The sequence below is a fragment of the Halobellus litoreus genome (assembly GCF_024464595.1).
GTDB lineage: Archaea > Halobacteriota > Halobacteria > Halobacteriales > Haloferacaceae > Haloquadratum > Haloquadratum litoreum.
In genome coordinates, this window is the sequence record NZ_JANHAW010000002.1 from 504,930 (window position 1) to 725,804 (window position 220,875).

General features: G+C 66.6%; 229 protein-coding genes, 2 tRNA genes, 1 other RNA gene and 2 pseudogenes (2 of these 234 running past the window's edge). 115 read left to right on the plus strand and 119 right to left on the minus strand.

The features are described 5' to 3' along the window. The 8 genes from NO360_RS10065 to NO360_RS10100 all read left to right on the plus strand — a co-directional run. A protein-coding gene (locus tag NO360_RS10065; protein WP_256307677.1) for a CBS domain-containing protein crosses the window boundary here: on the plus strand, positions 1 to 862 show its 3' portion. Its footprint begins 344 nt before the window's first position; the window shows 862 of its 1,206 coding nt (coding positions 345-1,206); its start codon lies off the left edge, out of view; it ends in the stop codon at positions 860 to 862. Between the two features lie 220 nt (positions 863 to 1,082). After that, entirely contained in the window at positions 1,083 to 2,480 is a 1,398-nt protein-coding gene (locus tag NO360_RS10070; protein ID WP_256307678.1) for an FAD-binding oxidoreductase, read from the plus strand. A 62-nt stretch (positions 2,481 to 2,542) separates the two neighbouring features. Further along, the gene (locus NO360_RS10075; protein ID WP_256307680.1) at positions 2,543 to 3,790 is read left to right on the plus strand and encodes a flavin-containing monooxygenase; all 1,248 of its coding nucleotides are present in this window, start codon (positions 2,543 to 2,545) and stop codon (positions 3,788 to 3,790) included. A gap of 112 nt (positions 3,791 to 3,902) precedes the next feature. Continuing rightward, positions 3,903 to 4,817: an alpha/beta hydrolase gene (locus NO360_RS10080; RefSeq protein ID WP_256307682.1), complete on the plus strand. Its 915-nt coding sequence runs from the start codon at positions 3,903 to 3,905 to the stop codon at positions 4,815 to 4,817. A gap of 13 nt (positions 4,818 to 4,830) precedes the next feature. After that, the gene (locus NO360_RS10085; protein ID WP_256307683.1) at positions 4,831 to 5,745 is read left to right on the plus strand and encodes a DMT family transporter; all 915 of its coding nucleotides are present in this window, start codon (positions 4,831 to 4,833) and stop codon (positions 5,743 to 5,745) included. Positions 5,746 to 5,941: 196 nt separating this feature from the next. After that, on the plus strand, positions 5,942 to 7,042 hold the full coding sequence (locus NO360_RS10090; protein ID WP_256307684.1) for an SPFH domain-containing protein: 1,101 nt from the start codon (positions 5,942 to 5,944) through the stop codon (positions 7,040 to 7,042). Continuing rightward, complete coding sequence (locus tag NO360_RS10095) at positions 7,039 to 7,314, plus strand: hypothetical protein (RefSeq protein ID WP_256307685.1); 276 nt, start codon at positions 7,039 to 7,041, stop codon at positions 7,312 to 7,314. The genes NO360_RS10090 and NO360_RS10095 overlap by 4 nt, the downstream gene beginning before the upstream one ends. 306 nt (positions 7,315 to 7,620) lie before the next feature. Further along, on the plus strand, positions 7,621 to 7,956 hold the full coding sequence (locus NO360_RS10100; RefSeq protein WP_256307686.1) for a DUF7344 domain-containing protein: 336 nt from the start codon (positions 7,621 to 7,623) through the stop codon (positions 7,954 to 7,956). A gap of 111 nt (positions 7,957 to 8,067) precedes the next feature. On the opposite strand, the gene NO360_RS10105 is transcribed toward NO360_RS10100, so the two are convergent. The 4 genes from NO360_RS10105 to NO360_RS10120 all read right to left on the minus strand — a co-directional run bounded on the left by NO360_RS10105 (position 8,068) and on the right by NO360_RS10120 (position 9,995). Continuing rightward, positions 8,068 to 8,313 carry a hypothetical protein gene (locus NO360_RS10105; RefSeq protein ID WP_256307687.1) on the minus strand — a complete coding sequence of 82 codons (246 nt, stop codon included), beginning with the start codon at positions 8,311 to 8,313 and terminating at the stop codon, positions 8,068 to 8,070. Between the two features lie 37 nt (positions 8,314 to 8,350). Further along, complete coding sequence (locus NO360_RS10110; RefSeq protein WP_256307688.1) at positions 8,351 to 8,692, minus strand: YybH family protein; 342 nt, start codon at positions 8,690 to 8,692, stop codon at positions 8,351 to 8,353. Beyond that, entirely contained in the window at positions 8,577 to 9,035 is a 459-nt protein-coding gene (locus tag NO360_RS10115) for an antibiotic biosynthesis monooxygenase (RefSeq protein ID WP_256307689.1), read from the minus strand. Before NO360_RS10115 ends, NO360_RS10110 begins: the two co-directional genes overlap by 116 nt. 162 nt (positions 9,036 to 9,197) lie before the next feature. Next, a complete protein-coding gene (locus NO360_RS10120) occupies positions 9,198 to 9,995 on the minus strand; it encodes a TrmB family transcriptional regulator (protein ID WP_256307690.1) in 798 nt (265 codons plus the stop codon). A gap of 389 nt (positions 9,996 to 10,384) precedes the next feature. Between NO360_RS10120 and NO360_RS10125 the strand changes: the two genes are divergently transcribed. Continuing rightward, positions 10,385 to 11,188, plus strand: a complete 804-nt coding sequence (locus tag NO360_RS10125; protein WP_256307691.1) for a TrmB family transcriptional regulator — start codon at positions 10,385 to 10,387, stop codon at positions 11,186 to 11,188. Positions 11,189 to 11,218: 30 nt separating this feature from the next. Here the strand turns inward: NO360_RS10125 and NO360_RS10130 are convergent, their stop codons facing one another. Then, entirely contained in the window at positions 11,219 to 11,623 is a 405-nt protein-coding gene (locus tag NO360_RS10130) for a HalOD1 output domain-containing protein (RefSeq protein WP_345780190.1), read from the minus strand. Positions 11,624 to 11,751: 128 nt separating this feature from the next. Between NO360_RS10130 and NO360_RS18960 the strand changes: the two are divergent. Then, positions 11,752 to 12,518 (plus strand): annotated as a pseudogene (locus tag NO360_RS18960) (transposase); the annotation flags it as partial. Between the two features lie 56 nt (positions 12,519 to 12,574). On the opposite strand, the gene NO360_RS10140 reads toward NO360_RS18960, so the two are convergent. Continuing rightward, entirely contained in the window at positions 12,575 to 13,375 is an 801-nt protein-coding gene (locus NO360_RS10140) for an IclR family transcriptional regulator (protein WP_345780191.1), read from the minus strand. A gap of 275 nt (positions 13,376 to 13,650) precedes the next feature. Here NO360_RS10140 and NO360_RS10145 point away from each other — a divergent pair, with 275 nt between their 5' ends. The 8 genes from NO360_RS10145 to NO360_RS10180 all read left to right on the plus strand — a co-directional run bounded on the left by NO360_RS10145 (position 13,651) and on the right by NO360_RS10180 (position 22,938). After that, positions 13,651 to 15,291 carry an ABC transporter substrate-binding protein gene (locus NO360_RS10145; protein ID WP_256307695.1) on the plus strand — a complete coding sequence of 547 codons (1,641 nt, stop codon included), beginning with the start codon at positions 13,651 to 13,653 and terminating at the stop codon, positions 15,289 to 15,291. 24 nt (positions 15,292 to 15,315) lie between these two features. Further along, complete coding sequence (locus tag NO360_RS10150) at positions 15,316 to 16,317, plus strand: ABC transporter permease (protein ID WP_256307696.1); 1,002 nt, start codon at positions 15,316 to 15,318, stop codon at positions 16,315 to 16,317. Further along, positions 16,317 to 17,264: an ABC transporter permease gene (locus NO360_RS10155; protein ID WP_256307697.1), complete on the plus strand. Its 948-nt coding sequence runs from the start codon at positions 16,317 to 16,319 to the stop codon at positions 17,262 to 17,264. The genes NO360_RS10150 and NO360_RS10155 overlap by 1 nt, the downstream gene beginning before the upstream one ends. Positions 17,265 to 17,286: 22 nt before the next feature. After that, positions 17,287 to 18,384, plus strand: coding sequence for an ABC transporter ATP-binding protein (locus NO360_RS10160; protein WP_256308516.1), 1,098 nt, complete (start codon positions 17,287 to 17,289; stop codon positions 18,382 to 18,384). Beyond that, positions 18,368 to 19,690: an ABC transporter ATP-binding protein gene (locus tag NO360_RS10165; protein WP_390281640.1), complete on the plus strand. Its 1,323-nt coding sequence runs from the start codon at positions 18,368 to 18,370 to the stop codon at positions 19,688 to 19,690. Before NO360_RS10160 ends, NO360_RS10165 begins: the two co-directional genes overlap by 17 nt. A gap of 57 nt (positions 19,691 to 19,747) precedes the next feature. Continuing rightward, entirely contained in the window at positions 19,748 to 21,163 is a 1,416-nt protein-coding gene (locus NO360_RS10170; protein ID WP_256307699.1) for an amidohydrolase, read from the plus strand. A 167-nt stretch (positions 21,164 to 21,330) separates the two neighbouring features. Then, complete coding sequence (locus NO360_RS10175; protein WP_256308517.1) at positions 21,331 to 22,041, plus strand: creatininase family protein; 711 nt, start codon at positions 21,331 to 21,333, stop codon at positions 22,039 to 22,041. 75 nt (positions 22,042 to 22,116) lie between these two features. Then, positions 22,117 to 22,938, plus strand: a complete 822-nt coding sequence (locus tag NO360_RS10180; protein ID WP_256307700.1) for a polysaccharide deacetylase family protein — start codon at positions 22,117 to 22,119, stop codon at positions 22,936 to 22,938. 73 nt (positions 22,939 to 23,011) lie between these two features. Here NO360_RS10180 and NO360_RS10185 read toward each other — a convergent pair whose 3' ends face one another. The 7 genes and pseudogenes from NO360_RS10185 to thyA form a co-directional block, all read right to left on the minus strand. Next, on the minus strand, positions 23,012 to 23,740 hold the full coding sequence (locus tag NO360_RS10185) for an SDR family NAD(P)-dependent oxidoreductase (protein ID WP_256307701.1): 729 nt from the start codon (positions 23,738 to 23,740) through the stop codon (positions 23,012 to 23,014). A 303-nt stretch (positions 23,741 to 24,043) separates the two neighbouring features. Continuing rightward, a pseudogene (locus NO360_RS10190) lies at positions 24,044 to 24,139 on the minus strand (IS5/IS1182 family transposase); the annotation flags it as partial. A gap of 409 nt (positions 24,140 to 24,548) precedes the next feature. Beyond that, positions 24,549 to 24,623: transfer RNA gene (locus NO360_RS10195), tRNA-Glu, on the minus strand. Between the two features lie 100 nt (positions 24,624 to 24,723). Then, on the minus strand, positions 24,724 to 25,470 hold the full coding sequence (gene psmA, locus NO360_RS10200; protein ID WP_256307702.1) for an archaeal proteasome endopeptidase complex subunit alpha: 747 nt from the start codon (positions 25,468 to 25,470) through the stop codon (positions 24,724 to 24,726). Positions 25,471 to 25,548: 78 nt separating this feature from the next. Next, positions 25,549 to 25,734: an HVO_2922 family protein gene (locus NO360_RS10205; protein ID WP_256307703.1), complete on the minus strand. Its 186-nt coding sequence runs from the start codon at positions 25,732 to 25,734 to the stop codon at positions 25,549 to 25,551. A 105-nt stretch (positions 25,735 to 25,839) separates the two neighbouring features. Continuing rightward, positions 25,840 to 26,445, minus strand: a complete 606-nt coding sequence (locus NO360_RS10210; RefSeq protein ID WP_256307704.1) for a dihydrofolate reductase — start codon at positions 26,443 to 26,445, stop codon at positions 25,840 to 25,842. Then, positions 26,445 to 27,443 (minus strand): thymidylate synthase, encoded by a 999-nt coding sequence (gene thyA, locus NO360_RS10215; RefSeq protein WP_256307705.1) that lies wholly within the window; start codon positions 27,441 to 27,443, stop codon positions 26,445 to 26,447. Before thyA ends, NO360_RS10210 begins: the two co-directional genes overlap by 1 nt. A 105-nt stretch (positions 27,444 to 27,548) precedes the next feature. Here thyA and NO360_RS10220 point away from each other — a divergent pair, with 105 nt between their 5' ends. The 3 genes from NO360_RS10220 to NO360_RS10230 all read left to right on the plus strand — a co-directional run bounded on the left by NO360_RS10220 (position 27,549) and on the right by NO360_RS10230 (position 30,695). After that, positions 27,549 to 28,775 carry a hypothetical protein gene (locus tag NO360_RS10220; protein WP_256307706.1) on the plus strand — a complete coding sequence of 409 codons (1,227 nt, stop codon included), beginning with the start codon at positions 27,549 to 27,551 and terminating at the stop codon, positions 28,773 to 28,775. A 118-nt stretch (positions 28,776 to 28,893) separates the two neighbouring features. Continuing rightward, complete coding sequence (locus tag NO360_RS10225; protein ID WP_256307707.1) at positions 28,894 to 29,187, plus strand: hypothetical protein; 294 nt, start codon at positions 28,894 to 28,896, stop codon at positions 29,185 to 29,187. A gap of 74 nt (positions 29,188 to 29,261) precedes the next feature. Continuing rightward, the gene (locus NO360_RS10230) at positions 29,262 to 30,695 is read left to right on the plus strand and encodes an MFS transporter (RefSeq protein WP_256307708.1); all 1,434 of its coding nucleotides are present in this window, start codon (positions 29,262 to 29,264) and stop codon (positions 30,693 to 30,695) included. Here NO360_RS10230 and NO360_RS10235 read toward each other — a convergent pair whose 3' ends face one another. Next, positions 30,696 to 31,184 (minus strand): chemotaxis protein CheW, encoded by a 489-nt coding sequence (locus tag NO360_RS10235; RefSeq protein WP_390281629.1) that lies wholly within the window; start codon positions 31,182 to 31,184, stop codon positions 30,696 to 30,698. It abuts the gene before it with no gap. A 209-nt stretch (positions 31,185 to 31,393) separates the two neighbouring features. On the opposite strand from NO360_RS10235, the gene cheB reads away from it, so the two are divergent. The 4 genes from cheB to NO360_RS10255 are packed head-to-tail and all read left to right on the plus strand — an operon-like array spanning position 31,394 to position 37,099. Further along, entirely contained in the window at positions 31,394 to 32,779 is a 1,386-nt protein-coding gene (cheB, locus tag NO360_RS10240) for a chemotaxis-specific protein-glutamate methyltransferase CheB (RefSeq protein ID WP_256307709.1), read from the plus strand. Positions 32,780 to 32,782: 3 nt separating this feature from the next. Beyond that, positions 32,783 to 35,350, plus strand: coding sequence for a chemotaxis protein CheA (locus NO360_RS10245; RefSeq protein ID WP_256307710.1), 2,568 nt, complete (start codon positions 32,783 to 32,785; stop codon positions 35,348 to 35,350). Then, positions 35,350 to 36,198, plus strand: a complete 849-nt coding sequence (locus NO360_RS10250; protein ID WP_256307711.1) for a CheR family methyltransferase — start codon at positions 35,350 to 35,352, stop codon at positions 36,196 to 36,198. Before NO360_RS10245 ends, NO360_RS10250 begins: the two co-directional genes overlap by 1 nt. 7 nt (positions 36,199 to 36,205) lie before the next feature. Continuing rightward, positions 36,206 to 37,099, plus strand: a complete 894-nt coding sequence (locus tag NO360_RS10255) for a CheF family chemotaxis protein (RefSeq protein WP_256307712.1) — start codon at positions 36,206 to 36,208, stop codon at positions 37,097 to 37,099. A 27-nt stretch (positions 37,100 to 37,126) separates the two neighbouring features. On the opposite strand, the gene NO360_RS10260 is transcribed toward NO360_RS10255, so the two are convergent. The 3 genes from NO360_RS10260 to NO360_RS10270 form a co-directional block, all read right to left on the minus strand. Further along, a complete protein-coding gene (locus NO360_RS10260; RefSeq protein ID WP_256307713.1) occupies positions 37,127 to 37,507 on the minus strand; it encodes a hypothetical protein in 381 nt (126 codons plus the stop codon). A 309-nt stretch (positions 37,508 to 37,816) separates the two neighbouring features. Beyond that, complete coding sequence (locus tag NO360_RS10265) at positions 37,817 to 39,559, minus strand: MutS-related protein (protein WP_256307714.1); 1,743 nt, start codon at positions 39,557 to 39,559, stop codon at positions 37,817 to 37,819. Between the two features lie 94 nt (positions 39,560 to 39,653). After that, entirely contained in the window at positions 39,654 to 39,818 is a 165-nt protein-coding gene (locus tag NO360_RS10270) for a DUF7563 family protein (RefSeq protein ID WP_256307715.1), read from the minus strand. A 169-nt stretch (positions 39,819 to 39,987) separates the two neighbouring features. Here NO360_RS10270 and NO360_RS10275 point away from each other — a divergent pair, with 169 nt between their 5' ends. After that, complete coding sequence (locus NO360_RS10275) at positions 39,988 to 41,811, plus strand: bacterio-opsin activator domain-containing protein (RefSeq protein WP_256307716.1); 1,824 nt, start codon at positions 39,988 to 39,990, stop codon at positions 41,809 to 41,811. Positions 41,812 to 41,835: 24 nt separating this feature from the next. On the opposite strand, the gene NO360_RS10280 is transcribed toward NO360_RS10275, so the two are convergent. From NO360_RS10280 to NO360_RS10300, 5 genes are all read right to left on the minus strand, one after another. Beyond that, positions 41,836 to 42,036, minus strand: a complete 201-nt coding sequence (locus NO360_RS10280; RefSeq protein ID WP_256307717.1) for a DUF7835 family putative zinc beta-ribbon protein — start codon at positions 42,034 to 42,036, stop codon at positions 41,836 to 41,838. A gap of 124 nt (positions 42,037 to 42,160) precedes the next feature. Then, positions 42,161 to 43,312, minus strand: coding sequence for an acyl-CoA dehydrogenase family protein (locus NO360_RS10285; protein ID WP_256307718.1), 1,152 nt, complete (start codon positions 43,310 to 43,312; stop codon positions 42,161 to 42,163). Positions 43,313 to 43,375: 63 nt separating this feature from the next. After that, entirely contained in the window at positions 43,376 to 45,544 is a 2,169-nt protein-coding gene (locus NO360_RS10290; protein ID WP_256307719.1) for an AMP-binding protein, read from the minus strand. 102 nt (positions 45,545 to 45,646) lie between these two features. Beyond that, positions 45,647 to 46,042, minus strand: a complete 396-nt coding sequence (gene mce, locus NO360_RS10295; protein ID WP_256308519.1) for a methylmalonyl-CoA epimerase — start codon at positions 46,040 to 46,042, stop codon at positions 45,647 to 45,649. A gap of 113 nt (positions 46,043 to 46,155) precedes the next feature. Next, complete coding sequence (locus NO360_RS10300; protein ID WP_256307720.1) at positions 46,156 to 47,832, minus strand: acyl-CoA mutase large subunit family protein; 1,677 nt, start codon at positions 47,830 to 47,832, stop codon at positions 46,156 to 46,158. A 123-nt stretch (positions 47,833 to 47,955) separates the two neighbouring features. Between NO360_RS10300 and NO360_RS10305 the strand changes: the two genes are divergently transcribed. The 3 genes from NO360_RS10305 to NO360_RS10315 all read left to right on the plus strand — a co-directional run bounded on the left by NO360_RS10305 (position 47,956) and on the right by NO360_RS10315 (position 49,682). After that, on the plus strand, positions 47,956 to 48,423 hold the full coding sequence (locus NO360_RS10305; RefSeq protein WP_256307721.1) for a pyridoxamine 5'-phosphate oxidase family protein: 468 nt from the start codon (positions 47,956 to 47,958) through the stop codon (positions 48,421 to 48,423). A gap of 135 nt (positions 48,424 to 48,558) precedes the next feature. Beyond that, entirely contained in the window at positions 48,559 to 48,954 is a 396-nt protein-coding gene (locus NO360_RS10310) for a nascent polypeptide-associated complex protein (RefSeq protein WP_256307722.1), read from the plus strand. Beyond that, positions 48,951 to 49,682 carry a tRNA (adenine-N1)-methyltransferase gene (locus NO360_RS10315; RefSeq protein ID WP_256307723.1) on the plus strand — a complete coding sequence of 244 codons (732 nt, stop codon included), beginning with the start codon at positions 48,951 to 48,953 and terminating at the stop codon, positions 49,680 to 49,682. The genes NO360_RS10310 and NO360_RS10315 overlap by 4 nt, the downstream gene beginning before the upstream one ends. Before the next feature lie 81 nt (positions 49,683 to 49,763). Here NO360_RS10315 and NO360_RS10320 read toward each other — a convergent pair whose 3' ends face one another. Then, positions 49,764 to 50,363, minus strand: coding sequence for a DUF6517 family protein (locus NO360_RS10320; RefSeq protein ID WP_256307724.1), 600 nt, complete (start codon positions 50,361 to 50,363; stop codon positions 49,764 to 49,766). Between the two features lie 152 nt (positions 50,364 to 50,515). Here NO360_RS10320 and NO360_RS10325 point away from each other — a divergent pair, with 152 nt between their 5' ends. Beyond that, on the plus strand, positions 50,516 to 51,676 hold the full coding sequence (locus NO360_RS10325; protein ID WP_256307725.1) for a lycopene cyclase domain-containing protein: 1,161 nt from the start codon (positions 50,516 to 50,518) through the stop codon (positions 51,674 to 51,676). A 137-nt stretch (positions 51,677 to 51,813) separates the two neighbouring features. Here NO360_RS10325 and NO360_RS10330 read toward each other — a convergent pair whose 3' ends face one another. Beyond that, on the minus strand, positions 51,814 to 52,137 hold the full coding sequence (locus NO360_RS10330; RefSeq protein ID WP_256307726.1) for a transcription factor S: 324 nt from the start codon (positions 52,135 to 52,137) through the stop codon (positions 51,814 to 51,816). 145 nt (positions 52,138 to 52,282) lie between these two features. Between NO360_RS10330 and NO360_RS10335 the strand changes: the two genes are divergently transcribed. Continuing rightward, the gene (locus tag NO360_RS10335) at positions 52,283 to 52,804 is read left to right on the plus strand and encodes a DUF5797 family protein (protein ID WP_256307727.1); all 522 of its coding nucleotides are present in this window, start codon (positions 52,283 to 52,285) and stop codon (positions 52,802 to 52,804) included. 56 nt (positions 52,805 to 52,860) lie between these two features. On the opposite strand, the gene NO360_RS10340 is transcribed toward NO360_RS10335, so the two are convergent. Together NO360_RS10340 and NO360_RS10345 are read right to left on the minus strand one after the other, a co-directional pair. After that, positions 52,861 to 53,889, minus strand: coding sequence for a DUF5787 family protein (locus tag NO360_RS10340; protein ID WP_256307728.1), 1,029 nt, complete (start codon positions 53,887 to 53,889; stop codon positions 52,861 to 52,863). An 18-nt stretch (positions 53,890 to 53,907) separates the two neighbouring features. Beyond that, positions 53,908 to 54,369: a bis(5'-nucleosyl)-tetraphosphatase gene (locus tag NO360_RS10345; RefSeq protein WP_256307729.1), complete on the minus strand. Its 462-nt coding sequence runs from the start codon at positions 54,367 to 54,369 to the stop codon at positions 53,908 to 53,910. Positions 54,370 to 54,626: 257 nt separating this feature from the next. Between NO360_RS10345 and NO360_RS10350 the strand changes: the two genes are divergently transcribed. Continuing rightward, entirely contained in the window at positions 54,627 to 54,959 is a 333-nt protein-coding gene (locus NO360_RS10350) for an uS10/mL48 family ribosomal protein (RefSeq protein ID WP_256307730.1), read from the plus strand. 117 nt (positions 54,960 to 55,076) lie between these two features. On the opposite strand, the gene NO360_RS10355 is transcribed toward NO360_RS10350, so the two are convergent. Then, entirely contained in the window at positions 55,077 to 55,340 is a 264-nt protein-coding gene (locus NO360_RS10355) for a DUF7513 family protein (RefSeq protein ID WP_256307731.1), read from the minus strand. Beyond that, on the minus strand, positions 55,337 to 56,857 hold the full coding sequence (locus tag NO360_RS10360; RefSeq protein WP_256307732.1) for a Na+/H+ antiporter NhaC family protein: 1,521 nt from the start codon (positions 56,855 to 56,857) through the stop codon (positions 55,337 to 55,339). The genes NO360_RS10355 and NO360_RS10360 overlap by 4 nt, the downstream gene beginning before the upstream one ends. A gap of 138 nt (positions 56,858 to 56,995) precedes the next feature. Here NO360_RS10360 and NO360_RS10365 point away from each other — a divergent pair, with 138 nt between their 5' ends. Both NO360_RS10365 and NO360_RS10370 read left to right on the plus strand, forming a co-directional pair. Further along, the gene (locus NO360_RS10365; RefSeq protein ID WP_256307733.1) at positions 56,996 to 58,267 is read left to right on the plus strand and encodes an amidohydrolase; all 1,272 of its coding nucleotides are present in this window, start codon (positions 56,996 to 56,998) and stop codon (positions 58,265 to 58,267) included. Between the two features lie 99 nt (positions 58,268 to 58,366). After that, on the plus strand, positions 58,367 to 60,721 hold the full coding sequence (locus NO360_RS10370; RefSeq protein WP_256307734.1) for a DUF7527 domain-containing protein: 2,355 nt from the start codon (positions 58,367 to 58,369) through the stop codon (positions 60,719 to 60,721). Between the two features lie 46 nt (positions 60,722 to 60,767). Here the strand turns inward: NO360_RS10370 and NO360_RS10375 are convergent, their stop codons facing one another. Continuing rightward, a complete protein-coding gene (locus NO360_RS10375) occupies positions 60,768 to 61,073 on the minus strand; it encodes a hypothetical protein (protein WP_256307735.1) in 306 nt (101 codons plus the stop codon). A gap of 288 nt (positions 61,074 to 61,361) precedes the next feature. Between NO360_RS10375 and NO360_RS10380 the strand changes: the two genes are divergently transcribed. Further along, positions 61,362 to 62,687 (plus strand): adenylosuccinate synthase, encoded by a 1,326-nt coding sequence (locus NO360_RS10380; protein ID WP_256307736.1) that lies wholly within the window; start codon positions 61,362 to 61,364, stop codon positions 62,685 to 62,687. A 53-nt stretch (positions 62,688 to 62,740) separates the two neighbouring features. After that, positions 62,741 to 62,929 (plus strand): methytransferase partner Trm112, encoded by a 189-nt coding sequence (locus NO360_RS10385; RefSeq protein ID WP_256307737.1) that lies wholly within the window; start codon positions 62,741 to 62,743, stop codon positions 62,927 to 62,929. 20 nt (positions 62,930 to 62,949) lie between these two features. On the opposite strand, the gene NO360_RS10390 is transcribed toward NO360_RS10385, so the two are convergent. The 3 genes from NO360_RS10390 to NO360_RS10400 form a co-directional block, all read right to left on the minus strand. Next, positions 62,950 to 64,563: a COG1361 S-layer family protein gene (locus NO360_RS10390; RefSeq protein WP_256307738.1), complete on the minus strand. Its 1,614-nt coding sequence runs from the start codon at positions 64,561 to 64,563 to the stop codon at positions 62,950 to 62,952. Between the two features lie 154 nt (positions 64,564 to 64,717). Then, positions 64,718 to 65,509: an ABC transporter permease subunit gene (locus NO360_RS10395; RefSeq protein WP_256307739.1), complete on the minus strand. Its 792-nt coding sequence runs from the start codon at positions 65,507 to 65,509 to the stop codon at positions 64,718 to 64,720. Next, positions 65,499 to 66,434, minus strand: a complete 936-nt coding sequence (locus tag NO360_RS10400) for an ABC transporter ATP-binding protein (RefSeq protein ID WP_256307740.1) — start codon at positions 66,432 to 66,434, stop codon at positions 65,499 to 65,501. The genes NO360_RS10395 and NO360_RS10400 overlap by 11 nt, the downstream gene beginning before the upstream one ends. A 148-nt stretch (positions 66,435 to 66,582) precedes the next feature. Here NO360_RS10400 and NO360_RS10405 point away from each other — a divergent pair, with 148 nt between their 5' ends. Next, on the plus strand, positions 66,583 to 67,497 hold the full coding sequence (locus NO360_RS10405; RefSeq protein ID WP_256307741.1) for a DUF7524 family protein: 915 nt from the start codon (positions 66,583 to 66,585) through the stop codon (positions 67,495 to 67,497). A 59-nt stretch (positions 67,498 to 67,556) separates the two neighbouring features. Here NO360_RS10405 and NO360_RS10410 read toward each other — a convergent pair whose 3' ends face one another. Next, complete coding sequence (locus tag NO360_RS10410; RefSeq protein ID WP_256307742.1) at positions 67,557 to 67,691, minus strand: DUF7128 family protein; 135 nt, start codon at positions 67,689 to 67,691, stop codon at positions 67,557 to 67,559. A 122-nt stretch (positions 67,692 to 67,813) separates the two neighbouring features. Between NO360_RS10410 and NO360_RS10415 the strand changes: the two genes are divergently transcribed. Further along, positions 67,814 to 70,057, plus strand: a complete 2,244-nt coding sequence (locus NO360_RS10415) for an AAA family ATPase (protein ID WP_256307743.1) — start codon at positions 67,814 to 67,816, stop codon at positions 70,055 to 70,057. Between the two features lie 16 nt (positions 70,058 to 70,073). Here NO360_RS10415 and NO360_RS10420 read toward each other — a convergent pair whose 3' ends face one another. Together NO360_RS10420 and NO360_RS10425 are read right to left on the minus strand one after the other, a co-directional pair. Further along, positions 70,074 to 72,929, minus strand: a complete 2,856-nt coding sequence (locus NO360_RS10420; RefSeq protein ID WP_256307744.1) for a DEAD/DEAH box helicase — start codon at positions 72,927 to 72,929, stop codon at positions 70,074 to 70,076. 90 nt (positions 72,930 to 73,019) lie between these two features. Further along, positions 73,020 to 73,145, minus strand: a complete 126-nt coding sequence (locus NO360_RS10425; RefSeq protein ID WP_256307745.1) for a hypothetical protein — start codon at positions 73,143 to 73,145, stop codon at positions 73,020 to 73,022. A 123-nt stretch (positions 73,146 to 73,268) separates the two neighbouring features. Here NO360_RS10425 and NO360_RS10430 point away from each other — a divergent pair, with 123 nt between their 5' ends. Beyond that, positions 73,269 to 73,529 (plus strand): hypothetical protein, encoded by a 261-nt coding sequence (locus NO360_RS10430; RefSeq protein WP_256307746.1) that lies wholly within the window; start codon positions 73,269 to 73,271, stop codon positions 73,527 to 73,529. A gap of 34 nt (positions 73,530 to 73,563) precedes the next feature. Here NO360_RS10430 and NO360_RS10435 read toward each other — a convergent pair whose 3' ends face one another. The 7 genes from NO360_RS10435 to NO360_RS10465 all read right to left on the minus strand — a co-directional run bounded on the left by NO360_RS10435 (position 73,564) and on the right by NO360_RS10465 (position 80,924). Then, positions 73,564 to 74,373 (minus strand): metallophosphoesterase, encoded by an 810-nt coding sequence (locus tag NO360_RS10435; RefSeq protein WP_256307747.1) that lies wholly within the window; start codon positions 74,371 to 74,373, stop codon positions 73,564 to 73,566. A gap of 2 nt (positions 74,374 to 74,375) precedes the next feature. Then, the gene (locus tag NO360_RS10440; RefSeq protein ID WP_256307748.1) at positions 74,376 to 76,163 is read right to left on the minus strand and encodes a hypothetical protein; all 1,788 of its coding nucleotides are present in this window, start codon (positions 76,161 to 76,163) and stop codon (positions 74,376 to 74,378) included. After that, positions 76,160 to 77,428 carry a Single-stranded DNA binding protein gene (locus tag NO360_RS10445; RefSeq protein ID WP_256307749.1) on the minus strand — a complete coding sequence of 423 codons (1,269 nt, stop codon included), beginning with the start codon at positions 77,426 to 77,428 and terminating at the stop codon, positions 76,160 to 76,162. Before NO360_RS10445 ends, NO360_RS10440 begins: the two co-directional genes overlap by 4 nt. A gap of 64 nt (positions 77,429 to 77,492) precedes the next feature. Then, complete coding sequence (locus NO360_RS19085) at positions 77,493 to 77,828, minus strand: DUF7520 family protein (protein ID WP_425601425.1); 336 nt, start codon at positions 77,826 to 77,828, stop codon at positions 77,493 to 77,495. Positions 77,829 to 78,142: 314 nt separating this feature from the next. After that, the gene (locus tag NO360_RS10455; RefSeq protein WP_256308521.1) at positions 78,143 to 79,894 is read right to left on the minus strand and encodes a cbb3-type cytochrome c oxidase subunit I; all 1,752 of its coding nucleotides are present in this window, start codon (positions 79,892 to 79,894) and stop codon (positions 78,143 to 78,145) included. Between the two features lie 177 nt (positions 79,895 to 80,071). Then, positions 80,072 to 80,491, minus strand: coding sequence for a DUF6684 family protein (locus tag NO360_RS10460; RefSeq protein WP_256307750.1), 420 nt, complete (start codon positions 80,489 to 80,491; stop codon positions 80,072 to 80,074). 67 nt (positions 80,492 to 80,558) lie between these two features. Further along, positions 80,559 to 80,924, minus strand: a complete 366-nt coding sequence (locus NO360_RS10465; RefSeq protein ID WP_256307751.1) for a DUF7541 family protein — start codon at positions 80,922 to 80,924, stop codon at positions 80,559 to 80,561. A gap of 133 nt (positions 80,925 to 81,057) precedes the next feature. On the opposite strand from NO360_RS10465, the gene NO360_RS10470 reads away from it, so the two are divergent. From NO360_RS10470 to NO360_RS10490, 5 genes are all read left to right on the plus strand, one after another. Further along, entirely contained in the window at positions 81,058 to 82,170 is a 1,113-nt protein-coding gene (locus NO360_RS10470; RefSeq protein WP_256307752.1) for an OBG GTPase family GTP-binding protein, read from the plus strand. Continuing rightward, positions 82,151 to 82,750 carry a TIGR04206 family protein gene (locus NO360_RS10475; RefSeq protein WP_345780192.1) on the plus strand — a complete coding sequence of 200 codons (600 nt, stop codon included), beginning with the start codon at positions 82,151 to 82,153 and terminating at the stop codon, positions 82,748 to 82,750. The genes NO360_RS10470 and NO360_RS10475 overlap by 20 nt, the downstream gene beginning before the upstream one ends. Positions 82,751 to 82,828: 78 nt before the next feature. After that, positions 82,829 to 83,593, plus strand: coding sequence for a VOC family protein (locus NO360_RS10480; RefSeq protein ID WP_256307753.1), 765 nt, complete (start codon positions 82,829 to 82,831; stop codon positions 83,591 to 83,593). Positions 83,594 to 83,720: 127 nt separating this feature from the next. Continuing rightward, a complete protein-coding gene (gene artA, locus NO360_RS10485) occupies positions 83,721 to 84,644 on the plus strand; it encodes an archaeosortase A (RefSeq protein ID WP_256307754.1) in 924 nt (307 codons plus the stop codon). A gap of 70 nt (positions 84,645 to 84,714) precedes the next feature. Continuing rightward, a complete protein-coding gene (locus NO360_RS10490; protein ID WP_256307755.1) occupies positions 84,715 to 85,095 on the plus strand; it encodes a DUF4260 domain-containing protein in 381 nt (126 codons plus the stop codon). Positions 85,096 to 85,146: 51 nt separating this feature from the next. On the opposite strand, the gene dph5 is transcribed toward NO360_RS10490, so the two are convergent. The 6 genes from dph5 to NO360_RS10520 all read right to left on the minus strand — a co-directional run bounded on the left by dph5 (position 85,147) and on the right by NO360_RS10520 (position 89,467). Beyond that, entirely contained in the window at positions 85,147 to 85,926 is a 780-nt protein-coding gene (gene dph5 / locus NO360_RS10495; RefSeq protein ID WP_256307756.1) for a diphthine synthase, read from the minus strand. Positions 85,927 to 85,998: 72 nt separating this feature from the next. Then, on the minus strand, positions 85,999 to 86,217 hold the full coding sequence (locus tag NO360_RS10500) for a DUF8149 family protein (protein ID WP_103991785.1): 219 nt from the start codon (positions 86,215 to 86,217) through the stop codon (positions 85,999 to 86,001). Positions 86,218 to 86,308: 91 nt separating this feature from the next. Then, positions 86,309 to 86,884 carry a DUF998 domain-containing protein gene (locus NO360_RS10505; RefSeq protein ID WP_256307758.1) on the minus strand — a complete coding sequence of 192 codons (576 nt, stop codon included), beginning with the start codon at positions 86,882 to 86,884 and terminating at the stop codon, positions 86,309 to 86,311. A 36-nt stretch (positions 86,885 to 86,920) separates the two neighbouring features. Continuing rightward, positions 86,921 to 87,781: a cytochrome c oxidase subunit 3 gene (locus NO360_RS10510; RefSeq protein WP_256307759.1), complete on the minus strand. Its 861-nt coding sequence runs from the start codon at positions 87,779 to 87,781 to the stop codon at positions 86,921 to 86,923. 112 nt (positions 87,782 to 87,893) lie between these two features. Next, positions 87,894 to 88,970, minus strand: coding sequence for a phytoene/squalene synthase family protein (locus NO360_RS10515; protein ID WP_256307760.1), 1,077 nt, complete (start codon positions 88,968 to 88,970; stop codon positions 87,894 to 87,896). A 206-nt stretch (positions 88,971 to 89,176) separates the two neighbouring features. Further along, the gene (locus NO360_RS10520; RefSeq protein ID WP_256307761.1) at positions 89,177 to 89,467 is read right to left on the minus strand and encodes a PadR family transcriptional regulator; all 291 of its coding nucleotides are present in this window, start codon (positions 89,465 to 89,467) and stop codon (positions 89,177 to 89,179) included. Positions 89,468 to 89,593: 126 nt separating this feature from the next. Here NO360_RS10520 and NO360_RS10525 point away from each other — a divergent pair, with 126 nt between their 5' ends. Next, on the plus strand, positions 89,594 to 89,869 hold the full coding sequence (locus tag NO360_RS10525; RefSeq protein WP_256307762.1) for a DUF7111 family protein: 276 nt from the start codon (positions 89,594 to 89,596) through the stop codon (positions 89,867 to 89,869). Between the two features lie 43 nt (positions 89,870 to 89,912). Here NO360_RS10525 and NO360_RS10530 read toward each other — a convergent pair whose 3' ends face one another. Continuing rightward, the gene (locus NO360_RS10530) at positions 89,913 to 90,614 is read right to left on the minus strand and encodes a protein sorting system archaetidylserine synthase (protein ID WP_256307763.1); all 702 of its coding nucleotides are present in this window, start codon (positions 90,612 to 90,614) and stop codon (positions 89,913 to 89,915) included. A 134-nt stretch (positions 90,615 to 90,748) separates the two neighbouring features. On the opposite strand from NO360_RS10530, the gene NO360_RS10535 reads away from it, so the two are divergent. After that, on the plus strand, positions 90,749 to 91,195 hold the full coding sequence (locus NO360_RS10535) for a cupredoxin domain-containing protein (RefSeq protein ID WP_256307764.1): 447 nt from the start codon (positions 90,749 to 90,751) through the stop codon (positions 91,193 to 91,195). 84 nt (positions 91,196 to 91,279) lie between these two features. Here the strand turns inward: NO360_RS10535 and NO360_RS10540 are convergent, their stop codons facing one another. Genes NO360_RS10540 through NO360_RS10555 form a run of 4 tightly spaced genes read right to left on the minus strand, consistent with a single transcriptional unit; the run spans position 91,280 to position 93,986 of the window. After that, on the minus strand, positions 91,280 to 91,924 hold the full coding sequence (locus NO360_RS10540; RefSeq protein ID WP_256307765.1) for a 30S ribosomal protein S3ae: 645 nt from the start codon (positions 91,922 to 91,924) through the stop codon (positions 91,280 to 91,282). Beyond that, on the minus strand, positions 91,917 to 92,207 hold the full coding sequence (locus NO360_RS10545; RefSeq protein ID WP_256307766.1) for a KEOPS complex subunit Pcc1: 291 nt from the start codon (positions 92,205 to 92,207) through the stop codon (positions 91,917 to 91,919). Before NO360_RS10545 ends, NO360_RS10540 begins: the two co-directional genes overlap by 8 nt. Before the next feature lie 49 nt (positions 92,208 to 92,256). Beyond that, positions 92,257 to 93,501 carry a hypothetical protein gene (locus NO360_RS10550; protein ID WP_256307767.1) on the minus strand — a complete coding sequence of 415 codons (1,245 nt, stop codon included), beginning with the start codon at positions 93,499 to 93,501 and terminating at the stop codon, positions 92,257 to 92,259. 17 nt (positions 93,502 to 93,518) lie between these two features. After that, complete coding sequence (locus NO360_RS10555; protein WP_256307769.1) at positions 93,519 to 93,986, minus strand: 30S ribosomal protein S15; 468 nt, start codon at positions 93,984 to 93,986, stop codon at positions 93,519 to 93,521. A gap of 239 nt (positions 93,987 to 94,225) precedes the next feature. On the opposite strand from NO360_RS10555, the gene NO360_RS10560 reads away from it, so the two are divergent. Next, positions 94,226 to 94,297: transfer RNA gene (locus tag NO360_RS10560), tRNA-Ala, on the plus strand. A 214-nt stretch (positions 94,298 to 94,511) separates the two neighbouring features. Here the strand turns inward: NO360_RS10560 and NO360_RS10565 are convergent. From NO360_RS10565 to NO360_RS10585, 5 genes are all read right to left on the minus strand, one after another. Continuing rightward, on the minus strand, positions 94,512 to 95,240 hold the full coding sequence (locus tag NO360_RS10565) for a hypothetical protein (protein WP_256307770.1): 729 nt from the start codon (positions 95,238 to 95,240) through the stop codon (positions 94,512 to 94,514). After that, entirely contained in the window at positions 95,237 to 95,980 is a 744-nt protein-coding gene (locus NO360_RS10570; protein ID WP_256307771.1) for a cytochrome c biogenesis CcdA family protein, read from the minus strand. The genes NO360_RS10565 and NO360_RS10570 overlap by 4 nt, the downstream gene beginning before the upstream one ends. A 2-nt stretch (positions 95,981 to 95,982) precedes the next feature. Further along, entirely contained in the window at positions 95,983 to 96,558 is a 576-nt protein-coding gene (locus tag NO360_RS10575; RefSeq protein WP_256307772.1) for a TlpA family protein disulfide reductase, read from the minus strand. A 65-nt stretch (positions 96,559 to 96,623) separates the two neighbouring features. After that, entirely contained in the window at positions 96,624 to 96,776 is a 153-nt protein-coding gene (locus NO360_RS10580) for a hypothetical protein (protein WP_256307773.1), read from the minus strand. Further along, positions 96,773 to 97,984: an FAD-dependent oxidoreductase gene (locus NO360_RS10585; protein ID WP_256307774.1), complete on the minus strand. Its 1,212-nt coding sequence runs from the start codon at positions 97,982 to 97,984 to the stop codon at positions 96,773 to 96,775. The genes NO360_RS10580 and NO360_RS10585 overlap by 4 nt, the downstream gene beginning before the upstream one ends. A gap of 83 nt (positions 97,985 to 98,067) precedes the next feature. On the opposite strand from NO360_RS10585, the gene NO360_RS10590 reads away from it, so the two are divergent. The 7 genes from NO360_RS10590 (at position 98,068) to NO360_RS10620 (ending at position 106,671) form a co-directional block, all read left to right on the plus strand. Further along, positions 98,068 to 98,724, plus strand: coding sequence for a helix-turn-helix domain-containing protein (locus NO360_RS10590; protein ID WP_256307775.1), 657 nt, complete (start codon positions 98,068 to 98,070; stop codon positions 98,722 to 98,724). Between the two features lie 145 nt (positions 98,725 to 98,869). Then, entirely contained in the window at positions 98,870 to 99,745 is an 876-nt protein-coding gene (locus tag NO360_RS10595; RefSeq protein ID WP_256307776.1) for a halocyanin domain-containing protein, read from the plus strand. A 125-nt stretch (positions 99,746 to 99,870) separates the two neighbouring features. Continuing rightward, the gene (locus NO360_RS10600; RefSeq protein ID WP_256307777.1) at positions 99,871 to 100,722 is read left to right on the plus strand and encodes a CPBP family intramembrane glutamic endopeptidase; all 852 of its coding nucleotides are present in this window, start codon (positions 99,871 to 99,873) and stop codon (positions 100,720 to 100,722) included. Positions 100,723 to 100,864: 142 nt separating this feature from the next. Next, positions 100,865 to 101,791 (plus strand): ABC transporter ATP-binding protein, encoded by a 927-nt coding sequence (locus NO360_RS10605; protein WP_256307778.1) that lies wholly within the window; start codon positions 100,865 to 100,867, stop codon positions 101,789 to 101,791. Next, a complete protein-coding gene (locus NO360_RS10610; protein ID WP_256307779.1) occupies positions 101,788 to 103,569 on the plus strand; it encodes an ABC transporter permease subunit in 1,782 nt (593 codons plus the stop codon). The genes NO360_RS10605 and NO360_RS10610 overlap by 4 nt, the downstream gene beginning before the upstream one ends. 140 nt (positions 103,570 to 103,709) lie before the next feature. After that, positions 103,710 to 105,506, plus strand: a complete 1,797-nt coding sequence (locus NO360_RS10615; RefSeq protein ID WP_256307780.1) for a DUF4097 family beta strand repeat-containing protein — start codon at positions 103,710 to 103,712, stop codon at positions 105,504 to 105,506. A gap of 100 nt (positions 105,507 to 105,606) precedes the next feature. Continuing rightward, entirely contained in the window at positions 105,607 to 106,671 is a 1,065-nt protein-coding gene (locus NO360_RS10620) for a hypothetical protein (RefSeq protein WP_256307781.1), read from the plus strand. On the opposite strand, the gene NO360_RS10625 is transcribed toward NO360_RS10620, so the two are convergent. The 3 genes from NO360_RS10625 to NO360_RS10635 all read right to left on the minus strand — a co-directional run bounded on the left by NO360_RS10625 (position 106,668) and on the right by NO360_RS10635 (position 108,943). After that, complete coding sequence (locus NO360_RS10625; protein WP_256307782.1) at positions 106,668 to 107,507, minus strand: nucleotidyltransferase domain-containing protein; 840 nt, start codon at positions 107,505 to 107,507, stop codon at positions 106,668 to 106,670. The two genes, NO360_RS10620 and NO360_RS10625, sit on opposite strands and share 4 nt — an antisense overlap. 22 nt (positions 107,508 to 107,529) lie before the next feature. Further along, entirely contained in the window at positions 107,530 to 108,666 is a 1,137-nt protein-coding gene (locus tag NO360_RS10630; protein ID WP_256307783.1) for a cobalamin-independent methionine synthase II family protein, read from the minus strand. 76 nt (positions 108,667 to 108,742) lie between these two features. After that, positions 108,743 to 108,943, minus strand: a complete 201-nt coding sequence (locus NO360_RS10635) for a hypothetical protein (protein WP_256307784.1) — start codon at positions 108,941 to 108,943, stop codon at positions 108,743 to 108,745. A 125-nt stretch (positions 108,944 to 109,068) separates the two neighbouring features. On the opposite strand from NO360_RS10635, the gene trpB reads away from it, so the two are divergent. From trpB to NO360_RS10650, 3 genes are all read left to right on the plus strand, one after another. Next, on the plus strand, positions 109,069 to 110,220 hold the full coding sequence (trpB, locus tag NO360_RS10640) for a tryptophan synthase subunit beta (RefSeq protein WP_256307785.1): 1,152 nt from the start codon (positions 109,069 to 109,071) through the stop codon (positions 110,218 to 110,220). 124 nt (positions 110,221 to 110,344) lie between these two features. Continuing rightward, complete coding sequence (locus NO360_RS10645) at positions 110,345 to 110,632, plus strand: hypothetical protein (protein ID WP_256307786.1); 288 nt, start codon at positions 110,345 to 110,347, stop codon at positions 110,630 to 110,632. Between the two features lie 74 nt (positions 110,633 to 110,706). Beyond that, the gene (locus NO360_RS10650; protein WP_256307787.1) at positions 110,707 to 110,862 is read left to right on the plus strand and encodes an AbrB/MazE/SpoVT family DNA-binding domain-containing protein; all 156 of its coding nucleotides are present in this window, start codon (positions 110,707 to 110,709) and stop codon (positions 110,860 to 110,862) included. Positions 110,863 to 110,909: 47 nt separating this feature from the next. Here the strand turns inward: NO360_RS10650 and NO360_RS10655 are convergent, their stop codons facing one another. Continuing rightward, complete coding sequence (locus tag NO360_RS10655; RefSeq protein WP_256307788.1) at positions 110,910 to 111,593, minus strand: nucleotidyltransferase family protein; 684 nt, start codon at positions 111,591 to 111,593, stop codon at positions 110,910 to 110,912. Next, positions 111,590 to 112,852 carry a molybdopterin molybdotransferase MoeA gene (locus NO360_RS10660; protein WP_256307789.1) on the minus strand — a complete coding sequence of 421 codons (1,263 nt, stop codon included), beginning with the start codon at positions 112,850 to 112,852 and terminating at the stop codon, positions 111,590 to 111,592. Before NO360_RS10660 ends, NO360_RS10655 begins: the two co-directional genes overlap by 4 nt. A 197-nt stretch (positions 112,853 to 113,049) precedes the next feature. Here NO360_RS10660 and NO360_RS10665 point away from each other — a divergent pair, with 197 nt between their 5' ends. From NO360_RS10665 to NO360_RS10705, 9 genes are all read left to right on the plus strand, one after another. Then, positions 113,050 to 113,646 (plus strand): SRPBCC family protein, encoded by a 597-nt coding sequence (locus tag NO360_RS10665; protein WP_256307790.1) that lies wholly within the window; start codon positions 113,050 to 113,052, stop codon positions 113,644 to 113,646. Then, entirely contained in the window at positions 113,643 to 114,530 is an 888-nt protein-coding gene (locus NO360_RS10670; protein WP_256307791.1) for an FAD binding domain-containing protein, read from the plus strand. Before NO360_RS10665 ends, NO360_RS10670 begins: the two co-directional genes overlap by 4 nt. Continuing rightward, complete coding sequence (locus tag NO360_RS10675; protein WP_345780193.1) at positions 114,527 to 115,243, plus strand: (2Fe-2S)-binding protein; 717 nt, start codon at positions 114,527 to 114,529, stop codon at positions 115,241 to 115,243. Before NO360_RS10670 ends, NO360_RS10675 begins: the two co-directional genes overlap by 4 nt. Next, complete coding sequence (locus tag NO360_RS10680; protein ID WP_256307792.1) at positions 115,240 to 117,744, plus strand: aerobic carbon-monoxide dehydrogenase large subunit; 2,505 nt, start codon at positions 115,240 to 115,242, stop codon at positions 117,742 to 117,744. Before NO360_RS10675 ends, NO360_RS10680 begins: the two co-directional genes overlap by 4 nt. Before the next feature lie 156 nt (positions 117,745 to 117,900). Further along, positions 117,901 to 119,031, plus strand: a complete 1,131-nt coding sequence (locus NO360_RS10685) for an XdhC family protein (RefSeq protein WP_256307793.1) — start codon at positions 117,901 to 117,903, stop codon at positions 119,029 to 119,031. Next, entirely contained in the window at positions 119,028 to 120,014 is a 987-nt protein-coding gene (locus NO360_RS10690) for an AAA family ATPase (RefSeq protein ID WP_256307794.1), read from the plus strand. Before NO360_RS10685 ends, NO360_RS10690 begins: the two co-directional genes overlap by 4 nt. A 6-nt stretch (positions 120,015 to 120,020) precedes the next feature. Next, positions 120,021 to 121,481 carry a VWA domain-containing protein gene (locus tag NO360_RS10695; protein WP_256307795.1) on the plus strand — a complete coding sequence of 487 codons (1,461 nt, stop codon included), beginning with the start codon at positions 120,021 to 120,023 and terminating at the stop codon, positions 121,479 to 121,481. Then, entirely contained in the window at positions 121,478 to 122,320 is an 843-nt protein-coding gene (locus NO360_RS18965; protein WP_256307796.1) for a Rossmann-like domain-containing protein, read from the plus strand. The genes NO360_RS10695 and NO360_RS18965 overlap by 4 nt, the downstream gene beginning before the upstream one ends. A gap of 5 nt (positions 122,321 to 122,325) precedes the next feature. After that, positions 122,326 to 123,498: an XdhC family protein gene (locus NO360_RS10705; protein ID WP_256307797.1), complete on the plus strand. Its 1,173-nt coding sequence runs from the start codon at positions 122,326 to 122,328 to the stop codon at positions 123,496 to 123,498. A 44-nt stretch (positions 123,499 to 123,542) separates the two neighbouring features. On the opposite strand, the gene NO360_RS10710 is transcribed toward NO360_RS10705, so the two are convergent. Continuing rightward, complete coding sequence (locus NO360_RS10710; protein WP_256307798.1) at positions 123,543 to 124,514, minus strand: phosphoadenosine phosphosulfate reductase family protein; 972 nt, start codon at positions 124,512 to 124,514, stop codon at positions 123,543 to 123,545. A 115-nt stretch (positions 124,515 to 124,629) separates the two neighbouring features. Here NO360_RS10710 and NO360_RS10715 point away from each other — a divergent pair, with 115 nt between their 5' ends. After that, positions 124,630 to 125,640, plus strand: a complete 1,011-nt coding sequence (locus tag NO360_RS10715; RefSeq protein WP_256307799.1) for a 2-hydroxyacid dehydrogenase — start codon at positions 124,630 to 124,632, stop codon at positions 125,638 to 125,640. Between the two features lie 35 nt (positions 125,641 to 125,675). Here the strand turns inward: NO360_RS10715 and NO360_RS10720 are convergent, their stop codons facing one another. Further along, the gene (locus NO360_RS10720) at positions 125,676 to 126,998 is read right to left on the minus strand and encodes a glycerate kinase type-2 family protein (RefSeq protein WP_256307800.1); all 1,323 of its coding nucleotides are present in this window, start codon (positions 126,996 to 126,998) and stop codon (positions 125,676 to 125,678) included. Between the two features lie 325 nt (positions 126,999 to 127,323). Here NO360_RS10720 and NO360_RS10725 point away from each other — a divergent pair, with 325 nt between their 5' ends. Continuing rightward, positions 127,324 to 127,974, plus strand: a complete 651-nt coding sequence (locus tag NO360_RS10725) for a type I 3-dehydroquinate dehydratase (protein WP_390281785.1) — start codon at positions 127,324 to 127,326, stop codon at positions 127,972 to 127,974. A gap of 32 nt (positions 127,975 to 128,006) precedes the next feature. Here the strand turns inward: NO360_RS10725 and NO360_RS10730 are convergent, their stop codons facing one another. Continuing rightward, a complete protein-coding gene (locus tag NO360_RS10730) occupies positions 128,007 to 128,540 on the minus strand; it encodes an NADH-quinone oxidoreductase subunit E (RefSeq protein ID WP_256307802.1) in 534 nt (177 codons plus the stop codon). A gap of 143 nt (positions 128,541 to 128,683) precedes the next feature. Here NO360_RS10730 and NO360_RS10735 point away from each other — a divergent pair, with 143 nt between their 5' ends. Further along, complete coding sequence (locus NO360_RS10735) at positions 128,684 to 130,021, plus strand: hypothetical protein (RefSeq protein ID WP_256307803.1); 1,338 nt, start codon at positions 128,684 to 128,686, stop codon at positions 130,019 to 130,021. A gap of 48 nt (positions 130,022 to 130,069) precedes the next feature. Here NO360_RS10735 and NO360_RS10740 read toward each other — a convergent pair whose 3' ends face one another. The 5 genes from NO360_RS10740 to purB all read right to left on the minus strand — a co-directional run bounded on the left by NO360_RS10740 (position 130,070) and on the right by purB (position 134,443). Beyond that, positions 130,070 to 130,636 (minus strand): DUF7110 family protein, encoded by a 567-nt coding sequence (locus NO360_RS10740; RefSeq protein WP_256307804.1) that lies wholly within the window; start codon positions 130,634 to 130,636, stop codon positions 130,070 to 130,072. Between the two features lie 202 nt (positions 130,637 to 130,838). Then, entirely contained in the window at positions 130,839 to 131,180 is a 342-nt protein-coding gene (locus NO360_RS10745; protein WP_256307805.1) for a glutaredoxin family protein, read from the minus strand. A 90-nt stretch (positions 131,181 to 131,270) separates the two neighbouring features. Then, complete coding sequence (gfcR, locus tag NO360_RS10750) at positions 131,271 to 131,924, minus strand: transcriptional regulator GfcR (RefSeq protein WP_256307806.1); 654 nt, start codon at positions 131,922 to 131,924, stop codon at positions 131,271 to 131,273. Further along, a complete protein-coding gene (locus tag NO360_RS10755; protein ID WP_256307807.1) occupies positions 131,908 to 132,987 on the minus strand; it encodes a glucose 1-dehydrogenase in 1,080 nt (359 codons plus the stop codon). Before NO360_RS10755 ends, gfcR begins: the two co-directional genes overlap by 17 nt. A gap of 64 nt (positions 132,988 to 133,051) precedes the next feature. Continuing rightward, on the minus strand, positions 133,052 to 134,443 hold the full coding sequence (gene purB / locus NO360_RS10760; protein ID WP_256307808.1) for an adenylosuccinate lyase: 1,392 nt from the start codon (positions 134,441 to 134,443) through the stop codon (positions 133,052 to 133,054). Between the two features lie 178 nt (positions 134,444 to 134,621). On the opposite strand from purB, the gene purH reads away from it, so the two are divergent. Beyond that, positions 134,622 to 136,223: a bifunctional phosphoribosylaminoimidazolecarboxamide formyltransferase/IMP cyclohydrolase gene (purH, locus tag NO360_RS10765; protein ID WP_256307809.1), complete on the plus strand. Its 1,602-nt coding sequence runs from the start codon at positions 134,622 to 134,624 to the stop codon at positions 136,221 to 136,223. A gap of 467 nt (positions 136,224 to 136,690) precedes the next feature. Here the strand turns inward: purH and NO360_RS10770 are convergent, their stop codons facing one another. Next, positions 136,691 to 137,128 (minus strand): universal stress protein, encoded by a 438-nt coding sequence (locus tag NO360_RS10770; RefSeq protein ID WP_256307810.1) that lies wholly within the window; start codon positions 137,126 to 137,128, stop codon positions 136,691 to 136,693. Positions 137,129 to 137,260: 132 nt separating this feature from the next. Here NO360_RS10770 and NO360_RS10775 point away from each other — a divergent pair, with 132 nt between their 5' ends. Together NO360_RS10775 and NO360_RS10780 are read left to right on the plus strand one after the other, a co-directional pair. Beyond that, on the plus strand, positions 137,261 to 138,040 hold the full coding sequence (locus NO360_RS10775) for an NRDE family protein (RefSeq protein WP_256307811.1): 780 nt from the start codon (positions 137,261 to 137,263) through the stop codon (positions 138,038 to 138,040). A gap of 25 nt (positions 138,041 to 138,065) precedes the next feature. Next, on the plus strand, positions 138,066 to 138,419 hold the full coding sequence (locus NO360_RS10780; protein ID WP_256307812.1) for a helix-turn-helix transcriptional regulator: 354 nt from the start codon (positions 138,066 to 138,068) through the stop codon (positions 138,417 to 138,419). A gap of 195 nt (positions 138,420 to 138,614) precedes the next feature. Here the strand turns inward: NO360_RS10780 and psmA (NO360_RS10785) are convergent, their stop codons facing one another. The 11 genes from psmA (NO360_RS10785) to dapA all read right to left on the minus strand — a co-directional run bounded on the left by psmA (NO360_RS10785) (position 138,615) and on the right by dapA (position 147,949). Continuing rightward, positions 138,615 to 139,376, minus strand: coding sequence for an archaeal proteasome endopeptidase complex subunit alpha (gene psmA / locus NO360_RS10785; RefSeq protein ID WP_256307813.1), 762 nt, complete (start codon positions 139,374 to 139,376; stop codon positions 138,615 to 138,617). A gap of 4 nt (positions 139,377 to 139,380) precedes the next feature. Further along, complete coding sequence (locus tag NO360_RS10790) at positions 139,381 to 139,860, minus strand: Rpp14/Pop5 family protein (protein ID WP_256307814.1); 480 nt, start codon at positions 139,858 to 139,860, stop codon at positions 139,381 to 139,383. Positions 139,861 to 139,863: 3 nt separating this feature from the next. Beyond that, a complete protein-coding gene (locus NO360_RS10795; protein WP_256307815.1) occupies positions 139,864 to 140,517 on the minus strand; it encodes a class I SAM-dependent methyltransferase in 654 nt (217 codons plus the stop codon). Further along, positions 140,501 to 141,250 (minus strand): RNase P subunit p30 family protein, encoded by a 750-nt coding sequence (locus NO360_RS10800; protein ID WP_256307816.1) that lies wholly within the window; start codon positions 141,248 to 141,250, stop codon positions 140,501 to 140,503. Before NO360_RS10800 ends, NO360_RS10795 begins: the two co-directional genes overlap by 17 nt. Positions 141,251 to 141,307: 57 nt before the next feature. Further along, on the minus strand, positions 141,308 to 141,853 hold the full coding sequence (locus tag NO360_RS10805) for a BGTF surface domain-containing protein (RefSeq protein WP_256307817.1): 546 nt from the start codon (positions 141,851 to 141,853) through the stop codon (positions 141,308 to 141,310). Between the two features lie 81 nt (positions 141,854 to 141,934). Beyond that, the gene (locus tag NO360_RS10810) at positions 141,935 to 143,128 is read right to left on the minus strand and encodes a M20 family metallopeptidase (RefSeq protein WP_256307818.1); all 1,194 of its coding nucleotides are present in this window, start codon (positions 143,126 to 143,128) and stop codon (positions 141,935 to 141,937) included. Continuing rightward, positions 143,129 to 144,091, minus strand: coding sequence for a diaminopimelate epimerase (gene dapF / locus NO360_RS10815; RefSeq protein WP_256307819.1), 963 nt, complete (start codon positions 144,089 to 144,091; stop codon positions 143,129 to 143,131). Then, a complete protein-coding gene (lysA, locus tag NO360_RS10820) occupies positions 144,088 to 145,368 on the minus strand; it encodes a diaminopimelate decarboxylase (protein WP_256307820.1) in 1,281 nt (426 codons plus the stop codon). Before lysA ends, dapF begins: the two co-directional genes overlap by 4 nt. Continuing rightward, positions 145,365 to 146,210, minus strand: a complete 846-nt coding sequence (locus NO360_RS10825) for a 2,3,4,5-tetrahydropyridine-2,6-dicarboxylate N-succinyltransferase (RefSeq protein ID WP_256307821.1) — start codon at positions 146,208 to 146,210, stop codon at positions 145,365 to 145,367. Before NO360_RS10825 ends, lysA begins: the two co-directional genes overlap by 4 nt. Continuing rightward, the gene (gene dapB / locus NO360_RS10830; RefSeq protein ID WP_256307822.1) at positions 146,207 to 147,031 is read right to left on the minus strand and encodes a 4-hydroxy-tetrahydrodipicolinate reductase; all 825 of its coding nucleotides are present in this window, start codon (positions 147,029 to 147,031) and stop codon (positions 146,207 to 146,209) included. Before dapB ends, NO360_RS10825 begins: the two co-directional genes overlap by 4 nt. Beyond that, positions 147,032 to 147,949: a 4-hydroxy-tetrahydrodipicolinate synthase gene (gene dapA / locus NO360_RS10835; protein WP_256307823.1), complete on the minus strand. Its 918-nt coding sequence runs from the start codon at positions 147,947 to 147,949 to the stop codon at positions 147,032 to 147,034. A 410-nt stretch (positions 147,950 to 148,359) separates the two neighbouring features. Here dapA and NO360_RS10840 point away from each other — a divergent pair, with 410 nt between their 5' ends. Next, positions 148,360 to 148,857 (plus strand): LabA-like NYN domain-containing protein, encoded by a 498-nt coding sequence (locus NO360_RS10840; protein ID WP_256307824.1) that lies wholly within the window; start codon positions 148,360 to 148,362, stop codon positions 148,855 to 148,857. 54 nt (positions 148,858 to 148,911) lie between these two features. Here NO360_RS10840 and NO360_RS10845 read toward each other — a convergent pair whose 3' ends face one another. After that, a complete protein-coding gene (locus tag NO360_RS10845) occupies positions 148,912 to 149,088 on the minus strand; it encodes a hypothetical protein (protein ID WP_256307825.1) in 177 nt (58 codons plus the stop codon). A gap of 200 nt (positions 149,089 to 149,288) precedes the next feature. Between NO360_RS10845 and NO360_RS10850 the strand changes: the two genes are divergently transcribed. Continuing rightward, positions 149,289 to 149,795, plus strand: a complete 507-nt coding sequence (locus NO360_RS10850) for a PUA domain-containing protein (protein WP_256307826.1) — start codon at positions 149,289 to 149,291, stop codon at positions 149,793 to 149,795. 26 nt (positions 149,796 to 149,821) lie between these two features. On the opposite strand, the gene NO360_RS10855 is transcribed toward NO360_RS10850, so the two are convergent. Then, entirely contained in the window at positions 149,822 to 150,892 is a 1,071-nt protein-coding gene (locus NO360_RS10855) for a presenilin family intramembrane aspartyl protease PSH (protein WP_256307827.1), read from the minus strand. Between the two features lie 113 nt (positions 150,893 to 151,005). On the opposite strand from NO360_RS10855, the gene ddh reads away from it, so the two are divergent. Next, positions 151,006 to 151,947 carry a D-2-hydroxyacid dehydrogenase gene (gene ddh, locus NO360_RS10860; RefSeq protein ID WP_256307828.1) on the plus strand — a complete coding sequence of 314 codons (942 nt, stop codon included), beginning with the start codon at positions 151,006 to 151,008 and terminating at the stop codon, positions 151,945 to 151,947. 75 nt (positions 151,948 to 152,022) lie between these two features. Here ddh and NO360_RS10865 read toward each other — a convergent pair whose 3' ends face one another. Both NO360_RS10865 and srp19 read right to left on the minus strand, forming a co-directional pair. Further along, positions 152,023 to 152,250, minus strand: coding sequence for an H/ACA ribonucleoprotein complex subunit GAR1 (locus tag NO360_RS10865; protein WP_256307829.1), 228 nt, complete (start codon positions 152,248 to 152,250; stop codon positions 152,023 to 152,025). Between the two features lie 2 nt (positions 152,251 to 152,252). Further along, entirely contained in the window at positions 152,253 to 152,534 is a 282-nt protein-coding gene (gene srp19, locus NO360_RS10870) for a signal recognition particle subunit SRP19 (protein ID WP_256307830.1), read from the minus strand. A 153-nt stretch (positions 152,535 to 152,687) separates the two neighbouring features. Here srp19 and NO360_RS10875 point away from each other — a divergent pair, with 153 nt between their 5' ends. Beyond that, positions 152,688 to 153,881 (plus strand): M24 family metallopeptidase, encoded by a 1,194-nt coding sequence (locus tag NO360_RS10875; RefSeq protein WP_256307831.1) that lies wholly within the window; start codon positions 152,688 to 152,690, stop codon positions 153,879 to 153,881. Between the two features lie 85 nt (positions 153,882 to 153,966). Here NO360_RS10875 and NO360_RS10880 read toward each other — a convergent pair whose 3' ends face one another. Then, positions 153,967 to 154,470, minus strand: a complete 504-nt coding sequence (locus NO360_RS10880) for a hypothetical protein (protein ID WP_256307832.1) — start codon at positions 154,468 to 154,470, stop codon at positions 153,967 to 153,969. 385 nt (positions 154,471 to 154,855) lie between these two features. On the opposite strand from NO360_RS10880, the gene NO360_RS10885 reads away from it, so the two are divergent. The 3 genes from NO360_RS10885 (at position 154,856) to surE (ending at position 158,041) form a co-directional block, all read left to right on the plus strand. Then, the gene (locus NO360_RS10885; RefSeq protein ID WP_256307833.1) at positions 154,856 to 155,710 is read left to right on the plus strand and encodes a prephenate dehydrogenase/arogenate dehydrogenase family protein; all 855 of its coding nucleotides are present in this window, start codon (positions 154,856 to 154,858) and stop codon (positions 155,708 to 155,710) included. Further along, positions 155,707 to 157,170 (plus strand): small ribosomal subunit Rsm22 family protein, encoded by a 1,464-nt coding sequence (locus NO360_RS10890; RefSeq protein ID WP_256307834.1) that lies wholly within the window; start codon positions 155,707 to 155,709, stop codon positions 157,168 to 157,170. The genes NO360_RS10885 and NO360_RS10890 overlap by 4 nt, the downstream gene beginning before the upstream one ends. A gap of 67 nt (positions 157,171 to 157,237) precedes the next feature. Then, positions 157,238 to 158,041: a 5'/3'-nucleotidase SurE gene (surE, locus tag NO360_RS10895; RefSeq protein WP_256307835.1), complete on the plus strand. Its 804-nt coding sequence runs from the start codon at positions 157,238 to 157,240 to the stop codon at positions 158,039 to 158,041. Positions 158,042 to 158,056: 15 nt separating this feature from the next. Here the strand turns inward: surE and NO360_RS10900 are convergent, their stop codons facing one another. Further along, positions 158,057 to 158,851 carry a class I SAM-dependent methyltransferase gene (locus tag NO360_RS10900; RefSeq protein ID WP_256307836.1) on the minus strand — a complete coding sequence of 265 codons (795 nt, stop codon included), beginning with the start codon at positions 158,849 to 158,851 and terminating at the stop codon, positions 158,057 to 158,059. 114 nt (positions 158,852 to 158,965) lie between these two features. On the opposite strand from NO360_RS10900, the gene NO360_RS10905 reads away from it, so the two are divergent. Together NO360_RS10905 and NO360_RS10910 are read left to right on the plus strand one after the other, a co-directional pair. Beyond that, a complete protein-coding gene (locus NO360_RS10905) occupies positions 158,966 to 160,294 on the plus strand; it encodes a HEAT repeat domain-containing protein (protein WP_256307837.1) in 1,329 nt (442 codons plus the stop codon). Between the two features lie 58 nt (positions 160,295 to 160,352). Further along, the gene (locus tag NO360_RS10910) at positions 160,353 to 162,077 is read left to right on the plus strand and encodes a phospholipase D-like domain-containing protein (protein WP_256307838.1); all 1,725 of its coding nucleotides are present in this window, start codon (positions 160,353 to 160,355) and stop codon (positions 162,075 to 162,077) included. Positions 162,078 to 162,189: 112 nt separating this feature from the next. Here the strand turns inward: NO360_RS10910 and han are convergent, their stop codons facing one another. After that, on the minus strand, positions 162,190 to 164,115 hold the full coding sequence (gene han, locus NO360_RS10915) for a Hef-associated nuclease (RefSeq protein ID WP_256307839.1): 1,926 nt from the start codon (positions 164,113 to 164,115) through the stop codon (positions 162,190 to 162,192). Positions 164,116 to 164,339: 224 nt separating this feature from the next. Between han and NO360_RS10920 the strand changes: the two genes are divergently transcribed. Together NO360_RS10920 and NO360_RS10925 are read left to right on the plus strand one after the other, a co-directional pair. Further along, complete coding sequence (locus tag NO360_RS10920) at positions 164,340 to 164,855, plus strand: Mov34/MPN/PAD-1 family protein (protein WP_256307840.1); 516 nt, start codon at positions 164,340 to 164,342, stop codon at positions 164,853 to 164,855. Continuing rightward, positions 164,852 to 165,310: an FAD synthase family protein gene (locus tag NO360_RS10925; protein ID WP_256307841.1), complete on the plus strand. Its 459-nt coding sequence runs from the start codon at positions 164,852 to 164,854 to the stop codon at positions 165,308 to 165,310. Before NO360_RS10920 ends, NO360_RS10925 begins: the two co-directional genes overlap by 4 nt. 129 nt (positions 165,311 to 165,439) lie before the next feature. Here the strand turns inward: NO360_RS10925 and coxB are convergent, their stop codons facing one another. Continuing rightward, complete coding sequence (gene coxB / locus NO360_RS10930) at positions 165,440 to 166,150, minus strand: cytochrome c oxidase subunit II (RefSeq protein ID WP_256307842.1); 711 nt, start codon at positions 166,148 to 166,150, stop codon at positions 165,440 to 165,442. Positions 166,151 to 166,285: 135 nt separating this feature from the next. Between coxB and cyoE the strand changes: the two genes are divergently transcribed. After that, complete coding sequence (gene cyoE / locus NO360_RS10935) at positions 166,286 to 167,692, plus strand: heme o synthase (protein WP_256308523.1); 1,407 nt, start codon at positions 166,286 to 166,288, stop codon at positions 167,690 to 167,692. Positions 167,693 to 167,694: 2 nt separating this feature from the next. Continuing rightward, positions 167,695 to 168,378, plus strand: coding sequence for a DUF7546 family protein (locus NO360_RS10940; RefSeq protein WP_256307843.1), 684 nt, complete (start codon positions 167,695 to 167,697; stop codon positions 168,376 to 168,378). 33 nt (positions 168,379 to 168,411) lie between these two features. On the opposite strand, the gene NO360_RS10945 is transcribed toward NO360_RS10940, so the two are convergent. Beyond that, the gene (locus tag NO360_RS10945) at positions 168,412 to 168,573 is read right to left on the minus strand and encodes a hypothetical protein (protein ID WP_256307844.1); all 162 of its coding nucleotides are present in this window, start codon (positions 168,571 to 168,573) and stop codon (positions 168,412 to 168,414) included. 102 nt (positions 168,574 to 168,675) lie between these two features. On the opposite strand from NO360_RS10945, the gene NO360_RS10950 reads away from it, so the two are divergent. Then, entirely contained in the window at positions 168,676 to 168,906 is a 231-nt protein-coding gene (locus NO360_RS10950) for a SelT/SelW/SelH family protein (RefSeq protein ID WP_256307845.1), read from the plus strand. A gap of 61 nt (positions 168,907 to 168,967) precedes the next feature. Here the strand turns inward: NO360_RS10950 and NO360_RS10955 are convergent, their stop codons facing one another. The 3 genes from NO360_RS10955 to NO360_RS10965 form a co-directional block, all read right to left on the minus strand. Beyond that, positions 168,968 to 169,996: an aldo/keto reductase gene (locus NO360_RS10955; RefSeq protein WP_256307846.1), complete on the minus strand. Its 1,029-nt coding sequence runs from the start codon at positions 169,994 to 169,996 to the stop codon at positions 168,968 to 168,970. 98 nt (positions 169,997 to 170,094) lie between these two features. After that, a complete protein-coding gene (locus NO360_RS10960; protein WP_256307847.1) occupies positions 170,095 to 170,496 on the minus strand; it encodes a PhlB family protein in 402 nt (133 codons plus the stop codon). Next, positions 170,493 to 171,647, minus strand: coding sequence for a thiolase family protein (locus tag NO360_RS10965; RefSeq protein ID WP_256307848.1), 1,155 nt, complete (start codon positions 171,645 to 171,647; stop codon positions 170,493 to 170,495). The genes NO360_RS10960 and NO360_RS10965 overlap by 4 nt, the downstream gene beginning before the upstream one ends. 104 nt (positions 171,648 to 171,751) lie before the next feature. Here NO360_RS10965 and NO360_RS10970 point away from each other — a divergent pair, with 104 nt between their 5' ends. The 3 genes from NO360_RS10970 (at position 171,752) to NO360_RS10980 (ending at position 174,072) form a co-directional block, all read left to right on the plus strand. Further along, positions 171,752 to 172,174: a DUF7548 family protein gene (locus tag NO360_RS10970; RefSeq protein WP_256307849.1), complete on the plus strand. Its 423-nt coding sequence runs from the start codon at positions 171,752 to 171,754 to the stop codon at positions 172,172 to 172,174. A gap of 111 nt (positions 172,175 to 172,285) precedes the next feature. Next, positions 172,286 to 172,598, plus strand: an RNA gene (gene ffs, locus NO360_RS10975) — signal recognition particle sRNA. A gap of 178 nt (positions 172,599 to 172,776) precedes the next feature. Then, positions 172,777 to 174,072, plus strand: a complete 1,296-nt coding sequence (locus NO360_RS10980) for an MFS transporter (protein ID WP_256307850.1) — start codon at positions 172,777 to 172,779, stop codon at positions 174,070 to 174,072. 18 nt (positions 174,073 to 174,090) lie between these two features. Here the strand turns inward: NO360_RS10980 and NO360_RS10985 are convergent, their stop codons facing one another. The 3 genes from NO360_RS10985 to NO360_RS10995 form a co-directional block, all read right to left on the minus strand. Beyond that, entirely contained in the window at positions 174,091 to 175,305 is a 1,215-nt protein-coding gene (locus tag NO360_RS10985; RefSeq protein WP_256307851.1) for a DUF4382 domain-containing protein, read from the minus strand. 77 nt (positions 175,306 to 175,382) lie between these two features. Next, positions 175,383 to 176,162, minus strand: a complete 780-nt coding sequence (locus NO360_RS10990) for a DUF2797 domain-containing protein (RefSeq protein ID WP_256307852.1) — start codon at positions 176,160 to 176,162, stop codon at positions 175,383 to 175,385. An 82-nt stretch (positions 176,163 to 176,244) separates the two neighbouring features. Next, entirely contained in the window at positions 176,245 to 176,994 is a 750-nt protein-coding gene (locus NO360_RS10995) for an SIMPL domain-containing protein (protein WP_256307853.1), read from the minus strand. A gap of 126 nt (positions 176,995 to 177,120) precedes the next feature. Between NO360_RS10995 and NO360_RS11000 the strand changes: the two genes are divergently transcribed. From NO360_RS11000 to NO360_RS11030, 7 genes are all read left to right on the plus strand, one after another. Further along, a complete protein-coding gene (locus NO360_RS11000) occupies positions 177,121 to 177,669 on the plus strand; it encodes a tRNA (cytidine(56)-2'-O)-methyltransferase (RefSeq protein ID WP_256307854.1) in 549 nt (182 codons plus the stop codon). A 650-nt stretch (positions 177,670 to 178,319) separates the two neighbouring features. Then, complete coding sequence (locus NO360_RS11005) at positions 178,320 to 178,850, plus strand: transcription factor (RefSeq protein WP_256307855.1); 531 nt, start codon at positions 178,320 to 178,322, stop codon at positions 178,848 to 178,850. After that, a complete protein-coding gene (locus NO360_RS11010; protein WP_256307856.1) occupies positions 178,850 to 179,530 on the plus strand; it encodes a DUF2110 family protein in 681 nt (226 codons plus the stop codon). Before NO360_RS11005 ends, NO360_RS11010 begins: the two co-directional genes overlap by 1 nt. A 42-nt stretch (positions 179,531 to 179,572) precedes the next feature. Continuing rightward, complete coding sequence (locus NO360_RS11015; RefSeq protein ID WP_256307857.1) at positions 179,573 to 180,367, plus strand: DUF5803 family protein; 795 nt, start codon at positions 179,573 to 179,575, stop codon at positions 180,365 to 180,367. A gap of 70 nt (positions 180,368 to 180,437) precedes the next feature. Continuing rightward, positions 180,438 to 181,136 (plus strand): competence/damage-inducible protein A, encoded by a 699-nt coding sequence (locus NO360_RS11020; protein ID WP_256307858.1) that lies wholly within the window; start codon positions 180,438 to 180,440, stop codon positions 181,134 to 181,136. A 281-nt stretch (positions 181,137 to 181,417) separates the two neighbouring features. Beyond that, the gene (locus tag NO360_RS11025) at positions 181,418 to 182,557 is read left to right on the plus strand and encodes an ATP-NAD kinase family protein (protein WP_256307859.1); all 1,140 of its coding nucleotides are present in this window, start codon (positions 181,418 to 181,420) and stop codon (positions 182,555 to 182,557) included. A gap of 156 nt (positions 182,558 to 182,713) precedes the next feature. After that, a complete protein-coding gene (locus tag NO360_RS11030; RefSeq protein WP_256307860.1) occupies positions 182,714 to 183,745 on the plus strand; it encodes a PhoU domain-containing protein in 1,032 nt (343 codons plus the stop codon). 14 nt (positions 183,746 to 183,759) lie between these two features. Here NO360_RS11030 and NO360_RS11035 read toward each other — a convergent pair whose 3' ends face one another. Beyond that, positions 183,760 to 185,013 carry an LEA/WHy family protein gene (locus tag NO360_RS11035; protein ID WP_256307861.1) on the minus strand — a complete coding sequence of 418 codons (1,254 nt, stop codon included), beginning with the start codon at positions 185,011 to 185,013 and terminating at the stop codon, positions 183,760 to 183,762. Positions 185,014 to 185,151: 138 nt separating this feature from the next. Here NO360_RS11035 and NO360_RS11040 point away from each other — a divergent pair, with 138 nt between their 5' ends. From NO360_RS11040 to NO360_RS11050, 3 genes are all read left to right on the plus strand, one after another. Beyond that, positions 185,152 to 185,343 carry a DUF7525 family protein gene (locus NO360_RS11040; protein WP_256307862.1) on the plus strand — a complete coding sequence of 64 codons (192 nt, stop codon included), beginning with the start codon at positions 185,152 to 185,154 and terminating at the stop codon, positions 185,341 to 185,343. Between the two features lie 53 nt (positions 185,344 to 185,396). After that, positions 185,397 to 185,621: a DUF7123 family protein gene (locus tag NO360_RS11045; protein ID WP_256307863.1), complete on the plus strand. Its 225-nt coding sequence runs from the start codon at positions 185,397 to 185,399 to the stop codon at positions 185,619 to 185,621. A gap of 113 nt (positions 185,622 to 185,734) precedes the next feature. Continuing rightward, positions 185,735 to 186,166: an SRPBCC family protein gene (locus tag NO360_RS11050; RefSeq protein WP_256307864.1), complete on the plus strand. Its 432-nt coding sequence runs from the start codon at positions 185,735 to 185,737 to the stop codon at positions 186,164 to 186,166. Positions 186,167 to 186,479: 313 nt separating this feature from the next. Here the strand turns inward: NO360_RS11050 and NO360_RS11055 are convergent, their stop codons facing one another. The 8 genes from NO360_RS11055 to NO360_RS11090 all read right to left on the minus strand — a co-directional run bounded on the left by NO360_RS11055 (position 186,480) and on the right by NO360_RS11090 (position 193,308). Further along, a complete protein-coding gene (locus tag NO360_RS11055) occupies positions 186,480 to 187,283 on the minus strand; it encodes an RIO1 family regulatory kinase/ATPase domain-containing protein (RefSeq protein ID WP_256307865.1) in 804 nt (267 codons plus the stop codon). A 115-nt stretch (positions 187,284 to 187,398) separates the two neighbouring features. Beyond that, complete coding sequence (locus NO360_RS11060) at positions 187,399 to 187,848, minus strand: universal stress protein (RefSeq protein WP_256307866.1); 450 nt, start codon at positions 187,846 to 187,848, stop codon at positions 187,399 to 187,401. A gap of 166 nt (positions 187,849 to 188,014) precedes the next feature. Next, positions 188,015 to 189,082 (minus strand): actin-like salactin, encoded by a 1,068-nt coding sequence (locus NO360_RS11065; RefSeq protein ID WP_256307867.1) that lies wholly within the window; start codon positions 189,080 to 189,082, stop codon positions 188,015 to 188,017. A gap of 116 nt (positions 189,083 to 189,198) precedes the next feature. Continuing rightward, the gene (locus NO360_RS19090) at positions 189,199 to 189,756 is read right to left on the minus strand and encodes a FlaD/FlaE family flagellar protein (RefSeq protein ID WP_390281782.1); all 558 of its coding nucleotides are present in this window, start codon (positions 189,754 to 189,756) and stop codon (positions 189,199 to 189,201) included. A 636-nt stretch (positions 189,757 to 190,392) separates the two neighbouring features. Continuing rightward, positions 190,393 to 190,956 (minus strand): chemotaxis protein CheD, encoded by a 564-nt coding sequence (locus tag NO360_RS11075; RefSeq protein WP_256307869.1) that lies wholly within the window; start codon positions 190,954 to 190,956, stop codon positions 190,393 to 190,395. Between the two features lie 86 nt (positions 190,957 to 191,042). Continuing rightward, the gene (locus NO360_RS11080; RefSeq protein WP_256307870.1) at positions 191,043 to 192,275 is read right to left on the minus strand and encodes a chemotaxis protein CheC; all 1,233 of its coding nucleotides are present in this window, start codon (positions 192,273 to 192,275) and stop codon (positions 191,043 to 191,045) included. Continuing rightward, on the minus strand, positions 192,272 to 192,640 hold the full coding sequence (cheY, locus tag NO360_RS11085) for a chemotaxis protein CheY (protein ID WP_256307871.1): 369 nt from the start codon (positions 192,638 to 192,640) through the stop codon (positions 192,272 to 192,274). Before cheY ends, NO360_RS11080 begins: the two co-directional genes overlap by 4 nt. 101 nt (positions 192,641 to 192,741) lie before the next feature. Continuing rightward, the gene (locus NO360_RS11090) at positions 192,742 to 193,308 is read right to left on the minus strand and encodes a DUF7500 family protein (protein WP_256307872.1); all 567 of its coding nucleotides are present in this window, start codon (positions 193,306 to 193,308) and stop codon (positions 192,742 to 192,744) included. A 141-nt stretch (positions 193,309 to 193,449) separates the two neighbouring features. Between NO360_RS11090 and NO360_RS11095 the strand changes: the two genes are divergently transcribed. The 3 genes from NO360_RS11095 to NO360_RS11105 all read left to right on the plus strand — a co-directional run bounded on the left by NO360_RS11095 (position 193,450) and on the right by NO360_RS11105 (position 195,420). After that, positions 193,450 to 193,788, plus strand: a complete 339-nt coding sequence (locus NO360_RS11095; protein WP_256307873.1) for an ArsR/SmtB family transcription factor — start codon at positions 193,450 to 193,452, stop codon at positions 193,786 to 193,788. Between the two features lie 350 nt (positions 193,789 to 194,138). Further along, a complete protein-coding gene (locus NO360_RS11100) occupies positions 194,139 to 194,783 on the plus strand; it encodes an archaellin/type IV pilin N-terminal domain-containing protein (protein WP_256307874.1) in 645 nt (214 codons plus the stop codon). Positions 194,784 to 194,793: 10 nt separating this feature from the next. Next, positions 194,794 to 195,420 (plus strand): archaellin/type IV pilin N-terminal domain-containing protein, encoded by a 627-nt coding sequence (locus NO360_RS11105; protein WP_256307875.1) that lies wholly within the window; start codon positions 194,794 to 194,796, stop codon positions 195,418 to 195,420. A gap of 175 nt (positions 195,421 to 195,595) precedes the next feature. On the opposite strand, the gene NO360_RS11110 is transcribed toward NO360_RS11105, so the two are convergent. Continuing rightward, positions 195,596 to 196,348: an RAD55 family ATPase gene (locus tag NO360_RS11110; protein ID WP_256307876.1), complete on the minus strand. Its 753-nt coding sequence runs from the start codon at positions 196,346 to 196,348 to the stop codon at positions 195,596 to 195,598. A 339-nt stretch (positions 196,349 to 196,687) separates the two neighbouring features. Here NO360_RS11110 and NO360_RS11115 point away from each other — a divergent pair, with 339 nt between their 5' ends. From NO360_RS11115 to NO360_RS11145, 7 genes are all read left to right on the plus strand, one after another. After that, a complete protein-coding gene (locus NO360_RS11115) occupies positions 196,688 to 198,133 on the plus strand; it encodes a FlaD/FlaE family flagellar protein (RefSeq protein WP_425601426.1) in 1,446 nt (481 codons plus the stop codon). Next, a complete protein-coding gene (arlF, locus tag NO360_RS11120; protein ID WP_256307877.1) occupies positions 198,117 to 198,560 on the plus strand; it encodes an archaellum stator protein ArlF in 444 nt (147 codons plus the stop codon). Before NO360_RS11115 ends, arlF begins: the two co-directional genes overlap by 17 nt. Continuing rightward, the gene (gene arlG / locus NO360_RS11125; RefSeq protein ID WP_256307878.1) at positions 198,561 to 199,010 is read left to right on the plus strand and encodes an archaellum stator protein ArlG; all 450 of its coding nucleotides are present in this window, start codon (positions 198,561 to 198,563) and stop codon (positions 199,008 to 199,010) included. Continuing rightward, positions 199,007 to 199,759, plus strand: a complete 753-nt coding sequence (gene arlH / locus NO360_RS11130; protein WP_256307879.1) for an archaellum protein ArlH — start codon at positions 199,007 to 199,009, stop codon at positions 199,757 to 199,759. Before arlG ends, arlH begins: the two co-directional genes overlap by 4 nt. Further along, positions 199,759 to 201,426 carry a type II/IV secretion system ATPase subunit gene (locus NO360_RS11135; RefSeq protein ID WP_256307880.1) on the plus strand — a complete coding sequence of 556 codons (1,668 nt, stop codon included), beginning with the start codon at positions 199,759 to 199,761 and terminating at the stop codon, positions 201,424 to 201,426. Before arlH ends, NO360_RS11135 begins: the two co-directional genes overlap by 1 nt. 66 nt (positions 201,427 to 201,492) lie before the next feature. Continuing rightward, positions 201,493 to 203,244: an archaellar assembly protein FlaJ gene (flaJ, locus tag NO360_RS11140; RefSeq protein WP_256307881.1), complete on the plus strand. Its 1,752-nt coding sequence runs from the start codon at positions 201,493 to 201,495 to the stop codon at positions 203,242 to 203,244. Continuing rightward, a complete protein-coding gene (locus NO360_RS11145; RefSeq protein ID WP_256307882.1) occupies positions 203,241 to 204,329 on the plus strand; it encodes a CheF family chemotaxis protein in 1,089 nt (362 codons plus the stop codon). Before flaJ ends, NO360_RS11145 begins: the two co-directional genes overlap by 4 nt. Before the next feature lie 27 nt (positions 204,330 to 204,356). Here the strand turns inward: NO360_RS11145 and NO360_RS11150 are convergent, their stop codons facing one another. After that, a complete protein-coding gene (locus NO360_RS11150; protein ID WP_256307883.1) occupies positions 204,357 to 204,587 on the minus strand; it encodes a DUF7511 domain-containing protein in 231 nt (76 codons plus the stop codon). Between the two features lie 178 nt (positions 204,588 to 204,765). On the opposite strand from NO360_RS11150, the gene NO360_RS11155 reads away from it, so the two are divergent. Then, positions 204,766 to 204,954, plus strand: coding sequence for a DUF7576 family protein (locus NO360_RS11155; RefSeq protein ID WP_256307884.1), 189 nt, complete (start codon positions 204,766 to 204,768; stop codon positions 204,952 to 204,954). A gap of 82 nt (positions 204,955 to 205,036) precedes the next feature. Here the strand turns inward: NO360_RS11155 and NO360_RS11160 are convergent, their stop codons facing one another. Together NO360_RS11160 and NO360_RS11165 are read right to left on the minus strand one after the other, a co-directional pair. Next, complete coding sequence (locus NO360_RS11160; protein WP_256307885.1) at positions 205,037 to 207,445, minus strand: ATP-dependent DNA helicase; 2,409 nt, start codon at positions 207,443 to 207,445, stop codon at positions 205,037 to 205,039. A 136-nt stretch (positions 207,446 to 207,581) separates the two neighbouring features. After that, on the minus strand, positions 207,582 to 207,953 hold the full coding sequence (locus NO360_RS11165; RefSeq protein WP_256307886.1) for an ArsR/SmtB family transcription factor: 372 nt from the start codon (positions 207,951 to 207,953) through the stop codon (positions 207,582 to 207,584). A gap of 176 nt (positions 207,954 to 208,129) precedes the next feature. On the opposite strand from NO360_RS11165, the gene NO360_RS11170 reads away from it, so the two are divergent. Both NO360_RS11170 and moaC read left to right on the plus strand, forming a co-directional pair. Further along, positions 208,130 to 209,566, plus strand: a complete 1,437-nt coding sequence (locus tag NO360_RS11170) for an NAD(P)H-hydrate dehydratase (RefSeq protein WP_256307887.1) — start codon at positions 208,130 to 208,132, stop codon at positions 209,564 to 209,566. After that, positions 209,563 to 210,171, plus strand: a complete 609-nt coding sequence (moaC, locus tag NO360_RS11175) for a cyclic pyranopterin monophosphate synthase MoaC (protein WP_256307888.1) — start codon at positions 209,563 to 209,565, stop codon at positions 210,169 to 210,171. The genes NO360_RS11170 and moaC overlap by 4 nt, the downstream gene beginning before the upstream one ends. Positions 210,172 to 210,206: 35 nt before the next feature. Here the strand turns inward: moaC and hflX are convergent, their stop codons facing one another. Beyond that, entirely contained in the window at positions 210,207 to 211,559 is a 1,353-nt protein-coding gene (gene hflX, locus NO360_RS11180) for a GTPase HflX (protein ID WP_256307889.1), read from the minus strand. A 247-nt stretch (positions 211,560 to 211,806) separates the two neighbouring features. Here hflX and NO360_RS11185 point away from each other — a divergent pair, with 247 nt between their 5' ends. Continuing rightward, entirely contained in the window at positions 211,807 to 212,871 is a 1,065-nt protein-coding gene (locus tag NO360_RS11185) for a DMT family transporter (RefSeq protein WP_256307890.1), read from the plus strand. Positions 212,872 to 213,022: 151 nt separating this feature from the next. Continuing rightward, positions 213,023 to 214,168 (plus strand): alpha/beta hydrolase, encoded by a 1,146-nt coding sequence (locus tag NO360_RS11190; protein ID WP_256307891.1) that lies wholly within the window; start codon positions 213,023 to 213,025, stop codon positions 214,166 to 214,168. Between the two features lie 218 nt (positions 214,169 to 214,386). Here the strand turns inward: NO360_RS11190 and thrS are convergent, their stop codons facing one another. From thrS to NO360_RS11225, 7 genes are all read right to left on the minus strand, one after another. Then, a complete protein-coding gene (thrS, locus tag NO360_RS11195) occupies positions 214,387 to 216,312 on the minus strand; it encodes a threonine--tRNA ligase (protein WP_256307892.1) in 1,926 nt (641 codons plus the stop codon). Between the two features lie 90 nt (positions 216,313 to 216,402). Then, entirely contained in the window at positions 216,403 to 216,795 is a 393-nt protein-coding gene (locus NO360_RS11200) for a hypothetical protein (RefSeq protein ID WP_256307893.1), read from the minus strand. 66 nt (positions 216,796 to 216,861) lie between these two features. Beyond that, on the minus strand, positions 216,862 to 217,419 hold the full coding sequence (locus NO360_RS11205) for a hypothetical protein (RefSeq protein WP_256307894.1): 558 nt from the start codon (positions 217,417 to 217,419) through the stop codon (positions 216,862 to 216,864). A gap of 69 nt (positions 217,420 to 217,488) precedes the next feature. Then, on the minus strand, positions 217,489 to 218,301 hold the full coding sequence (locus NO360_RS11210) for an endonuclease V (protein WP_256307895.1): 813 nt from the start codon (positions 218,299 to 218,301) through the stop codon (positions 217,489 to 217,491). 4 nt (positions 218,302 to 218,305) lie between these two features. After that, positions 218,306 to 219,262, minus strand: coding sequence for a rhomboid family intramembrane serine protease (locus NO360_RS11215; protein ID WP_256307896.1), 957 nt, complete (start codon positions 219,260 to 219,262; stop codon positions 218,306 to 218,308). Between the two features lie 86 nt (positions 219,263 to 219,348). Continuing rightward, a complete protein-coding gene (locus NO360_RS11220) occupies positions 219,349 to 219,495 on the minus strand; it encodes a hypothetical protein (RefSeq protein ID WP_256307897.1) in 147 nt (48 codons plus the stop codon). Positions 219,496 to 219,725: 230 nt separating this feature from the next. Continuing rightward, positions 219,726 to 220,259, minus strand: coding sequence for an inorganic diphosphatase (locus NO360_RS11225; protein WP_256307898.1), 534 nt, complete (start codon positions 220,257 to 220,259; stop codon positions 219,726 to 219,728). A gap of 291 nt (positions 220,260 to 220,550) precedes the next feature. Between NO360_RS11225 and NO360_RS11230 the strand changes: the two genes are divergently transcribed. Then, a protein-coding gene (locus NO360_RS11230; RefSeq protein ID WP_256307899.1) for a PadR family transcriptional regulator crosses the window boundary here: on the plus strand, positions 220,551 to 220,875 show its 5' portion. The gene runs 35 nt beyond the window's last position; 325 of the gene's 360 nt are visible here — the first part of the coding sequence; its start codon is at positions 220,551 to 220,553; its stop codon lies beyond the right edge, outside the window.

Sequence of the window (220,875 nt, forward strand, 5' to 3'; positions counted from 1 at the left end):
CCGGCCGTTTCTTGATGCGGCGACTGTCGACGACGCGTTCACGGCGGAATTAGTCAGCGCAACCCCTGAAACCACGATCGGGAAAGCGCTCAATATGCTTCGAGAGGCTGGCATCGCCCACCTCCCAGTCGTCGACGAGGACGGCCTCGTGGGAATGGTGAGCCTGTACGACGTCATTGAGTTCACGACGCGCGGCGGCACCAAGAGCCAGGGTGGGTCGTCAAGCGGCTTTGGTGGTCGTGGCGGGGGGCAGAACCGCGGCGGGTTCGGCGCGCGTGAGGGCGACGCCGACCGGATGCTCGATCTGCCGGTACGGAACCTGATGTCCGACGCGATCGCGACGGTCGAGCGGAGTGCACCGCTCGACGAGGTCGTCGCGACGATGTTCGAACAGGAGATATCTTCGCTCGTCGTCACGGCAGACGACACCGACGAGCCGGTCGGGATCATCACGAAGACGGACCTCATCGAGGCGCTCACCTGGGAGCGCGAGGACCGGAACGCCGTGCAGGTGTTCGGGCTCGACCTGCTCGAAGGGATGGACTACGACGACGTCTCCGCGCTGATCGAGCGTATGACCTCGAAGTACGGTGAGATGAGCGTGATCAAGGCCAGCATCGAACTGCAGGAGCACAAGGAACAGAACAGGGGCGTGCCGCTGGTACTGGCACGGATTCGGCTGGTCACCGACCGTGGCTACTTCACTGCCGACGGAGAGGGGTACGGTGCCTCCCACGCCCTCCGTCTCGCAGCGAACGCCGTCGAACGCCAGCTGCTCAAGGGGAAAACCTACGGCCAGTCGAAGAAGCGGCCGAACGCGGAGGAGCAAGAACAGCTCTACGGCTGGTGGCTCGGTGGGTAAATACGCGAGGTTCAGCCCACCTCTCGATGGCTGTCCAGAGTAGCCGGTAATCGGACAATCTGCGATACGGATCGATGGGTCCAACAGCGCGAACGCGGTTATGATTCGGACCACTCCCCGACGTTGTGTGTCACTCGGTTCCTCCTCACACGATCTTTTGTGAAAATGGCACACACCTATGTCCCATCTCGGCGTAGTTGATAGAGAACGTGATTCGAGAATGTCACTAGAAACATCCAAAATAGACAACGACGCACTCGACGAATTCTCTGGGTCACTGCGTGGATCCCTCCTCCGGCCAGACGACGAGGGCTACGACGAGGCTCGGGCAGTCTGGAACGCGATGATCGACGAACGCCCGGCCTTCATCGTTCGATGCGCTGGCGTAGCTGACGTCATCAGCGCCGTGACGTTCGCCAAGGAACACGACCTCCCCATCTCGGTGAAAGGTGGCGGACACAACATCGCCGGCAGGGCCGTCGAGGACGATGCCCTTATGATGGACCTCTCGCCGATGAAATCCGTACGGGTCGATCCGGACGCGAAGACGGCTCGCGTCGAACCTGGCGTGGTGCTCAACGAACTGGACCACGAAACCCAGGCCTTCGGACTTGCCACGCCCGTGGGGTACAACTCCACGACCGGTATCGCCGGGTTGACGCTCGGCGGCGGGTGGGGATGGCTCTCCCGGAAGCACGGATTGACCGTCGACAATCTCATCTCGGCCGATGTCGTCACCGCAGACGGCGAATTGGTACACGCTAGCGAGGACGAAAACGAAGATCTCTTCTGGGGGATTCGTGGCGGCAGTGGCAACTTCGGGATCGTCACCTCATTCGAGTTCCAACTGCATGAGGTCGGGCCGACCGTGTTGTCCGGCCCGATCGTCCATCCCTTCGACGACGCTAAGACGGTTCTCGAAGGCTACCGGAAGTTCGCCGCCGATGCACCCAACGATGCGACGGTCTGGTGTGTCATCCGGCACGCACCCCCACTGCCGTTCATCCCTGAGGAGTGGCACGGCCGGAAGGTCGTCATTCTGGCGACGTTCTACGCTGGTGATATGGAGGAGGGCGAGGAGGTACTTCAGCCGATCCGTGATGTCGGTGATCCGATCGCCGACGCGGTCGGTCCACACCCCTACACCGGCTGGCAACAGGCGTTCGACGGTCTGGCTCCGGCTGGCAATCGGAACTACTGGAAGTCCCACAACTTCGACGAGATGACTGACGGAATGATAGAGACGTTCATCGAGTACGGGAAGACGATCCCGACCCCGGAGACGGAGATCGCCATTCCACACCTCGGCGGGGCGATGAACGAGAAACCCGTCGACGCGACGGCCTACCCCCACCGAAACTTCGAGTTCACGATGGTCCTCCACACACAATGGACGGATCCCGAACAGGACGAGGAGTGTATCGCGTGGACGAGGGAGATGCACGAGGCGATGGCTCCTCATGCGACCGGCGGCGTCTACGCCAACTTCGTCCCCGAGGAGGACGGTGACCAGCAGGCTGCCTACGGCGAGAACTACGATCGACTGGTCGAGGTCAAAAACAAGTGGGATCCTGAGAACCTGTTCCAACTCAACCACAACGTCGAACCGACGGAGTAGTCCAGTGCTCGAACGCCAAAATTCACTCATAAACGACAACAAAAGCGACGGACAATAGCGCAATGACCGAACACCGGGATGTCGTCGTCATCGGCGCCGGGCAGGCGGGGCTGGCGACGAGTTACTACCTGACGGAAGCCGGCTGTGACCACGTCGTCCTCGAACGTGATCGGGTCGGCGAGCGCTGGTGCAGCGAGCGATGGGACTCGTTCACGCTGGTGACGCCGAACGTGATGAGCCGCCTTCCGGGCTTCCCCTCCGATGGCGACGACTCCGACGGCTACCTCACTCGTGACGAGGTCGTCGAGTATCTCGAGGCTTACGTCGATCGCTTCGATCCCCCACTCAGGACTGGTGTCGAGGTGCTGGCGGTTCGGCAGCACGACGCCGGCCATACCGTCGAGACGGCCGACACTACCTACGGGACGACCAACGTGGTCGTGGCGACCGGCCCGTTTCAACGCCCACGAATCCCCGAGTTCGGCGCCGATTTCCCGTCGTCCGTTCGGCAGCTACACACCAGCGAATATCGGAACCCGGACAAGCTCGATCCCGGTGGGGTGCTCGTGGTCGGTTCCGGCCAGTCGGGCACCCAGATCGCCGTGGAGCTCCACGAGAGCAGGCGTGACGTGTCCCTCTCGGTCGGGAAGGCAGCGAAGGCGCCCCGTCGGTACCGCGGGAAGGACATCGTCTGGTGGATGGTCGCCCTGGGTGGACTCGACGCGGTCGTCGATGGCCTGGACTCGCCCGCCGACCGGTTCGGGCCTAACCCCTACGTCTCGGGCAAGGACGGCGGTCAGGAGATCGACCTGCTTGATCTTGCCGCTGACGGTATGACGCTGCTCGGCCGCGGCGAGGGAGTCGAGGACGGCCGGCTCGTCGTTGCCGGTGACCTCGAGGAGAATCTCCGGAACGCGTCTCGCTTCTACGCCGGCATACTCGGTCAGATCGACGACCTCATCGAAACCGAGGAAATCGACGCTCTGGACCCGAGGTTTGTCTCCAGGGATCCGGAGGCAATCTCGGTCGAGAGCGTTCGAGAGCTCGACCTCAAGGCGGCGAACGTTCGGACCGTAATCTGGGCGACCGGGTTCCAGTTCGACTTCAATTGGGTCGAGCCCACGACGTTCGACGAGTACGGCTACCCTGGCCACGACCGTGGCGTGACTGACAGTCCCGGGCTCTGTTTCCTCAGGCTGCCGTGGTTGCCTACGGCGGGATCATCGCTCCTATTCGGCGTAGGCGGCGACGCGAAATACGTGACTGACCACATTCTCAGCCGGCTAGAGCAGGCCACCCCAAGCATATGAACGCTATGCCCAGACCGTATGCTGTCCGTTCAGCAAGGACAAGATGGTTACCCACGTACCAGGAATTCCGGTCTCACAGGAGCGTCTGCTCGACCGTTTCGCGGAGGAACCAATGAAACGAGACGTGACCTTCGACTCGGAAGGGGCAGAGGTGAGTGGCTGGTACTACTCGCCCGACACGGCGCCACCGTGGCCCCTGGTCGTCATGGCCCACGGGTTCTCCGCAACCAAAGAGATGGTTGCTGACAGGTACGCAGAGGTGTTCGTCGAGGCAGGCCTGGCCGTGTTGTTGTACGACCATCGGGGCTTCGGGGCAAGCGAAGGCGAACCCCGCCAGCAGATCAATCCCTGGATGCAGGCACGGGGGTATCGCGACGCGATCTCGTTTGCGGCCACGCTCGACGATGTCGATTCGTCCCGGATCGCCGTGTGGGGCGATAGTTACAGTAGTGGTGCTGCGCTGGTCGTGGCCGCCCTGGATGATCGGGTGGCAGCACTGGTCGTTCAGGTCCCGGCTCTTGGAGAGGAAGTACCGCCGGACGATCCAGATGGATCCCTCCGTGACGCGATCGAGGAGACGGTTCGCTCGGGATCAATCGAACCGACTGCGGACGAGATCCGTGGGCCGATGCCGGTCGTATGGGACGACCAGGAACGGCGTTCCTCGGCCCTGAAACCGGAGACGGCATTTCGCTGGTTCACCGGCTACGGGACTCGCTCGGACACGAACTGGACGAACGAGGTCACGCTCGTCCGTCCAGAGCACCCCGTCCAGTGGTATCCTGGCCTGTGTGCCTCGGACGTGTCGTGTCCGGCCCTATTCGTGGTCTCCCCCGACGACGAGATGGTCCGGTCGTCCCCTGCTGTAGCCCGCGACGCGTACGAGCGACTGGTCGGGCCGAAAGAGTGGGTAGAGATTCCCGGTGGGCATTTTGGGCTGCTGTATTATCCGAGCGAGACGTTCGACAGAGCGTCATCGGCACAAGTGCGGTTCCTTACAGAGACTCTGCTGTCAGAGGATGGTTGAAGACGAGTTATCTATGTCTCGCAACCGGACGGTGGGGTTGTTCCTCCTCGTCACGCTCCTGTTCGGGTCAGCCTTCCCGGCAGTGAAGACCGGCTTGTCGTTCATCCCACCGCTTATCTTCGCAGCGACCCGAAGTTACCTGGCTGCCGCGCTTCTGCTGGCCTACGTCGGCGTGACGACGGAGTACTGGTATCCCCGCTCTCGACGGGACGTGACAGCGGTGCTCGCCGGGGGACTGTTTCTGGTCGGCGGGACGGGTGTCGGCTTCGTCGCCCAGCAGTTCATCACCGCAGGCGTCGCTGCGATCATCTTCAGTCTCGCCCCGATCATTACTGCGGTGCTCGCGTGGCCGCTCCTCCCCGCGGAGCGACTGGTCGGCCGCGACTACGTCGGCGTGGTTCTGGGCTTCATCGGGATCGTCGTCGTCATCCGCCCGGACCCTACGGGCCTCCTCGATCCGGAACTCGTCGGGAAACTGCTCTTTTTCGGCGCCCTGATCGTCGTCGAACTCGGGGCCGTCCTCATCCGACGGAGCAGGACATCGATGCCGATCCCGGCGCTCACCGGCTGGGCGATGGTGCTCGGGGGGACCGTCCACGTCGTCCTGGCTGTCGGCATCGGCGAGTCCATTGCGAACATTCAGGTGACCCCGCTGTCAGTGGCGATAGTGCTCTATCTCAGCGTCTTCATCGGGGCTTTCGGGCTGGTGATATATCTCGTGCTGATGGGCGAGGTGGGGCCGTTGAAGGCGAATATGACGACCTATCTCACTCCCATCGTCGCCCTGGCGATCGGGTTCGTACTACTGGGCGAACGCATTCACCCGCTGACGCTCGTCGGCTTCGGGATCATCGTCGCCGGATTCGCGCTACTGGAGAGTCGGGAGATCAGCGCCGAACTCGTCAAGTACCGTAGCCTGTTCCGGTAATTGAGTTCGGCTCGCAGTGTCGGGTATCGAGGGACGCCAGAAACCGAGACGCGGAGAGTACGATCTCCAGTCGTGGGAAGAAGTCAGTGCAGGAGTTAACCGGCATCCTCGCCGATCGCGTCACTCACATAATGAAAATCCCGACTTATGTGAAAATATCGTCCTTTGATACAGTCACGGAGTGAACGTAGAACGTATGCACGACCCGATCACGCTGCAGATCTCCACCCTCGGATTATGGATTGTCGGTCCGCTCGTACTGGTGCTGGCAGTTGTGACGGTCTGGCAGATGGTGCGGTTCGTAGACGCCTACGACAAACAGGCGCTCACCGTGTTCGGCGAGTATCGCGGCCTGCTCGAACCGGGAATCAACTTCATTCCCCCGTTCGTCTCGCGCACGTTCACGTTCGACATGCGAACGCAGACGATGGACGTGCCTCGCCAAGAGGCGATCACGCGTGACAACTCCCCCGTGACAGCGGATGCAGTCGTTTATCTCCGTGTGATGGATGCGAAGAAGGCCTTCCTCGAGGTGGAAGACTACAAGACGGCAGTCTCGAACCTCGCCCAGACCACGCTCCGGGCTGTAATCGGCGATATGGAATTGGACGACACGCTGAACAAGCGTCAGGAGATCAACGCTCGCATCCGCAAGGAACTAGACGAGCCCACCGACGAATGGGGGATCCGCGTCGAGTCAGTCGAGGTGCGAGAGGTCAATCCCAGCCAGGAAGTGCAGCACGCGATGGAACAGCAGACCGGCGCGGAGCGGAGACGCCGGGCCACCATTCTCGAAGCACAGGGGGAACGCCGGAGTGCAGTCGAGAAAGCCGAAGGAGACAAACAGTCGAACATTATCCGAGCGCAGGGCGAAAAACAGAGCCAGATCCTCGAGGCACAGGGCGACGCGATCTCGACGGTGCTGCGAGCGAAATCCGCCGAGTCGATGGGCGAACGCGCCATCATCGACAAAGGAATGGACACGCTCGAAGCGATCGGGCAGGGCGAGTCGACGACGTTCGTCCTCCCCCAGGAACTCACCTCGCTGGTGGGTCGCTACGGCAAGCACCTCACGGGCAGTGACGTGGCGGCCAACGGACACCAGCTAGACAGCCTGCAATTCGACGCCGAGACGCGCGAACTCATCGGTCTCGACGACATCAAGGAGATCCTCGGCGAAATCGGCCAGGCGGCTGAGTTGGATGTCGAAGAGTTAGAGCAACAGGCCAAGGCGGTCAAGGACGGGACACCCGAGAGTGCCGACCACGCCGATAAGCAGATCAACGACCCAGCATGACTTCCGAACGAAACCCTCCGACAGGATGGGTGTTGGAAACCGAGCGGACGACACACGACGAACTCATGGGTCGGGACTATACCACGGTTCTCTATCGCCAGGAACACTCCAGAAAGGCGGTATACATCAATGAGGTCATCGACGGAAGGAACGTCTGGGAATACAATGTGCATCACTCGGGGCGGGACGGTGACCTTGGAACCGCTGCTGACCTGGAAACAGCGAAGCAGATCGCGTACGTGTTTATGAGCGACTCCGTCGCCAGAGTGTGATATCGACCGCTTCTCGTGCTCGGCGCCGCGTTTCTCGACGCGATCGGAACGGATTTCGTACTATGTGTATTCTCTCCGCTGGTGTGCGGATACCGAGACTAACGCTCACCAATTGCATCAAGCGACCACATTTTAACGAGCAAACAATTTTTGATTAACTGGGTTACGTGAGCTTTGAGAGCCTACGACGACCAATGTAATAATACGGCAGATATGTGCACTCAGTAAGTGTAACTCACATAATCAAAATGTCCTCAAGTGTGAAAATCGACACAATTGATGCACCTCGGTAGAGAGTGACGCACTATGACGAACCAGAGTTTTGACGCGTGTCTCCGCCTTGTCGCCGACCAGCACCGACGTCGGATTATCCACCACCTGCGCCACGAGGCTACCGGAACCACGACATTCGAGGACCTCGTCGATCAGATACACAGGCGAGCTTCCGACTCCAAAAACGGTCCACAGCAGGACCGTGAAGAACTCGCTATCCAACTCCAACACTCCCATCTGCCGAAGTTAGCAGACTACGGCGTCGTCGAATTCGAACACACAACTGGTGCCGTCCGGTACCATCCTGACGAACAGGTGGAAACGGTACTTGACTCGCTCCCTGGAGAAGTATCGCTGCCGAATCCTTGATTAGCAAACGAAGCCATTCTTTCAGCTGGGGTGCTCTCAGGTAGCTGACAGACCCTCCGTCCAAGCTCCACAGTGCGTACTTTGCTCACGGTCCTCATTTTGTGGACTCACTCAGTTACGCTCAACATCATCTCCCCGTGAAAACGCTACCAATTCATATGGGTGGGCCATTGCTGTTGTAGGCCCACCCATTGAGGAACTCCTCCAACGCTCCCCGAACAGCGCGTCGGCATCATCGATGACTTCGACGTCGAGGCCGGCGAGATTCGACCGCCTCCAGCTCTCGGAGTTGCTCACCCACTCCAAGACATACTCGATAGGCGCTTCTATCTCGATTTCGTGGTCAAGGGATATCATGGGTGTACAACTCCACCGCTACGTTCTCGTCGGTCGCTCAGGCACCTATGTTCGCCACCATCTCGGCGAACTCGGCGTGGAAATCGGCGTGGTGATGGACGACTTTCCACTCGCCGTTCTCTTTCCGGTAGACGTTGGTCGCCCGGCCCTCCAGGGAGAGCTGATCACTCGCAATGGTCATCGACGCCGACTCGGTGCAGAGTTCGTATGCAAGGTCGCCGTTGACGCGAATGACCTGGTCCGTACGGGTGACCTCCCCACCCTCACTCATTGATGCGACTCCTTCCCAGGACCCGTTGACAGCGTCCCAGCTCTCTTCCCGTCCACCGATCGGGTGCATAGTCGTCACGTCGTCCTCGTGTGACCAGACGTCCGCCATAGAACTGGCATCGCCTTTCGCCATCTCGTCCAGTGCACTCGGCGGATTTCGCCTCGGTCTCCTCGAGGATGTACACTTCCGGTTCGCTGATGACACCGAACTCTCCCATCTTTTCCGTGACGTCGGACTCTTCCATAAACTGCTGGAACGCCTCCGCGCTCTCCCATTCCCCGATCATCACGATTTCATTCGGGTTTCCGGCCTCGTGAAACAGGCGGTAGTCCTCGGCGGAGCCGTACTCTTCACGGGTGCTCGCGTGGTCGTCGAATCCTGGTTTCCACGAGTCGTAGTCCTCTACGGTGTGTTTGAGGAAGATTGTCGTCATTGTTGTGCCCATACTCATACAGGACGCTCAGCTATGCGAAATAGTAGCACTTTCACATTGGGAGTGTTACGAGCAACTGAGTGACACACGACCACCCAGACGGGACGCGTGGTGAAGATGTGCACTGTATACACCACGACCGTGAAACCTATCGCTGATTGAGGATTTCACCGAGGCCCGTCAATTAGGATCCTCCGCGTCAAGTCGCCAGGTAAAAATCGCCTTCAGCACCACGACCAGACTGTTCGTGTCGCCCTCGCCCCAGATGGCAGTCTCCGAGCGCGGGCCGGACGGACTCGCGTCCGCGCCGTTGACGAGCGCACTTACGAGGGTTTTGCGCCCGTCGACCATCATGAGCCGTCCCGCCGACGTATCCGACCAGACCCACAGCGACTCGAACATCGTCGCGCCGGGGATCTCGTCCTGAATGCGCTCCTGGACCTCCGTCGACACGCCAGCGAGCTTGATCGAAACGCTCCGCTCTGCGGCCTCGCTTAATCCCTCGATAAGGTCCTCGGTAATGAGATCCTCGACGGTCATGTAGACGATTTCATCGTCCGCGTCGGCGAAGAACTCCAAGACCCGTTCCGTGACCGCAGTCTGCCCGTCGACCGTCCAGACGCCGCGCTGTTCGGCCTGTCGTTCGACGGGTTCGAGTTCACTCAGCGCCGTCCGGAGGAGTTCCGTGCGGTGCTGGAGTTCGTGTTCGAACGTCCGGCTCGCAGTTTCGGCGGAAATCGCCCAGAACTCCTTGGGCGAGGATTGCTGAATATCGACGAGTCCCCGGTCGTGTAACTCGTCGATCGCGTCGTATACGCGAGTGCGCGGCACCTCCGACACCTGGCTGACGTCTCTGGCCGTCCCCGTGCCGAGGCTCGCAAGCGCGACGAACGTCCGGGCGGCGTAGGCACTCAACCCGAACCGTTCGAGTTGCTTGATCGCGGCGGTCTGTGGGTCTTCGACTGGATCACTGCTCATCGATGTGGCGAATGTGGGGCATTGTGAGCCCAGCCACGAAGAGTGGCCGGGCCGACACGCAACAGTGCGGTGGTTGGGACACAGAACTGGACTGCGTGCCGATAGAAGAATTAGTTTCCACCCGGTATATCCTTTTTGTGATTAAACGGGTGACTTTTTTTCTCCCGATTATATACACTTCTGAGCGATGAACTCCTAAGCTATCTACTGTCACTGAAAATATCACAACAATTTTGTGAAGCTCGTCTGTGAAGCGGACTCAGGCGAGTATTTTGCCCGTAGCACGTCTCATCCGTACTAGCCGTTATGACAGGAGTGACAATACCTATCCGTGTCGGGAGCAAACCATTTAGAGAACCACTGGGGAACTCCCCGTGAGGTTGGGACATATGATCACTGATAATAGTCTGGAGGAAGCGATCGAAGTCCTCCAGCAACTCGGCCTGAAAGAATACGAGGCGCGATGCTTCGTCGGCCTGTCCCGTCTCCACACGGGTACAGCGAAGCAATTGAGTGAGATGACGGAGGTTCCCCGGACGCGTGTGTACGATGCGATTCGAGTGCTGGAGGCACAAGGCCTGGTCGAGATCCAGCATTCGAGCCCGCAGCAGTTCCGGGCGGTTCCGCTCGGGGAGGCGACTGAGACCCTGCGTGACCAGTACGAAGACCGCGTCGAGCGCTTCCACGATGCGCTGGACACGGTCGAAATCGTCGAACAAGACGACGAAACCCCCGTCCAGCAGATATGGGCGATGTCCGGGCGTGCCGCGATCGAAAATCGGACGGACCAACTCATTGAGGATGCGGCCGAGGAGGTCGTATTGGTCGTGGGGGACGAGTCACTGCTGACCGAGGATCTCGTTGCCACCCTCAACGACGTCGGTAACGGGGTCGACCTTCTCATCGGCGCGCTGACGGAGTCGCTTCAAGACCAGATCCAGACGGCCGTGCCGGACGCGACGACGTTCATCTCTGGCCTCGAGTGGCTACACGGCGAGGACGCTACTGAAAACGAGACGGCGATCGGCCGGCTCCTTCTGGTCGACCGCTCGACGATTCTTGTGAGTTCACTTATGCCCGACACCAAGGAGGAACAAGCGATATTCGGCGAAGGATTCGGAAATGGGCTGGTCGTCATCGCTCGGCGACTCATGGCACAGGGGTTGTTGATCGCCCGTGATCCCAGGCAGTGATCTCGCGACGAGCGACTATTAGCTACTCCGTCAGCGGACGCAACTGTCAGAGGGTTCTTGATCGCGTTCGTCGCAAAACCGGCCTTCGAGCAACTGGAGAGTGAGATACTCGCCATTGTCGACCGTGATGCAACAATCGTTGTATACGAACGAGAGGCGTCCGCCTGTCCGAGGAGTTCCGTCGTCCCGCGGGTCGAACAACGAATCTAACGCAGTCGGATCGACGACATCCGCCAGCGGTCGGAGAGAGCATAGTTCACGGCCTTCAACTGCGCTCACCGCGCGTACGACGGCCGTGCTGACCGATTCTTCCGGCCCGATTTCGTACTCCACAGTTCTGATTCGTGCTAGACGACGAAAAGCTCCGAAGTTTTTCACCCGAGTTATCAAAATAGGTTTCAGATTGACACGCTGAAGGCGCGTGTTGACATACACTCGGTCGGTGGAGTGAAACGAAATCTAAAGATGCTGTAACTTCCGTTCGGATAGTTAAGCTAGTGTTCTTATCGAAGCAGATGCGTCGGAGCCATCACGCCACCTAATTGGTTGTGGTACCATTGCTGATGGTTCTAATCCATAACTCTCGACGTGCCGTCTTTCGTTATATCGCGCAGGCTCCGTATACGGAGTGGCCTGCCTATGATTCGACGCCACTCTACAATCGGAGTTCACTCGATGCGCTTCAGGAGGATGTCCGAACTGTTGGGCAGTGATGGTTCAAACACGACCATCACGGGTCGCTGGAAGACTTTGTATGTCAATACCCACTGGCCTACTTCCGGTTCAACGCTCACGACCGTTATGAAAGCTCGATACGATACAAGGTGGACACCCTCTTTCGGGTGTTGTTCTGAAAGAACTCCATAGGTGGGAGCACGAAACTGCACTCGTCGACTACCTCGATCACCGATCTGGACTCTGCGAGAAACTGGAGTTCGAGACGATTCCGGACCAGTCGACGCTGTGGCGCAGCTGGCACGAGCGTTTCACTGCTGACCTCCGAGAGACAGTCGAGACGGCGGCTCGAACGATCCTCATCAAAGCCCAGAATGCAGGTGTCGCGGTTCCGCGTAAACCCGAACGACAACTCCAGCACCACGATGACGAGGCTGGTGAGTCAAAACCAGCTGATCAACCTACTTTGGTGCAGGCAGAGAAGACCACAGACCACGTCAGCCGCATCGTTTTCCGGCGTTTTCACTGGGTTCGTGGGAACGGCTGTGAGATACACGAGAACGCCTACTGGGACCTGCAGACGTACCTCGGACTTCGCGAGAGTCTCGCTGCAAATGAGGGGGCTTGCAGTTTCGTCCACGAGTCGACCCGTGAGACCGTTGATGATTTTGTTGTCTTTCTGGAGAATCCCGCATCAACTACCCCAGGTGATTAGGAAAGAGATACGCGGAGTTCATACTCGTTTGTGACACCGAGAAGTATCTGGGGGAGTTCGTCGGTCAGTCGGTCTCCGCTCAGACGGTTCGAAGGTCCAGACACACTAAATGCCCCAACAACTTCGCCCGTGTCGTCTTTGACAGGTGCACCCACCGCGTTAACGCCCTCAATCTGCTCTTCTTTGTTGAAAGCGTAGCCGCGGTCTCTAATCTGTTCTATCGCGTCATTGAGTTGTTTTTTCGAAGTTATCGTCTGTTCTGTCTTTGCTTTGAGCCCGTTTTCGATGACTTGTTTTACTTTCTTTTTTGGAAAGTGAGCAAGTAGAGCCTTGCCACCTGCAGTCGCGTGGAGCGGGATTCGTTTCCCGATCGTCGATTGAGTCCAGACACTGTGGCTTCCCGGTGACGTATAGAGGTAGATCCCTTGGAGACCTTCTTCGACGATGAAAGTCGATCTGCACCCGCTTTCGTCGGCGAGCATAGTGGTGTACTTTTCAGCACTCGTGTAGACGTCTTTTCGAGTGCGTGCTTGCTCGCCGAACGCAAGGAATTTTAGAGCCAGATGGTAGACGCCGTCTTCCTTCACAAGATAGCCGTCGTCTACCATCGTTTTGAGATACCGATGGGCAGTACTCGAACTTACACCCAACAGGTCACTGATCTCCGTCGGCCGTCCGCCGTTATTTTTGTGAATCCATTCAAGGATATCGAAACTATTCTTCAATGTCGCCAGTCCTTCTTCGTTCGATTTACTCATATGTACAGCAACTTTCACCCCTGCAGTATTGTACCACATAGCGGGATTAATAATTTTATTATGAATATTCTACACTTTCTTTAGTATTGCAGTTATACTGCTTCTATACCGATTCAACTGAATTTGAGTCCAAAAACATTAATGGACAAACACGACTAATTTGTCCCGTAGAGTAGAGCTATTAGTATATATTCCCATATAGTATTATTTTCAATGTTATACTAGTCGTAATATACGCCAAAATATTCTATAATACATATGCTATTAATGCTAAACTATTTGTTATTAGGGGAGCAGAGTGGTACCAAGCCACTATGACTAATGGCAAACTCACACGGCGAAAAATACTGGCAGCAACTGGCGCAGCACTTCCTGTCGGATTAGCTGGGTGTTCAAGCAACAGCTCAGACGACAGTACTGACGATTCTAGCGATTCCGGTGGGGGAGAAACAGCAACTGAATCTTCCGGGTCGTCATCACAGACTCGGCTGAACGTGGGTCAGGCACTCGAACCAACCCGGTTTGATCCGATACTTCAGTTTTCGAACCCCGATGCACTGGTCGGAAACCGGGTCTTCAGTAAGTTGTACACGTACACGGAAGGAACAGATACGACGACAGACGTCGCAGCATCCGAACCGGAGATCACTCGTAACAACACGCGCTACGTCATCCCACTTCGAGAAGACGTAACGTTCCACAACGGAGATCAGCTCACCGCGGAGGACGTAACGTACTCATTTACTGCACCGATCGAGGAAGAAACCCCGCTGGCGGGAATCTTCTCCGTTATTGATAGCGCGACAGCAGTCGACGAGTATACCGTTCAGTTCGACCTGAACAACCCGTTCGCGATGTTCGACGATCTGCTCACGCATCAGATCGTTCCGAAAGCAGTTCGTGAGGACGATCCAGAAGCATTCAATACCGAACAGCCAATCGGTTCGGGTCCATTCAGATTCGTTGATTGGGAGCAGAACTCCTACGTGAACCTCGAACGCTGGGACGACTACTGGGGAGAACCACAACCGAACGTTTCGGAGGTCAGGTTCGTCCCAATTACGGAGTCAACGACCCGGGTCACAGAGCTCAACACTGGTAATCAGGACCTCATCGAGACGATCCCACCCAGACTATGGACAACCGTCGAAGAGATGCAGGACGCAAGTATCGAGTCAGTGGAGAGTATCGGCTACTTCTACGTCGCGTTTAATCTAAACGAGGGGCCGACGACCGATATCAGAGTCCGTGAAGCGATCGATTACAGCTTCTCAATGGATGATGCTGTCGAGCGCTTCATTGAGCCCTCGGGGCTTCGACAGTACAGCCCGATGCCGGGCCCAATAAACGAGGATTGGGGATTCCCGGTAGAGCAGTGGCAGGACATCCCGAATGACAAGGATATCGAACAGGCACAGCAACTCTTTTCGGAGGCCGGCGTTCCCTCTGACTGGAACTGTAAAATCATCGTCCCACCGGACGATAACAGGGAGAACATCGGCGTCTCGATTGCCAATGGAATTCAGGAAGCTGGATACGATGCGAACGTCCAGCGCCTCGACTGGGGAACGATGCTCAGTCAGGCATACACAGGCAATGCAGACGACTACAACATCTACGTCCTCGGCTGGGTTCGATACCCGGACCCGGACGACTTTATGTTCAACCTCTTTCATATGGACGCGGCCGGCGCAAACCAGGGCGTCTACTACGAGAACGAAGAGGTTATGGAGCAGATCTCGCAAGCGCGGAGCTCAATTGACCGCGCAGAGCGAAAAGAGCTCTACACTAACGCCATCACGACGATCCTCGAGGACAAAGTGCATCTTCCGGCATTCAACTACAAAAACGCCTACGGAGCGCGGTCCAGAGTCCATGATTTCAACGTCCATCCGGTCTCCCCGATCAACCCACGGATTTCGGGAGCAAGCGGAAACCTCTCGCTTCAAGATTAAGGAAAGAAGAGCTTCTATTCGAATATGAGTTTGGTTCGATATGTTGCGCGGCGGTTGGGGCAATCAGTCTTCACGCTCCTCGGCGTCGTTACACTCACGTTCTTGCTCGTCAACGCGGCACCCGGCGATCCGATTCGGATCTTTATTGGACCGAGTGCCGACGCGGCAACCGTCGAAGCCATCCGAACGAGATTCGGGCTTAATCAGCCGCTCCACGTGCGGTACTTCAAATATATCATCAACGTACTGCAGGGGGATCTCGGGCAGAGTATCAATTATCGGGTGCCAGTCACGCAGAAGATCTTCGAGCGCTTACCAGCAACGCTGCTCCTCGTGGCCTCCAGTTTCACTTTCGCGGTGTTGACGGCAATCCCAATTGGGGTGCTCTCCGCAAAAAAACGGAATCAACTCTCAGATCACGTCTTTCGCGTTCTGGGACTTGTCGGAGTCAGTACTCCTAGCTTCTGGATCGGACTGCTCCTCATCATTCTCTTTACTTATCACCTTGGTCTCCTGCCGGCGACCGGACTCATTATGCCGTGGGCAGCCCCGGCCGCAGTCGACAACGCGACTACCCGCATAGACGTCCTTTATCAGTCCGCTATTCACCTAATAATGCCAACACTGACACTCGGGACGCTCCAGATGGCTGCGATTATGCGTATCGAACGATCCTCGATGCTTGAAGTTCTCAACCAAGAATACGTCACGCTAGCCCGTGCGTTCGGCGTCAAAGAGTGGACGCTGCTCCGCAAACACGCCTTCAGGAACGCACAGCTTCCAGTGCTGACGGTTGTCGGTCTTCAACTAACAACCGCGCTCGGAGGATCAGTCCTCACCGAGACCGTTTTCAGCATCAGCGGGATCGGGACGCTAATCATCACCGGGGTGAATGCTCGAGACTACCCCCTCATTTTGGGGACCACGCTGTTCTATGCGACGATGTTCGTCGTTGGTGTTCTCATCACTGATCTCCTGTACGCGTACCTAGACCCACGGATATCCTACGGAGGGGGTGATGACTGATGAACGGCTCTGATGATGATTCCTCGTCACCGCAGCCGTCACAATCTGGATGGGCAGACGTCACCCCGCAACTTCGCCAGAACTCCACCTCGCGGTGGGGGCTATACATCATCGCCGTCGTCATTGCGGTCGCGATCTGGGCATTCATCGACGGCGTCTTACTCGGGTACCACTTTGCGGAAACGTACTGGTACAGCCCGGTAACTGCGGAACCGGGTGCCCGCAGTTTGCTTCCGCCGGTCGGAATTACGAACGAGTTCGGGACAGGAGTGTGGGCACATCCGCTCGGAACAGATCACCGGGGGCGTGATATACTAGCTCGCCTCGTGTACGGCACGCGGATCGCCATTCAAATCGGGATCGTTGCGACCGGCCTCGGTGCTGTTGTCGGCACGATCATTGGCGCTATCTCCGGGTACTACGGCGGATGGATTGACGACGTCCTCCAGCGACTCGTCGAGACTTTCTACGCCATCCCGTTCATCGTGCTGATGATCGCGATTATGTCCACGTTCGGACGTAATCTCTGGATTGCGATCGTCGGCGTAAGCGTCATCACAACCCCTGTATTCGCCCGGTTGATTCGTTCAGAGGTTCTCAGTGTCCGCGAAGAGGAGTACATCGAAGCGGCGAAAGCAGCCGGCGTCCGCGATCGCAACATAATCAGACGCCACGTCATTCCGAACAGCCTAGCGCCTGTGTTAGTTCAAGCAACCCTACAGGTTGGCGTGAACATCCTCATCGTCGCAGCGCTCTCCTTCTTAGGATTCGGTGCGCAACCACCGACGCCGTCGTGGGGGGCGATGCTTGCTCAGTCGCGGACCTATATGCTCCCGAACCCGTGGTTCAGCTTCTGGCCCGGGCTGGCCATTCTGGTGACCGTAGTCGGGTTCAATCTTATCGGGGATGGACTGCGCGATGCCTTCGACCCGCGACTTGACGACTAATATACTAACAAGACACACAACTATGAGTGACACTCCACTGCTGAAAGTTGAGAACCTGAAGACACAGTTTTTCACGGACGCCGGAACCGTCCGTGCGGTCGACAGTGTTTCCTTTACTGTCGAGCGCGGAGAGATCGTCGGACTCGTCGGCGAGTCTGGGGCCGGCAAAAGTGTTGCCGTTCAAAGCATCCTTCGCCTCGTCGATTCCCCCGGACGTATCGTCGGTGGCGAGATCACATTCGACGGGAAGACTATTGTCGGATTCGAAGAAGACACCGACGAGACAGAGAACCCGGTTAGACGTGAAGAGATGCTCTCGGACTCGGAGATGCGTTCACAGATCCGCGGCAACGAGATCGCGCTCATCTTCCAGGATCCGATGGAGAGTCTCAATCCGGTGTTCACGGTCGGTGAGCAACTCTGTGAGTTCATCGAACTCAATCGGGGGCTCACCGGGAAAGACGTACGCGAACGTGCGATCGAAATCCTCCGCGAAGTGGGAATCCCTCAGCCCGACGAACGGTTCGACGATTACCCGCACCAGTTCTCGGGAGGGATGCGCCAGCGGGTCCTCATTGCGATGGCGCTTGGCTGCGAGCCGAAGCTTATCATCGCAGACGAGCCCACGACTGCACTAGACGTGACGGTTGAGGGGCAGATCATCGACCTCGTATACGATCTCCAGAAGGAGTACGACACGAGTTTCCTCTGGGTGACTCACGATATGGGTATCGTCGCGGAGATCTGCGACCGGGTCAACGTGATGTACCTCGGAGAGCTAATCGAGCGTGCAGGGGTCGATGATCTGTTCTATGACCCACAGCATCCATACACCGAGGCTCTATTGAACTCGATTCCTCGTCCGAACCAGGCTGGCGAGCTACAGCCGCTGAAAGGGTCGATGCCGGAAGCGATCGATCCGCCGTCTGGCTGTCGGTTTCACGACCGCTGTCCCGACGCAACCGAAGCCTGTACCCGGACGCATCCGAACCTCCGGCGAGTCACCGAAGACGAGCAGTGGGCAGCCTGCATCAAACACGATGTGTTCGAGGCGGGCTATGAGACGAGCCGTCAACTCTCATCCGAGGGGGTTTCTGTGGTAGGTGAGAACAGTGAGTAGATCAGAAACAGATCCGCTGGTCCGTATCTCAGGTCTGTCAAAGCACTTTAACAACTCAAGTGGGTTGTTTGGCGGATACGAGTTTTCACCGGACGGATTGAGCTTTCCGTTCGAGTACGATCCGGACGTGGTCCGCGCTGTCGATGACGTTTCTTTCCAGATCGATCGGGGGGAAACGCTCGGCTTAGTAGGCGAATCAGGCTGTGGGAAGTCGACGCTCGCCCGCGTCGTCCTGCAGCTCCTGCGACCCACCGAGGGAGACATTTACTTCGATGATGACAATCTTGCAGACCTGAGTGACGAGGCGCTCCGCCAGCGACGGAAGGACATCCAGATTATCTTTCAGGATCCGCAGTCGAGCCTGGATCCTCGGATGAAGGTCGGATCAATCATCGAAGAACCAATGCAGGCCCACGGGATGTACGACGCTGACGGCCGCGAGGAGCGAACCAAAGAGCTCCTGGATGCCGTCGGGTTGGAACCGCAGTATTATGACCGCTATCCCCACGAGTTCTCCGGCGGACAGCGTCAACGAGTCAACCTCGCGCGGGCGCTTTCGGTTGATCCAGAGTTCGTCGTCCTCGATGAACCGACGAGTGCGTTGGACGTCTCGATCCAGGCACAGATATTGAACACGCTGGACGATCTCCAAGACGAGTTCGGCCTGACGTACTTGTTCATCAGTCACGACCTCTCCGTTATCCGGCATATCAGCGATCGTGTCGCGGTGATGTATCTCGGCGAGATTGTCGAGATCGGAGACGTAGAGGTCCTCTTCGAGGATCCGAAGCATCCGTACACGAGAGCACTGCTATCTTCGATTCCCGTTCCGGACCCGCGTAATAGGGGACAACGAAGCGTGTTAGTGGGTGACGTTCCCAGTCCGATTAATCCCCCGAGTGGCTGTCGGTTCCGCACACGCTGTCCATCCCTCATTGCACCCGAAGAATACGACCTGAGTGAGGACGAGTGGACCAACGTTAGGGATTTCACCCGGGCCGTTGACCGACGCTCCTTCGATGCTGAAGATGTTGACTCCGTCTACGAGCGCTTTCTCGACGGCCCTCTCTCGGATTCGACGTGTGAAAGTGTGGTGTACGAGGCGATCGAGCTCATTGTCACCGATCGCTGGGAGGAGGCGTCTGAGCTGCTACGGCGCCAGTTTGCTGCAAAGAGCATCTGTGCGAACACAGCCCCGTCGCTCGAACAGTCCGGAGATAACGATCCCAGTCGGGAGGTTGCGTGTCACCTCCACCAACCGAATGAGAGTCTCACGACAAATCAAGAAACGGGCGGGAGGATGTAGCCGGCTTTTGTCCTTCCGGTCGGTCGCACCGCAAACCAAGAATCTACGAAACCAACTATGACCAAAGATACCATACACGAACGGATAGAAGAGCGCCGGACTGATCTCGTTTCGCTGACCCGGGAGCTCTGGGAAAACCCCGAACTCGGGCTTCAGGAGACGGAATCTGCAGAGCTACTCGCGACGCGACTCGCCGACGAAGGATTCACCGTCAACCGGGGCGTCGGCGGGATGCCAACAGCATTTGTGGCCTCATACGGGAATGGAGGACCAACAATCGGGATCCTCGGGGAATACGACGCGTTGCCCGGCCTGTCTCAAAAATCGATCGCTCGAAAGGAACCGGTTGATGAAGGCGGGCCGGGCCACGGATGCGGACATAATCTCTTCGGGGTCGGGAGCCTTGGTGCAGCGGTCGCAGTCAAGGAAGCGATCGAACGTGGCGACGTCGATGGCACGATTCGGTATTACGGCTGTCCGGCGGAGGAGACACTCGTCGGGAAGGTCTATATGGCTCGTGCTGGCGTCTTCGACGATCTTGATGCAGCACTAACGTGGCATCCGAGTCACGTGTCGGCGCCGTGGAAGGCACGCTCCCTCGCAATGAACTCCATCGAGTACTCATTCTCCGGGCAGTCGGCCCACGCGGCAGATTCCCCGGAATCCGGGCGGAGTGCGCTGGATGCAGTCGAGTTAATGAACACGGGAGTGGAATTTATGCGAGAGCATATCATCGACGACGCGCGTATCCACTATTCGATTACGAACGGAGGGGGTGCACCGAACGTCGTCCCCGCTGAGGCGTCTGTCTGGTACTTCGTCCGTGCCCCAACCCGGAAGGGTGTCGACCGAATTACGGACTGGCTGGATGAAGTTGCCGAGGGAGCAACGTTGATGGCGCAGACGACGGTCGACCGTCGCTTCCTCACAGGTTGTTATGACTACATTGCGAGCGATACGCTGTCAGATGTTCTCCTATCAAATATGCGTGATCTCGGAACGATCCCGTACTCGGACGCCGACCGGGCGTTCGCCACCGAGCTTCAAGAGACACTCGACGAATCCACGATCGAGAACCGCCTTAGTGGGTTGCCCGAACAGCGACGCGCGGAGGCTCGAGAACAGGCACTGTACTCGAATCCGATGGAATCGTTTGATGAAGGGACGGTATTGAGCGGTTCGACGGACGTTGGCGACGTCAGTTGGATCACTCCCGTGGCACAGTTCTGGGGTGCCGCCTGGCCTGTAGGGACACCGTCGCATTCCTGGCAGGCAGTCGCAGCTAACGGAGATTTCGCTGCTAAGGCGGCGGTCTACGCCGCAAAAGTACTTGCCGGGACGGCATACGACCTTCTCTCGACTCCATCGATAGTCGAGGCAGCGGCTGAAGAACTCAGATCGACGCGGTCACACGATTACGAGAGCCCGCTCCCAGAAACTGCGGAACCACCTGCAGATATGGGTGTGAACTGAAATGTGCGTTCTACCAGATCCTGATCTTCCGATGACTGAATCCTACAAATCAACGATCGACAAAGACGGCGGCGACGAGAACAAGATGTCCACACAGACGGCAATTGTCAGCGATACAGCGGAGGGAGACTGTGATGAGTGAACGCACCCGGTACCGGCTCGAACAGATGACCTGGGAAGAGGCTGAGGAGGCATTCGAGACCGCTGACTACGTCGTCCTTCCGTGTGGAAGCACGGAACAGCACTCGCTGCATCTCCCGACGTCAGTGGATACGCTGCGTTCATCCCATCTCACGGATGAACTTGCGGAACGTGCGCCGGACCACGGACTCGAACTGTTAGTGCTGCCGCCGCTGCCGTACGGGTATTCGGAGCATCACCTTCCGTTCTCTGGGACAATCACGCTTGACGCCGAGACGTACTGTGAAGTCATCGTGGATATCGGTCGATCGGTGAAGAAACACGGAGGGAAGCGATTCCTTATCACGAATTTCCACGCCGGCAACATTGAACCGCACAAGCTTGCGATCGATCGCCTCCAGCGCGAGTATGATCTCCCGACACGCTACGTCAACTGGACAGACTTCGCTCGCGACAAGCTCGAAGCCCGCTTCGGTGACAAGTGGGGACACGCTGGCGAACACGAGACGAGCGTGATAGAACACTATCGACCGGAACTGGTACGGCAGGGGAAAAAGCAGCCACAGACCTTACACGATGTTGCCGAGTCCGAACAGTTTCGGTATTTCGATGATCTCACGGTGGAAGGTGGACTCGGCGATCCGACCGACTCCGACCCGGCGTTCATAGCCGACATTATCGAAGAGACAACGGACAAAGTTCTCAGCGACCTCAAAACCGGGAATCAAGATGTTTAGTAGGACCACCGGTCGTCGGCAGACGATGGTTTTCAAACAGAGAGCTACCGAGAGGGTAGTTGTGGGGACCGTCTGATGGCTCGAGCCAACGTATGTCTCACAGTGGATTTCGATGCAGTTTCCTCTTGGATTCATTCGTTCGACGAGGCCGATAGTGCGCGAAATCTCTCCCGCGGTTTGTTTGGGGTGGATGTGGGTGCACCACGTCTTCTCGAAATCTTCGACGACCACGACATTACGACAACTTGGTTCGTGCCCGGGCACACCGTCGAGAGTTTCCCAGACGCCGTCGAAGCTGTCTGGGCTGACGGGACAGGACACGACATCCAGCACCACGGGTGGTCGCATACTCGCCCCTCAACGTACGCCGATAAACCAAGCGAACGGGCGGATATCGAGCGTGGAATCGAGGCAATACAAGGACTCACCGGACGACAGCCAGTCGGATACCGGTCTCCTTCCTGGGATTTCTCGTCTAATACGCTCTCTCTGCTCGAAGAATTTGGGTTTGAGTGGGACTCCAGTCAAATGGCCACCGAGTTTCACCCCTATTTCCTTCGGCAGGGGTGGGAGGCACCGGTGGATGCTCCGTACGAGCGTGGGGATAAGACCGAGATAGCCGAAGTGCCGGTGTCGTGGCAGCGTGATGACTTCCCTGCCTTCGCATTTAGTCGTCAGCGCGGCTATGCGAACGAACGGGCAATCTTCGAGATGTGGGAATCCCAGTTTGATTGGATGTACCGTAACGTAGAGAACGGCACATATGTATTAACGATGCATCCCCAAATTATGGGATATTCCCACCGAATTAGTCACTTAGAATCACTCATTGCGACTCTGGAGTCATATCCTGATGTCGAATTTACCACTGTAGACGCCGTTGCATCTGAACTGTAGGAGTAACCCACAAAACCGCGGCAAGCCCCGATAGCGTTCCTACTCTCTGTTGTTGGATCTATCCGGGCGAATCTTATACGAGTCCCGACCCGCCGTCGACGTTCACAACACTTCCAGTCATATAGGCACTACCTTCCCCACAGAGAAAGTGAACGACTCGCGCGACTTCGTCCGGTTCGCCGAGGCGATTGGTCGGGAGTCGGTCGATGAATGCAGCTAATTCCTCGTCGGACCACAGATCGGAATCCGTTACCAGAGGAGTGTCGATAAGCCCCGGAACGACACAATTCACCTTGACAGAAGGCGCTAGTTGCTTTGCGAGTCCCTTTGTAAGGCCGAAGATCCCGGCCTTCGAGGCAGAATAGTGAACGCCCGCGCTTGCACTACCACGCTGCCCCGCTGTTGAGGAGATGTTCACGATCGCGCCCTCCTCACGCTCAAACATACGTGGTCCAACCGCGTGGGCGATGTTATACTGTCCTGTGAGATTGATATCAATAACTTCGTGCCATTCCTCAGGCGTGAGATCTCCGAGCCAGACGTACCGTGAGACTGCGGCGTTGTTCACCAGCGCAGTGATATTATGCTTATTTTCGATGTCATCAACAGCCTCGTGTACCGCCTCGTGGTCACGTACATCGACGTCATACGTCGAAACATCGTCGTCGTCAAATACGGTCTGGACAGTCGAATCGACGTCAAATGCAGCAACGTGATCGAGAGACTCGTCGACTCTGAATCGGTCAACGACTGCACGACCAATTCCAGAGGCGGCACCGGTAACAAGAGCACAGGTCGACATAGGTGATAACCCTCTCAGGTACACTTAATCTGCCACCATTCTCTGGTTACTCACCAATCCCATTCCGAGCATACGTACACGAATCAGCCATCTGCTAGTGCTGTTGGCTCGTGTTACTCGGCTATTTTACTCGGTCTCAATATATTTGGAGACAGCATTACGGGCCTCACGCCCGTAGGCGTGCGATGATTTCCTATCATACTCCATTTTCGTACCAAGCACGCCTGTTTCAAGAGTTCCGTCAGAGTTTTGATTTTCTCATTTCTGAATTTATTACTCTGTTGAATAGATTCTGAGACACGGTTACAGCGGCTCACACAGCGATTCTATGTTGATGATGGCGAACATCAGGATAATTTCACGGAACTGGCGATACCAGCCGAGCGCGATAGGATCTCCGTCTAACGAATGGGGCGTAGTGTAGCCTCCGTTGCTCTCCCAGACGAACCGATAGAACGCGTCCATTCGATGTGCGCGTGGTTTTACGGTCTCGAATGCGTATCCCTCTCCCTTCTTCGGCATGATACCAAAGACGAGCAACCACGAGAGACAATCTTCCCGGACTGACTCGTAATCGAGGCGTTACCGTCGATTGAGGTATTCAGCGGAGGGTTCCGGAACGTGGGTAATCCCGTCGAGATCAACCATCGTATTCCTCCGAAGTGATCCGGCGAATCCGGTTGGCAAAGCAATTCGAAAACTACACGACAGCGTCGGGGTTGTACTTCCGTCGAGTGTAATTGCCCTGATGCGACATTGTGACTCTCCATTCGCAATGGGCAAAACCGCCAGACGGCGTCGGGAGAAGTGCTCCGTCAGGGATTCGAACCCTGGTCCTTGCCGTGAGAGGGCAAGATGATTGGCCGGACTACACCAACGGAGCCATCTTGCATTCTTCGGTATCGCCGGGATGTGTAAAACGGTTCCGTTTTGGCCCCGCCGTGCGGTGGTGTCCCGAACGGCGTCCGGCGGAAACGGCGGCGCTATTCGCTATCTTCGGCGTCTTCGTCGGCCGATCCGTATTCGTCGATCACCTCGGCGATCTCGTCTTCGGAAACCGGCCGATAGCCGTCGGCCGTGATCGTGGCGACGGTCACGCTCGCGGCGTCGAGGTCGTCGTTGTTCGCAAGGAGGGCTCGGACCGCGATCTCGACACCGTCGTCGACGGAGAGCGCTTCGGACCAGTTGGATTCGAGGAACTCCTGGATGTCGTCGCGACCGGATCCGATAGCGACCGCCCGCCACTCTTGGGGTGCACCCGAGGGATCGGTCTGATAGAGTCGCGGTTCCGAGCCCGAGTCGTCCATCCCCGCGATCAGGAGTGCGGCCCCGAACGGTCTCGTCCCGCCGTACTGCGTCGTCTCCTGAATCTCGTCGGAGAGCGTCTTCGTGAGCGTTTCGACGCCGAGCGGTTCGCCGTAGCGAAGGCGGTTCCGCTGGGCGGCCGTCCGCGCCCCGTCGATCAGTCGGCGGGCGTCGGCGACGTGGCCGGCCGAGGCCGCTCCCAGGAAGTCGTCGAGTTTGTGGAGTTTCTCGATGCTGTCGCCCTCCATCAGCGAGGAACTGGTCCGGCGCTGTGCGGCGAGTACGACGCCGTCGGCGGTCCGAATCCCGAGGCTCGGTGCACCGCGCTTGACCGCTTCGCGAGCGTACTCGACCTGATAGATGCGTCCGTCGGGAGAGAAGAGCGAGGTCCCCCGGTCGTACGCCTGCTGGTCGTTTCGGTTCATCTATCCCCACTCCGATCCGTGGACGGATAAAGCCACCACCGGCACACGTTTTTACCGGAATCGGAGCCCATCTTCGGTTCAGGAATCAGTCTCCACGACGTCGGCTTCGGGCGCGTTTTGCTTGACGCTCTCGATTCCCTGCGTCGCCTTCTGTTTGGTCGCGTAGCCCTCACCGCTGTCGGCGATGATGTTGCCGTTGTCGTGGACGAGCCGCCAGCGGTACTTCCCGGAGCGGTCCTCGTACACCTCGAACGTGGCGCTCATACGGCCGACCGTTGTGCCGCGTGTCGCAAAAGCGTACTCCCGGTGGCGATGCGGACTGCTCGTCTCCGGGCGACGCGGACCGCCTGCCCCCGGAGACCGCGGCCCTCAGCCGTCGACGCGCTCGTACGTGACAAAGTCGAACTCGTCGCGAGAGTCGCGATCCGCCTCGATCCACTCGTCGTCGTCCGGGACCGGAAAGCGCGTGTCGCCGTCGTAGGTCCCGTGAATCTCCGTGAGCACGAGGCGCGTCGCGTGCGGGAGGAACTGCTCGTAAATTCGACCGCCGCCCGCGACGTACGCCGTCTCGACGCCCCGTTCGGCGGCGTCGGCTTCGGCTCGTTCGACGGCCTCCGCGACGGAGTTCGCGAGCACCGCCCCCTCGGGAAGTTCCAGCGACTGGGAGGAGAGCACGACGCTCGTCCGGCCCGGGAACGGTTCCCCGAGGGCGTCGACGACCGTCTCGTAGGTCTTGCGTCCGACGATCACCGGGTGCCCGGTCGTCGTCCGTTTGAAGTGTTTCAGGTCCTCGGCGTAGTGCCAGGGCATTCCGCCGTCGCGGCCGATCACGCCGTTCTCGGCGACTGCGGCGATCAGGACGATTTCGAGGTCGGTGTCGAGGCTCTCGTCTGCGGCGTCCCCAGCGTCGGCCCGGGGGCCGGCGTCGACGTCGGAATCGGCGGTCTCAGAGGCGGCGTCCGTCTCCGAGGTCATCACTCGGCCACCGCGAAGCGGATTCCGGGCGCGGGATCGTACCCCGACAGTTCGACGTCGTCGAAGGCGAGTTCGTCGAGGGGAACGTCGGCCACGTCGATGGCGGGCCGCTCGCGCGGCTCGCGTGCGCACTGTTCGAGCAGGCCGGGGACGTGATCGTACCGCTCCTCGCCGTCGGCCTCCGGTGGAGCCGCGTCTTCGAGCCACTCACGGACCTCGCGGTACTCGGACCGCTCCTCAACGGCCGCGACCCGCGACTGCAACGCGTCGAGGTTGTCGGCGTACCACGCGCCGCGTTCGCCGGCCCCGCAGTAGATGTGCGAATCGACGACCGAGTGCGCGAACCGTCCCGGCTCGAAGCCGGTCCGCTGCGCGATGGCGGTCGCCAGCAGCGAGTACGCCGCGATGTTGAACGGGATCCCGAGCGCGACGTCGCCGGACCGCTGGTGCAGGTGCACGTTCAGTTCGTCGCCCTGAACGTTGAGCACGAACGTGTAGTGACACGGCGGCAGCGTCGAGACGGCGGCGTTCGCCGGGTGCCACGCGTTGACGACGATGCGCCGGGAGTTGGGGTTCTCGCGCAACTGATCGAGGACGTACTGGATCTGATCGAACGTCCCCTCGTCGTTCATCCAGCGGTGGTCGTCGTCGGGCCACGACTCGCCGGGGAGCCCCTCCTCGGGAACGGGGAACCGACGCCAGAAGCGCCCGTAGGCGGTGTCGAGATGCCCCGCCTCGTCGGCCCAGGCGTCCCAGATTCCGGTCTCCTCGCGGAGGCTCCGGATGTGTTCCTCGCCGGAGAGGTACCAGACGAACTCGTGGATCAGCGAGTTCCACCGCGCCCCCGAGAGGTCCTTCGTCGTGAGCAGCGGGAACCCCGCCGAGAGGTCGACTTCGTAGTGGCGGCTGAACGCGGATATCGTGTCCACGCCGGTGCGGTTCGGCTTGTGTCCCCCGGTTTCGAGGACGTCGGTGACGAGATCGAGGTACTGACGCATAAGGATCGGGTTGGCGTACGTTGCTCGCCCCGCAATCTTGAATCGTTCGGGTGGTCGGGAACCGTCGTCCGACACTTAAGTGACCGCGCCGCAAACGGCTCCCCGATGGCGACGCTCGCAGAGCCCGCGGTGCTCGCCGCCGCGAAGGACGCGCTGTACCCCGACCTCGAAAACCGAGACGATCAGTACGCAGTCACGGAGTCGCAGTTCACGGCCGACTCGTGGGGTGGGTGGTGCGTCCCCGACGACATCCGCGATCGGCTCCGCCCGTTCAATTCGATCCGGCTCGAGTCGGGCGAGCCGGACCTGCTCGGCGTCGGTCCCCCCGCCGGCGAGGTTCTCGACGGGTCCGTCGCGAGTGCGCCCGTCGTCGCGGTCGAAGCGAAGGGCCGTCGCGAGAACGGGACTGTCGACGTCGCGCGCGGCATCGAGCAGGCCCACGCCCGGCTCTCGGAGGTGAACCTCGGCTACGTCGCCTCGCCCGCCGCGAGCGTGACCGAGACGGCACGGTCGCTGGCGCGGGAACTGAACGTCGGCGTCGTCGGCGTCGAGGGCGCCGAGACCGCGTCGGTCCTCGAACCCCCGCGCGTGACTGGGGCGGGCGAGTTCGCCACGGGCGTCGAGGCGATCCGGTTCCGGGCGCGTACCCATCGGCTGACAGACGGGAGCTTTCCGGTGAATCACCCGAAGAACTACCTCGGCTATCCGCTCGCGCTCGCGGTCGACGACGACACCGACGCGGTCTACGAGGAGCACGTCATCCGACTCGCGGGGGACGGCCGCCGGGGCGCGATCCTCCTCGGCCTCGTGGAGGGCAGCGGCGTCGACCGACTCACGCACCTCGGCCGCGAGGTCGTCCGCTTCGCACGCACCGAGTGCGGGAGCGTCGAGTCGGCGCTGGCCCGCTTCGATTCGTGGACGGGACGATCCACGCGATTCACCGAACTCGCCCCCCGCTGGGCGCAACTCGCCCGGAGCGTGACGATGGGCTACGAGCCGACGCGGCTCGTGGTCGAGGCGCTGGAGCGGCTCCACGCCGACGGCGTCCGACCGGCGACCCTTCCCGAAGTCGCGGCGACGGCCTGCGAGATCAACCGCCCGCTGGCCGTCGAGGTGTTCTTCACCGAGGGCGGCCGCGACGCCGTGCTCAGACGCGACGGGACCCTCCGAGAGGCGGCGCTCGACGATCCGAGCGTGTACAAGTCGGGGATCCACTTCCAGTACAAAGCACAGCTCTACCACGTCGGCCTCGTGACCGACCGCGGGACCGACGACAAGGCCGCCGCGCTGGCGGACGCGTGGGCGCTCGAACACCCGGTCGGACCGCGGTAGCGTGTGTCCGGTCGGACCGGGGTAGCGAGTGTCCGGTCGGACCGGGGTAGCGAGTGTCCGGTCGGACCGCGGTGGCGGGTCCGCAGGTATACGTACCAGAAGGAGGCCAGACCCGCCGATGACACGGAGGCTCCAGGTCGTCGGCGACGACCGATCGTTCACGATCACCGGCGTCGACAGCGACGAGTGGGAGGGGATGCGCGACCCGTGCCCGACGTGCGGCAGTCGTGGCTTCGAGCACGTCTCCGCAAGGGGCGGATACTACGGCGTCCGCGACGGCACCGTCGTACTGCGGTCGGACGTCTGGGACGCCGACCGGGCGATCCGCACGCGCTGTCGAGCCTGCGGAACGGTGCTCCACAAGCACCCGGCGTTCGACCTGTTGTTCGATCACGGTCCTGACGAGCCGTAGCAACCGATCGCTGTCGGGGGAGAACGTCGGGTCGACCGCCAAAAATTATACCTCGCCCTTTCGTTCCGACGCCCGTGAGCGAATTCGGCGGGGAAACAGACGACACCGGGGGGCCGGAACCGACTGCGAGGGGAGTGACCGAGGACTCCGACGACGGCGACGACCGACCGGGAACCGACGGGTGGCTCTACGGGTGGGCGCTCGGCTACGCGGCGATCGGGGCGGCGTCGCTTCTCGTGCCGCTGTACGCCATCGACCTCGGTGCCGGGGCGCTCGTGGTCAGCCTGATCGCCGCGACGGCCGCCTTCGCCGGGGTCCCCGGAGCGATTCTGTGGGGGCGACTGGTGACGCGGACCCGGCGGCGACGCCCCTTCATCCTGGTCGCGCTCGGACTCACGGCGGGCGTCTTCCTCTCACTCCCGTTTCTGAACTCGCCGTGGACGGTCCTCGCCGCCAACGCGGTGCTGTGGTTCGTCGTCGCCGCCGCCGCCCCGGTGTTGAACGTCATCGTCGTCGAGGGGTACGATCCCGCGCAATGGACGCAGCGGTTCGGGCTGCTGAACCACTACCAGGGCTACGGCTGGCTCGTCGGACTCGTCGCCGGCGGTCTGTGGTCGACCGTCGCCGGCGCGCGGTTCGCACTCACGGCGCTCGCGGCGAAGCGACTGTTTTTCGTGCTCAGCGCGGTCGTCGCGCTCGGCGGCGTCGCCGTCGTGCTCCTCCGATACCCGGAGGCCACCACGATCACCGACCAGCGGTTCGGACGGCTCTCGCGTCGGTTCCGACCCGCGAACGGGACGGCTGCGCGCTCGACGCGGGCGGTCCCCTTCGGTCCCGGCCGGATCTACTGGGCGTTTCGCGACCTCGGATTCGGGCGGACCGGCGGCGCGAGACGGACGACGCGGGGCGTCGTCTCGCGGCTTCGACGCCGGTTCTCCGGCTCGCTGCTCCGGTATCTCCTCGGGGCGGTCGTCTTCTTCGCCGGCTTCTCGGCGTTCTTCGGGCCGCTTCCGGCCTACCTCGTCGACGCGGGCTACGCCACCGACGAGGTGTTCGCGCTGTTCATCCTGAGTTCGGCGGCGTCGGCGGTGGCGTACACCGCCGCCGGGGCGGCCGCAGCGAAATACGAACCGTTCCGTCTGCAGGCCGGCGCGCTCCTCTTCCGAGCGGGGGCGTTCCCCGTCGTCGCCGTAACCGGCGCCGCCGTCGCCCCGCCCGTGGGACCGATCGTCGTGGGGACACTCTTCCTCGCGATCGGCGGCTCCTGGGCGGTCATCGCGGTGACCGCGACGGGGCTGGTCTCGCGACTCGCTCCCGATTCGGTCCGCGCGGAGGCGCTCGGCGTGTACACGGCGGTCGGGAGTCTGGGCGGCGGCGTTGGGAGCGTGTTCGGCGGTGCGATCGCCGACTGGATCGGCTACCTCCCCGCGTTCGTCGTCGCCGGCGGGTTCGTCGTCGTCGGCTTCCTCGTGGCCGCGAGCGCCGGGTCGGCGTCGACGCCGACGTGATCAGGTCGCGCTATCGGTCTTCGTGGGCGAGATCCAGACGACGAGTTCGTCCTCCCGGCGGACGATGCCCTCGATGAAGTCGCTGCGCTCCATCGGCGGGTCCTCGACGTCGTCCATCGAGACGCGGAGGACCTGATCGACCTCGTCGACGAGCCAGCCGATCGCGGCCTCGTCCTCGAAGCGCTTCGCGTCGAAGATCACGATCCGGTTCGCCTCGCCCGTATCGTCGACGTTCAACAGCGTCTTCGGATTGACGATCGACGTGGTTCGGCCCCGGAGGTCCATCACGCCCTCGACGAACTCGGGGGCGTTCGGGACGGACGTGAGCGATCCTCGGTCGACGATCTCGGAGACGTAGTCGATGTCCACGCAGTACGTCTCGCCCCCCAGCTCGAATTCGAGCACCTGCATCTGGCGGGCGGTGGCGTCGCCGTCGTCTGTCGCGGCGGGGTTCGATGCGCCCGCCGCGACGGGTTGTTCCTGGGACATAGTGGCGTCGCCGGAGACCCGACGGGTCACCGGTTGCTACGTCGTGCTGGCGGGCAGACCGACAATAAATGTACGCACGCTATTATCACGGCTGATTCTCGCCGGCGAGCGCTTAAGTCCCCCTCTCCGGAAAATCCGGTAGAGATGCGCGGGTACGAACACGCCGTCGAGTGGTCGGACGACGGCGACGAAGACGGGAGCAGCGGGCGATGAGTGCGGCCTCTGAACCGGGAGGCGGCGACGGTCCGACGCGGGCGGTCATCGTCGACGACTCGCGGTTCATGCGGACGCTCATCCGGAACCTGCTCGAGGAGGGCGGCATCGAGGTCGTCGGCGAGGCGAAAGACGGGTCGGCGGCGCTCGAGACGGTTCGCGAGCACGACCCCGACGTCGTGACGATGGACATCGAGATGCCGACGATGAACGGCCTCGAAGCGGTCGAGGCCATTATGGACGATCACCCGACGCCCGTACTGATGCTGTCGGCGCACGCCGAGGAGAACGCCGACGTGACGTTCGAGGCGCTGGATCGTGGCGCGGTCGACTTCGTGACCAAGCCGGGCGGAGAGGTCACGTCGTCGATGCCGCGCGTGAAGAAGGAACTCGTCGAGAAGGTCGAATCCGCCGCGCGGGTCGACCTCTCGGCGAACGCCCGGGCCTCGATCGGTGATCGGGGGACGGCTTCGTCGGGGACCGACCGCGAGGCGAGCCCCGCGGGGACCGACCGCGACACCAGCGGCCGCGGTGTCGACTCCACGTCCGGTCGCGCCGGGGCGACTCGGGAGCGGCGCGGTGGCACGGACGGTACGGGAGCGTCCGCGACGGCGTCGGGGGCTGCACCGGACTCGGGACCGGCGACGAACTCGGGGGCTGCACCCGACCGTTCGGGAACGGACGCCCCTGGCGCGACACGGCCCGCGTCGGCGAACGAGTCCGCAGCGGCGGACCGCTCGACGCTCGGATCCGACGGGGCGTCAGCGGCGACCCCGGAAGCCGACGCCGGGCGGACCTACCCGGACGCGGGGACCCTGATCGTCGGGGCGTCGACCGGCGGCCCGAACGTCGTCGAGCGCGTTCTCGCGGGACTCCCCCGAGCGGCGAACCTCCGAGTGCTCGTCGTCCAGCACATGCCCGAGGGGTTCACGTCCCGGTTCGCCACGCGGCTCGACGAACGGTCGGCCTACACCGTTCGCGAGGCGGAATCGGGCGAGCGGATCGAAGCCGGAGAGGCCCGGGTCGCTCCCGGCGGCACGCACCTCCTCGTCACGGGCGACCGCGGCGGGCGGCTGAAACTCGAACTGACCGACACGGAACCGATTCACGGCGTTCGGCCGGCGATCGATCTGACGATGGCGTCGGCCGTCGAGACCGTGACCGGACCCCTGTGCGGGGCGCTGCTCACCGGGATGGGTCGCGACGGCGTCGACGGGATGGAACGGATCGGCCGCAACGGCGGCCACACCATCGCGCAGGACGAGGCGACGTCGGCGATCTTCGGGATGCCGCGTCGAGCGATCGACACGGGCTGCGTCGAGGTCGTCGCGCCCGCCGAGGAGATCGCCGAGAACGCGCTGGAGTACTTCGCGGAGGAGTGACAGATGGACGACGAACTATACCAGGAATTCATCACCGAGTCCGAGGAGAGCATCACGCAGTTGAACAACTCGCTGCTGGATCTCGAATCGAACCCAGACGACACCGAGGCGATCGACGACATCTTCCGGCAGGCTCACACGCTGAAAGGGAACTTCGGCGCGATGGGATTCGACAACGCCGCGAAGGTCGCCCACGCCGTCGAGGACCTGCTCGACGCGGTCCGCAACGGCGAGATCGAGGTCACTCACGAGCGGATGGACCTCGTCTTCGATGGGATGGACGAGATCCTCGACATCCTCCACGAGATCGAATCCGAGGGCGAGTCCCAGCGGGATCCCAGCGGCCTCGTCGAAGACATCCGAGCGGCCGCATCGCCGGACGGGGAGTCGGCCGCCGACCCCGACGACGAGGGACACGAGACCGCCGCGGGGAGTGATACAGCGGCCGAAGCGGACCCGGACGCCGCCGCCGACGAGGCGCTCGAACGCGCGGCGGACGTCCTCGACCTCGACGACCCCGAAGTCGCGGACGCGGACGACCTCTATCACGCGCGAATCGAGCTCGACGCGGGCGATATGAAGGGCGTCGACGCGGGGTTGTTCGTCGGTGGTCTCCCGGACGACCTCGCGGTGGTCGGAGCGGACCCGAGCCTGGAGCGGATCGAGGAGGGCGAGTTCGACGAGGACTTCGTCGTCTACGTCGCCGACGTCCCCGAGTTGGAACTCGAACCGCTTCTCGAAGACCTCTGGAAGGTCGATTCGGTGACGCTGACGGACGTCTCCTCGCTCGTCGGCGGGGCGGGTGCGACCGCGGACGAGGACGATGCGACGCACGGGGGCGCAGACGAGCGCGAGTCGACGGGCGCGAGCGAGACGAGTGAGAACGAACCGACGTCGGAGGAGCCTGGCACGGAGACGGCTGCCTCGACGGAGCGCGCGTCTTCGAGCGCAGACTCGGTCGCGGCGGATCCCGATGCGGCGGCCGGCGACGTCGACGCCGATTCCGCCGCCGCCGCGGTCGACGCCGTGGTCGACGCCTACACCTCGGGCGGTTCGTCGGCCGACGGAACAGGAGAGAGCGGTCGAGACGCTGAATCCGCGAGAACCGACTCGGAAACCTCCCCTGCGGAGAGCAGTTCCGGTGACAGCGGGACGGACTCCCACGAAGCCGACCGTAGTGAGACGGGCACTGATGCCGGCGACGACGAACCCAGTGGGACCGACGACGAGCCGGAATCCGCCGGTCGAGACGAACCGACGGGATCCGGGGGCGACGGGAAAGACGACGGCGGCGGATCGAAACGTTCCGACGGCACCGACGACGATGACGACGACGAGGAAGAGACGCCGTCGATTCAGGAGGTGAAGTCCGTCCGGGTCGACGTCGACCAACTGGACGAACTCCACAGCCTCGTCGAGCAGTTGGTCACCAGTCGTATCAAACTGCGCCAGGCGGTCGGGGAGGACGAGACCGCCGGGCGGGACACGCTCGACGAGCTCGACAAGATCTCCTCGAACCTCCAGGACACCGTGATGGACATGCGGCTGATCCCGCTGAAGAAGGTGTTCGACAAGTTCCCGCGGCTGGTCCGCGACCTCGCTCGCGAGGAGGAAAAGCGGGTCAGCTTCTCCGTCGAGGGCCAGGACATCGAACTGGACCGGACGATCCTCGACGAGATCTCCGACCCGCTGATGCACGTGCTCCGGAACGCCGTGGACCACGGCATCGAACCGCCCGAGGAGCGGGAGGCCGCCGGCAAGTCAAAGACCGGGTCGGTCGAGTTGCGCGCCGAGCGCGAGCACGACACGGTCGTCATCACCGTCGAGGACGACGGGGCCGGTATCGACGCCGACGTGATCAGAGAGAAGGCCGCCGAGAAGGGCATCCGACCCCGAGACGAACTGGCGGAACTCCCGGACGAGGAGATCTACGAGTACATCTTCCATCCCGGCTTCTCCACCAACGAGGAGATCACGGACGTCAGCGGCCGCGGGGTCGGGATGGACGTCGTCAAGACGACCGTCGAGTCCCTCGACGGGTCGGTGAACGTCGACAGCACCCTCGGGGAGGGGACCGAAATCTCGATCCGGCTACCCGTGTCGGTCGCGATCATCAAGGTGCTGTTCGTGCAGGTCGGCGACCGGGAGTTCGGCGTCCCGATCAAGTACATCGACGAGATCTCCCGACAGACGCGGATCCAGCGGGTCGACGGCGCGGAGGTGATCGTCCACGAGGAGCAGATCTTCCCGCTCATCCGGCTCCGCGAAGCGCTGGAACTCGGGTCCGCGCGCACCGATTCGGGGATGATCGTTCGGATCCGACCCGCGGATCGACAGGTCGCGCTCCGCTGTGACGGCGTCGCGCGACAGGAGGAAGTCGTCGTCACCCCGCTACAGGGACCGCTCCGGGGGACAGACGGCCTCTCGGGGACCGCCGTCGTCGGCGACGGCAACGTCGTCCCGATCCTGGACGTCAACTCCCTGCCGATCCCCGACGAGGGCAAGCAGGCGCGTCGGCAGTGGGTACCGCCGGAAGACGACGGTGCCGAGACCGAGGGGGCCGCGGACTGATGGCCCTCGAAACCGACACGGACGGCGCAGACGGCTTCGACGACCTCCTGGCGTTCGTCGAGTCGTCGCTCTCCTTCGCGACGAGTTCGTACAACCGCTCGTACCTCGATCGACGGATCTCGGCGCGGATGCGGCGTCGCGACGTCGAGGAGTACGACGCCTACCAGGCGCTGCTCGAAGACGACGAGGAGGAACAGGAAGCGCTGTTGAACGCCCTCAGCGTCAACGTCACGAGCTTCTTCCGGAACCCGGAGGTCTGGGAGGGCCTCAGAGAGATCATCGCGGAGCTGAGCGAGGCGGGTCGGACCCGGATCTGGAGCGCCGCCTGTTCGGACGGCCGGGAGGCGTACTCCGCGGCGATGCTGGCGCTCGACGACGACCGGATCGACGACACCCGGGTCGAGATCCTCGGGACCGACATCAAGCCCGAGATCCTCCGCGCGGCGCGTCGGGGCGAGTATCACGCCTCGGAGACCAACGATCTCGACGAACAGCTCGAACCGCTGGCCGACAGCGACCGGTACGTCGAACAGGAGGGCGACACCTACCGCGTCACCGACGAAGTCCGGGACCTCGTCTCGTTCAGGCGACACGACCTCGTCCAGGAGGATCCGCCGCGGACGTTCGACCTCGTGATCTGCCGGAACCTGTTCATCTACATCAACAAGGGGGCCAAGGAGGCCATCTTCGAGACGCTCGGCTCGGCCGTCGAACCGGGCGGGTATCTGACGATCGGGATGACCGAGACCGTCCCGGCTTCGTGTCGGGACCGGTTCGAACCGGTGAAGAAACGGCTCAGAATCTACCGCGACACGGCGAAGAAAGAGGCGTCGCGTTCCCGGAGGTGAGGTGACGGTGAAACCCGGCGAAACGAAGATCGCGGACTCGCGCGGGCGGTTCCTCCAGGCTCTCCGAAACGGCCGCGAGCGGAACGACGCCGCGTGGACCAACGGTCGCATCCTGCTGTCGAACCGCCGGATCGTGCTGGCGGGCACCGGCGGGAAGCGGACGTTCGCGCTCTCGGACATCGAGCACATCGGCGGGCGATTCGACGTGAACCAGCGCGTCGCGACCGTCGCCGACTACCTCGCACTCCAGTTCGACGGCGGCGAGGACGTGATCCTCGTCGCGCCGGCGGAGTTCGAGGAGTTCAAGCTGGATCTCTACGACGCGATCCTCTCCTCGACGCAGTTTCTCGTCCGTCACCCCGCCGTCGAGGGCGGCGTCGTGCAGAACACCGAGTGGGTCGGTGCGCGGATCAAGGTCGAGGGGGACGCGGAAACCCAGGCGGTGAACATCGCGACGGTCACGGGAACATTCGTCGAGATCCCGCTCGACGACATCGGCGACATCTCGATCGGGCGACGGACCGTCAGGGAGGAGCAGCGCAAGGTCGTCGAAGTCGAACACTCGGACGAATCGACGAGCGTCCAGACGTACGTTTCCGGCCCCGAACGGCCGGTCGGGGTCCTGAGCTCGCTCCTGCGCATCGGCGAGGAACAGGCCGAGACGTCGCTGGACCTCTCGCGGCAGGACAAACAGGTCCTGATGGCGTTGTACTCCGGGGTCTCGCCGTTCGACATCCCGCAGTTTCTCGGGATCGACGTCGACCAGGTCGAGGAGCTGTTCGTCCGCCTGATCGACCACGACGTCCTCGACGAAGTTCGGGTCCGCCACGAGGTGGAACTGAACGCCCGCGGTCGCTCGATCGCGGCCGACGCCATCGACGAACAGGGCGCGGAGATGTGAGCGGGAGCGCGACCCCCGCGCGGCCGATCACCCCCGCGCGATCGACAGGATCTCCGTCCGCGCGTCGCTGGCGCAGTCGCGACCGCCGCGGCCGAAATGGAGCGTGTTCGCGTTCACCGGGTCGCTGAGCAACCCGCCGCTGTCGACCGGAACGCCCGTCTGCTCGATCTGAAGGTAGCCGATCGTGAGGCCCTTCGAGAGGTCGACCCCGAGGATTTCGTCGGCCGGAATGGTCTTATCGTCGAACCGGGACCGCTCGACGCGTTCGATGTAGACGCGGTCGTCGTAGACGATCAGGGTTCCGTCCTGGAACTCACAAATGAGGGTTGCTTCCGGGTGGCGCTCGGCGGGAGCGGCGTCGTCGCCGTCGCGGCTGTCGTCGTCGCGTCCCCACGGGAAGAGGCCCATCACCCGCTCCTACTCCCGTCGTTCGCAAAAGCGTTCGCCCGGTTTCTGCCGTGAGTCGATCGCCGAACGATCGATACCGAGCACCGATCGAACGCGTCCTCCGCGACGACGAACGTTTATATCCGAACGGGCGGCCAGACGGGCCGTGACGTAGGAGACGTCCCGCGTCGGGCAGCGGTCGTTCGGCACGTCGACGCGGGTTCAGAGCGAACAGCCACCGATCGCTCGTATGTGCCGACTGTTAGCAATTACGACTGTACCACGCCAATCGCGACTGCACTATGCGGGATCGGCGGCCGGCGTGTGCTCTCACTCACCCGCCCACTCGGCGTCCGACAGCGTCCGCTGGACGGCCTCCTCGCCGACGGCGAACGCCAGGGCCTCGAAGCCGCGCCGCTCCGCACGGTCCCGGGCGTTGGCGACGAGTCGGGAGACGATGAACTCCGGCGTCGACTTCCCGACCGTCCCGAACCGCGGCTGGTAGTCGACGCGGAGCGCCAGGTCCTCGGTCAACCCCTCCGCGAAGATGCCGTCGATGCGCGCCGCCGGCGGGAGCGGACTAAGGTCCTCCGCCAGGTGCGTCACGTACACGCCGAGAGCGTCGCGGTCGACGGTCAGGTCGACGAGCCCGTTCAGCAGATCCGCGGCCCGACCGGGTTCGGTGATCGCCTCGAACTCGTCGACGAGCATCAGCGTCCGCTCGCCGGTCGACAGCGGCGGCACGATCGACTTCAGCGTCGACTCGAGCACGCCCGCGTTGAAGCTGGCGTGCCGGCGGTGGAACACTACCGTGTCGAACCGTCCGATGTCGGCGCGTTCCGCGGGGACAGGGAGCCCCATCGAGGCCAGAAGCGCGACCTGCGCGAGCGTCTCCAAGAGCGTCGTCTTCCCGCCCGAATTCGCCCCGGTGAGCACGGCGACCCGGTCACCCGAGGGCGGGCTTGGATCGCCGCCGACGTCGTGCGTTCCGACGCCGTACGTCACGGGTTGCACGTCGCCCGAGAGTGTGAGGTTCCGCGCGCCCGCCACCGCGAGTCCGTCGTCGACGAGCCGCGGCCTCGTCAGGTCGTAGGCGGCCGCGAACCGTCCCAGCGAGAGTTCGAACGCGATGTCGGAGACCGCGTCGACGGCGACGTCGACGTCCTCGCGTGCGGCCGCCACGTCCTCGCGTAACTCGGCGGCGACGGCCGACTCCCGTTCCGCCACGTCGGCGTCCAGTTCGGCTAGGAGAGACCGGAGCGACGTCGACGCGAAGTCCGCCTCGTCGTGGGCGTCGTCGGCCACCGCGGCCTGCACCCGGCCCCGTCGAACGGCCGTCTCGCCCGCGACGTATTCGACGAAGCCGGATCGGAACTCCTCGAAACTCCGGACCCCACGTTCCCGAACGGTTTCGAGGACGTCGAGCGCGTTCGCCTCCAGGTCGGCGACGGCGTCGCGGCGCTCGCGGAGCCGGTCGAGTTCCGCGTCGGTGCCGGGTGCGACGGAGCCGTCCTCGTCGACGGTGCCGAGCGCGTCGACGGCGGTTCGCAGCGCCTCGTCGTCCAGGTCCTCCAACGTCTCGAACGTATCGCCCCGGAGACCGACCTCCCGGAGCGTCAGCGCCGTCTCGACCGCGACGCGTTCGGTACCGCCGGCGTCGTCGTAGGCGTCGAACGCCGAGCGGATCGCCCCGCGCTCGTCGTCAGTGAGATCGTCCCACGCGTCACGAGCAGTCAGGACGCGATCGAGTCGGGCCTCGCGCGCATCGACGTCGGCGAGCGGCGTCAACACCCGGATCCGATCGGCGGCGTGTTCTGTGAGCGCGTGCTCGCTCGCGAGCGTCAACAGGTCGTCGTAGACGTCGCGAGCGTCGCGCGTCCCGAGCGTCTCGATGCCGGCCGCACCGTTCGCTCGCCGGAGGATCCGCACCGCCCGGCCCCGGGAGATGCCCGCGTCGGCGAGCGCGCGGATGTTCGCGCTCTCGATGGCTTCGATCGCCTGCTCGACGCCGAGCGCCTCCCGGAGCCGTTCGCTCGTCTTTGGGCCGACCCCCCAGTAGTCCTCCAGTCGCATACCGGCATCTCCAGCGGGACCGCCTTGTAGGTTGGCGGTCCCAAGACGGGGAGCGTCGGTGTGGACACCCCGAGCGGGGACGCTGCGCCGAAGGCTATAGCGACGAGACGCGTCGCGATCGGGCGTCGCGAACGGCCGCCCCCTCTCTGATCGCATCTTCGCAGTGTGGGCAGACGCGCGCGTTCTCGAACCCGTCGGGGGCGAACACTCTGACGTAGTCGCGTGAGACGAACGAGCCGCAGTTCTCACACTCAGGCACGGGACTCCACCTCGGTGACGGTTCGGTCGGTCATATCCATCTGTGTCGAGGAGTCCCATACCCCTAACACGGGACCCTACGTCATTAGGCCTCCTCGGCCGACCGGCGTATTCGCCGAGTGAGGGGCAACTATTTGTCGATGGAATCGCTTTCCTCGCTATACGCAGTGATGCTATCTGAGGGAGTGTCGGGCGACGTGGAGGTGACCTCCGACCCCGGAGACACGGAATCGGATCCGGTCGTCCTCGTCGTCGACGACGACAGGGACCTCGCGGACACCTGCGAGTACTGGCTCCGCGACGACTACGAAGTCCGCGTGGCGTACGGCGGCGAGTCTGCGCTCGATCTGATGGACGACGCCGTCGACGTCGTTCTCCTGGACCGCAGGATGCCCGACCGCTCCGGCGACGAGGTGCTCGAAGAAATCGACGCGCGAGGGTTCGACTGTCGCGTCGCAATGATGACCGCGGTCGAACCCGACACGGACATCGTCGAGATGCCGTTCGACGAGTACCTCGTCAAGCCGGTCGACGAAGACGACCTCAGAGAGACCGTCGAGGAGCTACTGGTTCGCTCGGAGTTCGACGATCGGATCAGGGAGTACTTCGCGCTGGTGTCGACCGAGACGGTCCTCGGCGAACGCGACGTGAGCGAACTGGGGAACCCCGACGTCCTCGACGATCTGACCGAGCGCGTCCGGCGGCTCAGAGACGAGCGCGAGTCGGAGATCCGCGAGCGCGAGCGGCAACTGGACCGGATCCGACGGATCAACGGGTTCCTCAGAGAAGTCGACCGGGCGCTGGTCGACGCGACGACCCGGGGCGACATCGCGGACAGCGTCTGTGCGACCTTCGAGGCGTCCCCGTACGAGGGCGCGTGGGTCGCCCGGTACAACCAGGCGATCGACACCGTCGAGTGCCAGTCGGCCTCGGAATCGATCGCCTCGCCGTTCGGCGACGACGCCGGCGGGCCGCCCGTCGAAGGCACGAGCACCGCTCCCGGTGACGTGGTTCGGGAGGCCGTCGATACCAGCGCCGTCGTGACCGCGACCGTCCCACCCGAGCACGCCGCGGTGGTGTTGGCAGACGCCGACCCGCCGGAGGCCGAGCGAACCGTCGTCGCGGTGCCGATCAGGTACCGCGAGACGGTCTACGGTGCGTTAGTCGTCTACGTCCGCGGGACCGTGACCGACGAAGAGCGGTCGATGCTTGGGGACGTCGGCGAAACGGTCGGACACGGCATCAACGCCGCGGAGTCGAAGCAGTTGCTCTACAGCGATACGGCGGTCGAACTGGAGTTCGACCACGCGGACACCCGCGACCTGATCGTGGACCTCTCACTGGAGTTCGAGACGACCGTCCGACTGGAGGGGACGGCCCTGGCCGACGGCGGCGTCGTCTCCTGCTACGTCGCCGTCGAAGGGACGGACCCGTCGGCGGTACTGTCCGCGATTGCCCCGCTGGAGGCACTGGTGGACGCCCGCATCGTCTCCGTGGACGACGACGAGGCGGTGGTCGAACTCCGACTGACCGAGGCGTCGGTGGCGGTGACGCTCGTCGAACTGGGAGCGAGCATCGAGTCGTTTACCGCCACTCGCGGCGAGGGTCGACTCGTCGTCAGGGTACCGACTGGGTCGGATCTCAGAGCGCTCACGAACGCGGTTCAGTCGTCGTACCCGGACGTCTCGGTCGTGGCGAAACGGGAGGTCGAAGACGAGATGCAGTCGACGTCGTCGTTCCGGCGACAGCTCGAGGAAAAGTTGACCGACAGACAGCGCGACGTGATGGAGACTGCACTCGCTTCGGGATACTTCGAGTGGCCGCGGGGAAGCACGGCCGAAGAGGTCGCCACGTCCCTGGGAATCGCCGCGCCGACGTTCCACGAACACCTCCGGTCGGGGGAACGGAAACTCATCGAGGCGTTCTTTTCGGAGTCCTCGGAGGGACGGCAGTTTGGTGACCGAGACGCCGACGCAGCGGTCGACGAGCGCTGAGAACCCGTCGCCCTCGGCGACCGCTCAGGCGTCGTTCATCCGCTGGGTGCGTTCGTCGCCGCAGGCGCGACACTTCGTCACCCGGTAGGGCTCGCGGGAGAACGCGCGGTTCGTCTCCTTCTTGCTCTCGGTCTTGAGTTCGATCGAAACCTCGTGTGGCGTTCGGGATCCGCACTCCTCGCAGAACTCGGTAAGTTCGGTCAGCGTCGACTGGCTCTTTGACATTGTGGTTCAGTACTTCGAAGAACGGGCGAGATCCCAATGACTCCAGACCCTACATCGTTAGGGTTCAGTGTCGACCGTGACTCTTCCCGAAGGCGAGTGGATCCGAGCGTCGGTCGTGACCGGCTCAGACGCCGCCCTGCCGGTAGATGAGGTTGCGTTGGATCTCGTTGGCGCCCTCGTAGATGACGGGGATCCGGACGTCCCGGTAGACCCTCGAGATCGGGTACTCCTCGAGGACCGAGCGCCCGCCGTGGAGTTGCATCCCGCGTTCGGCGCAGTCCATCGCCGTCTCGGTGGACTTCGTCTTGGTCGCGGCGGCCCAGAAACCGGCGTCCTGGCCCGTTTCGACCTTGTGCGCCGCCCGCCAGTTGAGCGCTCGCGCGGCCTCGAACTCCATCCGCATATCCGCGAGGATGTGCTGGGTGGACTGGAAGTCGGCGATGTTTCGTCCGAAGGCCTCCCGGTCGTGGACGAAGGACCACGTCTCTTCGATGGCCCGCGCGGCGAGACCGATACCGTGGCCGCCCACGACGACGCGGCCGTGGTTGAAGAAGTCCGCGAGCACGTAGAAGCCGCCGCCCTCGGTGCCGACGAGGTTCTCCTCGGGGACCTCGCAGTCGTCGAAGACGATGTGTCCCTGCTTGGAGGCGCGCATCCCGATCTTCTCCGGGATGTGCTCGGCCTCGTACCCCGGCGTGTCGGTCTCGACGATGAACATCGAGTAGTTCGAGTACCGGTCGTCGCCGTCGCCCGTCTTCGCGTACACCGTCAGCCAGTCGGCCTCCACGGCGTTCCCGACCCAGTACTTCTCGCCGTTGAGCACCCAGCCGTCGTCGGTCCGTTCGGCGGTCGTCGTCATCCCGGCCATATCCGACCCGGTCTGCGGTTCCGACACCGCGAGCCCCGAAATCTGCTCGTTCGCCGCGACCGGTCGGAGGTACTTCTCCTTCTGTTCCTCGGAGCCGTACTGCTCGACGATCTCACAACCGAAGGACGCGAGCATCAGCGTCAGTGCGATGCCGGCGTCGGCGGCGTAGAACTCCTCGTTGATCGCGAGGATCTGTTCGAGGTCGTACCCCTTCCCGCCGTACTCCTCTCCGATGTCCTGGGCGACCAATCCGGCGTCCATCCCCGCCTCCAGGACGTCCCAGGGGTACTCCGCCGACTCGAAGTAGGCCTCGGCGTTCGGTCGGATGTGCTCGTCGGCGAACTCGCGAGCCTCGCGTTTTACCTCCCGGGCGTGCTCCGGAACCACCGATTCGTCGAGAAGGTCCATACGGCACGCTCACGTGCCACGAGCAAATAACTCTCGGAACTTTGAAAAACTTCAAACGAGTTTTTATTTTTCTTTGCGGGGGTCAGTTCCGTCTCCGCCGTCAGCCGCGCCGTGTTCCTCGGTGTCCGGGGCGCGATGGCCGTCGACGTCGTCGCTGTCGGTGGACGCTCTCTCCTCAGCGACTTCGTTCGCCGCTCTCTCCTCAGCGGCGTCGTCCGTTCCGCCTTCGGATCCGTCGCCGCCGGCCGTTCCGTCCTCTTCGGGCCGAGCGCTTCGCTCCCCACTGTCTCCGCCGCCGCTCGAAGACGCTCCGTTCGTCTCGGGGTGCTCCCCGTCAGCACCAGGCGGCACCGCATCGGAATCGACGGGTTCGCCGTTTCCGGTGCTCTCCACACGGTCGTCCGCCGTGGTTCCCGCGGACTCGGTCGCCTCCACGTCGTCACGGCGTGCACCATCGGCCGCGTCCGACAGCGCCTCCCGAACCGCCTCCCGATCGACCGTCCCGGAGACGGTCCGCGGCAGCGACTCCGAGACGGCGAGCGTCTTGGGCAGTTTGAAGCCGGCGAGTCGCTCGCGAGCGAATTCGAGCAGTCCGGCGCGGTCGACCGAATCGGCCTCGGGGACGACCATCGCCGACACGCGTTCGCCCCACTGGGCGTCCGGAACGCCGACGACGGCCGCCTCGCGGACCTCCGGATGCGAACTGAGGACGTCGACCACCTCGCCGGGTTCGACGTTCTCCCCGCCGGTGACGATGCGGTCGTCGAGGCGGTTCAACACCGTGATCGCCCCGCGGTCGTCGAGGACGCCGACGTCGCCGGTGTGCAGTCCGAACGGGCCGAAGGCCTCCGCGTTCGCCGCCTCGTTTCCGTAGTAGCCGGGGGTCACGGTCGGGCCGTCGACGACGAGTTCCCCGGGTTCGCCCGACGGGAGCGGCGTCCCCTCGTCGTCGACGACGGTCACCCCGGTGAGAAAGAGCGGCCGGCCGACGCTCTCGGGGTTCGCGAAGGCCTCTCTGGGACGCGCGGTGGCGACCTGCGAGGCGGTCTCGGTCATTCCGTACGTCGGATACACCGGGACCGAGTAGTTCCGGCACCGCTCGATGAGTTCCGTCGGGGCCGGCGCGCCGCCGAGCAGGACGACGCGAAGCGACTCCGAGAGCGTCCCCCGCCGGTCGAGCATCCGGCGGAGCATCGTCGGGACGAGCGAGACGGCGGTGGCCTCGTACCGTTCGAGGTCGTCCGCGGTCCCTCCGGCGTCGAATCCCTCGCGAAAGACGAGCGTCATCCCGTACAGGGGCATTCGCAGGACGGGCGCGATGCCGCCCATATGGTGCAGCGAGAGCGTCACCAACCATCGGTCGTCGGGGTCGAATCCGAGCCGGAAGACCGAGGAGACGGCGCTGGAAAGGAGGTTCCCGGTCGTCAGTTGGACCGGTTTCGGTGCGCCCGTCGTTCCGGACGTGAAGAGCACGAGTTGTCGGTCGTCGAGCGACCACTCCGCGGGCGAGACGGCCTCGGCGCGGACGCCGGAGAGGGGCTCTGCGACCTCCGTCAACGGCTCGTCGACAGTCAGTACGTGTGCGATACCTGTGGCCCGAGCCGCTCCGCCGGAAGCCTCAATCGTGGGATCCTGGCTCTCCTCAGCCGTAATGCCGTCCGTGTCGTCATCGTTGTCTGTCTCGTCATCGTTGTCTGTCTCGTCGTCGTCGTTGTCTGCCCCACTGTCGTCCGTCCCATCCGCGCCCTCGTCCCGTTCCGCTTCGACACCGCCCTCGTACGGTTCGCTGTCGGCCCCGGCGTCCGCTTCCGCACCGTCGGGCCCGGCGTCCGCACCCTTGCTATTGCCTTCGTCGTTCCCCGAACCGTCGGACGCGGCGCGTACGACGGCATCGACGACCGTCGCCTCGGTCTCGCCGCCGCAGACGACCGTCGAAACGTCCGCGGCGTCGATCTGCCCGGCCAGTTCCCGAGCGGTGAGCGACTCGCCCATCGGGACGAGCGTGACGCCGAGACGCATCGCCGCGTGGACGAGACAGACGTACTCGAGGCGTGAATCCAGTACCGCGCCGAGGTGCGTACCGGGACCGACGCCCGCGGCGGCGAGCCGGCCGGCGAGGTCGTCGACCAGCGTGTCGAGGTTCCCGAAGGTGTAGACGTCGCCCGTCGCTGCGGCGACGAGCGCCTCGCCGTCCGGCTCGATCTGAGCGCGGTGAGAGAGCCAATCGCGCATCGTCCGTACCTGAGCGGCGGCGGCCTAAACTGTACCCCTGTCGATCTTCGGGATCGGACGACCGGTCCGTGTCGCTGCGGCTGGCGGGGACCGGGCCGATCCTCACGTCCGCTCGCCGCGCTGGACGTACTCGACGAGGACACCGCCGGTCGACTTGGGGTGTAGAAAGGCGACTTCGTGGCCCCAGGCACCCGGTCTGGGCTCCTCGTCGACGAGTTCGACGCCGACGTTCCGCGCTCTGTCCAGAGCGGCGCCGACGTCGTCGGTCCGGAGCGCGACGTGGTGGATCCCGGGACCCCGACGGTCGAGAAACCGGGCTATCGTGCCGTCCTCGGCGGGTTCGAGAAGCTCGAAGTAGCCCCCGTCGAGTTCGAGAAACCGGACGGCCATCCCGTCGAAGGTCTCCTCGTGGACCACGGAGGCGTCGAAGAGCGCCTCGAACGTCGCCGCGAGGTCGGCCCCGTCGGTCGTCGCGATCCCCACGTGATCGAACGCCATCGTCATACGCGAACCGTCGCGGGAACGGGAGATAAACGTGGTCCCGAGTGGACCTCGTGGCCGTCGTCAACGCCGTCCCCGCGGTCGGCGGCGGTCTCGGAGAACCGCCGCCGCTACTGCCGCGGCCGGTACTCGCCGAATACCTCGCGCAGCACGTCCGAAATCTCCCCGACCGTCGCGTACGCCTTCACCGCGTCGACGATGGGCGGCACGAGGTTCGCATCCCCCGCCGCGGCCTCCCGAACCGCCGCCAGCGTGGCCTCGACCGCCTCGTCGTCGCGCTCGTGTTTCACCTCCCGGAGCCGCTCTTTTTGCCGCTTTTCGTCCGCCTCGTCGACCTCCTCGATCTCGACGCGGGGCTCCTCGTCGACCTGGTACTCGTTGACGCCGACGACGACGCGCTCGCCCGATTCGATCTCGCGCTGGCGCTCGAAGGCGACGTCCTGGATCTGCCGCTTCACCCACCCCGACTCGACCGCGTCCAGCATCCCGCCGCGCTCGTCGACCTCGTCGAGGATCTCGGTCGCCTCCGCCGCCACGTCGTCGGTGAGCGATTCGACGTAGTAGCTCCCGCCGAGCGGGTCGATGGTGTCCGCGACGCCGGACTCGTGGGCGAGGATCTGCTGAGTCCGCAGCGCCGTGCGCACGGACTGCTCGGTCGGCAGCGACAGCGCCTCGTCCTTCCCGTTCGTGTGGAGGCTCTGCGCGCCGCCGAGGACGGCCGCGAGCGCCTGGTAGGCGACTCTGACGACGTTGTTCTCGACCTGCTGGGCGGTGAGCGTCGACCCGCCGGTCTGAGCGTGGAACTTCAGCTGCTTGGACGTCTCCGATTCGGCGCCGAAGCGCTCCTCCATAATCGTCGCCCACAGCCGGCGGGCGGCGCGGAACTTCGCGACCTCCTCGAAGACGTTGTTGTGGGCGTTGAAGAAGAACGACAGTTGGGGCGCGAAGTCGTCGACGTCGAGGCCGGCGTCGAGCGCGGCTTCGACGTACTCGATGCCGTCGCCGAGCGTGAACGCGACCTCCTGGGCCGCCGTCGACCCGGCTTCGCGGATGTGATACCCCGAGATGGAGATCGTGTTGAAGTTCGGGACCTCGCTGGCGCAGAACTCGAAGACGTCGGTGATGAGCCGCATCGACGGCGCCGGCGGGTAGATGTAGAGGTTCCGGGCGATGTACTCCTTGAGGATGTCGTTCTGGATCGTCCCCCGGAGTTGCTCGCGCGGGACGCCCTGCTGGTCGCCGATCGCGACGTACATCGCGAGCAGCACCGCTGCGGGCGCGTTGATCGTCATCGAGGTCGACACCTCGTCGAGGGGGATCCCGTCGAAGACGACCTCCATGTCGCGGAGGCTGTCGATGGCGACGCCCGCCTTCCCGACCTCGCCGGCCGCCATCGCGGCGTCGGAGTCGTAGCCCTTCTGGGTGGGGAGGTCGAACGCCATCGACAGCCCGGAGGAGCCCTGCTCGATGAGATACCGAAAGCGCTCGTTCGTCTCCCGGGCGGTTCCCATCCCCGCGTACTGCCGCATCGTCCACAGTCGCCCGCGGTGCATCGTCGGGTACACCCCGCGCGTGTACGGTTTCTCTCCCGGGAAGCCGAGATCCTCGGCGTAGTCCAGATCGGACACGTCGGCGGGCGTGTAGAGCCGCTCGACCGGCTGTCCGCCGGTGTCAGTGCTGAACCGCTCCTGGCGCTCCCCGAACCGGTCGAGCGTCGGTGCGAGCGTCTCGTCCTCCCACTCGCGTTTGGCCTCCCGGATCCGCGCGAGGTCGTCGGGGTCGAACATACTCGATGATGAGCGTCCGCCGGGTATTGAAGCTGTCCGACGGGTCCGCACCCGCCCGGTGCGGCCGTTCGATCGCGGAGCGAAGGGAACAGGTCCATTACGGAAGCCGACGAACGGCGATCCATGTCCGAAGAAGTCGACCCCGACCGAGTCCGCGGCGGTCAGATGACCGACGCGGAGATTGACGCCTTCCTGCAGGAACAGGGGGCCGGCGTGCTCTCCCTGGCCGACGGCGGTCGGGCGTACGCCGTCCCGATCTCGTTCGGGTACGAGCGGGGCCGCGCCGTGTTCGCCTACTGGCAGTTCAGGCCCGACAGTCAGAAGGTCGCCTACAGCGAGGCGACGGAGCGTGCGTGTCTGGCGGTGTACGACATCGAATCCCAGCGCGACTGGCAGAGCGTGCTGGCGTTCGGCCCGCTTCGGGAACTCACCACCGGCGAGTGGGGCGACGTGGGCGAACTGCTCGACGAGAACGCGTGGTCGCCTGACCTCACTGGCGTCGGCCGGCGACAGCTCTCGATCGTCGGCTACGAGATGGAGATCGAGGACGTGACCGGCCTGCAGCGCCGGCCCGAGGCGGCGGGGGAGTGACGCGGAGTACGGAGACGGGACCCGCAGTGCGACCGTCGCTGACGCGGTGACTCCAACCGGGTCGACGAGGCGATTCACCTGCCCGACGCGCGTTCGCCACGCTTTTGCTATCGGCCGCCCTCGCATCGAGCAACTATGTTTGGCGGAGGCGGTATGAACCCGCGGAAGATGCAGCAGATGATGGAACAGATGGGAATCGACGTCACCGAACTCGACGTCGAAGAGGTCGTCATCAAGACGGCCGACGAGGACCTCGTGTTCTCCGACGCGCAGGTGACCCGGATGGACGCCCAGGGCCAGCAGACCTACCAGGTCGTCGGCGAACCGGAGTCCCGGGCGTCGACGGCCGGCGACTCCGCTGACTCGACGAGCGAACTCGAAGGCGACGCCGGGGAGAGCGAGGACGAGGGGATCCCGGAGGAGGACGTCGAACTCGTCGCCCAGAAGGCCGGAGTCGGCTCCGAAACGGCCCGCGAAGCGCTCGAAGCGACCAACGGCGACCTGGCGGCAGCCATCGCTCGGCTGGAGTGAGCTTTCTCCTCGTCCACGACGACCGGGAGTACCTCCGCGCGCCGGGCGACGAACTGCAGACCGATCTCGGCGTCTTAGACGTCCCCGAAGACGCCGAACCCGGCGACGTCTTGGAGACGCATCTGGGCGAACCGTTCGTCGTCCGCCGGCTCCGCGGCCCGGACCTGTTCAACCACTTCGAGCGGACGGGCGCGCCGATGATGCCCCGTGACGTCGGGCTCATCGTCGGTCACACCGGCATCGCCGCGGGCGACCGCGTGCTCGACGCCGGAACCGGAACGGGCGTCCTCGCCGCCTACCTCGGGCGGATGCACGCCGACGTGGTCTCCTACGAGATCGATCCCGACTTCGCCGAGGTCGCCCGCGAGAACATGCGACTGGCGGGCGTCGAAGACCGGGTCGACGTCAGGACGGGCGACCTCGCGGCGGAACTCGACGCCGCCGTCGGCGACGGGCCGTTCGACGCGCTAACGCTCGACACCGGCGACGCCCCCGACGTCGTGGCTCGCGCGCCGGACCTCCTCGCCGCCGGCGGCCACGTCGCGGTCTACTCGCCGTTCGTCGAGAACAGCCGCGAGTCGGTGCGGGCCGCCCGCGAGGCCGGCCTCGTCGACGTCGAGACCTACGAGACGATCCAGCGGGAGATGGACTTCGGCGAACGCGGCTCCCGGCCCTCGACGGCGGGCGTCGGTCACACTGGCTATCTGACCTTCGCGCGGAACGAGTGACTACCCGTTCGGACGCTTCGCGCGCCCCGACACCTCTTCTATCCCGGATTTTGGCCGCTCCGACGACACGTCGAATCCGCCCTACCGGATCGACCGCAGCATCGAGAACAGGTCGTCGCGAGCGGCTTCGGGATCGAACGACTCGGGGTCGGGGACCGAGAGCGGATACGCGCCGCCGCCGAGGAGGAACTCGCCGTCTCCCCCCGCCCACGCCGCGAAGTACGCCTCGACCGGCACCGACCGGTCGTCGAAGCGAACGCTGGCGCGGTAGCGCGTCGCCTCTGTCGTCGGGCGACCGGAGTCCCCGCTCGCGCGAGCGGGGGCGTCCTGACCCGCTCCGAGATCGAACCGTCGGCTGTCGGCGCGGTCGATCGACTCGAAGCCCCGCTCTGCGAGCACGTCGACGAACCGCGAGTTGGCGCGATCGGTGACCAACGCAGAGAGCGCCCGCGACGGCGGGTTCGCCGGGCGGATTCGGAGCCGACTCGCGAAGACGAACCGCCACGTCGCCGCCGTGTCGGTCACGTCGGCGAGACGCTCGCGAAGGGCCACGTCCTCGTAGATCCGCGTGTTCGCGGTGACGGTCACGACGCGAACGTCGAACGGCGTCGTGAGCTCCTCCGAGACGAGTCGCCAGCCGTCGGGGACGTCGAGCGTCGGCGGCGGGACGTCGAGAGACACAGTGACAGGTGGACGGCGCGGAACTTATACTGTCGGACGGTATCGGCGGGGTCGGTCGTCTGCACCCCCGGACGACAGGCCGCTCGAACGGCTTCGAGTCCCGGATCCGCTCGCTGACCAACCCTTTTGCGATCCGAGTTCGTGTTAGTGATATGGCAATCGCACGCCACGGAACGGGTTCCCGAGCGGCCGCCGCGGCGCTGGCCTCGCAGGTCCATCCGGTCTTTATGCTCCCGCCGCTCGCCGCGAGCGTCTTCGGGGCGGTCCTGGCGGGGCGGTTCGCGCCCGCCGCGCTCGGACTTCACGCCGCCGCCACCTTCTTCGCGGTCTATACGGCGCACCTGAAGGACGGCTACGTCGATTTCTACCGGCGCGGAGAAGACGACGACCACCCGCTGACGGAAGCGGGCTGCCGGTGGGCGCTGGCCGGCGCGACGCTCTGGTTCGTCGCCGTGACTGGGGCGCTCGGGGTCGTCGCCGGCCCCGTGACGGCCCTGCTCACGGCCCCGATGTGGGTCCTCGGCTACCTCCACGCCCCGCAGTCTGACACCAACCCGGTGACCACGACCCTCGGGTATCCGAGCGGCATCGCGCTGGCGATCGTCGGCGGGCACCACGCCCAGTTCGGTGCGGTCGCCGTCGAACCGCTCGCGTTCGGCCTCGTCTTTCTCGTCGCGCTCGCCGGCGTGAAGATCATCGACGACTCGACCGACTACGCGTACGATCGGTCCATCGCGAAGCGGACGGTCGCGGTGGCACTCGGCGTTCGCCGCGCTCGGCGACTGGCCTACGCGCTGCTGTACGCCGGGTTCACGCTCGTCCTCGTCTTCGCCGTCGACGGCGTGTTTCCCCCTTCGAGTCCGCTCGCGGCCGTCGCGTTCGGCCTCGTCGCCGTCGCCGCGGCGGGTGCCGGCCCGTCGGTGGCGACGATGCTGCTCGTGCGGGGCGCGTACGTGTTTCTCGCGGGCCTCGTCGTCGCCGTCTGGTTCCGGCCGCTGTCGGGCCTCCCGCTCCCCGACATCGGCGTGCTCGGTCCCTACACCTATCTTGCGACAGAGGTGGTGTTCGGCGGCATGGCGCTGGCGCTGCTCCGACGGGCCGACGCCGTGTGGCGAGCGGCGCGCACCGTCCTCGCGCTGTATCCCATCGCCTTCGTCTGGGACTGGTACACGCTAACGGTCGGCGTGTTCGCCATTCCGCTCCGAACCGGCGTCGACGTCGCCGGGATCCCCCTCGAAGAGCACCTGTTTATGGTCGTCGTGCCCGCGCTCGTCGTGGGCGTCCACGAGACGCTCTCGGTCCCGAAGGACTGATTCGTCACCGTCGGCGCGAGCAGGGGATTCGGCCGGTCCAGCCCCGCCGACGGCTCATACTGAATACTCTCGTCTCTTCCCGCCGAGCGCCACTCCCGTTGACGGCGCTCGGCGGGAAGAAGTGAGAGTAATCAGTATCAGTGGTCGTCCTCGCGCCACTTGTGGCCGCACTCGACGCAGGTGAAGAATCGGGTCTCGGACTCGTCGGCAGATCGGATCTGTTTCATCTCGTAGCGCGCGCGGTCGTGTCCGCACTCGGGGCAGATGACCGTCGTCGTGGGACCGATCTCCGCGTCGTCGACGTCGGACATATCCACGACCTCGCTGTCCTCGCGCTCCGCCGTCGAGGTCATCTCGGCCTCCTTGGCCGCGTCGCGGGGTTTCTCGTATCCGCAACTCCCGCAGACCCAGACGTCGCCGTCGGTCTTCATCATCGAGCCGCATTCGTCGCAGAACTCCATTATACCCCGACGGAAGACGCTTCACAGACTTAAACAACCGGATCGAACGCGCACCGGACCCGTCTCGCTGCGTCGAGGCCGACGGGGCAAGTCGTTCTCCGACGAATGTTGAAACGTCTTAGTACCGGCGTGCGAACGACGGGGTGTGACAGAGAATCGAGCCCTCTCGGAGGAGGCCAAAGAACGGCTCGCCGACGTCGTCCGCCTACAGCCGACGAAGAACAAGGAACTGCAGGAGCGGTGGGGGATGGACTCCGGAAGCGAGGTCCACCAGTACCTCGAAAGCGAACTCAAGGACTACTACTACCGCGACGACAACAGCCTCATCCGCGCGTCGGACGAGGCGGCCGACCTCGTCGACGTCGAGCCCGGCGTCGAGGGCGGCGACGAAGCGGGCGGCGGCGTCCCCTCGGTGATCCGGGTGCCGAAGCTCGAAGCGCGGGTGTTCGAGGTCCTCGCCGGCCCCGAAGAACGATCGGAGAGCGTCGTGAGCGTCCTCAACAAAGTCCGCGACGCGTTCGACGAGGACCCGCCGGTCGACGACGTCCGCGGGGCGCTGCAGAGCCTCCGCCGGAAGGGGGCCGTCGAAGTGATCTACCGGACGGTACCGACCTTCCGCCTCGCCGCCCCCCGGGCGGAAATCGACGTCGAAGTGACGGACTCGTGACGACAGCGGGGTGAGTGACACCCGGCGTGGCCGGTCGTCCGTCGAGCCGCGACCCGTCAGTCGGTGTCGATCGCTCGCTCCCGAACGTCCGCGCGTCGCCGGCGGAGCAACCGCTTGATCCCCTTTCCGGGCCCGCCCTCGATGGGCCACCCGCGGCTCCGCCAGGCGGGCGGTTCGGGTTCGAACTCCGGACACGACCCCGCGCACTCGGCCGCGGTCTGCGACCGGCGCTTCGCGGCGCAGTGCGGGACGAGCGCGCGACCGAATCGCCGGAGCTCGAAGTGGCGGCAGTCGGGCCGCATCGTCTCGTGGTAGGAGCGCCAGCCCCGGCCGTAGGCGCGCTCGGCGAGTTCGAGGCGTCGCCGCCGCCGCTCCGCGTCGCGTCCGGCGTCGGCGGGCGTCACCTCGCTGGGATACCACTCGACCGTGCCGGTGGGATCGGGTTCGGCCCCCTCTGCCTCGCCGGCCGCACCGACGTCGTCGTCGAACGAGAGCGTCAGGATGCCCACGTCGACGGGCAGATCCTCGAGGAGCGCCGGTTCGATGCGGCTCCCGGTGGACTCGGTCGCCACCCACACCTCGTCGGCGAGGGCGGTCTCGACGTCGTGCTCCAACTGTCCGGAGAGCGCCCGCGCCGCCGACGCGTCGAGGTCGGGCTTGTTCTCGACCGCGACGATCCGCCGGACCCAGTCGGGATACGGCGCGACGCGTCTGATCTCGATCCGGTTGCCCCGCCGCCGCGTCTCGACGACCTCGCGGTCGGCCGCGCGGTGGACGGCGGCGCGGACGTAGCGCCACGGGTACCCCGGATGCGGTAGCGCGTCCCGGTACCACGACCACTCGGCGGGGGCGTTGCGGACGACGTGCAGGAGGTCCGAATCCAGTTCGCGCTCGCCGAAACGCCGGCGGGCCGCGAGACCCTCGGGGTCGCACTCGACGACGACAGTGTCCCAGCGACGCTCCCGGGTGCCGAGCTGTCGGGAGACGAGGACGGCGCTCCGGCGGGTCGACTCGGGCGGCCACGACGTCTCCACCCAGCGACAGACGAGTAGCTCGAATCCGAACTCGGCGTCTCCGGGGTACACGGGTGTCGACTCCGGCGTCTACGCGAGGTACTTCCCGTCCTCGGCCTCGCCGTTCTCCGCGGCCAGTTGATCCAGGTACTCGTGGGCCCGCTCGAATATCTCGCGGGGACCGTCCTGCGTGATCGTGTTGAGCGCCTGCTCGTAGTCGCGCCACTGGAGGTCGCGGTGTTCGTTCGAGAGCTCGGCGCTCGCCTCGAAGGAGCGCGCGATGAACAGGTGAACGGTCTTGTGGATCGTCTTGCCGTTGGCCTCGAAGACGTAGTCGTACTCCTCGCGGAACCCGTCGATGAGGCGGAAATCCTCGATCCCCGCCTCCTCTTTCACTTCACGAATCGCCGTCTGCTGGAGCTCCTCTTCGCCCTCGACCCCGCCTTTGGGGAACTCCCAGTCCCCCGGTCGGCTCTTCAGGAGCAAATACTCCCGTTCGCCGCGGGTGTCGCGGAAGAGGATCGCTCCAGCGCTTACCGCTTCCACTGTCATTAGCTACACAAACCAGACAGGACGTTAAGAGGCTATCGGACGTTGGAGGAAGACGACCCCGGCACGCGGCCGCGTACCCGCCACTCCGAGACGAGGATCGAATCGATATGCGATCGTGCGGTCAGGGGGGTCGTGCCGGAGGAGTCACCCCGCGTCCGCCGCGGTTGCTCGGCACGCCGGCGCGGGAACGACGGTCCGATGGATGTACTTTTACCGCTCGGTGCCGACGTCTCTCCTAACCCAGCGAGATCCCAGCTATGACCTTCGTCACGAAACTCCGCTTCCAGTCGGGGAACCGACACGAACTGGAATCGGAAGTCTCAGACCTCAAATCGATGCTCGAACGCAAGGGCGCGGAGTGCAAGGGGCCGCACGCCGACCCGCCCGAGCGAATCACCGTCCCGCAGTACAAGTCGCTGCAGCCCGGCGACGCGTTCTCGGCGTGGGACTACACCGTCTACTCGCGACACCTGGAGATCCACGGCAACGACCACATCGCCCGCGAGGTCGGCCACATGGACTTCCCGGAGAGCCTCCACGTCGAAATCGAGGTCGAACAGCAGAAGCCCGCCGGTCACCTGCGGAAGTAGCGCAGCGCGGGAGCCAACGGTCGAACCGCGGCGTCGACAACGACAACCGAACCGCGGGATCCGCGTCGACGTCGGCGCGTCCCGACGAGGGGGCGGCGACGACGACCGAAGCCGTAGTCAGCCCTCGTTTTCCAGCACGTCGACGACGCGCGCGGTGCCGCGGAACGTCGACTCGTCGAACGATTCCACCTCGATTCTGACCTTCGCGTCGAGGAGCGACGGGTCCGCGCCGGGCAGTTCCAGGACCGTGTCGCCGACGCGGACGAGCAGGCCGTCGTCGGTGCGTCCGGTGACGAACGCCGGCACTTCGTCGCCGACCTCGAAGGACGGCGTCGACGAGCGGAAGCGGAGCCCCGCCAGGAACTTGTCCAGGCGGCTCATACGCGGCTCACCTCCTCGCTCGCGCGGTCGGAGACGTACTCGCGGCCGTACCCGGTCCACGCCGCCAGCAGGAAGACGGCCACGAGGAACCACCCGTGGAAGACGAACGGGAAGACCGAGGCGGGGTTGACCACCATCGCCTGGGTGAACCACTCGTACTGGTCCGGGAGCCGCTGCATCGCCGAGTAGCCGGCGAGCAGGCCGCCGCCCCACGGGAAGATGTACCCGAGCGCCGCCGTGTTGGCGTCGAGGATGTTCGCCCGGCGGTAGCCGTTGATGTTGAAGCGACGGCCGAGCGTCTTGATGTACGGCGCGATGGCGATCTCGGCGGCGGTGTTGATCGTGATCATCGCGTTGACGATCGCCGTCCCGAGGACCATCGTCGTCTCGGCGCGCCGGACCGTGGTCGCGACGCGTTCGAGCAGGAACTCCTGGATGGCGTCGAAGCCGCCGCCGCGCTGCATCAACTGCGCGGCCGCGACGATCAGGAGCACGAGGACGATCAGCGGGAAGAAGCCCACTGCGCCGGTGTAGAGGCTCCCCGAGACCGTCGCGCTGCCGGGGTCGACGGGGACGATCAGCGAGCCGAGTACCGGGATCGCGTCCATCGACTGGACGAGGGCGGACTCGCGGGACCCCTCGAACGCGAGGATCGCCGAGGCCTCCGAGAGGCCGAGCGCGAGGTTGAGCACGACCGAGAGGACGATCCCCCAGGAGATCGCCTCGACGATGTGCCGGCCCCGGACCGCGGTCACGATCACGACGCCGATCGAGGCGAGGTGGACGAGGCCGAGCGCGGTGCCAGCGCCGCCGGTGGCGGCCGCGTCGACCGGCGTGCCCTGCATCGCCTGGCCGGCGACCAGGTACGACGCGAACGCGAACACGGCCGCGACGATCGCGTACTTGAACCGCGAGGCGACGACGCCGCCGATGTCGGCGTCCTGCGTCACCGCGGAGACGATCGTCGTGTCGCTCACGGGCGCGAGGTTGTCACCGAAGACCGCCCCCGAGAGGATCGCGCCGAACAGCAGGATCGGGTTCGCGCCGACGGCGACGCCCGCGGGGAACACCAGGGCGGTGAACGCGATCGCCGTCCCGTAGCCGGTTCCGATTCCCGTCGCCAGGAGCGCCGCGAGGATGAACGTGATCGCGGGGAACAGCGCCGCGCCCACGCGGACGGCCTCTGCGGCCCAGACGAGGCCGTCGACGAAGCCGCCGACCTGGATGGTCTCGGCGAACATCCCGGCCCACAGCCAGGCGACGATCGCGGTCGCGGCGACCCGCTGTGTCATCCCGTCGAAGAGGATGTCGGCGTAGGTCTTCCAGGAGCCACGGACGAAGAACATTCCGCCGATCAATCCGACCAGGATCCCCACGATGAGGCCGCTGGTATCGCCGATACCGAGCAGTCCGCTCTGGACGATCGCCCAGACGATGAAGAAGGCGATGGGGATCGCACTGGCGGCACGCCCCCCATAGAACTGGAGCGTCGTCGATTCGTCGGTGGTAGAACTCATCGGGCGAGTTGTCGATAGCGTCTCGGATAAACGAACCGATCCGCCGGGAGACGGGTCCGGGAGCGGCCGCCCGACTGAGGATTCCGAAGAGAGCGCGCTCCCGACGCGATTTTACCGACGGACGTCGCAGAGGACGGTATGTCTGTGACCGACCTCGTCGAACTCCGACGCGACCTGCATCGCCATCCCGAACCGGCCTGGCGCGAGTTCTACACCACCGCGCGGATCGTCGAGGAACTGGAGGAACGCGACCTCGACGCGCTCTATGTTGGACGGGAGGCGCTCGCCGAGACGGACCGCGTGGGCGTCCCCGAGGACGACGAACTCGACGAGTGGATGGCGCGCGCCCGCGCTGCCGGTGCCCGGGAGGACGTCCTGGAGCGGCTCGAGGGGGGATACACCGGCGCGGTCGCGGTCGCCGAACGGGGCGAGGGCCCAACGGTCGCCCTGCGGGTCGACATCGACGGGCTGCCGATCGACGAGTCTGGAGTGGACGACCACCACCCCGCGGCCGAGGGGTTCCGCTCGGAGCACGAGGGGTACATGCACGCCTGCGGCCACGACGCCCACGCGGCGATCGGGATCGGCGTCCTCGACGCCGTCCTCGACAGCGACTTCGCCGGGACGCTGAAGGTGTTCTTCCAACCGGGCGAGGAGCGCATCGTCGGCGGGGAGCCGATGGCGAACTCGGGGCACCTCGACGACGTCGACTACCTGCTGGCGGTCCACGTCGGCCTCGATCACCCGACCGGCGAAGTCGTCGCCGGAATCGACGGCTTCCTGGCGGTCTCGCAGTTCGAGGCCGAGTTCGTCGGGACGCCCTCGCACGCAGGGGCGCGACCCGAGGCGGGGGACAACGCGATGCAGGCGGTCGCGACGGCCATCGAGAACCTCTACGGGATCCCGCGCCACGGCGACGGGGCGACGCGGGTCAACGTCGGCGTCGTCGAGGGCGGGACCACGACGAACATCGTGGCCGAGCGCGTCGCGATCGAGGGCGAGGTCCGGGGCGATTCCACCGAGTTGATGGAGTATATGGACGAGAAGGCCCGCCGCGTTCTCCGCTCCGCGGCCGAGATGCACGGCTGCGAGGTCGAGATCGCGACGGCGGGGAGTGCCCCGTCGACCCACAGCGACCACGAACTCGCGGGCGTCGTCGCGTCGGTGGCTCGCGAGGTCGACGGGATCACGTCCGTCCTCGAATCGGACCACCTCGGCGGCAGCGAGGACGCGACGTACCTGATGCGGCGCGTCCAGGAGCGCGGCGGGTACGCGGCGTACGTGGGCGTCGGCACGGATCACCCCGGCGGCCACCACACGAGCACGTTCGACGTCGACGAGGCGAGCATCGCTCACGGCGTCGACGTGCTCTCGCGAGCGGTCGTCGAACTCGGCTCGCGGCGACCCTGACCGGACGGCGGGGCGACCAGTCAGACGAGGGGTCACACGTCCGACCACCGTCAGACTCTCCGGAAAGTATTTGATCCGGATTCAGTGATACACACAGGGATGAACAGTCGAACTATCGACGTGGTGACCGACTGGGAGACGGTCTCCGCACCGGACGGATACGAGGGGCTCCACGGACTCGCCGACAGGGAGTTCAGCGGGGCCGTCTCCGCCGGGATGACGTGGGCGTTCTTTCTCAACGGCCGCGTCGTCGGCGTCTTCGAGGGGGACATCGAGGACTTCGAGGACGCCGAACTGACCGCCTACCGCGCGGCAGATCCGAGCCTTCCGCTCTTGTTTTCGATGCAGGAACGCGGCGGGGAGACACAGGCGAGTTACTACACGAACGAGACGCCGCTCTCGGAGGCGGACCAGACGCTCTCGAACGGCGGCTTCACGGGCTATATCGAGCTTTCTGAGAACGTCCTCTCCGGGGATTACTACGTCGTCTACCACGGCGGGAAGTCGATGAGTGCCGCCTTCGTCGGGAGCTCCGAACGGCTGCTCACGGGCGATGAGGCGTTCGAGACGGCCGCCGACGAGGTGGGGATCTACGAGGTCATCGACGTCGGCGTCGAACTCGTCGACATCCCGGAACCGCCGGCGGCCGCGGTCGAGGAGGCCGAGGACGAAACGTCGGCCGTGGCGGACCCCGAAGACGCGGGCGAGGCGGGGACCGACGGATCGGAGGAGGCCGCCGCAGAACCCGAGGGGGACACGGCCGCAGAACCCGAGACCGAGGCGGAGGCGACGGCCGAAGCCGATCGCAGCGACGGCGTCACCACCGTCGACGACGCAGAGACTGGACCGGAGGCGAACGCCGATACCGCCGGGGAAGCGGATGACGAATCGGCGGCGACGGACGCGGATTCCGCGGGGGAGGCGAGTGCCGAACCCGCGGCGGCAGACGCCGGTGCGGAGGCGGAGGCCGGATCCACAGGCGGGGCGGCCGCCGAGAGCGACGCTGGGTCGTCGTCGACTGAGCCGGACTCGGAACGCGATAGGCGGCCGTCGCGCGCGGACGACGCGGAGCGGCTGACCGAGCGGGATCCGGCGGCGACGCCGGCGGGACCCCAGCACGATGCGCGGGACCCAGAGTCGACGACGGCGGCCGAGACTGGGGAGTCCGCGATCACCGAGGGGCCGACGGAAGCGACCGGGTCGGAGACGGTGCAATCGAGCGACGGACCCGCCGTGTTCTCCGACGAGGAGCGCTGGCGCGAGGCGAAGACGATTCCGTCGCTCGACCCGAGCGAGTCCAGCGGGAACGGAACGACCGGCGAGGCCGACAGCGACGAATCGGACCGGCGGTCCGCACGCGAGCGGGTCGCACAGATGCAGCGGGACCGGAGCGCGCGGAAGGCGGCGCGCGAGCGGAAGGCGTCGAAGTCGAACCCCTCCCCGGCGAAAGCCAGAGAGCGAGCGTCCTCACCGGCGACGGGCGAGGCGGTCGAACGGCTTAAAAAGCGGCTCTCGCGGGCGCGAGACAGGGTCGAATCGCTCGAAAATGAACGGAACGACCTGGCGGAGGAGCGCGACGAACTCCAGCGCGAACGCGCGGAGCGGGACCAGCGCATCGAGGAACTCGAAGCCGAACGCGAACAGCAGCGCGAGCGTATCGAGGAACTCGAAGCGGAGGTCGAACGTCTCGAAGCCGAACTCGACGCGACGTCGCCCGGGGAGGACGTCACCCAAGAGACCTCGATGTCGCCCGATCAGGCGCTCTCGGGGACGAACCTGTTCGTCCGGTACGATCGAAAGGGCGAGGCCACGCTGGAGCACGCACACGACGGCGAGGCCACGCGCGAGGACGTCAGCGGTAACCTCCGGCTCGAACACCACACCACTTTCGAGACGGAGGGGCTGGTCGTCGACGGACGCCCGTACGTGGCATTCCTACACGACAGCACCGAGTACTCGTTCGCCCACTGGCTCGTGACTGATCTCCTCTACGAGATCGGTCAGACCGGAAACCGGTCCGGTCTGTCGGGCGTGTTCGACGCGATACCCGACATCGATCGCATCGAACTGTACGGCACGGTGGGCGTCGAGACCGACGAGGGCGTCGAACGGCGCGACTTCGACGTCATCTTCCGCGACAAGATGGGCGATCCGCTGTTCGTCGCGGACATCAACGCCTCCCGGAACGCGACGACGGAGGCGATGGTCGACTCGCTCGTGTCGAACACCGGGACCATCGCGAGCGAGGACGAGTCGCTGGCGGCGGGTTTCTACGTCACCGAGTCCTTCTACGAACCCGGCGCGCTGGAGACGGTCGCCGAGGAGACCGGGGGCGGGCTCCTCTCGCGGTCGAGCAAACTGTCGTACGTGAAACTGTCGCGGAAGCGCGGCTACCACCTCTGCCTGGCGGAGGCCCGGAACGGGGAGTTCCACCTGAACGTGCCGGATCTGTAGGCGGAAAGCAAAAACGAGGCGAAAACGGGTCTTCGGACGTCCGAACTCAGCCTTGAACTTCGACGGCCTCTTCGATCTTCATCTCGTCGAGTTTGTCGACGATCTGATCGAGTTTCTCGTCGAGTTCGTCGACGAAGTCGGCGGTCCGCTCGGTCGTGATCGCACCTTGGCTCGACGGTTCGATGAGGTTCTCCTCTTCGAGGACGCGCAGCGAATAGCGGACCTTGTGATGCGGGTAGCCGGTCTCGTTCGACATCTTCACGATCCCGATCGGTTCGCTTTCGATGACCATTCTCAGGACCTGCAAGTGGCGTTCTAGCATATCCACTTCCTTCTCCAGTCGGTCTATCATGTCATCTGTTAACTTGTCTGGGCAGGATTTAAATGTTGCCCTCCGGACCGCAGAACCAGCCGACGAGGGTCCGGATTCCCGCCGCGTACGGGTGTTGTTACCGTGTACGAGCGGGGGTGTAAATAACGATTCGGGTCGATTCTCACGCGGTGGTTCCGCCGGCGAGACGGGGAGGGGATGCGGGGGGGTGGCATCGACCCGTCCGCAGCCGACAGCCACGTCCGCGGCTCGACTCTCGATCGCTCGCGGACCGTAATGGGTTTTACGGGGGGCGGAGAACCGCCGTGTATGACCGTCACGATCGTCGGCTCCCAGCTCGGCGACGAGGGCAAGGGTGCGCTCGTCGACCTGTGGGGAGGCGACGCCGACGTCGTCGCCCGGTATCAGGGCGGCGACAACGCAGGCCACACCGTCGTCGAGGGCGGCAACGAGTACAAGCTTTCGCTGGTGCCGAGCGGCGCCGTCCGCGACAAGGTCGGCGTGCTCGGAAACGGCTGCGTCGTCAATCCGAAGACGCTGTTCTCGGAGATCGACGACCTCCGCGACCGCGGCCTCGACCCCGACGTCCGCGTGGCCCGACGCGCACACGTGATTATGCCGTATCACCGCCGACTCGACGGCATCGAGGAGGAGGCCAAATCCGACTCCGACCTCGACGCCGGAACTACCGGGCGGGGAATCGGGCCGACCTACGAGGACAAGGCCGGTCGCCGCGGCATCCGGGTCGGCGACCTGCTCGACCCGGCCGTGCTCCGCGACCGCCTCGAATACGTCGTTCCCCAGAAGCGCGCGCTGGCCGAGGACGTCTTCGGCGTCGATCCCGACGAGGCCTTCGACGTCGACGCCGTCTTCGAGGAGTACCGCGAGATCGGCGAGCGTTTGAAGGAAGAGTCGATGACCGTCAACGCCGGGGAGTTCCTCGGCTCGCATCTGGACGACGGCGACGACGTCCTGTTCGAGGGCGCCCAGGGCACCTCGATCGACATCGACCACGGCATCTACCCGTACGTCACCTCCTCGAACCCGACCGCCGGCGGCGCGGCCACCGGCACGGGCGTCGGGCCGACCGTCGTCGGCCGCGGCGAGGTCGTCGGCATCGTCAAGGCGTACCTCTCGCGCGTCGGCACCGGGCCGCTCCCGACGGAACTGACCGGCGGCGACGAGGACCTCGCGGACTACATCCGCGAGAAGGGCGGCGAGTTCGGCACCGTCACCGGCCGACCCCGCAGGATCGGCTGGCTCGACATCCCGATGCTCAGACACGCCGCTCGCGTGAACGGGTTCACCGGCATCGCCGTGAACCACATCGACGTGCTCGCCGGTCTCGACGAGGTGAAGGTGGGCCACTCCTACGACCTCGACGGCGAGGAACTGTTCACGATGCCCGCGACGACCGAACGCTGGGGTCGCTGCGAACCGAACCTCCGCGAGTTCGAACCGTGGCCGGAGGTCGACTGGACGGCCGTCGCCGAGGATGGCTACGACGCGATTCCGGAGAACGCTCAAGCGTATCTCGACTACGTCTCCGCGGAGGTCGATGCGCCGATCTACGCCATCGGCGTCGGCCCAGACCGTGCGGAGACGATCGAATTAGCGAACCCCTTCGACGAGTAAGCGAAGGTCGCGAACCCGTAGCCTTTTCACCGGCGCTTGCCTTCCGTAGCGTGATGAAAGAGTCTCTGATGGACATCCTCTGTGATCCCCTCGACAAGAGCGACCTCGAACTCGAAGTCGACGAGCGCGACGGCGAGGAGATCATCGAGGGCCGACTCATCGGAACCGTCACGGGCGAAGTGTACCCCATCGAGGACGGCATTCCGAACCTGCTGCCGCCGGATATGCGCGACGAGGAGTAGTCCCCGCGGCCGTCCCGACGTTACCGCCTGTTGAGCCACCACCATCCGGCGACGAGGGCGACGACGGCGACCACGGCACCGACACCGAGAAGCGTCGAGTCGTCCGTTCCCTCCTCCTCGGTGACGGTCACCGGAACGACGGAGGCATCCAGTCGCACCGTTTCGCCGTCCGGCCGCTCCGCCGTGACGTTCAGCGACACCGAAGACTGCGTCGCGACAGCGTCCTCGGACACGGTAACCTCGAACGCGAGCGTCGCGGTCTCGCCCGGTCCGAGTTCCGGGACGTACGCGGTCCGCGACGCGGAGGAGAACGGATCCGTCACCTCGATCCGACCGCGAACGTCCGAGAGCGCCACGTCCTCGACGTTCCGAAGTCGAACGGTCAGTCGATTGTCCGAATCCACGTCGAAGGTCGCGTTTTCGGGGGCCACAGCCAGCCAGTCGCGTTCCGGCCGGAGCCGGACGGCGGGTTCGAGCGGGTCGCTCGTTCCGGGGTTCCCCCGGGCGTCGCGGTAGCGGACGGTCAGGTTCAGTTGCCGTCTCCCGGCCGACGCGCCGTCGCCGACGTCGACCTCGAAGGTGAAGTTGCGCCGGTCGCCGGGTGCGAGACGTCCCAGCGCGACTTCGCCGTCGACGGGGGCGACGTGGGGGCTCGACGAGCGATAGACGAGGACGGCGCGTTCGACGGGGACCGGACCGCGGTTCCCGACTGTCCCGCTGATCGTTCCGGGTTCGCCGACGTACAGGTCGCTCGACAGATTCCTGACGGCGAACGCGACCTCCGCCTGCGGCACGATTCCGGCGGTCAGTTCACGCGAGGCCCGCTGAACGCCGTCGACGTCCGTGTACGAGACCGTGGCCGCGACCGGGTACTCCCGTCGCACCGCGTCGGAAGCGACGCGCGCACGGAACTCGAAGGTGCGGTTCTCGCCCGGTTGCCAAGCGTCGCTGAACGCTCGCGCCTCGGCCGAGCCCCGGCCGAAGGTGAGCTCCTCGTCGGCGGACCGGAGACGCAGCGTCGCCTCGGACGCCGGTTCCGTCCCGACGTTTTCGACGGTCACGGCCACCGGTCCGACACCGCCGACGCGCGTGTTCGACGCCACGTCGACGACCTCGAACCGGGGGCGGTCACGGACCGTGATCTCGATGAAGCGGGTGCGGGTGCGTTGGTAGTTCCGGAACTCCGGGTCGTCGGTTCCCGATCCGTACCGAACCGTCCGCGTGTAGCTGTAGCGGACGTCGACCGGGAGTCGGTAGGTCCCCGGTCTCGCGTCCGCCGGAATCGTGAGCGACACCTCGAACGGCCCCACGGTGCCTTCGGGAACGTTGCCGGCGGGGATCCGACCGGTGTTGACCCTGATCGGGGAGGAACCGCTCCGAACCTCCGCGGTCAGCGCCCGGGCGGTGATGACGCGCTCGACGTACTCCGTCGGGCCGGCCTCCCGGATGATCCCGTCGTTCGTGACGTAGATCGGAATCGTCACCTCCTGGCCGGGGGCGACCCGGTTGTCGGGCGCCTGAATCGAGATCTCGGGCGAGCCCTCGACCTCTTCGACGATCGCGGTGGAAACCGGGACGCTCGAGAGCACGACGAGGAAGACGACCAGGCCGGTGAGACGGCGGGGGAGAGCCATCAGTCCGGTCTCCGGCCGGTCGGACGAGTCGTGGCCTCGGCGCACGCGGACCGCAACCGTGCGGCCGTCCGCCCTTCGGGCGTTCTGTCCATCAGTACGCACAGACCACGCGAACTCAGTTAAAATGTGTTGTGTGTGTCACGACGGGCGAGGCTCAGAGGTCGCGGGAGCGGAACCGGACCACGCTGAGAAAGAGGAGGAAGAGCGCGGCCGAGAGCAGCAGCAGCGCGTCGCCGACGGCGAGCGTCTCCCGGAGGAGTATCTCCGTGGGGTCGATGTACCGCGTCGGACTCACGTCGCCCAGCCACTCGGTGTCGGTCCCGGCAGTGACGGAGTCGAGCAGAAACAGGAGGAAGACGGTCGCGATGCCGCCCAGTTGGGCGGTGCTCGCGCGGTCGACCGTGACCGAGAGCACCTGGCCGATGCCGAGACAGACCAGGTGATACGGGACCGAGAGCAGATGCACGGCGAGCAGATAGCGCGGATCGACCGGGTACCCGATCGCCACCGTCCCGCCGAACACGACGAGCGGAATCAGGAGGTTGAGCAGGACGAGCGGCGTGAGTAGCGCGAGCGTCTTCTCGACGGCGACCTGCGTTCTCGACACCGGCGCCGCCAGAACCAGATACAGCCGCTTCGACTCGATGTCGCCGGCAAACGTCCCGCCGGCGGCGTACGCCATATACAGTCCGAGGAGCAGGACCCAGATGAACTGGTACAGTTCACCGGCGACGAACCCTTCGATTGTCGAAAAGGACTCCACACCGAAGCCCTCGCGGACTGACTCTGGGTAGGCCTCCAGCAACGCGTCGAAGTCGGCCCCCGCCTCTGCGATCGACGGGTAGAGGTAGACGATCAACAGCGAAAACAGCGACAGGAGGACTGTCAGCGCGACGGCCCCCCGCACCCGCTGGCGAGCCTCGTATCGCGTCGTCTCAAACCGCATCGCGTTCCTCCTCCGCTCCTCGCTCCTCCTCTGCTCCTCGCTCCTCCTTTGTACCCCCGTAGAAGTGCATAAAGACCTCCTCGATCGGCGGTTCGTCGATCTCGACGTCAATCACCCGATGGGCGGACAGTTCCGCGAACAGATCGTTGTAGTCGCCGGTAAACGTGAACTGCGCCTCGCGGCCCTCCGATTCGAAGTCGACGACGCCGTCGAGGTCGATTTCGTCGGCCGTCAGCGGGGTCTCGGTGTGAACGCGAACGCGCTTGCCGCCCCGTTCGAGGAGGTCGCCGACGTGCTCGACCGTGACGAGTCGACCGTCCCTGATGATCCCGACGCGGTCGCAGACGCGCCGGACCTCGCCGAGGACGTGCGAGGAGAAGAAGACCGTCTTCCCGTCCGCGCGCTCCTCGCGGAGAAACCGGTTGAACGCCTCCTGTTTGAGCGGGTCCAGCCCCGACGTGGGCTCGTCCATCACGATCAGGTCGGGGTCGTGCATAAACGCCTGCACGATCCCCAGCATCTGTTTGTTGCCCGTCGAGTACTCTCTGATCTTCCGTTCCAGCGGCGGCCTGAACAGTTCGAGGAGTTCCTCGCGCCGCGCGTCGCCCTTGAGACGACCCTGGTAGTCCAGAAACGCGCCGCCCGTAACCGCGTCGTTGAACGCGGGTTCGCCCGGGAGAAAGCCGATCCGGCCGCGTACCTTTCGGAGGGCACGCGTGTCGCGAACGTCCGCACCGAGGACCGTCGCCGTCCCCTCGGTCGGCGTCTGGAACCCCATCAGCTGCCGGATCGTCGTCGACTTGCCGGACCCGTTCGGGCCCAGGTAGCCGAATATTTCGCCGTGATCGATCGAGAATTCGAGGCGGTCGTTGGCCACCGTCTCCCCGTACGCCTTCGTCAGCCCTCGGACCTCGATCGCCGCCATCGTATCGGAGCATATGTCACCGACGTATAAAATACGCCCCTCCGGACGACGCCACCGACGACCGGCACGCGGATTTCGCCTCGCTGGCGCCGCAAACGGCTTCGATTCAGCCTGAACGTTTTTACTCGTCGGCGTCGTTGTCATCGACGTGTCAGAATCGCTCCGGGTGGAACTGAACCGCGAGGCCGTTCACGCCATCGACGCCCCCGACGCGTTCACCGCTGAGGGGCCGTTCCACATCGAACTCCACAACGCGGGCGGTGCGGTCCACGTCCACCTCCACCTCGACGACGACCTCTCGCGCGTCTCACGGCTCGACGACGTGAATCACTACGTCGAGGAGGGCGCGACGAAGCGGGTTCCGGTCGGCGTCCTCCCGAACCGTGATTCCCGCAGGGGTCGACTCAAGATCGTCTCCGGATACGGCGCGGAGGAGGCGTACGTGAGTCTGACGGTCGTTCCGAAGTCGAACCGGCGGGCCGCCTCCGGAGGGAACCGGCGAAAGGATTCGGGGAGTGGTTCAGGGAGCGATGCGGCGCGTCGCTCACCGGGTGCGAACGACTCGCGGAGCGGTGAGACGGCGACGGCAGATCGGACCGGCGAGGCGGATCAGGAGGCCGCGACCGGCGGGGCGGGGACGATCGGCAGAACAGCGGTGAACGACGGGAGGGCGACGACCGGTGGGACGGGGACGGCGAACCGGCCGTCTCCGACGGTCCGGAACGACGACGGCGGTGCCGATCACGGGAGCAGCGTCGACCGGGACGCCGGTCCCGCCGACGCCTCGATGGAGTCGGAGGTCAGTGCGTCGCAGAGCGGATCACGCCCCCAGTCAGCGTCGGAAGGGCAGAGAGACGCCCTCGGACTCGACTCGCTCGGGGACGTCGTCGCCGACGGCTGGCGCAAATCGCCGGAAGCAGTCACGTTCCTCGCGCTGGCCCTCGTGGCAGTGGTCGTCGGCGGCGGCGTGATCGCCGTCGTCGACGAACTTCTCTTGGCACTCGTCGTCGCGGCGGTCGTCGCGGGCGCCGTCGCGGTCGCCGGGTGGCTCCTGCTACAGTGACCCCCGCATAGATCTGGACCACGCGAACAGGCTCGACGCCGTCGACGACCGCCCGCTCCTCACTGGAGGTACGACGGATCCTCGGCGTCGCAGTTCTCCTCGTGGGCCTTCGCGTCCCGCTCGTCGTCGAGCAACAGTCCGCACTCGTCACACTGGTACCACGTCCCTCCGTCCCGCTCGACGGTCGACACCATATCGTGAGACACGTTGTCACGACTCAAAACGCTTCCCCCCAGAGGCGTGCGGGCCCGATTCGACCGGCGTCGTCCGGGGACAGGCGGGCAAGACAAAAGAGCGGTCGAACCGAAGCGGGGGTATGAGCGCGGACGACACCCTCGAACTGACCGTTCGGGGGGCGGAAAAGCGGGACGCCGGGCGAGGGATCGCGCGGCTCCCCGAACCGGCGCGACGGCGACTGGGCGTCCTCAGCGGCGACACCGTCGTCGTGGCGGGCGAGAGAGAGACCGTCGCGAAGGTGTGGCCGGCCGGCGGCGACGTGCCGACCGACGTCGTCCTCGTCGACGCCGACACGCGGACGAACGCCGGGGCGAAGATCGGCGCGACCGTCAGCGTCCGGAAGGTCGACGTCGACGACGCCGACTCGGTGACGCTGTCGATGCCCGACGACGTGGCCTTCGCGGACGACGACCGGGCGGTCGAACTGATCAAGCGGGCGATCCGCGACCGGCCGATCAAGCCCGGCGGCCAGATCCACTTCGAGACGCTGAGCGACGACCCGTTCGTCGTCTCGGAGACGTCGCCGGAGGGGATGGTCCGCGTCACCGAGGAGACGGAACTCCGACTGAGCCGCGAGGGGCGGTTGAGCCGCGTCGTCACCTCCATCTCGGAGGGCGTTCGCGGCTCCGGCGGCGGCCGGGGACCCAGCGACGGCGACGGTGGCGGAGCGGGCGGTCGCGGCGGTCGAAGCGGTGGCGCGGGCGGCGTCGCGACCGCCGACAGCGGCGTGTCGGTCACCTACGAGGATATCGGCGGCCTCGACGAGGAACTCGACCTCGTCAGGGAGATGATCGAACTGCCGCTCTCGGAGCCGGAGGTGTTCGCCCACCTCGGGATCGACCCGCCGAAGGGCGTGCTCCTGCACGGGCCGCCCGGGACCGGGAAGACGCTCATCGCGAAGGCCGTCGCCAACGAGGTCGACGCGACGTTCGTCGACGTCTCCGGGCCGGAGATCATGTCGAAGTACAAGGGCGAGTCCGAGGAGAAACTCAGGGAGAAGTTCACCGACGCCCGCGAGAACGCGCCGGCGATCGTCTTCTTCGACGAGATCGACTCGATCGCGAGCAAGCGCGACGACGGCGGCGACGTCGAGAACCGCGTCGTCGGGCAGTTGCTCTCGCTGATGGACGGCCTCGACGCCCGCGGCGACGTCGTCGTCATCGGCGCGACAAACCGCGTCGACACGCTCGATCCCGCGCTGCGCCGCGGCGGCCGCTTCGACCGCGAGATCGAGATCGGCGTCCCCAACGAGCAGGGCCGGCGGGAGATCCTCGACGTCCACACGCGACGGATGCCCCTCGCCGACGACGTCGACGTGGACCGACTGGCCGCGCGGACGCACGGCTTCGTCGGCGCGGACCTCGAATCGCTGACGACCGAGGCGGCGATGATCGCGCTCCGCCGGGGCCGCCGAGCGGACGCCGCGGCTCCGATCACCGGGCTGGAGGTGACCCGTGCGGACTTCGAGGCCGCGATGGCCGCGGTCGAACCCTCGGCGATGCGGGAGTACGTCGCGGAGTCGCCGACGACGACGTTCGACGACGTCGGCGGCCTCGACGACGCGAAGCGGACGCTCGAACGCGCGGTGACGTGGCCGCTGACGTACGGACCGCTGTTCGACGCAGCGAAGGCGGACCCGCCCACGGGCGTCCTCCTCCACGGCCCGCCGGGGACCGGCAAGACGCTCCTGGCTCGCGCCATCGCCGGCGAGAGCGGCGTCAACTTCGTGCAGGTCGCCGGCCCCGAACTGCTGGACCGCTACGTGGGCGAGTCGGAGAAGGCGGTACGAGAGGTGTTCGAGCGCGCGAGACAGGCCGCCCCGGCGATCGTCTTCTTCGACGAGATCGACGCGGTCGCGACGAACCGCGACGCGGCGAGCGGCGACTCCGGCGTCGGCGAGCGGGTGGTCTCACAACTCCTGACCGAACTCGATCGGCTGGCCGACCACCCGAACCTCGTCGTCCTCGCGGCGACGAATCGGAAGGCAGCGCTCGATCCAGCCCTCCTGCGACCCGGGCGCTTGGAGTCCCACGTCGAGGTCCCCGCGCCGGACGAGGCGGCCCGACGCGAGATACTCGACGTCCACCTGGACGGCAAGCCGCTGGCCGACGACGTCGACCGCGACGAACTCGCCGCGGCCACCGAGGGCTACTCGGGCGCGGACGTCGCCGCCGTCGTCCGCGAGGCGTCGATGCGCGCGATCGAACGCGTCGCGGCGGCCTACGAGGGAGAGACGGCCAACGAGCACGCCGGCGAGGTCGTCGTCTCCAGAGATGATTTCGAAGCTGCGCTGGAGGCGGTCGGGCCGTCAGGTGAGTCTTAGGCGGGGCGATCGAACCTCAGTCCCAGAACGACTGCGTCCGCGCGTACTGCCGCTCCTGTTCGAGGATGTCGCGGTAGAAGTCGGCCTCGTCCTCCCGGAGTTTGCCGATGATCCGAGCCGCGGTCTGCGGCCCGACGCCGCGCCCGGCGAGTGCGATCACGGCCTGCTTGCCGTGGCTCTGGACGAGACTCGCCGAGCGGTAGGCGCGCTCGACGAGGCGCTCCGCCTCGCTGTCGCGCTCGTCGGGGTCGGCCCGGACCGCCGCGGGCGTCTCCTCGTCCCAGGGGTTCAGACAGGCGATTCGGGTCGCGCCGCACTCCGGGCACTCTGGCTGGTCTCGCACCCGGCGGACCTTCGTCTCGTGCTCCCAGTCCGAACAGTGCAGACAGAGCAGTCGGACGCGGTCGTTCCGAATCCGCTCTTCGATCGCCTCGATCACGCTCGCGTCGGCGTTCTCGGGGACGAGCAGTTCGCGGCCGCTGGAGCGGCCGTCGACGCCGATCGGGGTCCGCTCCCGGGCGGTCTCCAGCGAGAGGGGGCTCTCGTCGTCGTGGAGTCGGTCGAGCAGGTCCGCCGTCGCCTCGACCGCGAGGTCGACGTGGAAGACCTCCCGGACGGCCTCGTCGTAGACGGGCGTGTCTTCGAGCGCGGCGAGCAGGCGGTCCGCGCCGAAGCGCTCCCGGCCCTGGTAGCGCTTGAGCGCGCCGAACTTCGCGGCGACCTGCGCGAGCGTGAACTTCAGCGCGTCGGAGTTTTTGAGCGCCAGTTCGAGGACGGCCTCGACGTGGGCCGGATCGGTCGTCTCCAGCACCTCGACGACGTCGCGGGCGGACGCCCGCGAGGAGACCTCCAGTTCGATTCGGTAGGGGCTTATCTCCATTCCCACCGACGTGCCGGTGCGCTGCCCGACGAGCGCGGCGAGCAGGCGGCCCAGCGTCTCGTTCACGCGGTGGCCGTAACAGCTGTTGAGCACGACCTGCCGGGCCTGCCCCTCGACGACGAGCCTGTCGGCCGTCGGGATCGGATGGCCGGCCTCGACCTGCCGCTCGATCGGGTCCAGGGCGGAAGCGAGCGTCTCCGTATCGGTCGGATACCGGGCCCGGAGGTCGCGGGCGACCGCCGCCCGCGACGCGCCGCTCTCGAACTGCCCGGCGGCGACGTCGCGGATCTCGCCCACCTCGTTGGCGACGGCGGCCGGGACGGGGATCTCCGAGCCGGTCCAGGAGGGGACCTCACCGCTGGGGTCCTCGATCGGCGTGACGTTCACCCGCGCCTCCTCGTCGTCGATGTCGTTGATGCGCCACATCTCGCCGCGCTGGACGAAGGCTGCACCGGGTTCGGCGAAGTTAACGACGAAGCGCTCGTCGAGCGTGCCGATCTGGCCCCGCGAGGAGATGTCGTGGACCTCGTAGGTCTCCTCGTCGGGGATCATCGAGAGGTTGGCGTAGAAGTACTGCCAGGTGCCGCCCGATTTCTCCAGGCGGTCGGCCTCCTCGTCGAGCCAGAGGAGGCGGTTCTTCGAGAGTTCTCTGACCACCTCGCGGAACGTCTCCGTCGCCAGATCCGAGAACGGGTAGGCCGCCGTCACGAGGTCGTAGGCCCGCCGCGCCGACACCTCGCCCTCGTCCATCACGACGCCGACGATCTGGTTCGCCACGGTGTCGAGGCTGGCGTGGTGGATCCGCGCGGGTTCGACGTCTCCCGCTTCGGCGCGACGGGCGATGGCGAGCGCTTCGAGGGTGTCGTCGGGAGAAGAGGTGACCAGCGTCCCCCGCGAGACCTCGTCGCGGCGGTGCCCCGCCCTGCCGACGCGCTGGAGGAGCCGCGAGACCTCTCTGGGACTGCCGTACTGGACGACGTGGTCGACGCGGCCAACGTCGATGCCGAGTTCCATCGATGAGGTACAGACGAGCGCGTCGAGATCGCCGGATTTGAACCGGTCCTCGACGTCGATTCGGACGTCCTTCGAGAGCGAGCCGTGGTGGACCTCGATCGGCTCGCCGAGCGTCTTGAACCGCGAGCCCAGCGCCTCGGCGGTCTGCCGCGTGTTGACGAACACGAGCGTCGATTCGTGGTCGCGGACGACGTCTCGGATCACTCGAACGTGGCTCGCGATCTCGTCGTCGGTGGCGAGTCTCCCGGCCAACTGCTCGTCCTCGGGCGTGGTCTCGGGACGGGTGACCGTGAACGAGACGTCGCTGCCGACGTCGACCTCGACGATCTCGAACCCCCGATCGCCCGTCAGGAACTTCCCGACCTCTTCGGGAGAGCCGACGGTCGCCGAGAGGCCGATCCGCTGGAACGGCCCAGAGAGCGCCCGCAGTCGTTCTAAAGCGACGGTCAGTTGTGCCCCGCGCTTCGCGGAGGCGAGTTCGTGGACCTCGTCGACGACGACGTGGCGGACGTCCGAGAGGGCGCGACGCAACTTCTTGCCCGTCAGCATCGCCTGCAGCGTCTCCGGCGTCGTCACCAGGACGTCCGGCGGGTCGTCGGCCTGCTTGCCGCGCTGGTACTGCGTCGTGTCGCCGTGGCGGACGTCGATCTCGACGTCCAACTCCTCGCCCCACCACTCCAAGCGCTGGCGCATATCCCGATTGAGCGCCCGCAACGGGGTGATGTAGAGCGCCGAGAGCCCCTCGCGTTCCTCGGGGTCCGAGCGAACGATGGCGTCGAGCACGGGGAGCATCGCCGTCTCCGTCTTGCCCGTTCCGGTGGGCGCGATCACGAGGGCGTTCTTTCCGGCCGCGAGCGGCGGAATAGCGCGGCGCTGCGGCTCCGTCGGCGTCTCGAACCCGCGGTCGGACAGCGCCGCCCGGACCGACTCGCCGAGCGAGGTGAAGGCGTCCATCCCCCGCGACGCGCCCTCTGACATCGGTGGGACTACCGGCGCGAGCGGATTAAGCGCAGCGTTCGACCGCGGCTGGACGACCGGAACACAGCGGCCCGGGCACGTAGCGAAGCCTCACTCCCCGAGGAATCGGAGCACGCCGCCGACGGCCGCGACGAGAGCGCCCGTGATGAAGGTACCCGGGAGCGGGAGTGCGAAGAGCAGTCCACCGGCCAGCACCACTTTCGTCGACGTTCTCATAGGGACGATTCCGTCCAGAGAGTGAAAAGGGGAACGCCGGTCACTCCCGCGGCCGATCGTTTCGGCCGCAGCCGACCTCGATGGCGGCGGAGACGTTTTCACCGCGGAGACGGATGCCGAGACGTGACTCCCCGAACTGCCTTCTGGACGGCCCTCCTCGCCTACGGCGTCCTCACGCTGGCGTCGGCCGCGGGAGCGCTCCGGATCGCGAGTCCCGGATCGGTCGCGAGCGTCGCCGCCGGCGTCCTCCTCGTCGCCAGCGCCGGATACGCGCTCTGGCGTCCCGACCGCGCCGGCGGCCCAGATGAGTGGAACCTCGTCGTCGCCGCGGCCGTCGGCGGGGCGGTCCTCTACGCGCTCGGCCTCCTCGTCGGCGCGCTTTGAGCGATGAGCGCCAGCGCCTCTACGCTCCGTCGGATCAGACGGAGCGGTACGGTCCCAGCCGGGTCCCGTCGAGGAGGAACGCCTCCGTCTCCTCCTCGACGAGGGCGGCGGGGAGGAACGGCGACAGAAAGCCCTGGCCGTCGACGTTGACCCAGGTCCCTCCGGAACGATCGTTGAACGCCGGGAAGACCACGATTTCGGGATCGCGCCAGTCGAGATCGGCGACGTCGACTCCCAGGTGCTCGGCGAACGGCTCCGGACGGAGCGGGCCGCGGAGCCACGCGCGTTCCTTGCGCCCGCCGCCGACGCTGTCTTCGAGTCGGACGGCGGGGTGCTCGTGGCCGACGCAGACGACGTCGCTCTCGACGACCTCGCGGGCGGGCCAGGTGTGGCCGTGGACGAACCCGACGCGACCCAGTCTGCTCCCGCCGCTGTCGGTGATCCGGAGTCGGTCGTCGTCGATCGATTCGAACCGCGCCGGGACGCCGACGTCGTGGTTGCCGCGGACCAGCGTCACGGGGGCGCGGTCGAGCAGGGCTTCGAGGAGTTCGTCGAGCTCCTCGGCCTCCGCGTCGTTCGACCCGCCGATACGGTGGCCCAGGTCCCCGAGCACGACGAGCCGATCCGGGGCGATCCGATCGAGGAGGCCGAGCAACCGAACTCGACGGACGGCCGCGTTGCTCTCCAGTTCGACGCCGCGCTCGTAGCGCAGGCCGGCCTCGATGCCGGCGTGGTAGTCGGCGACGACGAGCGCCCGCTCACCGCCGATCCGAGCGGTCGCCGCGGGCTCGCCCGGGATTGGCTCGACGAGCGGGGCAGGACCGACGGAGTCGAGAGGCGACACGCTCAGATCGATTTCAGCGTTCCCTCGTTGGGCTCGTAACACATCCCGCTCATCAGCGCCTCTTGGATGGCGTCCTCGACATCGTCGGGGTCCGCGCCGTACTCCTCGACGACGCTCGCGACGACGGCCTCGCGGTCGGCCCCGTCGCCGTCGTCCAAGTCTGCCATCACTGAGACGGCGGCGTCTTCGAGGTCGACGTCCGCGGCCGAGGCGTCACCGCCCGCCTCGACCTCCGATGCCGACGGGGCTTCGTCCGCCTCGTCGTCGACGCCGACGGCTGTGTCGTCGCCGGCGTCGCCGGGCGCGCGCCCGTCATCCGTCTCTGTCTCGATCTCGGACTCCAGTTCGTCGACGTCGGGCACGTCGATGTCGGCCTCCCCGGGCTCGTCGACCTCGTTGCCGGTCTCGAACTCCGTGCCGTACTCGGCCTCGATCTCGGCGCGCTCCTCCTCGTCGAGTTCGTACATCTCGTCGTCGGCGATGCCCGCTCCGGCGTCGGCCGAGGCGGCGTCCGCCTCTGTTCCGAAGTCTCCGAGGCCGCCGGACGCCGAATCGTCTCGGTCCTCACTTGGCGATTCGGCGGCGCTCTCCTCGGGGCCGGAGTCCGGCTCCTCGACGGACGACGTCGTCGGTTCGGCGGCGCTAGCCGAATCCTCGATGGCAGACTCGCTCTCCTCGTCGACGACGCTTGGCGAGTCAGTATCGCTCGGCGAGTCGGTATCGCTCTGCGAGGCGACGTCGCTCGGCGAGTCCGCATCGCTCACCGAGGCGTCGTCGCTCTCGGCGGCGACGTCCGTAGGCGGTGTTTCCGCTGCGGATTCCGTGGGTGGAGCGTCCCCCGCGGCGTCGCCGGGCGATGTCGCTCTCGGGACGTCGTCCAAACCGTCCGCCGCGGAATCAGCCCCGCTCTCTGCTGGGGCCGTCGTCTCGCTACCCGCATCGACCGCCGTCTCCGCGGAAGCCGTTTCCGCGTCGCTATCGGTGACCCCGCCCGTGGCCGCCTCCGAAGGCGACGCCTCGCCGTCCACCGAGACCGCGGCGGCGGCGTCCCCGGGTGCCGCGGACGCCGCGGCGACCGCCGGCAGCGGGCCGAGTTCTCGCTCGCCGGGGTCGTCGGGCGCGGCGGTCGGTGCCTCGACGGCGTCGCGCTCGCCCGCGACGAGTTCGAGCGCCTGGACCGCCATCTCCCGGATGCCTTCGAGGTAGTGCTCGGTCGGTTCGTAGTGGTCGACCGCGAGCGCGACGCCCTGCGCGAGCGCGGATTCGACGCCGCGGGACTCGAGCGCCGCGGTCAGGTCCTCGCCGCGGACGTCCAGTTCCAGCGCCGCGGCGGTCGTCGCGACGCGTTCGAGTGTCGCCTCCGCGGCGGCGACGACCCAGCGGTCGCGCGTGTCGGCGTCGACCTCGTTGAGGCTCTCGGGCCTGACGGAGGTGAAGATGCGGTCGGAGTCCTCCGGTTGGTACGTCCGCGCCTTACCCGTCAGCGAGACGAAACACGGCGGCGTGGCCCGATCCAGGAAGTTCATCGCGTCCGGTTGGTACTGCCCGGCGTAGGAGACGAACACGCCGGTCGGGTCGGCGATCCGCCCCCGGAGGATCTCCTCGTTGACCTGTTCGACCTCCGTGAGCGCGCCGACGGCGAACAGCCGGTTGACGCGCGCGCCGGTGGGCGTCACGACGTAGTTCGGCGCGCGCTCGTCGTCACCCTCGGAGTACGACAGCGTCGCGTCGTCGAACTCGGCGGCGAAGAGGCGCCGCGCGACCTCCCGCCCCTGGGGCGCGTCGCTCACGACCGCACCTCCGCGAGCAGCGCGCTCGCACGCGCGGCCGGTTCCTCAGTCGAGCGCTCGAACTCGCCCGCCTCGACGCTCGCGCCGTAGTCGTCGACCGAGAGGTTCCCGCGCACGCGGTACTCACGGCCGACGATGCGCTCGCGGATCTCGTCGGCGACGACCTCCTTGTCCATCGCGTCGCGGGCGGCCGCCATCGCCTCGTCCATCGTCCCGCCGTAGAGTTCCTCGGTGAGGTCGCGGTCGAGCACCGCCGTCACCGTGCCGGTGCCGTCGTCGACGATCGCCTTCACGCGCATATCGTCCTCGCCGTCGACGTCGCCGTGGCTCCGACACTGGCCGTTCTGGAGCACGCGGCCGCACTCCGGACAGCGCTCGATGAGCCCGGAGCCGTCGCGGACTTCGAGGACATTGCCGACGAGTTCGACGTCGAAGAGGCCCCCGGAACCGACCGCCTCGGCGATGCCCATCCGCGGGGCCTCGTCGTCGACATCGACTTCCCGGGCCAGCGGCGTGACCGTCGTGAACTCCGAGAGGTTCACCTGCGGGACGCCGCGGAACTCCCGCACGTAGACGTCCTCGAAGCGGAAGTCGTGGCCCTCTCGGAGTTCCGAGCGGGCCTTCCAGTCGGTGAAGGGCAGCCGTCCGGTCTCGTCGGCGACGACGCCCGAGCGGATCGTGGTCTCGCCGTCCCGGCCGTCGATGACGCGCTCCTCGGATTCGAGGACGCGCACCTCGACGTTCCGGCCGCGGTCGCCAGACCGGAGGGAAACGAGGTCCGAGTCGCCGCCGACCTCGTAGGGGGTCTCGACGGGCGTCGTCTCGACGGCGACCGTCGAGGACTGACCGACGTTCAGTTCGGGCCGGCCGTCCCACTCGCGGACGCCGGCGTTACCGACGGTGATCGAGTCGCCGGGCTCGAACCCGAAGTCCTCCCACGCCGTGTAGGAGATCTTCCCGGTCTCGTCGGCGAACTCACCCTCGCGGATGACCTGTTCTTCGCCCTGGTACTGAATCGATCGCTGGCCGACCGAGAGCACCCGAACCGTCACGGTGACGTTCCCGTCCTCGGGCGTGACATCGGCGACGTCCTTCGTCGTCGGCGTCGCGTCGCCGCCGTCGCCGCCGTGCTTCCGGCGGATGCTCTGTTTGGCTTCGTCGATCGGTACACTGTACGACAGCAGGTTCTCCAGGTCGGATCGAACCTCCGCTTTGTCAACCCCGAGGGCGGAGGCGAGCTCCTCGGCGTGTTCGTCTACGTCCATCGTCGTCGAACCTACAGCCGCCTGGAATAAAAAGGGTCGCCGCAAGGGGCAGCCGAGTGGCCCGTCAGGCGTCGTCGTCGATCCGGCCCGACACGTAGACCACGAGCGCGAGCGGAATCCCGAGCACGATGGCGAGCGTCAGCCCACCGTAGGCCGCGAATCCGAGCGGGGTCGCGGGGAACGGGACGAGGAAGAGAAAGCGCGGGGGTTCGAGCCCCTCGACGAACGTGGCGATCAGGAACCCGGCGGTCGCGGTGACGAGGACGAGTATCAGGTACAGCCCGACGACGAGCCGGGGACCGGCATAGCCGGCGCGCGGTCGCCGTTCGGAGCCGGCGTCGCTCGGAACGTCGCCGCGCCGCTGGCCTTCCTCGACGTCCGGGGAGTCTCGCTCGCTCACGTCGAAAGCTGACGTGTGGACGCGGTTAAGCGACCCGCTCTCGACCGACCGACGCACCTTTGAGCACGCGCCACGAATCACGTGTATGAGTGATGGAGACCTGCTCGGAGTCGTTCTCGGAGCAATCGCGATCCTGATGTTCGCCACCGGACTCTTTCTCGCGTTCTGATCCCGTCGACGATCGTCGGGAGTCGGCGGCGATCGATCGCCGCGGTTCGGGCTGAACGTGGCCGTCGGCTCAGACCGGATCGACTCTCCGCGATAGTGCCGTCAAAAACGTCGAAAGCGTCGAAAAGAGGCGGTTCCTGCGCCAGTTACGTGTCGGACGCGGCGTCGTCCGCGTCGTCGACGTGGCCGCCGTCCGTCAGCGCTGCCTCGTCGTCCGCCTCACCGCCGTCGGCGATCGCCGTCTGCTGCTTCTGGTCGAACCAGTCCCACTCGGCGGTGTAGAGGCCGGACTGCCGGAGGTTCCACGGGTCGCCGTCGTCGATCTCCGGACCCTCGAGCCACGACTGGACGAAGTTCCAGACGAAGATGATCTGCCCGACGAGCAGTATCAGCGCGCCCAGGGTCGCGAGCTGGTGCAGCGTCGCGAACTGCGGGAGGAACGTCGCGTACCGGCGCGGCATCCCGCCGTACCCGAGCAGGATCATCGCGAAGAACGTGATGTTCGTCCCGATCATCGACAGCCAGAAGTGCGCCTTCCCGAGGGTCTTCTGGTACATCCGACCGGTGTACAGCGGGAACCAGTAGTAGAGTCCCGAGAACCCGGCGAAGGCGATCGCGCCCATCACGACGTAGTGGAAGTGCCCGACGACGTAGTAGGTGTCGTGCAGCACGAGGTCGATCGGGATCGACGCGAGGAAGACGCCGGTGACGCCCCCGATGATGAAGTTCGAGACGAACCCGACCGAGAACAGCATCGGAGTCGTGAGCCGAACCCGACCGTTCCACATCGTCGTGATCCAGTTGAACGTCTTCACCGCGCTCGGTATCGCGATCGCGAGCGAGACGGCCATGAACGAGGCGCGGAGCCGCGGGTCCATCCCCGTCGCGAACATGTGGTGCGCCCAGACGCCGAAGGAGAGCACGCCGATCGCGAGCGTGGAGTAGACGACGAACTTGAACCCGAACAGCCGACGCCCCGAGAACCGCGGGATCACGTAGCTGACGATCCCCATCGGCGGCAGCACGAGGATGTAGACTTCGGGGTGACCGAAGAACCAGAACAGGTGTTGCCAGAGGATCGCGCCGCCCTCGCCGGAGAAGAACGTCGTTCCGAAGTTGCGGTCGAACAGCAGCATCACGATCGCGCTGCCCAGGAGCGGGAACGCGAACAGGATGAGCCCCGACTGGGTGAGGATCGTCCACGAGAAGATGTCGAGGTTCGCCCAGGAGACGTCCTCGCCGCGCTCGGTGAAGATGGTCGCGATGAAGTTGATCGATCCCATCGTCGCGGAGACGCCCGAGAGGTGTAGTCCGAGGAGCATCAGGTCGACACCGGCGTTGGCCTGGTTACCCGCACCCGCGCCGGTCGACAGCGGCGTGTACATCGTCCAGGCCGTCTGGGCCGGGATGACGTCCGGCAGCGGGAAGAAGCCCGCCCAGATGAGCAGCGCGGCGGGCGGGAGCAGCCAGAACGCGATGGCGTTGATCCGCGGGAACGCCATATCGTCGGCCCCGATCAGCAGGGGGACGAGGTAGTTCGCGAACGCCGCGATGATCGGCGTCCCGAAGAGGAACAGCATCGTGATGCCGTGACTCGTCAGTAGCGAGTTGTAGAACGTGTTCGAGATGAGCGACATCCCGGGATCGATGAGTTCGATCCGCATCACGACGACCATCAGTCCACCGACGGCGAACGCGATGAGTCCGTACGCGCCGTAGAGGATGCCGATGTCCTTGTGGTCGACCGTCGTCAGCCACCGAATGACGCCGGACGGCTTCTCTTCGGAACCGTAGCTTTCCTTCTGCCCGAAGGCACCGCCACCCGCGACGGGGGTGTACGAGCGCCAGTTTTCGACCCGCGCGAGCCACGCGGCGACGGCGATGAGGAAGAGCCCCATAAGCACCGTCAGTGCTAACTGTCCGTTGACCTCCATAGGCAACTCTGAGGAACGAACGGTAATGAAAGGTTCGGGACGGCGCGGCCGGTCGCGGGTCCCGGAAGTGAGATACGGCACCGCTCATACGACGTATCGTTCGAGAGAGAATGCCAGAAACGATGGCGCTGCCGCCGCCGATCAGGCGTCTTCGCCGTCCGAGTCCGAAGCGGCGTCGGCGTCGTCCGCACCGTCGTCGGTTTCGTCGCCCGTCTCGCCCTCGATGGCCGCGGAATCAGCCTCGTCGGCGTCGGGGTCGACCGCCGCCGGCGCCTCGTCCTCTTCGAGCGGCTTGGCACCTCTGACGCCAGCCTGTCCCGGGAGATAGACCTCGCCCGACTGCTCGCTGCCGGCGACCGCTCGGCCGGCGAAATACGTCAGGATCGCGAGCAGCACGAACGGCACGGCCAGCAGTCCGAACTGGATCGCCGACGCGAGCGGGTCGATGCCGAACGGGGCGATCACCGCGAACGCGACGACGAAGAACGCGATGATGAACAGGGGGACGACGTTGACCGTGAGGTCCAACAGCGTGTCCCGATCGAAGATCTTGTTCGCCATACCTGCCTCTTCCGGTGGAGAATCAAATAGGTTGTTGGTTTGCGGCCGGGAGGCCGACGTCACCGCGTCAGTAAGACGGCTCTCGGGTAGGGCTGAACAGCGTGCCGGCGACGCCGGCAGCGACGAGGATCGCGGCCGCCGCGACGATCGCCAGCCCGCGGTTCGGGAGCCCGATGCGGGTGAACATAAACGCCAGCCCGAGCACCGCGAGCGGCGCGGAAACGCCGATCAGCCCGCGCCACGGCGTCCGGGCGTAGCCCGACTCCGTGGCCATCCCGGCGACGCTCCCGCCGAAGAGGAGGAGCCCCCCGACCGCGAGCGGGAGCAGGCCGAAGAGGATGCCGAGTTCGGCGATCGGGATGCCGAGTGCGATGAACACCGGCCACGGACTCGCCATTCGATACTGCTCCGAGAGCCCCGGTTCTGCGTCCATTACCGGCCTTACGTCCCGAGACGTACAAAGGGCTTCGATTTTCACCCCGTTCCAGAGAACGGGGCGGGCGCGACCCGTCGGACCCGCTCGGAAAGAACAGGTTTTTCGACGCAGATGGCCGAACGGTAACACGATGGGACTGGAGGAAGAGATCGAAGAGATCCGCGAGGAGATCGCCGAGACGCCGTACAACAAGTCGACCGAGGCGCACATCGGTCGGCTGAAGGCGAAGCTCGCGGAGAAGAAAGAGAAACTCGAAAACCAGTCCGGAAGCGGCGGCGGTCACGGTTACGCGGTCGAGAAAACCGGCGACGTGACCGTCGCCCTCGTCGGCTTTCCGAGCGTCGGCAAGTCGACGCTGATCAACGCGCTCACCAACGCCGACAGCGAGGTCGGCGAGTACGAGTTCACGACGCTCGACGTCAATCCGGGGATGCTCAAACACAACGGCGCGAACATCCAGATCCTCGACGTGCCGGGCCTCATCGAGGGCGCGGCAGGCGGCCGCGGCGGCGGCAAGGAAGTTCTCTCCGTCGTCCGGACCGCGGACCTAGTCGTCTTTCTCCTCTCGGTGTTCGAGATCGACCGCTACGAGCGGCTGAGCCAGGAGTTGTACAACAACAAGATCCGCCTGGACGCGTCGCCGCCGAACGTCACTATCTCCAAGCGCGGGAAGGGCGGCATCCAGGTGACGACCGCCGACGACGTCGACCTCGACGAGGACACGATCGCCGGCGTCCTCCGCGAGCACGGCTACGTCAACGCCGACGTGACCGTCCGCGGCGACATCACGATCGACGAACTCATCGACGGCATCATGGACAACCGCGTCTACCTGCCGTCGATCGTCGCCGTCAACAAGGCGGACCTCATCGACCGCGACTACCTCCCGACGGTCGAGGAGGACCTCCGCGAGGTCGGGGTCGACCCCGACGACGCCATCTTCATCAGCGCCGAGGCCGAGAAGGGCCTCGACGCGCTGAAGGAGGAACTCTGGGACGCGCTGGGGCTCATCCGGGTGTATATGGACAAGCCGGGCCGGGGCGTCGACTACGACGAACCGCTGGTGCTGATGGAGGGCGAGAACACCGTCGACGACGCCCTCGACAAACTCGGCGGGACGCTGGACGAGCGGTTCCGGTTCGCCCGCGTCACCGGTCCGAGCGCGAAACACGACGAACAGCAGGTCGGCCGCGATCACGAACTTCAGGACGAGGACGTCCTCCGTGTCGTCGCCCGGAAGTGACGCCGGCGGCGACGTCGGGGCCGACGGGAGGGACGCTCGCGGCGACGACGCCGGGACCGACGAGAGTGGCACTCCCGGCGCCGCGGACACCGACGCCCGCGTCGAGGCCCGGTTCGCCCGCGTCGCTCCCGGGGCGCATTCGACCGTCGGAACCGTCCTCCTGCTGCTCGCGCTGCTTTTCGTTCCCTGGTCGGTCCAGGTGTTCTCCGGCCGCGACGCGACCTTCGTGTTCGCGTGGGGGCTGCTCAACACGAACCCGCCGTCGGTGACGACGCTCTACGAGTTTCTCTTCGTGTACACGCGCGGGTTGCCGGAGTACATCCTCGCGTGGCCGCTCTCGACCGTCCTGTACGGAGGGGCGCTCGTGAGCGCCGTCTCCGGGTGGCTGGTCGGGTGGGAAGATCCGCGGGTCACCGGCGGCCTGTTGGCGGTCGCGGCGGTCGCCCAACTGCAACTGGCGTGGGGATTCTCCCTCCAGCCCACCCGCACGGCGTGGCCGGTCGGCGCGCTCGCGCTGCTGTCGGTCGCGTGGTGGTGCTACTGGCCGGCGGTTCGCGCGTCCTTCGATCCGGAGGACTGACCCGACCGACCACGATTCCGAACCGTGATCGTCCTCGCTTCAGCACCCTTTTTGATTGCGGCGACCGACCCCTCGGATATGTCCGGAGTACTCGATCACGTAATGGTGCGCGTCGAAGACCTCGAAGAATCGCTTGAGTGGTACACGACGCATCTGAACTACGAGGAGAAGGGCCGCTGGGAGGCCGACACCTTCACCAACGTCTACCTCGGCCCCGAGGAGATGCACGAGGAGGGCGCGATGCTCGAACTCACGTACAACCACGACGACCGGACCTACGAGATGGGCGACGCCTGGGGCCACATCGCCGTCCGCGTCCCCGAGGGCGAACTCGAATCCCACTACGAGCAGTTGATGGACGAGGGCGTCGAGGACTACCGCGACCCAGAGTCCTGCGGCGGTCGCTACGCGTTCGTGACGGACCCCGACGGCCACGAGGTCGAGATCGTCCAGCGCGACCCCGACCTGCCGACGTGGAGCCTCGATCACACGATGATCCGCGTCGAGGACGCCGACGAGGCGATCGGCTTCTGGACCCGGAAGTTCGAGTACGAGCAGCCCCGTCGCTGGGAGTCCGACACGTTCGCGAACTACTTTATGAAGCCCGAGGGCGCCTCGGACGCCGCGATGACCGTCGAACTCACGTACAACTACGACGGCCGCTCGTACACGATGGGCGACGCCTGGGGGCACCTCTGCGTGCGCGCCGACGACCTCCACGACTACTGGGAGACGCTGCTGGAACGCGGCGCCGAGGACTACCGCGACCCGGCCTCCTGTGACGACCGGTACGCGTTCACGACGGACCAGGACGGCCACGAGATCGAGATCCTGGAACCCTGAGCGGTCGGACGCCGTTCCCCGGGCCCCGGGTGCTGAGACGTCGTGATCGGCGTCCCACCGGCGCGGTCTGTCGACCGCGACGCACGGAACGGCAAGGGATTTATTGGTCAACCTCGTTCTGTCGCCTATGCCCGGCTTGCTCTCCGACGCACTCGCGTGGGTCGTCATCCTGACGTTCGCCGTCGGAGCGCTCTCGATCGACCGAAACGAGCGGTTCGCGCGCTACGCCACGGTCGCCGCGTGGATCGGCTTCGCCGTCTTCTGGTTGCAACTGGTCCCGCACTTCGCGTTCGTCCACAAGAGCTACGTCGAGGGGATCCTCTCTGTCGCCGCCGTCCCGGCCTCACTGTACACCGGCTATCTGCTGTGGGGCGGCCGCGACTCGCTGTTCGTCCTCTCGCGAGCGGTCGCCGCGATGGGGCTGATCTACCTCCCCTTCGAGACGATTCCGGCGTTCACGCTCCTGGGCCTCGCCGTTCCCGCGCCCCGCGGCGTGCTGATGGAGACCGTCGCCGACCAGACGGCGTTCCTGGTGAACGCCCTGGGCTACCACCCGGAGATGATCGTCGGCGACCAGGGGTTCCACAACACCTTCCTCTTCTTCGACGGCGATCACCGCCTGACCGTCGAGGTCGTCCTCGCGTGCACGGGGCTGGGGAGCATCGCCATCTTCGCCGGACTGATCAGCGCCGTGAAAGCGCCGCTCCGCCGGAAGCTCCGCGCGATGGCGGTCGCGGTGCCGATCATCTACGCCCTGAACCTCCTGCGGACGACGTTCATCACGATCACGTTCGGCAAGCAGTACATGCAGTGGTTCGTCGACGAGATTCTCCTGCTGTTCGGCTCCTCGGACCCCTACATGGTCTCGTTTTTCATCTCGGATCGGATCATCAGCCAACTGCTCGCGGTCGTGGTCCTCATCGGGATCACCTACCTCGTGGTCCGCGAACTGCCGGAGCTGCTGACGATCATCGAGGACGTGCTCTTCCTGGTGACCGGGGACGAGTACGACCTCGAAGCCGAACTCGGCCTGAACCGGCCGGGTGCCTGAACGGAACCGAGCCCGGACCGCTCGTCGAGGTCACCGGCTGATATTTCCCGCGGGGAAGCGTAGGGGACGTATGCATCCTCATTCGTTTCTTCGGCTCGAAGGGTTGACCGTCCTCTGTGCTGCCCTCGTCGGCTACGTCGCGCTCGGCGGGCCGATCTGGCTCCTCGCGCTCCTCGCGCTCGCCCCCGACGTCGCGATGCTCGGCTACCTGGCCGGCCCGCGAATCGGCAGCCTCTCCTACAACGTTGCCCACACTTACGCGCTCCCGCTCAGCCTCGGCGCGGTCGGTCTCTGGCTCGGGGTCGATGTCGCGGTTCTGGTCGCACTCGTCTGGGCGGGGCACATCGGCGCGGATCGACTCGTCGGGTACGGTCTCAAGTTCGACTCCGGGTTCAGCGACACTCACCTGTCCCCGCAGTCGGCCGTCGACCCGGTCACCGCGGGCAAGTAGCGGCCCCGGATGGGTGGAACGGCAGATCGGCCCGCGGCCGCTCGCCACGACTCACCGCTCGGTTTCGGCCAGGACGTCGTCCGGCGCGCCCCCCAGCGTCGCGAGCGCGTCGGACTCGAGGTGGTGGAGGTCGCCGGGGATCACGAGCAGGTGCAGCGGGTCGCCGAAGTCGCGGTCGGCCAGCGCCGAGAGGCGGTCGGCCGCGACGGTAGGGTCCGGGCTTCCGGCGCGGGCGACGGCGACGCCGAGGGCGTCCGCCCAGTCCGCCGCGAGCATCTCGGCTGCGACGTCGGCGGTCATATACTCGTCGCGCTCGGCCTTGATGTCGAGGTAGACCACGGTGTGGAGGCCGCGCTCGCGGTTGGCCTCGATCGAGTCGACCACGCTCTCGGGGACGCCGTCCGCCCCGTGGGCGTAGGGAAACGGCAGCGTGACGGCCTTCCCGAAGCGGTAGTTCTGGAGCCCGGTGAGGCCGCTGGCGGCGGTCTGCGCCGTGACACCGTGCACGACGCGGGTCTCGATGCCGCGCTCGACCGCTCGGAGTCGGAGGTCGACGTGCGTCGTCGAGATCATCGTGTCGCCGGCGGTGAGGAAGGCGACGTGCTCGTCCTCGGCAGCGTCGAGGATCGCCTCGGGGTGCTGTTCGACGCCCGCGCGGTCCCGGACCTCGATGTCGACGCCGTGCGCCGCCGAGAGGTCCTCGACGGTCGCGCCGACGAGGTGACTCGTGTAGAACTCCGCGAACGCGCGGTCGACGTCGGCGAGCGTCTCCCGTCCCTCGACGGTGATCGAACGCTCGTCGTAGAGCCCGAGACCGATGAACGTGAGCATAGAGTCTCTGGGCGGGCGGTGGGTAAAAGCGGCCTGAAAGACGGTCGGCCGCGGGGTAGCGATCTCGGGGGGCTATTCGGCGTCGAGCAGTCCGAGGTCGTCGGCGACGGCGTCCGCCAGGGCGTCGGCGAGCACCGGGTCGACCTGGGCGATCTCCTCGCCGTCGTGACGGTGGTCGTTGTGCGTGTCGATGGACTCACGGAGTTCCGACAGCGGCACTCGCGAGGTCGTCCCGCAGTCCTCACAGACGATCGGGACTGTCGGCTCGTCGTCGGTCTCCTCGTCGGTCATACCCGACAGTCGGACGACAGCTGTGAAAACTGGTCCGGTTTCCGCGGGCTGCGGTCGACCAGCAGCGCGACGAGCGGGCCGGTGTGAGCGCTCACCGACGATCGCGACGCCACCACGACTGTGAAGGCGGCGCGAGCACCAGCAGCCACGCGCCGAACATCACGACGCCGCCGAGTTCCGGCAGGGCGAAGCCGTCGCCGGGGCGGATCCCGTACGACCACAGTATCCATCCGGCGACGTGACCAGCCGCGAGCAGAAGGCTCACGCGACCGGTCGGAGACGCGCGCCGCCGCCAGCCGTCGAGTGTCACCGTCGCCGTCGCGAGCAGGAAGAAGGCGATCGCGGCGGGGAAGTGCGGCTCCGTCCCGGCCGGAAAGACGCCGACGAGCGCCATCGCGAGCAGCGAGAGCGCGTAGCCGACGCCGAGAGGGGACGAATGCGGGTGAAGCGCGAGCGCGTACGCGAGCCCGACCGCCGCGCCGCCGACGAGGCCGCCGTTGAAAAGCAGCGCGACGAGCGGGTCGGCGGCGACCCCGAGGTCAGAGAGAGCGCTCTCGGTCCACGAGAAGGTCGGCGAGAGAAACGTCGCTGCCAGAATAGTCGAACTCGTGAAGACCGCTCCGGCCGGTCCGGCGAGGCGCGCGGCGGGCGAGTCTCCGGCTGTCATCGAATCACCGCGAGAAACGGAACCGGTTCGCCGCAGTTACGCGCCGACTTCCGCGCCGACGTACAGCACGACGACGAGGAACACCCAGACGACGTCGACGAAGTGCCAGTACATCGACGCTGTGCTGACGGAGACGTGCCGTTCGGCGGAGTACTGCCCGAGCAGCGCCCGGACGAAGACGATCCCGATGAGCACCGCACCGAGGCTGACGTGGAGCCCGTGGAGCCCGGTGAGGCCGAAGAACGCCGAGGCAAAGAAGCCCGACGTCAGCGTGAAGCCCTCGTGGATGATGAACTCGTAGTACTCGTAGATCTGTCCGCCGATGAAGATCACGCCGAGGAGGAGCGTCACGGCGAGGCCGCCGATGAACTTCGTGCGGTCGTCGTTCCGGATCGCCACGTGTGCGTAGTGGAGCGTGATCGACGAGAGGATCAGGATGAGCGTGTTGCCGATGACGAGCGAGGTCGTCAGGTTCGGCACTCCCACGAAGATCGAGCCCCAGTCGCCGGCGCGGATGTAGAAGTAATAACCGAACAGTGCGCCGAACGTCGCGAGCTCGGATCCGAGGAACGCGAGCATCCCCCAGCGGAGCTTGTTCGCGCTCTTGGCGTCGGCGTCGCGCTCCCAGAACTTGATTACGAAGGCGTGATACACCCAGCCGTACAGTCCAACCAGAAAGATTCCGATCGTGGCCACGAGCGCGGCCGGCCCGGCGATCGGGCTGACGATCGCCCCGTCGCCACGTCCGAGGATGTACAGCGCGGCCGCGACGTAGACGCCCGCTGCACCGAGTGCGGTGACGAACGGCCACCAACTCGCCTCACCGAACCCACGGGGCCAGTCCTCCACGGCCGGAAGGTGGTGTCCGTGGTCGTCGTGTGCTTCTTCGGTACCCATAGGCGTCCGTTTCGATCCGACGACTAAAAAGCCTCCCAAAACACGCGGCCGCAGATCCGATCCCGACGCCGTCGATTCCGTCCTCCGGCCCGCCGGCCACCGTCGTCCCGTCTCAGTCGGCGTTCGACGGCGACGCGTGGTACGGACCCGCCGCGATGTCCCGCCGGAGTTCGTCGAGCGCGTCCCGACTGCCGCCGTTGCTCATCTCGGTGACGACGGCGAGCACCTCCTGTCTGGATATCTTCACGCCTTTCGAGGAGAGCGCGTCTTCGGGCCGTGCGAGCAGTTCGCGGAGCGTTCCGACGGCGAGGAGGAACGGGATCGCCCACGCTTCGAGGGTGTTGCCGTCGCGGAGCGGCACCGTTTCCAGGTACGTCTGGGCGTCGTCGATGAAGGACCCGGCGAACTCGGCCGTCCGGCGGACGACCGACGCGGCGCTCGCCTCGTGGCTGTCGTCGATGACTTCCTCCTGCGGGACGCCGACCTCGCGGAGCCACTCCGCCGGGAGGTACACGTTGTCCTCGGTGGTGTAGTCGTCGTAGACGTCCTTCGAGATGTTGACCAACTGCAGGAGGAGGCCGAACTCCTCGGCCGTGTCGTATAGGCGGCGGCGGCGATCGGCCGCGACGTCGTGCCGCGTCACGAGGTTCGTGATGAGGTTCCCGACCGTCCCCGCGGCGTAGTAACAGTACTCTTCGAGTTCGCTGCGGGTCTGGATCCGGAGCCCCCCGTGGTCCTCGTAGCGCTCGACGAAGTCGGCCATTCCCTGAACCAACTCCCGCGCCGGCGGGACGACCGCGTTCTGGACGTCCTCGGGGAGGCTCTGGAACGTCCGCAGGACCCGCGGCGAGTCGCGCACGACCGCCCAGTCGTCGGTCAGCTCCGCGTCGTCGGGGAGGTACGGTTCGACGTCGTTCGCGAACGTCTCCGGGGGCGTCTCCTCCTCGGGATCGAGAACGGCGTCGTAGGTCCGGAGCAGTTCGGCCTGTTCGGTCGCCGGGATGTGCGAGGCGTCTTCGACGGTGTCCGCGATCCGGCAGACGAGATACCCGAGACAGATGTACGACGACATCGGTTCGTCGAGCACGTCCACCGTGAGCGCGAAGGTACGAGACACCCCCTGCACCGATTCGTGACACCACTGGAGATCGGCTTGGTCGACTCGGGGGCGTTCATCCTGCTGAGACATTCGGAGTGTGAGCCCCTACGGAGGGCGGGATAAAAAGCTTCGTGGGGTTGATCGGTGCGGCGTCGGTACCGCGGTTTGGATCGGAACGAGCTGCTAATCGGCTCGTTCGGAACGAGTTAGCGCCGTTCGGGCGTGAACGGATGTGCGATCGGGCGGCAATCGTCCCCCGTGACGGCGGCGACAGCCCGCCGTCGACGGGGCTTCCTTCAGTCGGCGTCGCGCCCGTCCAACCGCGCGGTGAGCCACGCGTGATGGGATTCGACGCCCGCGATCCCGGCCTCCGTGAGCCGGTACACGTCGTGGATCCCCTCCGTCTCGCAGTCGACGAACCCGCGGTCGACGAGCGCGTCGAGGCTGCCGTAGAACGACTGCGGGTCGAGCCGGGTCTCGTAGTGTCGTTCGAGCGCCGTCTTGAGTTTCTGTCCGCGGAGTTCGCCCGTCTCGTAGAGCAGTGCGCACATATCCCGTCGCCGCCCGCTCTGGAGCCACCGCGCCATCGTCGGCGGGAGGGGCCGAGCGGACACGTCACTTTCGGTTCGCCGTCCGGGTCGCTCCACGACGGGACCACGTCGAGCCCCAGTCGGAACCGGTAGGTTCGACTTTCCCGACCCCAAACGAGGGGTATGGGAGAACGCGAGGCGAGCGCGAACGGAATCACCGCGCGGTACGAGGAGACCGAGACGGAGCGACTGCTCACGTTCCGGGCCGACGGTGGAACCGCGGCGATCGCACAGAACGTCGAGGGGTACGCGATGCTGAAAGTGCGGCCGCGCGCCGACGGCGACGAACTCGAACGGTACTACGGCTTCGATATGGCGCTCGACCACGCCGCCGAACTGCTCGGCGTCTCGGCGCACGACCTGCCGGTCCCCGACGCCGCCGCGGACATGGGGATGTGAGCGCGCCGACGTCCGTCTTCCGACTGCGAACGACCGATACTACTCAGTCCCGACGCCAGTAGAACCGCGGTCCGAGAAAGAGGTACGCGAGCGAGAGGAACAGCAGTCCGAAGGCGAACCCCTCGCCGATGGCGCCGACGAGCCGCTCGCCCATCCGGCCGCCGAGGAGGATCGCGGCCGCCTGGACGATTCCCATCACGAGCGCGTCCTGCGCGTGCAGGTCCGGGTACGTGATCGGTGCGAGCATCAGCGCCGTCAGCAGGTAGACCAGCGGGACGAGGACGATCGGACTCGTGAACCCCGCGAGCACGGTCGCACCGATGATCGTCGCGGCGAGCGTCGTCTGGACGCCCTCCGTCTCGGCGGCGTCGCTGTCGTAGGCGGTGTAGAGTCCGAGTCGGGTGACGGCGGCGGCGACGAAGAGCGCGCCGCCGGTCAGCGCGAGTAGCCCGCGCCACCCGGTGAGCCCCCACGAGGTCGACACGGCCATCGAGACCAACAGCGCGGGCGCGACGCCGAAGGAAGCCACGTCGGCCAACGAGTCGAGGTACGGCCCGACGTCCGTCCCGCCGCGCCGTCGCGCCACCACGCCGTCGAGCGCGTCCGCGATCGCGGCCAAGAGGAGGAGCCGCGCGGCGAGTTCGACGTCGACGGTGGCGGCGACTGCCGCGAGAAATCCGAGCGCGGCGTTGGAGACGGTCACCGCGTCGGCGAGGCCCACCCGACCGACGAACCGCGGTTTCATACCTCCGCCCTCTCGGAGGACGGGTTTACCTCTTTACATCCGGGGCGGGAATCGGCCTCCGATCGGCCACCGGTCAGCGTATCCGCCGCGTCCGGACCGCGCCACATTTAGCGCTCGCACCCCGAGTGTGAACTATGACACGGCAGCGAGCGTCGGACGGCCCTCGACTCTCCAGACGGCGCCTCCTCGGCGGGCTCGGCGCGGCGGCAGCGACGGGGCTGGCCGGCTGTTCGGCATCGGGCGCGGAGGACGACTACGACGTCGGGATGACCGCCGTCGCGTTCGACCCTCCCGAATTCACCATCTCCGTCGGGGAGACGGTCGTCTGGCGGAACACGAGTTCCCGCGGACACACCGTCACCGCCTACGGCTCGGGGATCCCCGAGGACGCCGAGTTCTTCGCCAGCGGCGGCTACGAGACGACTCAGGAGGCCCGCGACGCCTTCACCTCGGAGTTCGGCGGGGCCATCGACAGCGGCGAGACGTGGTCCCACACCTTCGAGGTGCCCGGCGAGTACGAGTACTTCTGCATCCCGCACGAGCAGGCGGGAATGGTCGGGACCATCGTCGTCGAGGAATAGCCCGGCTACCGCGATCGCGGGTTCGATAGCGGCGTCGCTCCCGAGGTGGCTATCGGCGAAAAAACGAATCGTCCGCGGACCGAATCAGGCGTCGTCGACCGCGACGTCTTCCTCGTCGACGTCGACGGCGGCCTCTTCCTCGGCGGCGACCTCTTCGGGCCGCGCTTCGAGGGTGAGCTTCTGTACCTCGACCCGGCGGAGCGGGTAGATCGTCTTCGCTTCGCCGTAGATGGCCGAGGAGAGCCGCCCCTCGATGACGCTGTCGACGAGTTCGTCGAAGGTCCGCTCGGCGGCGGCCTCCTCGACGAGGTCGATCATCACCCGACGGATCGCCTTCTCCTGGCTGCGGTCGGCCTTCTTGGTCGTGAAAGCGACGGGCTGGAGCTGGACGCGGTAGTCGTCCGTCGTCAGCACCGTGATCGCGACGTCGACCTTCGAGGCCCCGCGGCGGACGAGGCTGCGGACGTAGTCGCGCGCGAGTTCGTGCTTGATAAACTCGGTGTAGGCCGCGTCGCTCGTGACCTCGTTCACCTTGAAGGTGAGCTTCGTGTTGTTCTCGCCCTGATCGCCGGTGATGTCGCCGAGGGTCACCTCGACGGTCCGACCGTCGACCTTCTCGGGTTCGTCCGCGAAGGTCGAACCGATTTCGGTCCGGTCGAACTGCTCCGGCGCGATGAGGGTGTACCATCGCTTGCCGCTCTTCTGCTTCGAAACTGATCGTTCACTCATAGATGTGTGTCCGTGTCGTGTCGACGATGGCGTCTGCCACCGTCAGGTTGACCACGGTGTCGTCCACCGTGGACTGCAACCCGCCGACCGTCTCGCGGGAGATCCGCGTCGTGAGCGTGTCGCCCTCGACGGTCGTCTCCATCGAGTCGGTGTTGTCCGGACGAACCGCCGCCGCCACCGTCTCGGCGTCGGCGTGGGTCGTCCTGAGGCGGGCCGTCCGCGACTCGCACTCGCGAGCCGCGTCCGTCGCGTTCGGTTCCGTCTCTGTGCTGTCGTTCGTCATCGTCGTGCCTCCGAGTCGGTCTCCGCCGCTCCGTGCGCGTCTCGTCGAGTCATTTCGACGCCTCCCTGATCGCGGCGATCACGTCCGCTTCTTCCGTCGCGGGATCGAAGCGGGCGATCGCCCGCCTCGGACCGCCGGACCACGCCGCGCTCTCGGTCGGGAACTCCGACGCGAGCGCCGCAGCGGCGTCGTCCGCACCTGATTCGGGCGCGGACAGCGCGGCGCGGCCATCGTCGAGTGCGGCGACCAGCGGCTCCGGCGATCGGAAGTCGCGGACGAGTCGAGCGACCGTCCGCAGTCGGCCGAGCGTGGCGCCCTCGTCGCCGCCGTTGTCGCCCTCCATATCCTCGGCGCGGACGTCCGCGCGGACGACGTACACGCCGTCGTACCGGCCGGTGTGGGCCGTATCGACGGCGCGGTGAACCGCAGCCGCGTGGTCGCGCCACGCGTCGAGCGCGGCGGACCGTCCCCCGTGTCCGAGCGCGAGGGCGACCCCGACGCCCGGGCGTTCGACCGCGACGGCGTTCAGCACGTCGGCCAAACCGCCGAGCGTCGCCATCGGGCCGTCGGGCGTCGCGTACGGGCGAAGCAGCCGTTCGACCGCCGTCGCACCGCGCGGCGTCGACTCGTCGTCGCCGGCGACGGCGAGCGCGACGAGCGAGGCGATCGAGCGCCGCGTCTCCTCGTCCTGCGCGTTCGAGTCCGGTTCCAAAACCGACGAGAGTTCGGCCCTGGAAGCGTCCTCGGTGCCCGAAAACGCCGCGTGTACCAGCGTCGAGTGGGCGAGTCCGTCGACGACGTCGTCGACGGGGATCGCAACGCCCGCACGTCGCTCCATCGAACCCGCGTCGGTCGCGGTTTCGACGAGCGGGGCAGCGACCGAATCGGGGTGCGCCCCGGCGGCGACCGTTCCGGCCAACGCCAGGATCGGATCGATGACCCCGTCCGAGCCGCGTCCGGGGTCGCCGACGAGCGTCGTCGCCACCTCGTGTGCGCGGAGGCTCGCCGGTCGACCCTCCGCGTCGATCGTGACGTCCGCATCCGGCAGGTCCGAACCGACTGCGACCAGCAGTCCATCGTCGCTGTCCGTCGATACGTCGGTGCCGAGCGAGGCGACGCGAACCTGGAACGGAACGTCGACGCCGCGGAGCGCGCGCGCGAGGAGCCCGGCGGCCGCCAGCGCGTCGCCGTCCGCGTGGGCGACGATGCGGGCGAACGCGGCCGAGGAGAGCGCCGCTGCGACACTCTCTTCGGGGGCGTTCGCGTCAGCGGTTGCGTCGGGCTGGGATGACATCGGAGCGATGGGGAGACTTACTCTTCGAGGAGTTTGACGGCGACGTCGTACGTGTAGGTGAAGTCCTCGTCGAGTTCGTCACCGCGGTAGTAGTCGACGAGTCGACGGATCTTCGATTCGGTGTTCTGCAGGGCGCGCTTGTTCTGCATGTCCTGCTGGTTCTCGTTGACGTGGCGACGCAGGCCGACGGCGCGCTGCATCAGGTTCCGGAGGTCTTCGGGGAGCTCCGGCGAGGCGTCGTTCTCGTCGAGAATCGTGGTGACCTTCTTGCCGGTCGCGACCTTGACGTCGGGGACGGGAACGCCCTTGACGCCTTCGTCGCGGAGCTTCAGGCCGATCTGGCTGGGCTCGTAGCCCTGTTCTGCGAGTTCGACGACGCGCGCTTCGATGTCGTCGGGGTCGACGTCGCTCCACTCCGGGGGTTCGTCTGCCACCGGCTTGTCCGAACCGGACGAGCCACGGCGGCGGGTATGCATTCGTGCCATTGTTATCGGGTTGGAACGGCACAGACCGCAGAATACGCGATGTGACGCCGCCGACGGGTGTCGACGGCATCGCACTTCCGCAATCCCAAGCCGCGCGAGCGCGGCGAGTCAGATTTGCGGCCGTGCTGTTCCCACCGGAACACACAAGCGTCCGCAAGAAAAGGATTCCGACCCGTGCTCGCGGTTCCGCAAGTCGAAGCCCTTAAGAACGAAAACGGAATACGGACGAGTGCGAACGAGGGCTCGTAGATCAGCGGTAGATCATCCCCCTGGCACGGGGAAGGCCGCGGGTTCAAATCCCGCCGAGTCCACTTCTAATAACTCCCGTGGCGAGGGACGGGAGAATCGAAGTACACGTTCTAACACGTCCGATAACGACGGTTCTAGTTCTGAGTCCGCTCCCTCACGAAAGAGAGAGCGTTTGGAATCCAAACGCGGGTCGCCGCCGTCCGGCGGTGAGTCGAGGGAGTGGCGGCCGATCTGCCGCGGCTGCGGAAGTCCGATGGATCGGGCGAGTCGGCGGCCTCAAGCCCACTCGGGGGTCTCGACGGTGGTCGTCCCGACGCGCTCGAACCGGACCGTCTGCGTGATCACTCGCGGTCCGGAACGGTACGCGACCGTCTGTCTCGTCTCGATCTGGCGAACGTACCCCGATGGATGCACGAGTAGCGTCATCGAGGCGTTCGACGTGACGTGGGTGTCGTTCAGGTTCGCGCGGACGCGGTAGAACGAGGTACCGTTCCGCGTAACCGTCTCGACCGTCGTGTTTCGACGAGTGCTATATCGGTACAGAAGCTGACGGTGGAGCGCGCTGTTGAGGCGGACGGAGGAGTTGAGCAACTGCACGTCCCGCACTCGGGTGTCGTTGCCGGAACGAATGCGAACGACCGTGTCGTTCCCGTGCCGCCACGACGTGATGCGGTCCGGGGCCCGCTGGGAGCGCTCCGGGACGTCGCCGGTGACCGTTCGCGTCCGAACGGCGCTCGCTCGCACGGGGGAGCGCGGATCGACTCGCCACGTTCGGTTGGTGACCGTCCGGAACGTGTCGTTGGCGTCTCGAACGGTGGTCGTCGATCGGACGGTGAACGTCTGCGATCGGAGCGTCTCCGTGTGCGCGCGAATCAACGAGTTAGAGTCGGTTACCTCGCTCGACGTCAGTTCCGGCGACGACGGCGAGTCGATCGGTGCGGTGCACCCGGCGGTGAGCAGCAGGCACGCGACGCAGATCGGGACGAGGTACTCGCGAGGATTCACTGGGGGAGCACCTCCGGGAACCCGTAGAAGTAGTAATAGATCTCCGCGACGCCGGAACAGACGAGGAGCGCGCCGGCCACGCGGTAGATCGTCCGGGTGTGGGATCTGAGCGCCGCGGTGATCGACGACCCGCCGAGGGCGGTCGCGCTCGTGAAGGCGGTCAGGACAGCACTCATCCCGAGCGCGTACGTGAGCGCGACGCCGACGCCGAGCACCGGCCCGGCAGCGACGCCCCGGAGGACGACCGCGATGAAGAGCGGCGCGGTACAGCCGGCTGCCGCCCCGGCGTAGAGTGCGCCGAAGAGAAAGAACCCGCTGAAAGACCGCTCTCGCTCCGGCAACTGAACCACCGACAGGGAGGGCTCCCACCCGATCATCATCAGACTGCCGGCGAGCACGAACACGCCCCCGACGACGAGTTCCATAACGGCGATGTCGGCGAGCGCCTGCGCCCCCAGAAACGCCGTCGTGCCCGCCAGGCCGACGTATACGACCGTCATTCCGGCGCCGGCGAGCGCGCTCAGGAGTACTGCCCGCCCGATCGGGCGACGAACGCGCGAGACGACGGAAGCCGAGGCCGCCGTCCGGGACGCGGTTCCGCCGCCGGTGTTAGAAACGGTATCGCTGAGGAAATACGAGAGGTAGCCCGGGAGCAGCGGAAACGCACACGGGGCGAAGAACGTGGCGGCCCCGGCGGAGAACGCGAGTCCGAAGAGCGCGGGGGTAGCGAGTCCGGTCATTATCACGCCTCCGCCACCAGCGGATCGACGATCGACTCGAATTCCTGGAACGTGCGCGCCCTGACCGACGGCGACTCGCCGGTCGCGGGGGTTCCATCCGCGTCGAACACGAGGTTCGTCGGATAGCTGTTGGCGTTCCACCGCGACGTCGCGGCGAGAGCCGGATCCTTCACGACCGGCCAGGTTCCGTCGTACTCGTTCCAGAACTCCTCGATGAGCGATTCGTCCACTTCCGGCGTGATCGACACCATATGGAGGGTCTCGGCGTCGTATTCGGCCCGTAGCTTCCGGAACGCCGGCATCTCCTCCTGACAGGGCCGGCACCAGGTCGTGAAGAAGTTCAACAGGGTGACTTTCCCCTCGGGTTTGAGGACGACGTCGCCGTCCGGGAACCCGTTGCGGGTGACGACCGACGGGAGCGCCAATCTGGAGTCCGTGTCGGCGCCGTCGGTTTCCGTTTCGGTTTCGGTCTGCGACGCGTTCGTGCCGGTGTTCGACTGGCCGACACAGCCGGCGAGACCGATTCCGAGGCCGGTGCTGATCGCTGTGAGGACGGATCGGCGGTCACTGGAGGGCATACGTCGATTTGGGGGTTTCTTCTCGGGGGGTATTATTTCTCTGAAGGGTACAGGACGGGCTTTACTCATCGCAGGTGTGGTCTGGGTGTGTGCGTCACGCGTCGGTCGAGCCAACCTGGCTCCCGATCGACATCGTCGTCTGAAGCGCCGACGGCGGTGGCGGCCGCGTCGGCGGCGGTCGTCGTCCACGTCCGTGTCGGGAGGATCACGTTCGTCATACAAACTCACCTCCCCCGCTCCCGACGTCTGCGTCTGCTCCGTCGGGACCCGCGGGCGTTGGAACCGGCGCGTCGGCGACGCGCCGACGACGGAAGCGCCTGAACAGCGTCACCGGGAGCGCGGAGACGACGGCGTTTCGGACCCGCCAGGCGACAGGTGTCCCCATCGTGGCGAGTTGACCGAGGCGGTGGGACTCGGATCTGACCCGGTTGGCTCGGCTCGCCCGGACCGATTCGTACGCCGTGAGAGCGTCACCGACCGTCGCGTTCGACTCGAACGCGTGTGCGAGCGCGACGGCGTCTTCGATCGACTGGGCCGCCCCCTGCCCGGCGAACGGTAGCATTCCGTGTGCGGCGTCGCCGGCGAGCACCGTCGACCCACGATGCCACCGATCCAACGCGGGGAGGTCCCGCAACCCGGTCGTGATGATCTCGTCGCCCGCCAGCGATTCGACGATCGCCGGAATCGGGTCGGGATAGCCGCCGAAGTACGAGCGGATGTCGTCGACCGACGCCGTCTCCGACAACTCCGGCGGCGCCGTGGCGAACCAGTAGAACCGGTCCTCGGCGATCGGCGCACCGCCGGTGTACGTTCCGTCGCCCCACACCTCGAACCCGATCGGTTCGCCGCGTTGGTCCAACGACACCGACGGGAGCGCTCGGAAGACGGTCGTGTTCAGCGAGCGCGTCGAGACCGGCGAGATCGTCTCTCGCACCCGAGAATCGATACCGTCCGCCCCGACGAGAACGTCCGGGCGGATGCGTGTCCCGTCGGCGAAGCGAACGGTCGGCGACTCCGGATCGCTGACTGCGACGCACCGTTTTCCGGTGTGGATCGGGGCGTTCAGCCGCTCCCGGAGGATCGCCAAGAGCTTCGCCCGGCGAATCGCGACGAAGCCGTAGCCGAACTCCGTTCGCTCGACACCTCCGACGTCGAACGTCTGCAACACCCGATCCCGCGGGGAGCGGATTCGGATCCCCGAGAGCGGCATTCCCGAATCGCGAATCTCGGCGGCGACTCCGAGCGTCTCGAGGGCCACGAGCGCGTTCGTCTGGAGGAGAATCCCCGCGCCGACCGGTCGATACTCGGACGCGGCTTCGTACACCGCGACAGTGAATCCTCGCTGTTCGAGCGCGAGGGCGGTCGTGAGGCCGCAGATGCCACCACCGACGATGGCGACCTGCACCTCGCCGTCACGTCTACGCATATCTCAGCGTACGTCGAACTAACGCCAACAGTTGTTGCCGGTCATACACAGTACTTTAAATTACAGTCTCGTAGTCGTCTCCGATGCGGTATCTCACCGTCGAGGCCGCGCCGGACGGAACGGCCGCGCTGCACCCGCTCGGGACGGAACTCCGGGACGACCCCTCGTTCACACGCGAGGCGATCCATCACGTCGAACTCCTCGACGATCGGAGCGTCCTGATGCTCGCGGAAGGAAGCGGCGATCGGGCGCGGTACGCCGAGATTATGCGGGAATCGCCGTACGTCGAGGACTTCCTGGTTTCCGGGACGGATCGGTGGATGGCAGTCAGCCAGTTCGAGTTGTCCGGGCCAGCGAAACAGATTATGCTGCGCGCGGACGTGCCGGGCGTCGTCGTCGAGACTCCCATCCACATCAACGCCGACGGGTCGCTTCGGATCACGTATCTCGGCGACGAATCGGCGTTACAAGACCTCTACAGCGCGATTGCCGACGACGTACCCTTCCAACTGGACGTGCTGGAAACGGGAACGTACGCGCCGGATCAACACTCGTTGACGCGGATTCTCACACCCCGACAACGAGACGTCCTCGAAGCGGCCGTCGAGAGCGGCTACTATCGCGAGCCGCGTCGCGCGACGCACGAGGACATCGCCGAGACGGTCGGAATCGCGTCCACGACGGTGGGCGAACACCTGCGGAAGATCGAACAGCGAGTGTTCACCGCTCTCGTTCGGTGAGTGCCGGGAACGCTGGTCGATATTCGCGGGTAAACCGAACAACCGTGGTAATACTCAGCAGTACAGTATAACTCTGGTTCCGTATCTCAACAGATGGCTCTGGTACCGGCGTTATTGACCCCACTCGTGGGAAGTCGCAGTCGCGATGAATTGGTCCCCCTCCCGACGGTCGTACATCAAAGGAACTGCTCTCGCTGGCCTTCTCGGCACTACCGGGTGTCTCTCGACAACCGGGCAGACGCAACCTTCGACGGAGACGCCATCAACAGAGACGGCGTCACCGACGGAAACCGAGACTACCCCCGTCGAGTCGCTGGACGCGTGGCTCGCGGATGCCAACGGCCACGATGGAACCCCGAGGCGGTTCGGCACCGGCGCGCAACCGACGATCTCCGTCGGCGAACCCACCGACGACGGAATCGCCTTCGATCCGGCGGTGATCCGCGTTCGCCCGATGAGCAACGTCCGCTGGGATTGGACGGGTCACGGCGGGAGGCACAACGTCGTCGCCGTCGACGGCACGTTCGACAGCGGACGGGCGAACGCTCAATCCGGAACCGGATACCACTACATCTTCGAGGAGACGGGCGTGTACCCCTTCTTTTCGGCACCGCACCGCGACGACGGGATGAAGGGCGCGGTACTCGTCGAGGCGGTCCCCTCGACCGGGTACCCGGCGGTGGACGAGTGGCTGGCGAGCGCGCCGAACTTCACCGGCGACGTCGTCGATCGGACGGCGTCCGACACCGCGACGGTGACCGTCGGCGCGCCCGACAGCGAGAATCAGTTCGTGTTCTCGCCGCCGGTACTGGAGGTGTCCACCGAGACGACGGTCGAGTGGGAGTGGGTGGGCAGCGGCCCGCACAGCGTCTCGTTCGAGGGTCACGAGATCGGTAGCGACGGGGTCGTTTCCACGTCCGGCGTTCACTTCACGCACACGTTCGAGGAACCGGGAACCTATCGATACCACTGTACGCCGCACGAGAGCCTCGGGATGCGAGGAGCCGTCATCGTGGAGTGAAGCACACCGAGAGCGCAGAAGGAGTCCGTCGAGATCGAATATTTTCGGACAGCGTCGGTTCGAGAGAACGATCGATCGGACAGAGATAACAGAAACTTTGCACGGTGCTGTCGGAGTTCGAGAAGATGTTTCGGTCGAACAGCGACCCGCCGACGTTCGGAGGTGGGTCTACGGTCCCCGTCGCAACGTACCTCCTGACAATCGTGGTCCTCTCCGGACTGATCCTCGTCTCCCCGAGCGCGTCGCCGCCGCCGCTTCTGGGAACCGCCTGGGGCGTCTTCCTCGTCGCGCTCGCGCTCGGGGCGTCGAAGATCGAGGGCGTCTCCCCCCGATCGATCTTCCCGTCGGTCCGAACCCTCGTCCCCGTCGTCGTGACGCTGGGCGCGTTCTGGGCCGCCTACAACCTCGTCGTGGTCGGGTTCGCCGTCGGGGGGGTTCCCGGTTTCGAGATGTCGCCGTCGAGCGTCGCCGCCCATCCGCTCCGGTACCTCGCGGTCCTCCTGGGTTCGGTCCTGTTCACCGCGATTCCGGAGGAGTCCCTCTTCCGCGCGTATCTCCAGGAGAAGTTCGTCTCGCTCGCTGGCGGCGGCTCCCGCCGCGCGGTCGTCACTGGAATCGGCGTCGCGACGCTCCTGTTCGCCCTGTTTCACCTGCCGAGATGGTTCCTCGCGTCGGGCCACGGGATCGGGACGTCGCTGGCAGCCCGGTTGCTCGGACTGGTCCTCGTCGGCCTCACGTACGGAATCGCGTACGCGCTGACGGGGAACCTCTGGCTGGTCGCGCTGTTCCACGCGACGATGAACCACCCGCCGTTCCTCGTGACGGTGAGTTACCCGCCAGACCTGCACCTGTTCGTCGGAGTCGTCGAGAGCGCCGCCATCGTGGCGGTCGTCTACGCGGCCGTTCGCGTCGTCGATCCGGACGGCGCCGCGCTCGGCGGGTTCCAGCGAGCGGCCTCGTCCGCGCCCGGCGAGTAGCTCCCCGTACCGCTCACGCGCTCCGATCGATCGCGGAAGCGGCGATCGGTGGCGCTCCGATCGATCGGGGTGACCTGTCGATCGAGGCGGCCAGCCCGTCGAGAAAGAAAGATACATAGGCCGAATGTCAAAAGGTGGCGATATGGCCGCCATCGAAACACGGTCCCTCTCGAAGCGATTCGGTTCCCTCCACGCGGTTCGCGATCTCGACCTCACGGTCGAGTCCGGTGAGGTGTTCGGATTCCTCGGCCCGAACGGTGCCGGGAAGTCGACCACGATCAACATCCTGCTGGACTTCGTTCGCCGGAGCAGCGGCGACGTGAACGTCCTCGGGTACGATCCGGAGCGGAACCCGCAGGCCGTCCGGCAACGCATCGGCGTGCTGTCCGAGGGCACGGGGTTTTACCCCCGGGACACCGCCCGCGATCACGTCGCGTTCGCGATCGAGATGGAGCGGGCCGGCGACGACCCCGACGCCGTCCTCGAACGCGTCGGAATCGCCGACGCGGCTGATCGCGCCGTCGGAGGCTTCTCGAAGGGGATGCGAAAGCGACTCGGCCTCGCGATCGCACTCGTCGGCGATCCGGAGATACTGGTGCTCGACGAACCGCTTGGCGGACTCGATCCCGAAGGCGCCCAACGGCTCCGCGAGATCATCCGAGCGGAGCGCGACCGGGGTGCGGCGGTGTTCTTTTCGAGCCACATTATGGATCAGGTCGAGGCGATCTGCGACCGGGTCGGGATACTGCACGACGGGGAACTGGTCGCCGTCGACACCGTCGATCGACTCCGCACGAGCGTCGCGGAACCGGCGCGGTTCAACCTCGTCTTCGCGTCCGTGCCAGAGGACGTCCCCGCTGCCGTCCGGGCGGTCGACGGCGTCACCGACGTGACTGTCGCCGGTGAAACCGTCCGCGTCACCTGTCGGGATCCGGCGGTCAAGTCGGCAGTCGTCGCGCGCGTCGACTCGCTGGACGCGACGATCCGTGACATCGACACGCCGGGATCCTCGCTCGAACGGGTGTTCCGCTCCGTGACGGACGACGCCGACGGCCACGTGGACGGATGAGCCGCACGGTCACCTACGCCCGCGCCGACGCGCGACGGCTGCTTCGAAGCCGACGCGTGTGGGCGGCGGCCGCGTTGCTCGCGCTGATGTTCCTGCCGTCGATGCCGGCCGTCGCCGACCCGGAACGGCGACCGATCGGCGAACTCCTGCTCGTGATCCCGTTCGACCTGCTCACGTTCGCACTCGTCGTCGTGGCGGCGGTCGGCTACGGTGCCGTCGCCGGACAGCGCGGGACGGTCCAGTTCAGGCTGGGGCTCGGCGGCACGCGCCGCGAACTGGTCGCCGGAACAGCGCTCGCGAGAGCGACGGCGACCGCCCTCGTCCTCGTGGGGGCTCTCGCGGCCGCGCAGGTCGTGGTCGTACAGAACTACGGCGCGCCGTACGCGGTCGCGTACTGGACGATGGGCGCGTGGCTGGTGCTGTACGGCGTCGTCTGGACGGCCGTCGCCGTGGGGTACGCCGCGGCGTTCCGCTCGCCGTACCAGTCGCTCGCAGCGCTGGCGGGGACGTACGTCGTCTTCAGCTCCAATTACGGCGTGTGGGGCGCGGTGATCCGACCGCTGTTCGCACTCCTCGCGACGGGGTCGACGTCGGTGCCGGCGTACGAGGTCCTCGCGAACGCGCCGCTGTGGCTCCGCGTCGTCGAGCGCCTGAACCCGATCCGTGACCTCTGGCTGGCACTCCGCTGGTCGGTCGGCGTCGCCGGACCGGGGACGGCCGTCGGCAATCCGTTCGCCCACGCCCTGGGAGCGGTCGTCCTCGTCCTGTTCGGTGCGGTTCCACTGCTGGTCGGCAGCCGGCGGTTCGAGCGAGCGGACCTCGGGAGTGAAGCTCGCGGATTCCGACTCGCACTCGTGGCTCGGTTCCGGGAGGCGGCAGGACGGTTCGTGCCGTCAGCCGCGAGAGCGGGCCGCGAGCCGACCGAGACCGCGTCCAGCCGCTCGCATCGCCGACTCGTGGCCCGCGCCGACCTCCGGCACGCCCTCCAGAACCGGATCGTGCTCGCGGGCGTCGGGCTGGCGCTCCTGCTCGGTGGCCCGTCGGTCTGGCAGCAGACCGCGAGCAGCACCGTCTTCGAGGTGAGCGAACAGCTCGTTCGCGTCCCCGGCCGATTGGTGTTGCCGCTGGTGGCGCTCGGCGTTGCGGTGGGCCACCGCGCCGTGGTCGGTAAGCACCTGGCCGGGACCGCGCAGTTCGTCCTCAGCACGAACGGGACCCGCCAGGACCTGTTCGCCGGCACGGTCATCGCGCGGTTGACGGTCGTACTCGGGACGGCGCTCGCGTTGCTCGCCGTCGCCTGGGTTCTCGCGACCGTCCGGCTCGGGGCGCTCTACCCGGGGGCGATCGCCGCCGGGACGCTCTGGATCGTGGCCTACGCGACCCTGTGGACGAGCCTGACGGTGAGCGCCTCGGCGGTGGCGGCGACGCGGTACCGGTCCCTCGCCGCGATATTCGGCGCGTTTCTCCTGTTCAGTACCGGCGTCGGACTCTGGGGGTCGGTCGTCCGTCCGTTGGTGGCGTACCCGATCACGGGCCGGTTCGAGTCGGGACTGGTGCCGAATCGGGACTGGCCGGCGTGGTTTCACGCCGTCGATCACCTGAATCCGTTCGTCTCGCTCGAAACGCTCAAAGGCGGGTTGTACGCCGCGGCGGGGCACGGAACGCAGACCGCGCCGTCGCTGCCACTGGTCGGTTACAGTGCCGTCGTCGTCGTCCTGTTCGTTCTCGGGGCGCTGGCGGTCGGTCTGCGCCGGTTCGAGAGCCGCCCGTTGGGCTGATTCGCTGTGCTTTCGGACGCCGTCGCGCTGGACAAGGAATATAGTCCGTGGCTTCGTCGTGCCGCTGACGGGTGAACCGCGGGGGGCGAGCCATCGGGCGGTTCCGCGCGACGAACCCGCGCCGCCGGGATGATCCAACGATGGCAGGGACACTCACACAGAATATCGCCTTATCGCGCGCACGTGATGAACACGGGTACGTCGACGCCTCGGTCGTCTTCGAGATCCCCTCGAACGTCGGCCGGGTCTCCGTCCAGGTCCCGCCGTGGACCACGGTCGACAGCGTCCGGGGCTTCGATCGACGGTCGGGGTCACAGCAGTTCGTCTGGACGGGCGGCGCCAGCAGACCGACACTGGAACTGACCGTCCCGGCGGAGAAGCCGACGCTGGGCGCGGCCGGGACCACGATGGTCGACGTCGGGGAGTGGGCGATCATCGAGGCCCCGAACCTGCTCACGCAGTGGCGACACCGCGGCGAGGAACCGACGTTCGAGCGACGCCTCGTGGTCGACGACGAGGGGATCGCGAGCAGCGACGGCGGGCTGGTGTACCTCGGGCCGCACCGCGAGCACACCCGGCGCGCGGCCGGCCAGCGGATCCGGCTCGTCGAACCCCGCGCGGCGTCGCTTCGGGAGTCGCCGAGGGACATCCTCGACGCGTTGGCACACGCGGCCCGGGAACTCCGCGTCAGCGGCCGAGACGAGGAGGTCGTCGGCATCGCGGCACCGACGCGACCCGTGAACTGGGGGCCCGGCGGGCTCCACGCGGGCGGGAACGCCTTCTGGGCCCGGGACAGTTCGCGGCTCGACAAGCCGAACAGCACCTGGATCCACGAGTACGTCCACACGCGGCAGGAGTTCGGCACCGACGCCTCGATGAAGTGGATCGTCGAGGCGACGGCGGTCTACTACGCGACGCAACTCACGTACGAGCGGGGCGGGATCTCCGACGGCCAGTGTCACGCCGCGCTCAACACGTCCACGTGCGCGACCGACGCGCTCGGAACGCCGGTGTCGTGGAGTTCGGCGCACGTCCCCTACCGCAAGGGAAGCCGGGTCGTGAGCTGGCTCGACCGGCAGATCCGCGAGTACAGCACCGCGACGCTGGCCGACGTCCTGGCGTCGATGAACCGGCTCTCCGACGGCTCGATCACCGATCCACCGATGCTGTCGGGAGCCCTCGACGACGACGACGAAGCGGTCGGCTTCGAGGATTTCAAGCGGCTCGTCGCCGCCGCCGTGGGGAGCGAGCCCGGCGGCAGGACGTTCCGACCCATCGAGAGCGGGCTGGACTCGGCGGTCACCAGTTCGAGCGTGCCCGAGGCGACGTCCCCGCCCGGCGTCGGCGACGTGTCGGGCGAACCGGTCGCGGACCCGGCGGCGGCGACGGACGCGACCGAGTTGCTCGACGATGCGTTCGGCGAGCGCTACGGCGAGGAGGTCGTCGAGGGCGACGGTCGGATCGACGAGGGCACGGTCTTCGGCGACGACGGCGACGGCGGCTCGCTCATCGAGGAGTCCGACATTTTCGGCGGCGATCGGGACGGCGGCGACGACGGGACGACGACGGTGAGAATCGAAACCTCGGGGAGCGACGTCACCGTCGGCGGCGACGTCGACGACGCCGACGTCGAGCGGACCGAATCGGGGATCAGCGTCGACACCTTCGGCTCCGACATCGAGGTCGACGCCTCGGGAATGGACATCAGCGTCTCGACCGGCGGCGGCGCGAGCACCGAGATCAGCGTCTCGGGCGACGGCATCAGCGTCGAGAGCGGCGACGTCAGCGTCAGCACGACCGGCGGCATCGAGGTGGGTGGCGACGTCTCCACCGGCCTCGGCGACGGCGACGACGACGCCTGTTCGTTCTGCGGGGCGGACCTGTCGGACCACGACGGCGCGAAGTGCCGCTCGTGCGGCTGGCCGACCGGGTGGTGAGGCCGCATCGGTTCTCGGGCCGGGGAGCCGTCGCACCGAGAGGTCGCCGCGGTGACCGGGAACCCAACGGTTAAGACGACTTCCGATGACCGGGTCAAATATGTCAAGCGGGTATCCGTACGTCTATCCGCCCGACCGGTTGTTCCACGTGGGCGGACGGCGGATATCGACCACCGTCGTCGCCCTTGCGCTCCCGGTGGTGGTGGCCGCCCTCGACGTGATGCTGTTCGGATTCCCGGAGACGGGCGTCCCCTACAACTACCCGCTCTTCGGCGACGTCGTGCTCGTCTGGCTGGCCGTCCTGTTTCTCCGGCTCTCCCACCGCGTGCTCTGGAACATCGGGGACGAGTTCGCCACGCTGATCCGATTGAGCCGCGGGAATCCGGTTTCGCTCGTGCAGTCACTGACGCCGGAGGACATCCACAGCGACCTACAGAACGTGCTGTACCTCGCGTATCACCCGGTCGTTCTGGTCGTCGGTGCAGTCCTCGGCGGGACGTTCGTGAGCGCCATTATGCACTGGATGGGCGTCTTCGAGGCGTACCCGTACCTGGGGATGAACTTCGGGTTCGGCGCGGCCCACGGGGTGTTCTTCGGGCCGGTCGTCGGCGGGGCGTACGTCGTCGTCCGCGCGTACACCACGTACATCGCCGACATCAACCTCCTGGACCCGAACGGCGTCGGCGGCTACCGACAGATCGGCAACGGTATCGTGAAACTGGCGACGTACGCCATCGGCATCCTGACGTTGGATTTCGTCATCCTGTCCAGCGTGACGTTCACCGCGTTCGAGCGGTTCCAGGTCGTCGTCAGCGCGCTGTTTCTTCTCGTCCTCGCCGTCGTCGTCGTCGGGACGGTGACGGTCACCGTTTTGGTGCGACGGAAGTTGCTGCAGGTCAGAAGCGAGAAGGTCAGTCTGATGCGCGAGACGTTCGCCGACGTCGAGCGGGAGTACTGGCGAAAGTACAGAGCCGAGGAGAACAACCTCCCCGAGGCGCTGAACGTCCTCTCGATGTACGCGATGTTCTATCAGATGAGCGATATGGACATGTGGCCGATCAACCTGTACTCGCTCGTCCGACTGGGCACGAGCGTGAGTTTCTCGCTGGCCGTGTACTACCTCGACCTGATCAACTCGATCAAATCACTCGCGACGCTCGTCTAGCCCTCCAAACCGGCGACTCGACCGATCGTCATCAGGTGGGCGTAGACGAGGACGAGCGGGGTGACGAGAACGAACCCGAGGTCCAGGCGCGGCTCCGAGCGCAGCGTCTCAAACCGACGGCGGTACCAGTCGGGAACCGGGAGGCGATCGAGCGCCCGGTCGAGCGACCCCGGCGGTTCCTCCTCGAGGTGAAAGGCGCAGTTGTACGCGGTCCACTTCGCCGCCTCCAGCGAGTAGTCGATCGCCCGCGAGGAAACGAGACAGTACCCCGACTGGGCCGCGGCGAGCGCGACGGTGACCAGGAGGCTCCGGCACAGTTCGCGGTAGCGATACTCGGTCGGAGTCCCGACCGCTTCCCACTGGGGCCTGACGGGCGACCCGTATATCGTGATCCCCGTCTCGAACACGCCGAACAGGACCGTCCGCCACGGCGCGACGAAGGGAGCGATCGAACTCGTGTTGAAGACGGCGGGAAACTCGCCCGCAGTCACCGCGGCTTCGGTGGTCACGAACCCCGACCGGAACATCCCGGTCGCCCGCTCCAGAACGCGTTCGAGCGGCGACCGATCGTCGGTACCGGAGTCGAGATACGCCGCGGCCAGTCGGTCGCAGTCGGCAGCGACCCGATCGAGAGCCGCCGCCGACGCGTCGGATTCCAGGACGACGACGAGGTCGACGTCGCTGATCGTCGTCGTCTCCCCCGACACGACGCTCCCGAACAGGAGAATGCTCGCGACCTCGTCCGCCTCGAGCGTCGCGGCGAGGGCTTCGAGATACGCGCGCGACTGCTCGGACAGCGACGAATCGATCGCCTCGAGCGACAGTTCCACGCTCATTGGGGGGTCCGCGGGGCGGGTCTCAGGCCAGTCGCTCGGCCGCCAGGTCGGCCCCTTCGCGCAGCGCTTCGAGTTTCTTCCAGGCGATGGCGGGGTGGACGGCGTTCGCGCCCGCGACGACCGTCTCGAACCCGCAGTCCGCGCCGGCGACGACGCGCTCGGGATCCCCCACCGCGTCGGCGAAGCGCTCGATGCGCTCGGCGACGACCTCGGGGTGCTCGACGATGTTCGTCTTCACGTCGATCACGCCCGGAATCAGGTTCCAGCCGTCCGGCAGCGGATGTTCCTCGAACGTGCGGTACTCGTGTTGGTGCCGCGGGTTCGCCCCCTCGACGACCAGGCCGCCGACGTCGGCCTCGTAGAACGCGCCGATGACCTCGTCGAGCGCGACGTCGCGGTGATGAGGGCCCTCGTAGTTGCCCCAGCAGCCGTGCAGGCGGATCTGGTCGTCGGGGACCCCCGCGACTGCCTGGTTGAGCGCGTCGACGTGGGTCCGCACCCGCTCGCGGAACCGGTCGACGGAGTCGTCCTTGTACGTGAGCGTGAAGCCCGCCAGCAGGTCGGGGGCGTCGATCTGGAGGATCGCCCCCGTCTCGGCGATCAGTTCGTACTCGGTGGCGAGCGCGTCGGCGAGGTCGAAGAGGTACGCCTCGTCGCTGTCGTGGGAGTCGGTCTCGGTGAACCGAAGGACGGCGCCGGGCGAGGGCGCGGTGTGGAATCGTCGGTGGAACTCGACGCCCTCGGCGGCGACCGCCTCGTCGAACCTGGCGAGGTCCCGTCGGAGGTCGTCCTCGCCGACGTACTCGATCGGTCCGGTCGCCACCGGGCCGCCGATGTTCTCGGTGTCGCCGAGCAGTTCCCGGGCGTACTCCGGGAAGTCGTCGAGGTCCGAGGGCCACGCCCGCTCGACGGTCCCCTCGCCGAACCCCGAGAGGCGGTTGGTGACGTCGACCGAGTAGGCGATGCGACTCTGCTCGCCGTCGTTGGCGACGTCGATGCCGACCTCGGCCTGGCGGCGAATCACCTCCCGGATCGATTCGTCGACGGCGTCCTCGAACGCCCCGTCGTCGCGGTCCGCAGCGTCTGTCAGCAGCGACCTGAGCCGGTCCGAGCGGGGGAGGCTTCCGACGTGCGTGGTGCGTATCGTGGGCGGTGACATCGGTTCGATTGTCTCGCGACGGCCACAAAGGGATGTCGGGGTCGGACTCGGATTCGGACGCGCGCGAGCGATGTATTCACCACCGGAGCCACACGAGCATCGCGAACCCGATCGCGAGCGTCGCGGGAACGAGCATCCCGAGGAGCGCGAACAGTCCGACGTCGCCGAACGTGACCCACCCCGCGAGTTCGACCAGCGCCCAGAGGCTCACCGCCAGGACGGCGAGGCCGACGAGCGCAGCGGTCAGGCGGTCGTCCATCTCTCCGGGAACCTCCATCGGCTATCCAGACGGTCGCAGTCGGCGTAACGTTTGCCCCGAGCGGCGACCCGACGACGGAGAGCTGCCGCCGATCTCGTGAGATGGAGTACCGTTTATGTCGGGGGACGGAGTACTGGGGGCGTATGTCGAACGGAGAGTTCGAAGGATACGGCGGACGACACGTCCCCGAACCCCTCGAGGACCCGCTCGAACAGCTGGCAACCGCCTACGACGAGATCAAAGACACCGACGAGTTCCGGCGCGAACTCGACGGCTTGCTCGAGGACTACGCCGGGCGACCGACCTCGCTCTACCACGCCGAGGGGCTGAGCGAGCGCTACGGAGCGGACATCTACCTCAAGCGGGAGGACCTCCTCCACGGCGGCGCGCACAAGATCAACAACGCGCTCGGGCAGGCGCTGCTCGCGAAGCAGGCGGGCAAGTCCCGACTCATCGCCGAGACCGGCGCGGGCCAACACGGCACCGCGACGGCGATGGTCGGCGCGCTCTTGGACCTCGACACGGAGATCTATATGGGGAAGAAGGACGTCGAGCGCCAGAAGATGAACGTCTTCAGGATGCGGCTGATGGGCGCGGAAGTCAACGAGGTCACCCGCGGCGGGTCGGGGCTCTCGGACGCCGTCGACGCCGCCTTAGAGGACTTCGCGAAGAACATCGACGACACGCACTACCTCGTCGGCTCCGTCGTCGGCCCCGACCCCTTCCCGCGGATGGTCCGGGACTTCCAGGCCGTGATCGGTGAGGAGGCCCGCGAGCAGTTCCTCGATCGCACCGGCGACCTCCCCGACGCGGCGGTCGCCTGCGTCGGCGGCGGCAGCAACGCGATGGGGCTGTTCCACGCCTTCCGCGACGATGACGACGTCGCGTTCTACGGGGCGGAGGGCGGCGGCGAGGGGGCCGGTTCGAAGCGCCACGCCGCCCCGCTGGCCGACGGCGAGGACGGGACCATCCACGGGATGCGCACCCGCGTCATCGACGACGACGTGGAGGTCCACTCGGTCTCCGCCGGCCTCGACTACCCCGGCGTCGGCCCGGAGCACGCGATGTTCCGCGCGGTCGGCCGCTGTGATTACCGCGCCGTCGACGACGACGCGGCGAAAGCCGCCTTCCGCGAACTCGCCGAGGAGGAGGGCATCATCCCCGCGCTCGAGTCCAGCCACGCGATCGCGCTCGCGAAGGACCTCGCCGAGGAGCACGACACGATCCTCGTGAACCTGAGCGGCCGGGGCGACAAGGATATGGAGCAGGCCGCGGAGCTGTTCGACTTGAACTGAGTGCGTCGCCGCACGAACCGGGGCGTTCGAGCCACGCGGGACAGGTCGTCTCGCGTCTCTCCCAGGCCGGTTCGCCGCTCCGCAAACCCTAATTCGGTCCGCGCGGTAGCGGTCTGCAGAGACTATGTGTCGGGAACTGAAGCGGGAGCCGACCTGGGTGGCGGCGATCAGGCTGGCGATGCTCGAAGGCCGAGTGGACACCGAATCCGTGATCGAGGAGGCGAACCTCGTTCCGGGAAGAGAGCGAACCGTCCGCGACGTTCTCGACACGATGGACGAACGCGGCGTGTTGAACGCCGTCGGGGAAGACACGTATCTGCCGGGGAAGGTCCTCCTGAACTCGGACCGGTTCGACCTCGACTTCGACAACGCGTCCGACGGCGGCGCGCATCGCTGGAAGTCGTCGGTCTGACCGACGCTGCGGGGCCTGCGGTCGATCCACTCACATAGCGTAAACTATGTAAATACCACGCAGATACGTACTGTATGGGCACGCTGACGAACACGAAGATTTCGGAAAAGAACCTGACGACGGTCCCCAAACCGGTTCGGAACTTCCTCGACGTCGGTGCCGGCGACCGCGTCGAGTGGCAGGTCGAGGACGGGAAGATAATCGTCGAGAAGTTCGAGGACGACGAGTAGCGGGCGCGGACGCTGCTCCGTCGCGGCCTCGCGGTCCCTCTCTCTTTTCACCCTTCCAGGTCGCTCGGCTCGTCGACGTCTCGACGGACGCCGGGATCGGACACCGCGACGCAGGCGCTTTCGCCGCTTTCCAGGAGGATCTCGCGCCCGCCGATGTCGCCCGAGACGTCGACGAGGTCGTCGAAGAAGCGACGATCGAACAGCACCGGGTTGCCGCGGACGCCGTCGTGGGCGGCGGCGAGCGCGTCGCCGACGCCCGCTTCGTAGGCGTCGACGAGGGTCTCGACCGTCTCCGGGTCGACGAACGGCATGTCGCCGAGCGCGATCACCGACGCGTCGACCCCGCGGTCCGGGTCGCCCTCGCGCTCCGCGTCGAGGAGCGCCCCGATCCCGGCGCGGAGTGACGACGCCTGCCCCGTCTCGTACTCGTCGTTGACGACGACGGTAACGTCGAGTCCGTCCAGCGCGTCGGCGACGCGGTCGGCCTCGTGGCCGACGACCGCGACGACCGGATCGAGCGAGGCGTCGAGGAGCGTCCGGGCCGCGCGCCGGACGAGCGGGTCGCCCCCCTGGGTCGCCAGCAGTTTGTTCCGGTCGCCGAAGCGGGTGCTCGCCCCAGCGGCGAGGAGCACGCCCGCGACTCGGGAACTGTCCCGCGTTCGGTCGCGCTCGCTTCTCTTTCCCTCGAACGGCGGGGAGACGACCGGGACGTCGCCGGCGCCGCCCGTCATCGCTCGACGACCGGGTAGGGGACGACGTCCACCGACTGGTCGCGCGCGACGCCCTCGCCCGTGAGGACGAACCCGTCGGCGCGGGTGGCTCTCGTGCTCGACGAGAGGACGCTGGGATCGAACGACTCCTCGTAGACCGACAGCGACGAGTCGGCGTGGCCGAGTGGCATCGCGACGGCGACGTCGTCGCCACCGTCATCACCGTCGGTGTCACCGGCTTCGAGCGTGACCGGAATCGCGTAGGCGAACCCGGGCGTCGCGATGCCGACGTCCCGCGCCATCCGGGCGGGCACCGTCGGCAGCGACGTCTCGCCCGTGAAGAACGGCCGCGCGACGAGCGTTGTCACCGCGTGTGCGCCCACCGGCTTCCCGGGGATGGCGAGCGCGACGGCGTCGTGGTCGGGCAGTTCGGCGACGGCGATCGGTTTCCCCGGGCGGAGCCGCACCCGGTGGAACAGCACCTCGCCGAGCGACTGGAGGGCGCGCACCACGTAGTCCTTGTCGCCGACGCTCGTCCCACCCGTCGTCACGACGACGTCGTGCTCGTGGGCCAGGTCCGCGATCCGCGACTCGACGCGGTCGTAGTCGTCCGGCACCGTCCCCTCGTAGGCGGCCTCGTGGCCCCACGAGCGCACCAGCCCCGCGAGCATCGGGGAGTCGAGGTCGGTGTGTCGGCCCTCGTGGATCTCCGTTCCGGTCGCGAGCAGACCGACGGAGAGGCGGGCGCGAACCGCGACGGACTCGATCCCGAGGTCGCCCAAGAGGATGGCGTCCTTCGGGGCGAGCCGTTCGCCCGCCTCGAACAGCCGTTCTCCCTCGGCGACGTTGCTCCCGCGCTCGTAGACGTACGTCCCGGGTTCCAGCTCGGTCCCCGTCAACCGCCCCTCCTCGACGGTCGCCTCCTCGCGTTTGAGCACCGCGTTCGCCGCGGTCGGGACCGGCGCGCCCGTGGCGATGCGGATCGCCTCCCCGGGTTCCAGCGCCGGCGGGTCGTCCTCCGGGAACACGTCCGCGTCGACGACGGAGAGTGGGTACTCGTCGGTCGCGTCGAACGCGAACCCGTCCATCGTCGCGTGGCTCCGCGCGGGGACGTCGACCGGGGACTCGATCGGTTCGGCGAGTGTTCGGCCGGCGATACGGTCGAGCGCGACCGTTTCGGTATCGGCGGTCGGCAGCCACCGCTCGCGCAGGCGTCGGACGCGTTCGGCTCCCTCCTCCCATCCGATCAGGTCGTCGTGGCTGTGGTCAGTGTCGCTCATTGTGGTCGATTTCGCTCAGTATCGGCCCTCGTGCGGGGCTCGGCCCGAGTATCGGCTTCGTTCCGTACCAACACAAACTTTTATTGGGTATCTGCATAGTATCATAGATCGTGATAATAGTGTGCACATAGTGAGGGTACTTAAAAGATGGCGACGCGCAGCCCCTGACCGACCGGCGACTTCGACGATGGACACATATGGAATTTGATGGAGAGTTCGAGTTAGACGGCGTACCGCCCGAGAAAGCGTGGATCGTGCTGTCGGACCCGATGGCGGTCCGAGATTCGCTGAAGGGGTGTCGCTACATCACCCCGATGGACGACGACTTCAACTTCGACGAGTACGAGGCCGAGGAGGACGTCGAGATGCTGCCGGACGCGGACCCGGAGGTCGTCGCCGAACGGGCCTTCGTCGAGGGGCAGAAGTACGCGGCGCTGATGCAGGTCGGCGTCGGGAGCGTGAAACCCCGCTTCGAGACCACGGTCACCATCGACGAGCGCGACGGCGAGAACTTCAGGATGATCGCGACCGGCGGCGGCGACGCCTCCGGGAGCAGTTTCAGTATGGAGTCGGGGATGGAGATCCACGGGCTCGAAGACGGCGAGGGCTCCCGGATCGAGTGGTGGACCGAGGCCGACATCTCGGGTCGGATCGCCCAACTCGGCTCGCGGGTCATCAATCCGGTCGCCAACAAGATCGTGAACAACTTCTTCAGTAGCATCGAGCAGCAGATGACGGACGTCGACGAGGACACCAACTCCGGCGTCACCGACAGACTCAGGAACATGTTATGAAAGCGGCACCGTTCGAACACCACGAGCCGACGTCGCTCAGCCAGGCGGTGAGCCTCATCGAGAGCCTCGACGAGCCGACGATCCTCGCCGGCGGGCAGAGTCTGGTTCCGATGCTCCGGTTCCGACTCGCCCGGCCCGACACCGTCGTCGACATCAACGGCATCGACGAACTCGACTACCTCCACGAGGCGGACGGCTACCTCAAGATGGGCGCGCTCGCGCGTCACGCCGACGTCGAGGACTCGGAGCTGATAACCGAGAGGTACGGGAGCTTCGCGGACGCGGCCCCGCTGGTCGCGGACCCGCAGATCCGAAACCGCGGGACGATCGTCGGATCGATCGCGCAGGCCGACCCGAAGGGCGACTGGGGATCGATCCTCATCGCGCACGACGGCGAAGTCGTCGCCGCGGGCCCCGACGGGGAGCGGACCGTCCCGATCGACGAACTGTTCCTCCTCCCGTACGACACGTCTCTCGGCGAGAACGAACTCATCACCGAGGCGCGCGTCCCGACCCCGGTCGAGCGGGAGGGCAGCGCCTACCACAAACTGAAGCGCAAGACCGGCGACTACGCGATGGCCGGCGTCGCGGCCCGGCTGATCCTCGACGAGGACGGGCGAATCGAGACGGCCGGCATCGGGATGACCGCGGTGGACATCACGAACGCCCGCGCCGCCGACGCGGAGGACCATCTCGAAGGCGAGCGGCCCAGCGCCGACCTGTTCGAGGCCGCGGGCGAACTGGCGGCCGAACAGTCGAACCCCGAGTCCGACGAACACGGCGACGCGTCGTACAAGGAGCGGATGGTCGAAGTGCTAACCCAGCGGGCGCTCGGTGATGCCGCCGAGCGTGCGGGGGTCACCAAACGGAGGGTAACACCGTGACTGACGAACGCGAAATCACGCTGACGATCAACGGAACCGAACGCACGCTCGAAGTCGAACCGCGACGGCTGCTCGTCCACGCGATCCGGGAGGACCTGGACATGACGGGCACGCACATCGGCTGCGACACCGGCAACTGCGGGGCCTGCACGGTCCTTCGGGACGGCGAACCGATCAAGTCCTGTCTGATGTTCGCCACGCAGGCCGACGGCAGCGAGATCATGACCGTCGAGGGGATGGAGGACCTCCCCGAGTCCGACGGCGAGCTCCACCCGCTCCAGGAGGGATTCCACGAGGAACACGGCCTGCAGTGCGGCTACTGCACGCCCGGAATGTTGATGGCGGGGAAGGCGCTCCTCGACGAGAATCCCGACCCCGACGAGGCGGAGATCCGGGAGGCGATCAGCGGCAACCTCTGTCGGTGCACCGGCTATCAGAACATCGTGAAATCGATCGAGTACGCCGCCGACGAACTCGCCGCACAGCCGGCGACAGACGGCGGGACCGCGGCGGTCGAGCCCGGGTCGTCGGCGGACGTCGCCGCGAACGCCCCGGGAACGACCGGTGACGCGGACGGTCCGACGGCGGCCGACGACGCGGACGGTTCCGACCAGTTCGACGGGTACGATACCGAGGGCGGGTTCTCCTGCGGCGTCGAGAACTGCTGCGGCGGCCCATCGACCGACGCCGAACATCACGGAGACAACGCATGAGCAGCGAAACCGACGACATTCCGGTCGCGGACACGGAGTATCAACACGACGACGACGGCGGCCCCGACCCCGAGAAGCACCACGGCCACGGCCGCGGTGGGATGGGTGAGGAGGTCAAGCGCAAGGAGGACAAGCGCTTCATCACCGGCCGCGGCAACTACGTCGACGACATCAAGAAGCCGGGGATGCTCCACTGCGAGATCGTCCGGAGCCCGCACGCGCACGCTCGCGTCAACGAGATCGACAAGTCGCGCGCGCTGAATCTCGACGGCGTCGTCGCCGTGCTGACCGCCGAGGACCTGGCGGCGCACGAACTGGCGACGATGCCGACGCTGATGGACGACACCCAGGACGTCCTCGTCAACGACAAGGTCAAGTTCCAGTCACAGGAGGTCGCCGCGGTGATCGCGACCGACCGGTACGTCGCGAAGGACGGCGCGGAGAAGGTCGAGGTCGACTACGAGGTGCTCGATCCCGTCGTCACCGCCGAAGAGGCGCTGGAGGCGGACGCGCCGCTGATCCGCGACGAGCTCGAAGACCAGGAGGACAACCACATCTTCGACTGGGACGTCGGCGACAAGGAAGCGACCGACGAGGTGTTCGAGGAGGCCGACGTCACCGTCGAAGAGCAGATGGAGTACCAGCGGCTGCACCCCGCGCCGATCGAGACCTGCGGGTGCGTCGCCGACTGGGACCCCGGCAAGGACAAGATCACGGTCCATCTCACCTCACAGGCGCCGCACGCGCACCGGACCCTGTTCTCGCAGGTGTCGGGCATCCCCGAGCACAAGGTGCGCATCGTCAGCCCCGACATCGGCGGCGGCTTCGGCAACAAGGTGCCGATCTACCCGGGGTACGTCGTCGCGGCCGCCGCATCGGTCGTGCTCGAACAGCCCGTGAAGTGGATGGAGGAGCGCTCCGAGAACATCCAGACCACCGGGTTCGCCCGCGACTACGACATGACCGGCGAACTCGCCGCCACCGAGGACGGGATCATCAAGGGCGTCCGGACGGACGTGCTGGCGAACCACGGCGCGTACAACGCCGTCGCCCAGCCGTCGAAGTTCCCGGCGGGCTTCTTCAACATCTTCACCGGTTCCTACGACATCGAGGCGGCGTACGGGTCGCTGACGGCGGCGTTCACCAACACCGCCCCCGGCGGCGTCGCCTATCGCTGTTCGTTCCGCGTGACGGAGGCCGTCTACCTCATCGAGCGGATGGTGAAGGTGCTCGCCCAGGAACTGGATATGGACCCCGCGGAGATCCGACGGAGGAACTTCATCCCCGCGGACGCGTTCCCCTACGAGAGCGCGACCGGGTGGAACTACGACTCCGGGGACTACGAGAAGGCCCTGGACAAGGCCCTGGAGATGGCCGACTACGACCACTACCGCGAGGAGCAGAAGCGCCGGATCGAGGAGGACGCCGACAAGCTCATCGGCATCGGCATCTCCTCGTTCACCGAGGTCGTCGGCGCGGGGCCGGGCAAGTCCTGCGACATCGCGGGCATCGAGATGTTCGACTCGGCGGACATCCGGGTGAACCCGACCGGAAACGCCGTCCTCAGGGTCGGCGTCCAGACGCAGGGACAAGGTCACGAGACCACGTTCGCACAGATCGTCGCCGAGGAGTTGGGGATGGACGTCGACAACATCTCCGTCGAGCACGGCGACACCGACACCGACCCGTACGGACTGGGCACCTACGGCTCCCGTTCGACGCCAGTTGCGGGGGCGGCCACCGCGGTCGCCGCCCGGAAGGTCCGCGAGAAGGCCAAATCCATCGCCGCGAACGAGTTGGAGGCCGCCGAGGAGGACATCGAGTGGGACCGCGAATCCGGCGAATTCCACGTCGCGGGCGCGCCCGACCGCTCGATCACGATCACCGAGATCGCCGCCGGCGCGTACATGAACCATCCCAGTTCGGAAGAGCCCGGGCTGGAGGCGGTGAACTACTACGACCCGCCTGAGATGACGTACCCGTTCGGCTCCTACATCGTCGTCGTCGAGGTCGACAGGGAGACCGGCGAGGTCGACTTCGAGAAGTTCGTCGCGGTCGACGACTGCGGCAACCGCATCAACCCGATGGTCATCGAGGGGCAGATCCACGGCGGCCTGGCCCAGGGCATCGGGACCGCGATGATGGAGCACGTCACTTACGACGAGAACGGCAACTGCACGGGCGGGGACTTCATGAACTACCTGCTGCCGACGGCCAACGAGATCCCCAACTTCGAGACGGGCTACACGGTGACGCCGTCGCCGCACCACCCGATCGGCGCGAAGGGCGTCGGCGAGTCGCCGACCGTGGGGTCGCCGCCGGCAATCGTCAACGCGGTGGTCGACGCGATGGCCCACGCCGGCACGACGCACGTCGAGATGCCGATGACGCCCGACGTGGTCTGGGAGGCGCTCGACGAGGCCGGCCTGTCGCTCGATCCGAGCCAGAACGTGCACTTCGAGTTCGAGGGCGGACAGAGTGAAGAACCAGCAGACGACTGAGACGAGCCGTTGGACCCCCTCCGGTGATCGCACCTCGACGGCGGCGATCGCCGGTGAGGGAGCGGACCGTGCCGAGGCGCGCCGGCCAGATCGACCCCGCGCGGGTCGGCGTTCGGCGACAGCCCTATCGGCGCTGCCGACGTGGACACATCGACAATGACGGGGAACGATTCACGCGCTTCGATCGACGATCCGCCGCATCGAGCGACCGTCAGCGACGGCGACGTCGCCGAGTTGGAGGCAGCGCTCACGGATCGAGGCGAACCCTACGCCCGAGTGACGATCGTCCGCCGGGAGCCGCCGGTGTCGGCGAACGTCGGCGACCGCGCCGTCGTGACGCGGGACGGCGAACTTCACGGCTGGATCGGCGGCGCGGCGTGCGCGCAGACGACCGCGATCAGCGAGGCGAAAGCCGCGATGGACGACGGGAAGCCCCGATTCGTCGGCATCGCGCCCGATCCCGACGAGATCGACCGGCCGGGGCTGGAGGCGTTCCCGATGCACTGTCACAGCGAGGGCGTCCTGGAACTGTTCGTCGAACCGGTGAACCCGACGCCGGAACTGCTCGTCGTCGGCGACTCGCCGGTCGCGCGGTCGCTCTCGCGACTCGCGGGCGAACTGGCCGTCGACGTCGTCCTCGTCGATCCGGACGCCGGCGACGACCACGACGCGGACCGAGTCGTCACGACAACCGATCCCGATGCCGTCGTCGAGGCCGTCGGCCGGTCGCCGCTCGTCGTGGTCGCCTCGATGGGCAAGTACGACGCCCGCGGGGTCGCCGCCGGCGTCGCGGCCGACGCCGCGTACGTCGGCCTCGTCGCCAGTGACGCGCGGAGCGGCGAGGTGATCGAACGGGCGGCGGAACTGCTCGAGACGGATCCCGAGCGGGTCCGAGCGGTCGTGACGAACCCCGCCGGCGTCGACATCGAGGCGTACACGCCGACCGAAATCGCCGTGAGCATCCTCGCGGAAGTCGTCGACGCGCGAGCGAACGCCGGGAGCGCACGGCGACCGGCGGCCGAAGCGCAGCAATCAGCAGAGGGGACTGAGTCGGAGTCGAGCGGGGCCGAATCGGCCGCCGGAGAACCAGCGGAAAGCGACGCGACCGAAGACGGAACTGGGGCGGCCGACCTCGCCACCGACCCCGTCTGCGGGATGACGGCCGATCCGGAGACGGCGCCGGCCGTCGACCACGACGGGGAGACGTACTACTTCTGCTGTGCGGGCTGTGCGGACTCGTTCCGCGAGGAGCCGGAATCGTACCTGGAGCGCGGGGAGGCAGCGTGACCCGCACCGCGTTCGCGTCGCTGTCGACGTCGGATCTCGAAGACCGCTTCCGAGCCGAGGCCTACGTCGCGGACGACCGGACGGTCACGACCGTTCACCTCGCGCTGACGCTCGGCAGACCGCTGCTCGTCGAGGGGCCGCCGGGGAGCGGCAAGACCGAACTCGGGAAAGTCCTCGCGAGCGCGTTCGACACGGAGCTCATCCGACTGCAGTGCTACGAGGGGCTGACCGCCGAGAACGCGCTCTACGAGTGGAACTACACGAAGCAGTTGCTCGCGGTGCAGGCCGACGAGGGGACGGTCGCGGGCGATTCGGCGGCCGCCGGAACGGTCGACTCAGCAAGCAGCGGTTCCGCGTCGGAGGAGGTGGCGAAGCGTCGCTCGGTCTTCGACGAGGAGTACCTGCTCGAACGGCCCCTGCTCCGTGCGCTCACCGCCGGCGACGCCCCTCCCGTGCTGCTCGTCGACGAGATCGACCGCGCGGACGAGGAGTTCGAGGCGTTCCTGCTCGAACTGCTCTCGGACTTTCAGGTCTCGATTCCGGAGTTCGGGACCGTCTCGGCCGACCAGCCACCGATCGTCGTGCTCACGTCGAACCGCACGCGGGGGCTGTCGGACGCGCTGAAGCGTCGGTGTCTGTACCTCCACGTCGAACCCCCCGACTTCGAGGACGAGTACGAGATCGTTCGGCGGAAGGTCCCGGAACTCGACGCGGCCGTCGCCGCGGAGGTGTGTGCGGTCGTCAGCCGTCTCAGGGAGGAGGCGTTCCTCAAACGCCCCGGCGTCGCCGAGACGCTCGATTGGGCCCGGGCCGTGGCGCAACTGCGACGCGACGAGGAGGACCGACCGCTCTCGACGGGCGAAATCGAGCGAACGCTCGGCTGTCTGCTCAAGGAGGCCGAGGACTTCGACCGGATCGACACCGCGTTGCTCGAACAGCTACAGGCGGCCGCAGCGGCCGCCGAGGACCGCATCGAAGCCTGATCGACGATGAACGCGAACGCAGGGGACCCGGCGGAGCCGGCCGCGGCCGAGGAGTCGGACGCGAGCGAGGGGACGGCCGCGACGGCGTCCGACGGGGGCGTCCCGGCCGACGCGACGTCCGAGGGCGTCCCGGACTTCCGGGCGGCGCGGCGACACGTCCTGATCGAACTGGTCAGACTCGCCGCGAAGCTCCGGAGGGAGAACGTCTCCGTGCCCCCCAGCGACACGCTGGCGGCCGCGCGGGCGCTCTCGGTCGTCGGCCTCGGCGACCGCGACCGCGTCGAGGACGCGCTCCGGGCGACCTTCCTCTCCGATCCGGCCGACGCCGACGCCTTCGAGTCCGCGTTCCCGACCTTCTGGCACCGGCTTCGGTCCGGGTTGAGCGCCGTCGCGACCGACCACGACGGGCCGACGGCCGGCGACGACGAGGCCAACGAGGTCGGTGAGTCGGCGGACGCCACCGACCCCGAGACCGACGGCGCGGAACCCGGCGTGTTGGAGGACGCGGAACCGCCGGACGTCGACGACACCGACGGCGGCGGCGGGGCAGTCGAGGTCCGGATCCCGACGGAGCGCCGGCACGCGACGGGCGACAGGCCGGAGTCGACCGGCGAGAGCGACGCGCGCCGATACAGCGCCGTCGGCGGGCGCGAGCGCGTCGACGTCGACGCGGCGCGGTTGACGCCGGCCGAGACGGTCGCCATCGACCGCTTCGTCGACGCGCTATCGACGGTTCCGGGCCGTCGCCGCCAGCCGTCTTCGACCGGCGACCGGGTGGAGGCCAGACGGGCGCTGCGCGCGAGTCTGGCGACCGGCGGCGCGCCGATGGAACTGCCCGCCTCCCGACCCAGGCCGAGCGAGCTGCGGTGCTGTCTCCTGGTCGACGTGAGCGGCTCCGTCCTCGATACCGTCGACCGGAGCGTGCTCCTGGCGTTCGCCGACCGGTTGCACGACAGCGCCCGCGACGCCGGCGTGTTCCTCTTCGACACGGACCTCGTCGACGTCACCGAGCAGTTCGAACGCGGCGACGGCGACCCGGCGGCGGCGCTGAAAGAGGCAGAGGTCGAGTGGGGCGGCGGGACGAAGATCGGCGAGGCGTTCGCGACGCTCCGCCGCGAGCACCCCTACGCCGTCGACCGCCGGACCGTCGTCGTGGTCGTCAGCGACGGCCTCGACGTCGGGGACCCGGACGTGCTGGCCGACGGCGTCACCTGGCTCGCGGATCGCGGGGGCGCGCTCGTCTGGCTCAATCCGCTGGCCGTCTCGCCGGCGTTCGAACCGCGATCCCGCGGGATGTCGACGAGCGTACCGTACGTCGACGCCCTGTTCGGGTTCGCCGATCCGGGGGACCTCGCGGAGGCGGCGCGACAGATCGAACAGCGTGGGCTCGGCGGAACGGTCGGGTACGAGTACGATTCCCGTCGCGCCGAGAAGTCCGGGGCCGACACCGGAGGTGACCCGTCGTGAGCGACTTCCTCGCGACGGCTCGCGATCGTCTCCGACCCCACGTCACGGACGCGACGAGAGTCGATCGGATCACCGTCGGCGACGCGGCGGTCCTCGTCGAACTGATCGACGGGGAGTCGTCGACGGCCGGCCTGGCGCATCGGCCGTCGGGCGAATCGCTCTCGACGGCCGAGTCGATGCCGACGGCCGATCGGAGCGTCGAGTCGTTGTTGTCGGCGGCGACGGCGCAGGAAGCCGGTGAATCGACCGCCGATCGCGGGCGACGGGCGCTCGCGATCGCGACGATGAACGCGCTGTCGGCACCGCTCGTCGACTGGCGGCCGGGCGACCCGATGGCGTTGCTGTCGGACGACGTCGAACGAATCGCGACCGTCGGGCTGTTCACCCCCGCGTTTCGGAAGTTCGACGGCGTCGAGGTCCGCGTGATCGAACGCGAGCGGATCGAGGAGGTCCCGGACCCCGACGGCGTCCGCGTCCGGGCGTTCACCCCCGACGAGGCCGCCGCCGCGATGAACGACGCGGACGTCGTCTTCGTGACCGGGTCGGCGTTCATCTACGGCGGCGTCGAGGCGTACCTCGACGCGGCACCGGCCTCGGCGACGGTCGTGGTGATCGGCGCGACGGCATCGTTCCTCCCCGACCCGCTGTTCGAGGCGGGCGTCGACGTCGTCGCTGGCGCCACGGTGACCGACGCCGACGGAGTCAGTGCGGCACTACGGCAGGGGGCCTGCGGCACCGACCTGCACGACGCGGGGCTGCGAAAGGTGTATACCGCCCGAGCGACGCCGTCGGGGATTCGAATCGACGCGACCGACGCAGCCGAGGATCTTACTACATAACCGATATGACACAGAGCAACTGGAGCGTTCCCGAGACGGAAGTCGTACAGCAGATCCGTGACCGACTCGACGGTGATCGAACCGACGTCCTGGCGACGATCGTCGACGTGGAAGGGAACGCCTACCGTCGACCGGGGGCGAAGATGCTCCTCGACGAGGGCGGGTCGGGCGTCGGCAGCATCACCGCCGGCTGCCTCGAAGACGAACTGCTCGCGGTCGGGGATCGCGTGCGGGAGACCGGGGAGACCGAACTGGTCACGTACGACCTGATGAACGACGACGACGAGGACGTGTGGGGGCTCGGCGTCGGCTGCAACGGCGTCATCGAGGTCCTGCTCGAACCCCTGACTGAGACCTACCGCCCCGCGGTCGAGGCGTTCTTCGGCGGGCGCGACGTGGCCGTCGTCACCGTCCTCGACGGCGGCGAACGGTTCGAGCGGGGCGACCGCGTCTACTACTACCCGGACGAGGGTACCCTTGAGTCCCCCGACGGATCGGAAGCGACCGGCTGGCCGGTCGACGCGCTGTCGGGTCCGGCGGCCGAACTCGCCGCCCGGGGGAAGGCGGGGACCGTTTCCCTCCCGGACGGCGCGGACGAGCTGACGGTGTTCGTCGACGGACTCGCCGCGCCGGACGAGTTGGTCGTCTTCGGCACGGGCCACGACGTGCGGCCGGTCACGGAGTTGGCGTCGAAGAACGACTTCCGCGTGACCGTCGTGGGGTTCCGCGGCGCGGTCGACCTCGACGAGCGGTTCCCCGACGCCGACCGGACCGTGACCACGTCGCCGGCCACCGTCGGTGACGACCTCGACCTCGACGAGCGGACGTACGCGGTCGTGATGACGCACAACTTCGTCGACGATCAGTTGACCGTCGAATCCCTGCTGGACGCCGGCGTTCCCTACGTCGGGGTGATGGGACCCCGCGAGCGGTTCGATCGGATGCTCGATGCCTTCGAGGACGACGGCCGGCGCTTCGGAGAAGAGACGCTGTCGTCGGTGTACACGCCGGTCGGTCTCGACCTCGGGGGCGGGTCGCCGTTCCAGATCGCCCACAGCATCGTCGCCGAGGTGCTCGCGGTCTCGAACGAGCGGACGCCGCGGCACCTCAAGCGCCGCGAGGGTCCGATTCACGAGCGGGTCGACGTCGAATCCGACGCCGACGCGCCGGCGCAGTAGCGGACCGATCTCCCCCGCGAGAGGGCGGTCGCGCTCGCCGGAGTTTACATATAGCCGAGGTCGCGCAGGCGCTCCATCAGGTCCTCTTTGTCCTGGGCGCGGCCCGCGCGCTCGGTCGTGTTCGCCATGTCCTGTAGCCAGGCGGGTTCCTCGGTGGTCTTGTCGGTCGAGACCTCGCTGCCGAGCGAGCGGAAGCCCGCGAAGTACTTCGGCGACACCGGGATGTCCGCCATCGTGAGTCCGTTCGGCAGGTCGTCGGCGCTCGTCGGGACGTAGCCGTCCTCGGGGTAACCCTCGACGGTGTCCGGGACCACGAAGTTCCAGAACGCCTCCCAGACGGAGGCCTCGTCGAACTGGAGGATGGGCTGAATGCGGTCGTGCGGCGGATAGATGTCGGGGTCGTGCCGCGGCGAGAAGAACGTCTCGTCGGCGCGGGCCTCCTGTTCGTCCCAGCGGACGCCCGAGATGACGCCGTCGACGTCGTACTCTTCGAGGGCGTCGTTGAGCGCGACCGTCTTCAGGAGGTGGTTGCCGACGTAGGTGTCGAGCAGGAACGGGAAGGTGTCCTCCTCGTACTCCAGCAGGTCTCGGATGTGGTGCTGGTTGTGCTCGGAGAGTTCCGAGACGGAGATGTCGTCGCCGGGTTCGAGGTCGTGTTCCTCGACGTACGCACCGACGTCCTCGTTGCGGGCGTAGATGACCTCGAGGTCCCACTTCTCGGCCCAGTGGTCGACGAAGTCGTGGATCTCGTCGAAGTGCTGGTAGTGGTCGATGAAGACCGCGGGCGGGGTCTCGAGGTCGTACTTCTCGGCGACCTCCTTGATGAAGTACAGCGTGAGCGTCGAGTCCTTGCCGCCGGTCCACATCACTGCCGGATTACGGTACTGTTCGAGGCCGCGCTTCGTGACCTCGATGGCCTTCTCGATCTTGTCCTGGATCGTCGGGTAGTCCGCGGGCGTCTCGCCCTCGCCGTCGGTGTAGTCGACGTCGAGGTAGTCGGGGAACTCGTCTGACATCGTGTAATTATATGTAATTACAGGCTGATAAATGCCTTTTGGGATCGATAGCCCCGGTCAGTCCGGCGCGACCCGCTCCGAAAGACTATGCGGGAACGGAACGGAGTGAACGCCAATGACGGAACAGCCGACCGTCTACGTGACCCGGGCGATTCCCGCAGCCGGCCTCGATCAGCTCCGAGACCGATACGACGTCGTCGTCCGGGACGAGACGCTCCCGCCGTCGAAAGACCACATCGTCTCGCGGCTCGAAGAACTGGACGCGGAGGGACTCGTCTGCCTGCTCTCCGAGGACGTCGACGCGACGGTACTGGACGCCTCACCCGACCTCTCGGTGGTCAGCACCTTCTCCGTCGGCTACGACCATATCGACCTGACTGCGGCGGCCGAGCGCGGTATCGCCGTCGGACACACGCCGGGGGTACTCACGGAAACGACTGCAGATCTCGCGTGGGCGCTGTTGCTGACCTGCGCGCGCCGGACTGTGGAGGGCCACGCCCACGTGGCCGCCGACGAGTGGGAGACGTGGGGGCCGACGCTTCTCACGGGTCCGGACGTCCACGACGCGACGCTCGGCATCGTCGGCCTCGGCAAGATCGGGACCGCGACGGCCAAACGGGCCGCGGGATTCGAGATGGACGTGCTCTACAGCGGCCCCTCTCGGAAGCCGGCCCGTGAGGACGAACTCGCATCGTTCGGCGTCGAAGCGACCTACGTGGAGCGGCAGCAACTGCTCGCCGAGAGCGACTTCGTCTCGCTACACGTGCCGTTGACGGAGGCGACCGAGGGACTCATCGGCGAGGCGGAACTCGGACGGATGGCCGAAGACGCGATCCTACTCAACACGAGTCGCGGCGAGGTCGTCGACACCGACGCGCTCGACGAGGCGCTCGACCGGGGCGAGATCGCCCGCGCCGGACTCGACGTCACCGACCCCGAGCCCCTGCCGGCGGACCATCCTCTGTTCCGACACGCGCCGGAGCGACTGGTCGTCACCCCGCACATCGGGAGCGCCAGCACCGGAACCCGAAACCGGATGGCCGAGATGGTGGCCGCCTGTACCGAAGCCGGGATCGAGGGCGAGCCGCTGCCGCACTCGGCGCTTCGCGACGCCGGAGTGGAGTGAGTGCGGGGTCGCCGGTCCGAGCGTCCCGGACCGGCTCACTCGGGCACGAGCAAGAGACGGAGATCGTTGACGTTCGTACCCGTCTGTCCGGTGAACACGAGCGCGTCGCGCTCGTCGAGGTAGTCGTAGACATCGTTTTCTTTTAATTTCGCGCGCGCCTCCCGGAGGTCGTCGACGGTCGCGGCGTCGACCAACGCGCCGGCGGCGTCGGTGGGGCCGTCGATCCCGTCAGTGTCGACGGCGCAGAGGACGGTTCCCTCGGGGAGTTCGGTCGCCGCGCTCAGGGTAAACTCCTGGTTCGGACCCCCGGTACCGTCGCCGCGGATCGTGACCGTCGTCTCGCCGCCGGAAAGAACCGCAGCGGGCGGTGAGACGGGATTTCCCGTGGCGCGGCTCTCCTCGGCGACCGCGACGTGCGTGAGTGCAGCCTCCCGGGCCTCCCCGCGAACCGAGGAGGAGAGGACGAGCGGTTCGAATCCGGCGTCGGCGCAGACTTCCCGCGCGGCCGCGATCGCGGTGAAGTTGTCGGCGACGACGTGCGTGGAGACGGTGTCGAAGGCCGGATCGGCCTCGCCTGGTGTGTCGTCGAGGTCGCCCGCCGCGCCGCGTTCGAGGCGGCGAACGACCGTCTCGGGGGCGTCGATCTCGTACTCCGCGAGGACGTCGAGGGCGTCGGCGTACGTCGTCGGATCCGGTGAGAGCGGCCCGCTCGCGACGACCGAGACGTCGCCGCCGCTGACGTCGCTGAATATCAATCCGACTGTCGTCGCGGGCGCGAGTTCGCGAGCGAGCAGTCCCCCCTTGATCGACGAGACGTGCTTTCGAACGGCGTTGATCTGATCGATCGGGGCGCCCGACCGGAGCAGCCCCTCGGTCAGGTCGCGGAGATCCGCGAGCGGGATTCCCTCCGCCGGGGCGGCCAGCAGTGCACTCCCGCCGCCGGTGATCGCGACCAGTGCGAGCGTCCGCTCGTCGGCTTCTCGTGCGGCCGCTACGACGCGTTCCGCTCCCGCGACGTTGGCCTCGCTCGGGACCGGATGCGTCCCGGTGACCGAGTCTACCGGACCCGCCGGGACCGGATCGTCCGTCACGACGACGCCGCCGGAGAGCCGGTCGCCGAGTAGCTCAGAGAGGACGCCCGCGACCTGGCCCGCGGCGTTGCCGCCGCCGAGAACGACCACCGAATCGTAGTCGTTCAGGTCGTATCGCGACTCGTGGACGCACAGCGTTTCGCCGTCCAGCGAGAGCGCTCTCCGCAGTACCTCGGTCGGGTGCGCGGCGCGAATCCCCGCCTCGACCGCATCCAGCGCCAGTTCGTGGAGAGCATCGTCCGTTCGCCCCCTCGTTCGGTCGATCATGACCGAACGCTCGGCGCGGGAGAGGTAAAAGACACCGCTAGCGACGAATCGCGCTAAGGTAGGTGTTCGCGGCGGGTCGACGTACTATGTCGGCGTCGGTTGAGCGTCGTTGTCGGCGTCGGTTGGGTGTCGGCGTCCGACGCTCCTCGGCGGCGGTCGTACCGGAGCACGCAGCGGGGGAGCAACCGATCGATAACCACATTTATCATTGCCTGAGTGCTACAGATTACCAATGAAGACCGACGGCTTCGCTCTCGCGGCAACGACAAACGATCTGACACGAGAGCAAGACGCCCGGGAGGCGGCGGACCTCGTCGAGTTTCGGATGGACAAAGCCGACAACCCCATCGAGCAGCTGGAGTCCTACGACGGCGAGCTGCCGATCGTCGCGACGAACCGCAATCAGTGGTTCGGCGGAAAGGCGAGAGACACCGGGCGCCTGGACACGCTTTTCGCCGCGTCCCGCTTCGAGAGCGTCGCGTACGTCGACATCGAACTCGAAACGGCGCGGGCGAAAGAGTGGATCCTCGAGGAGTTTCGCGGCAACGACGTTCGGCTGATCATCTCGCACCACGATTTCGACGCGACGCCGGATAGAGAGGTTCTCGCGGCTATAATCGACCAGTGCGCGCACTACGGAGACATCGCGAAGGTGGCCACGTACCCGACTGACCTCTCCGACACGCTCGTGTTGCTCGGCGCGCTGCACGAAGCGACGCAGAAGGGCATCGACGCCGCCGGAATCGCAATGGGAGAGATCGGAAGCCACACCCGAGCGATCGGCCACATCTACGGCTCGAAGCTCGGATACGCGCCGCTTTTGGACGACCACGACGAGTACGCGCCCGGACAGATTCCGCTGGGGAAACTCAGAGCCCTCATCGAGGCCACGCGGGTCGACGGGACGAGCCTGGAGCGGATCGACGCCATCGAAGACGACGTCACCGTCCCCTCAGAACTGACGCTGCCGAACTGACCGGCGATCGAAAGCACGGATCGCGAGACGAGTCAGGCCCCCGAACCGCCCGTGAGCGGTTCGACGACGCGGAGGTTCTTCTCGGCGGCGACGTCCCGTATTTTTCCGAGGACTGCCTCGGTGGCCCCGCGCTCGGCGGCGATGTCGATACGCGCGCTCGACACGTTCGACGGCCCGTCCGGTGCGGCGACCGATAGGTCGGTCACGGTCGCGTTCGCCGACTCCTGAATCCGCGAGAGGGTGTCCGACAGGTCGGTGTCGATGACGTGGCCCGAGAGGATGACGGTGAGGCCTTCGCTGTAGCGCTCTGTCCCGGCCTGGATGACGTTGATCCCGGCGTCGCGGAGGCCGTCGATGATTCTCTCGAAGCGGTCGGGCGTCGCTTCCACGTCGACTTCGACGGGGATGTGCCCGCGGGGTGTGACGTTACCGCGCTCGTGAAAGATCGACAGCAGATTGCCGCCGTTGTCCGCGATCGGGCGGAGCGAACGGAGGAGTTCGCCCGGTTCGTCGACTAACTCCAGTCGGAGCGTGTACGCACGGACGTCCGTCTCTACCTCACTCATCGGTCGATCGCCCCCGGTTCGTCCCGTGCATATCCGGTACAACCCCCGGAAGCGAAGTGAATGTTTCCCCGAGAGCGGGAGCACGGGGGACCGTCCTCATAATAAAAGATTATGTCGTTCTCCGCCGACTACCGGACGTACATATGCCAGACAGCACGCTACAAGACGCGCTCGATTCCGCGGAGAGCCCCGTGGAACTGCTCCGCGATCTCGGGCTCGCGCGATTCACCGATCTGCCGGACGAGTTCACCAACTGGATCGAGGAGCAGCGGGCGTGGCAGGAGGGCGTCGCGTTCGCGGACCAGTCGTATCACATGACCGACTTGCGGATCGACGGCGCCGCGGCGATCGACCTCTACTCGAAGTACGCCGTCAACGACTTCCAGCAGTTCGACGTCGGGCAGGCCAAACAGCTCGTCGTCGCCAACCCCGACGGCTACCTCGTCGGCGACGCCATCCTCTTCCGGGAGGCCGAGGACTCCTTCTTGAGCGTCGGTGCCGCGGCGGCTCACAACTGGCTGCTGTATCAGGCCGAAACGGGCGATTACGACGTCGAAACGGCGTATCAGCCGCGTCCGGTCGGCACGGGGGACGACCCCAACAACTTCCGCTATCAGGTACAGGGCCCCGACGCGGTCGCGACGATGGAGGAAGCCATCGACGGGTCGATCCCGGAGTTGGGCTTCTTCCGCTTCGAGGAGGTGTCCATCGGCGGCAGCGACGCCTACCTCCTGCGACACGGGATGGCCGGCGAAGCGGGCTTCGAGTTCTGGGGCGAGTGGGACGACGCCGACGCGGTCCGGGAGGCGATCCTCGACGCCGGCGAGGCGTACGACGTCCGTCGGCTCGGCTCGAAGAGCTACCAGAGCGCGAACACCGTCCTGGGGTGGCTTCCGCTTCCGGTCCCCGCGATCTACACCGGCGAGGAGATGCGGGACTTCAGAGAGTGGCTCTCGCTTCGGCGCGGCCTCATCTCGATCGGCGGGAGCTACGACTCCGAGGACATCGAGGACTACTACGTCACGCCGATCGAGGTCGGCTACGATCACATCATCGACTTCGACCACGACTTCGTCGGACGGGAAGCGCTCGAAGCCGAGATCGACGACCCCGAGCGGAAGAAGGTCACGCTCGTCTGGAACGACGAGGACGTCGTCGACGTCTACGCCTCGCTGTTCCGCGAGGGCGAGACGAAGAAGTTTATGGATATGCCCGTCCCGCGTTCGTCGGCGTGTCACTACGACGAGGTCACGAAAGACGGCGAGGTCGTCGGCGTCTCCAAGTGGATGAGCTACCTCTACAACCACCGCGAGATGCTGTCGCTCGCCCTGGTCGACACCGAGTACGCCGACCCAGGCACGGAGGTCACGCTCACGTGGGGCGAGGCCGACGGCAGCGGAAACAAGAGCGTCGAGCGCCACGAGGCGGCCGAAATCCGCGCGACCGTCGCGGCCGCGCCGTACAAGCAGGATCGTCGCTGAAGCGCCTTCGAGAACGGGCCGTTCGGCCGATTCTCGTCCCGTCGGTTCTCAGTCGCTGATGAACTTGTTGTCCCGCCAGTTCACGCCGCCCGAGCCGTTGTCGTTCTTCGAGGGGTTCTCGACGACCTCGATGCTCGCCGGGCGCTCCTCGCCCTCGACGATCCGGTGGGCCGTGAGTTCCCCGTCGACCTCGGTGATCGCGGTGAGCGTCCCCTTCTCTGCGAGGAGTGCGATCTCCCGCAGGACCAGGAACATCGGGTACTGCAGCGCGGTGTTCTGGAGGACGGTCTCGCGGTCGCCCTTGAAGCAGGCGAACTCGACGAGTTCGGAAGGGATCTCCTCCTCCTCCTCTTCCCAGCGGGGTGCGCCCGCTCGGGGGGGTTCCTCTTCGTACACCCGGTTCTCCGTGATGCTCGCTTTCAACTGCGCCGTCGGGGTGTATTTGCTCAGGTTGTCCTCGGCCGCGACGGCCTTCAGAATGAGCGTGTTGTTCCGGCGAGTCACCTCGACGTCCGTGACCTCGGGCGGCAGGTCCGGGTCACCGTTCAGGTACTCTTCGACCTCTTCGAGGGGCAGTTCCAGTGTCGAGTGAAGTCGGTATACGCGGCCTGACATAGTTAGTTTTTGAGTGGTACCCGTACGAGACGGACGCGGCGCGACGTCGGTACCTGTGTAGTGGTAGGCACCGGGGCCTTATAGGGTCTACTCTTTGATTCGCGACTGCGGCCAGAGTAGGAATCGTAGCGCCGCACCAGCGGCCGTACCGGAATCGCCTATCAGATCTTCGTTTCCGCCGTTCGATCGGGTCTGTGCGCGGTTACGTCCGCAGTGTTTCGTCCAGTTCGCCCCGCTCGTCGAGTTCCGCCAGGATGTCGCTACCGCCGACGAACTCGCCGTCGACGAACGTCTGTGGGATCGTTTCCCAGCCGCTGTGGGATTCGAGCGCGCTCCGGTACTGATCGAGCGCGGGCAGGACGTCGATCGTCTCGAACTCGTCGACGTACTGGGAGATGAGGTTCACCGCGCGCTGGGAGTACCCGCACTGCGGCATCAACCGGTTTCCCTTCATAAACAGCACGACGTCGTTCGATTCGATCGCGTCGTCGACGCGCGCTCGTACCTCGTCTTCGCTCAGGTCCGTCCCGGGCTGAAACGTCATAGCGGCCCATAGGCGGTCGTCGGTGAAATGGGTTGCGTCGGCGCGGGCCGGGCCACGACGCGCCCTACTGCCGCTCGCACTCGGGACCGATCAGTCGCTGCCGACCCGGACGACGTCGATGAGCGAGTACACCGGCACGCCTTCGATCTCGTCGACGCCCTGTTTGTCGACGACGACGACGCAGGCGACGGGGTCACCCCCCTCCTCGCGGATCGAGTCGATCGTCTCCCGCATCGTCGTTCCCGACGTGATGGTGTCGTCGACGACGTAGCACTCCCGGTCCCTGATCTGGGCGAAGTTCCGCGAGAACGACCCGCCCAGGTCCTCGATGTCGCCCTCCTCCCACTGGTGCTTCGCGGGGGCGTAGGAACCGAGGTCGGTATCGAGTTCCATCGAGACGGTCGTCGCGAGCGGCGCGCCGGCCTTCTCGATGCCGATCGTCAGATCGACCTCCTCGCCCTCCTTCATCAGAAGGTCGGCCATCGCTCGACCGACGTAGGTCAGCCGGCTCGAATCGCGGCCGATGGCGCTCCAGTCCACGTGAATGTCGTGTGGACCGCTGCTCTCGTCGCCGGTGCGTCCGACCGGTGCGGGGTCGCTCTCGTAGCTGTTCGATCCGCTGCGTTCGACGAGCCAACTCGCCGTCTCCCGAGAGACGTTCAGTTCGTCCGCGATCTCGCCTTTCGACAGGCCGCGTTCGGCGAGTTCGGATGCGCTCGAAATGAGGTCATCGACGTTCTTCATACGCGCTGAATTGGACGGCGGTTTTTATAGTGGTGTCGTCGTCGTCGAACGCCGTCTCGAAGCTGTCCAGATCGTGGACGCCGGTGATCAGCGCGTCGTAGAACCACTCGGGGAGGTCTAAGAGCGTCTCCGCGGCCGCCTCGAAGTGCCGGACGTTCGAGTTGACGCTGCCGACGAGCGCCTTGTTGTGCAACACGAACTCCTTGTGGAGCGCGCCGCCGTCGATCTCGAACTCCCAGGGTTCGGGGACGCCGAGGAGCGCCCCGACGCCGTTCGGCGCGAGCGCCTCGATCGTCTGGAAGGCGTGTTTCGCATAGCCCGTCGCCTCGAAGACGAAGTCCATCGGCTCGTGTGCGGTCGCGAGTTCGGAGACCGGCGTTTCGCGAGAGTCGACGTACGTCGCGCCCAGGTCCTCGATGATGTCGATCGTCGGATCCGGGCGGTCGCGACGGCCGAGGCAGTAGAGGCGATCGTAGTCGGCGCGCTCGCGAAGCATCGCGAGCGTCAGCAGCCCGAGGCTCCCGTTTCCGAGGACGATCGCGGATTCCGGCTCCCACGCGAACGACGAGCGGGAGGCGGTCGCGAGTTCGAGCGCCTTCTCGGCGACCGAGAGCGGTTCGACCAGAAAGCCCCGCTCCGCGATCGAGGCGGGAATTGACACCAGGTGCTCTTCGGGACTCGTGAAGTACTCGGCCATGAATCCGTGTTTACCCACGATGCCGCGCTCGTGGTACTCGCCCTCAGGTGCCATATCGGGCTCGCCGCGCCGGAAGAACTCGTTGGGGCCGTTCGGCGGTCGTCGAACGGTTGGGACGACGACGTCGCCCGCGGCGAACCGCGTGTCGCCGGGGTTCTCGACGACGCCGACGGCCTCGTGACCGAGGACGAGGTGGTCGTCGCCCGCCGGCGGGCCGCCGTGGCTCCCGGCGATGACCTCGTGGTCGGTCCCGTCGACGCCCACGCGGAGCGTCCGCACGAGAGCTTCGCCGGGAGCGGGGTCGGGCCGCTCGACGTCCACGACGACCGGCCGGTTGGACCCGCGTTCGACTGCGATGGCTTGCATACGCTCCCGTAGCCGTCGCGTCGATAAAAGATTTATTTTATTTCGAGTTAATATTGTTTCGCCGTCATTCGCCCAGTTCGTCGACGAGTTCGTCGCCGACGCCGACGTACGTCGCGGGCGAGAGCGAGCGGAGTTCCGCTCTGACGGACTCGTCGACGTCGAGGTCCTCGAAGAGGTCGCGGAAGTCTTCGAGCGTGACCTCGCGGCCGCGCGTGAGCGACTTGACCCGCTCGTAGGCCTCGGTGTCGCCCTCGCGTCGGAGGATCGTCTGGACCGCCTCGCCGATCAGTTCCGGGCGCGCTTCGAGCTCCTCGCGCATCACGACCTCGTTGGGGACCACTTTTCCCAGCCCGGCCTCGGTCTTCCCGTAACCGATCAGACAGTGGGCGAACGCCGCGCCGACGTTACGCTTCACCGTCGAGTCCGAGAGGTCCCGCTGGAGTCGCGAGGTGGTGACGTAGTCGGCGAGGAACGTCAGGTCCGAGTTGGCCTTCAAGAGGTTTCCCTCGGAGTTCTCGAAGTCGATCGGGTTCACCTTGTGGGGCATCGTCGAGGAACCCGTCTCGCCCGCCTCGGCCTCCTGGCCGAGGTATCGGTCAGAGACGTACAGCCAGACATCGCGATCGAGATCGATGAGGACGTTGTTGACGCCGCGGAGCGCGTCGAACAGCGCCGCGAGGTCGTCGCAGGGGTTCACCTGCGTCGCGAGCGCGGTGTGTTCGAGCCCCAGATCGGCGACGAACGAGCGGGCGAACGCGCGCCAGTCCACGTCGGGGTAGGCCGCGACGTGGGCGGCGTACGTCCCGGACGCACCGGCGAGCTTCCCCGAGAGGGCGTCGGCGGCGTCGACGACGCGGCCCATCGTCGTGCCGAGGCGCGCCGCGTAGACGGCCATCTCCTTGCCGAACGTCGTCGGCGTCGCTGGCTGGCCGTGCGTCCGCGCGAGCATCGGCGTATTTCGGTACTCGTGGGCGAGGTCGACGAGTTCGTCCCGGACGGCAGCGAGCGCGGGCAGCAGGACCGCCTCGACGGCCGGCTTCGCGAGCAGACGGTGCGCGAGGTTGTTCACGTCCTCGGAGGTGAGCCCGAAGTGGATCCACGGGTGGACGCGCTCGTCGGTCTCGGTCCGCAGGTAGTACTCGACGGCCTTCACGTCGTGGTTGGTCGCGCTGAATCCCTCGGCACCCTCGGTCTCCAGGCGCTTGATGAGTCGGGCGTCGTCGCCGTCGAACCCGTCGACGACCGCGCGGAGGTCGTCGCGTTCGGTCGCCGAGAGCGACAGCGGGACCGCGTCGAGATCGGCCAGCGCGAGCAGGTACTCCACCTCGACGCGGAGCCGCGCCCGCATCAGCGCCGCCTCGCTCGCGTACGGGACGAGCGGTTCGGTGCGACCGGCGTACCGACCGTCGAGCGGCGAGACCGCCGCGAGCGGATCGGAACGGGAGAGATCGTCCATACGCGGACTCTCCGGTGTGCGCTAAAAAAGCGTGTCGATGGTCGAAGCGGACGTATCCCATTCCCGTGCATATTTTGCGGGCCTGCAACAGTCGATCTCGCCAGATATATCCGCAATAGTGCATACCACCGTCGGCGAGACCGCAACTGACTTACTGTCTGCGCGAGGGCCCACGAGTATGACCAAGGTTGCCGGCCTGGCGAGCAATCGCGGACGCAATCTCCGACACATCGACGACAGACGCCCCGGCGGTACGGAGCTCGCGGTCGTCCTCTCGAACCACGAGGGAGCGCCGGTTCTCGACGCGGCGACGGAGCGCGGCATCCCGACGGAGGTCGTCGAGCGGGAGGACGACGAATCACGAGAGTCCCACGAGCGGCGGATCCTCGACGCCCTGTCGAGTTACGACTTCGACCTCGTCTGTCTGGACGGCTATATGCGCGTCCTCACGGAGACGTTTCTCGACGCGGCACCGACGACGCTCAACGTCCATCCCTCGCTGCTTCCTGCCTTCCCCGGGACGGACGCCCACGAGCAGGTGCTCGACGCCGGCGTCAGCGTGACCGGGTGCACCGTCCACGTCGTCACCGAAGAGGTCGACGCGGGACCGATCGTCACCCAGGAATCGGTCCCGGTCTACGCCGACGACGACGCCGACTCGCTGAAGGCCCGCGTCCTCCACGACGCCGAATTCACGGCGTATCCGCGCGCCGTCCGGTGGTACGCCGAGGGCCGACTGCAGGTCGACGAACGGGCGACCGATGGCAGCGCGGAGCTGACGGTCTCCGTCGACGGCGACGACGGCGGCGACTTCCCAGAGCGGCGCGTCATCTCCGACGATCGGTCCGCGGAACTCCGCTACGGTGAAAACCCACACCAGGAGGCCGCTGTCTACGCCGACGCCGCCGCGGCGGAGGCGAGCGTCGTCGACGCGCCGCAGCTGAACGAGGGCGCGAAGGGGCTGTCGTACAACAACTACAACGACGCCGACGCCGCGCTGAACCTCATCAAGGAGTTCGACGAGCCGGCCGCGGCGGTGATCAAACACACGAACCCGGCCGGCTGTGCGACGGCCGACACGCTCGCCGACGCCTACGCCGACGCGCTCGCGACCGACCCGATGAGCGCCTTCGGCGGTATCGTCGCGCTGAACCGCGCTTGCGACGCCCCGACGGCCGAGGAGATCGTCGACTCGTTCAAGGAAGTCGTCGTCGCGCCGGACTACACGGACGCCGCGCTCGACGTCCTCTGCGAGAAGGACGACCTCCGCGTCCTCGACGTCGGAGACCTGGACGACCGGACGGACCGGCTGACGGAGAAGCCGCTCGTCGGCGGGCGGCTCGTCCAGGAACGCGACCTCTGGGCACCCACCCGCGACGATATCGAGGTCGTCACCGAGACCGAGCCGACCGAGGAACAGCTGGAGACGATGCTGTTCGCCTGGAAGGTGCTGAAGCACGTCAAGTCGAACGGCATCGTGTTCGCCGACGGCACCGAGACCGTCGGCGTCGGGATGGGCCAGGTCTCGCGCGTCGACGCCGTCAAACTGGCCGCGATGAAGGCCGAATCCGACGCCGAGGGCAAGAGCGCGGAGGGGGCCGTGATGGCGTCTGACGCCTTCTTCCCCTTCCCCGACGGCGTCGAGGAGGCCGCCGACGCCGGCGTCGAGGCGGTCATCCAGCCCGGCGGCTCGGTGAACGACGAGGACGTCGTCGCCGCCTGCGACGAGCGCGGGATGCCGATGGTGTTCACCGGGCGGCGGTGCTTCAGACACGATTGAGCGGAGCGAAATCTGTCTGAAGCTCGCGGCAGCGCGTAGCGATGACTCGGTGCTTTCGGCACGATTGAGCGGAGCGAAATCTGTCTGAAGCTCGTGACGAGCAACGCGAAGTCACGGCGTTTTCGGCACGACTGAGCGGAGCGAAGGAGTGCCGAAAGTCAGTGAGACGAACGACGTGAGTCTCACGCGATTTCCGTCACGACTGAGCGAGGGGCAGCAATCGACACCGGGTTCCTCGCGGCCGCGACGCTACTGACCGGCGAAAGGGCGAACAGTCGGCACCCGCTCGCGACGGCGACGACGTCGCGGCCGACCCCCCACGAGGCCAATCGCGTCGCTGCCGTCGCTCCCGCGTCGACGTGCCGAACACCCGCTGCCCGACGCGGGGCGCGTCTCAGATCACGCCGGTGGTGGTCCCGTGACTGTATATAAATCCACGTCGGCGGAAACGGCGAGTGCGGAGTACCCTACGCGTCGGTCATCCGCACGACCATAATCGGCGTGTCGGTGTTCTCGACGACGCGCTCGGTGACGCTGCCGAGGTTCGCGAGTTTGTCGCGGCCCGAGCGACCGTGCGTCCCCATCACGATCAGGTCCATCCCGTTCTCGTCGGCGTACTCCAGGATGGAACGGTACGGAATCCCGTCGCGAACCGTCGTCGTACACTCGACGCCGGCCTCGGACGCCGCGTCGGCGACGCGCTCGACTGCCGCGCGCGCGTCGACCTCCATCGTCTCCTTGAGTTCGTCTTTCTGGTCCTCCCCCGCGGCGAGATAGAGCCGCCTGTCGACGACCGAGAGCGCGTGGATCGTCGCGTCGCGCGTCGAGGCGATGTCGAGTGCGTGTTCGAGCGCCTGCATCGTGCCGTCGCTGCCGTCGGTTGGGACGAGTACGTGCTCGTACATCTCGCCCGGGACTTCGTCCGGCACCCTCTTGAACGGTCCCCCGATTCCCGGCGGACAGTGCCGGGGGCGTGCCGGGATGTCCCGCGCGCCAGCGTGCGAGGGTATATTTCGCCGCCGGTCCAATAGGCGGGCGTGTGTACACTGACACTCGCCTGGCGCGTCTTCGAGGACGCGCCGGTCGTCGTCGCCGCGAACCGCGACGAGCTGCTGGATCGGGCGTCCGAACCGCCGGCCGTCCGAGCGGGTGACCCACCGGTCGTCGCTCCGCGCGACGCCGAGGCCGGTGGCACCTGGATCGGCTACAACGCGGCCGGCGTCTTCGCGGGCGTCACGAACCGGTGGGTCGACGTCCCGGGCGGCGGCGAGCGTTCCCGCGGACTGTTGGTCCGCGACGTGCTCGAATCCCGAAGCGCCGAGGCGGCGCGCGAACTGGTCGAGGACGCCGTCGCGGCGGACACCTACGACGGGTTCAATCTGGTCGTCGCCGAGCGGATGCCGACCGACCGAGACGGCACGACCGCACCGCCGACCGCCTACCTCTTCGAGTGGGACGGCGACCTCCGGGTGCGCGAACTCGATCCGGGCGTCCACGTCGTCGTCAACGTCGGCGTGAACGGCGAGTCTCTCGACTCGACGCGGCCCGAGCGGGCGAGCGAACAGGCGAACGACGCCGAACGGGTTCGGGAGGCGCTTGCCCCGCGTCCGGGCGAGTCCGCGTCCGGGTGGCGCGACCGCGCCGCCGACGTCCTCGGTGACCACGAGTACGGCGTGTGCATTCACCGGCCCGACCGCGGGTTCGGCACCCGATCGTCCTCGCTTCTGACGCTCTACAGCGACGGCGACGCCGATATGGAGTTCGCCGACGGACCGCCGTGTGAGACCGCGTTCCGCCCGGTCGAAGGCCAAATTTAAACGACTCGCGGGCCTCGGGGAGAGTATGAGCGCAGGCGCTGCCGAGGCCGACCTCTCGGCCGACGAACTCGAAGCACTGGAACTCATCCGGGAGACGGGCGGGATCCACCAGAGCGACTTCTGGAAGGAACTCGACATCTCCTCGCGGAAGGGGAGTCGGATCGCCGAGAAGCTCGCGGACCTCGGCCTCATCGAGCGCGAGGAGACGGTGTACGAGGGGCACAACACCTACCACCTCGAACCGGCGGCACGGGACCTCGACTTCTCGCTGCTGATGGCGGGCGATATGCTGTCCCCGTTCATCGGCGAGGAGGAGGTCAACCACAACAGCGACGCGTTCTCCCAGTGGCTGATGAACCTCGCGTACGAGGAGTACTGACGCCGCGCCGTTCGAACGCGCACCTGGAAAGAGGGTCGGTTCGAGAGCGACGTTTTTGACCCCGATCGACAGGCGATCGAGTCACGACCATCTACTGGGCGGCAACACGGGGTGGGGGACCGGCCACGCCGGCCGGGCGGAATCGAAACGAGAGATCCCGAGTCGATGGCGCGGGACCGTGGGAGAACGAGCGCGTTACTCTTCGGCGTCCTCGTCGTCCTCGTCGGACGGTTCGAGGTCGTTTTCGGCGATGTACGTCGCGATCTCGTCGTTGGAGAGTTCGACGAACGCCTCGGAGTCGGTCGTGATCGTCGCGACGTCGACGCCGTCTGCGGCGAGTTCGTCGTCGTTCGCGGAGGCGATGGCCCGCAGTGCGAGGCCGACGCCCTCGTCGAGCGTCAGGTCGTCGTCGTAGTTCTCTTCGAGGTGCTCCTGGAGGTCGCTGCGGTCGGCGCCGATCGAGACGGCCTTCCACTCGTAGGGCGTCCCCGAGGGGTCGGTCTCGTAGAGTCGGGGCTCGCCGTTCTCGACGCCGCCGATGAGCAGCGCGACGCCGAACGGGCGCGCGCCGCCGACCTGCGTGTACTGCTGGATGTGGTCGGTGACGTTCTTCGTCAGCGTCTCGATGCCGATTGCCTCGCCGTAGCGGAGGCGGTTGACCTGCGCCTGTCGCCGCGCGAAGTCGATGAGCTGTCGCGCGTCGGCCACGTGGCCCGCCGACGCGATGCCGGCGTGGTCGTCCGCTTTGTGTATCTTCTCGACGCTCGTCGGCTCCATAAGCGGAGAGCGGGAGCGTTTGTCCGCCGCGAGGACGACTCCCTCGGGCGTTCGGACGCCGACGCTCGCGGTCCCTCGCTTGACTGCCTCCCGGGCGTACTCCACCTGGTAGAGGCGACCGTCCGGCGAGAAGATCGTGATTCCACGGTCGTATGCCTGCTGTTGGGCTTGTCCCTGCATAGTATCACTCGAAATCGAGCCGCGTCGCGCCCGCGAACCCGTCTGTGCCCTCGACGTCGATCCGATCGTCGCGGACGACGGCGGGGCGGGATTCGTTCTCGAACACGACGTCTCTCTGTTCTCCACGTCCGGTCCGGCCGTTCAAATACCTTTCCTCACAGGCGCGAACGGTGCCCGAAATCCCGCGGATCCGGAGGCCCACCGGCTCCCCGTCGATCCGATCCAGAGCGGCGACGGCGGCCCGCGCCCGATCCTCCGTGCCGCGGTGGGCGCGAACGATGGTCTCGCCGTCGCCACGCGCGAAGTGAAACGCGAGCACCGTCAGATCCGCCTCGGCGCTCCCGGCGTCGCCGTAGAGGTTCTGGGCGGCGTACCAGAGGTCGCGCTGGAACGCGCCGCGATCGAACTCGGCGTCGGGCCAGGCCTCGATCTCGACGGCCAGGTACCGCCAACGCGGCTGGAGGTGTTTCGGGAGGTGCTTCACGAGTCACTCCTCGCTCTGCTTCGGCGCGACGCCCACCCGCTCGCTGGCGGCCCCGAAGCGCTCGGCCACGAGGACGCCGACCTGCTCGTGGACGCGCTCGACGGCGGTGAGCACGAAGCCCTCGTCGGTCAGCGCGTCGACGAGCGTGCCGACCGTCGCGGGGTCGTCGACCTCGGGGCTGTAGAACGGCTCGTCGGGATCGGGCGTCCCGAAGAACATCACGTCCCCGAGAACGAACCGCCGGGGGTCCAGGTCCGCGATCGCGGCGATGGCCTCGCGCTTCTCCGCGTCGGAGAGGTGATGCATCGCGAAGTTCGACGTGACGACGTCGACTGGGCCCTCGTAGTCGGGGTCTCGAAATCGCCCGATTCCGAACTCGACGTTCTCGATTCCCGCCTCGTCGGCCTTCGACCGGGCCTCTTCGAGCATCCCTTCGCTGATGTCCCGTCCGATCACGCGCTTTGACTTCGGAGCCAGCGCCAGCGCGATCGCCCCGGTGCCGGTTCCGAGGTCGAGAACGACGTCGTCGGGGCCGGGCGCGGCGTGCTCGACGACGAGATCGGCGCACGCGAGATACTCGCGGGAGTCCTGCTCGTCGTCGTACGAGGAGGCCGCTTCGGAGAACCGCTCGGCGTGTTCGTCAATCGTCTTTTTCATACCGACCACGTTCGACGCCCGGGGCAATGAACGACTCGGAGCGTCGCTCGCGGTTGCGAGCGACCAGCCGGCCCCACTCGTCGAGCCCCTCGCGGATCCACTCGTCGCCGAGGCCGATCTCCTCGCCGACGGCGGCCAGGTCACGGGGCGCGCGGAGTTGCAGGTGCGAGGTGGGGTTCGCGCTCACGACGTACGGCGCGTCGTAGTGATCGATCAGCCGCTGCAGTTTCCGGAGTTTGGTGAGGTGCCGGACGCGATGGCCGCCGCGGTCCCGCAGCACCGGCCCGAGGTTCACCTCGATTCGGACGTCGTTGTCGCGGGCGGCCTTCGCGAGGACGTGGTTGAAATCGCCGTCCGCGTCGCCGCGGCGACCGTTCCGACCGTCGCCGTCGGTCCCCTCGCCGATCGGCCCCTCGAAGGGACGCACGAGGACGTCCACGCGGGCCTGTTCGACCGCGAAGCGGTTCAGCGCGTTCGTCCCGCCGGAGACGATCACGACGGTGTGTTTCGTCCGGGCGTTGCCGACCGCGCCGCTGGCGTGCTGGGGGTCCGCGGCGACGATTTCGGCGGCGTCGACGACGTCGACGCCACAGGCCTCGCGGAGGCGGTCGTACTCGGGGGCGGCGTCGCCGGCGCGGACGACCACGCCGTCGTAGCCGTCGCGCTCGGCCGTCGTCGCGAAGCGCGCGGCCGTGCTGCGTCCGTCCGGGTGAGCGTGGACCGCCTCGTACATAGGGGAGACCACTCGGCCGGCGGGTATGGCAGTTACGGATCCGCTACCGCGACGCGCTCAGTCTCGCCGTCGGAGGAGCGCTGTGCCCCCGACGAGACCGGCGAGCGCGGCGGCGATTCCGAACCCGGGCGCGGAGACGAGCGAATCGCTCGTCGAGGTCGGCGTCGCGCGATCGTTCTCGATGGGAATCTCGAAGGCGTCGCTGGCGCTCTCGTTCGTCGCCACCACGGAGACCTCGATCGCGTCGTGAGTCTCGATCGCCGAGAGGTCGAACGTCGCGTTCCACGCACCGTCGCTGCCGACGGTCGTCGTCTTCGTCCGCAGGAACTGCGGGCTCGTCTCACCGGTCGAACGGAGCCGAACCTGAACCTCCGTCCCGGCGTCGAGCGTCGTCGTTCCGCTGACAGTCGCGTCCTGCACTGATTCGACCGATTCTGTCTCCAACGCGAAGGGATCGTCGCCGGACTGTGCGGCCACCGGAGACGCGACCGCGCCCGCGGCCGAGACGACGAGGACGGCCGCGAGCGCGAGCGCGGTCAGTCGGCGGGCGTTCGATGCTGACTGGAGAGAGCTATGCGGCCACTTCGCTGGAGGGCTCGTCATTGCGTTCGGAAGGAGGGCAGGGCCGACCAAGTAGGCGCGGAAAGCTTAAACGGCTCTTTGAGGCCACGCCGCGGTCATCGCTCAACGCCCCACGAGCCGTCGCGTCGCGTCCCTCAACGCCGAACCCGCGCGCCGCACGTCCGCGACGTCGACGTACTCGCGCTTGGCGTGGGCGACCGCGCCCTCGTCGTCGGCGAGGACGCCCGGTCCGAAGACGACGACCGGTGCGGGCGAGAAGTACGAGGCCTCGGTCGCGGCGGTGAACGGCCGGACCGCGCCCGACCCGCCGGCGCGCTCGCTCGCGGCCGCGAGGGTCCGGACGAGGTCGTGGGACTCGTCGGTCGCGAACGCCTCCAGGAACGGCGTCGGCCGGTCGGTGAGGTCGAACGCGACGCCGACGTCGTCGGGCACGGCCGCCCGGACCGCGGTCTCCAGTTCCGACCTGAATCCGTCTGCCGTCTCGGGCGGGACGCTCCGCCGGTCGAGGACGAGTTCGCAGCGCGCCGGGACCTGGTTCGTCGCGTCGCCGCCGGAGACGACCGTCGGCGTCAGCGTCGCCGCCCCCAGTTGCGAGTGCGACTCCCGCCCGTCGTCGAACGTCCGGATCGCGGCGAGCGCGCCCTCCAGGCCCGCGACGGCGTTCGTTCCCGACCCCGGTTCGGCGGCGTGGGCCGCCGTACCGGTGAGCGTCAGCGTGCCCTGAAACCGACCCTTCGCGGCGGTGCAGACGTCGAGTCCTGTCGGCTCGCCGACGACGTAGCAGTCGGCGTCGAGGTCGAGCGCCGCCGCGCCCGTGGAGAGGACTTCCTCGTCGGGGGTCACCGCGAGCGTCACGCGGGCGTCCTCGCGGGGCTCGACCGCGAAGAACGCGGCGAGGATCGCCGCCAGCGGTCCCTTCGCGTCGCAGGCGCCGCGGCCGTGAATCCGGACGGTATGCCCGTCGATCTGGTCGCGCGCGAACGGCACGTGCGGCGAGACGGTGTCGATGTGGGTATTGAAGACGAGGTGGGTCTCCGGGTCGGCGTCGTCTGCAGCGGTCGAATCGCCTACAGCGCCAGCCCCCGCGCCCTTCGACGCCAGCGTGTTGCCCGCGTCGTCGACGCGAGCGTCGATACCCCGCGATTCGATCGTCTCGACCAGGAACTCGCGCATCTCTTCGACGCCCTCGTTCGAGGCGATCGGCACGGCCGCCTCGAGGAACGCGATCGGATCGAACTCGCCGGACTCGGAGTCGGTGACCGTCCCGGTGGCGGACTCGCCGTGATCGTCCGCCATTTACGTCGACCGCACGACGGTGTCCAGTTCGCCCGCGAACTCCCGCTCTGCGGGGCCAGCGAGCGTCGCGGAGTCGCCGTCGGGAACCGTGATGCGCAGGTCGCCGCCGGGCGGACTGACGGTGATCGTCTCCTCGCCGGTCACGAGGTCGAGGCGCTTGGCGACGGCCGCGACGGCGACCGCGCCGGTGCCGCAGGAGCGCGTCTCGCCCTCCACGCCGCGCTCGTAGGTCCGCTGGCGGAAGCGGGGCCCGGCGTCGGAATCGACGTCGGAGTCGTCGTCCGCGTCGACCCGCGAGGCGAGCGTGACGTTCGCGCCTTCGGGGAACACGTCGGCGTGGCGAACCGCGGGCGCGACGGCTTCGAGATCCACGTCGTCGACGTCGTCGACGAACGCGACGGCGTGCGGGACGCCCGTGTTCACCGCGGTGACGGTCAGTCCCTCGACGTCCTCCTCGATCAGTTCGGCCTCGCGGCTCGCGTGTCGCTTCGCTCCCGCTCGCTCCTCCGAGGCCTCACTTCGTTCGGCCTCGCGGGCTAACGGAACGTCCCGCGGCGCGAACGACGGGACGCCCATCTCGATGGTGACGTCGTCGCCGTCGACGACGGCGCGACGCGTGCCCGCGGGCGTGTCGATCATCAATTCGTCGGAGCCGGTGCGCTCGGCCGCCCAGGCGGCGGCGACGCGCGCGCCGTTGCCGCACATCGCGGCGACCGACCCGTCGGGTTGCACGAGCGTCATCACGACGCGCGGCGGCGAGTACATCGGCTCCAGCGCCAGAAAGAGGACGCCGTCGGCGCCCGTCCGCGGGGATTCCTCGTGGTCGACGCCGGTCTCGCGGTCGCAGTGGGTCGTCGCGAACGCGGGTCGGTCGGGGATCGATTCGACGGCGTCGACGACGATGAAGTCGTTGCCGGTGCCGTGGTACTTCTCGACTGCGACGCGGTCGTGCTGTACGCTCATTGTTCCAGGCCGGTCAGGTCAGTCAGGGTCTCTCGCCGTCGGGCGAGGCGAACGGTCGTTCCGGACAGCGCGACCTCCGCCGGTCGCGGCCGGGAGTTGTAGGTGCTCGACATCTCGTATCCGTACGCGCCCGCGTTCCCGATGGCGAGGATATCTCCTCGGTCGGGCCGCGGAAGCGATCTGTGCTCACACAGTACGTCCGCCGACTCACATATAGGTCCCGCTACCGTCGCGTCGATCTCCGCGGCGTCCGCGGGGGCGGTGAGGTTCTCGATCGCGTGGTAGGCGTCGTACATCGCGGGGCGGAGCAGCGTCGTCATCCCGGCGTCGATGCCGACGACCGTGGCGTCTCGGGCCTCCTTGACGGTGTTGACCGTCGTGAGGAGGACGCCGGCGTCGGCGACGACGTAGCGACCGGGTTCGACCGCCAGCGTGGCGTCCAGGCTATCGTCCCCCGTCCGATCGTTCGAGTCGCTGACGCCGAGCGCCTCGCGGGTCGCGTCGGCGACGGCGTCCAGATCGAGCGGCGGTTCGTCCTCGCGGTACGGGACGCCGAAGCCGCCGCCGACGTCGACGAATTCGAGTTCTCCCACGCGGGATTCGACCTCCCGCGCGAGGTCGCCCATCCGACTCACTAACTCCCGGTGCGCCGAGAGGTCCTCCCCGGAGATGCCGCTGCCGGCGTGGGCGTGGACGCCGACGAGGTCGAAGTCGGCCGCCCAGGCCTCCGCGAGATCCGCGACGCGCTCGATCGGGATCCCGAACTTGGCGTTCGCGCCCGTGGACACCTTCTCGTGGTGGCCCGCGCCGACGCCCGGATTCGCGCGGACGCAGAGCCGCCCGTCGAACCCGCGCTCGCGGAGCCGTTCCACGGTGTCTTCCGCGCCGACGGTGACCGTCAGGTCCGGGTGCTCGCGCCAGCGCTCCATCACGAGATCGAGGTCGCGAGCGGGCGGGTTGACCGCCGTGTACTGGACTCGGTCACCGGTGAACCCGGCGTCGAAGGCGCGCTCGACTTCGCCCGCCGACGCGCACTCGGCGTCGAGCCCGGCCTCGCGGACCGTCCGCAGGACCGCTTGGCCGGTGTGGGCCTTCACCGCGTACCGGACGTCGGCGTCGGGGAACGCATCGAGGAGTCGCGCAGAGTTCTCCTCGATCCGGTCGAGGTCGACGACGTAGAGCGGGGTCCCGTACTCCTCGGCGAGCGCGACGAGTTCGGACTCGGTCCACTCGGCGAGGCGGCGGACCGCCGGCCCGCCGTCGCCGGGCTCGCTCATTCCCGCAGCGCCTCCTCGCGGCGGGTCTTGTCGAGCGTGTCGTCCTCGATGTCGAGGGCGACGACCGCGGGCTTGTACGCGCCCGACTCGAAGAGGTCGTGGTCGCCGAGCGAGGACTCGACGTAGCGCGTGAACGCGCGGCGATTAGATGGAAGGTGTCCGTAGATGACCTCCTCCTCGACGAGGTCGTAGACCGGGATCCGGGGGCTGAGCAGCGTGTTCTCGCCGACGACCGTGTTCTCACCGACGTGGAAGCCGGAGGTGACCCGACAGCCCGCACCGAGCGAGACGCCGTCCTCGACGATCACGGGCGCGTCCTCGACGGGTTCGAGAACGCCGCCGATCAGCGTGTTCGCGCCGAGCTTGACGCCCTCGCCCAGTTGGGCGCAGGAACCGACGGTGTCGCAGGAGTCGACGAGCGTGCCGTCGCCGACGTGCGCGCCGACATTGACGAACGACGGCGACATCATAATGCAGTCTGAACCGAGGTACGCGCCGCGTCGGATCGCCGTCCCGTCGGGCGTGTTGCGCGTGCCACGGCCGCCCAGGTCCGTCGTCGACCGGAGCGGGAGCACGTCGTAGTAGGTGACGTCGCCGTACTCGCGTGGAAGCGTCTCGCGCAGGCCGAAGTTCAGCAGGATGCCGCGCTTGACCCACTCGTTGACGACCCAGCCGTCGGGACCGCTCTCGCCGACCTGCTCGGCCGCCCGCACGTCGCCCGTTTCGAGGGCTTCGAGGAACGCGTCGAGCGTCGAGCGCGCGGCCGACCCCGCGCTCGCGGCGTCAACCTCGTCGTCCTGGTAGCGCTGCCACAGGTTCTCGATATCGGATTCGAGGCTCATCGTGAATCAGTGTCCGTGTCGTCTGCGCCGGCGTCCAAGACTTCGTCGAAATCGTAGCGACCGGCGTCGCGGCCGGCCAGCCAGACGGCCGCGTCGAGCGCGCCCGCGGCGAAGATGCCGCGGGACCCGGCGCGGTGCGTCAGTTCGAGCACCTCCTCGTTACCGGCGAGCAGGACTTCGTGCTCGCCGGTCACGTCGCCCGCGCGACGGGCGTGGACGCCGATTTCGTCGCCCTCGCGCGGCTGTTCGCCGACGCGGCCGTGGACGCGGTCGGCGTCCTGATTCTGCCGCGCGTCGTCGATGTCGTCGAGGATGGTGAGCGCGGTTCCGGAAGGCGCGTCGCGCTTGCCGTTGTGATGCGTCTCAGTCACTTCGATGTCGTAGCCGGGGAGCGCCGCGACCGCCTCGCGGACCGCGCGTCGGAGCGCGGCGACGCCCCGCGAGAAGTTCGAGGCCCGCAGGAACGGTACCTCGTCGGCGACGGCGTCGAGCGTTTCCGCTCCCTCGTCGTCGTAGCCGGTCGTGCCGACGACGACGGCGACGCCGTTGTCCGCGGCCGCGCGGAGGTAGTCCAGGCTTGCGTCGGGAACGGTGAAGTCGACGAGGACGTCCGCGTCGTACTCGTCGAGCGCCGCGCCGAGGTCGGCGTCGCGGACGACCGCGTCCGGCGCGCCGGGGGCGTCGCCGCTCGGGACGCTCTCGGGCGTCCGGCTCGCCGCGAGCACGAATCCCACGTCGTCGTGGACGGCCGCGGCGTCGAGCAGTTCGCCGCCCATCCGGCCGCTCGCACCGGTGATCGCGACGGTCAGAGTGCCGCCCATCTAGACGGCCTCCGTCTGCTCTCGTTGCGTCTCGCTCCCGTCGAGTTCCGCGAGGACCCGTTCGAGGTCTGCGCGGTTCTCCGGCTCGATCTCCGTCAGCGGCGGCCGGAGCGCGCCGGAGTTGTGCCCGCGGATCGCCATCGCGGCCTTCACCGGAATGGGGTTGGTCTCGACGAAGAGCTGACGGAACAGCGGCGAGAGCTCGTAGTGGAGCTCTCTGGCGCGCTCGAGGTCGCCTTCGATGGCGGCGTCGACCAGTTCGACGGTCCGCTCGGGCTCGACGTTGCCGGCGACGGAGATGACGCCGCGGCCGCCGAGCGAGCAGACCGGCAGCGTGAGCGCGTCGTCGCCGGAGAGCACGGCGAGGTCCTGATCGCGCGTGTACTCGATCACTTCGGAGATCTGCGCGACGTCGCCGCTTGCCGCCTTGTACGCCCGGACGTTCTCGTGAGCGGCCAGGTCCGCGACCGTCTCGGGTTCGACGTTCTGGCCCGTTCGGCTCGGGACGTTGTAGACGATCTGCGGGAGATCGACCTCGTCGGCGACCGTCCGGAAGTGCTCGTAGAGGCCCGCCTGTTCGGGCTTGTTGTAATAGGGGGAGATTAGAAGGAGCGCGTCTGCGCCGGCGTCGGCCGCGCGTCGCGAGAGGTTCAGCGCCTCGCGGGTCGAGTTCGACCCCGACCCCGCGACGACGGGGACGTCGTCGACGGCCTCGACGACCGTCTCGACGACCTCGATGTGTTCGTCGTGGGTCAGCGTCGCGCTCTCGCCGGTCGATCCGGCGGGCACGAGGCCGGCGACGCCGGCGGCTTCGAGCCGCTGTGCGTCGTCTGCGAGCGTTTCGTGGTCGATCTCTCCGTCCTGGTCGAACGGCGTGGTCATCGCGGGGAACACGCCGGTGAAGTCGATGTCTGTCATCGTTGTGTGGTGTACTGTCGGCTACCGTGTAGGGTGTGTCGGTTGTCCGTCGTCGGAACTTCGGATCTCAGTTCGACGCTCGGACGTCGGTGCGCGCCCGGTCGGTGAGTCGCCAGGGACGGGGATGCCACTCCCGCCCAGAGCGTCAGGGCGCGCGTTTTTTACCGATGAAAAGGCGGCCACGCGTCGCTGTCGGACGGGTCGAGTCCGTCGGGGTCGACGCGACGCGTATCACACCCGCAACTGGACGCTCCCGGATAATATACGTTTCGTCGTCGCGCGTCGATGATGACGGAGCCGATCGATGGCGACCTCGCGGCCCAATGGTGGCCTCGCGGACCGATGGCGACCGAGCGCGTCTCCGACCACAGGACCGGACATTCATGTACTATGCCGACCCCAGTGACAGTATGACCGAGATTCACCCGAGTCAGCGGGTGGCGATGCTCGCCGACGCACAGAACCTCTATCACACGGCTCAGAGCCTCTACTCGCGGAATATCGACTACTCTGCGCTCTTAGAGAAGGGCGTGGCGGGGCGGGAACTCACCCGTGCGATCGCGTACGTCGTCCGCGCGGACTCGCCCGACGAGGAGAGTTTCTTCGAGGCGCTCGTCGACATCGGCTTCGAGCCGAAGATCAAGGAGATCAAGACGTTCGGCGACGGGTCGAAGAAGGCCGACTGGGACGTGGGAATGAGCCTCGACGCCGTCACGCTCGCGAACCACGTCGATACCGTGATCCTCTGCACGGGCGACGGCGACTTCTCCCGACTCTGCTCGCACCTCCGCCACGAGGGCGTCCGCGTCGAGGTGATGGCGTTCAGGGAATCGACCGCCGAGGAACTGATCGAGGCGACGGACACCTTCATCGACCTCTCGGAGCGCCAGGAGACGTTCCTGCTCTAGAAACCGTCCCGCCGACCACGACGGCTCCCCGAGGGTGCGAACCCGGGCCCAGACTCAGGCGGCGCGGGCGTCGGACCCGCCGGCTCTGAGCGCCGCGAGCGCCGTGCCGACCACGGCGACGCCGGCGATAGTCCCGGCGAGATAGCCGCTGACGCCCGCCTCGAAGAAGAGGCCGCTGCTCGCGAAGAGCAGCAGCGCACCGAACCCGACCAACCGGACGTCGACTGTCATACTCGACTCGGAGAACGCGTCGGTATATATGAGTTTTCGAGTCGCGTGAGTGTGCGAACGCGGGGCACGCGACGTGTGACCGCCGGTACGGCGCCTCGGCACGCACGAACCGTCGACTCGCCGATTACGACATTCCCGGCGCGGGAACGTCCTCCGCGCGGATCGCGAACGTCTTGCCGCTCCGCGCGGAAGGGGTCGCTATGAGCGAGGCAGACGGCGACGGGGAGACGATGGCGGAGTTGCGGACCATCGCCGAGTACCAGTTCGGAGCGGGGGCGGGCGAGGCGCTGTTCCCGAGCGACAGCGGCGAGTCGCTGACGGTGCACCGCTCGACGAGCGGTCGACCGCGACAGATCGTCGCGCCCGGCGGCCGAATCGTCTCCTACGGCACCGACGGCCGGTTCACTCTGGGCGTCGCGGGCGGGCGACGGCTCGTCGACGCCCTCGATCGGCCGACGGCCCGCGTCGTCGTGGGCGAGGAGAGCGAGCCGTTCGTCCGCGACGGCAAGAACGCCTTCGCGAAGTTCGTTCGCGCGGTCGATCCCGACGTCAGACCGGGCGACGAGGTCGCGGTCGTCCGCGGCGACGACACCGTCATCGCGGTCGGCCGCGCGGAACTATCCGCCGACGCGATGGCGGACTTCGAGACGGGGATGGCGGTCCACGTCCGCGACGGCGCAGGCGACGAAAAGAAGACCGACGACTGAGCCAGAAGACCGACGACTGAGCCGGCTCAGAGCCCCAGCGCCGTGAGAATCGGGACGCCGCTCGCGAGCGCGCCGGCGAGGTACCCGCCGATCGCGCCGCCGTTCAGGAGCGGTAGGCCGGCGTGGGCGCGCCCTTTCAGGACCATCCACAGGAGGACGAACAGCCCGGCGAACGTCCCGACCATCGCGGTCAGCGCCGGGAGCGTCAGCGCCGGGAGCCACGGGACGCCGAGCGACGGCGTCAGCGACGCCGGGAGGAAGAACGCCGCGCTCGCGATCATCACGGTCGGCATCACGGCGTCGCCGAGGCCGATGAAGAAGGCGTCGCGGACGTCGTCGTCGTGCTCGTCGCCGTCGGCGGTCGCAGCGTCGACTTGAGCGGCTGGCTCGTCCTCGCGGCCGTCGCTGTCGGCGTCCTCACCGACCGCCGCAGCGCCGTCGACGGCGTCCGCATCGCCGCCGTCGTCGTCGTTCCCGTGCGCGTCGTCGCCGCCCGCCTCCGACACCGTCTCGGCGGCGTCGGTGTCCCGCAGCGAGTACGACAGCGTCGTGGGCACGACGAGTACGACGGGAAGTTTCAGGTCCATCACGCCGGAGGCCAGATCGAGCATATGTTCGGTGCCGTAGACGCTGATCGCGTCGTAGACGGCCAGCACGGAGAGAAGCAGGATGGCAGGAAGGAGTCCGAAGCTGATCCCGAACAGTCCGGCCGCGCCCGCGCCCATCAGCACGCCCGCGGCGTCGATGACGTACCACTCGGGGTGGATCACGAGCAGCGCCGCGAGGAGAATCGACGCCCCGATCGCCGCCAGCGGCGGCAGGAGGACGGAGAACACGTACCACGAGATCGACGCGGCCGCGAGGACGACGAACGCCCGGACGACCCAGTCGAGATCGAATTTGAATGCCGCGAGCATCGCCGCGGTCGCGACGAGGATCGCCACGATGTAGACGAGGCTGTTCGTGGGGTCGGAGGGATCCTCGACGGTCTGATACCCCGACTCGTAGAACGTCGGCACGAGCGCCAACGCCCCCAACTGGACGAGGAGGAACAACAGGGCGGCGAACCCGACGCCGGCGGCGACGCGTCTTCGCATAGACGGGCGTTGCGACCGACCCACTATGTGGATTGTGTTTCGGACGTGGCCATCGCGTCGGATCGACGAAGGCGCCCGAAACATCCGTTAGGCGGCTCATCCTAGGCATTGGTATGCGTCTCGACACCCTCGGAATCGACCGCTCTGTCTCGGTGCTGTTCCCGCCTGCGGTGCTCCTCGAACGGCTGGAGGAGCTCCCGATCGAGACGGTCCTGATCGACGGCGACTCGGAGTCGGCGTCGGACTCGACGGAGCGCTGCGACGGCGTCGTCACGTTCGAGTACCGACCGTCACTCTTGAATGCGTCGTGGGTGCATTCGGTGCAGGCCGGCGTCGATCGGTTTCCGCTGGAGCGGTTCCGCGAGGCGAACGTGCGTCTCACGAACAGCACCGGCCTCCACGGCGACGCGATCGGTGAGACGGTTGTCGGATACATGCTCGCGTTCGCCCGCCGTCTGCACACGCACGTCGCGAACCAACGGGAGAGACGCTGGTCGCGACCGGAGTGGGACGAACCCTGGACGATCGCCGGAGAGCGGGCGTGTGTCGTCGGCCTCGGGAGCCTCGGACGCGGCGTCGTCGACCGCGCCACCGGCCTCGGTCTGGACGTCGACGGCGTCAGGCGGACACCCATTCCCGAGCCCGGCGTCGATCAGATCTACACGCCCGACGCCCTCGAAACGGCGGTCTCCGACGCGCGGTTCGTGGTGCTCGCGGTCCCGCTCACGGCGGAGACGGAGGAGATGATCGACGCCGACGTCTTCGCGGCGATGCGCGAGGACGCGTACCTGATCAACGTCGCGCGGGGCTCCGTCGTCGATCAGCGGGCGCTCGTCCGGGCGCTCGAAGACGGCGGGATCGCGGGGGCGGCGCTCGACGTGTTCGAGACCGAACCCCTCCCCGAGTCCTCGCCGCTCTGGGAGATGGACCAGGTCATCGTCACCCCGCACGCCGGATCAGCCACCCGGCAGTACGGTGATCACGTCGCCTCGATCGTCGCCGAGAGCGTCCGGCGCCTTCGCGCCGGCGAGGAGCCGGTTAATCACGTCTGCTGATGGCTCCGCTCGCTAGTGTTCGCTGCAGTCCGGAGGAGATCAGCCACGCGTCCGGCGAGACTGGACGAATTCGGCCTACCGCGCGTACAGCCGCTTCCCCACCAGCGACGCCGGCCGGATGTCGCCCGCGGGCGTGACAGCCACATAGGGGCGCGAAACCGGGCCGAACACGTCGACGACGCGGCCGACCGTCGACAGCGACTCGTCGACGGCCTGCGCGCCGATGTCCGGGTGTTCGGCGTCGTCGCAGCGGACGATGAGCAGGTTCTGTGCGGTTCGCGAGACGGTACCGAGGCGCTCCATCGTCAGTCCCGGAGGATCCCCACGTAGGCGGCGACCGCCTGGACGAGGTCGTTCTTGGTGGAGTCCTCGGCACCCTTCACGAGCACGCGGCCGCGGGCGTCCCACTCGCGCGGGTGTGTCACGTCGCGTTCGATCACGGCGTCGTAACCGATCTGCTGGACGGCTTGGGCGATCTCGTCGACCGTCGGCTCTTCGACGGCGTCGCCGATCGGGACCCGTCGACCGTCCTCGCGCGAGACGGACGCGTCGAGGTAGCGCGGCCAGATGACGTTCTCGACAGCCATAGTCCAACGACCGCGACGCGCCCGTAATACCGTTGTGGTCCCGGGCCGGACGACCGACCGCAGGTCGGTGAGGGGCGCGAGCGATGAACCGCGGACCGACCGATCGGCGACCCGAGGCGACATTCTTTACCCGTCCGTTCCCGACGAGCGTGTATGGACCCGGACCTTTCGCCGCTCGACGAGTACCTCGACGAGGCGGACCTGGACGGCTACCTCGTCGACGCCGACAGTTCGGACTCGACCCAGCGGTACCTCTCGGGATTCGACGCGCCGGATCCCTTCGTGACCCTCTACGCGCCTGAAACGACCGCGCTTCTCGTCTCGGCGCTGGAGTACGGGCGCGCGAACAGGCAGAGCCGTGCGGACCAGGTGTCCCGGCTGGCGGAGTACGACTACCGGTCGCTGGCCGCCGAACACGGTCCCAAGGCGGCGAAGGCGCGCGTCGTCGCCGACTGGCTCGACGACCTGGGCGTCGCGGGCGTCGCGACGCCGGAGCGCTTTCCGCTCGGACCCGCGGATCGACTCAGAGCGCGGGACGTCGCCGTCGAACCCGAGACCGAAGACGTGGTCACGGAAGTACGCGCACGAAAGACGAGCGAGGAAATCGAACACGTCCGCGCGGCCCAGCGGGCCAACGAGGCGGCGATGGACGCCGCTGCGGAGCTCCTCCGAGAGGCGGAAATCGCCGACGGTGCAGGTGCCGACGGGACCGACGTCCTCCGGTACGGGGGCGACGTCCTGACTAGCGAGCGCGTTCGCGAGGAGATAGAGGTCACGCTGCTCCGACACGGGTGTGCGCTCGACGAGACCATCGTCGCGTGCGGAGCCGACGCCGCCGACCCGCACGACCGCGGGAGCGGGCCGCTCAGACCCGACGAACCGATCATCGTCGACATCTTCCCGCGCTCGAAGGAGACCAAGTACCACGCGGATATGACGCGGACCTTCGTCAAGGGCGACCCGACCGACACGCTCCGTGAGTGGTTCGAACTGACACACGAGGCGCTCGACGCCGCCCACGAGGCGATCGAACCCGGGGTGACGGGGGCGGCCGTGCACGATATCGTCTGTGATGTCTACGAGGACGCCGGCCTCCCGACCCTCCGCTCGGATCCGAAGAGCGAGACCGGGTTCATCCACTCCACCGGCCACGGCGTCGGTCTCGACGTCCACGAACTGCCGCGGCTCTCTCCCGACGGCGACGAACTGCGACCGGGTCACGTCGTCACGGTCGAGCCGGGGCTGTACGACCCGGACGTCGGCGGCGTGCGCATCGAAGACCTGGTGGTCGTCACCGAGGACGGATCGGAGAACCTGACGGAGCAGCCCATCGAACTGCGGATCTGACGGGAGTTAAGCCGTCCATAGCGCGACGGAGTCGAGAATCAGCCACAGTTGCGACGAGGCGGCGGTCGGACGCGGGTCGAATCGCTCAGACCGACGATTCGCCCGCGTTCTCGGACCCGTTCGCGTGCCGGTGCTTTTCGTCCCGATACGCTTCGAGGAGCGACTGCAGCGACTCGCCGGTTTCCGGGGTGAGAACGCCCGCGGCCTGCCGGACCACGTAGCCGTCCTCGACGAGGAAGGCGTAGATCGTCTGTTCGCCGAGGAGGCCGAGTTGCCGCTGGAACGCCTGTTTGTTGACCGAGAGGAGGATCGTGTTGTCGTGAACGCGCTGTCTGGCGTTCGTCGGCGACATCCCGCCGGTGGAGGTCGGCGGGAGCATCCCCCCCTTGCTCCCGACGACGAGTTCGTAGTACGAGAAGTGGTCGAACTGATCGCACAGTTCAGACGCGAACTGTCGCCACGAACCCACGAGCGACCGCTGGCGGTGGTGGAAACTCACGACGAGGAGCGTCTGCTCGCCGTCGAGGTCCTCGGGCAGCGTAACCCTGCGGCCCTGCGTGTCTCTCCCGGAGACCGTGGGAAATTTCATCAGTAACTGCTGTCCTTACTAGCGTATTGTTATACGCGCGTTAAGCGTGCATTCTCCCTCCGTCCGACCGGACGCGGGTGTTCCCGGGTCGGCGGCAGCGGCGGTCCCTCTCGACTCGATCGGCCGGTCAGTATCACGGCGGCGCAGATTCCTTTCCCCCAGCGTGAGTATAGCAAGCGACCCAATAAACGTACGCTTCCAGATATCAAATTCGATATTTCGGAACGGAGAATCGGTCAGCTAGCCGACGTGGGAGGCCAACGGATGACTCCGGACGGAGACCGTGGGACTCGGTCTGCCGGGACTCGTGAGTCCCGCGGACAGTCACCCCGCGAAAGCCTCGCATCGAACCCCTTTTGATTGCGGCGGCGCGTAGTCGGCGGCAATGGAGGTACTCGTCGTCGGGGCCGGCGCGATGGGTCGCTGGGCCGGCGAGACGCTCGACGCGGAGTTCGAAGTCGCGTTCGCCGATCGAGACCCGGACGCCGCGAGCGCCGCTGCGGACGACACGGGCGGACGCGTGGTCGCACTCGACACCACGGCGACGTTCGATGCGGTCTGTATCGCTGTGCCGATCACCGCCGCCCGAACCGCGATCGAGTCTCACGCCGACCAGGCCTCGCGGGCGATGTTCGACGTCACCGGCGTGATGGCCGATCCGGTCACAGCGATGCGGGAACACCTGCCCGAGCGCGAGCGCGTGAGCCTGCATCCGCTGTTCGCACCGGAGAACGCGCCCGGGAACGTCGCGGCCGTGATCGACGCCCGGGGACCGGTCACCGAGGCGGCCCTCGACGCCATCGACGACGCCGGAAACCACGTCTTCGAGACGGATCCCGAGGAGCACGATTCCGCGATGGAGACGGTACAAGCGGGGGCCCACACCGCGATCCTCGCATATGCCCTGGCGGCCGAGGACGTCCGCGAGGAGTTCGCGACGCCCGTCTCGCGCGCGCTCTCGGATCTCGTCGGGACCGTGACCGAGGGAACGCCGCGCGTCTACCGAGAGATCCAGGAGTCCTTCGAGGGTGCCGACGCCGTCGCCGCGGCCGCGAAGCGCATCGCCGAGGCCGACGGGGAGGCGTTCGAACGCCTGTACGAAGAGGCAAGAGGCAAGCGGCGTCGACAGGGCGGTCCGACGGATCCGGGCGAGGCGTCCGCGGACGACGAGCTAACGGAAGGCGACGCCGCCGAGGAATCGACGACCGGGGACGATTCGACGCGAGGCGACCGACAGTGATCGACCGCGAGGCCGTCCGCGCGAACGCGAAGTACCTGCGGGAGGTCCGCCCGATCGATCCCGAGGAGATCCACGAGTACGTCGAGGGCACGCCCCATCCGGCGGTCGTCCGCGAGACGCTCAGGGAGGAGGCGTTCGACCTGGGCCTCCGGGAACGCGAGGACGGTACCTTCGTTCCGGCGAGCGACGAGCCCGTCCCGCGGCCGGGGTGGAACCCCGAGGCGATTCCCGAACGGTACGCGTTCGCCGTCGAGGACCTCCTGGTCGAACGGTACGGTGCGAACTGGCACCGCGGCGAGAGCGGCGATCGACTCCGGGAAGCGATCCGGCGGCTCAAGGAGGACTACTACCGGGGGAATCCCGTCGACTACGACGACGTGGCCGCGATGGGCTACGCGATCTATCACCTGCCGGACTACTACGCCGCGATCGGATACGTCCTCGACGACCTCGCTGAGCGGGAGGGTCTCTCCAGAACCCTACGCGTTCTCGACGTCGGCGCGGGCGCGGGCGGGCCGGCGCTCGGTCTTCACGATTACCTGCCGAACGACGCCGTCGTCGACTACCACGCCGTCGAACCGTCGGCCGCGGCGGACGTCCTCGAGCCGTTGCTCGCGGAGACCGGTCGGAACTTCCGGACGATGATCCACCGCGAGACCGCCGAGGCGTTCGACCCCGAGTCGGTCACCGCCGACGGCGCGGGCATCGACCTCGTTCTCTTCGCCAACGTGTTGAGCGAACTCGACGACCCCGAGGCCGTCGCCGCCCGGTACCTGGACGCGGTCGCCGACGACGGGTCGTTCCTCGCCATCGCGCCAGCCGATCGGAACACCAGCATCGGGCTCCGTGAGATCGAGCGCGCGCTCGTCCCGGCGGATTCCGAGACGTCGGTCTACGCGCCGACGCTCCGGCTGTGGCCCGGGGAGGCCCCCACCGATCGGGGGTGGTCGTTCGACCGCCGCCCCGACGTCGAGGCCCCGGCCTTCCAGCGCCGCCTCGACGAGGCGGGCGAGTCCGACGCCCCCGAAGCAGCGAGCGAGGCGTCCGTCCGAACGCCCGGAGACGGCACGTTCAGGAACGAGACGGTGCAGTTCTCCTACGCGATCCTCAGACCGGACGGCGCGAGTCGGACGGACGTCCTCGCGGATCCGGACCGCCACGCGAAGATGGCCGAGATGGAGCGTCACGTCACGAACCGGATCGACCTCCTCGCCGTCAAACTGAGTCGGGATCTGACCGACGACGCCGACGCGCACCCGCTGTTCAAGATCGGCGATGGGAGCGAGTCGGTGGAGCACTACGCCGTCTCGACCGCCCGCGACGCGCTGAACGAGGCGCTGCTCCACGCGGATTACGGGGACGTGCTGGCGTTCGAGAACGCGCTCTGTCTGTGGAACGACGACGAGGGCGCGTACAACCTCGTCGTCGACGGCGAGACGTTCGTCGAGCGGGTCGCCTGAGCGAATCCGGGCGTCCGGGAGTCGCCACGGGCGGTACACATTTCCGCTGTCCGACGAAGACCCCCGTATGAGCGAACCGCTCTCCGTCCTCCTGACGAACGACGACGGGATCGACGCCGTCGGGTTCCGCGCGCTGTACGAGGGGCTCTCGGCGTTCGCCGACGTGACCGCCGTCGCGCCCGCGAACGACCAGAGCGCCGTCGGCCGACAGCTCTCGGCCGACGTCAGCGTCCGCGAACACGAACTCGGCTACTCGGTCGAGGGGACCCCGGCCGACTGCGTCGTCGCCGGTCTCGAATCGCTCTGTCCCGACGTCGACGCCGTCGTCTCCGGGTGCAACAAGGGCGCGAACCTCGGCGCGTACGTGCTGGGTCGGTCGGGGACGGTCAGCGCCGCCGTCGAGGCGGCCTTCTTCGACGTGCCGGCGATCGCCACCTCGCTGTACGTCCCCGGCGGCGGCGACACGCCCTGGCACGAACAGGCGACCGACACCGAGGACTTCCGCGAGGCGACGCGGGCGACGACGTATCTGCTCCGGCACGCGCTCGGGGCCGGCGTGTTCGAGCAGGCCGAGTACCTGAACGTCAACGCGCCGCTGGCCGACGGGGCCGGCGGTCCGGCGCCGCTCGAGATCACGACGCCGTCGACGCTGTACGAGATGACGGCCGAACACGACGGTAACGGGACGGTCACGCTGCACGACGGGATCTGGGAGCGAATGCGCACGGACGACCTTCCGGATCCCGCCGGAACCGACAGACGCGCGGTCGTCGAAGGCCGCGTGTCCGTCTCACCGCTGACGGCCCCGCACACGACCGAACACCACGAGGCACTCGACGGCCTCGCGGAGACGTATCTGGACGCGGTGTAGCTGCCCGGAGCCTCCTTACTCCAGCACGGCGACGAACCGGAGTCGGCGGTAGTCGGCGGTCCACACGCCGTCGTCGTACAGTTCCTCGCGGAGTCGGTCCTCGACGGCGGCGACGACCCCAGCGCGCTCCCCGTCCGGGACCGGTCCGAGCAGCCGATCGCCGAACATCTCCAGCCACCCGGCCAACCCGTCCTCGCCGTCGTCGAGTTCGGTCGGCCGATCGAACAGCCTCGCGTACCGGACCTCGAAGCCGTGCGCCTCCAGCGCGGTCGCGTGCTCGCCGATCGTCGGGAAGTACCACGGCTCGGTCGGGGATTCGTAGCCCCGTTCGCGCAGTTCCGCTCGGACTGCGTCGGCGATCGCGCCAACGTTTCCGCTGCCGCCCAGTTCGGCGACGAAGCGCCCGCCGGGTCGGAGCGCGGCCGCGACCGAGTCGAGGACGGCGTCCTGGTCGTCGATCCAGTGCAGCACCGCGTTCGAGAACACGGCGTCGACCGGGTCCGCGACCTCGAAGTCGCGGGCGTCGCCCCGCCGGAACGCCAGTTCGGGGTACGTCTCGCGGGCCGTCTCGATCATCTCCGCGGACTGGTCGATCCCGACGACGTCCGCGCCAGCGTCGGCGATGCGGTCGGTCAGGTGGCCGGTGCCGCAGCCGAGGTCGAGAATCCGCTCGCCCGATTGGGGATCGAGGAGGTCGAGGACGTCTGCGCCGTACTCGTAGACGAACGCGTGTGAGCCGTCGTACGCGTCCGAGTCCCAGTCGGAACCGGTCTCGGAGTCGGCCGCTGAACCCTGATCCGGAGCGGTCATCGGCTGGAACTGCGACCGGGGAGAAATATAACGTTGCGGTCGCCGCTCGGAGCCGGATCCGCGCCGAGGAGAGAAGGGAAACGCTCTTTTCGGGTACGGACGGATATCAGGCATATGAGCGACGGGGACGACGAGACGGCCGCTGATTCCGACGCGGCGGCGTCCGAAGACACACCAGACGTGACGCCCGACACCCTGAACGAACGCCTCGACGACGTGGAGTCCGGTCTGGGGGACGCGGCGACCGAGGCCGACCTCGACGACGTCGAGGCCGATCTCGACGAAATCGAGTCGGACCTCGAAGCCGCCGACCTGCCGGAACCCGACGAGGACGACGATGACGCCGACGATCCGCGGGAGGAACTCGAATCGCGCCTCGGGGACCTCCGCGACGAACTCGAATCCCAGCGCGGACCGTACGCCAGCGACGTGGTCGACGACGTCGAAGCGGCGAGCTCGAAAATCACTGACACGCGCTGGACCGAACAGGGCGCCGCTGAGATCGTCGACGTCGTCGCCGCGTTCGCCGATGCCGTGAACGACGCGCTCGACGCCGCCGTCTCCGTCGACGAGGACGCGACCGGCGAGGAGCAGGAGGAAGCGCTGGTCGCCGCGCTCGACGACGCGATCGCGGCCGTCGAGGACGCCGGTCTCGACGCCGACGAAGACGCAGAGACCATCGCGACGCTGCTGGAGGCGACCGACGAACTCGAATCCGGCCTCGAGGACGCCCAGGAGTGGGACGACCTGGAGACCAACGAGCAGCTGATGGCCGAGGGTTTCTACGACGTGCTCGGTCACTACAAGGACTACCCCCCGGAGCTGTCGGCGCTCAAGCAGTGGGAGGCGCGCGGCCGCGTGGATATGGTGCTGCTCGCGAAGGACAGCCTCCAGTCGGAGTTTATGCAGGAGCACTGTATGGACGCCCTCGTGCGGATGGCTAACCCCGAGGCGTTCGAGGAGATGCACCAGCTCGCTCAGCGCCGCGACAAGACCGCGATCAAGGCGCTGGGCCGGATGGGCGACGGTGCCGAGGAGGCGGTCGAGACGCTCGTCGAGTACGTCGACGCCGACTCCGACCCGGGCCTCCAGAAAGTGACGCTCCGCGCGCTCGGCGAGATCGGATCGACCGAGGCGACGCAGGCCATCGCGGACAAACTGGAGATGGACAACGACAACGTCCGGCCCTACGTCGCCCGCGCGCTGGGGCTCATCGGCGACACGCGCGCCGTCGACCCGCTCTCCGACGCCCTCGCCGAGGACGACAGCGACACCGTCCGCGCGGCCGCCGCCTGGGCGCTGCGACAGATCGGCACCGAGGACGCGCTCGAAGTCGTCGCCGACTACGCCGACGAGCGCTCCTACCTCGTCCAGCACGAGGCCGAACTGGCGTCCGAGGCGCTCGACGACACCGACGCCGACGCGGAAGCGCCGGCGGCGTAAGACCGGCTCTCGTTCCGGCCGACGTAGGTTCAAGTAGGATCGGGCGGCCAGACGGGCCGTGCCAGCCGACCGACTGACCGAGCGCGCCGCTGCCGGCCGAGCGCGTCGAACGGACCGCGCCGCCCCGCCCCGGAGCCACCGCGTCGCCGTCCTCGCCTGTCTCGTTCTGGTCGTGAGCGTCACCGCGCTCGGGGGCGTGTCGGTCGCGGGGGCGGTCGAGGGAAGCGGTTCCGCAGTCGGTGCGGCGACGGAGGCTGCGGGCTCGTCCGGTCCCGACTCGGGCCCGCGGATCGTCGCCGTGTTCCCGGATCCCGTGGCCGAGGGCGACGCCGGCGAGTACGTCGTCGTCGACGCCGCAGGCGCGTCGAACCTGACGCTTTCGGACGGCGAATCGACCGTCTCCGTCCCCCCGGACGGCGTCGTCGCACTCTCGGAAACGCCGAACGCGACGCGGCGACTCGTCGACGTCCCGGTTGCCGAGGCCGGGCTCTACCTCTCGAACGGTGGCGAGGAACTGATACTCCGCCGGGGGGACCGCGTCCTCGACCGGCTGGAATACGACCGCGCGGCGGCGGGCGAGCGACTGAACGCGACGAGCGGCCGGTGGACGCCCAGAGGCCTCTCCCCGCGTCCGGTCGTCGCGACCGGACCCGCGACCGCGACGGCGTTCACGCTTCCGGACGCCCCCGACGTGCCGATCGAGACGCTCGAAGACGCCGACGAGCGGATCCTCCTCGCGGGCTACACGTTCTCCTCCGCACGCGTCGCCGACGCGCTGCTCGCCGCCGCCGACCGCGGCGTTCGCGTCCGGGTGCTGCTGGAGGGCGGGCCGGTCGGCGGGATGACGACCGCACAGCGCGAGCAGCTCGATCGCCTCGTCGCCGGCGGCGTCGAGGTCCGCGTGATCGACGGCCCGCACGCCCGGTTCGCCTTTCACCATCCGAAATACGCCGTCGCCGACGACGACGCGCTCGTGCTGACCGAAAACTGGAAGCCGTCCGGAACCGGCGGACGCGACAGCCGCGGCTGGGGCGTTCGGGTCCACTCCGGGGGAACTGCGGACGAACTCGCCGCCGTGTTCGCACACGACGCCGACGGCATCGACGCGGTCCCGTGGCGCCGCCATCGGGCGAACTCGTCGTTCGTCGAGGCGTCGCCGGCGACGGGGTCGTTCGATTCGCGGTTCCAGCCGGAGTCCGTTGCCGTCACCGACGTTCGGGTGCTGACTGCACCGGGAAACGCCGGCGGCGCGGTTCGGGGATCGATCGAGGACGCGGACCACCGGATCGACGTGCTCTCGCCGCGGCTCGACGCGGAAGGGGCGTACTTCGCCGCGCTCGTCGCCGCCGCCGAGCGCGGCGTCCGCGTTCGGATCCTGCTGTCGAACGCGTGGTACGACGAGGAGTCGAACCGGGCGGTCGTCGAGCGGGCGACCCGGCTCGGTGAGCGCGGCGTACCGATCGAGGCGCGGATCGCCCGACCCGGCGGTCGCTTCGGCAAGGTCCACGCGAAGGGGGCCGTCGTCGACGGAGAGACGGTACTCGTCGGCAGCCTCAACTGGAACGCGCACGCGACGACCGAGAACAGGGAGGTCGTCCTCGCCCTCGACGGGTCGGAGCCAGCGGCCTACTACGGTGAGACGTTCGCGGCCGACTGGGAGCGGGCGGCCGGCGACGCCGGCGGCGGAACGGACTGGAAGACGAAAACGACGCTAGCGCTCGGGGCGCTCTCGGGCGTCGCGCTCGCGGGGTTGGCACTCCGGCGGACGGTGCGATTCGAGTGAGTAACGGCGCGATGATTCGAGTGACCGTCGGCTTCGTGGTCCGAGCGAGGATCGGCTGTGAGCGTCGAGTGAGAAACGATCGACGGCGGCGCGAGACGCGTCGTCGCCGACCTCAGAGTTCGGTGTCGACGACCGCCTGCGAGGAGAGTTCCTCGTCGAGTTCGGCGTCGGCCATCTTCTCGACGAGGCTGTCGATGACCGCCTCGCGCATCCCCTTGACGAACTTGATCGAGCCGACGACGAGGTGGCCGCCGCCGGAGACGCCGCCGCCGACGACCTCCTCGTTCAGTTCGGCGACCATCCGCGGGATGTCGAGCCGGACGCCGTCCGAGCGGAGCACGGCGAAGTCGGGGCCGTAGCCGATCGTGATCACCGGCTCGCCGTGTGCTTTCACCTTCCGGTCGTGGAGCTTCCCGGTCGTCTTCCCCGGCGCGGGGTAGGTGAAGCGGTGGGCCCACTCGTCGAGGTCGACCGTGTAGAGGTGCGCGCCCGACTCCAATCGCTCGTGTTCGAGGTGGGAGGCGGCGGCGTCCATCTGCTGGTCGACGTCGCGCTCGGCGCGCGTCGCGAGGAAGTCCACCAGCTCGTCGTGGCGCGCTTCGTCGTCGCAGCCGACGTTCAGGACGTCGTTGACGAGCGACTGGCCGTCGTTGTAGCGCAGCCAGTGGGCCGCGTAGTCGAGCGCCTCGCCGACGTCGAGCAGGCGCTCGCGGTCGTAGCCCTCCGCTTCGGCCAGCGAGATGAACTCCGTCATCGCGTCGGCCTTCGAGCGGTCCGCGAGTCCGGCGACCGCGGGGACGTGCCGCAGTTCGTCGGTCAGGTCTGGATCGATCATCCGCGCGAGTTCGACGCACATCATCCCGGTCGTGATCCGGTAGTCCTCGTCGTAGAGGTACGGGTTGACGTGCGCGTCCAGCAGATCGTCGACGGCGTCGGGGTCTGGATGGTGGTGGTCGACGACGGCGATGGGCATATCGTAGTGCGCGAGGTTCTCGTAGGCCGGGACGTCCTCCTCGGTCGAGCCGTTGTCCAGCATCAGGAGCAGCGGGAGGCGCTGTCCGTGTCGAGCGCGGCCTTCGAGGGCGAAGTTGAGGTCGCGCGTGACGTCCTCCATCTCGTAGAACGGGGCCTTCGACGGGAGGCGCTTGATGAGGTGCCGAGGGGCGTCCTCGTCGTCGTGGACGGACTCGATGAAGTGCTCGAGGGCCAACTGGACCGGCACCGACGCGCACATCCCGTCGCCGTCGGCGTGGTGTCGCACCCGGATCGGCCGTCCTTCGAGCACCGTCCGGCGCAGCAGTCGGGCGACGTCGCGGAGGTCATCGCGGAGCTTCTCGAACGCCGGCCAGTCGACGAGCGGATCGACGCTCGCCGGGGCCGCGCGGTCCTCGAAGGCGGCGTCGAGACGCTCCCGTGCCTCGGCCTCGGCCTCCCCGTCGAGACGGGTCAGCGACTCGACCTCGATCTGGATCGATCCGTCGTGCGATTCGACGTTGCCGCCGATCCGGACGACGTCGTCGAGGTCGACCGCGGGGAACGCGCGGACGCCCGCCTCGCGGAACGCCGCCGCGGAGACGATCCCGGTTTCGTCGGCCACCCGGAACAGCGTCGGGCCGCCGGTCTGTTTGATCTGGGCGACCTGTCCCTCGACGTGGACCGAATCGCCGGCCTCCAGTCCCGCGATGGGCGTCAGGTCCGGTTCGTGGTCGACGACGACCGTCTGGTACGTCGACTCCCGGAAGACGTCGAAGGCGATGTCGCCGTTCTCCTTGACCTCTTCGAGCGTCACGGTCAGTCGGTCGCCCACCTCGTAGGATCGATCGAGGTTCGATTCGTGGACCAGCCCCGACACCTCGTCGGAGATGTCGACGAAGATGCCGTACTCGACGACGCCGTTGACGACGGCGTGGTAGTTGGCGCCGGCCTCGATGTCTTCGGACGTGCAGTTCGGTGCGAGATCGTAGACGATAGGTCGCGAGTCGCCCTCCGAATTCGGAGCGGACTCGCCGCCGGAATCCCCGGCGTTGTCGGCGGTCATACTGACGGGAAGTGGTGCGCTGCGGTTAAGACTTTACAATCGCTATCGATTCGACTTCCAGGGTAGACACCGTCTCCGGGCCGGAATAGCGAGCATCTTCGGCCCGGAATAGCGAGCATCTTCGGCCCGGAATGGACAGGCCCGAGCGGGCGTGTGCGCCGCGTGGCGACGACGACCGCCACGGCCCTCGAAAGGTTTAGAAGGCGACGAACCCGATTCCGAGTATGCGACTCTTCCGGTCGAGTGAGGTGCTCGGCATCGCCGCCGACGCGCTCGACTTCGCACGGGAGGCCTCCCGGGAGACTCACCCCGACGAGTATATGGGATTCCTCCGCGGCGAGGACGCCCGCCGTTTCGATCTGGATCGATCCGGGACCGTGATCACTGAGGTGATGATCATCCCCGGGACGCGGTCGAATCCGATGAGCGCCACCGTCGACAACAACATGATCCCGAACGACCGCCGGGCGGTCGGGTCGATCCACTCGCATCCGAACGGCGTCCTCCGCCCCAGCGACGCCGACCTCGACACGTTCGGGCAGGGGGAGGTCCACATCATTCTCGGTCACCCCTACGGCCCGACCGACTGGAAGGCGTTCGACCAGAACGGCGACGTGCGCGACCTCGACGTGCTCGACGTCGACCTCCCCGACCCCGAGGAGTTCTTCGACTTCACCGAGGCGGATCTCGATCTCGACTTCTCCGAGGAGTACCGCGAACCCGGAGGGCGGCGACGGTGACGCGTCGGGTCGTCGCACAGGGGACGTTCGACATCATCCACCCGGGTCACATCCACTACCTCTCGGAGGCGGCCGCGATGGGCGAGGAACTGCACGTCATCGTCGCCCGTCGGGAGAACGTCACGCACAAGGAACCGCCGGTGCTGCCGGACCGACAGCGACGGGACGTCATCGACGCCCTCGAAGTCGTGAGCGAAGCGCACCTCGGCCACACCGAGGACATCTTCGTCCCGATCGAACGGATCGACCCCGACGTGATCGTCCTCGGCCACGACCAGCACCACGACGCGGACGCCATCCGCGACGCGCTCGCGGGGCGCGGCATCGACTGTGCGGTGGAGCGCGCGTCCGGCCGGGAGCCCCGGTACGAAGACGAACTGCTCTCGACGGGACGGATCGTCGATCGGATTCTCGCGCTTCGGGCGTCCGAAACCGACGACGTCGACGCCGTCTGATCCGCCGTTCTGCTGCGTTATTCACGAGCACCACACCTCGAACGGCAGTGCTGGCGGTGCTAGCGGCGTAACGGTGGTTAGCGATCGTGAGTGTTCGCGCGCTCGGGCGGGAAACCGCGAAAAAGCGAATTACTCGTCGCTCTGCTGTTCGTCCAGCCAGTCCTGGTACTCGTCCTGGGAGACGACCTCGACGGTGAAGTACATCTGGGAGTGGGCGACACCGCAGTACTCGGTGCAGTAGCCCTGATAGGTCCCTTCCTCGTACGGAACGGTCCTAATCGTGTTCACCTGGCCGGGCATCGCGTCGACTTTGAGCGCCAGGTCTGGCACGTGGAACCCGTGTATCACGTCCCGCGAGGTCACTTCGATGACGACCGGGCGGTCCTTCGGCACGACGATCTCGGTGCCCGTGGTGAAGTTACCGTTCTCCGGGTACGACATCTCCCAGCCCCACTGGTACGCCTCGGCGTGGACCACGACCGGGTCGCCGGCGGCGTCCTCGACCTGCGGCGGACCGGCGACGTTCTCGTCGGCGAGGACGCCGTAGGAGGCGACGCCGACGAACAGCAGGATGATCGCCGTCGCGATCGTCCACGTGATTTCCAGACGGCGGTTCTCCTTCGTCGGCGACGGGTCGTCGTTGTTTCGGAACTTTACGATCGTGTAGATGAGGATGCCCTCGACGAGCAGCGTGATCGGGATCGCGATGTACAGCAGTTTCCCGTTCAGCCCGTTGATGAGCTCCGCGCTGGCGGACGTCTGTGCGGCGACCGGGTCCGCAGCGAGGCCCGCCACCAGGACCGTGAGCAGTGAAACGAGTGCCAAACGCGTCTTTCGCATCGATCGGAGGTTAGGAAGTGCCACGTAAATAGTTGCTGACTTTCCCCACTTGCACCACGTCGACGAGCACGGCGTCGGGGGCCGAAAGCGGGGCTCCTAAGTACGGTGATTCCTAACGTGTGATAGGTGCAACTCGTGCCGTCGACACCAACACACAACCGGTTTCACGGCCTGCTCGCCGCGACGGCCATCGGCGTCTATCTCCTGCTCCTCGTGGGGGCGACGACGGCCCTGACCGACGCGGCGGCGTCGTGTGCCGCCTGGCCGGCCTGCGGCGACGGGTGGACGACGCCGACGTCGACCGTCGGGTGGCTCGCCGTCGGACACCGTCTCGCGGCGGTCGCCATCGGCGCGCTCGGCGTCGCGGCGCTCGTCGCCGGCTTGCGCGCGGGGATCGAGCGGCGCGTGCTCGGCGCGATGGCGATCGCGGGCGTCCTGTACCCGATCCAGGCGGCCCTCGGGGCCTTCGTCGCGATCGGCGGCGCGGGCGCGACCCTCTCGGCGGTCCACCTGACGGTCGGGATGGCGATCTTCGGCTCGCTGGTCGCCGCGCTCGCCTGGACGTTGGAGACCGAAACCGGCGACCCGAACGAGGAACCCGTCGACAGCGTCGACCTCGACCCGCCGCTGGAGGCGACGTACGAACCGGACCTCCCGAGCGGCGGCCGGGAGCGACTGCTCGCGACCGCGAAGGCGTACGTCAGGCTGACAAAGCCGCGACTGATGTGGCTGCTCTGTCTCGTCGCGGCCGCCGGGATGGCGCTCGCGGCGACGACCACCGGCGGCCTGACCGTCGGCGTCGTGCTCGCGACGCTCGGCGGCGGCGTGCTCTCGATCGGCGCGTCGGGGACGTTCAACCACGTCTTCGAGCGCGACATCGATAGGCGGATGCAGCGGACGAGCGACCGGCCGCTGGCGACCGACCTCGTCCCCGTCCGCAACGCGCTCGCGTTCGGCCTCCTCTTGGCCGCCGGATCGATCGCGCTGTTCGCGTGGGTGAACGCGCTCGCGGCCGTCTTGGGCGTCGCAGCGATCGTGTTCTACAGCGTCGTGTACACGCTGCTCCTGAAGCCGAACACCGTCCAGAACACCGTCATCGGCGGGGCGGCGGGGGCGCTCCCGGCGCTCATCGGCTGGGTCGCCGTCGCCGGCGAGGTCGGACTCGGGGGGCTCGCGCTCGCGGCGATCATCTTCCTGTGGACCCCGGCGCACTTCTACAACCTCGCGCTGGCGTACAAGGACGACTACGAGCGCGGCGGCTTCCCGATGATGCCCGTCGTCCGCGGCGAGACCGAGACGCGAAAGCACGTGCTGTGGTATCTCGCCGCGACGCTCGTCGCCGCCGGCGCGCTGGCGTCGATGAACGCGCTGGGGCTGCTCTACGCGCTCACGAGCGTCGTCTTCGGCGGCCTCTTCCTCTACTTCGCCGTCCGCCTCCACTACGAACAGACCGAGTCCGCGGCGTTCCGCTCGTTCCACGCCTCGAACGCGTACCTCGGCGCGCTGCTTCTGGCCGTCGTCGTCGACGCGCTGGTGGTCTGACGATGGCCGCCGCGAGCGCCGCGTCTCGATTCGAGATTCGGGACCTCCTCTACGGCGCGCTCGTCGGCAACACGCTCGCCGCGCTCGCCGTGGCGTACACCCTGCTGGCGGGCATCTCGATTACGCAGCCGCGGTACGCGCTCTACGGCCTCCTCTGGGTCTTCGTCGGCGTGCTCGTGCTGTGGAAGACCGAACCGGCCCCCGCGGACGATTCGACGCGCCGCCGGGCGGCCGCGGTCGCCCTCGTCTACTTCGTCGCGCTCGCGGTCGCCGGCGGCGTCGTCGTCACCGCGATGCGACCCGGGGCGGGCGAGTTCGGCGTCCGCCTGGCGACGCTCGCGCCCGGATGGGGGCCGGCGCCAGTCTTCTCGTCGCCGTGGGCCGCCCTGGTGCTGATGCCCGCTCGCGTCGTCGGCTACGCCGCGCTGGCGTATCTCGTGTACGCGACCGTGATCGACGCCGCCGGCGCGGCCGTCTCGGGACTCGTCGGACTGCTCTCCTGCGTCTCCTGCTCGTGGCCGATCCTCGCGTCGCTCCTGTCGGGCGTCGTCGGCGGCGGCTCGGCCGTCGTCGCGGCGACGTTCGACTTCTCCTACGACATCTCGACGGTCGTGTTTCTCCTCACCGTCGCGCTCCTGTACTGGCGGCCCTTCGTCGGCGGTCACTTCGACGGTCAAAAAGAGTGAGCGCGGCCGGATCGAGCGGCCACGGGGCTCCACTCAGGCGAACCCGACCGGTTCGGGACGCTGCACCGTCTCCGGGTCGTCGCGTTCGTCCATCGGGTCGGTCTCGGGGTCGGTTCTCTCGCTCGTCGCTTCCGTCGGGCCAGTCTCGTGTTCCAACCTCGCCAGCGCCTCCCGCCGCAGAGGGTGGTAACACATACCAAGATAGTAGTTGGCAATAGACGAACAAAAGTCTGTCTCCGCGATCCGGATCGGCGGGCGCGACGCGCTTAACAGCGCCCGGAACCAACCTGGGAGTCGATGTCCGCCATCGAAATCGAGTACTGCGTCCCCTGCGGCTTTCTGAACCGTGCCGAGGAGATCCAGCACGCGCTGCTCGAACAGTTCGGCGACCGACTGGACCGCGTCGCGCTGGTGACCGGCGACCACGGCGTCCTGACGGTCGCCGTCGACGGCGACGTCGTCTGGGACAAAGCCGAGGACGAGTACGACGTCGATGGAATCACGCGGCGGGTTCGCGAGGAGATCTGAGGCGGCTGTCGTCGCGTCCCGGTGATCGCGGGGGCGCGACCACAGCGGCCCGGGGGGCGCGTCAGTCGCGATGGCCCCAGCGACGGCCCTCCTCGTCGTAGCGGGCCTCGAAGATGCGGTCCCACTGGGCGGTGGAGAGGTCCACGTCGGCCGCGCCGAGGTTCTCGTCGAGTTGTTCGACCGTCCGCGCGCCGACGATGGGGACGACGGTCGCGTCCGGGTAGTCCATCAGCCAGCGGAGCGCGACCTGTGCGGGTGAGGCGTCCTCCTCGTCGGCGACTTCCCTGACCGCGTCGAGGACGTGCCACCCTCGCTCGGAGAGGTAGTACTCGTCGAACTGGTCGTCCATCGAGCCGCGAGAGCCGTCGGGGGCGATCACCTGCGCCGGGTCGTCGGGGTCGGCGCGCTCGTACTTGCCCGTGAGGAAGCCGCCGGCCAGCGGCGAGTACGGACAGACCGCGAGGTCCTGGTCGCCGCAGACGTCCAGGTACTCCTTCACGTCCTCGTAGTAGCCCGCGTGAAACAGCGGCTGGGTGACCTCGAAGCGCTCCCAGTCGTGGACGTCGGACTTCCACAGCGCCTTCGTGAGCTGCCAGGACGCCATCGTCGACGCCCCGAGGTAGTTCACTTTCCCCTCCTCGACGAGTCGGTCGAGCGTCGCGAGCGTCTCCTCGATCGGCGTCTCCTCGTCCCAGCGGTGGATGTAGTAGAGGTCGAGGTAGTCGGTGCCGAGGCGGTCGAGCGTGCCCTCGATCTGGTTCCTGATGTGCGTGCGAGAGAGGCCCGACCCGTTCGGGTTGTCGGGATCGAAGCCGAAGTACACCTTCGAGGCGAGGACGACCTCCGAGCGGTCGCGGTCGGCGAGCCAGTCGCCGATCCACGACTCGCTGCGGCCGCTCGGGTCGCCGTAGACGTTCGCGGTGTCGATGAAGTTCCCGCCGCGCTCGACGAACGCGTCGAGCAGGTCGTGGGCTTCGCTCTTCTTCGTCTCGACGACGCCGTCGGTCTCGCGGCCGAAGCGCCACGTCCCGAAGCAGAGTTCCGAGACCTTGGTTCCGGTCGATCCGAGTCGTCGGTAGTCGAGGCTCATGTGCGGGGAGAGACCGGCCGCGCTCAAAAACGTGCGTGTCCGAGGTCGTTCCTGCTCGCCGCACCGAGATTCGGTCCGCGTGCCGAACGCCGGAGACGCTACTCGACCGGCTCGAATCGGAAGCCGTCCCACTCCTGGCTCTCCGGTTCGCGGATGCCCGCGTCGGGGTCGCGGAGCTCCTCGCAGTAGACCGGCCGAACCGCGTCGCCGACGTCGACCTCGTCGGTCGTCACCTGGCCGATGGCCCGCACCGGTTCGCCGTCGACGTCGAACTCGACGATGGCGACGGTGTTCGGCTGGCGGACGCCCGGCGGCGTCGCGGTCGACGTCGTCCAGGTGACGACCTCCGCGACGTGCTCGCTCAGGTCGACCGTGCCGGTCGGTTCCTGACCACCGGGCCCGAGCGGGTGGCCGGGGTAGGTGATGCTGCCGTCGGGGTAGCGGGACGCCTCCATCGCCGGTTCGTTCTCGGTGTCGTGCTCGTCTCGATCGTCGCTCATGTTCGACCCTCCAGGATCGTCGTCGTCACGCAGTTTCCGAACCCGCCGACGTTGCAGGCGAGTGCCGTCTCGGCCTCGACCTGCCGCGGTCCTGCGTCGCCGACGACCTGCGTGTAGATTTCGTAGACCTGTGCCACGCCGGACGCTCCGAGCGGGTGGCCCTTCGACTTGAGCCCGCCGGAGGTGTTGATCGGCAACTCGCCGTCGCGATCGGTGACGCCCTCCTCGACCGCTTTCCAGCCCTCGCCCTTCTCGAAGAAACCGAGATCCTCCGACTGGAGGAACTCCAGGATCGTGAACATATCGTGGAGTTCCGCGACGTCGACGTCGTCGGGGCCCAGTTCCGCCATCTCGTAGGCCTGCTCCGAGGAGTGGACGACCCCGCCCATCGTCGTCGGGTCCGCGCGCTCGTGGACGACGTGGGTGTCGGTCGCACCGCCGATGCCCGAGACGACCGCGTACTCGTCGGTGTACTCGCGGGCGACGGACTCCGGACAGAACATGAGCGCCGCCGACCCGTCCGTGATCGGGCAGAAGTCGTAGAGCCTGAGGGGGTCGGCGACGATCGGCGACTCCAGGACGGTGTCGAGGTCGACTTCCTTCTGGAACTGTGCGTGCGGGTTGTCGACACCGTTTTTGTGGTTCTTGACCGCGACCTTCCCGAGCGACTCGCGCGGGGCGTCGTATTTGTCGAGGTAGTGGCGAGCGGTGAGGCCCGCGAACGAGGGGAGCGTGAGCCCGTGTTTGTACTCGACCGGGTGCGTCAGCGAGGCGATGACGTCGGTCGCCTCCGCGGTCGTCCGGTGGGTCATCTTCTCGCCGCCGACGAGGAGCGTCATCTCCGAGGCTCCCGAGGCGATCGACTGCCAGGCCGCGTACACGCCCGCGCCGCCCGACGAGGACGTCTGGTCGATTCGGGCGGTGTAGGCGGGGACCGCCGAGAGGTCGTGGGCCAGCGCGTTCGGGACGCCGGTCTGGCCCTCGAACTCGCCGCTGGCCATATTCGAGACGTACAGGTGTTCGACCGCGTCGGGCGAGACGCCCGCGTCGTCGAGGCAGGCGGTGCCGGCCTCCGCGAGCAACTCGCGGATCCACGCCTCGCGCTGCCCGAACTGGGTCATCGACGCGCCGATGATCGCTACGCGCTCCATAGTCGTCAACGAGTGGGCGGTGGCTTACCGGTTTCCCTTTTCAGAGGTCTCGACCGCCCGCCGTCTCTCGAAGCGCTTACACGCTCCCCGGTTCGACATCCGGTATGAACGTGGATCTGGACGCTGTCGCGCCGAGGCTGGGTGCTATCGTCTGTCTGCTCCTCGCCGGGGTCGTGTTCGCGCCGGCCCTCCTGATCTCGGTCCCGGGCGCGGGCGTCGCGGACTACTACGCCTCCGGACCGATCGGCGTCTCGATCGTGGGCGTGCTCGCCCTCCTCAACGTCGTCGTCTTCCTCGCGGCCGCCCAGGAGCGGTCGGATCCGGCGACGCTCGCCGGCGTCGCCCTGGTGTCGGCGCTCGCGATGGTCCTGTTCTCGCTCGTGTGGGCGCTCTCGATCGACCCGACGCTGCTCTTCAGCTTCCCGTCGGAGTACGCCTGGATCGAGAACCACCGCTGGATCGTCGTCACCGGGTCGGCGTTCGTCGCCATCGCCGCCGGGAGCTTCGCGCGATCGCGCGTGGCGTAAACCGTCGCGAGCGTGGGGTCGCGGCCGGCGGCCCGACCGGGAGACCCGAACGGCGTCTTGCGATCGCGGGGTCCCCGAGTCGAAAGCCCCTTATGTGGTCCCGGTCTACTCTGGAACGGACTAGGTCGGGCAGCTAGGCCCTGCTCTCCACCCGCATCTTTGGCCTTCAGCGGGGACCGAACCCGGGGGCGTCCGGTCAGACCGGCGCGGGCCTCGGAAGCCAACGTCGAAACCTCGTCCTTCGGGGACGGCGGTTCACCGACGCCGGCCGCAGGGTCGGTCCGAGGTGATTCGTCGCCGGCACCCCGTCAGGCGCGGAAGCGAGCAGCGGACCAGCGAACGTTCGTCGCTCGGAGGATCGCGGGGTGGAGGAGGCGACCGAGATTCCCCGTGCCGGAACGTCGGGCAATCCCGCTGTCCGCCATTCATATCGGATTCGCGATCGAGAGCGACGGCGCTCGCCCGTCTTCGGCCCTCGCCCGCGCGGGCCCGGCCGGACGCATCCGCGTGGTTCCGAATGCGCACGGTACCCGAGAACACACCCCTGTGAGCCGCAGAATAGTGTCGTTTAATTCCGTCGGCGGCGGCGCTTCGAACACGGAATGATGGGACGCGCCAGCGGTGCCCTCGGACTGCTCCGGGACCGCGAGTTCGCCGCGCTGTCGGGGGTCGCGTTCGCCCGGAGTCAGGCGTACTCGACGGTGCTCATCGCGCTGGCGCTCTACGCCGACCAGTTCGGGACCACCGGCGTCGTCGAAGGGCTGTTCGGGACGGCCTTCGCCGTCGCGCAATTGTTCATCGTCCTCCCGCTCGGACGCAAAGTCGACACGGGCAACGCGAAGCACTATCTGCTCGCCGGCCTGGCGATCAACGTCGCCGTCTTCGTCGGGTTCGCACTCGTCCAGAACTCGATCCACGTGATTCTCGTGCGGGTGCTGCAAGGGCTCGGGGCCAGTCTGCTGTGGGTCACCGGGTCGGCGGTAGTCGGCGAGATCAGCCCCGAGGACGGCAGCGGCCGCTGGCTCGGCGCGTACAATCAGGTCGGGGCCTTCTCGAGTCTCGCCGGCGACCTCGTCGGGGGCTACCTGCTGTACGCCTACGACTTCGTCTGGGCATACGCGGCGCTGACCGCGGTCACGATCCTCGCGTTCGGCCTCGTGTGGCGGCATCTCCGGGACGATCCCGGCGGACGGAAGGACCCCGACGAAGCGACCGGCGCCGAGACGATCCGCGCGCTCCTGGCGCGGCCGATGGTCCGATCGCTCGTGATCTTCAGGCTCGGATTCTCGGTCGGGAAGATGGCCGTGATCATCTTCCTCCCGATCTTCGCGCGCACCGAGTTCGGGATCAACGCCTTCGCGATCGGGTGGATACTCGCCGGAGGGAAACTGACGAAGTCGATCTTTCAGGGGTATATGGGAGATCTGACCGACAAGATCGGCAAGCGGTACTGGTTCGTGGTCGTGGGCGCGCTGCTGTACGGGCTCGGAACGGCGCTCATCCCCCTGGCGCTCTTTTTCGAGGGCACGATCCGACCGATCAGCTTCGAGGCGTTCGGCCGAACGCAGGTCCTCGGCGGGGCGTTCTTCGCGCTCTTCGCCGCCTACGGGATCCTCGGTATCGCCGACAGCGTCCGCCTACCGGCGAGTATGGCGCTATTCGTCGAAGAGGGCGAGCGGTTGGACTCGGTCGCGTCGAGTATGTCGCTGCGCTCGATCGCCTGGAAGGTCGGACAGGTCGCCGGCCCCGTCCTCGTCGGGGCGATCAAAGACGCCGTCTCGACGACGATGGCCTTTCTCACCGCCGCGGCCTTCATCGTCGTCGCCACCGGAATCTTCGTCGTGACGTACCTGCGGACGCGGGAGACGCCGGCCGCGACGCCCGCGGTCGGGGACTGAGCCGAAGTGTGAGCGTCCCTAGTCCGCGGTCGCGTCCGATCCGCTGGCTTCCTCGTTCGCTCCGGAGCCGGCGGACGGACCGCCGTCGTCGAACTCGAACTCCAACTCGGTCTCCGCGTCGTCACGGGTGACCGTCACTTCGAGTTCTTCGGCGTCGTCGGGTATCGAGACGACGTACTCGCCGTTCGCGTCGGTGGTCCCGGTCGGTCCGCCCTCAATCTCGACGGTCGCGTTCTCGACCGCGGAGCCGTTTCGCGTCACGCGTAGCGTCGCGTTCTCGCCGGGCGCGACATCGTCGGCGAAGGTGGCGTTCAGCGCCGACTCGGCCCGGTTCTCACGGTCGTCATCGCTTTCATCGTCGCCTTCGTCGTCATCGTCGTCGATTTGGTCGATCTCGACGTCGGTCCCCGACTCGGAGATGACGGGTTTGAGGACGTACTTCCCGCTCTGGCCCGCCTTGATCGCGGTGATGTCGAAGACGAAGTCGACCGATTCGCCGTCACCGACGGTGAACTCCGAGTTCAACTGGAGCTTCCCGCTCGGCAGTTTCACGCGCTGGTCGCTGCCGTCTTTCAACGTCCCGTTCACGTCGGAGACGTAGACGAACACTTTCTCGTAGGTCCCGTTCGGGGCGTCGAGCGACGAGAGTCGCGTCGCGTTCGCGCCCTGGAGACGGGTCAGGTCGACCGTCCGGTCGTCGACCTCGTACTCGACCCACTCGTCGTCGGTGCTGTCTTCGTCGCCGTCGTCGGCTTCGTCACCGCCGTCTGCGTCGTCCGCGTCAGCGGACTCGGTTTTCGCCGTGGTCGTCGACGTAGCCGTTTCGGTGTCGTCCGTCTCGTCGGCCACCTCGTCGCCGTCAGCCGACTCGTCGTCCGCATCCGTTCCGCCGTCGTCCGCATCCGTTCCGCCGTCGTCCGCATCCGTTCCGCCGTCGTCCGCATCGTCGCGCTCGTCGGCGTCTTCGCCGCCATCGTCAGCGGCCGGCTTCAGTCCGACGCGGTTGATGGTGACGTTGAGATGCTCGAAGTCACCGATCGCGTTCCGTTCGTCGCTGATGTACAGATTCACCGTCCCAGTGCTGCTATCGGTCCCGCCGGTGGGCGACTGCACGTCCGTAGCTGTCGATGCGTCGTCTGCGCCCCCGTTCGGCGCACCGGAGATGCCACCGGCGCAGCCGGCGAGGACCACGAGCGCCGCGACGAGAACGGTCGCGACAGTCTTTCGAGTCATTGCGGTCACCCCGAGGAGCCGAAGCGGTATTTAAATAGCAGTCCGTGACTCCCGAATTCAATCGGATTCAGGCCGATTTACTCCCACGCGCCGAGGCTCGCCTGCAGGTCGCGGGTCGTCGCCTCCGGGGTCGCCTCGTACCCGACGAGGTCGCGGAGGTCGACGGCGTAGGTGGTTCCCGCACGGTCGAGGACCAGCAGCCGACCTTGGACGCCGCGGACGGTCCCGGTGGCGATGGTTTCGGCGACCGGGCGGTCGTGCAGACCGAGCCCGTACGAGAATTCGTATCGATCGGCCTCGTCGACGTCGAACTCGGCCAGCAGTTCCCGCCACGCGTCGGCGTCGACGTCGCGGTGGAGACCCGCCCGTTTCGTCGGCACGCGGATCCGGTCCGGGATCTCCGTGGCGATTTCGGCCTCGCGCCGCCGGGCGATCCGGCCGTCGGGGACGACCGAGAGGAGCGCGCCGCGGTCTGCACCCTGCTCGCGAAGCCGAGTCTCCACGCGCCACTCCCGGGTGACGCCCACTTTGAACGCGTCCGGCGCGAACGCCGCCAGGTAGATCGCGTGCGGCTCCACGCAGTCCATCTCGTCCTTGAGGCACGTCCCGGTGCACTTCGCACAGACCCACGTCGAGCGGTGCTGCGGGCAGTGCGGGGCGGTCGGGTTCGCGCACGGAACGTGCCCCTCGTCGGTGACGGTTCCGGCACAGCGGCGCTCGCCGAGCGTGTACGCGATTTCGACACCGGGTTCGAGCGGGACGAACTCGACGGAACCGGGATCGTCAGCGGCGGAATCGACGGACGCGTCGCTCAGGTAGAGCCCCGGTTCGCCCGTGTCGTAGCCGACGAACTGCACGTCACTCGCTATGCGAGGGTCGAATAAAAGCCGTGCCGTTCGGCGAGACGGACGGACCGAGGCGCGCTCCGTTCAGTCGCGCTCACGTCGCAGTCGCGTTGTACACGACCTGCACCGACGCCACCACCGTCACGGATCCCGCCTCGACGTCGGTGTCACCGGAGTCGGGTGCGGGTGTCTGCGTCGCGTATTCGACGTCGCTCGGACGCGGGGACCCGCTGTCGACGCGGATCACGTCGACGCCGGTGATGGTGAGGTTCTCCGTCGCCCCGACGGTCTCGGCCTTCCGTCGCGCGTCCGCCATCGCCGCCTGGCGGGCGTCCCGTTCGAGTTGCTGTCTTCGCTCCGCAGACAGGGTGAACTCGACGTTGTTGATGTCGGTCGCGCCGTTCTGTACGGCCGTGTCGATGACCGGACCGGCCCGCCCGACGTCGGGGAGCGTGATCTCGAACTCGTGGGTCGCGCGGTACCGGACTTCCGGCTCGCCGCCCTCCTCACGCGGCGGCCGGTAATCACGCCCGATGTCGTAGTAACTGGTCGTGATCTGCTCGTCGGCCACGCCCGCCTCGGTCAGGGCGCGCCGCATCCGGGAGACGTTCTCGGCCAGTCGTTGCCGGGCCGTGACGGCGTCCTCGGCCGTCGCCGTGACACCGACGTCGACGACCGCTCGGTTCGGCTGGCCGTCGGCGCTACCCGCGCCCGCGACCTCGATTTGACTTCCTGACGACGACGGCGAGTCTGCGTTCGAGTCGGCGGCCGAGAGGGCACCCGAACACCCCGCGAGCAGGACGAGCGCCACCACGCCGATCGCGATGAGCGGCTTTCGAGACATAACTATTCGATGACAAGATTCCATCAAGTGCTTCGTGGTATCTCAAAGGACCGTTTGAGCGAACCCGTCGCCCCCTCCAGCCATCGAAGCGAAGCCCCTTAGCGCCCGGCCCGTCTCGACTCGCGTATGCACGACGCACCAGAGGTGGCCGTCCTCCGGTACGGCCACCGCCCGGGCCGGGACGACCGGATGACGACGCACGTCGGTCTCACCGCGCGGGCGCTCGGCGCGGATCGGGTGATCTTTCCCGACAACGCCGGCCAGTCCCGGGAGACGGTCGAAGACATCACCGATCGCTTCGGCGGCCCCTTCGACGTGGAACTCACGGGGCAGCTGGACGCGACGATCCGCGAGTGGGACGGGTCGGTCGTCCACCTGACGATGTACGGCGAGCGGGTGCAGGACGTGACCGGGGAGATTCGGGAGACGCATCGCGAAGATCCCCTCCTGATCGTCGTCGGCGGCGAGAAGGTCCCGTTCGAGGTGTACGAGGCGGCCGACTGGAACGTCGGCGTCACGAACCAGCCCCACTCGGAGGTCGCCGGATTGGCCGTCTTCCTGGATCGACTGTTCGACGGGCGCGAACTCGAACGCGAGTGGGAAGCCGCCGACCGCCGGGTGATACCCCAAGAACGCGGGAAGCGCGTCGTCGACGGGGACCTCGACGAGCCGTGAGCGATCGAGGATCGAGGGCGATCGAAGAGCGAGGACGAGTCGCGAGCGGCCGCGTGATCAGTTACGGACGATCGGTTGCGTGAATAGCTACGAACGCGACACTCTCGGTGTACGTTGTCAGAGAGAACGCGAGAACGGCGGTGTAGACCTGGACGGGAGACGTTTTCCCCGACCTACACGGCCATCTGGGTCTGCCACGCCGACTTTAGCCGGAATTTCACCGGCAGTTGCCGGAGCGTTAGCCGGGTTCCCACCGGCGTTGTCGACGTAGCGTCGCCGAATTTCACGAAGTCCGCTTGCGCGTACTCCGCTAGTTGGCCTTCTCCCTCGACCGCCCGGGCGGTCGAGCGTTCGGGTCGGTGCGGTCCTCCTTCGGAACCGTAACCTCGTCGCCTTCTGACGGACACTTCGGTTGTGGCTCCCAACTCGTTCCGTCTCGCCCGCGTCCGGGTGATCTGAAACGAGTCGTCCAGTGTGTCCCCGCCTTCTCGCGGGAATTATACCTACGAGCGGGGTAATAATAAATCATTTTGAATATTGTGTGAATGTTTTCCACGAGAACAACTGACGACCGCGTCGAAATAGTTCGGAGCGGACGAGCGACCCCGCATCCGCAACTTTAAAACGACTGAGCGGCGCAACTGAGTACAATGGCTTTTGAGGAGCTGCTGAACGACCCTGTCATCCAGAAGTACCTCCACGAGCTGGTCGGACCGACGGGGATGCCGGTGGCCGCGGCTCCGCCGGACGGCGAGGTGACCGACGAGGAACTCGCCGAGGAGTTGGGACTGGAACTCAACGACGTCCGGCGGGCGCTTTTCATCCTCTACGAGAACGACCTGGCGGAGTACCGTCGGGTCCGCGACGAGGACTCCGGATGGCTCACCTATCTCTGGACCTTCCACTACGAGAACATCCCGGAGAACCTCCAGGAGGAGATGTACCGCCTCCTCGACGCGTTAGAGGAGCGTTTGGAGTACGAGCGAACCCACGAGTTCTACCTCTCGGAACCCGCGGGCATCCGCTTCGAGTTCTCCGAGGCGATGGAACAGGGCTTCCAGTGTCCGGAGACGGGTGCTCCCCTCGAACCGATGGAGAACGACGAAATGGTCGAGGCGATGGAGCGCCGGATCGAGGAGGTCCGTGACGAACTCAACGTCGACGTGGGTCGGGACGACTGATGGTCGTTCTCGCGACGAAGTGCTACGTCAGCGGTGACGCCCGCGACCGCGCGCTCGACAGTTTCGACTCCCTCGTCCGCAACGACGTCGGCGAACTCGAAGTCGGGTGGACGGTCGACGTCCGCGATGACGACTTCGTGAGCGTCGACCTGTCGGGCGAGGACGCGACCGTCGCGGCCAACGTCCTCGCGGAGACCTGGGGAGAGATCACCGACGAATTCGAGGACGGCGAAACGTACGTCGGCACGCTCGACTCCTGGGACGACGACGGCTGGGTCCTCGACGCCGGCGACGGGCGGCACGTCCGGATCGGGACCGACGAACTCGGCCTCGGGACCGGCTCGCCCGCGCAGATCCGGGACCGGTTCGGGGTCGTCCAGCACACGCCGCTTCGGTTCGTCGCCGGCGACACCCCCCGTCTCGCGGACGCGACGCGGGACCAACTGTACGACTGGACGCGCGAGGAGGGAGCCGGCCGCGTGAACGTCAACAGCGCGACCCGGGGGCAGGTCCGGGCGACGGTCAACCGGGCCGGTCACGCGAAGGACATCGTGACGGTCGAACGGCTCGGGCTCCTCGAACAGAGCATCGTCTGTCCGGAGGGGACCGACCCGCCGGGGCTGCTTGCCAGCATCGGCTCCTACCTCCGCTCGGAACTGAAGTGCGTCCTGACGTCCTGAGAGAGCGGAGGACCAATACATCTCGAACCCTCGAACCCACGTATGAACCGACGACTCCTGCTCGCGGCCGGCTGTCTCGCCCTCCTCGCGGTCACCAGCGGCTGTCTCGGCATCGGAACCGGGCCGGTCTCCGCCGACCGACTCGACAGCGAACCCGCGGCGCCCTACGAGTGGGAGACGAACCGCACGGCCCACGTCACGATCCAGGAGAACACGCAGTTCCGGACGGTGATGGAGACGAACAGTTCGACGATCGAACTGTACCGCCGCGACGGCTTCGGGGGCACGAACCCGCTTTCGGTGCAGTCGGTCCGGTATCGATACCCCAACGGGACGGTGATCACGGGGAGCGAGATCCAGAACCGCAGCGGCGAGGTCAGACAGACCCGCGACGAGACCATCGTGGCGCTGCCCGACGGCGCGCCGCCGAGCGGCGGTGCGCTCGCGTTCACCAGCGGCGGGACGCCGAAGCGCTTCACGCTCCCGACGTACGTCGAGGGCACCTACGAGGTGGTGTTGCCGCCGGATCGCCGGCTCGACTTCCCGATCTTCGGGCAGGTGTCGCCGGGCAACTACGAGACGGAGCGCGACGCGCAGGGGAGGGTCCACGTCGTCTGGGCGGAGCCGGTGACCGCCGACACCGTCTCGATCCGGTTCTACCTCCAGCGTGACCTCTACATCTTCGGCGGGATCGTCGCCCTCGTCGGCGCGGTCGGCGGCGGCGGGCTGTTCTATTACCGCCGACAGATCGACCGACTCCGGCAGCAACGACTGGAGATGGGCATCGACGTCGAAATCGACGACGACGACGAGGGGCCGCCGCCGGGGATGCGCTGACCGGTGGAACCGGAGAGAGTTGCGAACGCGGAGGCGCTGCGCTTTTGTTCGCTTCGCGGCTACGAGACGTATGCGAGTCGCAGTCGTCACCGTCGGAGACGAACTCCTCTCGGGTGACACCGTCAACACGAACGCGTCGTGGCTGTGCGCACAGTTGACCGCGCGCGGCGTCGACGTCGAGCGCGTCACCACCGTCCCGGACGACGTCGCCGACATCGCCCGCGTCGTCAACGAGTACCGCGCCGAACACGACGCCGTCGTCGTCACCGGCGGCCTCGGCCCTACCCACGACGACGTGACGATGGCCGGCGTCGCCGCGGCGGTCGGTCGCGACCTGGAACCGCACGAGGCGGCCCGCGAGTGGCTGACGGGCGAGGCGGGTTACACCGCCGAGGGCCTCGTCGAGGGGACCACCGACCTGCCGGCGGACGCCCGGATGCTCCCGAACACGGCGGGCGTCGCGCCGGGTGCCGTCGTGGAGGGCGTCTACGTCCTGCCGGGCGTCCCGGACGAGATGAAGGCGATGTTCGAGGGCGTCGCCGGAGAGTTCAGCGGCGAGGAGACCGTTTCGAGGACTGTCGACGTCGACGAACCCGAGAGCGAACTGATCGACCGGCTGTCGGAGCTGCGGGAGCGGTTCGACGTCACCGTCGGGAGCTACCCCGGCGACTCGGTCCGCGTGAAACTCACCGCGACCGACGAGGCCACCGTCGACGACGCGGCGCGGTGGCTCAGTTCGCGGGTCGACCTCGTCGAAGACGCGGAGTAATCGTCGAGGCGGGGAGCACCGGGCCGTCCGCGAACGGCGAACGTCGGGACCGCTCAGCGGTACAAGTAGTAGAGCCAGCCGGCGGTCATCGCGAGACTGAGGAGGAGGATCACCGCGCCGGTCTCTGCGATCGGGAGGGCAACGCCCTCGGATGCGAGTGGAAGCATACCACTCAGTTCCGAGAGACAGTTCTTAAGCGTTCATACTGTGGGCAGTGAGTACCGCTCACCCGACATCACCGCACCGGCGGGCTTTTGCGCGCCCCGCCGTTGGGTTCGCGTATGCGACTCGGGTTCGTAGTAAACCCCATCGCGGGGATGGGAGGCCGCGTCGGGCTGAAGGGAACCGACGGCAAAGTCGAGGAGGCGCGCCGCCGCGGGGCGGAACCCCGCGCGCCCGACCGCGCACGGCGGGCACTCGACGCGCTCCGTGAGCAGGTCGGCGACGACGTCGGCCTGGTGACCTGGGGCGGATCGATGGGCGCAGACTTGGCTCGGGAGAGGGGGTTCGATCCCGACGTTCTCGGCGGCCCCGGTTCGGATCCGACCGTCGGGGGCGACGGCGGCGGACCAGGGGCGAGCGGCACCGGCACGGCGAGCGAACCCGTGTCGGAGACGACCGCCGAGGACACCGTCCGAGCCGTCGAGGCGTTCCTCGATGCCGAGGTCGACCTCGTCGTCTTCGTCGGCGGCGACGGCACCGCGGCGGACGTCGCAGAGGTCGTCGAGGGGAGCGAGACGCCGATCCTCGGCGTGCCCGCGGGCGTGAAGGTCTACTCGTCGGTGTTCGCCGTCTCTCCCGAGGACGCGGCGCACGTGATCGCGACGTTCGAGCGGACCGAGCGCCGCGAGGTGCTCGACATCGACGAGGACGAGTATCGGGAAGGCGAGGTCCACCCCGAACTCCGGGCGATCGCCCGCGTCCCAGTCGCAGAGGAGTTGCAGTCCTCGAAGCAACTCGGCGGCGGCAACGTCGAGGCGCTCGCGGCGGGCGTCGCCGACGACGTCCGGGAGAGCGAGAAGACGTTCGTCCTCGGCCCGGGGAGCACCGTCGGCGCGGTCAAGGAGGAACTCGGCTTCGAGGGGTCGCCGCTCGGCGTCGACGTCTGGCGCGACGGCGAGGTGCTCGCCCTCGACGCGAGCGAGTCCGAGATTCTGGACGCGCTCGGTCCGGCCGGCGAGAACGTCGTCATCGTCTCGCCGATCGGCGGCCAGGGGTTCGTGTTCGGCCGCGGCAACCCCCAGCTCTCCCCCGCCGTGATTCGCCGCTGTGACCTCGAAATCGTCGCCTCGCGCTCGAAACTCGACACGATCGGCGAACTCCGCGTCGACACCGACGACCCGGACCTCGACGCCGACCTCCGCGGGTGGACGAAAGTCCGCATCGGCCGCTTCGAGCGCCGGATGATGCGGATCGTGTGACGCTTTTTCGAGATCGACGCGGATGGTATCGGACTGTGAAACTCATCGTCTCAATTATTTTAATATCGACTTATTCTAACCTCGAAATACAGACAGATAGAAGTTATATAAGCCACATATAGTGAGGATTAAGGTCACTGAAAGCAAGGGTGTGATATGGAGACGCGTAAGGTACAGCGGTTGGGTCCCTCGACGCTGGCGATGACGCTGCCGGCGGAGTGGGCCAAGGAACACAACGTCAACAAAGGCGACGAGGTGTCGCTCCGGATGGGCGGGAAGGGCACGCTGACGGTGCTTCCGGAATCAGCGAGTCAGGAGGACTCGTCGGCGACGATCCGCGCGGACAACCTCGACGCCGACTCGCTCGAACGGGCGATCGTCGCCCAGTACGTCCTCGGGCGGCGGGTGATTCACATCGAGAAGAGCGACGGCGCGCTCGACTCCGAGCACATCAACGCCGTCTACAAGGCCGAAACGCAACTGATGGGCCTGGGCGTCATCGAGGAGACGCCCGACCGGATCGCCATCCGGTGTTCGGTCGACCCCGAGGACTTCACGCTGAACAACCTCCTCGAACGGCTCGAAAACACCGGCAGCACGATGCGCGGGGAGGCGATCAAGGCGCTCGCACACGGGAACACGGACCTCGCACAGCGCGCGCTGAACCGCGAGCGACAGGCGAACAAGATCTTCGTCCTCCTGCTTCGACTGATCTTCACCGCCTACCAGAACCCGAACCTCGCTCGCGCCGTCGGCCTGGAGTCGGGGTTCCCGCTGATCGGGTACCGATCAGTGGCGAAGAACCTCGAACTGACCGCCGACAACGCCGAGGACATCGCCAACATCGCGATGAACGCCGAGGGCCACACCCTCGACATCGACTCGGGGACGATGCGTCGCATCCGGGAGTTCACCGACCAGGTCGACGAACTCACGAAGACGGCCGTGCAGTCCGTCGTCGAGCGCGACTACGACAAGACCGTCGAGTGCCGCACGCTGTTCCGACAGCTACGGGACCGCGAACAGGAGATCCTCAACGACCTTCCGGAGATGGAGAACGAAAAGCTGTTGCAGATCCGTGAAGTCCTCGTCAGCCTGCAACAGACCGCCCAGTACGCGATGCGGAACGCCGAGATCGCGGCCAACCTCGCGCTGAACGAGGAGTCCGAACACGTCACGATCGGGTGAGCGAACAGCCGACGTCACCCGAGCAGACCGCCATCGTCGTCGGTCGTCGTGGCCGTCTCGGCCGGTGTCGTCGGTGTCTCCGCCGGTGTCGCCGTTTCTGTCGTCGCCGTCGTTGTCTCCGTCGGCGTCGCCGTCTCGGTCGGCGTCGGGGCGCTCGTCGTTTCGGCCCCGTCCCCGAGAATTCCGTCATCGTCGGTCGACGTCGTCTCGGTCCGGGTTTCGGTATCCGACGGCGTCTCGGTCTGCGTCGTCGAGCCGTCGTTCTCCGCGGTCGAGTCACCACCCGGGTCAGTCGGTTTCGTCCCGAAGATGTCCGTCTCTATCGTCTCCGTGTACGTGAGCGGATCGAGCGGGACGCTCACCGTCGTCTCCGCGAGGTCTAACCGGGCGTCGAAGTCGATGCGGAGCTCTGTCACCTGGTTCCGTTCGAGGTGCGTCACCCACCACTCGTCGATCCTGTCGTTGCGGATATAGACGGTCGCCTCTACGCTCTCCGTGGACTTCGGCGGGACGACGTACTCCGAGTCGGTCGATCCCTCGCCGACGGCGACGTCGTTCATCGTGACGTCGTACCCGAGTTCGCTGACCCCGATCGGATACGGTTTCGGGTTGTACACGACGAAGGTGAGATCCATCGCCGTCCGAGAGTCCGTCACCTCGCCCCACTCCGCGCTCGTCTCGTTGACGTAGAGGACCGGATCGGAGACGAGCGGTTGGTCGGCGTTGATCGGGCGCGTCTCCGTGGAGTTGAACTGCGAGAGCAGGTCGGTCTCGATCTGCCGGGTGACGTTCGGCGGATCGACGGTCCGTCCGAGCGTCCCCGAAGTAACCGAGGTGTCGACGGTGACAGTCGTCCGCTCGTCGTTGCGGACGTGTGAGATCCACCACGGCGGGATCCGGTCGTTGTCGGCCGCTGTCGTGACGTGCAGCGTCGAGTTGCCGGTCTCGACGGCGACGCCCTCCTTGCTCCCGTTCGCGAGCGACACGTCGTTCAGCAGCACGTCGTAGTCGACGGTGACGCCGCCGAGGGAGACGCCGATCGGGTTCGGGTTCGACACCGTGATGTCCGTCTCGACCACGGTCGTGTTCTCGTCGACCGGCCCGAACGCGTTCTCGACGCCGGCGACCGCGGGAGCGCCGATCAGGCCCGCCGCGAACGCGCCGCCGAGCACTCCCACGGCGACCAGCGCGACGAGGACCGTCCGGAGGCGACCGCCGAGCGGGAGAATCGACCACATCTCGTCCGGGGAAGACCGCGGCAGGTACATAGACCTCACGACACCGGGCGAATCGTGTCAGCACAGCGGCTCGAATGCCGGCGGGTCGTCGTCAGTCCGAAGACCGTCATCGCCGAGACGCGGACGTGAGTCGTATGAACTAAGTCGGAACCGGCACTCCTGAGTGGTATGGAAACCGCAGCCGCCAGTTCCGACAAGGGATTCGGTCTGACCGTCCTCTTTTCGATCGTCGCCGTGCTCGGCGTGGCCGCGATGTTCGCCGCGGGCCTGAGCGGGGATCAGTTCGTCGCCGCCGTCGGCTTCGCCGCCGCGATCATCGCCGCCTCGCTGGCGGTGTCGGCGACGCACCTGTTCGGATGACCCCTTCGAACGGACGAGAAGCTTAAGAGCGAACCGCCCGTACACGGAGTAAAATGAGCCAGTTCACCGAGGAGGAACAGCGCATCGTCGCGTACCTCCGCGAGAGCGTCTCCGCCGGCGAGCGGTATTTCCGAGCGAAGAACATCGCCGACGCCATCGGCCTCTCGGCGAAGCAGGTCGGCGTTCGACTCCCGCGACTCGCCGAGAAGTCCGAGGACGTCGAGATCGAGAAGTGGGGGCGCGCGCGCTCGACGACGTGGCGGGTCACCCGCAGCTGAACCGCTGAGAGCCCCCAGCGGCTGAGCCACTGGCTGGTGCCCCGCCGGTCGAGCGACCCCCGAACCGGATCGCGATTCAGGACCTTTTTTGTCTCTGCCTTCCAGGATCGCGTATGACGGTACGCGTGCGGCGGGTATTCGAGTTCGACGCCCCGCCCGAGGACGTGTGGGACTTCATCTCCGACCCCTCGAAGCGAGCGGATTCGATCAGCGTCGTCGAGCGGTACGAGGTCGACGAGGAGACCGGCGACGCGACGTGGCACGTCCGACTGCCGATCCCGTTCGTGAACTCGACGGCACGCGTCGAGACGAGTGACATCGCTCGCGACCCGCCGCGACACGTCAAGTTCGTCGGCAAGTCCTCGGTGCTGCGCGTCACCGGCGAGCACACGGTCGAGGCGGTCGACGGCGGCGCGCGCCTCGTCAACGAGTTCGTCGTCGACGGTCGAGTCCCCGGCGTCGAGCGGTTCTTCGAACGGAACCTCGACGCGGAGCTGGAGAACCTCGAACGCGCGCTCCGACGGGCGGTCGAATCCGACACGTAGGGGCCGGGGGCGACCGCGCCGTCCCGGAGGGTTTATTGATACCCCGCCGTTATCCAGGTTTGCCGACGACCGACGCTTTTCTCGTCGAAGTCGGCACAGACCCGCCGCACACCGCCGCAGTGTTTCGGGGTCCGCTGCGGCTCACCGCGTCCAGCGCTCCCTCGTCCCGGAGAGGGAGTGTCTGCGCGCACCACTCCCGCCTCCGCCTTCGCGACCGCTGTACCCGAGCCGAACGCGTCGACGCCCCCCGTACTCGCTGTGCTGCCGTACGTATACTCGGCCGACCCACCACTGCGCTCGACTGAAATGACCGCTACGGCGACGACGCCCGCTTCTCGATCTCGCCTTTCAGGACGGCCGCGTCGAAGTCGTGGTCCGGACGGATGTTGACGAAGTCGAGAAATCGAGCGGCCGCGAGCAGTTCGTCGGGATCGAACGCCGTCGACGCCGCTTCGACGGTCCGCTTACCGCCGATCAGGGGTTCGAGCGCCCCCAGCGCGCACGCGACGTCGTATGACTTCGCGTCCGAGGCGTTTCCCTCCCGGACGTTCGTCGCGTCGATGAAGTAGATCTCCCCATCCAGAATGAGCACGTTCTCCGCCCGGAGGTCGCCGTGGAGGAGGTCGTGCTCGTGCATTCGCCGCAGCGACTCGAAGAGCGTCGGCGCGAGGTCCGCCTCGGCCGCCTCGTCGAGTTCGTCGAGCGTCCGAAAGTCCGGGAGGTACTCCAAGACGAGAATCCCGAGGCCGTCGAACTCGAACGCCTCGACCGGTTCGGGCGCGTTCAGTCCGACCTCCCGCATCCGACTCGTCGCTTCGAGCTCGTGTCGGGCCATCTCGACCGGCGTCTCGAAGTGTTCGAAGAAACCCTCAGTCCCCGAGGAGAAGGCTCCGAGGTTCCGTCCCGTCGTGAACAGCGTGTGAACGATCGAGTTCTGTCGAGTGATGACCTTCACGAACCACCGGTCGTCGACCACCATCGGCGTCGAGAGCCAGTTGTCGGCGTCGAGAAAGCGCACCCGGATCTCCTCGCGGTCGTACCGGTCGCGGATCTCGCGGGCGACGGCCTCCAGTCGCGACCACTCGACGCGACCGCGCAGGAGACGCCGGAGTTCCATAGTCCGACGAACGGTCTCCGAGCGTATATACCGTCGGCTTCCGTGAGGTGCGAGAACGTCCGTCGCCCGTGGTGCCGGTTCCGCCTCGTGGCAGCCGTTGTCGCCGCCGGAGGCGCTATGCGTCGTCGCTTTCTTCGCTCCCGCGGACAGTGAGGACCGGGACCGACGACCGCCGGACGGTCCGTTCGGTCACGCTTCCCAGCAGGTACCGTTCGAGACCGGTGCGTCCGTGCGTCCCCATCACGATCAGGTCGCAGTCCTCGTCGGCGGCGTACTCAACGACGACGTCGTCGGGAATGCCCGGTTCGACGGCGGTGACGACGGTCACGCCAGCCGCCTCGGCGCGCTCGGCGACGGACTCGACCACCGACTCGGCGCGGTCGCGAAGCGTCTGCTGGACCTGCTCCGGGCTGATCGCGGGCGCGCTGTGGCTCACGTCCCGCGAGTCGACGACCGAGAGCACGTGCAGTTCGGCGTCGTATTGGGCCGCGATGTCGAGCGCGTGTTCGACCGCGCTGTCCGCACACTCGCTGCCGTCCGTCGGGATCAGAATACGATCGTACATACCAGACGGTTCACAGACCAGCGGTTAGACGTTTTGGATGCCTATCAACGGGCGGGAACGACCGAAAGACGGCGGCGAGTGCCGGTAGTCGACGACGACCGACCGGACGGGCGTAGCGACACCGAACCGGACAGCCGTAAGGAGACCGCCGGCAGCCGGCACCGACTCACTCGCTCAGGCGCTCGGCGATCCGGCGGGCTCCCTCCGCCGGGGCCAGGTCCGGACGGTCCGCGGAGAGACACTCGACGTCGCGATCGAGTTCTGCCGAGAGGCGCTCCTCGAAGACGTCGACGATGCCCGGGATACAGGCCATCCCGCCCGTGAGCACGATCGGCTTCGAGAGGGCCAGTTGGTACGGTTTCATATGGTCGTTCGCCAGTTGTGCCAGGAAGTTGTTGGCGACCTCGTCGACGGCGTCGTCGACGTAGTCGTCGAGCGGCTCCATCACCGAGCGCTCGATGGTGAACTCGTGGGCGCCGCCGCCGGGCTGTTGGATCACGTCGGTGAAGGGGTCGAAATCGTCGAAGTCCGCGTGGTCCTCCTTGTACTCCCGGGCCGTCGTCAGGTCGATGTTGACGCGGCCCTGCGTCTCCTCCTCGACGGCGTTCGCGATCCGGCGATCGACCTCGTTGCCGGTGACCGCGCCGGAGACGAACGGCGAGAGCTGTTCGCCGTGGCGGTACGCGGAGGCCTCGAGGTTCGTCGAACCCATATTGACCGCGGCGAACACCTCGTCGATCGCGTCGAGTCCGTCGCCGAAGGCAGGGATCGACCCGCACAGCGACTCCGGGAAGCTCCGGATCAGGGCGTCGCCGACGGAACTCTCCTCGATGACCCGCGTGAGGTTCCGAAGCCCGGGTTCGTTGTCGATCGTCGGAATCGCGTAGACGACGGCGCTGTCGGCGTCCAACCCCTCCGAGGAGACGACTTCCTCGAAGAACTTCGCAGCGAGGTCGGCTCGGTCGTCGTCTTCGGGAAGGCCGGAACGGAGCATGTACTGCACTTTGTCCGGATACTCCTGTGCGGCCTGTTCCCCGAAGAGCACGCGCTCCTCACCGGTCAGCGCGTCCTCGAACGTCGCCAGGCACGTCAGCGTCCGAACCGTCTGAACCTCCCCGTCGCGGACGTACTGGAGGACCGTTCGCGTGCTGCCGAGTTTGACCCCGACGGGCGTCGGTCCCGCGGCCTGCTCGGTTTCCTCGCCGTCCGCAGAAGCGTCTTCGTCATCCGTCATAGGAGAGTCGAAGCAGAACGCACAAAAAATCCTGTTGGTGTCTCGATTGACAGGAGGTGCGCGACTGCGCCGGCCGCTGTCCCGCCGCTGTCTCGGTACCGCGGCTGATCCCCCGACTACGTCATCGACGCGAGTCGGGCGATGTACACCAGGCTCAGGTGGTGATCGTCGACGTCGTACTCGGTCGTCTCCGACACCTCACCGGAGAAGCCGACCAGGTAGTCCTGGAGTTCGGCTTCCACGTCCGCGGTGAGCCACTCGACGGTGTGGTAGTACCGCAGCGCGTCCATCGTCCGTTTGTACCCGCCCTTCAGGACGAGGAACTCCAGCCAGTCGAAGACGAGTCGTTCGGCGGCGTAGGCGTCGGGCAGCGATCCCAGGTACGGTTTCGAGAGCCCGCCGTCGGCCGCGGCGGTCTCGTGAACGAGGAGCTGTTCGAGCTGATTCTGTCGGAGCGCTTCGCCGGCGCGCCCGCGGGGCCGTTCGCGGATCTCCGTGTCGAACTCGAATCGACCGACGTCGTCGGGGGAGTCGAACCCGAGACCGGACTCGCGTCGGCGACGCGAGTCGGATCGAGCCTCACGACCGCGGGACGGCTCGTCGCGACGACCGCCTCGTCGTCGGTCCTGGCCGACGCCGTCGAAGCCGAGATCACGGGCGATCTGATCGGCCAGAACGACTTCGTCGTGGCCGCGGGCGTGATCCGAGCCACCGCGTCGCGGCGGGCTCACGCCTTCCCGCGGACGGACTGAGACTTCTTCGTCCGCCGCGTCGCGGTCGGCGGACGGGCTGTTCCGTCGGCGGCGGTCGCTCCGTCCGTTCCGTCGGCTCTCCCCGCCACCGCCGCGCTCCCGATCGGTGGTTTCGTCGTTCGCTCGGCGGCCGCTGTCCTCGCGTTTTCGATCGGTGGATCGCTCGCTCCGCCTGCGGCCGTTCCGACGGACCGACTCGCCGCTCGACGGCGACTCGGATCGGCGACCGTCGCGCCGGTCGCGGCGTCGGCCGTCAGACCGCGTTCTCGGGGCGTCGTCCGCGTCGGCGGACCGTTCGTCGCCGTCGGAGCGACGCGCCCCCCGGCGTTCGTCTGCGATTCGTCTGAGTTCTCGGAGGTCGTAGTCGTCGGGGTCGATTGTCATTGCCTGGCTCCTGTGTCACGGCGACCGAGACGCCGCTGTCTCATCGTTCCGAACATTCACAAGTGGATGTATAAACGTAGCCCCGGAATTATCAGAACAGATACCGAGTACTGGGAAGAGTACCTCGATACCGTCGGCGTCGAGCCGGCCCACGGCGTCACCGGGTGGGGGATGCTAGATGACGTGGGTCTCGCCGTGGGCGCGACGGATCGAGAGCTCCGCCGTCTCCACGTCGAGCCTCAGCGAGCGGCCGTAATCCCCGCCGACGTCGGTGGCGACGAGCGGTATGCTATGAGCCTCGAGTGCCTCGCGGGTGGCCGCGACGTTCCGTTCACCGACCGCGCCGGCACTGGACTCGAACTCGAACATCGCGCTCCCGCCGGCGACTCGCGCCTCGATTCGCGCCCGGTCCGCGCCGGCGTCGACCACCTCCCGAGCGAGCGCCGGGACCGCCGTGTCGACGTACTTCCACACGTCTGAGTTCGTGTCGTTCCCCCGCGTCCGCGTGCCGTCTCCGTGCGCTCCCGCCTCGGCCTCCGCACTCGCGGCTGGCAGCATCGCGTGGGCGAGGCCGGCGACACCCGCGTCGACGTCGGTGAGCGCGATCCCGACGCAGGAGCCGAGACCGCTGGTCACGAGCGTCGATCCCGCGTGCGCGACGGCGTGGTCGGCGACGCCGACTTTGATTCGCTCGGGTTCGGATCGGTCGTTCGATCGGTCGGTGGTGTAGACCTTCATGAGTACCTTCGAGGAGGATCGATCGACCGCGGGAAGACACGGCGGAAATTCACGGCGCTCGTCTCGAACAACGCTGTTTCACGGCGTCAGTTCGCCTCTGGTGCGAGTTGGTCGAACGCGGCACGGAGTTCACGCTCGTCGGGTAGCGCGTAGATGTCGCAGGTGAACGTCTCGTCGGGGGTCGCGATCGCCGAGTCGATGAGGAACGCGTAATCCTGGGTCCGCGCGAGTTCCGTCACCAGCGGGTCGACGATCGCCGAGGCGATGTCGTCGACGTACCGCGGCGGCGAGATCTCGATCGTCGTCTCCAGGGCGTTCGCCCACCCGTCCAGGAAACCGGACGTGACGATGTTGCCGATCTCCTGGAGCGCGCTCTTCCGCATCGCCGGGTTCGACTCCATCCCCGGCATCAGCGCGTCGGCGACGCTCTCGGCGGACTCGGGGTCGAAGAGGATCGCGATGTACCCCGACGGCGTTCCGCTGAACTCCAGGACGACGCCGCGGCGGGCGTCGTCGGTCAGTTCCATCGGCACGCCCTCGACCGGAACGAAGCTCAACCGACTCACGTCGACGTTGGTGTCGATGCCGGTCATCGCGGTGAGATCCTCTGAAGCCTGTCCGGCCCCCTCCGAGATCATTTGCGAGAACGAGGTGAACGTCTCGACCGGGATCGCGTCCTCGGCGTTGCCGGCGACGTCGACGATGGTTTCGACCGACTCCTGCGTCGGGAGCATGTAGATGTAGAACCCCGCCTCCTCGTCGATCGTCTCGAGGTGGTTTCGAAACGCGAGGACGTGATCGGCGTCGATCGTGGCGCTGGACGCGTCGGCTCCGTCGGCACCGGCTGGTTCGCCCGGGATCTCCTCGGGGCCGACGACGTCCTGCAGTGACCGCCCCGCGTCCAGTTCCACGTAGGTCGGCGTGGTGATGTCGATCGAGTCGCCGAGGAAGTCGGCCCAGCCGTCGATGAACCCGCCGAGCATAATGTTTCCGAGCTCCTTCAGTCCGCTCGTGGCGAGGTCGCTCTCGGGGTTGTCGGACGCGCCGGGAACGAGCGCGTCGACGAGCGAGACGGCACGCTCCCGATCGAACGCGAGGACGGTGTGGCCCTCGATCGCTCCCGAGAACCCGATGTGAACGGAGACGAGATCGCGCTCGCGGAACTCCCGTTCGACGTCGGCACGGGTCGCCATCTCGACTTTCGTGACGGCCACCCGCGCGTCGAACCCGGTCAGCGTGGTGAGCGACCCCGCCGCCTCCTCGGCTCCCGAGTGGGCGAGCCGACTGAAGGTCCGAAGCGACTGGACGTCGAGGTTCATGCTTCGACGCCCACCACATCGTCGATGGCTTCGAGGACGTTCGGCTTCTGGAACGGTTTCGTGATGTAGCCGTCGGCCCCCGCTTCGACCGCCTGTCGCATCTTCTCCTCCTGGCCGACGGAGGTGCACATAATCACCGAGGAGTCGGGATCGATCGATTTGATCTCCGAGGTCGCCTCGATGCCGTTGCGGATCGGCATCACGACGTCCATCGTGACCACGTCGGGATCGAGTTCCCGGTACAGTTCGACGGCCTCGACGCCGTTTTCCGCCTCGCCGACGACTTCGTGATCGTCCTCGAGCAACTGCTTCAGGAGGTTCCGCATAAACGCCGAGTCGTCCACGACCAGTACGGAGCGTGCCATACTGTCACTTCCGACAAACGCTGTATAAACGCATCGTCCCCATTATCAGCGCTGATACGCGATAGGCCGGTCGAGACGGCGACGCACCCAGTGACGGACCCTCACTCGTTCGGCGGGATCTGGAACGGTTCGTCTCTGAGCGCTTCGATGAGGTCCGCGATCGAATCGTCCGGCGTGAGGTCGTGGTCGCGGAGGACCGCCGCCAGGGTATTTGCAGGGTACGTGACCGTCGTGTTCGACGCCAACAGGAGGATGCCGATCGCCTCGCTCGGCGACGCCTCCGTATCGATCTGTTCGACGTACCACGTGACTAGCTCCCCGAACGCCGCTGCGACGTCGTCGGTGAACTGCTCGTGTTGCGCGATGTCACCGTCGAAGGCGGCTGTGAGCCCCACGCCGTAGTCGGCGTCGCTCTCGGAGACGTATCGGGCCATCTGCTGTCGGGCGAGCGTCCCCCGGTCGTCGGACGGGACCTCGCCGTCTGAGTCGCCGTCGCCGTCGGAACCACCCGCCGACGGCGCGTCGTCGTTGTCGGTCGCGACGACGTACCGGCCGTCTGAAAGCTCTGCGACCCGCTCGGAACTGGTGTAATCCAGTTCGTCGGGCCGGACCACACCCTCCTCCTCGCGCGTCGGCGGCGCGTCCTCGGGAGGGTCCGCGGGAGCCATACCACAGAGTGCCTCCGGCGCGATAATAAGGCCATCGCAGACGGGGGTATCGAGCGCGAGTACATGTGTGATATCAGTATCAATAGCGAAAGCGGACGACCGTCACATTCACGTAATTCCGGTTAGAACGTAGCGCTGTCTATGGAGTCTGACAGGACGCTCGCCGCGCTCGGGAACGAGTACAATCCCGACATCCTGCGCGCCGCTGACGAGGCCCACTCTGCACAGGAGTTCAGCGAAATGCTCGACATCCCGATCGCGACGTGTTACCGTCGGATCGAGGAACTCACGGGTGCCGGACTGCTCGAACTGCACGACCGCGTCCTCTCGGACGAACACCGCCGAACGAACGTGTACCGCCGCGACATCGACGAGATCGTCATCAGTTTCGACGAGAACGAGCTCAACATCCAGGTGACCGAGCGCCCGGAAGTGAAGAACAAACTCGACGACGTCTGGCGGAAGATATCACAGGAATAGCACAGGTCTCCGGTCGGGAGCGATCCGGTCAGACTCGTCTACGTTTGCGGAGTGTGGATTCTCGGCAATAGTCAGCGCGTCGGGTTTCGTATTTCGGCTGGTTCACGCTCGTCGTTCTTCGGCTGGTTCACGTTCCTCGATCGTAGCGGCGTGCTGACTCGGATTCGAACACTTTCTCGTGGGAGAGAACTTCCTAAAGTATCGTCATCTCCCGCTATACGGCCTGAATGTTTCAATATCATCTCTGATATCTCGGTCCGTACTATTATGTACAGTCCGTTGATTGATCGACTTGACGGTCCTCACCTCCGGCGGGGAGGCACTGGGACCAGACTGGAGACAACAACAATATGTTCGAAGAAAACGACGCCGACCGTGGTCAGGTCGGCATTGGAACGCTCATCGTGTTCATCGCGATGGTTCTCGTTGCCGCGATCGCAGCGGGCGTCCTCGTGAACACGGCCGGCTTCCTCCAAGCGACTGCGGAGGACGCGGGACAGGAGAGCGTCGACAAGGTGACGAATAGGCTCGATATCGTGAGCACACACGGTATCGTGAGTGAGTCTGGAGGAGAGAAATACGTGAGCAGGCTGAATCTCACAGTCCGGCTTGCTGCTGGATCAGGCGCTGTGTCGCTTGATGATACCACAATCAGGTATCTGAGCGACACGGAGGCAGAAAACCTGGTATATGAGAATATGAGTGGTAACGACCCGACCACTCTCGGTAGCGTGAGCGGGATGGGCGCGTCAAACTACACGGCCTACGCGCTTGACGATGACAGCAGCAACGGTTTCCCCGTCCTGAACGAACAATCAGATCGGTTCGAGATTGTCATCAATACTGCTAACACAGAATCCAGTGGCGGTGGTCTCGAGACTGGTGACAGCGTTGACCTCGACATCACGAGCCGATCGGGCGGTTCGTCGCAGGTCATCCTGACGATGCCCCAGCAACTCGCCGGCCAGGAGGACGGCGATCCGGTCCCGCTCTAAGGTGATCTAAATGGTAGAAATATTCAACAAAGACGATCGCGGTCAGGTCGGTATCGGTACGCTCATCGTGTTCATCGCGATGGTACTAGTCGCCGCAATCGCGGCTGGCGTCCTCGTGAACACGGCCGGCTTCCTGCAGGCGACTGCAGAAGACGCCGGACAGGAGAGCGTGGATAAGGTTACTAATCGCGTTGAAGTCGTCAATCAGCACGGTACTGTCGGGCTGAACGACACGATTTCCAATGTCACGATGACGATTCGACTCGCTGCCGGTTCCAGCGCCGTCGATATGGATACGACGACGATTAAGTATCTCAGCGATGATGAGGTGGCGACACTCTCTAATAGTACGACTGATAATACTCTCGCTGCAGGGAATTCAACGCAGTTCAACCTCACGTCTGTGGAGGCAACTGACGACGACAACTCCTTCGGCGTGCTTAATTCCGGCGCGGATCGCTACGAAGTCAGAATCAACGCCTCCGCTATAGAGGGCGGATACAAGTACAACGGCCTCGATACGGGTGATAAGATCCAACTTGACATCACGAGTCAGACCGGCGGAACGACGCAAGTAATCCTGACGATGCCCCAGCAACTCGCGGGTAAGAACACCGGCGAACCGGTCAAGCTCTAAGCTCCGGTCTCTCCCTCGTATCGTAGACGAATAGATTTTCACTTCTCTTGACGCTGACCATAGAGCGGCAGCTCTAAGGAGCGGGTAGGGGTCTGTCGCAGAACGATCGCCGAGAATTATCGGCGAAACCGGCGAGGGTCCAATCGCGTGGTCTACCGGTACTTCAAGAGAAAAGTTACTCCAGCCCGCCGGCGTCCTCCTCGCCGAACATCGGGGGCGTGTCGCCCATCATCGAAAAGCCGGCCGCCTGTTCGTAGACTTCGATGCCGCCCTCTCCGATCTCCAGCGGAAACATCGAGTTCTTGATCGGCTGTTTCCGCATCTTCGCGACCCAGATGTATCGATTGGACGTCGATCCGGCGGGCGACTGAATGAGGTAGATGTTGCCGTCGGTCAGGAAGTTCTCCAGGCCGATCTCGGTATCGGGGAAGACCGCGGACTGCTCCATCGTCAGGATCGAGGTGAGCCCGCTGTCTTTCAGGATGTCGATGAACTTGAGGAGGTACTGGCGCTGTTCCTGCTCGTTCTCGAAGAAGAGCTGGAACATCGTCAGCGAGTCGAGGACGAGTCGGTCGTACTGCGTGTCCTGGAGGTCCTCGAGGATCGTATCGAGCGTCGACGAGAAGTCGCCGCTGCGGAGCAGCGTCCGCTTGTCGTACACCTTGATTCGTCCCTCCTCGACGAACTCGTCCCAGCGGTCGAACCCGATCGAGGCGGCGGCCTGGCTGATGTCGTCTGCGGTCTCCTCGAACGTGAGGTAGATCCCGCCCTCGTCGAACTGCTCGACGCCGTTGTAGAGGTACTGGAGACCGAGAATGCTCTTTCCGGTGCCGGGGTTGCCGCTGACGAGCACGGCAGCGTTCTTGACGATTCCCCCGTTGAGGATCGAATCGAGCCCCTCGATACCCGTCTTGACGAATTCTGGCATACCTGTGATCACTTCCTGGCGAGTGTTGGCTACGAGGTCGGTCCCGCACGCGGATAATTCTTCGCACCCGATACGACTGTCCACCGACCGAGTCGTCCTCCGGTCGGTCATCCGGTTTCTTCGCCACACCGGGAGGTCCCGCCATCGGGCAGGAACGGGGTGAGTGCAGATCCCGCGGTCTTGTCACCCAGGTGCTCTATCACGAGCGATAATTTGGAGCGAACCTTCTTGTACAGAACACTGGACAGTTAGGCTAATGATACCTGCTCCACCGAGACCGGACGACCGGACCGGTCGGACCACGCGTTCGGCGCGGCCCACAGAGCGGCGTGACGCTCCGTGGCGACCGTGCCAGGCGACGAGTGGTCGGTGCCGGTGCGACGGGAGGGGGTACGGATGGGCGTGATGGACTGGATGGACGGTGACGACGGCGAGGAGTCCGATACCGTCGCGACCGACGGGCTGGGTTTCGACGAGGACCTCGACGGCGAGATGGGCGACCTCGACGGCGGGATGGACGACTTCGGCGACGAGATGGGCGATCTCGACGGCGAGATGGACGACTTCGGCGACGATATGGGCGGGTTCGACGACGGAGGCGACTTCGGCGGTGCCGACATCGACCCCGACACGATCGCCGATATGGAGGATCGGATCTCCGAACTCGAGAACCAGGTCAGTTCGACCACCTCGGAGATGAACACCGTCCGCGAGGAGAACAAACAGATCGGCGAGACCGTCGAGGAACTCGACGAGACGATCCGGAAGCTTCTCGACATCTACGAGATGGTGACCCGCGGGATCAACCCCTTCGTCGACGACGCTCGCGAGATGGGCGGTCTGGAGGGCGACGGGGCGTTCGGCCTCTTCGAGATGGAGGAGGAAACCGAAGACGACCTGGATTCGGACGTCGCGAGCGCCGACGCGGAGTCGTTCTTCGACGAGGACTTCGGCGACCTCGACGAGGACCAAGACGAGGCCGAACTCGCCGCAGAGGACGAGCTCGCCGAGGAGGAGCACGAGGATCCCGCGATGGACCTCGACGAGGAGGACGACGAGGAAGATACCGCCGGCGGCGGTGCTAGCTTCGACGATCTGAAGGCCGAATACGAGGAGAACGAGGGCTGGGACGACGTCGAGGGCGACGAGGTAGAAGATGAGGCCGACGACGCGGCGGACAGTGATGGAGGAGCGGATCTCGACGGAGAAGCGGTGCCCGAAGACGGCGAGGAAGGACCCGACGAAGCGCTGAACGGCGAATCGGAGGACGTTTTCGACGAGGAGGCAGAGGAAGTCGACACCGACGAGGCGTTGTTCGACTCTGAGACGGCTGACGAGACGAACGGGACGGTCGACGAAGCGGCCGACGAGACCGCAGCGTCACCGGAGACTCCGGCACGGGACCGAGCCACTGCGGCCTCGCGGAGATCGACCGACGACGAGGACGTGTACCTGTCGACGCTCCCGTCACGGTACACCGCCGAATCGGTCGTCCTGGAGTGGACGCGGTTCCTCGTCGAGACCGGCGGAGCGATCGGTGCCGCTCGTGCGCTCCGACAGTACCGGTCGCAGGGCTGGATCACCCGAGACGTCGAGCGGACGATGAGCGAACACGTCCGGAACGCCGCCACCGCGACCGAGACGGAGCGGCCGCAGGACCTCCGCGTCGAACACCACAAAGAGAGCCTGACGTACATCAGTCGGCTCGCCGGCGACGTCGACGAAGCGCGGCTCCTCGAAGAGCTATCGGCGCTCGGAGGTGGTGCTCGTGGGATTCGGCGTTAGCGGGTCGACGGCAGTCATCTTCCTCGGCATTCTGATCGCCTCGGGAACGCTGTACACGGCGGCGGCGGGCAGCGCGGAACAGATCTCCGACGCCCGGGACGAGGACAGTGAGGACCTCCTCGATCGGCGGAACACGGCCCTGGACGTCACGAGCGTCGTCTACGACAACTCGACAGACGAACTCGAGATCAACGTGACGAACGCCGGAACGACGACGCTCTCGGTGAACGGGACGAGCGTCCTCGTCGACAACGAGTTCGCGAACGCGTCTTCGACGCGGGTCGACGGCGATAGCGCGACCGACGTCTGGGGCGGCGACCGGACGCTCGTCGTCACCGTCAACGATGTCACCGCCGAACCGGATCGCGTGAAGGTGGTCGCCGAGAACGGCGTCGCAGACAGCAACTCGACGGTCGAGGTGGTCTGAGTGGCCGACGTCTCCGTTCCGAGCCTGATCCTGTTCATCGCGAGCATCGTCATCGCGGCCGGCGTGGCTGGTGTCCTCATCGACACGGTGACCGGAATCAGCGGAGCGCTCGACGACCGCGGCGCGGACGTCGCGGAGAACATCCGCACCGACGTCGAGATCATCAGCAGCGCCGAGAGCGGCGTTTACGATAGCGGCACCGACACCGTCACGCTGTACGTGAAGAACACCGGCCGCCGGACGTTGCCGGCCACTGGCCAGACTCTGGACGTGATCGTGGACGCGCAGTACCGGACGAACGTCTCCGTTTCCGTCGCCGACGGCGGCGAGGAGTGGCGGCCGCACGGCGTCGTCAGGGTGCGGATCGGCGATCTGGCCCTCGACGACGGCGACCACCGGGTGACGCTGACCGTCGACGGCGACGAAGAGATATTCAGGTTCCACCAATGAGCACGAACCACTACCCGATCGGACTGAAGGACCACGACCGCCTCCAGAAGGAACTCGGCGGTGGGATTCCGAAGGGCTCGATCGTCCTCATCGAGGGCGACTACGGGGCCGGAAAGAGCGTGCTCTCCCAGCGCTTCACCTACGGGTTCACGAAGGAGAACGTCGTCACGACGCTCGTCTCGACGGAACTGGGGGTTCGAGGGTTCCTCGATCAGATGCACTCGTTGACCTACGACGTCGTGAAACCGCTGCTCGACGAGGAGATCCTCTTCATCCCCGCGGAGATCGACGCCTCCGGAACCCTGACCGGCAGCGGCGAGGACGACGAGCGGAAGGACCTCCTGCGTCGGATGATGGAGGCCGAGACGATGTGGGACGCCGACGCGATCATCATCGACACCTTCGATGCGATCCTCCGCAACGACCCCAAGTTCGAGGCGCTCGTCCGACAGAACGAGGAACGACAGGCCGCCCTGGAGATCATCTCCTTCTTCAGGGATCTGACGACGAAGGGGAAGACGATCGTGCTGACCGTCGACCCCTCGACCGTCGACGACGAGGCGATCGGCCCCTTCCGTTCGATCGCCGACGTCTACCTCCAACTGGAGATGGTCGAGGTCGGCAACGACGTCCGGCGGAACATCTTCGTCAAGCGTTTCGCGGGGATGGGCGAACAGGTCGGTGACCGCGTGGGGTTCTCGGTCCGCTCGGGGATCGGGATCGTCATCGAATCCAGGAGTGTCGCATAATGGCGACCGAACACGGCTCCGCGAAGATCGGCAACGACCTGAAACAGCACGCGGGTCGGTGGCGACACCTCCGCGAACACCTCAAGCGGTTCCGACAGATCACCGGCGAGTTCCCGAAGTACGTCGACGACCCCGACGGCTACGAGTCGCGGCGGCCGAACATCCTCTATCACCTCGGCGGGCCGGTCTACTGTCAGGTGTACGGGAACTTCGGCGAGACGACGAAGTACTACACCATCGAACCGGAGCTCGACGATCCAGAGCGAGACATCTTCGGACAGGTGAAAGACAAACTCTTGGAACGGTCCGTCACCAAACCGGCACCGGCCGAAGAGACCGAGTACGAGGACCGGATCCAGGAACTGCTCGAAGAGATCGTCGTCCTCGAAAACGAGCGCGACGGCCGCCTCGCAGAACTCGTCCAGCGGCTGGAGCTCGGACCGCTCGAAGTATCCGAGCAAACCTACGAGAAGGTCCAGTACCGGCTGATCCGCGACATCGTCGGCCTCGGGCCGCTGGAGCCGATTATGCGTGACCCGGCGAACGAGGACATCCACGTCATCGGGCCGAACCAGGTCGACGTCGACCACGGGGAGTTCGGGCTCCTCGAGACGACGGTCGAATTCGACTCGACCGAACAGTACGACAACTGGCTGCGGAACATGGGCGAACGGATCGGTGACCCCGTCTCAGACGCGCACCCGATCGTGGACTCCACGCTCCCGGACGGATCGCGTATCAACATCATCTACTCCGACGACGTGTCGCTGAAAGGGTCTTCGCTCACGATCCGTCAGGGCGACGACGTGCCGCTGTCGATCTTCCAGATCGCGAAGTGGGGAACGCTGTCCCCGGAACTGTGTGCGTACCTCTGGATCGCGCTGGAGAACGAGCGGACGATCTTCGTCGTCGGGGAGACGGCGTCTGGGAAGACGACGACGCTCAACGCGATCACGTCGTTCATCCCCCGAGACTCGAAGATATACACGGCCGAGGACACCGCCGAGGTGCTCCCGCCGCACAACACCTGGCAGCAACTCCTGACGCGCGAGGGTCGCGGCGCGGACTCGGAAGTGGATATGTTCGACCTCGTCGCTGCCGCGCTCCGTTCTCGACCGGACTACATCATCGTCGGGGAGGTTCGTGGCGAGGAAGGTCGGATGGCCTTCCAGGCCGCACAGACCGGTCACCCGGTGATGCTGACGTTCCACGCCTCCGACATCGTTTCGATGATCCAGCGGTTCACCGGGGACCCGATCAACGTCCCCGAGACGTTTATGTCGAACGCCGACATCGCGTTGTTCCAGAACCGCGTCAAGCGCGGCAACGACACCCTACGTCGGGTCACCTCGGTGCAGGAGATCGAGGGGTACTCGAAGGAGATGGGCGGCGTCGTCACCCGCGAGGCGTTTTACTGGGACCCCGTCGAGGACGAGATCGTCTTCCAGGGCCGGAACAACTCCTACATTATGGAGGAGAAGATCGCGACGCTGCTCGGGTACGACGACACGCGGAAGATCTACGAGGACATCAAATTCCGCACGGAGATCATCGAGCGCGCGATTCAGGAGAACATCGTGGGCTATCACGAGGTCAACGAGTTCATCGAGGACTTCCAGCGCGACGGGACGGAGGGTATCCCGTTCGACATCACGAGGGTCGACTGATGTGCGCCAGCAAGGGACACAGTTCGGACGAGGACAGAAATCGATGAGCGATCCCGGGAGACAGCAATGAGTGAGACGAACGTCGATGCGGGCCTGAGTGCGCAGAGACAGCAGTTCCGCGAGTTCGTCTCGTCTCTGCTGGACGCGTACGAGCAGATGCCGATGGAGAATCGGAAGTACGCGATCACGGTCCTCGCGCCGACGGTTCTCATGTTCGTCCTCGGCGTCGTCGGCGCGATCACGCTGCCGCTCCCGGTGCTAGTCCGGATTCCGATCTTCCTGTTGGGGCTGTTGATGCTCGTCGGCGGGGTGCTCTATCCACGGCTGCTCGTCGAGGAGCAGCGACGGGGGCTCGAGAACCAACTCCACCTCGTCATCACGCACCTGACGGTGCTGTCGACAACGAACATCGACCGGGTCGCGGTGTTCAGACAGCTCGGCCGCGAGGAGGAGTACGGCGAACTCGCCGTCGAGATGCGTCGGATCACCGAACTCGTCGACACGTGGAACCAGTCGCTCGACGACGCGCTCCAGCGGCGGGCGCGGGCGGTCCCCTCGCGGGAACTCGGGGACTTCCTCGATCGGCTCGCGTACTCGCTGAACGCCGGCCAGCACCTCGACGACTTCCTGCTCGGCGAACAGCGGACGATCATCGAGAAGTACATCACCGTCTACGAGGGTGCCCTCGGGAACCTGGAGGTAATGAAGGACCTCTACCTGTCGATGATTCTCTCGATGACGTTCGCGATCATCAACGCCATCGTGCTCCCGATCCTCACCGGAACGGACGCCACGATGACTATCGCGGCCGTCATCGTGCTCTTCGTCTTCGTCCAGTTGGGCTTCTACTACGTCATCAAGACGATGTCGCCGTACGACCCGCTGTGGTACCACCAGGCCGATTACCGGACGAAGATCGACCGACAGATCGACATCGCGCTCTACGGGTCAGTCGGGTTGAGCGCCGTGTTCGTCGGCGTGCTCGGACTCGGGGTCGCCGGATGGACCTCGATCGGCCAGACCGTCCAGCGCGTGATGCTCGACACGCCCGTTCCGCTCCTGATCGCGACGCCGCTGACGCCGCTCGCGATTCCCGGGCTGGTGGCTCGCCACCACGAAAACCACGTCAAAGAGCGCGACGAGGAATATCCGGGCTTCATTCGCGCGCTCGGCGCCTCCGAGAGCGCGAAGCAGTCGACGACACGAGCGGTGCTGGAGACGCTTCGGGAGAAGGACTTCGGCGTGCTCTCCAGAGAGATCGACCGCCTCTACGTCCGGCTGAATATGCGCGTCGGCCCCGACAAGTCGTGGTTCTTTTTCACCGCCGAGACGAGTTCCTACCTCATCCAGAAGTTCTCCGAGATGTACCTCGTCGGCCGGCAGATGGGCGGGGAGCCGAAACAGCTCGGCGAACTCATCTCCGACAATATGAACGAGGTGCTCAAGCTTCGGCGGCAGCGTCAGCAGGCGACCGTGACGCTCATCGGCGTCCTTTACGGCATCACCGCCTCGGCGTCGTTCGCGTTCTTCATCGGCCTAGAGGTCGTCGAGATCCTCGCGACGTTCTCCTCGAGTATGAACCTCGCGCAGTTCGAGTTCGGCCAGCTGATCTACGCCGGCGTCTACGACATCCCGGTCATCGAGTACCTCCTCTCGCTCATCATCCTCTTTAACGCCCTCCTGTCGGCGCTGATGATCCGGATGGTCGACGGCGGACACAAGGTGAACGCCTACCTCCACTTCGTTGTCCTCGTGTGGATCGGTTCCGGAAGCGCCGTGGTGACGTCGTCGCTGGCGGGGGGACTGATCAGCGTATGACCGCGGACTCGAACAGTCGGGAGACGGCGCAGGAGGATGGCAGTCGGTCGGACGGCTCCGAGCACGGCGACGTCGCCGAGCAGCGGTCGGAACTGCTCGAAGCGTATCGAGAGCGATCGAAGGACGAGAACGATTCGGGGGCGAAATCGAAGACGAACTCGAAGGGGAAATCGAAGCGCTCCCAGGAGACCGAAACCGGAGAGTCGATCGTCGTCGACTTCGTCGCGAACTTCGTCGCCGGCGGCGACGCCGCGTTCGATCCGGTGAAGGGACGGGTGCTGATGAGCGAACGCCGCCTGGTGCTCGCGACGTCGAACACGAAGACGACAATCCCGATCACGTCCATCTACGACATCGCCGTCGGCCAGGTGCCGCCGGAGGTCGAGGAGTTCTTCGACTACACCGTGATGGTGGGCTACGTCGACGGCGATTACCGCCGGTCGACGGTCATCGGCGGCGACAGGGAGACGATCGAGAAGTTCTCGCTGCTGCTCTTCCGGGCGACGCTCAACGGATCGACCGCGCTGGTCACGCATCCCGCGAAGGTCGGGGGGCGCGTGATGGACACGCCGAAGCAGAAGACCGGGCTGCACCTCGATTACGAGTCGGTCGCGTTCCCCGGGAGCGACGTCTCCACGACCGAGGAGGGCCCGTTCTCGATCGATCTGGCGTCGGTCATCTTCTTCGAGGTGATGGAGCGCTCCACGAACGACGGGGAGACGCGGCTGGTCCTGTCGGTCCAGCACGTCGAGAACGGCCAGACGGTCACCTCCGAGATATCGATGACGTCGCGGCGGAAGATGAACATCCTGGGGCGGTATCTCCGCCTCATCTACCACTGGATCAAGAGCGACGTCCGCGACGTCGACGTCGAAGAACACGAACTCGAAGTGCTCGTCGGCCTCTACTCGACGGCCGAGGAGATCGATCTGGCCTCGCTGCTCGACATCGGCGAGGCCGAACTGGACGCGCGGCTGGAATCGCTCCACGAGGACGACCTCATCACCGACGAGGAACCGCCGGTGGACCTGACACCGCAGGGGCGGTTCATCGTCAACGAGGAGTTCGAGGACATCAACGTTTGAACTGACGGCGAACGGTCGGCCTCGGAGTCATCGCATCTCGTCCAGCGCGACGAACGCGTCGGCGTCGGCCGAAAGCCAGGCCTCGATCTGTTCGCAGCAGCTCTCGCGGCGGGGATAGATCGTGCACCGGTCCGGTCGTTCCTCGTAGCGCACGACGACGCTCCGGAGTTCGAAACGCCGACCACGCTGGGTTGCGTCGCTGTCCTCGACACTGGGCGCTGGAACGCGGTTCTCGGGGTTGCGGGGCGAGTCGGACATCTCAGTCCTCAATCGGTCTTCGCCGTGGACGTACTAAACCGCTACCGTTGGCGGGCAAGTTCCGCCGGCGGGGACGGAATAAAGTGTTCGGGCGCAGTACTGAGTCAGTCATCACCCCCGCGACGGTCGGCGTGAATGGACGGAGTCAAGTGGGCGTACGTGCCACCGTCTCCAAGAGATGGTAGATCCGACTTCCGACCTCGGAGAGGACATAGACGAAGCCGACGCGCCGTCGTGTGCGAGTTGCGGATCGAAGATAATTCAATCGCCGACGCACCGCGTCGTCACCTGGGTCGAAGACGGGAGCGTCCGGACGCAGCATTTCTGTTCCGAGGAGTGCAAAGTCGCCGCGGCCGACGAGGCGTAATCGGCGTCCCACCGCCTCGCCTGGACCGTGCGTTCGGCCGGGGCTGGACTCGTTTCGAGGTCGCCGGCGCGACGGTCGCTCGTCAGTCGTCGTCGGTCGACGACCAGAACCGCTCGACGCCGTAGCCGAGCAGGTCCGGACTCACCGGGTCGAACTCCGCGCGCTCGGGCTCTGGCAGGTACTCCCGGACGCTGTCCCAAGAGGCCCTCGCGTACCGCGCGTCGACGAGCGCGCGGACGCCAACCTCGTCGGGACCGCGGATGACGCGCCCAATCGCCTGCCTGGCCTTCCGAACCGCCGGCACGGTCAGCGCCGTCTCGAAGCCGCTGCGGCCGCCCTGTCCGTCGGAGCCGAACCGTCGGTCGTACGCCGTCCGCAGGGCGCGGGTCCGCGGACTCGACGTGTCGATTATCGGGACGCCGCAGACGACGGCGGCGGCGAGCCTGTCGCCGCGGTAGTCGACGCCCTCGGTGAGCGTGCCGCGGAGGCTCGTGACCAGCACTTTCGATTCGCCGCCGAAGAACTCGTCTTTCAGCGACTCCGTCGCGTCGTCGCCGGAGGACTCGTCGAGTAGGACCGGCCGATCGAGGCGCTCCGACAGCGCCTCCGCCATCCACGCGGCCTCCGCGTAGTTCGGCATCCCGACGAGGACGTTTCCCGGCGATTGCGCGATCTCGCAGACGGCGTCGACGTGCGCGCGCCGCGTCGGGTTGTCCTCACCACGTCGGCCGCGGTTCTCGTGGGTGAACTTCGGCACGTCGACCGCGAACGACGCGCGGTGCTCCCGCGGGAACGAGAGGCCGTACGTCCGCTCCTCGACCGGTCGACCGGCGTCCGCGAGCGCGTCCAGTCCAGTCACCTCGCGGAAGACGTCCATCGGTTCCAGCGTCGCCGACATCAACACGCCGCCGCCGAACTCGCCCAGTCGCTCGGCGATGGCCTCGCCCGGAACGCAGTTGTGCAGCGCGAGTCGGGCGTTGTACGCGCGCCGCCAGGATTGTTCCCGTTCCGTCTCGTCCCACGTCCGCTCTAGTTCGATCTCTCTGAAGTACGCCACGTGATCGGTTCGAGCCCAGTTCGCGAGCGTCCGCCCGACGGCGGGGGCGGCCCGCCGGACGTCGTCGTCCTCGGCCTCGTTCAGGATGCGGGCGACCACCGCGCCGACGGACTCCGCGCGGAGCCAGGTCGCCTCGTCGTGGCCGGCGGCTTCGGCCCACTCGGTCAGTTCGTCGACCGCGGGCTCCTCCGGCTCTCGGAGGGGTATCTCGTCGTCGTCGAGTCGTGAGAGATCCGCGCGCCAGTCCGGGAGCGTCCGATCGAGATGCGCCCGCACGCGACGGTCGAGTTCCGAGCGGAGGTCGGAGACGAACGCGCGGGTCTCGCGGAGTTCGCGGAGCGTCACGTCCGCGTCGTCGAGTTCGCCGCGGACCAGGTCGGCGTCGGCGCTCGACGCGGCGTCGCCCCCGTCGCCGCCGGCGGTCGACTTTCCGGCCTCGGCGAACTCGACCGGCTGGATCACGCGGGTCAGTTCGTTCTCGGCGTCTCGTAGCGTCGCGTCGGCGACGCCGTCGCTCACCAGGTCGCGCACCCGCGGTTCGAGCATATGCGCCTCGTCGCAGACGACGAACGTCTCCTCGTCCACGAGCGCGCCGGTGAACGAACCCACGGTCGTGGGGTCGAACGCGTGGTAGTAGTTCCCGAGAACGACCTCGACGTGCGGCAGGACCGCACCCATCACCGAGTGCGGACACGTCCCGTAGCCCGCGCTCAGTCGGACGAGTTCCGCGGGGTCGACGTGCCCCTTCTCGGTCAGATCGAACGGGATGGCTTCGATGGGGTCGCCGTCGTCGGGGACGTCGTCGAGGAACGTCGCGTAGAACGGACAGTACTCGGTGTCGCCGTACTCGGCCGTCTCGGGGAGGTACGGCGTCGGCTCGCCCGCGGTGGAGAGGTAGTCGGGGCCCCGAGTCGCTCCCGAATCCAGGAGTCCGGTCTGGGTCTGCCTGGCCTCCGAGACCAGCGTGCCGGTCGAGGTCTCGCCGCCGTCTCCGACGAGGTTCCTCGTCCGCTCGCGGAGGCCCTCACACCGGTCGTACACCGTCTCGTCGTCGATACCGGCGACGCCCTCGCGGCTGTACGGACAGACGTCGGCCTTCCCGACGAGCGTCAGCCCCGAGACCGGTTGCCAATCGTCGGGAAGAGCCCTGTTGATCGTCTGCAGGTCCGACTCGAACTGCCTGAGCTGCTGCTTGACGCTCGTCAGGACGAGCACGCGCTCGTAGTCGGAGTCGGGGTCGCGCACCCGGTCGATGCCCGCGGTGAGCGCGAGCATCGTCTTGCCGGTTCCGCACGCCCCTTCGACGACCAGGAAGCCGTTCTCCTCGGCGGCGTCGACGGCGGCCTCGATGCCGTCGGCTTGCTCCGGATAGGGCTCGTCGTGACCGAAGACCGCCTGCCAACTCACGTCTCGCAGTCGCGCCGCGGCGTTCATATCGGTGTCGGTGATGGCCCCGGCATCGTATTTGAAGCCTCGGCCGAGACAGAGAAACCGCCGGCGGACCCGCGCCCTGGCCGACCGTCCCTGGTCGGGAGTGACGAGTCGACCTCTGGCCCGGTACCGAACTGGCTTACTCGATGGCGCGGTCCACGTCCGCTGACTCGCCGACGCAGACGACGAGCGAGTCGCGCGCCGGAGCGTACACTTTCATCTCTCGACCCTTCACTGAGTAGCGGGTGTCGACGACGCGCACGAGGCCGGCTTCTCGGAGGTTGTCGAGGTGGTGTCTGACGTTCTGCAGCGACGTCCCGACGGCGTCAGCGAGTTCGGAGGCGGTGGCGGAGTCGTTCTGGAGGGCCGCGAGCGTCGAGCGGGCGGTGTCGGCGGCGAGGCAGTTGATGAGTCGGGCGGCTTCGTCGTCGTCGAGCGGGAGGACGCGGAAGTCGCCACCGTCGTCTTCGGTCGCACCTCGTTCCGTTTCAGACGGTAGCACACCCGACATACCATCTGATTCCGGATTCTCGGACCTAAACCTTTCGGATTTTCGACACACATTCAGTCACGCGTGATCTATCAGGTCACGCACCTGCGAGGCGTCATCGGACGAAAGTCGTACCACCCGCGAGCGGGGCCACCGACCCGTCGCCTTTTAGGTCGGTTCGGACCGAAGGGCCGACGATGATCACGAGCGACCGAATGGCTGCCGTCGATCGAAACGCCGAGGCGCTCGGCGTCCCGCGGAAGCAGTTGATGGAGTCGAGCGGCAACGCCGTCGCCCGCGGGGTCCGACGGCTCGCCGATCCGGGCGCAGCGGTCGCGGTCGTGGCGGGACGCGGGAACAACGGCGGCGACGCCTTCGTCGCGGCGCGGTTCCTCGACGACTACGATGTGTCCGTCCGTCTGCTCGGCCGGCCGGAATCGATCGCCACGGACATCGCCCGCGAGAACTGGGAGGCGCTCCGCACGGCGGAGTACGACGCGGAGACGGTGACGGACTCGGCGGATCTCGATCTGGCCGACCCCGACGTCGTCGTCGACGGGATGCTCGGCACCGGCGTGACCGGAGCGCTCCGCGAGCCGGCGGCGACCGCCGCCGAGGCGATCAACGACCTCGACGCTCAGGTGCTCTCGATCGACGTGCCCTCCGGCGTCGACGCCGACACCGGCGAGTCCGCGGGCGTCGCCGTCGACGCCGACCGCGTGGTGACGTTTCACGACGAGAAGCCGGGCCTGCAGGCCCTCGACGCCGACGTCACCGTCGCCGACATCGGGATCCCGGAAGCCGCGGAGCGATTCACCGGGCCGGGCGACCTGCTCGCGCTGGGGCGACCGTCGCAGAGCCACAAGGGCGACTTCGGCGAGGTGCTCGTCGTCGGAGGCGGCCCCTACACCGGCGCGCCGGCGCTCGCCGCGCAGTCCGCGCTCCGCGCCGGTGCGGATCTCGTCCGCGTCGCCTGCCCCGAGTCGGTCGCCCGGGAGATCCAGGGCTACAGCGAGAACCTCATCCTCCGGCCGTACGACGGGGATCACCTGGCGAGCGAGCACGTCGAGGACGTCCTCTCGCTCGCGGCCGAACACGACGTGGCCGTGCTCGGGCCCGGTCTGGGGAATCGCGAGGCGACGCTCGCGGCCGTCGAGGAGTTCCTGGAGGAGTACGACGGCACCGTCGTCGTCGACGCCGACGCGCTACAGGTCGTTCCGGGAATCGAGACCGACGCGACGCTGCTCTGTACGCCCCATCAGGGCGAGTTGCGGAAAATGGGCGGCGAGACCGACGACGACTGGCGGGCCCGGTCCGACCTGGTCGCGGCGTTCGCGGACGACCTCGGACACGTCCTGCTCGTGAAGGGTGCCTACGACGTGATCTCCGACGGCGACGAGACGAGAGTGAATCGGACGGGGAATCCGGGGATGACCGTCGGTGGCACCGGCGACGTGCTCGCGGGCGCGGCCGGCGCGCTGGCCTGTGTCCTCCCGCCGCTCCAGGCGGCCGCCGTCGCCGCGTACGCGAACGGCCGCGCCGGCGACGAGGCGGTGGAGGCGAACGGGTACGGCCTCCTTGCGACGGACCTGATCGATCGACTACCCGCGGCCCTGCGGAGTGAAACGCAATGACCACTGAGGAAACTATCGACGGAGAACCGAGAGAGCAGAGCGGCGAAGAGACGGGAGAGTCCGGAGACGACGAATCGGCGACGCGCCCCGACGGCGGTGGACGGGACGAGGGAGACCACGACGCGGAACTGACCCACGTCGACGAGACGGGCGACGTCCAGATGGTCGACGTCGGCTCGAAGCCCGACTCGAAGCGGCGCGCCGTGGCCCGCGGAGAGATTCACCTCTCGTCGTCGACGATCGGGGCGATCCGCGACGACGAGGTCGAGAAGGGCGACGTGCTCGCGACCGCCCGTATCGGCGCGGTCCAGGCCGTCAAGCACACCTGGGAGACGATCCCGATGTGCCACCAGATTCCGATCACGAACGTCGACACCGACTTCGACGTCCGCGAGGAACGCGTCGTTCTCACCGTCACGGTCGAGACGACGGGCAAGACCGGCTGCGAGATGGAAGCCTTGGAAGGCGTCACGACTGGGCTCAACGTCGTCTGGGATATGGTGAAAGCGGCCGAGAAAGACGACGCGGGACAGTATCCCGGAACGCGGATCGACGGCGTCGAAGTCGTCACGAAGGAGAAGCGAGCGGTCGAGGGATCGGACTGAGCCGAGACTGATCGGAGGACGAGTCGAGCGGGGCCCTACGGGCTGTCGACGCTCGCCTCCGAGACGTCGCCGGCGTCCGCGGACCGCGTCGGCGCGTGCACCTCGGCCGCCTTCGCTCGCGCCTTCTCCACGATGGCCGGGCGGGCGGCGAACTCGACCAGCACCTCCTCACCGGTGTACTCCTCCTGCTCGACGTTACCGTGGTCGTAGAGCCACGAGACCAGGCTCATCGCGTCGTCCGAGAGCGGCAGGAGGAGGCGCTCCTCGCGCCAGTCGGGGAGTTCGGCCTCGATCCGGGCGGTGAGTTCCGAGACGTTCTCGCCAGTCAGCCCCGAAACGGCGACCGGGTTCGGCGCGAGCGCCTCCAGCGCCGCGCGCTTCTCCGCCAGCTCCTCGTCGTCGATCCGGTCGATCTTGTTGAGGACGGTGACGATCGGCGCCTCGTTGCGCTCGTAGAGCGTGTCGTGACAGGTGACGAGTTTCTCGCGCATCTCCGCGACTGACTCGGAGGCGTCGACGACGAGCAACACGAGGTCTGCACGATAGACGGAATCCAGCGTCGACTCGAAGGACTCGACGAGCCAGTGTGGCAGATCGGAGATGAAGCCGACGGTGTCGGTCAGGAGCACGTCTCTCGTCCCGGTGTCCGCGCGGCGTGTGGTCGTCCCGAGCGTCGTGAACAGGCGATCTTCGGACTCGGCGGTCGGATCGAGGTCCGGGTGAAGATCCTCGTTCTCGGAGACGTCGAGGTCGTCGGCGAGCTGTCGCATCAGCGTCGACTTGCCCGCGTTCGTGTAGCCCGCGAGCGCGACGAGGTCGAAGCCCGACTCCCGGCGCTGTTCGCGGCGCGTCTCCTCTTTATCCGCAATCGCGTCGAGTTCCTGTTTGATGCGGGAGATCTGCGCTTTGATGTCGCGCTCGCGGCTCTCGTCGTACTCGCCGAGCCCCATGAATCCGGGGCGCTCGTCGCGCTTCGCCAGCGACGCCTTCGCCTCCGCGCGCGGGAGTTCGTACCGCAGTTCCGCGAGTTCGACCTGCAACTGCGCCTTCCGGGTGTTCGCGCGCTGGCCGAAGATCTCCAGGATGAGCGTGAAGCGGTCGATCACCTCGACGCCCTCGGGCAGTTTCCCGCCGATGTTATAGGTCTGGTACGGGCCCAGCCGGTTGTCGACGACGACCGCCTGGGCGTCGGTTTCTCTCACTAACGCCGCGAGTTCCTCGACTTTTCCCTCGCCGAAGTGGTAGGCGGCGTCCTCCTCGCGCGACTGCGAGAGGTGGCCGACGACGTCGTAGCCGGCCGCGCTCGCGAGGTCCGCGATCTCGGTCAGATCGGCGTCGTCGCCGCCGTCCACCCGTTTGGCGACGACGACGGGGCTCGTTCCGCTCATACGTCCACCGCGCACGCGGCGGCCTCGAAGTGGTTCACCTGCACTGTCTGAATGCAGGTACGCGGCCGAACCACTTGAACGCTACCCGCGCTGCCGGGCGCAGCCCACTCGGACAGACCCCCGACTTCCGGCCACCCCGTGGTACGGCCTCACTCAGAAATAGCGTATTCTATAGAATCTAAAATCATCTATCACTCGTATCTTATAGATTAGTTTAACTTTGTCCGGATATAAGGAAATATACTCTATGTTACGTCGTATTCGTTCACAGTTTCTCCCGCCCGACGCGACGCTTTTCGTCGCGCTCGCGACGGTCTGGGGACTGTCGTTCGTCGCCATCGAAGCCGGACTCGCCCACGTGCCGCCGCTCTTCTTCGCGGCCCTTCGCTACGCGCTCGCCGGAGTGCTCGTCCTCGCGTACGCCGCAGTCACGACCGATCGGCTGCGCCCCCGCGGCCGCACGGAGTGGTTGAACGTCGCCGTCGTCGGCGGGTTCCTCGTCGGCGCGTACCACGCTCTCCTCTACCTCGGCCAACTCTCGGTTCCCGGCCCCGTCGCCGCGGTCGTCGTGAGCCTCTCGCCGGTGCTGACCGCGGCGTTCGCGGCCGTGCTCCTCGACGACTCCCTCGACGCGGTCGCGGTCGGCGGCTTCCTGCTCGGCCTCGTCGGCGTCGCCGTCGTCGCCGACTTCGACCTCGGGGGGCTCCTCACCGCCGACGTCCTCGGGATCGGACTCCTCTTCGTCGCGGCCGCGGCCTTCGCGCTCGGATCGGTGCTCTCGACGCCGCTGCGGACGACGCTCGCCGACGTGTCGATGCAGGCGTGGGCGATGCTCGTGGGCGCGGCGGCGCTCTTCGCGGGCTCGATAGCCCGTGGCGAGTCCGTTGCCACCGTCGAGTGGACGACGACCGCCGTCGCCGCCCTGGCGTACCTGACGCTCTTCTCGGGCGTGCTCGGCTTCCTGATCTACTTCGCGCTGCACGAGCGAGTCGGCCCCGCCGAAAGCAACCTGGTGAGCTACTTCCAGCCGATCGTCGCCGCGCTCGCGGGCTGGGCCCTCCTCGGGCAGACTGTCACTGAAACCACCGTCCTCGGCTTCCTGGGGATCTTCGCCGGCTTCCTCCTCGTGAAACACGAGATAGTCCGCGAGCGACTGGGCGTGGGCGGTGTGCACTTCGCCCCGCGGAACCCGATGCTGACCTTCAGCTGCCGAGTCATCGAACGCGGTCGCGGGCTCACCTTCGAACGCGACGTCGCCTCCGAGGACCTCTACGGGTCGACGACGAGTGGCTTCGGCCACGACGCCGACTGATGGGCCGTCCAGAAGGTTCCACGAGCCGTTTCTTTCAGCGCCAATTCGGTGAATCAACCACCAGCTCGTGCGTGCGAGTAACTCGATTACCAGCAAGGGTTGCTTATTGGCACACACTAACTGTGTGATAACATATATCATATGCCGCCGTATGAGTGACAAAAGATCATCAACATCCCGGCGAGGTTTCTTGGGAAAGATGGCGGTTGGTGGTACAGTGCTTTTGGGAGCTACCGGATCGGTAACCGCAAGCAACGGAAAAGCGCCCACACCATCAGACGACATTTCCTTCAACGAGGGCCTCACGTACGCAACACGTGAAGCAGGTGAGAATCGGACTGCAGGTGATTTAGAACTGGATCTGTACTATCATCCGAATAGTAAGGAGCCGACACCACTCGTTGTGTATATCCACGGTGGAGGGTGGATTACCGGTTCACGCAAATCGACTCCAGACCTGATGGAGTACTTCGCCAGTCGCGGATACGCGATGGCGACGATCGATCATCGCTATTCGTTCGTTCCTGACGACATCGATCCGTTCTTCCCGCCCAACGACATCAACCCGAAAGGGAAGTTCCCAGACCACATCGTAGACGTGAAAGCCGCAATCCGGTGGCTGCGAGCCCACGCCTCAGAGTACAACATCGACGTCGACAACGTCGCGACGTGGGGCTCGTCGTCGGGCGCCCACTTGTCGGCCCTGGCGGCGGCGGTAGACGACGTCGAAGAAGTCGAAGGAGACGTGTACGATATCAATCCGACAGTTGCCACCGAACAGAGCGGTGCGGTACAGGCCGCAGTACCGTGGTATCCACCCACTGATCTGCTGTTGATGGATGAACAGGACAGCAACGATTCGGGTGCTCAAGGGTTCATTCCACACAACGCTCGTAACTCACCCGAATCGATGCTCATCGGGGAGAAAATTACTGAGGCTCCCGAAAAAGTGGCTCGCGCGAATCCCATCACGTACGTCGAGGATGGATCCGCCCCGATGCTGCTGATGCACGGTCGCCAGGACCGGCTCGTTCCGTACGAACAGAGCGAGATTCTCTACGAGGCACTTCGGGATGCGTGCGTCGAGGCGTCGTTCCACGAACTCGATCCGCTTGGACACGGGTTCGGATTCGACGATCTCACTCAGAAACCAGTCATTGACCAGACTGTCTATACGACCAAGGGCTGCAAGTCAAACAACGGACGTGGCTCACCGCCAAAGGATCGCACGAGCAACGGGCCCCCAGCTGGCCCGAAGGTGGTCGAACAGTTCCTTGATAGCAATCTGGGCCGATAAATAGAATCCCTGTCTTGAACATCCGCGAGCGAACGGAGTGAGCGAGCGGTTCACCGACGGAGCCGTCGGAGTTCCCGTGAGCGACTGACAGGAGCGAACGGGAGCACGGAAGAGCTCTGCTCTTCCGGAGACGGCGGAGTCGGATCTTTTTGGTCCAGATTTTTGCAAGGAGTGGTCGCGCGCAGCGCGACCACTCCTTGCAAAAAGGTGGGTGGATGCTACTCGTCCAGGAAGTCCGGTTCGATCCGTTTCTCCTCGTACTCGGCTTCGAGGTGCGCGCGGAACGTCTCGATCTCGACGTCCTGATCCTCCCGCTCCTTGCGGTCGCGGACCGAGATCGTCCCCGCCTCTTGCTCGTCGCCGCCGACGACGATCATATACGGGACGCGGTCCTCCTGGGCCTCGCGGATTTTCCGTCCGAGCGTCCACGAGCGGTCCTCCACCGAGACGCGGAAGTCGCCGAGTTCGTTCTTCACGCGGTGGGCGTAGCCGAGTTGGTCGTCGCTGATCGGCAGGATTCGGACCTGTTCGGGCGCGAGCCAGAGCGGGAACTTCCCGTCGAAGTGCTCGATGAGCACCATGAAGAACCGCTCGTAGGAGCCGTAGAGCGCGCGGTGGATCATCACCGGGCGGTGGTCTTCGTTGTCCTCGCCCGTGTACGACAGCTCGAAGCGCTCGGGCATATTGAAGTCCAGTTGCACGGTCGGGCCGTCCCACTTTCTCCCGAGGGCGTCCTCGAAGGCGAAGTCGATCTTCGGGCCGTAGAAGGCTCCGTCGCCGGGTTCGAGGTCGTAGTCGATGCCCTGGTTTTCGAGCACGGATCGGAGCTGTGACTCGGCCTGCTCCCAGATCTCGTCGCCGCCGACCGACTTCTCCGGGCGCGTGGCGAGGGCGACGTGGGCGTCGAGGTCGAAGGTGTCGAGCACCTCGTAGATGGCCTCCATCACCTGATTCACTTCCTGCTCGATCTGCTCGGGGCGGCAGAACAGGTGGCCGTCGTCGATGGTGAAGGACCAGACGCGCGAGAGCCCCGAAAGCTCGCCGCGCTGTTCCTTGCGATACACTTTGCCGTCCTCGAAGTACCGCACGGGCAGGTCGCGGTAGGACCACGACTTCTGATCGAAGATCGTCGCGTGCCCCGGGCAGTTCATCGGTTTCAACCCATATTCCTCGTCGTTGACGTCCATCAGGAACATATCGTCGACGTAGTTGTCGTAGTGGCCCGACTTCTTCCACAGTTCCGTCCGGAACAGGTGCGGCGTCTCGACGGGGTCGTAGCCGGCGTCCAGATTCAGCGAGCGAGCGTAGTCGCCGAGTTCGTCGAGGATCTTCTTGCCGTTAGGGTGATACAGCGGCAGTCCGGGGCCGGTGACGTCGGGGATCGAGAAGAGGTCGAGCTCCTGCCCGAGCTTTCGGTGATCCCGCTCTTGGGCCTCCTCCCGGAGCGTGAGATACTCTTCGAGGTCGGACTCGGACTCGAAGGCCGTGCCGTAGACGCGCGTCAGCGTGTCCTCGTCCTCGTCGCCGCGCCAGTACGCCGACGAAATGTTCAGGAGCTTCACCGCGCCGATGTCGCCGGTCGACTCGACGTGCGGGCCCTGACAGAGGTCCTCGAAGTCGCCCTGGACGTAGAACGAGACGGGGTCCTCGCCGGCGGCCTCGTCGTCGAGGATCTCGCGCTTGTAGCGGTTGTCCTCGTACGTCGCGATCGCCTCCTCGCGGGGACGGAGCTCCCGCTCGATCGGGAGGTCCTCCTCCAGAATCTCTTCCATCTCGGCTTCGATCTCGTCGAGGTCCTCGGCGTCGAGATCGACGTTCGCGACGTCGTAGTAGAACCCCTCGTCCGTCGGCGGTCCGATGGCGAGTTTCGCCTCGGGGTGGAGTCGCTGCAACGCCTGGGCGAAGACGTGGGCCGCAGAGTGTCGCAGGACGCGGAGGTACTCGCCGCTCTGGTCGGTGACGATGACGATCTCCGCGCCGTCGTGGACCGGTGCGGCCTTGTCGACGAGTTCGCCGTCGACGACGCCCGCGACGGTGTCGCGGCCGAGTCCGGGGCCGATCTCGTAGGCGACGTCCTCGACCGTCGCGTCCTCCGCGACGGACAGTTCAGAGCCGTCGGGGAGACTGACAACGATTTCGCTCATACGCGTTCGGAGTGCGAGCGCACGAATAAGTGTTTTCGAGTCGGTGGACGACGGGTCTGGAGTGTCGCGACACCGAGACCGTGTGAGCGGTCAGCAGATGGAGTGGAAGACGGCGAGAGTGCCGTCCGCATCGACCCGTACGTAGACGTCGCCGTAGCACGCGTTCGTCGAAATCGTGGTGCGCTCGGTCGCGTTCAGCGCCGACGCGACGATACGGAACGATTCGATGCCGTCGGGGTCCGCGTCGGAGACGTCGTACACCTCGCGTTCGGCGCTCGGGTCGAGCGTGTGGGTCGCCTCGTAGACCGTCTCGTCGGTCGCCTCGCGCACGACGCGCAGGTCGACTTCCACGCTCCGATTCCAGTCGTTCTCCAACTGCACCGCCTTATCGGGATCCGGGGTATTCGACGGCACTGCACCGAGACAGCCGGCGGTGATCAGGAGGGCGGTAAGCGAGACCAGAGCGACGCGTGCAGAGGGCACAGTTCGGCGGTCGAGTCCGACCGGAAAGGACTTTGTGGAGACACGGAGCGGCGATCGGCCGACAGATCAACAGATGGCGTAGTACGGATACAACTCGCCGTTCTCGGTGATCTCCACATACGCGTTCCCGTGGCACTCGTGGGTCTCGATCGTGACGCTCTCGGTGGCGTTCCGCGCGGTGGCGGTGACCCGGAAGGACTCGATCCCGTCGGGGTCGGCGTCAGCGAGGTTGTAGACATCGCGGTCCGCACCCGGCTCGAAGGTCTCCGTCTCGTCGTAGACCGTCTCGTTCGTCGCCTCGCGCACGACGCGGATCCGGATCTCGACCGACTGATTCCACCGGTTCTCCACGTGAACCGCCTTGTCGGGATCCGGCTGCTCCGACCAGCCCGCGGTCCCCTCGAACGTCGACTCCGGCCGGGTCCGCTCACCCGGCGTCGGCCCCGGCGGGGACCGCTCGGTCGGAGACGCCGAGTCGGTGATCAGAGACCGCGGTTCTGCCGTGGGCGGCGGCGTCTGCGTCGCCGCCTCCGATTCGGGACTGTCGGCTGGCACGCCGCCCAGACACCCCGCCGTCAGGAGTAGGAGACTCAGCGCGATCGGCGCGCGGTTCGTGAACGTCATTACCAGGACAAACTGCAGTGGCGAGAAAGGGCTTTGTGGTGACTCAAGCGGGCATTTGAGGCAGTAGAATCACTCAGAGAGCCCGCGCTTCACCTCGTCGGCGTGGGCGTCCGCGAGACGCGTCGGCTCCGGGAGCTTGTAGCCGGCGCAGAGTCGTTCGACGAGGTCGGTCGCGGTGTCGACGCGCACCCGGTGGCCGGGGCTGACGTAGATCGGGTTGACGATCGGTCGCGAGTCGTACTGCCGCGACTGGAACGCGTGGCCGATCTTCGTTCCCGGCGCGGCGTTCTCGACATCGTCGTCCGCGAGGATCGGTGTCCGCCAGCCCTCCGGCCGGCCGTCGACCCCGGTCTCGGGCGTCCCGCAGAGCAGTCCCTTCGCGACGCCGACGCTCGGCACGTCGAGCGTCACCCCGATGTGCGTCGCCAGTCCGGCCTGCCGGTAGTGGATGCGGCCGCTGCCGTCGAAGACGACCAGGTCCGGTTCGCAGGTCAGTTCCGCGAACGCGGCGAGGATCGGCCCGCCCTCGCGGAAAGCCAGCAGCCCCGGGATGTACGGAATCTCCAAGTCGGTCACGGCGTGGGCGCGTTCGACCACCGTGTCGCCGCGGCGAACGACCACGACGCTCACCGCTCGGTCGTCGAGGAAGGCCTGATCGACGCCGGCGACGAGCGGTGCGGAGGCGGCCCCGTGGTCGGTCGAGAGCGTCCGTTGGCCGGTCGCGACGCCCGACCCAGTCGTTCGGTCGCTTCCGACCGTTCCGGGGTCGAAGTCGAAATCGTCGCTCCAAGTCGCGTCCGCGGCGACGTCCCGCTGGAGCGCCTCCATCTCCTCGCGGGTCGCGGAGGCGTCCGGAACGAATTCGGGGCGGGCCGGTTTCATCCCGTCAGTACCGTCCGCCGGGGCCACCCGGACCGCCGGGCCCGCCCCGGCCGCCGCCACCGAGCTGTAACGACTTCGGGACGCCGACGCGACCTTTCACGCGCACGCCGTAGGCGAGCCCGACCAGGAGGCCCGCCAGGTGCGCGAGGTGGGCGACGTTGCCGCCGACGAGGCCGCCGCCCGCGGAGACCCCGAAGCCCGCGATGATGCTGAACGCGGCGAACCCGAACGTCAACACCCACAGCGGCATCGGGATGATGAAGTACAGATACACCTTCAGGTTCGGATTCAGTACGGTGAGAACGCCGAGAACGCCCATAATCGCTCCCGACGCCCCGACGACGCCCGCGCCGAAGGGACCGACCGTCAGGAGCGTCGAGAGGACCTGGGCGAGGCCGGCGACGATGCCCGCGCCGAAGAACAGCGCCGTGAAGCGTCTCGTGTCGAGATAGCGCTCGACGACGGGGCCGAAGAAGTACAGCGCGATGCTGTTGAACGCGATGTGGGTGAAGCCTCCGTGAGCGAAGATGGACGTGACCCACGTCCAGACGTACTCGATGTGCCCCGGCGAGAGGACGAAAATCGCCTGCCACGAAGAATTGGTCGCGTGAACGAACGGATTGAACGTTCCCGTGAGCAGAAACCCGACGACGTACTGGAGCAGGAACGTCACCCACATCACGCCGAGGAAGACGTAGCTCATATTCCCGCGGAAGTAACCCAGGGGGCCGCCCGTGCCGAGAATCCGGGCGACGAGGCCGTCCGACTCTGATCCACCGCCGCGGTTCCGAACCGTCTCGTCGAACCCGCTATCGAACACTCCCGAGGGGTCGTTCCAGTCGCCGAGCCCCGGACAGTCGTGGTTCTCCGGGAGTCGGTGCTCGGCGCAGAAGCTCTGACCGCACCGTCGGCACTGGTACGGCATATTCTCGTGTGCCCCGCACTCGTCGCAGGTAGCCATCACTCCCCGTAGTCACGGCGGGAGTAAAAGCGGTTCCCCTCGTCTACCGGAGTGCTCGCGCTTCGATCTCGCGGGCGAGCGGTGGCCTACGCGTCCTGCCCGCCTTCGGCATCCGCTGGTTGCTCGTCGCTCGCGGCCTGCTCGGTCTGAGCCCCGCCGTCGCCGTCCGCACGGCGTTCGCCGGGAACGACCGTCGGGTGCGCGATGCCGAGGCGCGGTTTGCTCGCGGCCATAACAGTCGTCGGTAGGAGTCCCGCCGACAAAAGATTACCCATACGCATAACTTATCCCGGCGAGCGCGAGAGATTACTGAGGGGTATGGCGCGGGCCGTCGACCCGTCTGGAGAGACACCCGCAGCGGACGAAATAGGGCGTCGGAGATGCGGCAGGTGAGAAACGCATCCGAAACGAGCGGTAGTGCCCGCAGCAGCGCGTTACAGAAACGAAACCGCTGAAACGGACGTTACGCGAAGTGTTCTTCGTAGAGGTCCATCGCGTGCTCGATGGCGTCCTTCGCGGCCGCGGCGTCGTCCCAGCCGAGCGTCTCGGTCTCTTTGCCTTCCTCGAGGTTCTTGTAGGTCTCGAAGAACTCGGCGATTTCGGCCTTCTGCTGGTCCGTGAGGTCGTCGACGTCCTGAACGTTGTCGTATCGAGGGTCCTCGGCGGGGACGGCGATCACCTTGTCGTCCTTCTCCCCGTCGTCGTCCATCTCCATCAACGCGACCGGGCGCGCCTCGATGATGCAGCCCGGGAACGTCTGATCCTCGACGAGGACGAGGATGTCGAAGGGGTCCTCGTCGTCGTAGTACGTCTGCGGGAGGAACCCGTAGTCCGAGGGGTAGTGAACGTTCGAGTGGAGCACCCGATCCAGAACGACTCCGGGCACGTCCTTGTCGTACTCGTACTTGTTCCGTTCGCCTTTCAGACACTCGACGACAGCGTAGACGACGTCCGGGGCGTCCGGCCCAGTCTCGATGTCTTCCCAGAGGTTCGACATACCTGGTCAGTCTCCGAACGAGCAAAAAGTCCTTTCGCATCGTCCCGACACAGGCCCTGTGTCACGTGTCCACACCTATCTGAATGAATTTTCGACTGAGTTGATGCTCTGGTGGTATTCGTCGAATAATATCTATTTTGTCGGTAGATATACAGATATGTCCTAATTCAGTCCGTGTTTCGTCGGGCCAATCAGTCGGCTAAGGCCGCAGACGGACGGGAGACGGTCGATATTCGTCAACGTAATTCCTCGTTGAGAAGGGTTAAATATCCCGGCGACTTTCATTCCGGTATGTCAGAGGCACAAACAGTTACCGAGGCAAACAGTGTGGTGCGCGACCTGACGGCGTTCCAGCAGAACATCCTGGTCATCCTCTCCGAGGAGCCGATGTACGGGCTCGCTATCAAGCGACAGCTCGAGACCTACTACGGGACGGAAGTGAACCACGGTCGGCTGTACCCCAACCTCGACGACCTCGTCGAGATGGGGCTCATCGAAAAGAGCGAACTCGACAAGCGGACGAACCAGTACGAACTCACCGAGGAGGGCCACGACGCGCTCTTGGATCAGTTCGACTGGATGTTCGCGAAGTTCGTCGCGGACGAGGGACGCGCCG

What these genes read in the sequence shown, in the direction of transcription:
- NO360_RS10070 (WP_256307678.1), top strand. Translation starts at nt 1,083, where the DNA reads ATGTCACTAGAAACATCCAAAATAGACAACGACGCACTCGACGAATTC.
- NO360_RS10075 (WP_256307680.1), top strand. Translation starts at nt 2,543, where the DNA reads ATGACCGAACACCGGGATGTCGTCGTCATCGGCGCCGGGCAGGCGGGG.
- NO360_RS10080 (WP_256307682.1), top strand. Translation starts at nt 3,903, where the DNA reads ATGAAACGAGACGTGACCTTCGACTCGGAAGGGGCAGAGGTGAGTGGC.
- NO360_RS10085 (WP_256307683.1), top strand. Translation starts at nt 4,831, where the DNA reads ATGTCTCGCAACCGGACGGTGGGGTTGTTCCTCCTCGTCACGCTCCTG.
- NO360_RS10090 (WP_256307684.1), top strand. Translation starts at nt 5,942, where the DNA reads ATGCACGACCCGATCACGCTGCAGATCTCCACCCTCGGATTATGGATT.
- NO360_RS10095 (WP_256307685.1), top strand. Translation starts at nt 7,039, where the DNA reads ATGACTTCCGAACGAAACCCTCCGACAGGATGGGTGTTGGAAACCGAG.
- NO360_RS10100 (WP_256307686.1), top strand. Translation starts at nt 7,621, where the DNA reads ATGACGAACCAGAGTTTTGACGCGTGTCTCCGCCTTGTCGCCGACCAG.
- NO360_RS10105 (WP_256307687.1), bottom strand. Translation starts at nt 8,313, where the DNA reads ATGATATCCCTTGACCACGAAATCGAGATAGAAGCGCCTATCGAGTAT.
- NO360_RS10110 (WP_256307688.1), bottom strand. Translation starts at nt 8,692, where the DNA reads ATGGCGGACGTCTGGTCACACGAGGACGACGTGACGACTATGCACCCG.
- NO360_RS10115 (WP_256307689.1), bottom strand. Translation starts at nt 9,035, where the DNA reads ATGAGTATGGGCACAACAATGACGACAATCTTCCTCAAACACACCGTA.
- NO360_RS10120 (WP_256307690.1), bottom strand. Translation starts at nt 9,995, where the DNA reads ATGAGCAGTGATCCAGTCGAAGACCCACAGACCGCCGCGATCAAGCAA.
- NO360_RS10125 (WP_256307691.1), top strand. Translation starts at nt 10,385, where the DNA reads ATGATCACTGATAATAGTCTGGAGGAAGCGATCGAAGTCCTCCAGCAA.
- NO360_RS10140 (WP_345780191.1), bottom strand. Translation starts at nt 13,375, where the DNA reads ATGTGGTACAATACTGCAGGGGTGAAAGTTGCTGTACATATGAGTAAA.
- NO360_RS10145 (WP_256307695.1), top strand. Translation starts at nt 13,651, where the DNA reads ATGACTAATGGCAAACTCACACGGCGAAAAATACTGGCAGCAACTGGC.
- NO360_RS10150 (WP_256307696.1), top strand. Translation starts at nt 15,316, where the DNA reads ATGAGTTTGGTTCGATATGTTGCGCGGCGGTTGGGGCAATCAGTCTTC.
- NO360_RS10155 (WP_256307697.1), top strand. Translation starts at nt 16,317, where the DNA reads ATGAACGGCTCTGATGATGATTCCTCGTCACCGCAGCCGTCACAATCT.
- NO360_RS10160 (WP_256308516.1), top strand. Translation starts at nt 17,287, where the DNA reads ATGAGTGACACTCCACTGCTGAAAGTTGAGAACCTGAAGACACAGTTT.
- NO360_RS10170 (WP_256307699.1), top strand. Translation starts at nt 19,748, where the DNA reads ATGACCAAAGATACCATACACGAACGGATAGAAGAGCGCCGGACTGAT.
- NO360_RS10175 (WP_256308517.1), top strand. Translation starts at nt 21,331, where the DNA reads ATGACCTGGGAAGAGGCTGAGGAGGCATTCGAGACCGCTGACTACGTC.
- NO360_RS10180 (WP_256307700.1), top strand. Translation starts at nt 22,117, where the DNA reads ATGGCTCGAGCCAACGTATGTCTCACAGTGGATTTCGATGCAGTTTCC.
- NO360_RS10185 (WP_256307701.1), bottom strand. Translation starts at nt 23,740, where the DNA reads ATGTCGACCTGTGCTCTTGTTACCGGTGCCGCCTCTGGAATTGGTCGT.
- psmA (WP_256307702.1), bottom strand. Translation starts at nt 25,470, where the DNA reads ATGAACCGAAACGACCAGCAGGCGTACGACCGGGGGACCTCGCTCTTC.
- NO360_RS10205 (WP_256307703.1), bottom strand. Translation starts at nt 25,734, where the DNA reads ATGAGCGCCACGTTCGAGGTGTACGAGGACCGCTCCGGGAAGTACCGC.
- NO360_RS10210 (WP_256307704.1), bottom strand. Translation starts at nt 26,445, where the DNA reads ATGACCTCGGAGACGGACGCCGCCTCTGAGACCGCCGATTCCGACGTC.
- thyA (WP_256307705.1), bottom strand. Translation starts at nt 27,443, where the DNA reads ATGCGTCAGTACCTCGATCTCGTCACCGACGTCCTCGAAACCGGGGGA.
- NO360_RS10220 (WP_256307706.1), top strand. Translation starts at nt 27,549, where the DNA reads ATGGCGACGCTCGCAGAGCCCGCGGTGCTCGCCGCCGCGAAGGACGCG.
- NO360_RS10225 (WP_256307707.1), top strand. Translation starts at nt 28,894, where the DNA reads ATGACACGGAGGCTCCAGGTCGTCGGCGACGACCGATCGTTCACGATC.
- NO360_RS10235 (WP_390281629.1), bottom strand. Translation starts at nt 31,184, where the DNA reads ATGTCCCAGGAACAACCCGTCGCGGCGGGCGCATCGAACCCCGCCGCG.
- cheB (WP_256307709.1), top strand. Translation starts at nt 31,394, where the DNA reads ATGAGTGCGGCCTCTGAACCGGGAGGCGGCGACGGTCCGACGCGGGCG.
- NO360_RS10245 (WP_256307710.1), top strand. Translation starts at nt 32,783, where the DNA reads ATGGACGACGAACTATACCAGGAATTCATCACCGAGTCCGAGGAGAGC.
- NO360_RS10250 (WP_256307711.1), top strand. Translation starts at nt 35,350, where the DNA reads ATGGCCCTCGAAACCGACACGGACGGCGCAGACGGCTTCGACGACCTC.
- NO360_RS10260 (WP_256307713.1), bottom strand. Translation starts at nt 37,507, where the DNA reads ATGGGCCTCTTCCCGTGGGGACGCGACGACGACAGCCGCGACGGCGAC.
- NO360_RS10265 (WP_256307714.1), bottom strand. Translation starts at nt 39,559, where the DNA reads ATGCGACTGGAGGACTACTGGGGGGTCGGCCCAAAGACGAGCGAACGG.
- NO360_RS10275 (WP_256307716.1), top strand. Translation starts at nt 39,988, where the DNA reads ATGCTATCTGAGGGAGTGTCGGGCGACGTGGAGGTGACCTCCGACCCC.
- NO360_RS10280 (WP_256307717.1), bottom strand. Translation starts at nt 42,036, where the DNA reads ATGTCAAAGAGCCAGTCGACGCTGACCGAACTTACCGAGTTCTGCGAG.
- NO360_RS10285 (WP_256307718.1), bottom strand. Translation starts at nt 43,312, where the DNA reads ATGGACCTTCTCGACGAATCGGTGGTTCCGGAGCACGCCCGGGAGGTA.
- NO360_RS10290 (WP_256307719.1), bottom strand. Translation starts at nt 45,544, where the DNA reads ATGCGCGATTGGCTCTCTCACCGCGCTCAGATCGAGCCGGACGGCGAG.
- mce (WP_256308519.1), bottom strand. Translation starts at nt 46,042, where the DNA reads ATGGCGTTCGATCACGTGGGGATCGCGACGACCGACGGGGCCGACCTC.
- NO360_RS10300 (WP_256307720.1), bottom strand. Translation starts at nt 47,832, where the DNA reads ATGTTCGACCCCGACGACCTCGCGCGGATCCGGGAGGCCAAACGCGAG.
- NO360_RS10305 (WP_256307721.1), top strand. Translation starts at nt 47,956, where the DNA reads ATGTCCGAAGAAGTCGACCCCGACCGAGTCCGCGGCGGTCAGATGACC.
- NO360_RS10310 (WP_256307722.1), top strand. Translation starts at nt 48,559, where the DNA reads ATGTTTGGCGGAGGCGGTATGAACCCGCGGAAGATGCAGCAGATGATG.
- NO360_RS10325 (WP_256307725.1), top strand. Translation starts at nt 50,516, where the DNA reads ATGGCAATCGCACGCCACGGAACGGGTTCCCGAGCGGCCGCCGCGGCG.
- NO360_RS10330 (WP_256307726.1), bottom strand. Translation starts at nt 52,137, where the DNA reads ATGGAGTTCTGCGACGAATGCGGCTCGATGATGAAGACCGACGGCGAC.
- NO360_RS10345 (WP_256307729.1), bottom strand. Translation starts at nt 54,369, where the DNA reads ATGACAGTGGAAGCGGTAAGCGCTGGAGCGATCCTCTTCCGCGACACC.
- NO360_RS10350 (WP_256307730.1), top strand. Translation starts at nt 54,627, where the DNA reads ATGACCTTCGTCACGAAACTCCGCTTCCAGTCGGGGAACCGACACGAA.
- NO360_RS10355 (WP_256307731.1), bottom strand. Translation starts at nt 55,340, where the DNA reads ATGAGCCGCCTGGACAAGTTCCTGGCGGGGCTCCGCTTCCGCTCGTCG.
- NO360_RS10360 (WP_256307732.1), bottom strand. Translation starts at nt 56,857, where the DNA reads ATGAGTTCTACCACCGACGAATCGACGACGCTCCAGTTCTATGGGGGG.
- NO360_RS10365 (WP_256307733.1), top strand. Translation starts at nt 56,996, where the DNA reads ATGTCTGTGACCGACCTCGTCGAACTCCGACGCGACCTGCATCGCCAT.
- NO360_RS10370 (WP_256307734.1), top strand. Translation starts at nt 58,367, where the DNA reads ATGAACAGTCGAACTATCGACGTGGTGACCGACTGGGAGACGGTCTCC.
- NO360_RS10375 (WP_256307735.1), bottom strand. Translation starts at nt 61,073, where the DNA reads ATGATAGACCGACTGGAGAAGGAAGTGGATATGCTAGAACGCCACTTG.
- NO360_RS10380 (WP_256307736.1), top strand. Translation starts at nt 61,362, where the DNA reads ATGACCGTCACGATCGTCGGCTCCCAGCTCGGCGACGAGGGCAAGGGT.
- NO360_RS10385 (WP_256307737.1), top strand. Translation starts at nt 62,741, where the DNA reads ATGAAAGAGTCTCTGATGGACATCCTCTGTGATCCCCTCGACAAGAGC.
- NO360_RS10390 (WP_256307738.1), bottom strand. Translation starts at nt 64,563, where the DNA reads ATGGCTCTCCCCCGCCGTCTCACCGGCCTGGTCGTCTTCCTCGTCGTG.
- NO360_RS10395 (WP_256307739.1), bottom strand. Translation starts at nt 65,509, where the DNA reads ATGCGGTTTGAGACGACGCGATACGAGGCTCGCCAGCGGGTGCGGGGG.
- NO360_RS10400 (WP_256307740.1), bottom strand. Translation starts at nt 66,434, where the DNA reads ATGGCGGCGATCGAGGTCCGAGGGCTGACGAAGGCGTACGGGGAGACG.
- NO360_RS10410 (WP_256307742.1), bottom strand. Translation starts at nt 67,691, where the DNA reads ATGGTGTCGACCGTCGAGCGGGACGGAGGGACGTGGTACCAGTGTGAC.
- NO360_RS10415 (WP_256307743.1), top strand. Translation starts at nt 67,814, where the DNA reads ATGAGCGCGGACGACACCCTCGAACTGACCGTTCGGGGGGCGGAAAAG.
- NO360_RS10420 (WP_256307744.1), bottom strand. Translation starts at nt 72,929, where the DNA reads ATGTCAGAGGGCGCGTCGCGGGGGATGGACGCCTTCACCTCGCTCGGC.
- NO360_RS10425 (WP_256307745.1), bottom strand. Translation starts at nt 73,145, where the DNA reads ATGAGAACGTCGACGAAAGTGGTGCTGGCCGGTGGACTGCTCTTCGCA.
- NO360_RS10445 (WP_256307749.1), bottom strand. Translation starts at nt 77,428, where the DNA reads ATGGACGTAGACGAACACGCCGAGGAGCTCGCCTCCGCCCTCGGGGTT.
- NO360_RS10455 (WP_256308521.1), bottom strand. Translation starts at nt 79,894, where the DNA reads ATGGGGCTCTTCCTCATCGCCGTCGCCGCGTGGCTCGCGCGGGTCGAA.
- NO360_RS10460 (WP_256307750.1), bottom strand. Translation starts at nt 80,491, where the DNA reads ATGGCGAACAAGATCTTCGATCGGGACACGCTGTTGGACCTCACGGTC.
- NO360_RS10465 (WP_256307751.1), bottom strand. Translation starts at nt 80,924, where the DNA reads ATGGACGCAGAACCGGGGCTCTCGGAGCAGTATCGAATGGCGAGTCCG.
- NO360_RS10470 (WP_256307752.1), top strand. Translation starts at nt 81,058, where the DNA reads ATGGGACTGGAGGAAGAGATCGAAGAGATCCGCGAGGAGATCGCCGAG.
- NO360_RS10480 (WP_256307753.1), top strand. Translation starts at nt 82,829, where the DNA reads ATGTCCGGAGTACTCGATCACGTAATGGTGCGCGTCGAAGACCTCGAA.
- artA (WP_256307754.1), top strand. Translation starts at nt 83,721, where the DNA reads ATGCCCGGCTTGCTCTCCGACGCACTCGCGTGGGTCGTCATCCTGACG.
- NO360_RS10490 (WP_256307755.1), top strand. Translation starts at nt 84,715, where the DNA reads ATGCATCCTCATTCGTTTCTTCGGCTCGAAGGGTTGACCGTCCTCTGT.
- dph5 (WP_256307756.1), bottom strand. Translation starts at nt 85,926, where the DNA reads ATGCTCACGTTCATCGGTCTCGGGCTCTACGACGAGCGTTCGATCACC.
- NO360_RS10500 (WP_103991785.1), bottom strand. Translation starts at nt 86,217, where the DNA reads ATGACCGACGAGGAGACCGACGACGAGCCGACAGTCCCGATCGTCTGT.
- NO360_RS10505 (WP_256307758.1), bottom strand. Translation starts at nt 86,884, where the DNA reads ATGACAGCCGGAGACTCGCCCGCCGCGCGCCTCGCCGGACCGGCCGGA.
- NO360_RS10510 (WP_256307759.1), bottom strand. Translation starts at nt 87,781, where the DNA reads ATGGGTACCGAAGAAGCACACGACGACCACGGACACCACCTTCCGGCC.
- NO360_RS10515 (WP_256307760.1), bottom strand. Translation starts at nt 88,970, where the DNA reads ATGTCTCAGCAGGATGAACGCCCCCGAGTCGACCAAGCCGATCTCCAG.
- NO360_RS10520 (WP_256307761.1), bottom strand. Translation starts at nt 89,467, where the DNA reads ATGGCGCGGTGGCTCCAGAGCGGGCGGCGACGGGATATGTGCGCACTG.
- NO360_RS10525 (WP_256307762.1), top strand. Translation starts at nt 89,594, where the DNA reads ATGGGAGAACGCGAGGCGAGCGCGAACGGAATCACCGCGCGGTACGAG.
- NO360_RS10530 (WP_256307763.1), bottom strand. Translation starts at nt 90,614, where the DNA reads ATGAAACCGCGGTTCGTCGGTCGGGTGGGCCTCGCCGACGCGGTGACC.
- NO360_RS10535 (WP_256307764.1), top strand. Translation starts at nt 90,749, where the DNA reads ATGACACGGCAGCGAGCGTCGGACGGCCCTCGACTCTCCAGACGGCGC.
- NO360_RS10540 (WP_256307765.1), bottom strand. Translation starts at nt 91,924, where the DNA reads ATGAGTGAACGATCAGTTTCGAAGCAGAAGAGCGGCAAGCGATGGTAC.
- NO360_RS10545 (WP_256307766.1), bottom strand. Translation starts at nt 92,207, where the DNA reads ATGACGAACGACAGCACAGAGACGGAACCGAACGCGACGGACGCGGCT.
- NO360_RS10550 (WP_256307767.1), bottom strand. Translation starts at nt 93,501, where the DNA reads ATGTCATCCCAGCCCGACGCAACCGCTGACGCGAACGCCCCCGAAGAG.
- NO360_RS10555 (WP_256307769.1), bottom strand. Translation starts at nt 93,986, where the DNA reads ATGGCACGAATGCATACCCGCCGCCGTGGCTCGTCCGGTTCGGACAAG.
- NO360_RS10570 (WP_256307771.1), bottom strand. Translation starts at nt 95,980, where the DNA reads ATGACCGGACTCGCTACCCCCGCGCTCTTCGGACTCGCGTTCTCCGCC.
- NO360_RS10575 (WP_256307772.1), bottom strand. Translation starts at nt 96,558, where the DNA reads ATGCCCTCCAGTGACCGCCGATCCGTCCTCACAGCGATCAGCACCGGC.
- NO360_RS10580 (WP_256307773.1), bottom strand. Translation starts at nt 96,776, where the DNA reads ATGACGAACGTGATCCTCCCGACACGGACGTGGACGACGACCGCCGCC.
- NO360_RS10585 (WP_256307774.1), bottom strand. Translation starts at nt 97,984, where the DNA reads ATGCGTAGACGTGACGGCGAGGTGCAGGTCGCCATCGTCGGTGGTGGC.
- NO360_RS10590 (WP_256307775.1), top strand. Translation starts at nt 98,068, where the DNA reads ATGCGGTATCTCACCGTCGAGGCCGCGCCGGACGGAACGGCCGCGCTG.
- NO360_RS10595 (WP_256307776.1), top strand. Translation starts at nt 98,870, where the DNA reads ATGAATTGGTCCCCCTCCCGACGGTCGTACATCAAAGGAACTGCTCTC.
- NO360_RS10600 (WP_256307777.1), top strand. Translation starts at nt 99,871, where the DNA reads ATGTTTCGGTCGAACAGCGACCCGCCGACGTTCGGAGGTGGGTCTACG.
- NO360_RS10605 (WP_256307778.1), top strand. Translation starts at nt 100,865, where the DNA reads ATGGCCGCCATCGAAACACGGTCCCTCTCGAAGCGATTCGGTTCCCTC.
- NO360_RS10610 (WP_256307779.1), top strand. Translation starts at nt 101,788, where the DNA reads ATGAGCCGCACGGTCACCTACGCCCGCGCCGACGCGCGACGGCTGCTT.
- NO360_RS10615 (WP_256307780.1), top strand. Translation starts at nt 103,710, where the DNA reads ATGGCAGGGACACTCACACAGAATATCGCCTTATCGCGCGCACGTGAT.
- NO360_RS10620 (WP_256307781.1), top strand. Translation starts at nt 105,607, where the DNA reads ATGTCAAGCGGGTATCCGTACGTCTATCCGCCCGACCGGTTGTTCCAC.
- NO360_RS10625 (WP_256307782.1), bottom strand. Translation starts at nt 107,507, where the DNA reads ATGAGCGTGGAACTGTCGCTCGAGGCGATCGATTCGTCGCTGTCCGAG.
- NO360_RS10630 (WP_256307783.1), bottom strand. Translation starts at nt 108,666, where the DNA reads ATGTCACCGCCCACGATACGCACCACGCACGTCGGAAGCCTCCCCCGC.
- NO360_RS10635 (WP_256307784.1), bottom strand. Translation starts at nt 108,943, where the DNA reads ATGGAGGTTCCCGGAGAGATGGACGACCGCCTGACCGCTGCGCTCGTC.
- trpB (WP_256307785.1), top strand. Translation starts at nt 109,069, where the DNA reads ATGTCGAACGGAGAGTTCGAAGGATACGGCGGACGACACGTCCCCGAA.
- NO360_RS10645 (WP_256307786.1), top strand. Translation starts at nt 110,345, where the DNA reads ATGTGTCGGGAACTGAAGCGGGAGCCGACCTGGGTGGCGGCGATCAGG.
- NO360_RS10650 (WP_256307787.1), top strand. Translation starts at nt 110,707, where the DNA reads ATGGGCACGCTGACGAACACGAAGATTTCGGAAAAGAACCTGACGACG.
- NO360_RS10655 (WP_256307788.1), bottom strand. Translation starts at nt 111,593, where the DNA reads ATGACGGGCGGCGCCGGCGACGTCCCGGTCGTCTCCCCGCCGTTCGAG.
- NO360_RS10660 (WP_256307789.1), bottom strand. Translation starts at nt 112,852, where the DNA reads ATGAGCGACACTGACCACAGCCACGACGACCTGATCGGATGGGAGGAG.
- NO360_RS10665 (WP_256307790.1), top strand. Translation starts at nt 113,050, where the DNA reads ATGGAATTTGATGGAGAGTTCGAGTTAGACGGCGTACCGCCCGAGAAA.
- NO360_RS10670 (WP_256307791.1), top strand. Translation starts at nt 113,643, where the DNA reads ATGAAAGCGGCACCGTTCGAACACCACGAGCCGACGTCGCTCAGCCAG.
- NO360_RS10680 (WP_256307792.1), top strand. Translation starts at nt 115,240, where the DNA reads ATGAGCAGCGAAACCGACGACATTCCGGTCGCGGACACGGAGTATCAA.
- NO360_RS10685 (WP_256307793.1), top strand. Translation starts at nt 117,901, where the DNA reads ATGACGGGGAACGATTCACGCGCTTCGATCGACGATCCGCCGCATCGA.
- NO360_RS10695 (WP_256307795.1), top strand. Translation starts at nt 120,021, where the DNA reads ATGAACGCGAACGCAGGGGACCCGGCGGAGCCGGCCGCGGCCGAGGAG.
- NO360_RS10705 (WP_256307797.1), top strand. Translation starts at nt 122,326, where the DNA reads ATGACACAGAGCAACTGGAGCGTTCCCGAGACGGAAGTCGTACAGCAG.
- NO360_RS10710 (WP_256307798.1), bottom strand. Translation starts at nt 124,514, where the DNA reads ATGTCAGACGAGTTCCCCGACTACCTCGACGTCGACTACACCGACGGC.
- NO360_RS10715 (WP_256307799.1), top strand. Translation starts at nt 124,630, where the DNA reads ATGACGGAACAGCCGACCGTCTACGTGACCCGGGCGATTCCCGCAGCC.
- NO360_RS10720 (WP_256307800.1), bottom strand. Translation starts at nt 126,998, where the DNA reads ATGATCGACCGAACGAGGGGGCGAACGGACGATGCTCTCCACGAACTG.
- NO360_RS10725 (WP_390281785.1), top strand. Translation starts at nt 127,324, where the DNA reads ATGGACAAAGCCGACAACCCCATCGAGCAGCTGGAGTCCTACGACGGC.
- NO360_RS10730 (WP_256307802.1), bottom strand. Translation starts at nt 128,540, where the DNA reads ATGAGTGAGGTAGAGACGGACGTCCGTGCGTACACGCTCCGACTGGAG.
- NO360_RS10735 (WP_256307803.1), top strand. Translation starts at nt 128,684, where the DNA reads ATGCCAGACAGCACGCTACAAGACGCGCTCGATTCCGCGGAGAGCCCC.
- NO360_RS10740 (WP_256307804.1), bottom strand. Translation starts at nt 130,636, where the DNA reads ATGTCAGGCCGCGTATACCGACTTCACTCGACACTGGAACTGCCCCTC.
- NO360_RS10745 (WP_256307805.1), bottom strand. Translation starts at nt 131,180, where the DNA reads ATGACGTTTCAGCCCGGGACGGACCTGAGCGAAGACGAGGTACGAGCG.
- gfcR (WP_256307806.1), bottom strand. Translation starts at nt 131,924, where the DNA reads ATGAAGAACGTCGATGACCTCATTTCGAGCGCATCCGAACTCGCCGAA.
- NO360_RS10755 (WP_256307807.1), bottom strand. Translation starts at nt 132,987, where the DNA reads ATGCAAGCCATCGCAGTCGAACGCGGGTCCAACCGGCCGGTCGTCGTG.
- purB (WP_256307808.1), bottom strand. Translation starts at nt 134,443, where the DNA reads ATGGACGATCTCTCCCGTTCCGATCCGCTCGCGGCGGTCTCGCCGCTC.
- purH (WP_256307809.1), top strand. Translation starts at nt 134,622, where the DNA reads ATGACCAAGGTTGCCGGCCTGGCGAGCAATCGCGGACGCAATCTCCGA.
- NO360_RS10770 (WP_256307810.1), bottom strand. Translation starts at nt 137,128, where the DNA reads ATGTACGAGCACGTACTCGTCCCAACCGACGGCAGCGACGGCACGATG.
- NO360_RS10780 (WP_256307812.1), top strand. Translation starts at nt 138,066, where the DNA reads ATGAGCGCAGGCGCTGCCGAGGCCGACCTCTCGGCCGACGAACTCGAA.
- psmA (WP_256307813.1), bottom strand. Translation starts at nt 139,376, where the DNA reads ATGCAGGGACAAGCCCAACAGCAGGCATACGACCGTGGAATCACGATC.
- NO360_RS10795 (WP_256307815.1), bottom strand. Translation starts at nt 140,517, where the DNA reads ATGAAAAAGACGATTGACGAACACGCCGAGCGGTTCTCCGAAGCGGCC.
- NO360_RS10800 (WP_256307816.1), bottom strand. Translation starts at nt 141,250, where the DNA reads ATGTACGAGGCGGTCCACGCTCACCCGGACGGACGCAGCACGGCCGCG.
- NO360_RS10805 (WP_256307817.1), bottom strand. Translation starts at nt 141,853, where the DNA reads ATGACGAGCCCTCCAGCGAAGTGGCCGCATAGCTCTCTCCAGTCAGCA.
- NO360_RS10810 (WP_256307818.1), bottom strand. Translation starts at nt 143,128, where the DNA reads ATGGCGGACGATCACGGCGAGTCCGCCACCGGGACGGTCACCGACTCC.
- dapF (WP_256307819.1), bottom strand. Translation starts at nt 144,091, where the DNA reads ATGAGCGTACAGCACGACCGCGTCGCAGTCGAGAAGTACCACGGCACC.
- lysA (WP_256307820.1), bottom strand. Translation starts at nt 145,368, where the DNA reads ATGAGCGAGCCCGGCGACGGCGGGCCGGCGGTCCGCCGCCTCGCCGAG.
- NO360_RS10825 (WP_256307821.1), bottom strand. Translation starts at nt 146,210, where the DNA reads ATGAGCCTCGAATCCGATATCGAGAACCTGTGGCAGCGCTACCAGGAC.
- dapB (WP_256307822.1), bottom strand. Translation starts at nt 147,031, where the DNA reads ATGGGCGGCACTCTGACCGTCGCGATCACCGGTGCGAGCGGCCGGATG.
- dapA (WP_256307823.1), bottom strand. Translation starts at nt 147,949, where the DNA reads ATGACAGACATCGACTTCACCGGCGTGTTCCCCGCGATGACCACGCCG.
- NO360_RS10840 (WP_256307824.1), top strand. Translation starts at nt 148,360, where the DNA reads ATGACCGAGATTCACCCGAGTCAGCGGGTGGCGATGCTCGCCGACGCA.
- NO360_RS10845 (WP_256307825.1), bottom strand. Translation starts at nt 149,088, where the DNA reads ATGACAGTCGACGTCCGGTTGGTCGGGTTCGGTGCGCTGCTGCTCTTC.
- NO360_RS10850 (WP_256307826.1), top strand. Translation starts at nt 149,289, where the DNA reads ATGAGCGAGGCAGACGGCGACGGGGAGACGATGGCGGAGTTGCGGACC.
- NO360_RS10855 (WP_256307827.1), bottom strand. Translation starts at nt 150,892, where the DNA reads ATGCGAAGACGCGTCGCCGCCGGCGTCGGGTTCGCCGCCCTGTTGTTC.
- ddh (WP_256307828.1), top strand. Translation starts at nt 151,006, where the DNA reads ATGCGTCTCGACACCCTCGGAATCGACCGCTCTGTCTCGGTGCTGTTC.
- NO360_RS10865 (WP_256307829.1), bottom strand. Translation starts at nt 152,250, where the DNA reads ATGGAGCGCCTCGGTACCGTCTCGCGAACCGCACAGAACCTGCTCATC.
- srp19 (WP_256307830.1), bottom strand. Translation starts at nt 152,534, where the DNA reads ATGGCTGTCGAGAACGTCATCTGGCCGCGCTACCTCGACGCGTCCGTC.
- NO360_RS10875 (WP_256307831.1), top strand. Translation starts at nt 152,688, where the DNA reads ATGGACCCGGACCTTTCGCCGCTCGACGAGTACCTCGACGAGGCGGAC.
- NO360_RS10880 (WP_256307832.1), bottom strand. Translation starts at nt 154,470, where the DNA reads ATGAAATTTCCCACGGTCTCCGGGAGAGACACGCAGGGCCGCAGGGTT.
- NO360_RS10885 (WP_256307833.1), top strand. Translation starts at nt 154,856, where the DNA reads ATGGAGGTACTCGTCGTCGGGGCCGGCGCGATGGGTCGCTGGGCCGGC.
- surE (WP_256307835.1), top strand. Translation starts at nt 157,238, where the DNA reads ATGAGCGAACCGCTCTCCGTCCTCCTGACGAACGACGACGGGATCGAC.
- NO360_RS10900 (WP_256307836.1), bottom strand. Translation starts at nt 158,851, where the DNA reads ATGACCGCTCCGGATCAGGGTTCAGCGGCCGACTCCGAGACCGGTTCC.
- NO360_RS10905 (WP_256307837.1), top strand. Translation starts at nt 158,966, where the DNA reads ATGAGCGACGGGGACGACGAGACGGCCGCTGATTCCGACGCGGCGGCG.
- han (WP_256307839.1), bottom strand. Translation starts at nt 164,115, where the DNA reads ATGACCGCCGACAACGCCGGGGATTCCGGCGGCGAGTCCGCTCCGAAT.
- NO360_RS10920 (WP_256307840.1), top strand. Translation starts at nt 164,340, where the DNA reads ATGCGACTCTTCCGGTCGAGTGAGGTGCTCGGCATCGCCGCCGACGCG.
- coxB (WP_256307842.1), bottom strand. Translation starts at nt 166,150, where the DNA reads ATGCGAAAGACGCGTTTGGCACTCGTTTCACTGCTCACGGTCCTGGTG.
- NO360_RS10940 (WP_256307843.1), top strand. Translation starts at nt 167,695, where the DNA reads ATGGCCGCCGCGAGCGCCGCGTCTCGATTCGAGATTCGGGACCTCCTC.
- NO360_RS10945 (WP_256307844.1), bottom strand. Translation starts at nt 168,573, where the DNA reads ATGTGTTACCACCCTCTGCGGCGGGAGGCGCTGGCGAGGTTGGAACAC.
- NO360_RS10950 (WP_256307845.1), top strand. Translation starts at nt 168,676, where the DNA reads ATGTCCGCCATCGAAATCGAGTACTGCGTCCCCTGCGGCTTTCTGAAC.
- NO360_RS10955 (WP_256307846.1), bottom strand. Translation starts at nt 169,996, where the DNA reads ATGAGCCTCGACTACCGACGACTCGGATCGACCGGAACCAAGGTCTCG.
- NO360_RS10960 (WP_256307847.1), bottom strand. Translation starts at nt 170,496, where the DNA reads ATGAGCGACGATCGAGACGAGCACGACACCGAGAACGAACCGGCGATG.
- NO360_RS10965 (WP_256307848.1), bottom strand. Translation starts at nt 171,647, where the DNA reads ATGGAGCGCGTAGCGATCATCGGCGCGTCGATGACCCAGTTCGGGCAG.
- NO360_RS10970 (WP_256307849.1), top strand. Translation starts at nt 171,752, where the DNA reads ATGAACGTGGATCTGGACGCTGTCGCGCCGAGGCTGGGTGCTATCGTC.
- NO360_RS10980 (WP_256307850.1), top strand. Translation starts at nt 172,777, where the DNA reads ATGATGGGACGCGCCAGCGGTGCCCTCGGACTGCTCCGGGACCGCGAG.
- NO360_RS10985 (WP_256307851.1), bottom strand. Translation starts at nt 175,305, where the DNA reads ATGACTCGAAAGACTGTCGCGACCGTTCTCGTCGCGGCGCTCGTGGTC.
- NO360_RS10995 (WP_256307853.1), bottom strand. Translation starts at nt 176,994, where the DNA reads ATGTCTCGAAAGCCGCTCATCGCGATCGGCGTGGTGGCGCTCGTCCTG.
- NO360_RS11000 (WP_256307854.1), top strand. Translation starts at nt 177,121, where the DNA reads ATGCACGACGCACCAGAGGTGGCCGTCCTCCGGTACGGCCACCGCCCG.
- NO360_RS11005 (WP_256307855.1), top strand. Translation starts at nt 178,320, where the DNA reads ATGGCTTTTGAGGAGCTGCTGAACGACCCTGTCATCCAGAAGTACCTC.
- NO360_RS11010 (WP_256307856.1), top strand. Translation starts at nt 178,850, where the DNA reads ATGGTCGTTCTCGCGACGAAGTGCTACGTCAGCGGTGACGCCCGCGAC.
- NO360_RS11015 (WP_256307857.1), top strand. Translation starts at nt 179,573, where the DNA reads ATGAACCGACGACTCCTGCTCGCGGCCGGCTGTCTCGCCCTCCTCGCG.
- NO360_RS11020 (WP_256307858.1), top strand. Translation starts at nt 180,438, where the DNA reads ATGCGAGTCGCAGTCGTCACCGTCGGAGACGAACTCCTCTCGGGTGAC.
- NO360_RS11025 (WP_256307859.1), top strand. Translation starts at nt 181,418, where the DNA reads ATGCGACTCGGGTTCGTAGTAAACCCCATCGCGGGGATGGGAGGCCGC.
- NO360_RS11030 (WP_256307860.1), top strand. Translation starts at nt 182,714, where the DNA reads ATGGAGACGCGTAAGGTACAGCGGTTGGGTCCCTCGACGCTGGCGATG.
- NO360_RS11035 (WP_256307861.1), bottom strand. Translation starts at nt 185,013, where the DNA reads ATGTACCTGCCGCGGTCTTCCCCGGACGAGATGTGGTCGATTCTCCCG.
- NO360_RS11040 (WP_256307862.1), top strand. Translation starts at nt 185,152, where the DNA reads ATGGAAACCGCAGCCGCCAGTTCCGACAAGGGATTCGGTCTGACCGTC.
- NO360_RS11045 (WP_256307863.1), top strand. Translation starts at nt 185,397, where the DNA reads ATGAGCCAGTTCACCGAGGAGGAACAGCGCATCGTCGCGTACCTCCGC.
- NO360_RS11050 (WP_256307864.1), top strand. Translation starts at nt 185,735, where the DNA reads ATGACGGTACGCGTGCGGCGGGTATTCGAGTTCGACGCCCCGCCCGAG.
- NO360_RS11055 (WP_256307865.1), bottom strand. Translation starts at nt 187,283, where the DNA reads ATGGAACTCCGGCGTCTCCTGCGCGGTCGCGTCGAGTGGTCGCGACTG.
- NO360_RS11060 (WP_256307866.1), bottom strand. Translation starts at nt 187,848, where the DNA reads ATGTACGATCGTATTCTGATCCCGACGGACGGCAGCGAGTGTGCGGAC.
- NO360_RS11065 (WP_256307867.1), bottom strand. Translation starts at nt 189,082, where the DNA reads ATGACGGATGACGAAGACGCTTCTGCGGACGGCGAGGAAACCGAGCAG.
- NO360_RS11075 (WP_256307869.1), bottom strand. Translation starts at nt 190,956, where the DNA reads ATGAAGGTCTACACCACCGACCGATCGAACGACCGATCCGAACCCGAG.
- NO360_RS11080 (WP_256307870.1), bottom strand. Translation starts at nt 192,275, where the DNA reads ATGAACCTCGACGTCCAGTCGCTTCGGACCTTCAGTCGGCTCGCCCAC.
- cheY (WP_256307871.1), bottom strand. Translation starts at nt 192,640, where the DNA reads ATGGCACGCTCCGTACTGGTCGTGGACGACTCGGCGTTTATGCGGAAC.
- NO360_RS11090 (WP_256307872.1), bottom strand. Translation starts at nt 193,308, where the DNA reads ATGGCTCCCGCGGACCCTCCCGAGGACGCGCCGCCGACGCGCGAGGAG.
- NO360_RS11095 (WP_256307873.1), top strand. Translation starts at nt 193,450, where the DNA reads ATGGAGTCTGACAGGACGCTCGCCGCGCTCGGGAACGAGTACAATCCC.
- NO360_RS11100 (WP_256307874.1), top strand. Translation starts at nt 194,139, where the DNA reads ATGTTCGAAGAAAACGACGCCGACCGTGGTCAGGTCGGCATTGGAACG.
- NO360_RS11105 (WP_256307875.1), top strand. Translation starts at nt 194,794, where the DNA reads ATGGTAGAAATATTCAACAAAGACGATCGCGGTCAGGTCGGTATCGGT.
- NO360_RS11110 (WP_256307876.1), bottom strand. Translation starts at nt 196,348, where the DNA reads ATGCCAGAATTCGTCAAGACGGGTATCGAGGGGCTCGATTCGATCCTC.
- arlH (WP_256307879.1), top strand. Translation starts at nt 199,007, where the DNA reads ATGAGCACGAACCACTACCCGATCGGACTGAAGGACCACGACCGCCTC.
- NO360_RS11135 (WP_256307880.1), top strand. Translation starts at nt 199,759, where the DNA reads ATGGCGACCGAACACGGCTCCGCGAAGATCGGCAACGACCTGAAACAG.
- flaJ (WP_256307881.1), top strand. Translation starts at nt 201,493, where the DNA reads ATGAGTGAGACGAACGTCGATGCGGGCCTGAGTGCGCAGAGACAGCAG.
- NO360_RS11145 (WP_256307882.1), top strand. Translation starts at nt 203,241, where the DNA reads ATGACCGCGGACTCGAACAGTCGGGAGACGGCGCAGGAGGATGGCAGT.
- NO360_RS11150 (WP_256307883.1), bottom strand. Translation starts at nt 204,587, where the DNA reads ATGTCCGACTCGCCCCGCAACCCCGAGAACCGCGTTCCAGCGCCCAGT.
- NO360_RS11155 (WP_256307884.1), top strand. Translation starts at nt 204,766, where the DNA reads ATGGTAGATCCGACTTCCGACCTCGGAGAGGACATAGACGAAGCCGAC.
- NO360_RS11160 (WP_256307885.1), bottom strand. Translation starts at nt 207,445, where the DNA reads ATGAACGCCGCGGCGCGACTGCGAGACGTGAGTTGGCAGGCGGTCTTC.
- NO360_RS11165 (WP_256307886.1), bottom strand. Translation starts at nt 207,953, where the DNA reads ATGTCGGGTGTGCTACCGTCTGAAACGGAACGAGGTGCGACCGAAGAC.
- NO360_RS11170 (WP_256307887.1), top strand. Translation starts at nt 208,130, where the DNA reads ATGATCACGAGCGACCGAATGGCTGCCGTCGATCGAAACGCCGAGGCG.
- moaC (WP_256307888.1), top strand. Translation starts at nt 209,563, where the DNA reads ATGACCACTGAGGAAACTATCGACGGAGAACCGAGAGAGCAGAGCGGC.
- hflX (WP_256307889.1), bottom strand. Translation starts at nt 211,559, where the DNA reads ATGAGCGGAACGAGCCCCGTCGTCGTCGCCAAACGGGTGGACGGCGGC.
- NO360_RS11185 (WP_256307890.1), top strand. Translation starts at nt 211,807, where the DNA reads ATGTTACGTCGTATTCGTTCACAGTTTCTCCCGCCCGACGCGACGCTT.
- NO360_RS11190 (WP_256307891.1), top strand. Translation starts at nt 213,023, where the DNA reads ATGAGTGACAAAAGATCATCAACATCCCGGCGAGGTTTCTTGGGAAAG.
- thrS (WP_256307892.1), bottom strand. Translation starts at nt 216,312, where the DNA reads ATGAGCGAAATCGTTGTCAGTCTCCCCGACGGCTCTGAACTGTCCGTC.
- NO360_RS11205 (WP_256307894.1), bottom strand. Translation starts at nt 217,419, where the DNA reads ATGACGTTCACGAACCGCGCGCCGATCGCGCTGAGTCTCCTACTCCTG.
- NO360_RS11210 (WP_256307895.1), bottom strand. Translation starts at nt 218,301, where the DNA reads ATGAAACCGGCCCGCCCCGAATTCGTTCCGGACGCCTCCGCGACCCGC.
- NO360_RS11215 (WP_256307896.1), bottom strand. Translation starts at nt 219,262, where the DNA reads ATGGCTACCTGCGACGAGTGCGGGGCACACGAGAATATGCCGTACCAG.
- NO360_RS11220 (WP_256307897.1), bottom strand. Translation starts at nt 219,495, where the DNA reads ATGGCCGCGAGCAAACCGCGCCTCGGCATCGCGCACCCGACGGTCGTT.
- NO360_RS11225 (WP_256307898.1), bottom strand. Translation starts at nt 220,259, where the DNA reads ATGTCGAACCTCTGGGAAGACATCGAGACTGGGCCGGACGCCCCGGAC.